This window comes from Agromyces neolithicus, assembly GCF_039529735.1.
Lineage (GTDB): Bacteria > Actinomycetota > Actinomycetes > Actinomycetales > Microbacteriaceae > Agromyces > Agromyces neolithicus.
This window is the reverse complement of record NZ_BAAANJ010000009.1, coordinates 55,904-274,008: the sequence shown is the minus strand read 5'-3', so window position 1 is coordinate 274,008 and position 218,105 is coordinate 55,904. Positions and strand designations below refer to the sequence as shown.

Below are 218,105 nucleotides of genomic sequence, written 5' to 3'. Positions count from 1 at the left end.
GTTCCCCTCGTTAGCAGCAGCCACGCCGGACAACAGTCACAGACGCCCCGACTTTAAGAAGGCCCTGAAAACGAGCGGATGTCCCGACCCGCGTTCAGCCGTCGTTCAGCGTGCACTCATACCGTCGTCGTCGTGGTGCAGTCGAGGCGAATGGCTCGCGTGGTCGTGGTCACGACGACCGTCGCCATGGCCGGCGCCGCCGGCGCGGTCGCGGTCACCTCGTGGCGACGGTTCCGGGCACGGCTCACGGCCAACTCGCTCGTGCTGAACGAGACCCTGCCCGTGCACTCGAAGTGGTGGCGCGACCACGCGAAGCTGAAGGGCGACCTGCTCTACGTCGCCATCGGCGACAGCGCGGCGCAGGGCATCGGCGCGAGCAGCCCCGACCGCAGCTATGTCGGGGTGCTGGCCGACGAGATCCGCGCGGTCACCGGGCGCACGCTGCGGGTCGTCAACCTCAGCGTCTCGGGCGCGACCGTCGAGCTCGCCGTGCGCGACCAGCTTCCGCGGTTCGTGAAGCTCCGGCCCGACATCGTCACCGTCGCGATCGGCGCGAACGACATCGCGCTGTGGGACCCGGTGGCATTCGAACGGGGCATCCGAGAGATCTTCTCCGCCCTGCCGCCGCATGCGCTCGTGGCCGACCTGCCGTACTTCTACTTTCCGCACAACGAGCGCAAGGTCGCGGTGGCGAACAGCATCGTGCGTCGGGTCGCGGCCGAGCACGGGCTCACGGTCGTGCCGTTGCACGCCGAGACGAAGCACCAGGGCGTCGCCGGCATCCTGACGCAGTTCGCGATCGACCTGTTCCACCCGAACGACCACGGCTATCGCGTGTGGGCGAACGCGTTCGCACCGTCGCTCGCGGCCCTGCTCGTCGAGCGGTTCGAGACGCCGCCGGCGACGCGCCTCACGGGGATGTGAGACGATCCGCAACGAGGTCCGGATCCTCGCCGCCGCGCAATCGCGGCAGGGCGCCGACGCAACAGCGGCAGGGCGGCCACCGGATGTCGCAGGTGAACCCTAGGCTCGGATCATGGCCCGTCCCACCTCCACGTTCCGCTGCACCGAGTGCGGCTGGAGCACCGTCAAGTGGGTCGGCCGCTGCAGCGAGTGCCAGCAGTGGGGCACCGTCGTCGACGTCGCCGAGTCCACCGGAATCGTGCGCGCGGTGCAGGCCGTGCAGCTCGGCGAAGCGCGCACGGCGCGGCCCATCGTCGAGGTCGAGACGGCCGACGCGGCGCACCGCCCCACTGGCATCGGCGAGTTCGACCGGGTGCTCGGGGGCGGCGTCGTCGCGGGCGCGGCCATCCTGCTCTCGGGTGAACCCGGGGTCGGCAAGTCGACCCTGCTGCTCGAGGTCGCCGCGAAGGTCGCGGCGACCGGGCGGCGAGTGCTGTATGTCACCGCCGAAGAGTCCACCGCCCAGGTGCGCCTGCGGGCCGGCCGCACGGGCGCGCTGCACCACGAGCTCTACCTCGCCGCCGAGACCGACCTCGCCACGATCCTCGGGCAGGTCGACGCGGTCGCGCCCGACCTGCTCATCGTCGACTCGGTGCAGACCGTCGCGTCGTCACTCAGCGACGGGTTGCCAGGTCAACCCAGCCAGGTGCGCGAAGTCGCGTCGACACTCATCCGCGTGGCGAAAGAACGCCAGTTGCCGTTGCTGCTCGTCGGCCATGTCACCAAAGACGGCTCGATCGCCGGGCCACGCCTGCTCGAGCACCTCGTCGACGTGGTGTGCCAGTTCGAGGGCGACCGGCAGAACGCGCTGCGCTTCGTGCGGGCGCTCAAGAACCGCTTCGGCCCCACCGACGAGGTCGGCTGCTTCGAGATGACGGGCGACGGCATCGCCGAGGTGGCCGACCCGTCGGGGCTGTTCCGATCGAGTGGCCGCACCGCCGTCAGCGGCACGTGCGTGACGGTCGCCCTCGAGGGCCGGAGGGCGCTCGCAGTCGAGGTGCAGGCGCTCGTCGTCAAGACCACCGCGCCGCAGCCCCGCCGCATCGTCAACGGCGTCGACCCGTCGCGGGTCGCCATGATCATCGCGGTGCTCGAGCGCCGCGTCGGGTTCGCGGGGCTCGGCGGTCACGATGTCTACGTCTCGACCGTCGGCGGCGTGCGTCTCACCGAGCCCGGCGCCGACCTGGCCATCGCCGTCGCAATCGCCTCGGCGGTGCGCGACACCGCGGTGCCGCACGAGCTCGCCGCGTTCGGCGAGATCAGCCTCGCCGGCGAGGTGCGCCCCGTGAGCGCGGCCAAGCAGCGCGCGACAGAGGCGCGGCGCCTCGGGTACACGACGATCCTCGACGTCGAGGTCGGCACGGTGCGTTCCGCGGTCTCACGGGCGATGCTCGGCGCGACCGAGGCACGCGGCAGCGCACGCGAGCGCGAGCTCGACGCGGCGTTCTGAGACCGCGACTGGGTCACGCCTCGAGCGCCCGCAACAGTTCACCGGGCGGCGCCTGCATGGGGTGGGGTCCTGCGATGTCGAGGAACACGGTCGTGATCGTCGACTCGTGGTGCTTCAAGAACGTGCGCAGCCACGCCGGACCATGCAACCCGACCTCCTGCGGCAGGTTGGCGGGCATGTTCGCGGCATCACTGAAGAGCAGCAGCGCGACCTCACCCGTGTTCGGGTCGCGGTACGTCCACACCTCGCCCTCGAGCGGCCGATCGCGCGGCGCCGCCTTCATGAGGGGCACGACCGTGTTGCCGTGCCGCAGTGCGAGCGCGACCGCGGCGACATCCTGCCGTTCGAGCGCCTCGGCGAGCGCCTGCGACCGGAACTCGACCGGCTCGGGCGCCGCCTTCCTGCGTGACTTGCCTGCCATGCCTCAAGGCTATCGAGCAGATGCCTCGCGCCCCGCATCCTCCGCAGACGCGGTCAATACAGCTGGAACTGCTTCGTCTCGGCCGACGCGAATCCGTCGACCGAGATCGACAGGTGGTACGACGCTCCGCCCGCCGGGACCGCCTCGCGCGGCCCCTCGCAGGTGTCGGGCGTCGAGCGCGTGCGATCCCAGACGATCGGCACGCTCGAGCTGATCGGGGTGTTCGGGGCGAGTGACACCTCGGCGTCGATCGGGTCGACTTGGCAGTCGGTCGACGTCCAGTACACCTCGGTGCCGCTCGTGATCGTGAAGACCTGGGCCTTGGTGCCGGCGTTCAGCACGCAGATGTTCTTGCCGGTGTTGGTGATCGTCACCGACAGTCGGGGTTGCTCGCCGGCGTTGTACGACGACTTGTCGGTGACGGCCTCGACCGTGATCTTCTCGGGCGCGCACGGATCGCCGTCGACGGCCACCGGCTCGGTCGGGATCGTCGTGGCATCGGGCGTGGCCGGAGCGGCACCCGGGGTGTTCGCGGGCGGGGCGCCCGAGTCGTCGCCCTGGCTGGCGCCGGGGCGCACGAAGATGAGCACGACCGCCACGACCACGGCGACGAGCCCCAGAAGCACGACGAGTCGACGGCGACGATACACCTGCGGCGATTGGCGCCCGGCCCGCGGTGGGTTCGTCGACATGCACACAGGGTACGACCGCGGGTGCGCCGCACGCGGCATCCGGTCGGCGCGGCGAGCGAGCGGTCAGAAGACCTTCAGCATGCGCGTGTTGCCGAGCGTGTTCTGCTTCACCCGCGCAAGATCGAGGAACTCGGCGATGCCCTCGTCGTGCGAACGCACGAGCTCGGCGTACACCTCGGGGTCGACGGTCTCATGGCCCATGTCCTCGAACCCGTGACGGCTGAAGAACGCGACCTCGAACGTCAGGCAGAACAGCCGGCTCAGGCCCAGTTCTCGGGCCTCGGACTCGAGTGTCGTGAGCAGCGCGTGCCCGACGCCGTGCCCGAGCCACGAGTCGGCGACGGCGAGCGTGCGCACCTCGCCGAGATCCTCCCAGAGCACGTGCAGCGCCCCCGCGCCGACGACCTCGCCCTCGGCCGACTCGGCCACGCGGAACTCCTGCACTGCCCCATAGAGGTCGACGCGTTCCTTGCCGAGCAGGATGCGTCGGGCGACGAGCGGCTCCACGAGTGCGATGATCTTCGGCACGTCGCTCGTGCGCGCCCGGCGCACCGTGAACTCGGTCATCCGCCCATCGTATTCGGCCGGTCGCGGCTCGCCTCCCACGTGCCCAATTCAGGTTCGCCCTCGGTGTGTCGCCTTCAGCCCCTGGCGTGTCGCCGCGCGACACACCTCCGCACCTGAATTGCGCACGGGGTGAGGACGGGAGGCGACGAAAAGGGCGGATGCCGCAGCATCCGCCCCTTCGTGTCGCTCGTGTTACTGGCCCGAGGCCGCGAGGTCGGGCGTGGCAGGACCCGTGCCGATCGCGGCATTCGCGTTGACGCCGACGGCCACAGGCAGGGCCCGCTGCGTCGTGGTGAACACGAACTCGCCGTCCTTGAAATCGACGTGCACGTGGTCACCCGAGTTGAGCTCGCCGTGCAGGATCTTCTCGCTCAGACGGTCTTCGACCTCGTGCTGCACCGCGCGGCGGAGGGGCCGGGCGCCGAGGGCCGGGTCGAACCCGACCTCGATGAGGCGTTCCTTCGCGGCGAGCGTGAGCTCGACGGTCATGTCGCGGTCGAGCATGCGCTCGCTGAGCCGTTTGATGAACAGGTCGACGATCTGCAGCAGTTCAGGCTTCGAGAGCTGCGGGAACACGATGATCTCGTCGACGCGGTTCAGGAACTCGGGCTTGAAGTGCTTCTTCAGCTCTTCGTTGACCTTGCCGCGCATGAGGTCGTAGCCGGTGCGCGGGTCGCCCTCGATCTGGAACCCGACGGGACCCGCCGAGATGTCTTTCGTACCGAGGTTGGTCGTCATGATGATGACAGTGTTCTTGAAGTCGACGACTCGGCCCTGACCATCGGTGAGGCGACCCTCTTCGAGGATCTGCAGCAGCGAGTTGAAGATGTCGGGGTGCGCCTTCTCGATCTCGTCGAAGAGCACGACGCTGAACGGCTTGCGGCGCACCTTCTCGGTGAGCTGGCCGCCCTCTTCGAAGCCGACGAACCCGGGAGGGGCACCGAACAGCCGCGAGACCGTGTGCTTCTCGCCGTACTCCGACATGTCGAGCGAGATCATCGCCGCCTCGTCGTCGAAGAGGAACTCGGCGAGCGCCTTGGCGAGCTCGGTCTTGCCGACGCCGGTGGGGCCCGCGAAGATGAACGAGCCCGAGGGGCGCTTCGGGTCTTTGAGGCCGGCGCGGGTGCGGCGGATCGTCTTGGCGAGTGCCGAGATGGCCTCTTCTTGACCGATGACGCGCTCGTGCAGCGCCTTCTCCATGAAGACGAGTCGCGACGACTCTTCTTCGGTGAGCTTGAAGACGGGGATGCCGGTCGCCTGCGCGAGCACCTCGGCGATCAGGCCCTCGTCGACGACGGCGGTCGTCTTGACGTCGCCCGACTTCCACTGCTTCTCGAGGCGCAGGCGCTCACCGAGCAGGTTCTTCTCTTCATCGCGCAGCGACGCGGCCTTCTCGAAGTCCTGCTCTTCGATGGCGGTCTCTTTCGCAGCCCGCACGACGGCGATCTTCTCGTCGAACTCGCGCAGCTCGGGCGGGCTCGAGAGGATCGAGAGGCGCAGGCGCGCGCCGGCCTCGTCGATCAGGTCGATCGCCTTGTCGGGAAGGAAGCGGTCTGAGACGTAACGGTCGGCGAGGTTCGCCGCGGCCACGAGAGCGCCATCGGTGATCGACACCTTGTGGTGTGCCTCGTAGCGGTCGCGCAGGCCCTTGAGGATGTTGATCGTGTGGGGCAGCGACGGCTCGGCGACCTGGATCGGCTGGAACCGGCGCTCGAGTGCGGCGTCTTTCTCGAAGTGCTTGCGGTACTCGTCGAGCGTGGTCGCACCGATGGTCTGCAGCTCGCCGCGGGCGAGCAGCGGCTTCAGGATCGACGCGGCATCGATGGCGCCCTCGGCGGCACCCGCACCGACGAGGGTGTGGATCTCGTCGATGAAGACGATGATGTCGCCGCGCGTGCGGATCTCTTTGGTGACCTTCTTCAGGCGCTCTTCGAAGTCACCTCGGTAGCGGCTGCCGGCGATCAGTGAGCCGAGATCGAGCGAGTAGAGCTGCTTGTCTTTCAGGGTCTCGGGCACTTCGCCCTTGACGATCGCCTGCGCGAGGCCCTCGACGACGGCGGTCTTGCCGACGCCGGGCTCGCCGATGAGCACGGGGTTGTTCTTCGAGCGGCGCGAGAGGATCTGCATGACGCGCTCGATCTCTTTCTCGCGCCCGATCACGGGGTCGAGCTTCGACTCGCGCGCGGCCTGCGTGAGGTTGCGGCCGAACTGGTCGAGGATCTGCGATCCGCCCTGCGGCTGGGCCTGGTCGTTCGCGCCGACCTGCACCTGCTCTTTGCCCTGGTAGCCCGAGAGCAGCTGGATGACCTGCTGGCGCACGCGGTTGAGGTCGGCGCCGAGCTTGACGAGCACCTGCGCGGCGACGCCCTCGCCCTCGCGGATGAGCCCGAGGAGGATGTGCTCGGTGCCGATGTAGTTGTGACCCAGCTGCAGTGCCTCGCGAAGCGAGAGCTCGAGCACCTTCTTGGCGCGCGGCGTGAAGGGGATGTGACCGGTGGGCTGCTGCTGGCCCTGGCCGATGATGTCTTGCACCTGCTCGCGCACGGCGTCGAGTGAGATTCCGAGCGACTCGAGCGCCTTGGCGGCGACGCCTTCACCCTCGTGAATGAGACCGAGCAGGATGTGCTCGGTGCCGATGTAGTTGTGGTTCAGCATCTTGGCCTCTTCTTGGGCCAGGACGACGACACGACGGGCTCGGTCGGTGAATCTCTCGAACATGCTCTACTCCTCACGACCCCCGCTGGGGAGGGGTGCCGATATATCGAGAGTAAACACTGCGGATGCCCCGTGGGCGGGTGTTCGCCGTGGGCGCAGCGCCGCACACACGACACAGGTTCGGCACTTCTTGCGAAGCATATCGATCATCGTTATTATCGTTTTTCGATATGTAACTAACCACGCGCCATGAAGGAGCATCGATGTCCCAGCCGACGAGCCCCACCCGTCTCAACCGCAGCGACACCGCGGGCATGTACCTCACGATCGTGCTCGGCGCGATCGCCACCGCAGTCACGATCTGGGTGGCCGTCACCCGACTCGTCGAGGTGCTGCCAGGTCGCGACGTGCCTGTGCTCGTGCCCTTCATCGGCGAGACGGCTCAACTGCCGATCGGACCGAACGGCGCCGCCGTCGAGGTCTCGGTCGACCAGGCCGTCGTGACGGTGCCGCAACCGGCGGCCGCGACCCAGTTCGCGATCGTGGCCGAGCCGATCGTCACCGGCCTCGCGATCATCGCCGGCATCGCGCTGCTCGGACTGCTGTGCTGGAACCTCGCCCGCGGTCGGGCCTTCACTCGCCAGAACTCCCGCATCATCTGGTGGGGCACGGCCGTGATCACTGCCGGCTGGCTGCTCGGCACCCTGCTGACGACCATGTCGGTGAACGGCGCTCTCTCGGCCGTCAGCGACTACGGCTACGAGGGCGTCACGTTCGCCACGAACTTCGCACCGATGTTCGCGATACTCGCCCTCGCCGTCGTCAGCTCGGCGTTCCAGATCGGCGAGCGCCTGCAACGCGACACCGAGGGGCTCGTCTGATGGTGCCGGCCGAGCCCGACGAGGCATCCGACATCCACTGCCGGCTCGACGAGCTGCTCGAGTCGCGTGGCCTCACGCTCACGCGCCTTGCCGAACTCGTCGGCGTGAGCGTGGTGAACCTCAGCGTGCTGAAGAACGACCGGGCACGGGCCATCCGTTTCTCTACACTGCAGGCGATCTGCGAGGCGCTCGACTGCGAGATCGGCGAGCTGCTCGTGCTTCGGCGCGCCGGCTGAGCGCAGCTACTTGATGGGGACCTCGACCTCGGTGTCCATGACCTCGACGACAAGGGGCTCGGTGGTGGTGACGTCGTACGGGGTCCAGAAGAGGGTGGTGTGGGGCACGAAGTCCATCGTGCAGATCTCGTCGGCGGGGCGCTCGACGAGCGAGATCGCCACGCGGTTGCCTTCGCCGGCGGGCTCGAGCACGCGAATTTCGTTGCCCACCACCGGGCACGACGAACTGCCCGAGATCGTGAGCGCGAGCTGGCCGCCGTCGGCCCACCAGACGACGATCGGCTCGTCGTTCGGCTCCATCGGGTCGACTGCCTCTTCGGCCTCTTCACCTTCGTCGCCGCCGACACCGGCCTCGTCTTCACCGGCACCCACGTCGACGACCGGCGCCTCATCGGCAACCGGCCTGCCCGGGAAGTCTTCGGCCGCGCCGCCCGGCGGAGTGCACGCAGACAGCACGAACAATGCCGAGAACGCCACTGCGATGAGGCCGGAACGGCGGAGCTGCACGGAGGGAGCCATGTCGCCATGCTAGCGGTCGACGGCGCCGATCTGGGAGTAACGAAACGCAGCGGATGCCCCGTCTCCGCCACGTCGTCGGGCACGGGTAGCATGCCGACATGAGCAATCTCGAGAAGCAGCCGCTCGAGCTCGTTTGCGTCCCCGAGGGCTCGCAGAGCCCCGCGGTGCAGGTGCTGACGCCGCGCGAGGTGCCGCTCGGCGGGCCCCGAGCGATGAACGTGCGTCGCACGCTCCCCCAGCGCGGCCGCACGACGATCGGTGCCTGGTGCTTCGCCGACCACTACGGCCCCGACGACGTCGCCACGACCGGCGGCATGGTCGTGCCGCCCCACCCGCACACCGGGCTGCAGACGGTGAGCTGGCTCTTCGAGGGCGAGATCGAGCACCGCGACTCCACCGGCAGTCACGAGATGGTGCGCCCCGGCGAGGTCAACCTGATGACCGCGGGGCGCGGCATCTCTCACTCCGAGGTGTCGACCCCCGACACCACGCGGCTGCACGGCGTGCAGCTCTGGGTCGTGCTGCCCGACGCCTCGCGCAACGTGCTGCCCTTCTTCGAGCACGCCGCGACCACCCCCGTCACGATCGACGACGCCACGGTGCGCGTGTTCGCAGGCTCGCTGCCCGGTGAGCGCCACGACCCCGACCACGGGTCATCCGTCGCACTCTTCTCGCCGCTCGTCGGCGCGCAGGTCGAGCTGCCCGCCGGCGGCGAGGCCTGGATCGACCTCGACCCCGAGTTCGAGCACGGCGTGCTCGTCGACCGCGGCCCCGTGCGCGTGACGATCCCCGCGCTCGACGACGAGCCCGACGACGGCGGGGTCGACCCGCTCACCATCTCCGGTCACACCGCCACCCTCGAGTGGAGCGAACTCGGGTACCTTCCCGTCGGGCACGAGGGTGTGCGCCTGACGTCGACCGACGGGCCGGTGCGGGTGCTGCTCATCGGCGGCGAGCCGTTCGGCGAAGAGATCGTGATGTGGTGGAACTTCATCGGCCGGGGCCACGACGAGATCGCCGAGTTCCGGCGTCAGTGGCAGGCCGACGTCATCGGCCACGACAATCCCGACGGCCGGTTCGGCACCGTCGGCGGCTACGACGGCGCCGCGCTGCCGGCGCCCGAGCTGCCGACGGTGCGGCTGAAGCCCCGGCGCTGAGCGCGGCGCCCGCCACGGGGCATCCGATCGCGGCAGCGGATCGCGGCTGCCGCTCGCGACTGCCGCTCGCGACTGCCGCTCGCTACTGCAACGCCGAGGTGAGCCGCGCGAGGTTGTCGAGCACCGTCGAGCGCAGGGGCTGCTGCATCCATTCGTCGAGGGTCAACTCACGGCTGTCGCGACGGTAGCCGTCTTCGACGGCGCGCATCTCGCGCACGAACGAGGCTCCCCGCACGAGCAGCGACACCTCCATGTTGAGCTCGAACGAACGGATGTCCATGTTGCTCGAACCGATGACCGCGACATCGTCGTCGATCGTGAAGTGCTTCGAGTGCAAGATGTACGGCGCCTTGTACAGGTAGATCTTCACGCCGGCGCGCAGCAGCGCCTCGTAGTACGAGCGCTGGGCATGGTACACGAGGGCCTGGTCGCCGAGCTCCGAGACGAAGAGCTCGACGTGGATTCCGCGCTGCGTCGCCCCGCTGATCGCGCGCAGCATGGCATCGTCGGGCACGAAGTACGGGCTCGTGAGGATGATGCGCTCGGTCGCGGCGTACATCAGCGCGAGGAACAGCTTGAGGTTGTTCTCGTTGACGTACCCGGGACCGCTCGGCACGACCTGGCAGTCGAGGTCTTGGGCCTCGCCGACCTGGTCGAACGGCACGATCTCGCGCATCGGCTGCTCGCCGGTCTCGAGGTACCAGTCGGTCAGGAAGATCGCCTCGAGGCCCGACACGATGGGGCCCTCGACACGCACGACGAGTTCCTTCCACTTGAGGCCGCGACGAATGTTGCTGCGCTTGTTGTACGACCGGTCGATGACGTTCTGCGAGCCCATGAACCCGATCTCGCCGTCGACGACGAGGATCTTGCGGTGGTTGCGCAGGTCGGGGCGCTGGTAGCGGCCCTTGAGCGGTTGCACGGGCAACATGAGCTGCCAGCGCACCCCCATGCGGTCGAGTCGCTTCAGGGTCTTGCGGTAGCCCTTCACGCGCAGCGATGCGACGTGGTCGAGCAGCACCCGCACCTCGACACCGCGGGCGACGGCCTCGCCGAGGGCGTCGAAGAAGGACGCCGTCGTGCGGTCGTAGGCGAAGATGTAGAACTCGACGTGCACGTACCGAGCGGCCGAGCGTATGGCATCGGTCATCGCGTCGAGCGAGCCCTCGTAGTCGCCGATGAGGCTCGCGCTGTTCGAACCGATCAGCGGCATGGCTCCGAGGTTGCGATTCAGGCGTACGACGCCGTCGAACCACGTCGGCCATTCGCTGCTGTCGCTGACGCGCTCGATGCCGTGCGTCGACTCCCGGATGAACTCGTCGACCTCGGCCTGCTTCTCGCGACGATGCTTCGGCAGCTTCGGGTTTCCGATGAGCCAGAACAGCAGCACGCCGACGACCGGAATGAAGAAGATCGCGAGGAGCCACGCCATGCCGGCCGTCGGCCGGCGGTTTCTCGGCACGACGATGACCGCGACGATGCGGATGACGAGGTCGATGACGATGATCGCCGCTGCGACGACGGCCGTGACCTGGGTCGTCGTGAAGTCGATCGTCATCCGGCGGGAGGTTCCGTCACCCGGCCGGGTGCTCGCGTGCGAGCTTCGCTCGCTCCTCAGCCTCGATGCGCGAGTACGCCCTGCGCTCGTTACGGTCGGCTCGGATGATCGCGTGCATCACGAACCAGAAGATGAGGCCGATGAGCACGGTCGGCGCGAGCGACCAGATCGCATTGGCCCAGAAATCGTTCATAGTCCCCTCAGGATACGGGGTTTGCCCGGAATCGCCCATCCACGCCGATCAGGCCGATCCGGTGGACTCCGGCCACGGCACCTCCGTCTCGCGTTCGTGCGTTCCGAGAACAGGATGACGCGCCGCGACGGCCGCGACTACAGGAACTGGAGACCACCCTGCAGCGGTGACTCCTGTTCTGGTGGTCACGCCACCCCCTGCAAGGGAGCGCCCGCGAGCAGCGCACGGATCACGTCGATGCAACCGTCGACGTCGTTCATCACCTCGGGGTAGCCGAACCGGTGCCAACGGAATCCGCGCAGCACGAGCGCGCTGTTGCGTTCTCGATCCCGCTCGATCGATTCATGGTCTTCGTGCCACGCGGATCCGTCGGCCTCGATCACGAGCCATCCGTCGATCACGAGGTCGACCCGGCCTACCCCGTCGATCTCCACTTGAGACTCGACGGTCCAGCCCTCGCGCCGGATCGCGAATCGAAGCAGGGATTCGAGACCCGATTCGGCACGCCGATCGAGGTGCCTTCGAAGTCGTCGAATGCGTCGCGGCATCTGATCCATGAGCCGCTCGAGTTCTGCCGGGGTAAGCAGTCGCCGGTTCAGGGCACTGTCGAGGGTCGCGACGGCGTGCGCCGGGTCGGCGATGCGCGGAAGATGCTCGGCGAGCGCGTCGACCACGCCGACGCGCCACGGCGTACTCGGAGCCGGTGGATGAGGGCGCCACAGGCGATACTCTCCCCGGCGCGGCAGCGGTAGCCGGCTCGCTGTCGGTGGGCTGACGATGCACGTTCCGGTGTGGTGCGAGACCCAGATCCTGTAGGTTCGCAGCGCGCTCTCTCCCCCGAGGATGCCTCGAAGGGCGAGGGCACGTCTCGCCTCGGAGTTCGCGTCGGGCAGCGCCAGCCAAGACCGGCCGATTCGAAGGATCCGTCGGGAATCCTCGGCCGCACTGATTCCCCGAGCTGAATGCCCCATGGCGCGGAGTCGGGTGCGGGTCGCGAGTCCGCCGAGGCGGCGCAGGTCGAAGACGAGGTCGGGCATGCTGAGATGCTCGTCGGTGGCGAGGCATCCGCACGTCGGACGGCGACACGTGTGGAATGCTCGAGCGGTTCATCGGCTGGGGAGGGGCAGTCAACGTGTGACGAGAACAGGCATCGGGTGCGACATCCGACCGCCCGTTCCTGTTTCCGCAACCGTCGCGGCGTGTCCTCCTGTTTTCGGGGCGGGATGAGGCGGGGCGGGGCGGGATGAGGCGGGGCAGGGCGGGATGACGCGGGGCGGGGCCGGACGGGGGCGGGATGACGCGGGGCGGGGCCGGCGGGGGCGCCGGTGCACCCGGGCTCAGCCGGCGGTGATGATGCCCCAGATGCCCGAGCCGAGCAGGTAGAGGCCGATCGCGCCGACGATGATCCAGATCGCGAGGCGCGTGTTCGACGGGCGCTTGGGGTCGGGGTCGGGCTCGAGATCCTTCTTCGGGAGGTAGTCGTTCATGGCGATCCGATCGTGGTCTCGATACGCGCTTCGCGCTACTCGACCGTCGTCTACTTGACCAGCGGGAACAGGATGGTCTCGCGCACGCCGAGGCCCGTGAGCGCCATGAGCAGCCGGTCGATGCCCATGCCCATGCCGCCCGACGGCGGCATGCCGAACTCGAGCGCGCGCAGGAACTCCTCGTCGAGGCGCATCGCCTCGGGGTCGCCGTCTGCCGCGAGCTTCGCCTGGGCGACGAAGCGCTCGCGTTGCACGACCGGGTCGACGAGCTCGGAGTAGCCGGTCGCGAGCTCGAAGCCGCGCACGTAGAGGTCCCACTTCTCGACGACGCCCGGGATCGAACGGTGCCCGCGCACGAGCGGCGAGGTGTCGAGGGGAAAGTCCATGACGAACGTCGGGCGATCGAGGCCGCCCTTGACGTGGTGCTCCCAGAGCTCCTCGACGTACTTGCCGGGGAGCGGGTGGTCGATCTCGATTCCCTCGGCATCGGCGAGCTCTTTGAGGCGCGACATCGGCGTCTCGGCCGTGACCTGCTCGCCGACCGCCTCAGAGAGCGAGTCGTACATCGAGATGCGCGGCCAGTCGCCGCCGAGGTCGAACTCGGAGCCGTCGGCGCTCGTGACGACGAGCGAGCCGTGGGTCGCGATCGCAGCGTCTTGCACCATCTGCTGGGTGAGGTCGGCCATGGTGTTGTAGTCGCCGTAGGCCTCGTATGCCTCGAGCATCGCGAACTCGGGGCTGTGCGTCGAGTCGGCCCCCTCGTTGCGGAAGTTGCGGTTGATCTCGTAGACCCGCTCGATGCCGCCGACGACGGCCCGCTTCAGGTAGAGCTCGGGGGCGATGCGCAAGTAGAGCTCGGTGTCGAACGCGTTCGAGTGCGTGACGAAGGGCCGAGCCGATGCCCCGCCGTGCATGACCTGCAGCATCGGTGTCTCGACCTCGATGAACGCGCGCGAATTGAGCGTGCGGCGGATGCTCGCGTTGACGTTGGCCCGGTCGATGACGTTCTTGCGCGCCTGCTCGCGGGCGATGAGATCGAGGTAGCGTTGGCGCACGCGCGTCTCGTCGCTGAGCTCGTTGTGCAGGTTCGGCAGGGGCAGGATCGCCTTCGACGCGATGCGCCATTCGCTCACCATGATCGACAGCTCGCCGCGACGACTCGTGATGACCTCGCCCGCCACGAACACGTGATCGCCGAGGTCGACGAGCTCCTTCCAGTCGGCGAGCGACTGCTCGCCCACCTCGGCGAGCGACACCATGGCCTGGATGCGGCTGCCGTCGCCCGACTGCAGCGTGGCGAAGCAGAGCTTGCCCGTGTTGCGCGAGAACACGACACGGCCGGCGAGGCCGACCCGCTCGCCGCTCGCCTCGTCGACCCCGAGGCCGACGAACCGGTCGCGCACCTCGGGGATGGTCGCCGTGATCGGCAGGCGAACGGGGTAGGCGCCGAGCGCGAGATCGTCGGATGCCGCGTTCAGGCGCTCGCGCTTGGCGAGGCGCACCGCCTTCTGCTCGGAGACCTCCTCGGCCGCGGCCCGCGCGGCGGCGATCTCGTCGGCGGTGGGCTCGGCTGCGGCATCCGTTGTGGTTTCGGCCATCGTTCACTCTCGTTCGCGGAAACGTGCGTGCACCAGCCTACTTGCGCCTCAACCGAGTGAGATCGTCGCGTTGTCGATGAGGCGCGTCGAGCCGACCCGCGCGGCGACGAGCACGACCGCGTCGCCCGTGGCGTCGTCGCCGAGCGGCAGAAACGTCTGGGGGTCGACGACGACGAGGTAGTCGAGGGTGACGTCGTCGTGGTCGCCGAAGGCTGCGGCGCCCTCGGCGAGCACCTCGGCGAGCCCGTCGCCGGCAGCGGCGTCGGCGGCGCGCAACGCCTCGGACAGCGTGAGCGCGGCCGCTCGCTGCGACGGGTCGAGGTAGCGGTTGCGGCTCGAGAGCGCGAGCCCGTCGGCCTCGCGCACGGTGGGCACCACATCGACGATGGTGGGCACGTCGAACTCGCGCAACATGCGGCTCACGAGAAAGACCTGCTGCGCGTCTTTCTGGCCGAACTCGACGACGTCGGGCTGCACGATGTTGAGCAGCTTCGCCACGACGGTGAGCATGCCGTCGAAGTGGCCGGGCCGCGAGGCGCCCTCGTAGAGGGTGCCGATGTGGCCTGCGGCGATCGTCGTCTCGACCTGGCCAGCGGGGTACATCACGTCGGCCGAGGGCGCGAAGACGAACTCGACGCCGTACCCGGCGAGCGCCGTGACATCGGCGTCGAGCGTGCGCGGGTAGCGGTCGAGGTCTTCACCCGGCCCGAACTGCAGCGGGTTCACGAAGACCGACACGACGACGACGTCGGCGAGCTCGCGAGCGCGGCGCACCAATGCGAAGTGACCGTCGTGCAGGGCGCCCATGGTGGGCACCAGGGCGACGGATGACCCGCCCGCGCGCTGCTCGGCGAGCAGCCCGCGCAGCTCGGCGATCGTCGACACCACTCGCGTGCCCGTCGTCACCTCGGTCACGCGCCACCTCCCAGCGGCCGGTCGGTGCCGGCCCCGTCGATCGTACCCGTACCCTCGGGCAGCGGTCCGCTGTCGTGGCGCGCGAGGGCGTTCTCGACGCTCGAGCGCACGAGCGATGCGAGCACGGCGCCGGGGCGCGGAATGCCGATGCCGTCGAGCAGGCCGCTCGCCTGGTCGACGATGGCGCTCGAGAACGAGGTCGCCGTGTCGATGGCCTCGCCGTAGGCGGCTCGGTCGGCCTCGGAGACGACGAACGGCTCGCCGCCCATCTCGACGACCAGCGCCTGCCCGATCGGCAGCACGGGGGTCGGCGCGGTGACCGCGAACCAGGTGCCAGGCAGCCGCGCGAGGTCGATGCTCGTGCCCGTGAAACTCATCGCCGGATGCACGGCGAGCGGGATGGCCCCTGCCGCGCGTGCCGGGTCGAGCACCCCGGTGCCCAAGCGCGCGACCGTGTGCAGCACGAGTTGGCCCGGCTGCCAGGTTCCCGCCTCGGCGAGACCGGCGACCAGCGGCGCGAGCTCGTGTTCGGGCACCGCGAGCAGCACGAGCTCGCTGCGCTCGATGATCTCGGGGATCGGCAGCACCGGCACCGACGGCAGCATCGCGGCGGCGCGCTCGCGGCTCGCGTCGGAGACCGCGGCGATGCCGGTGAGTGCGTGGCCGGCGCCCGCGAGCGCCGAGGCGAGCACGGCGCCGACCCGGCCGGCTCCGATCGTGCCGACGCCGAGCCGGCCGGCGCGTTCGGCGCTCACCGGGCGGATCCGTTCCCTGAGCTTGTCGAAGGGAACGGTCGTTGCGCTTCGCTCGCCGGAGGCTCGGCCGCCACGTCGCTTCGCGGCACGCCGGAACCGGCCGCTGCGGGCCCAGGTTCAGCGATCGTCTGCGCCCCCCAGTGGTGCGTGGTATCGCTCGCGGCGCGTTCGACCGCGTCTTCGGCGAGGCGATCGAAGAGCCTCATCGCCTCGCTGCGGTCGACGACGGGCAGCACCGCGCTGACCGGGCCTGCGACCGTGTGCAGGCGGATGCCGGCGAGATCGAGCGCACGATCGACCGGACCGACGGACACTGCGACCGACTGCATGCGCGCGAGCGGCACCAGCGTGAGGCTGCGCACGAGCGCGCCCCTGCGGATGAGCGCGATACCGGCCGTTGCCGCCCAGCCGATGCGTCGCCACGAGAACGGTCGCAACCAGGCCGCTCGCCGCGGCGTGCTCGAGTAGCCTCCGCCGTCGCCGCGGCCGGTGAGGCCGGGAGCCACGAGGGCGTCGACCTCGGCCGCGGCATCGGGCAGCAGCAGCCCGAGCACGCGGTGCACGTCGGCGGCGGTGCCGACCGGCAGCACGAGCGTGCGCTGAGCCGCCTCGTTGGAGGCGCTCACCGAGTGGCCGGCGACGTTGATGCGAAGCGACCACCACCCGAACGGCCGCCAGAACACCCACTGATTGGCTTCGATGGCGTGGATGCGCCCGGGCGGGATGGTCTGGTTGCCCGTCGAGAGCAGCCCGTGGCCGATGCGCACACCGTCGGGCGTGCCTGCGATCGAATAGCGCAACGACTTGGTGATGCGAGACCACATGTAGCTCACGAGGCCGATGGCGGCGGGCACGAAGCTGAAGAGCACCCAAGGCTGGCCCGACGAGACACCGGCGACGATGATCGCCACGAGCACGATCGCCCAGATGGTGGATCCGCCGAGCAGGGTCGAGCCGATGACCCGGCTGAGCGGCAGGTGCACGACCGACTCGGGTGGTGCGAGGGCCGGGTCGAGTTCGGGGGCGAGGAACTCGTCGACGCGGTGCGTCACGAGTTCGCCCGCGCGCGCCGTGAGGGGTGCCGCGGGCGCCGCGGCGGGCGCCGTGGGCGGCGCGGCAGGCGTCGTGGGCGGCCCGGCGAGGGGACCGGCGGGCGCCGTGAGCGGGGCGGCGAGCGGAACCGCGGTATTCGCCGCCGCGGCCTGCGTCGCCGCCTTCTCGGCGCGCGCGCCCGACGCGAGCCGCAGCACGTCGGCACGCAGCCCGTCGGCGAGCGCCGACCCGAGGTATGAGAGCTGCACGTTGGCCGACTGTCCCGCGACCGAGACCTCGAGCTTCGCGGTGCCGAACAGCCGGGCGAAGAGGGGCCGGTTCACGTTGATGCCCTGGATGCGGTCGAGTCGTGCGCTGCGGTGCGAGCGGAACAGGATGCCGCTTCGCACCTCGACCGCTTCGTGCGTCACGCGGAAGGTGTGCATGCGCCACGACAGCCAGAACCCGACGATCACCGCGATGATCAGCACCACGAGTCCGAGGAGCGCCCACCCGACGAGGCCGTTGGTCACGATCGCGCCGACGGGGTCGTTCGCCCACTCGTCCTGCCAGCTGCCGTAGCGTGCATCCAGATCGTCGCGGCTCTCGGGGGCGAAGACCACGAGGAAGAAGTCGACCACCCGTTCGCGCAGGTTCGCGATGATGAAGCCGAGTACGGCGATGAACACGAGTCCCCCGCGCAGCAGCGGGCTCGCCGGGTGCAGCCGATGCCACTCGCCGTCGGCGAGGTTCGTGACCGGTGCCGGGCGTGCGGGTGCGCTCACAACCCGGCCCTGCGTGTCTCGGCGAGCGCGACCAGCTCATCGCGCAGACGGTCGGCCTCTTCCATGGGGATGCCGGGCACGGTGACCGCGGTCGCAGCGGCTGCGGTCACGAACTTGAGGTCGGCGAGCCCGAGCGCTCGCGCGACAGGGCCACGCGTGATGTCGACGAGTTGCATGCGACCATAGGGCACGGCAACCTGCCGCTGGAACATGATGCCCCGGCGGAACAGCAGGTCGTCTTCACGCAGGCGGTACTGGATGGAGCGCACGCGGCGGGGCTCGAGCGCGATGCCGATGAGCGACGCGACGCCGATCGCGATCGCAGCCCACAACCCCCACTGCCAGTCGAACAGGAAGTACACGACGAGCGCGGCGCCGACGAAGACCACCATGCCGATGAGCGAGCCCACGACCTCGACGACCACGTACTTCGGCGAGACCCTCCGCCAGTCGGTGTCGACTTCATGCATGGGCGCGCTCTTCTTTCTCGGTTTCGGTGTCGTCGGGGGGAAGCGTGCAGCACCACTCGGCGACGAGGCCGCCGGCGAGCAGCAAGCCCGCGCCGATCGCGGTCGCGAGCGCCAGCCAGACGGTGCTCGCGGCCGGCACGACGCTGCGGGTGATGAGGAACAGGGTGATGCCGAGGCCGACACCCAGCACGAGGGCGCCGCTCAGGCTGCACGCCTTGGCGAGCACCGCGATGCGCATCGCGCGGAACGGGTCGAGCTGTTTCGTGGCCTTGCCCTTCACCGCCCGGCGGATCGGCCAGGCGAGGGCCACGACGATGACGGCGACGCCGACGAGGGTGATCGCGAGCGAGATCGGCGGCACGAGCGCCTTCGTTCCGGCCGTGACGATGGCGAGGTCGCCGAGGTACCCGATGACGAGCCCACCGAGGGTGAACGCGATGATCGTCGAGGCGCGCGTGCGCTTCATCGGCGCACCACCTCGTCGGATGCCGCGGCACGAAGCTCGGCGACCGGCCCGCGGCCCGCCAGCACCCCGCCGGGTTCGACATCGAGCCACGGTTGCAGCACGAACGCCCGCTGCCACGCGCGCGGATGCGGCAGTTCGAGTCGCTCGTCGGCGAGCTCGCGCCCCCCGAAGTCGATGAGGTCGAGGTCGAGCGTGCGATCGCCCCACCGCTCGTCGCGCACACGGCCGTGCCCGACCTCGAGCCGCTGCAGCAGGTCGAGCAGCGCGTGCGGGTCGAGCGACGTCTCGATGAGGATGACGCCGTTGAGGTACCCGGGCGCGCTGGGGTCGACGCCGGTGGTCTTGATGGCCGCGGTCTCGTAGACCGGCGACACCGCGACGAGCTCGACCCCGTCGCAGTCGGCGAGCTCGCGGGTGGCGGCCGCGATCGTCGCCTCACGGTCGCCGAGGTTCGCCCCGAACGCGATCACCGCGCGGGTCATGGCCGACCTCGCACGATCGTCACCGAGACATCGGTGAAGGGCACCGAGATCGGAGCCTGCGGCTTGTGCACCGTGACCTCGACCTCGTCGACCGCCGCCCAGACGAGCGCGACTCCGGCGACGCGCTCGGCGACCGTCTCGATGAGGTCGACCGGGTCGCGCTCGACCGCGGCGACGACCGCCTCGGCGAGCTCGCCGTAGTGCACCGTGCGTGCAAGGTCGTCGCCCGATGCGGCGGCCGCGAGGTCGACCGCGACCGACACGTCGATGACGAACTCCTGCCCGTCGGCGCGCTCGAAATCGAAGACGCCGTGGTGGGCGCGCACACGCAGGCCGGTGAGGGTGATCCGGTCGACCCGGTCGCCATTGCGCAGTTCAGCCACGTCGTCCACTCTGCCACGCCCCGAGCACGTCGAGCGCACGTCGTGTGCCGCGCACGTCATGCACGCGAACGCCCCACGCCCCGGCCTGCGCCGAGAGCACGCTGACGACCGCCGTGGGCAGGTCGCGTTCGGTGACGGATGCCCCGTCGGGCAGCAGCGCGCCGAGGAACCGCTTGCGCGACGCGCCGACGAGCACGGGCAGTCCCAGCTCGCCGAGCACGTCGAGACGGCCGAGCAACTGCCAGTTCTGCTCGCCGCGCTTCGAGAAGCCGAGCCCCGGATCGAGGATCAGGCGCTCGGGCGCAACGCCCGCGGTGACGAGCGAGTCGACCCGGGCCGCGAGCTCGTCGCGCACCTCGACGGCGACGTCGTCGTACGCCGAGAGCGAGTCCATGCGATCGGAGTGGCCGCGCCAGTGCATCGCCACGTACAGGGCCCCGGTGTCTGCGGCGACCCGGCCCATCGCGTCGTCGGCGAGCCCTGCCGAGACGTCGTTGATGATCTCGGCGCCGGCCTCGACCGAGGCGAGCGCGGTCGCCGCTCGCATGGTGTCGACGCTGACGCGGATGCCGCGACTCGCGAACTCCTGCACCACCGGGATCACCCGGCGCAACTCCTCATCGGGTTCGACCCGCGCCGCGCCCGGACGTGTCGACTCTCCCCCGACGTCGAGGATGTCGGCGCCCTCGTCGATGAGCTCGAGCCCGTGCGCGACCGCGGCTTCGGCGTCGAACCAGCGACCGCCGTCGCTGAACGAGTCGGGAGTGACGTTCACGACGCCCATCACGAGGGTCGTGGCGTCGGACTCACGCACCGCGGCCGCCGATCAATGCCATGATCTCACCCCGCGCCGCGGGCTCGGCAAGCGCGCCTCGGCTGACGATCGTGACTGACGAGCTGCGTTCCTGCCGCGGACCGCGCGTCGTCACGCAGCGATGCTGCGCGTCGAGCACGACGAGCACGCCCTTGGGGGCGAGGCCGGCGACGAGCGCGTCGGCGATCTCTTCGGCGAGCCGCTCCTGCAACTGCGGGCGCGAGGCGAGCGTGTCGATGACGGCCGGGATGCGACCGAATCCGACGATGCGCTCGCCGGGCAGGTAGGCGACGTGCGCGGTGCCGACGAACGGCAGCAGGTGGTGCTCGCACACCGACCGGAAGGCGAGGTCGCGCAACACCACCACGTCAGAGGTCGTCGGCCCGCCCGCATCGGCCACGCCCACCGGCACGGTGTCGGCGAGGTGGGTCAGTGGGTCGACCTCGAGCCCGGCGAAGAACTCGGCGTACGCCTCGGCGACGCGCTGCGGCGTGCGCTCGAGCCCGGGCCGGTCGGGGTCTTCACCGATGGCGAGCAGGATCTCGCGCACGGCGCGCTCGATGCGCTGCGCATCCACTGCTGCCATGGAACCCCTCTCGGGTCGACGACCGATTACGCGGTCGCGGGGCGCGGGTTCGAGCGCGGTGAGCGCGCGGCGGCGGGCTCATCGGCAGCCGAATGACCCGAATCGACGCCGCCGTCGACGGCGCCCTGATCGATCGGCGCCTTCTCGGTCGGGAACTCGATCGGCGGGATGTCGCTGACCGGACGGTTGTCGCTCGAGAGCCACTGCGGGCGCTCGGGGAGCTTCTTCACGTTCGTGAAGATCTCGGCGATCTGCTTGTGGTCGAGCGTCTCGTTCTCGAGCAGTTCGGCGGCGAGCCGGTCGAGGATCTCGCGGTTGTCGTTGAGCACCTGCCACGCCTCGTCGTGCGCCTGCTCGATGAGGCCGCGCACCTCGGCGTCGACCTTCTCGGCGATGCGCTCGGAGTAGTCGCGCTGGTGGCCCATGTCGCGGCCGAGGAAGACCTCGCCCTGCGACTGCCCGAGCTTCACGGCGCCGACGTTCGCACTCATGCCGTATTCGGTGACCATCTTGCGGGCGGTCGACGTGGCCTTCTCGATGTCGTTCGAGGCGCCGGTCGAGGGGTCGTGGAACACGATCTCTTCGGCGACCCGGCCGCCCATGGCATAGGTGAGCTGGTCGAGCAGCTCATTGCGGGTGATCGAGTACTTGTCTTCGAGAGGCATGACCATGGTGTAGCCGAGCGCGCGACCGCGCGGCAGGATCGTGATCTTCGTCACCGGGTCGGTGTAGTTCATCGCCGCAGCAGCGAGTGCGTGGCCGCCCTCGTGGTAGGCCGTGATGAGCTTCTCCTTGTCTTTCATGACGCGGCTTCGACGCTGCGGGCCGGCGATGACACGGTCGACCGCCTCGTCGAGGGCGCGGTTGTCGATGAGCTGCGCGTTCGAGCGAGCCGTGAGCAGTGCTGCCTCGTTGAGCACGTTCGCGAGGTCGGCGCCCGTGAAGCCCGGCGTCTTGCGCGCGAGCACCTCGAGGTCGACGCCCTTCGCGAGGGGCTTGCCCTTGGCATGCACCTCGAGGATCTTCTGGCGGCCCTTGTGGTCGGGCGCGTCGACGCCGATCTGGCGGTCGAAGCGGCCGGGACGAAGCAGTGCGGGGTCGAGGATGTCGGGACGGTTCGTCGCCGCGATGAGGATGACGTTGGTCTTCGGGTCGAAGCCGTCCATCTCGACGAGCAGCTGGTTGAGGGTCTGCTCGCGCTCGTCGTGCCCGCCGCCGAGGCCGGCGCCGCGGTGCCGGCCGACCGCGTCGATCTCATCGACGAAGATGATGGCCGGCGCGTTCTGCTTGGCCTGGTCGAAGAGGTCGCGAACACGGGATGCACCGACACCGACGAACATCTCGACGAAGTCCGATCCCGAGATCGAGTAGAACGGCACGCCGGCCTCACCCGCGACGGCGCGGGCCAGCAGGGTCTTGCCGGTTCCGGGAGGGCCGTAGAGCAGCACGCCCTTGGGGATGCGGGCACCGACCGCCTGGAACTTCGCGGGCTCCTTCAGGAACTCCTTGATCTCGTGCAGCTCTTCGATGGCCTCTTCGGCGCCGGCGACGTCGTCGAACGTCACCTTCGGGCTCTCTTTCGAAACGAGCTTGGCCTTCGACTTGCCGAACTGCATGACGCGGTTGCCGCCGCCCTGCATGCCCGACAGCATGATCCAGAAGAAGAGGCCGATGAGCACGAGCGGCAGCAGGATGCCGAGCATCGAGAGGAACCAGTTGGGCTGGGGCACTTCGTCGTTGAAGCCGTCGGCCGGGTTCGCCTGGTCGATCGCGTTCACGACGTCTTCGCCGCGGGGCGTGACGTAGTAGAACTGCACCTGCGTGCCGAGGTCGCCTTCGGCCTCGCTCAGCGTGAGGTCGACGCGGTTCTCGCCGTCGACGATCTTCGCGGCCGAGACCTTGCCGTCGCTGAGCAGCTCGAGGCCCTCTTGCGTCGAGACCTCACGGAAGCCCGACGCGGTGATGAGGCTCGAACCGATCCACACGGCGACGATGGCGAGCAGGATGTAGATGATCGGCCCGCGCAGGATCTTCTTCATGTTCATGGTGTTGCAAGGCTACCCCGCCCTAACTGTGCGTCGGCTTCCTGTTCGCTGAGGGCGCGAGCCGCCGGTCGAGTAGGCGCGCAGCGCCGTATCGAGACCACACCGGGTCTCGATACGCTCCGCTACTCGACCGACGAGCTGTTATGAGTAGACGTGCGGCGCCAGGATCGCGATGTCGCGCAGGTTGCGATAGCGCTCGGCGTAGTCGAGGCCGTAGCCGACGACGAATTTGTTTGGGATGTCGAAGCCGAGGTATTTCACGTCGACCTCGACCTTGGCGGCGTCGGGCTTGCGCAGCAGCGCGCAGATCTCGATCGACGCGGCGCCGCGCGACTCGAGGTTGCCGAGCAGCCAGTGCAGGGTGAGCCCCGAGTCGATGATGTCCTCGACGATGAGCACATGACGGCCGGTGAGGTCGGTGTCGAGGTCTTTCACGATGCGCACGACGCCGCTCGACTGCGTGCCGGCACCGTACGACGAGACCGCCATCCAGTCCATGCTCACGTGCGGGCGCAGCTCACGGGCGAGGTCGGCCATGACCATGACGGCGCCCTTCAGCACGCCGACGAGCAGCAGGTCTTGACCGTCGTAGTCGGCCTCGATGCGCCGGGCGAGTTCGGCGAGCTTCGCGTGGATCTCGGCTTCGGTGACGAGCACCTCGGTGAGGTCGGCGTCGATCTCGTTCGCGTCCATGCATCGATCCTAAAGGTGGGGCGCCTGGTTGCCTCAGCTCAGTGGTCGTGCGGCAGCACGGCGGTCGAGCCGGTCGTCGAAAGCACGACGTGACGACCGGCACGCGTGGCACGGATGCCCCCCGGCAGGTCGATCGGCCCCTGGCCGTGCCAGTCGGTGACGAGCCGGGCGACCTCGAGGGTCTGCGCCCTGGTGAGCGAGACGCCGAACTCGCTCGCGACGACGTGGCGGATGATGCGCTGGCGCAGTGCAGCGGGGTTCGCCGCGAGCACCCCGACCGACATCGCGATGCCGGCCTCGGCCGGCTCGCAGATCTCCTCGATGAACTCGTCGATCTGCTCGGTGAAGGCGGCCTCGTCTTCGCGCAACTGCTCGGCCGTGCGCACGAGCGCCTCGGCGACGCCCGGACCGAGTTCGGTCTCGAGCGCAGGCAGTACCCGCTCGCGCACGCGCACGCGCGCGTAGGAAGGATCGGAGTTGTGCGGGTCGTCCCACGGTTCGAGGCCCGCGTCGAGGCACGCCTGCCGGGTGGTGGCACGCCGGATCGAGAGGATGGGCCTCGCGTAGCGCCCCGCGCGGGCGGGCATGCCCGACAGGCTCGCGGTTCCCGAGCCCCGGGCGAGGCCCAACAGCACGGTCTCGGCCTGGTCGTCGAGCGTGTGGCCGAGCAGCACGATTGCGGCGCCGGTCTCTTCGGCGACGGCGTCGAGCGCGGCGTACCGCGCAGTGCGAGCGGATGCCTCGGGCCCGCCCTCACCCGAAACATCGACTCGCCGCACCACAACGGGGTCGAGCCCGAGCTCGCGGGCCTGTCGCGCGGCGCGCGCCGCGACATCCGCCGACCCCGCCTGCAACCCGTGGTCGACGATCACCGCACCCGCACGCCACCCGGCGCGCGGCGCCTCGAATGCGGTCGCCGCCGCGAGCGCGAGCGAGTCGGCCCCGCCCGACAGCGCGACGAGGGCGAGTGGCCCCGTCGGTCGAGTGGTCGGGGAAGCCGGCGTATCGAGACCAGAGGCTGTGGTCTCGATACGCGTCGCCTCCGGCGGCGCTACTCGACCGGCGGGAGCGAGCACGGCGCGCACCGCACGACGCATGTCCGCGATCGGCGGCGTCAGGCGCGGGCGTCGCGCCGTGGCGGCATCCGTGGGCTCGTCGGAAGGCATCAAGTAACCTTATTCCGCGCGCCGCGGGCGCCGAAGCTTCCAGACTGAGGAGAACCACATGGGCGAGTACGCCGCCGTCATCGAGATCCCGAAGGGGAGCCGCAACAAGTACGAGGTCGACCACGAGACCGGCCGGGTGTTCCTCGACCGGGTGCTCTACACGAACTTCGTCTACCCGACCGACTACGGCTTCTTCGAGAACACGCTCGGCGACGACGGCGACCCGCTCGACGTGCTCGTGCTCACCCAGTACGCGCTGTTCCCCGGCGTCGGCGTGACGGTGCGCCCCGTCGGCGTGTTCCACATGACCGACGACGGCGGCGGCGACGCGAAGGTCATCGCGGTGCCCGCGGGCGACCCGCGCTGGAACCACATCCAAGACGTGAACGACATCCCCGAGTTCACCCGCAAAGAGATCGAGCACTTCTTCGAGCACTACAAAGACCTCGAGCCCGGCAAGTGGGTCAAGACCGAGGGATGGGCCGACGCGGCCGAGGCCGAGTCGCTCATCGCCAAGGCGATCGAGGCGTACCCCGGTCACTGACCGGGTTTCACGAGCGAGCGGATGCCCCGGGGCATCCGCTCGTTTCGTCTTCTCGGGGTTGCGACTCCCCGCGGGACGAGGTCAGGCGGGGCGGGCGGCCGCCGAGGGCGAGCCCCAGATGAAGTACTCGCGCACGGGCACGCCCTCACGCGGGGCCTCGAGGATGCGTCCCCCGCCGAGGTAGATCGCGACGTGATAGTAATCGCCGCCCGAGCCCCAGAAGAGCAGGTCGCCGCGCTGGATGCTGCCGAGCGACACGGCCTTTCCGCGACGTGCGAGGGTGTAGTACTGGTTCGTCGCCGAGTGCGTGCCGATGCTGATGCCGGCTGCGGCATATGCCGCCCTCGTAAGGCCCGAGCAGTCCCACACGTTCGGGCCGGCGCCGCCGAGGCGGTAGCGCTCGCCGAGCTGCTGGCGTGCGAACCAGATGGCCGTCTCGACCGCGTTCGAGTTCGGTGGGGCGGGGGCCGGTCGGGGCGGGGGTGCAGGGACAGGCGCCGGTGCCGGTGCCGCAGGCGAGGTGTCGCCGCCCGCGCGGGGCGGCGTCGCGGCGTCGGCCGCCGCGTCGGCTCGGGCCTCTGCCTCGGCGCGCAACCGCTCCTGCTCCTGCTCCTGCGCCCGCCGCAACGCCTCTTCGGCGGCTTCACGGGCGAGCCCTTCGGCACGACTGCGTTCGAGGTCGGCGGTGGTGTCTTTCAGCGTCGCGAGCTGCGCATAGAGCTCGGTCGAGCGCACCTCGGCTTCGGCGACCGCTGAGAGTGCGGCATCCGCTGCCGATCGCGCCTCGTCGGCGCGCTGCTCGGCGACGCCCGCGAGCCGTTCGCGCTGCTCGGCCGCCTCGGCGGCCTGTTCGCGCAGCGCGTCGGCCGCGTTGCGGTCGGCCAGCGCCTGCTCGTAGACGCCCTGCGACTGCTCGCCGAGCTTCGACGCCATGCCGAGTTGCCGCAGCAGTCCGTCGGCGGCCGCGGCGTCGGCCCCGCCGAACATGAGCTCGGAGTTGAGGTCGCGTCCGGCGGTTCGAGCGAGGTGGGCGGCCAAGAGACCCGCGCGCATCTTCGAGATCTCGGCGACCGCGTCGGCCTCGGCGGCCTGTGCGCCGAGGGTGCGCTCGCGCTCGGCCGCCCGGTCGCGCGCGTCGATCGCCTGCCGCCACGCCTCGTCGGCCATCTGCGAGGTCTGCACCGCGGCGTCGGCCGACCGCTGCAGGCCGGCGAGCAACTCGCCGAGTCGACCGATCTCGGCCTGCTTCGTGGACTCGTTCTGCTTGGCCTGCTCGATCTCGCTCCACGACGGGTAGTCGGGCTCGGCGGCGGCCGGCGGCCCCACGAGCCCGACCGACGCGGTGACGGCGCCGACGGCGCCGACGGCCACGGTCGAGAACACGGTGACGGGCTTCACCCGCGAAATCGGCCGGGTGCGGTGCTCAGCCAAGGTAGACCCCGCGAGCAGACATGAACGGCACCGGGTTGATGCGGCTCCAGCCGTCGTACACCTCGAAGTGCAGGTGGCAGCCTGTCGACGCGCCGGTCGTGCCGCTCGCGGCGATCTGCTGGCCGGCGTTCACCCACTGGCCGTAGCCGACGAACAGCCCGCCCGGGCGAATGTGCGCATACCCGGTCGAGACACCGCCGCCGTGGTCGATCTTGATGAAGTTGCCGTAGCTGCCCGACCAGCCCGCGTAGGTCACGGTGCCACTGTTCGCGGCATAGATGGGAGCGTCGCACCCGGTGGCGAGGTCGGTGGCGTAGTGGAAGCTGTTCGAGCAGTATCCGCCGCCGCAGATCACCTGGCGCGGCCCGTAGCTGCCCGAGATCCAGCCGTAGGCGGGCTTCGCCCAGCCCGACGTCACGACCGTGCCCGGCGAGCCGTTCTTGATCGCCTCCTGGCGGCGGCGCTCCTCTTCCTTGCGCCGGCGCTCCTCTTCGGCCTTGCGCACGCGCTCGCCCTCTTGGTAGGCGGCGGTCGTCTTGGCCTCGGCGTCTTTCAGGAACTTCAACTGCTCGTCGAGTTCGATCTTCCTCGCCTCGGACTCCGCCAGCGCCGCCTCGGCCGCGGCCTGCGCCGCCTGCGCCGCGGCGAGTGCCTCTTCGGCGGCGATGCGCAGCTTCTCGCGCTCACCTCGGGCGACGGCGGCCTGGTCGCTGAGCGACTGGGCCGAGTTGCCCTTCTCTTGCGCGGCTTCGTAGATGCCGCTCGTGCGCTCGACCATCTTGCTCATGTTGCCGAGCTTCGAGAGCAGCACATCGGTGGCGCTCGAGTTGCCGGCTTCGAGGAACAGGTTGACGCCGAGGTCGCTGCCGCCGGCACGGTAGAGCTGTGCGGCGACTTGGCCGGCGTTGCGTTCGGCCTCGGCGGCCTCGGCAGCGGATGCATCGGCCTCGGCCTGGATCGTCGCCGCCCGCTGCACGGCGTCGTCGTACTTCTGCTGCGCGACGAAGAGCTCTTCGGTGCGGCGCTCGGCTTCGAGGCGGGTCGCTTCGACGTTGGCCGCGAGTTCGGCGATCAGTGCGGTGATCTGTTTGACCGCGGCGGCGCCCGCCGCCGTGTCGGCCTTGGCGGCCTGCACCTCTTGCCACGTGGGGTAGTCGGCGGCGAAGGCCGGCTGCGGAGTCGCGACCGCCTGCCCGGTGAGCGCGATCGCGACGACCGCGAATCCCGCGACCAGCCGGCGCGCGAACCGGCCTCGGGCGCCCGCACGGCGACGGCTCGTTCGGGCGCGGGTTGGCGGCGTGCTGACTGTGGTGCGGTCCATGGTTCCCCGTCCACGCGGGCGGCTCGTCCCCGCGCTCCTCACTCTCGCTTGGGCATTCGCAGCCTTCACGATAGGTGCGCCCTGCATGGATTCCGGGCATTGTCGAGGGCGTGTGGCGGATGCCCCGGGGTCGGGGCCGGGGCATCCGCTTCGCTCGTTTCTCGCTCGTCGTTCGTTCGTTTTGGTTCGTTTTGCCAACTCGCGGATTCTTACGTATGCTTGGCTCTCGGTGGTTCTGCCCAGGCATGACCTCCGGCCCCATCGTTTAGTGGCCTAGGACACCGCCCTTTCACGGCGGCAGCACGGGTTCGAATCCCGTTGGGGTCACTGCACGACATACAATTGAACAGCCTGGTGTTTGCGAACACCACGAGGCCCTGTAGCGCAGTTGGTTAGCGTGCCGCCCTGTCACGGCGGAGGTCGCGGGTTCAAGTCCCGTCAGGGTCGCTCAGGCGACAAGCCCTTTCCCTTACGAGAGAAGGGGCTTTCTCCTTATTCGAGGCAGTTATCGTCTCGAGGCTCTGTAGCTCAGTTGGTAGAGCGTTCGACTGAAAATCGAAAGGTCACCGGATCGATGCCGGTCGGAGCCACACTCAAAACCCCCGGTTTACCGGGGGTTTTCTCGTGTCAGCGGGAGACTCCGCCGGGGTCGCGCCGAGGCTGTGCCATTAATGTGCCATTAAGGTCGGCGGGGGTCCGCCGTCTGGTTCGCCGCGATGGTTCGCCGCCCGCGCTCTTGAGTGCGTTGTTCAGTGCTGCGCCGGTGCGGAGCGCGACGCCCTCGCGGGCTCGCGAGTAGCGCTCGGTGACCTGCAGGCTCGAGTGCCCGAGGGTCGCCTGAACGTCGGGTGCGCTGGCGCCGGCGTCGAACAGGATCGTCGCGAACGTGTGCCGCAGGTCGTGGATGCGCAGGTCGGGTCGGCCGATCGCCTCGCGCAGCATCTCCCAGTCGGCGCCGCGGCGCGCATTGTGGTTGGTAAGCCGCCCGCCGTCGGGTCCGGCGAACAGCAGGTCGCTCGACTGCTTGCCGCGGGCGGCCGCCTCGGCGTAGGGACGCAGCGCATCGATCAGCGGGACGTCGCGGGACTTGTGGCTCTTCGGCGACTGCTCGATCAGCTCGCCGCGTTGCCCAGGACTCAGCGACCGGCTGACGCGGATGATGCCGCGCTCGAAGTCGACGTCGCCGACGCGCAGCGCGGTCGCCTCCCCCGCCCGCATGCCCGTGTAGACGAGCGCCGCGAGGTAGCCGCGATAGGCGCCCTCGGGAACGAGGTCGAGCAAGACGCGAATCTGGTCAAGGGTGAGCGCGCGGGATACCGGCGAGATGGACTCGCGCATGCTCGGTCGCTTGACCTCGCGCGCCGGGTTGTAGTCGATGAACCGCGAACGGCGCGCGCCATCGAGCAGACGTGACAGGACGGCGAGCGCATCATTCTTGGCGGATGCTCCGCCCGACCACGCCACCATCGCCGACTCGATCATCGGCGAGGTGATGTCCTCGAGCCGATGCCTGCCCAGACTCGGCTTCACGCGAAGTCGCCAAGCCACGCCGTAGCTGCGCGCGGTCGCCGGGCGCACGGACGATTCGATCGCCGGCCAGTACTTCTCGTGCCACTGCTCGAGCGTCATCGAACCGTTCGGGTTTCGACCGGCAACCATCTTCGCGAGCTCGCGCTTCGCCTCGGCCACTGTGAGGAACGTTCGGGATCGCTCGGCCGCGCCGCCCTCGACGCTCGGGCCGACGACGCGGATCTGGTAGCGCTGCCGGTCGGCGCGCCAGCGGATGCCCTCGGGCAGCGGCCGACCCGTGCGCGGATCGACCCGCGACGGGGTGTCTTTCGTCGGCCGTCCGGCCATCAGTGTTCCGTGCCGCCCCGGGCGAGCAGCTCGTCGATCGTGTCGGCGCTCCACAGCAGGTGCTTGCCCATGCGCGCATCGGGCTCGGGAATCAGCCCATCGTGGCGCAGCTTGTCAAAGCTCGAGACCGGGATGCGACACCGCTCGGCCGCCTCGACTCGGCTCAGATACTCGACCCTCCACGCAGTGTCGACCATGACGCTCCCCCTCGACCCATCGGCCGCCGGCTGGCATCTCGTGCATGCCGACCCACGCGCGGCTATTTGCAAGTACCTGAGATTATCACTCCACGCGGGTTTCGGCAAGTACCTGAGTTGTGGCTAGACTCGAGCCATGGGCCTTCCCGAACCGTCCCCATGGGCGAACCAGTCGCACGATGGACTGCTCGACGCGACCGACCTCCCCGACGGCTGGCACCTCCCGCACCGTTTCCCCGGCGAGCGGAGCGACGACCCGAGCGCGCAGATCGATGAGCTCCTCGGCTACAACGACTGGGCGAATAGCGAGGAGCAGGTCCAGGGCCAGCAGGAGTCCGATCAGAACGAGACGATCGACGGCCGCTGGCGCTACCTCGAGCACGAGGCTACGCGCACGCGCGTGATGATCCGCCTGCAGCGTCAACTCTTCGCCGTGCCCGAGGAGATCCGCATCACGGGCGTGATCTACCTCCCCTGGCGCCCGGGCGACCCGATCACGAGCCAGCTCCTTCGCGAGCTCCCGACCGCCCGCATCGAGGCCGCGATCAACAAGCGCCTCTTCGCAATGAAGCGCACCGAGACGATCACGGGCGGCAAGATCGTGCTGCCCTCGGGCCGAAAGGTCAGCGAGCGCGACCTGCTCAAGCCCCTCGGCGATCCGAAGAAGGTGCCCGATTTCTACGAACTGGTCGCGCTGCAGCACGGCCGGCTCACCCAGCAGGGCGACCCGAACCCGAGCGCGACGATGGCGCAGATCAACGGCGTCGCCCTCTCGACCGCGCAGGGTTGGATCACGAAAGCGCGCGACCGCGGGTTCCTCCCGCCCGGTCGCCGTGGGCGGGCGGGATAACTCCACAACGGAGACGGAGGCCCGCACATTCTGGGGCAGCTCCGCAACGAGGCAACGCGGATCGCGCGTGGAGGGCCACCTGATCGCGGCTACCGGACAGGGCGAGCCGTTTCAATGGGCGCGCCCCTAGGGGCGCGCACAACGCATGGCGCGAAACGATTCAGACCTATCGCGAGCGATACGATCCTTCGGAAGATCCGCAAGGAACGTACAGCTCAGGGCTAATGGACCTTCTGGAAGACGAGGCGTAGCACTCGGGCGCATCGATCGACCGGGTCGCGCGCGGCGGCGCGCCTCAAGGGGGCGGCAGTCAGTCTTCGTGAAGCAAGTAGCCCTTCTCTCGCGCTGCCATCACGAGCGGCCCGAGCTCTTCGGAGGAGAGTGACGAACTGAGGCTCTCCACTAGTTCACGGAGCTGGTACGCCAGCATCATGTTGTTCGGTTCAGTGTTCGAGACCCGTTCCGTCAAGAACGCAACGAGCGCCGATCCGTGCGCGTCGAGCGCCTCGGTGGGGATGTCGATGCTCAGATTGTCCGGGTCCAACCCCGGCGCGCGATCGCGGAACGTGACGATCCCCTCCGGAATGCGTGCTCCGAGCAGGGGAATGACGTCGGCCCACGCAGCCAGCTCCGCTGCGTCGGGGTCCCGGGGAACACCGTTCAAGCGATCTTCCAAGTGACCTCGCAACCAGGTCACCCAGGCGGTCTCTCCGTCTTCGGCACCGGAAGCCAGCTCTTGGGCGACCTCCTGCGCGAAGCGGGGCGCGTGCACGCCGCCCTGAGCGGTGACGCTCGCGAAACACAGTCCTCTGCGCTCAGCGGCTGAGATTCCTGCGCTTATGGCGATGGACGCGGCCAGCGAGAGGAACCGCTGAATCAGCGCTTCATCATCAAGGTCGGATAGCCGCTCCCACATGCTCAAGAGTGCGGTGAACATGCCGTTCTGCAGCATCCGGTCGTTGATGCGGGCCCCGTAGAGATATGCCTTCCAGGTTCCGACCATGGTGGTTGGGTCGGTGAACAGCGGGATCACGCTGTCGGTGGTGAAGGCTTCGTCGGCAGCGAAAAGGAAGAACAGCTCGCGGGCTACGGCAGGAGCAGTCGCTGCCACCAAATTCGGTAGTGCAAGCAGTGTCCGGAGTGCCGCAGTTTCGTGGTCGTTCAGGCCACCCCAGCCGTCGCGGTCGCTGCGCCAGCGTCGGTCGATCTCTGTCAGCCAATACGTCGCGAGTTCGCCAGGCCAGGAGTTCAGAGCGAGCATCGGCCCGTCGTATCCGATGGGGAACGCGTTCTCGTCGTCCTCGTTCTTCGCGAGAAGACCTTGTGCAAGGTTTCGCAAACGATTGGCGGAGGTGGATGCACCGGAGTCGACGATCTGGCGGATCTGGCCGAGTAGGAATTGCGCCACCGGCCGGGGAGAGCCGGCGAGCAGCGCATCTTGGGACAGCGCCTCGATGACGCTCAGCCTCGCCGGCTCAGTCATGACAGCCTCGGCCCAGCCGGAGACAATCGCGTTCCGAATCTGTCCTTGCTTCTTGTGGTCAAGCGAGTGCAGCGCTTCCAGGAGTTGGAGACCGGATGCAGGGTCTTCGCTGGCCGCACGACCGAAAAGGTCGAGCGCGTCGTCCCACGTGGGCTCGTTGAAGTTGCGTTCGGTGTAGTCGCGAGCCAAAACTGAACTCAGAGCAGCGTCAGCCCCGTCCGACGTGACCATCCCCACGAAGTCCTCAGGTTCCATGGGAAGAACCCCGCCCCAGGTGCCGGTGCTGACCGTGAAATCTTGGTCGGGCGCTTCTCGTTCCGCGAAGTTGGGGTACTCGGCCCGGATCGCAGCGAGTTCGGCTGCCGCTTCAGCCCATTCCGGTGCCGCGCGGGTGATCCAGATCAGGACGTTGAACTTGCTGTAGGCGATATGCCGGTCCACGTCATCGACCCCCGCGGGGAACCGTGGGCCTCGCCGCACTGCCTCGAGAAGCGCCGCCAGCGATGCGGCGCTTGCCTCAGCAACCGTACCTGCGAGTATCCGGAACACTTCATGCTTTACCCCACCCAGGAAGGTGGCATCCCGGTCCGTCACCCAGGCGACCTTGTCATCCGCGGAACGGTTGGTGTCTTCGGCAATGAGATGAAGTGCAAGTCTGCGGAACAGGACGCGGTCGAACAGCCACCACCGGTCTGGCAGATCGGGCGCGTCGTCGAGCAAACGCTCTCCGACGATCCGGAGCCCGTCAATCATGGAGTCGATGTGGTGGATGCGATGCTGCGGCTGGTCCTCGATCCGGCTTCTGCTGAAGCGGAAACTGGCGTGCTCACTCGCTCCGTTGTACGCGGCGACAAGGTCGTATGCGCTGTGGAGTGCCTCTTCGAAGAAGCTGAGGGTTCGTGGGTCGCCAGAGTCTGCAGATATCGCGTGCTCGGTCACGATTTTGTGCAGGTCTCGCGGGTTAAGGGGCCATCCGAGGTCGGCGCTCGGCGGATAGTTGCTGTCGTTATCTGAGAGCCATCCCCGCTCCAGCACGAGGTAGGGGCGCAGCACGGACCGGACTATGGCACGAGTGTTCGACATTCCGTCGCGCGCGAAGCGGTGCGCGGAACCCGGATCTCCGGGGGCGGTACGTCCTTCGATGGAGGTCATCAAGAGCACTCGCCATCGTGAGCCGCGGTCGGGATTGATGCGGAAGAGCGCTTCCGTCGCGAGCGCGACGGAGAAGAGCAAATCGTCGGAGAATCGTCGTCCCAGGCGCTGCACCGTGTGGAGGGCGAGATCGCTCGTCTCGGGGTTCTCGATGAAGGTGGAGTACCAATGTGCGAGGACGCTGCTCGGAGGGGAGGCGGGGCCTCCTTGGAAGAGAGCCTTGAAGATGTCGGTGCCCTCGAGCCATCGCAGCCAGCGATGCTCGGTCGCATGCAAGGCGAAGCGTCGCGCTCCCTCCTCGGTTTCGATCTGGGAGATGAGGTAGTCGCGCTCGGGCAGCGGGAGGGTCGTCGAGTCTCCGTTGATGATCTCCCGGACCCGAGCGTCGTGTTCGAGCGCTCCCATCCTGGCGCGTTGCGCCCAGGTAGTCAGAGCGTCTTCGAGATTGCCGTGGTCGCGTTCACCGCGGAGCGTGTAACGGATGGGAGTGATCTCGAGATGTTCCCACTTCGGATCGTCCCCGTCATTGGTGAACGCGTACCGGCGGGTATTGGAGGGGAGCCCGAGCGCGAGGTACCGCATGATGGTGTCCTCGTGGCTGTACCCGACGAACACTACTGTGCGCTTGTCGAACATCGGCAACAGGAACCGCGTAGCCCATGCCTCTGTGATGTAGGCGCGGCCGAAGTCTCGATCCGTGACAATCAGCTCATCGGGCGGGCGACGCACGGACCCGTGCAAGTACACCAGCCCGGCATAATCGGAACCAATGGGGAGTGCGGGGCTATGCCAGACATCGGCGGGGTTCACACCAACGGCGGCGGCGGCACTTTCGAGGTGAAGGTCGAAGTTCGTGGTGACGACCCGAAACTTCCCGCTCGTCGCCGCCAGCTGCGCGATGGCAGTGTGGGCGGGATTGAATGCCGGAGTTCCACTCTGTATTTCGTCGCGCACATGGCGTCGGGTGTCGAAACCCTCGGGAAGCGAACCGAGGAAGAAGTCGAGCCCGCCGTCATTCGAGAACGGCACCCCCGCCTTCTCCGCCATGGCCTTGGCGAGACCCTCAAACGAGGGCAGGTTCGACGGCGGTCCCATCGAAGCTCCGGCGCCGACAAAGAATACCAAGTCGCCATCTGCGTGGGCGTCGACAACCGGCTGCGGGATCTCAACATCCCCCGTGATCCACACTGCAAGCCCCCCTCAAGATGCTGACTCGCTCAACAGTCTCCGCGAGGCGTCTGCGCCGCGATGAAGTCGGCCGCAGCGCGAGCTCAATCGTAGCCACCACCCTGCGACACCCCGACCCTCCACCGTGGCGCGCCGACGCAGAGAGGGCCGCTTCGGTACGCACGAACCGTCCCCCGGCGGCCACTACCTGCTGAGGGAATGACTGCGCGCATGGACCGAGAGTCGTTCATTTGCGCGTCCGTCATCATGATACTGTGACCGACGATTCAAACGACCGCTTCCAACTCGCGGCCGCAGCAACCACGCGGCTAGTGTCGCAGTGCGTTGCCCACGCCGAGCGCGTCTCGGCGAAGCTGAACGACCGCATCGCTGCAGCTGCTACCTCCAGCCCCTGTCGACTCGACGAGGCCCGCGCTCTAAACGGTGAGCACCTGCTGGCGTTCAAGCAGCTTCTCGAGCACGTCGAGACTATGTGCAATGCGATGGTCTCCCACCTAACCGGACTCAAGCACCTTCTGAGTGACGAGATGTTCCACCCACTTCCGGCCATGGTGATTGCCCGCGCCATCGCCGAGGTCGCCGCATCGACATCTTGGATGTTGCACCCCGGGTTGTCCTCGGACGAGCGCGCGGCCCGGGGTTACGCGACGATGTTCGCAATCGTGCAGCGGAGCATCACCGACGCGCAGCCGTCGGACGTGGCTCGCATGAAGGAGCTTCGGGAGGAGCTGGTCAAGCACCTGCGCAAGCCCGGCGGCGATCTGACGGTTGAGCGGGGCAACAAGCACGGCGTCATCCAGGAGTACGTCGCGCAGATAACGGTCGGCCGAGGTCACAACAAGGCGCGAGCGAAGGTTGCGGTCAACTACTCGCAACGCATCGAGCAAGAGATCCCTGATATCGGGCCGCTCTACAAGGCGATGTCCGGAGTCGCCCACGGAACGCAGACCGCGATCACAACGTCATGGAGCACACCAGATTCGTACGCGAGGCTTATTGGCCACGTTGCCAGCGCGAGCACCGAGGCATGGTCCCATGCCCTGCACGACTGGGTCGGAGCCAGCGCGGGCCGCTTCCTCAACGAGACCGATCGGCAGAACATTCTGCTTTCGATACCTGAAGCGACTCGGGCCCGAGCCATAGCCAAGTTCGCAGCAATGGTGCTTTCTGATGGTGGTCCTGGCACAAAGTGATCCGCCGGAGTCACGTCCGCTACGCCGACAGCGCGAGTGCCGAGAACCCGGCGACGTTCGTTGGCACGCATGCGACCCTTACCGCGCATGGAGCGTAAGGGGATCCGTCAACGCACAATTGCCCAATCGTCGCAGGCTGCTGAGCAGCAAAAGCAGGCACCACGCAGAGTACCCGTGCGGACTGCTTACCGGTTGCCGCATCTCGACACCCGCGTCATTACCCATTTCAGTGGTGCGAATGGACGTATGCTACCGTAGGTAGTTGCAAGAACCTGAGCTAGCTCGGAGGAAGGCGATGAAGGGTGGCGTGATCCTGTACCGGGGTTCCGGGGCCGACGCGCGCCGCTACCTCGAGTCCGATCGCTCACGTGCCGACGACTACTACCTCGAAGGCGGCACGGCGCTGGCCGAGTTCTCCGTTGTCGACGGCAGCGGCGACCTGATCGGCGAGGGCGCGCTCGCCCCTGACCAGTACGCCCAGTGGGTCGACTGGATCAACCCGCTCACCGGCGAGTCGATGGGAACGCCCCGCCAAGCTGGCGACGCTCGTCACGGATCGCCGCGGTTCGCCGAGATGGTCGTCAACGCGCCGAAGTCGCTGTCGATCGCCTCGGCGCTGCACCCCGAGGTATCCGATGCTCTCGACGCGGCGCAACGCGACGCCGTCGCCGAGATTCGCGTCTGGCTCGGCCAGCACTCGGTCACCCGCGTCGGCCCGCGCGGGGCGCAACGCGTGGTGCCGGTCGAGCAGCTCGAGACCGTCGCGGTCTCGCACAAGACCTCGCGAGCCGGCGACCCGCACCGGCACATCCACTTCCAGATCGGCACGCGGGTGTGGGCGGATGCCGCGTGGCGAGGTCTCGACACGGCAGCGCTGTTCCGGCAGCAAGGCGCGATCCGCGCGCTCGGCACGGCCGTGATCGCGGCGCACCCGCGGCTCGCGGCCACGCTCGATGCGCATGGCCTCACGCTCGATCCAGTGACGGCCGAGGTCCCTGAACTACAGCCGTTCAACGCGGCGATGAGCAAGCGCGCCGAGCAGGTCGCGCGCAATCTGGCGCACTTCGAGAAGGACTGGCGTGCGGCGCATCCGAGTCAGGAACCCGGGCCGGCCGCGATGTCGCGACTGACCGCGATGGCGTGGGACCACGAACGGCCGCACAAGAAGCCGACCCAGCTCGGCAGTGAGGAAGCGTGGCGACGCGAGCTTGAGGCATCCGGCTATCGACCTGATCTCGAGCGCGTGTCAACGCATCGGTGCGTCGCGCTCGATGAACTGAGCGTGCAGGATGTCGCGTCCCGCGCGCTCGATCGTTGCGCGGCCGCCGCGTCAGCCTGGACGGTGCACGACATCCAGGAGCACGTGTCGCACCTCATGACGGAGGCCGGCGTGCTCGCCGACCCGACGCAACTGCGCCAGTTCGCCACCCTCGCCACGGAACTCGCGGAGGAGAACTGCCTTTCGGTGCTGCCGCCAGATGGGCCGCGCCCCGAGCACGTCGCGCACTTGACGAGCGTGCACGTCATCGATGTCGAGACCCGGCTGCGCGATCTGCTCACGGCCCGCGCCGAACGGCCGCAGCAACGCACACCGGACATATCGCGCATCGCGCGGCGACTCCGACTCGACCCCGCACAGTCGCGCGCGGCTGCGGCCGTGTCATCCGCTCAATCGCTCGTCGCCGTGGAGGGTGCGGCCGGCGCGGGCAAGACGACGATGCTCGCCGCTGCCATCAAGGCGGCGGCCATGCAGGGTCGCAAGACCCGCGTGGTCACGCCGACGAAGAAGGCTGCGGACGTTGCGCACCAGGAGCTCGGGGTCGCAGCCGACAGCGTCGCCAGGCTCGTGCACGCTTACGGGTGGCGTTGGAATCGCGATGGCGTGTGGACCCGGCTCGCCATCGGCGACCATGACCCTGATACGGATTCCGCGTACGCCGGCCCCGCAGCATCCGCTCGACTGCGCCGCGGCGAGCGAATCATCGTCGACGAGGCGGGCATGCTGGATCAGGACACCGCGCTCGCGCTGCTGACCATCGCCGATGAGGCCGGCGCCACGGTCGCCCTGGTTGGCGACCGTGCGCAGCTCGCCGCCGTCGGCCGTGGTGGCGTGCTCGACATGGCCGCGCAGCTGCTGCCCCGCGTGCATCGCATGACGGCGGTGCACCGATTCGTCGACCCTGAGTACGCGGCGATTACCGTGCAGATGCGGCGCGGGGATCATCCGGAGGCGGTCTTCGATCGGCTGTGCACGCTCGGTCTTGTTGTGATTCATGCAAGCCCGGACGCGCAGCTCGAGGCGCTTGCGCGCGAGTGGCGCGAAGGTTGCGCGATGACCGTTGCGACGAACGACGAGGCGCGCGAGCTTAACGCACGGATTCGCTCAGAGCGGGCGCGGGCCGGCGATGTCGACGACAGCCGCACGGCGATCGGAAGCGATGGGCTGGACATCGGACGCGGCGATGTGATTCAGACTCGGCGGAACGAATCTGGTGTGCGAGTGGCGAACCGGCAGATCTGGGTCGTTCGGAGGGTGGGCGAGGACGGTGCGGTCTGGGCTGCTGCGGACGCTGGCGGGAGAAGGCCGCGCACGGTAAGGCTGCCTGCCGAGTACGCCACCGAGCACACACACCTCGCGTACGCGGCGACTGCCCACGGGGTGCAGGGTTTGACGGTGGACGAGTCACACACAGTGATCAGTGATGCAATGGGCGCGGCGAGCGTCTACGTGGGAGTGACTCGTGGTCGGGCAACCAATCGAGTTCACATTGTCGCGGCCGAGGTGGGTGATGCGCGCAAGCAGTTCGTCGCCGCGATAGATCGCGACCGCGCCGATCGCGGGCTCGCGAGAGCCACGCGAGCCGCGCAGATGTCCGTGCGCGGCCTGACGATCGACACAAGACCCCGGCCTGTACCAGTAGCAGGTCTGCGTCGATAAGGTCTCCGTTGCACCCTGATGGGGCCTGATCACCTCGTGGCCCGTCCCGCGGGCGCCACTTGCTCGCAGCCACACGACCGGCGTTTGCCACGAGACGTGAGAGATTCGTCCGGCTCGCCCTCTGGCCGCAAGCTAGAGGGTCGATCCGGCGGCTCTAGTGGCCAGTCCCGAGCTCATCAGGAAACTCATGTGCTTGATCTCGTTATCCGCGAGGACCGGGCTGTCGAGGCGGAGCTTTCACCGTGCTCGGAATCCATCTTCGCGAGCTCGACATGTTCGATCGTTTTCCGGGCAGCGCGTGCTCCCTGCTCCAAATCCCTTAGTCGATTGAGGAGATCTGCTCGGCGTTCGTCCGGGCCTGCGCTTCTTGCGACCATTCGATTGAGGAGGGTTCGGAGCGCCTCGTCCGCCTCGCCGCCACCCAGCAGGTCGGCATAAGACCGCCACGACGATTCGTCGTTGGCCGCGTGCAACTGAAGCTCCGTGAGCATAGCCGAGGAGACGGCTCCCGCCGCTGCGCTCAGGCTCACAAGCTCCATAGCGATACTCTCGAAGTTGCTGTCTGCGGGAGGCCGGTCTGCATTCTCCGCGCGCGGGAATGGGTAGCCGGATGCAAGGCGATCAATTCGATCGATGAACCGCAGTATCTCGGTATAGCGCAGGAACGGCTGATGCCTGAGCGGCGCGGATGCTCGGCTTGCCCAGAGCCGCAGCACCAACTCGGCGATCTCGGCATCGTCGGCCGAATTCTCTGCGGCCAGTCGTCGGTCCAACAAATCGCTGAGATGATGCGCCATCCAACGGCCCAGAGTGTCAGTTTCGTCGAGCTCCGCGGACAGCGCCCTACCGAGTTTGAGGACGTCCTCGGAAATCAATCCATCCTCGTTCAGGCCGGTACTCGAAGACTCGGAAGTAGTGCCCAACTCGATCAATCCCTTCCTCATGGATACCTTCACGCGACCGCCCACTGAGCCGCCGGTCAATTGATACAACGGAGACCAAAGCTAGCTCGCGGGCTGTCAAGAGCGTGTCTAGGTGGCCGTAGGTCATGGTGAGTCGCGATCCAGATCTTCCGCGATCGCGAGAGCCGTGATCGTCCCATGCTTCTGACCAGGCGACCACGCGCTCGTCGCCATCTCGCCACGTCACCCGCGGTGGTGTTGCGTCCTCAACCGCATTCACGATCTCAGCGTCAAGGAGCGGAGGAGGATAGGTGAGATTGCCGACCGCCCGATCGTGCTTATCGAGCCCGTCGCGACCATCGACGAGACGCACCCACGGTTGAAGGGTGAATGGGTCGGTTTCATCACGAGTCTTGCCGTCACTCTCAAGGAGATCGTCGTCGTCCTCGTCGACTTCTCTCGTGGTGGGTATTCGGAAGTCCCAGAGGTCGCGATCGAGCTGGAGGGCGCGAGTGTAGGCGGACGCGAGCGCGGCAGGCGCGAGGACGGACTCGACCCGCACACTCTCGGACCGTGAGTAGCCCGAAGAGTCGTACGCAGCCCAACAGACGAAGCTCGTGTCTGAGTGAAGGAGGTTGGACGAGAAGTCTTCAGGTTGCACGCCCCATCTCCAGAGATGATCGTCGCCGCCCTCCTCGATGGAGTGAAATGGGGGTGACACACGCGTCTCGCCGATCCAGTAGCCGTCGGGGCGAACGATCCGATGCTCTTGCAAACGGTGAGTGAACTCGTCTACATCGTCGCCCTCGTGTTGTCTGGCCGGGTATGTTTCGGCGGCCTGCCCGGCGACTGTCATGAGCGCGTGCAGCGAGAGATAGTGGTCGAGGTCGTGTACCGGCGGATTGGCATATCGGTCGTACGTCTCTTCATGTCGAAATACACCAATGCGGTGCCGTGCGTCTTCGTCGCGCTCACCGCGTTCCGCCCGTCGCCAAGTGTTAGTGATGACGTCGCTGGCTTCGCGCTCGACCTTCTCCCGGTCCAAACCGAACGCATCAGCGAGGTGATGGATTTGGTTCTCGCGGAAATCCCAGTCGAACCGATAATCGACCTCGGGCTTGTTGAACTGATCCCGGCCGCGATAGCTCCATTCGGTCTGGACTGGTTCGAGCGGAGGCCACGAGGTTGGTGTGCGTTCGTCGATCGCAGCGGTTACCTGCAGAGCGAGCGGGGTGAGGATCGCGTGAGTAGGAGCGGCGAGTACGCGTTCAAGGAACGGCACGAATGGTCGGAGGCGATCGACCAGTTCTGAGCTAACGGCAGCCCGGCGCAAGGCGATAAGGAGGAACCAGTCTGCGTGCAGAGCATAGAACTCGAAAGCGGGATCACCGGCTTGGCAGTCCCCTCCGGCCCTTGCGAGCGCGCTCAGCTCGATGATGACGTCGTGCTGGCCGACTCGCAGGAGGCCAAGGACTGCAAACGCCGCATCCCAGCGGGTGGCCGTCGCGGGGTCGGCGAGTGCACCCCACACCAAGCGCGCGGTGGCCGCAGCTATCGAGTTCGACAAGCCTGGGACGTCGACTGGAGGCAAATCGAGAGATGTTGCTCGGATTACCGCGTCGAACTGCTCGAGGGCATCGTCCAGGAGCGGGAGCGTCGCCTCCGAACCAGCAAGCTCGGCCAAATTTACGCTCATTGCGTAGTAGCCCTCAACCGAAGTCGGCTCTTCTGCTCGAGTCCACACTGAGAAGCTCCGCTCCATGACGTGCTCGACGGGCTGGTCAAGCATCAGCGCGGCTTCAGGGAGAGGAAGTGCCTGGTAGGAGGATGTGACGACGTCAAACGCGAACCTCGTAACGATCTGGCCGACCACGTCCCTGATCGCTCGTTGTTCCGGAGCTGTAACACCTTCCAGCGCGTGCAGCGCCTCGATCGCGGCCTGCCCCATGTAGCGATCCTCGATTGCATCCGCTAGCGACCGGATCGCCCTCGACCGGTCGTTGGTGGCGATCGGCGGCAGGGCGATGGTGAACACCGCCGTGCGATCGAGACCGTTCTCATAGGTCGAGAGAGCGAATGCCTGCTGCCAGGTGAGCTGGTCACTGTAGTGGAGAGCCGCGAGCTGCTGTCTGGTCCGACGTGCGCGGCGCCTCCGGTCGCGCCTATCGCTCTTCGGCTCCTTGTAGCCGAGATCGGTGTAGGAGCGCTGGTCCCCCCGCCATGGCCGGAAGGTAAGCGGTCGGCCGAGCGTGCTGGCGAATGTACAAAGCGCCTGGTCAGACTCGGGCGAAACACCACGCCTGTGAAGCACAGAAATGGCATGCATCAGGGCGGCTTCTTGCTGAGATGTCGAACTATTGGTGAGAAGGGTGCCGAGGGCCTCACTGTGCAGCGCGGCAACGGCGAGGGCGAGGTCAGGGTACGCGCGAAGCGCATCGCCATCCTCGCGGAGGAGGCCGGCCAGAGACTGCTCGAGCGTCGCGATTCGGCGATCTCGCCACCGGGATGTGATATCGATCGCTGCAACTGGATCGACCGCTGCTATCGCGCGAAGCGTTTCAGCGGGGCTCAGCTCTAGCAAGTCCGCTCGCTGGATCGCCTCGCTCGCCCGTGCGATACGAACCATCTGTGCGGTGCTGGGTTGTGCGGGCGCAGCGAGCCGGGCGATCTCGGTGGTGGCGCGCCACTGCAGGTGGATCTGATCTCCGACGAGTTCGGCAGAGTCGAGAGCCTCAAGGAAATACGCACGCGCGTTCTCGGGCTCGAGCGCCCAGCAGGTTCTGGCAAGGTCGACGTACAGCGCTGTCCTCGCGGCTGCGCCTTCGACCTGCGATCGCGACCGCGTCTCGACGAAGCGGACTACTTGGCCTGCTACAGCCCGCCTTTTCGGGCTCTGGTATCGCAGGGCCCGCGCGGCCCGAATTAGGACTGCGTCTCCGAGTAGTCCGCCGTTAACGCGCACCCAACGTTCCAACGACGAGGTGTTGATGAGTCCCTTGGAGGAGAAGCTCGTTTGAACACGCAACATCCATCTGGCATGGAGCCGTGGCGCATCGTGGCCGGCGGGAAGCTTGCGTTTCAGGCTCGGCCGTAGGGCCGCCATGTCGATCGGATCACCGAGGACCGAAATGGCCCACGCGTTCAGCCAGGGGATGGTCGGAACCACGTTGACACGGTAGTCGCGCGTCTCGCGGTCTGACGTGGACTCAATCTTGAGCCCATCTCGGACCCGTTCCGATGCTAGAGAGTCTTTATTGAGGGCTGAATCCTTCAACGCCGCTGCAAGGGCCGAGCCGAGCGCGTACGCCAATCGATCCCGGTGGTGCGGATCTCCAAGATACGCAGGAGGCTGAGCTGGCAGATGCCGCATAAGCACTCTGAGCGCGATTTCCTTCGAAAGCTCCTTCGTCTCCAGGGTGAGTACTACCGCCCCGAGCACAGCCCCAAGTGCGACATCAGGGTCGTCTCGATCCTCGATCGGGAATCGCGCTCTAGATCGTTTGAGGATCGCGGCGACATTGTGGGCAGCGGCATCGCCGAGGATGCGATCGCATGCCCAGATCTCCTGACAGCACGCAAGGACAGCGAGTCGATGGCCGGTGGCTTGTAAGAACTCCTCAAGCACCTTCAGGTCGCCTTGGTCCATGAAACGACGTGCGACGATCCGCATCGCCCCAAAGTGGACCCAGTCGCGGAATCGGGAAAGTTCTTGTTCCAGCCCGGTAGGGCCATGGAGTAGTAGGCGGGCGAGGAGTACATCCGCGATGTCGGAGATGGCAATTCTGGGCTGATCGGCAGCCCGATCGGGCTGCCGAGAGTAGGAGAGCATCCACTCATGGGCGCTCCGCAGTCGTCCGAGCGCTGCACCCCGTGAGTCCGCTCGCATCGCAAGCAGCAGACCCTCGCGAGCGAGGTTGAATCCTGGATTCCCCATTGAGAGTGTGCGGGACGCCACGTACCTGTCGGCCATCTCGAGGTCGAGAGCAAAGCCGGCGAGGTCGCAGTTCTCGGAGACGACCCGGTCGCGGACGGTGCTTGCTTCGTTTAGCCGGCCGGCGCGAAGTGCGAGCCGAGAGGCGCTACCCCATTCCTGGAGTTCTATTGCCGCCCTTAGCGCGTAGACCGCGCGGTTCTCGGCCACCTCTCTCGCCTCTGTGTTGCTCGCAGCCGGGAGTGCTCGATCTGCGAGAGCAAGGTCGATGAGGCTTGCATGTCGGTTACTCTCCCACAGCAGCTGCGGCAGTGCCGACGCCAGGTAGAAGCTCTCAGGAGCGAGCCGCTCAACCCGTGCGACGATCAAGTCAAGTGTTTCCGCGTCCGGCATGAGGTGATGCCGGAAATAGGTCTCCGTGGGCTCATCGCGGAAGTGGAGCGTTTCGCCGACACGCTGAACGGAGAACGGCAGCTCGAGAAGGAAGCTCTCGACAAGGGATGCCGGCACCTCTGCGATTTCTGCCACCGTTGCGAGTCGGATCACGGGGCGGAGGCAGGCAAGAACTGCGCAAATTCTGTCGATTTCGGGGGCGCGTGGGCCGTGCGAGTCTCGAACCGTTGCAAGCGTGGACCGGATCAGCTCGTCGAGGGCGTCAGTTGCATTCGACAGGCCCACCTTTGAAAGGCCACCCAGGACGCTCGAAACCGATGTCCCGGCCCCGATCGCGAACGCTTGGACGCGAGGGTTACCCCAGGTGGCTTCATGGAACTCCGAAGCTTGGAGCTCGGTCACCCCATCGAATTTCAGCGACAGCATTCGTCGGCTTTCCGCAGCGGTGAGTGGGTCAAGTGGAAGGTGAATGGCCTGCGGTGGCGCGGCGAGCGAGGCAGCGCGTTCGGTCCGTGCCGTCAGCACGATCCGCACATTTTCGGGCAACTTCTCGCGCAGCAAGTCGGGGGCGAAGGCAGTCGAACCGATCTGAGATTCAGCGGCCATCACCGAGTTGTCGGCGGCATCGACAACGATGATTAGACGCTTTCCACGGCGGTCGAGGACCGCCGCTGCCTCGCTGACGCGGACTAGGAATGCACGCATGTATTGGGTGGTGTCGGCTGTCCCCGTCGGCAGCAACGGGTCACACAGATTTCTCGTAGCGAGTTCGTTCGCGATCTGAGTGAGTCCTCGACGATGGTCGTGTCGGAGCTGGCTGACTTCGCGATAGCTGCCGCCCGCGAAACAGTCAAAAACGACGACCTCATGGCCCTGATTTCCGCGTGCGTGCAACCAGGCGGAGAATGACGATTTGCCAACGCCTCCTGCGGCGTGCACGACATACGAGCCGGGCGTTTCGACGATCCGGTCCCTCAACTTCTCGTAGGCGACTCGGTCGATCAGGCCCGTGGCATCGAGCACGGTCGGCGCCGGCAACAGATCGTTCTCATCGACCCGAAGTGCAATCAGGACGTCGGCACGCCGGATCGGAGGGTGACCCTCGGTACTTGCCCGATCGGCCACGACCTCCTTCAGCCGCAGCATCAGATCCGAACTCGCTGCAACAAGAAAGCTGCTGCTCTCGAGCGAGAGGAGATCCACTTGCTCGAGTACACCGACTTCGGTGTCATCGAACTCCAGTCGCTCTAGGAATGCGTTCGCATTCGTCCCAAGTGGCTTGATGTAGCGCCGGAGAGCTCTCGTCGATGGATTGTCCGATCCTCCTGAAACGAGTCGCTGCACGGTGCCGGCGACGGACGCCGCGATGGGTCGGTTCGTCACGATCCTGAAAGCCATGGCTGCGATCGGAATCGATCCGGCGCTGAGCAAGTCAGCGCATATGGTTGCGAATCGCGATATCACGTCGCCGAAATCGGACAGAGTCCATTCGATGTTCAGCTGGCGTGTGGAGTGCTTCAGCTGGCTATAAATAACGCGCTGAGGTGCATCGCTGGTGAAGTACTCGGCGACGTCGATCACCTCATCAGCATCGGTCTCGCGATCCGACGGCGCGCGACCCTCAACCACCAGCTCGGTTCGCGTGGTTCCTGGGCGCAAGAGTTCCAAGGCTTTCCGCGCTGCCCAGTAGTAGTGGAACTTGTCGCCCGCCCGGCTCGGGGCGAGAAGGTCAACCTTGGCCATGCAGACTTCCTCATCGGGGCCCCGGGTTCGAACGTGTGGACGGGCCGCTGAGCGCTACCCTATCGACGTCCACCGTCGCAGGGGCGGCGCCACAATACGGCGGTAGCCAACCGCTCATTCGCCCGCTGAGATGAAACAATGACGGACGTAGCTGGTCGGCTGGAAGTCACCGAGCTGTTCTGGACCCAGGACAAGGCCATACGCTTGGATCGATCGAAGTCGGCGGACGGTAGGGGGCGTCTTGACCGATTCTCGCCTGTTGCCCGCAGGGCTTCTGCTTGACAATCGCTCGCGTCCATGCGGAATCTGCGGCACCTACCGTCGGATGAGCAAGACGCACGTTCCTCCTCAAGCTGCGGGCAACACTGCTGGAGTTGAGCGAGCGGACGTAGTATCGCGGCCTGGCGTCGGAATCAGCGCTGGGACGTGGCGAATCGGCGGGATGTGGGTGCGTGGGCTTTGCACGGACTGCAACAGTTTCGCTGGCTCGCGATACGACGCCGCGTACGCCGATTTCGCTCATCGGATGGAGATCTGGCTCAACTCTCGCAGTCGCTTCGCGATTCCAACAGCCCAGGCGATCGATCTTGCCCCAGGACGAGTTTCGCGGTCTGTGCTTTCGGGGATGCTGGGGATTAGCCCTCACATCCGCGTGCTCCATCCGACACTCGCTTCACAGATGGTGGATGGTGGGCCGGTGCGACTTCCAGCTGGGCTGACGCTGCGACTTGCTACGTATATGGGCAGCGGAGCCCAGCTCACCGGACCGATGTTGACCGGGCTGACGGACGGCAGCGGCCGAGCGATTCATAGTCTCGCCGCAATCACGTTCCGACCTCTCTCATGGGCGCTGTCGACCACAGACTCCGATGACGTACTCGCTGACCGAGGGTGGGTTGATGCAACGGCTTGGCTGCTCTACGAGGACGATAGGGACAGTCACGACCTTCGGTGGCTGGCGCCGAGCGGGATTCCCGAGACTCGATCGATTCTCCACGCACCGTCCAACACCGAATTCCAGATGTACTCGAAAGAGATCGCACCGATCATGGTCGGCCGCATTCCCTGATATGCGAACACCGAATCCGCAGAATTCTGTGCCATTAATGTGCCATTAAATGCGCGAAAACCAACTGAAACCAACTGTGACCGTTTCAAAGAATCCCTGATCAGCGCGATATCGCATCATTAGAAACTGAGCGAAAGCCGCCCAGGCTCACTGAAAATCGAAAGGTCACCGGATCGATGCCGGTCGGAGCCACAGTCAAAACCCCCGGTTTACCGGGGGTTTTCACTTCTACGAGATGGTGGCCCTGCAGCACGGCCGGCGGACACAGCAGGGTGACGCGAATCCGAGCGCGACGATGGCGGAGCTCAACGGGGTGGCGTCTTCTACGGCTCAGGGCTGGATCACGAAGGCTCGGGAGCGCGGCCTGCTGCCGCCCGGGCGCCGCAGACGGGCCGGGTAACACCCCGACGAGATGGGAGCTGAGCCCATATTCGGGTAGTGGGTCCCAAAGCGGGCTACAGCACCTCTGTGCGTACTCATGCGCGTGCGCACCTGCCAGCCTGACGATCCCCTCAGGGATCGTCTGTTGCAGTTGCGGTGCCCCGGCGAGCAGTTCACCGGGCGAGGTATGCGGCCACGACAACTCGCGCACCGGCGCGCGTGCGGCCCGGCTCGACCGACCGACCGGCGATCGAGAACTGGCTCGGGCGTTGGCGACCTCTCGCCGCTGGTGCCGCAAACGTTCAAAATCTGAGGTTTCGACCTCGCTGGTCACGCCGCCCTGAGGCCGCAGAATCAGGCCTCTCCAGCCCTCATCCCGCTCGTGGTGAGCCTGATCCTGAGTGGATCCTTCACTCACGATGTCGAACAGGATGCCGGAGCCGTCCGGGTTCACACTTGAGCTCACGACTCGAAAGCCAACGAACTCTTGCTCCCAAGCATCGGCCTGCATGGCACGGACCTGACCACCCGGATATGGGCTTGGGATGACGCCGGAGCTCGGTGTCCGGCGGGCCGGCCGCGAGCAGCGACTCCAAGTCCAGACTTGGCGTGCCGTACCACGTGACCGATATCGACTTCCGGTCCAATGCGATGGCCATGGACACGAAGCTGGGGTCGTCCTCGACGGCCTCTTGCGCTTCGGCAATCCAGTCAGACTGCGCGATCGTGACCGCAGGGTAAACGAGCTTCTCGGCGAGGTCAGCGCCTGATGACGCTGCGTCCTCGGGTACTTGGAAGACGTGTCGGCGGTTCTGGGAATGCTGCAGTCTGCGTTGCGAGGTCGAGGAGGTATTCCGTCTCGTACTCCGCGAACTGCACAGTCACAGTCACCGGCCGCTCGCTCACCGAGGACGGGAGTTCGAACACGTGCGTCGTTGCCGCCATGTCTGCCGTGCACGGATCGTGCGGTGACGGACCGAACTCGACCTGCACCTCGTCTGAGCCGAGGACTTGCAACTCGCCCGCGACGGCTGGGCAGCTGCCGCTACCTACCGTGATCACCCCGAACTCCGTGTCGCTTACCCAGCCGACAACCGGGTCACCGTTGAAGAGATCCGGGTCGGGACCCTCCCAACCATCGGGCATCCCCTTCACGACCCGATCGGCCTGGGAGCCGTCGCCGAAGAGGTCGCTGCCTGGCGCGCCGGGGATGCAGCCCGCTAACGCCAACAGCCCCGCGAGCACCATGGCGCTCACTGTCACCCGCATCAACCTTCGAGTACCACGGCGGTCCAAACCTGATGCCTTCATGTTGTGATGGTGTCTCGAAGCGGCCCCTGTTCGACAGCAGCGACTGCTTCGTTATCTACTCGATGCAGAGACCGCTGGCCCACTTCACTGAATCGTGTTCAAACCTCATCGATATTGATGGTGCTCTCTAACCGTCGTTTCTGGTGGCCTGCTGAAGCCGAGCCGCGATGCGGTTCAGAAACATCGAACGGAAGACCCCGTTTCGGCAGCCGTTTGCGGTTGCGCCGCGCTGATCGCTTTGAGATCTTCGTCGGACACATCCCGAGCGGTGGCCGGATCGGCCGCCCCTCGGGATGTGTGCTGTTCAGTTGGTTCGGGAAGCTTCTGACTGAATGACCTGGGCGAGGTCGCGAGGACGGCTCCACATCGGCCAGTGCCCAGTCGGGAAGTCGATGACGTCGACGTTCTGGAGGTTCGCGACTTCGGCGAACATGGGGTGCCCTCCTCGGGCCATGTCCAGCACCTGCGCGCTCGGGATCGAACAGCAGATCAGGGTGGTCGGGACCGTGTTGCGCGCGTCGTTCGTGAACTCGACAGGCTGGCGGAGCACGGGGCCAGGCTCGGGGACTGCTTGGACGCGGAACCGTTCGAGGGCATCGGTGCTCAGGCCTTCAAGGCTCGCCTGCTGTCCGAGGACGTCGAAGGGTGGCAGGGGAAGCTCTTTCACTTCTTCCGGGAGATCTGGGGCGAAGGCACTTCCCGTTGCCATCGGACCGGAGTCGACCCATACCACCCGCTGAACGAGTCCAGGATGCCGGTCGAGGACCAGGCTGACGGGAGCGTTCGCCCCGCTGTGAGCGACGACGATCGCACGCTGCTCCTCGGAGACGTCGAGCCGAGTGAAGGCGTCGATGATCGCTGCGGTTTGATCGTTGAGCGTCTTCGCCGTGCGTTCAGGATCGTCCGCGTCGAGACCGGGCAGTGTGATCGCGATTGCGCGGGAGTGGTCGGTGTTCAGGTGTTCGAGGACGTCGTCCCACGCCCAAGCACCGAGCCAGTGGCCGGCGATGAGGATGATGGTGGGGCGGCTGTTCAGAGTTGTCATGTCTCCACCTTCGTGGGAGCTGCGGGCAGGTGTCTGTCACCATTTATGTCATGAATCTGAGGAATGCTGAGCGATGAAGCGAGCTGAACGCCTCCATGCCTTGTCCGAGATGCTGCGTAGGAATGGATCGCGAGGTTGCTCCGCTGAGCGGCTGGCGAGAGAGTTCAACGTGTCAGTCCGGACGGTCAAGCGAGACCTGGATGCGCTCGAACGCAGCGGCGCGCCCATCTGGTCGCGCCCGGGTCCGGGGGGCGGCTTTGGATTGGCTGTAGGCGCATCTCTGCCGCCTGTCAGCCTGTCCGCAGCGCAGGCGGTAGCGCTCATGGCGGCTGTGGCCGCCGCACCCGATGCCCCTTACGCCGATCTGGCATCAGCGGGGATCCAAAAGATCCTGGACGTCCTCGATCCCCGGACCCGAGCACGAGCCGACGAGCTGGCAAGTCGCGTCTGGGTCAACGCGCCTCACTCCGCTTCGCGCGCGATCCGGTCGGCTTTGGAGGAAGCGATGGCCGAGCAGCGGGTCGTCCGCATTCGCTACACGTCAAGAAACGGGACTACGACGACGCGCGACGTCGAGCCCGTACTGTTCGCCTCTACGAACAACCAGTGGTATCTCGTCGCGTGGTGTCGACTGCGCGACGAGATGCGATGGTTCACCGTGTCTCGCGTCGAGCGAGCCAGTGTGACAAAGACGGCTTGCGGAGGCCACAGCATCCGCGAGGTCGGAGAACCCCCGGCGAACGCCAGACCGGTGCTCGGCCGCTAGGCGGGCAGGTCGACCGATAACGATCGTTTGTGCCCATTGCCTCCCGACGTTTGGGCGCGAACGAGCGAGTGCTCGGCGCCGAGGTTGCGGGGAGACGCCCAAGTGGGCGGAACGTGCGGCGGAAGCGGCCCGAGCGGCGGCCGGCTCGGCGGTCGAGTAGCGAAGCTCTACTCGCGTACTGCGGTCAGCGGATAAAGCGCGCCGTTGAAGGTGACCCGGAGGCAATAGACGGACCGGCCGGCGGTGATGAAGAGCAGATTGCGCTTCGGCCCGCCGAACGCGAGGTTGGCCACGGGCTCCGGCACGAGCAGTTTGCCGATGAGGTCACCATCTGGGGCGAAGCAGTGCACTCCGTCCCATGCGGCGGCCCAGATCCTGCCCTCGGTATCGACCCGCAGCCCGTCGAACCGGCCGTGGTCGCAGGTGGCGTGGATCGCACCACCATCGAGAGTTCCATCGGCCAGCACATCGAATGCCCTGATGTGGCTCGGGTTCTGCCGCGTGTCGGCGACATAGATCCGCTGTTCGTCGGGCGAGAAGGCCAGTCCGTTCGGGCGGGTGAAGTCGTCTGCGACGACGGTCAGATCACCCGTCGACGGGTCGAGCCGGAAGACGTACTGACCGTCCTGCTCCTGTTCGGCAGCGTTACCCTCGTAACCGCCCGCGATCCCGTAGGGAGGGTCGGTGAACCAGATCGTCCCGTCGTGACGGACGACGACGTCGTTGGGGCTGTTGAGCGGCCGACCGTCGAAGGTGTCGGCGAGCACGGTGATGGACCCGTCGTGCTCGGTGCGGGTCACTCGGCGGTTGCCCTGCTCGCACGTGATGAGGCGGCCCTGGCGGTCGATGGTGTTGCCGTTCGCGTAGCCGGAGTCCTCGCGGAACACCCCGACCGCGCCGGTCGTCTCGTCCCAGCGCAGCATGCGCGAGTTCGGGATGTCGCTCCAGACAAGATAGCGTCCCGCTGGGAACCACACCGGGCCTTCGCTCTTGCGTGCTCCGGTGTGGATGCGTTCGACGACGAAATCGCCATCGATACCATCGAATCGATCATCCAAGCGCACGAACTGTGCCTCGATGGTGGGCACGGCACGATCGATCGGCATCCGGATCAGTCCAATCTCGGGCGGCCCAGCCGAACCACCCGTGGGTTTCGTCGTGGGGTGCGGACCGACGGCCCGCACCGCCTCACTTTCCCCACCCGGAACGCGTGTGTTGCTTCGGCACGATGAGGATACCGCGGGAGAGACCGTGGGATGCCCGTCCCGTCAGGCCCGCGCGCCCTGCCCGATCAGGTCGGCCGCACGTTCGCCGATGACAGAGCCGGCGCGTGGGTGTGCCCCGGATGATGGTCGGCATCACCGAGGCATCCGCGACGCTGGGCATGGTCTTTCATGAGAACCGTGCCGTGATCAGGGCGACGACGGCGAGGCCGGCCATGACGAGGGCCATCGCGGAATATCCGCCGACGGCAACGGCGACGACGGGACCGAGCGCGGGCCCGAGCGCTGAGATCGCGGTGATCGGTGCAGCGAAGACACCGTTGATGGTGCCGTAATTGCGGACGCCCCATCGGTCGGCCACCGCGGACCCCTGCACGAGGGTCTGCGCACCGCGAACGGCTCCGGCGACCACGCCGACGATGATGAGGAGCCAGGGCGGCCCGGGTACCAGACCCATGAGCGCGAGGAGTACGACCGCGAGGGCCGAGGTCGTCGCGATTGGGAGCCAGGGCGCGGTGCCATGTGGGATCGCAACGTAGAGCAGGCGGCCGATGACCTGTCCGGCGCCGAGGAGCCCGAGAGCCCAGGCTGCGAGTTCGTAGGTGAGTCCCTTCTCCATGTAGAGCGGGATGATCGCGAGGGTGACGCTGAAGAGCGCGGCGGCGAGGGTGACCATCGAGATCTCGAGCATCAAGAACCGGCGAGTGCGGATCACCGCACCGACCTTGTGCAACGCCTCGCCATCGTGGGCGGCTGGGAGCGGCACCCAGGTGCGCTCGAGGAAGATCACGTGCAACGGCAGAGTCAGGACGAGCAGCACAGTGGCGAGCACGAGGAACGTGGCCCGCCAGTCGAGCACCGTGAGCAGACCCGCCACGCCCGGCGCGAAGACGGTAGACGCGAGCCCGCCGGCGAGAGTGAGAACGGTCATCGCGCCGCGCCTGGAGTCGCCGTGCCGGCGGGCGATGACGGTGAACGCGGCCTGGTAGAGCACGGCTGACTGGGCGAGGCCGCATACGACCCAGCCGAGTGCGAAGATGACGAGATCGGGTGCGGCGCTGACAACCACGAGCCCCACAGCGCCCACGACTGCACCGAGGGTCATGATGAGTCGAGGTCCGCGGTCGTCGAGCCACCGGCCGACGACGATGCCGGCCACGGCTGAGACGATGAGCCCGCCCGAGAAACAGAGCGCGATCGCCGCGATGCTCCAGCCTGTGTCATCGGCGATCGCCGGTGCGGCGATGATCAGTGCGTAGTAGAGGATGCCCCAGCTGATGACCTGTCCGATGGAGAGCGCAGCCAGGCGCACTCCGAGCGGATGTTTCGACACTGTGAGCTACGGGCCGGGAGGTTCAGCGGGAGGCGGTGACGTCGAGCAGTTGGGACAGCTGCCCCAGCGCTCCGGGTACGAGCTTGTAGTAGGCCCAGGTGCCGCGCTTGCTGCGTGTCAAGAAGCCGGCATCCATGAGGATCTTCAGGTGGTGCGACACGGTGGGCTGGCTGAGGCCGACCGGTTCGATGAGGTCGCAGACGCACGCCTCGGTGCCCTCGGACGCGGCGACGATGGACACCAGCCGGAGCCGGGTCGGGTCGGCGAGGGCCTTCAGCTTCTTCGCGAGGTCATCCGCACGCTCGGCGTCGATGGCCTCGCTGGTCAGCGGGGTGCAGCAGACGGCCGCGTCTGGCTGGATCACCGGCAACAAGGTGGTGGACATGTCGACCATCCTAACTGAATATTGACAAACTTCGATGGACTGGTCACACTCAATATCGAAGTTCATCGATGCCTAGGAGGCGCACCCATCATGACGTTGATCGATCTCACCGTGCCGAGCCTGCAGCAGCGCAGTCTCGACACCCTTCCTGTCGCGATCATCGGGGCAGGTCCGGTCGGGCTTGCGGCGGCCGCGAACCTCGTCGAGCGCGGCATCGACTTCGTGGTGTACGAGGCAGGCGACGAGATCGCATCCACCATCCGCCAGTGGGGACACACCCGGCTGTTCTCGCCGTGGAAGCACGTCGTCGACCCGGCCTCGCGTCGTCTCCTCGAGGCGACCGGCTGGCAGTTGCCGGCGGCCGAAAGTCTTCCGACGGGCACCGAACTCGTGGAACGGTACCTCGAGCCGCTCGCCGCACTCGGCGTGATCGCCGACCACATCCGCACCGGCGTCCGCGTCGAGGCAGTCACCCGGCAGGGCATGGACCGCACCCGCACTGCCCGTCGCGCATCGACGCCGTTCCTGCTTCGTGCGCACACTGCCGACGGCGTTGAGGAGTTCATGGCGCGCGCGGTGATCGACACGTCCGGCACCTACGCCCACCCGAACAGCCTGGCCTCATCGGGTTTGGAGCCGCTGGGGCTCGCCGACGTTGCCGACCGGGTCAGCCACGCACTCCCCGACGTGCTCGGCCGTGAGCGCGATCACTTCGCCGGCCGGCACACGACGGTCGTCGGCGCGGGGCATTCCGCGGCCAATACCCTGCTGGCGTTGGCTGAGCTCGCCGAGCAGGAGCCGGGAACGCGAATCACGTGGCTGATCCGCAACGCCAGCGCAGTGCGGGTCACGACCTCCGACGACGACGGGCTCGCAGCCCGGGCATCGATCGGCCGCCGCGTCGACGCACTCGTCGCCGCCGGCAGGATCACGGTCGTCGACCGGTTCGAGATCGTGCGCCTCGGCCGCACCGACGACGGCGTGCGCCTGATCGGCGCCCGGGGCGGCGAGCTGGTCGAGCACGACACCGACCTCGTCGTCAGCGCCACCGGGTTCCGCCCGAACCTCGAAATGCTCCGCGAGATCCGCCTCGAACTCGACGAGATCGTCGAGGCGCCCAAGCGCCTCGCGCCGCTGATCGACCCGAACGTGCACACCTGCGGCACCGTCGAGCCGCACGGATTCGCCGAGTTGCAGCATCCTGAACCGGGCTTCTTCCTCGCCGGCATGAAGAGCTACGGCCGCGCACCGACATTCCTGCTTGCAACCGGGTATGAGCAGGTGCGCTCGATCACCGCGTGGCTAGCCGGCGATGTCGCAGCAGCGAGCAACGTCGAGCTCGTGCTGCCCGAAACCGGTGTGTGCTCGACGAGCCTCGCACCCGACGGCTCCTCATGCGACCGACGGGGCACCAGGGCCGGCGCAGAGCGGCTGCTGCAGTTAGGGCGTGACGCCCGATCGTTGAGCTGACGGATCCCAATGGGAACGAACCCGACCGCCGACGACCGAGATCGCGGCCCCGATCGCGTCCGCGGCGACAAGGCGAACTCCGCCCGGGCAATCCGCGGTCACTTGCGTCGGCGCGGCATCATCGCCGTGGTCTACGGCAAGACGATGTTGAAGGACTTGTCGCCGGGGTCGAGCACTCCGAACAACTGTGTGAGCTGACCGACATCACCCACGGTGTCGAATCCGGCCGAGTCGAGATCGCCCGAGCCGAGTGCCTGCAGTAGGCGCAGCTTCGTCGTCGAGATCGACAGCGGCGCCTCGCCCGACGGGTCGCGTTCGATGTGGCTGAGGAGGCCGTTGCGCAGGGTCAGGTGGAAGCTGCGCCCGACGTCGGTGAGGGTGACGTCGAACGCCAGGTCGAGGGCCCACGCCTTCGGCCCGTTGACGGTGATCGCGATCGCGTCGAAGATCTGCTCGGGCGAGAGCTGGGCGAGCACGCCCGGCGCGTTCGTCTCGGTCGGGGTGCCGAAGTTGCCCTCACGGAGCTCGGTGGCGCCAGCGAGGAAGAAGTTGCGCCACGTGCCATTCTCGGAGCCGTAGCCCAGCTGCTCGAGCGTGTCGGCGTAGAGCGCCTTCGCGGGAGCGTTGTCGGCGTCGGCGAACACCGCGTGGTCCAAGAGCGTGGCCGCCCACCGGAAGTCACCCTGGTCGAACGCGGTGTGCGCGAGCTCGACCACCCGGTCGAGGCCGCCGATCGCGTCGACGTAACGGCGCGCCTGCTCGACGGGCGGGTGCGGCCAGAGCCGGGCGGGGTTGCCGTCGAACCAGCCCAGATAGCGCTGGTAGATCGCCTTCACGTTGTGGTTCAACGACCCGTAGTACCCGTGCGTGCTCCAGGCCGCCTCGAGCGCAGGCGGCATCTGGATCTCCTCGGCGATCTCGGGCCCTGTGAGGCCCTTGTTCAGCAGCCGCAGGGTCTGGTCGTGCACGTAGCCGTAGAGATCCCGCTGGGTCAGCAGGAACTCGCGAACGTGTTCCGAGCCCCACGTCGGCCAGTGATGCGACGTGAAAAGCAGGTCGGATCGGTCGGCGTAGAGTTCCGCCGCCTCAGTGAGGTAGCGGGACCAGACGTGCGGGTCACGGACGACGGCGCCGCGGAGGGTGAGGAGGTTGTGGAAGTTGTGCGTGGCGTTCTCGGCCATGCACAGCGCACGCAATTGCGGGAAGTAGAAGTGCATCTCCGCCGGCGCTTCGGTTCCTGGTGCCAGCTGGAACTCGATCTCGACACCATCGACCGTGTGCGTCTGCCCCGTCTTGGTGATGAGCAGCGTCGGCTCGACCAGCGTCACTTCACCCGTGGAGAGCGTCTGCCCCAGACCGGCGCCGACGTTGCCCTGCGCGCTGCGCTCGAGGACGGCGCCGTACATGTACCCGGCGCGGCGGTTCATCGCGACGCCGGCGTAGACGTTCTCCGACACGGCATGTTCCAGGAACCCGTCGGGTGCGATCACTTCGACCATGCCGGCTGCGACCTGCTCGGCCGTGACGACGCCGAGCACGCCGCCGTAGTGATCGGCGTGGCTGTGCGTGAGGATGACTGCCTTCACCGGGCGGTCGCCACGATGCCGGCGATAGAGTCCGAGTGCGGCGGCCCCGGTCTCCTTCGTCAGGAGCGTATCGATCACGATGACCCCGTTATCGGTCTCGACGAGGGTCATGTTGGACAGATCGACCCCGCGCACCTGGAAGATTCGGTCGGCGAGCTGGAACAGCCCGTGCTTGCTCGCAAGCGTTGACTGCCGCCACAGGCTCGGGTTCACGCTCATCGGCGCCTCCCCGTCGATGAAGTCGAACGCCTCAGCGTCCCACACCACGTCGCCCGCGGCATTGCGCACCTTCGGATCCTCCAGCGTCGCGATGAAGCCCCGGTCGTTCGCCTCGAAATCCGCGGTGTCAGCGAACGGCAACGATGTCAGCAGCGCATCGTGCGCCGCTCTGATCGACGGTGTGGGTTCCTTGCGTTCCATTGACAGTCTCCTTCGTCTCGTTCAGTCGTGACAGGCTGCAACCCGAGACTATCGACCGCTCCACGCTCGACGGAAGCACCCCCAATCGGCCATCGTCGACCGTGCCGACCAGACGAACGTCGGTCCGCTGCTGGCACATGCCATTTGGGAGACACGCCCTCGCCGTACGGGTGGAGTCCGTGCCATAGACTTTCGTCTATGAGTGATGTTGCGGAGGCCACGCGGGAGCTGCGGCTCGTCGCCGACCCGACGCGCGCTCATATTCTCCGCAGCATCCTCGCCGCACCCGACGGCCGCGTACTCGTCGGCCGAATCGCCGAAGAGCTCGGGCTGCGGCAGCCGACCGTGAGCCATCACGTGAAAGCGCTGCTGGATCAGGGGCTACTGCTGCGGGAGCCGGATGGGCGCCGAACCTGGTATTCGCTTGCGCCGGCTCACGCGGATCGAGTCGCTGAGATGCTCGGCAGGCCGGAACCGGTGATCCCCATTGAGCCGATTCTTGAGCGCGTGGCGCGCGACCTCAGTGAGCGGTTCCGGGGCGTGTTCAGCTCGGAGACGGTTGAGCGGTACGTCCGTGAGAGCTACGAGCTGCTTGCCGAGCGGCCAACGCCGGGCCAACGTGTCCCTTCCCTTGCGGCGCAGTTCGCTGCGGATCGTCTTGAGGCCCTCGCACGGGATGACACGGCACCGAGCATCGACATTCCGGAGGTCTTGTTCGTGTGCGTGCAGAACGCCGGCCGCTCGCAGATCGCCTCGGCGATCCTCCGGCACCTCGCCGGTGACCGGGTACACGTGCGGACCGCAGGCTCGGATCCGGCCGGCGAGGTACGCAGCTCGGTCCTGACCGCACTCGATGAGATCGGCGTACCGTTGGCCGGCGAGTATCCGAAGCCGCTGACGGACGAGGTAGTGCGGGCAGCGGATGTCGTGATCACCATGGGCTGCGGCGACGCCTGCCCGATCTATCCCGGCCGCCGATACGTCGACTGGGACCTCCCCGACCCCGTGGGCAAGTCTCTCACCGAGGTGCGCGAGATTCGTGACGACATCGAGCGCCGCATCCGCGAGCTGCTCGCCACCCTCTGAGATCGATCGACAGTCCCGCCGAGGTAGCCAAATAATAGATACCGATCTATCATTTGACCATGAGCACTGAAAAGCCCTCCGTCCTGTTCGTCTGCGTCCACAACGCCGGCCGCTCGCAGATGGCCGCGGGGTACCTCCGCGCCCTCGGCGGCGACCGGGTCGAGGTCCGTTCCGCCGGCTCGGAGCCGAAAGACCAGATCAACCCCGTCGCCGTTGAAGCCATGGCCGAAGAGGGCATCGACATCACCGGAAACACCCCGAAGATCCTCAGCGTCGAGGCGGTGAGGGAATCCGACCTCGTCATCACCATGGGCTGCGGCGACGCCTGCCCGATCTTCCCCGGCAAGCGCTACGAGGACTGGGAGCTCGACGACCCGGCCGGTCAGGGCATCGAGGCCGTCCGTCACATCCGCGACGAGATCCGCCGTCGCATCGAAAAGCTCATCGGCGAACTGCTGCCGGTGCAAGCGAACGCCTGACCTGACGAGACGAACGGGCAGCGACATGAACCACCTCACCGAGCAACCCCCGCTCCTCACGCCCAACGCCGTGCTTCACCGGGCGAGCGAACATCTCGCCACCCGCTTCGATGGCATCTTCAACGAGGAGACCGTCGAGCGCGTGGTCTACGAGTCCTACACGGCTCTTGCCCGTACCGCGACGATCAGCACGCACCTGCCCAGCCTGGCTTCGCGGTTCGCGCAGGACCGGCTCACCGCGTTAGCACAGTCGAAGGGAGCCATCGCGAAGCCGGTCCCCGAAGTGTTGTTCGTGTGCGCGCAGAACGCTGGCAGATCACAAATGGCAGCGGCGCTCCTCCGCGAGCTCGGCGGCGATCGCGTGCAGGTGCGCTCGGCCGGGTCCCAGCCGGCCGCGCACGTTGAAACGTTCGTCGCGCAAGCCATGGGCGAACTGGATATCGATCTCGCCCACGAGTTTCCCAAGCCGCTCACCGACGATGTCGTCCGCGCTGCAGATGTCGTGATCACGATGGGCTGTGGCGACGCGTGTCCGGTCTACCCGGGCAAGCGATACCTCGACTGGCATCTCGACGACCCCGAGCAGCGCCCCCTCCACGAGATCCGAAGGATTCGCGACGAGATCCGCGTCCACATCGACCAGCTCCTGCAGACCCTGGATGTTCCCGCTCATGAATGACCACCCCGTCGAGAACGTCGTCGTCATCGGCTCCGGCCCATCCGGGTATACCGCCGCCGTTTTACCTCGCGCGGACCGGAGGGCGCCGATGGACTTGAGCGGTTGCGGCTGCGCGACACGACGACGGGTAATCAGACCGCGCTCGACGCGACGGGCCTGTTCATCGCGATCGGCCACGACCCCCGCAGCGAGCTCGTCGCCGGCCAGGTCGAACTCGACGGCGACGGCTACGTGAAGGTGGCGCATCCGTCGACTCGTACGAACCTCGACGGCGTCTTCGCCTGCGGCGACCTCGTCGACAAGCGCTACCGCCAGGCGATCACCGCGGCCGGCACCGGATGCGCTGCCGCGCTCGACGCGGAACACTACCTGGCGGAGCACGGACTCGCCGACCCTGTCGAAGAGCAGCCGGCACCTGATATTGGAGACGCCATAGCTTCCACTCATCATGCCGGTGGGATGAGCCCGAGCTCACGCACGACGCGCGCGACGCGATCCCGAGCGGTGCGGTCGAGGCCACGCACGGGCAGCGGGAGGCTGTTCGGAGTGACGAGACCGCCGAGCTCTGCGATGGCCGCGATCACGCGGAAGCTGCCGCCGTGCTCAGCGAACAGGTCCCACAGGGGCTGCAGCCGGTCGGATTCGGCCATCGCGGCGGCGGCGTCCCCCGAGCGTGCAGCGCGGCAGATCGCGAGGGCCGCCTCGGGAAGGGTGCCGCCGATGACGGAGTACCAGGTGTCGCATCCGGCGTTGAGGCCCCGCGCGGCGGACGCGTCGCCCGAGATGCCGATGGTGACCCGATCGGACACGGCCGACCTGATCTGCTCGACGCGCGCACGGGCGGCATCAGGCTCCGCCGGGACGCCGGGGATCTTGATCGACGCGATGTTGGGCAGTTGCGCGATGCGGGCGTAGAGCGCGTCGCTGAACTCGAAGTGCGTCGTGCCCGGGTTGTCGTAGACGATCACCGGCAAGGGCACCGCGGCGGCGACGTCCTCGTAGAGCCCGAACACGTCGTCGTCGGTGAGGGGCTGGTACGACATGGGCGCCAACAGCACGCCGGATGCCCCGGCATCCGCCGCGTCGCGCGCGAGCCCGATCACCTGGGACGTACGAAGTGCACCGACGCCGACGACGACCGGCACACTTCCTGCATGCTCGAGCGCGACCCTGGCCACTCGCCGGCGCTCATCCGTTGTGAGGTACGGATATGCGCCGGTCGAGCCGAGCGCGGTGATCGAGTCGACACCGGCGGCGACGAGCCGCTCGATCAGGCCCGCGTAGGCGACCTCGTCGACCTCGTCATTGCGGAGTGGAGTGAGCGGGAAGGCGCTGAGGCCGGCGAACATGCGGGCTCCTGATCGAGGTCGAGCGTAAGATTGTCCTAGGACAATAGCAGCAGCCTTGGGAATGTCCTAGGACAAATGTATGATCGCGTCATGGAACCGTCGCTCGTGATCTCCGGCAGTACCGCGGCCGAGATCGCCGGTCGCGTCCGCAACCTCGTCGCGGCCGGTGAGCTCTCACCCGGCGAGTCGCTGCCGCCGATCCGCGAGCTCGCACAGACGATCGGCGTGAACCGGAACACGGTCGCCGCTGCGTACCGACTTCTGGTCGCGGCAGGCACCGCCGAGACGAGCGGCCGCAGCGGTACCGCGATCACCCGCGTTCCAACGCTCGACGGTGAGGGGATGCGTTCGACCGGCAACCTGATCAACCTGGCGAGCGGCAACCCCGACCCGGCGTTCCTGCCAGACGCGCGCCGAGCCCTGCGTCGACTGGAATACCGCTCCCCGCTCTATGGCACGCCGGCAATCGATGAAGATCTCGCTGGGTGGGCCGACCGGAGCCTCCGCTCCGACGTGGGCGCCGAGTTTCGGCTCGTGCTGGCGAGCGGTGCGGTAGACGCCGTCGAGCGGCTGCTCACCGCGCACCTGACCCGGGGCGATGTCGTCGCCGTCGAAGACCCGTGCTTCATCTCGAGCATCGGAACCCTACGGCTGAACGGCTTCCAGACCTCCCCAGTGCCGGTCGACGATGCCGGGATGCTCCCCGATGAGCTCGATCGCGCGATCCGCGGCGGGGCGAGGGCCGTGATCCTCACGCCGCGGGCGCACAACCCGACCGGCGCAAGCCTCACCTCGACCCGGGCGGGTGAGCTCCGCGCAGTCATCGACCGCCACCCGCACCTGCTCGTCATCGAGGATGACCACCTCTCAGCGGTGTCGTCGTCCCCCTACCACCGTGCGACTCCCCCCGCGGCGAACAGGTGGGCACTCATCAGATCCGTGTCCAAGTTCCTCGGCCCCGACCTTCGCCTGGCGTTCATCGCCGCCGACACGACGACCGCGGCGGGCCTCGAGGCCCGACTCGGTTCCGGACCGACGTGGATCAGTCACCTGCTGCAGCAACTAACCCTCTCCATGCTGACCGACCCGACGACCGCAGGCCTGCTCGAAACGGCGAAGCGAGCCTACGCAGAGCGAGCACGCTCGCTTGCGGCGGCGCTCGCCGAACACGGCATCATCACGAACCCGACACCCGACGGCCTGAACATCTGGGCGGAGTTCGACCAGCCGGTGCAGCAGCTCGTCGCCGATCTCGCCGAGACGGGCTGGCTGGTGCGCCCCGGCGACCCCTTCGCCACCGAGAACGGCCGGCACCGCAACGCGATCCGCGTGACAACCGCGGCCATGAACGGATCAGAACCCGACGAGTTCGCAACCGTCCTGGCCGATCATGCCCGCAAGCTCGACCTCCGCTCCGCCCGCTGAACCCCACCCCGAAAGGCCGCCCATGTACACGACGACGTTCATCTTCGAAACGAAGCAGTACGACGATGAGTTCCACCGACGCAACGACACGATCGCCGAACAGGCCCGCACCATCCCGGGCTTCCTCGGCGAGGAGGAATGGCACAATGAGGCCACCGGTCTGCATGCAGAGGTCTACTACTGGGAGACCCGCGACGCGATGCTCGAACTGATCGGCATGCCCGAGCACCGAGAAGCGAAGGCCCGCCACGAGCGATGGATCGGCGACTACCGCGTGGTGATCAGCGAGGTCGAGACCATCTATGGCAGCCAGGACCTTGGCCTGCAGCACCGACCGACGGCGGTTCGCTCGGGGCTTCGCCCACTGCGCGAGGCCTGACGAAGCTTGCCCGGTACGTGGGGTCGACGAGGTTGCCGGCGTCTTCGTCGACACCCCGGACCCTCACGACCCAGGCTGTGGCATCAGCATAGGCCAGCCGGGAATCCGCCTACCCGAGAATCTGCTCAGAACTTTGCGCGCGACATCGACCCGGATTGCGACGTACGCGAAAGCTGCGAATTTCGAGTGCACCCCTAACGCTCGGCGACCACCAAGCGTAAGTTTGCGTTATATCGCGTTTCAGACGTTGGAGAGGTGGTCGTCGTGGACGTCCTCATCTGGGTGCTCGTCTCACTGCTGGCGTTGGTCGCCACCTCGATCACGGTGGTCGTGCTCATCGTGCGAGCACTGGTGAAGCGAGTCCGGCGCAATCGCGCGCTCGCGAGCGCAGCGTTGCGAACCCGCGCCCAGTTCAGCTCCGGGCCGAACGGCAAGGTGCTCAAGCTGCGGGTGCGCCTCGATGAGTCCCTCGCCAGCGGGCGTGCCGCCATAGACCTCGCCGCTCGCGGCGACGGGCCGCGCGGCGAGCTTACCGAGCTCTTCCGGCGCATCGAGCACGAGGGCGCGGCGCTCGACCTGCAGCTGCGCCTGATGCAGAGCGAGATCGACTCCGGCGTGCTCTCGGCAGAGCTCCCCGCCGTCGCCGATCGCGTCGAGCAGGTCGCCGCATTGGTGCGCAGACTCCGATCGGCGGTCGCCTCGGGGCTCGCCGGCGTCACCGACGACACGCTCACCGCACTGCACTCCGACGTCGACCGTGAGGTGGCCGCACTGCGCGCCGGGGTCGACCAGTTGCGAACGCTGAACCGGTTCGACAGACCTGCCCGACCGAGTGACCTCACGCAGACGACCACCTCAACCGTACGAGACAAGGGGACCCGATCATGAGCGACAACACCTCGCGGATGCGAACCATCTTCCGAAGCAAGACGACCAAGGCCCTCGACAAGATCGAAGACCCGCGTGACATCCTCGATGACAGTTACAACCAGCAGGTCAAGCTGCTGCAGCAGGTGCGTCAGGCACTGGCAGAGGTCGCCACGGCGAAGAAGCGGCTCGACCTGCAGGGCCAAGAGATGGGCACGAGGTACCAGCGCCTGGCAGGTCAGGCCCGTGAAGCGCTGAGCCAGGGGCGCGAAGATCTCGCCCGGGCAGCACTCGAACGCCGCTCGCTGATCGAGCGTCAGGTGGCGAGCCTGCAGCAGCAGTTCGAGGCGCTGCAGACGCAGACCGCGCAACTGGAGTCACGCGAACGGCAGCTCTCCGAACAGGTGGCGGCCTTCCGCATCGAGAAAGAGACGATCAAGGCGACGTACACCGCGTCCGAGGCACAGGTGCGCGCGAATGAGGCCGTCGCGGGAATCGGGGCGTCGATCGACGACGTCGGAACGAGCCTCGAACGCGCCCGCGACCGCGTCGCCCAGATGCAGGCTCGCGCCGCCGCCACCGACGAACTGCTCTCGAGCGGTGCGCTGAAAGACCTCAGCGCCGCGCCCGACGCCGACATCGAACGGCAGCTCGCAGCACTCAGCGCGCAGTCGGAGATCGAGCGGCAACTGCAAGAAATGAGGGATACCGGCGCCGCAAGCGCTGACGGCGAGGGCGATGGGTGGCTGAGCATCGGGCATGGGCCGACCGCACGCTAGGTGCAGTCCCCCCAGGTCGCATCGCGACGAAGGTCCGACCACCGCGACCACCGCGAGCACCGGCTCCCCCGTGCTCACCGCCTCACCAGTTCGTAGATCACGAGGCGGTGCACCGGGATGGCACGTTCGACCGTGAATCCGAGCGACCGCAGCAGGTCGAGCTCCGGCGCCTCCCGCCCCACGACCATCGCCCAGACCCGGGAGTGTTCGCGCACGTCGTCGACCTCGTCGAGCGGCGCCACCGAGTCCCACAGGCGGGTCGTGGCGGCGAGCGGCCGTCGCAATGCGACATCATCGAGCCCGTCGAATCGATCTGGGTACAGATTCATCGCGAGGCGTGGTTTTCTCGACGGTCGCACCGAGTCGTCGAAGACGATCGCGTCGCCGACCGACGCGTTGACCCCGATCACGTCGGCAGCCTGGCGGAAGTCGGCGCCGCCCTTGCCGAACGGGCCGCGCTGGGCGAGATAGCCGGGCACCGCGATCGCCGCGATGATCACCAGTCCCACGAGCGGCACGAGGCGGCGAGCACCCGCGTGTCGGCTCGATTCGGCCACGACGACGCCGAGGGCGCGAAGCCCGACTGCGACGAGCAGGGCGAACGCCGGCGCACAGAACGCGAGATAGCGCGGGTTGTAGGTCGGCGCGACCAGGGCGTCGACCACGAGCAGTGCCATCGTGGGCGCGGCCGTCCACACCGCTGCGATGACCACGAGGCGCCGCGAATGCCGCATCGACGGAACGAACGCCACTGTCGCGACCGCGGCGAACACGAGCAACCAGCCCGCTGCCGCGAACCACTCGGCGCCGGCGAACCACTGGCGCACGAGCACCGACTCGGCGCTCGCGTAGTCGCGCCGCGCGAGGAACGAGATCTGGTTGCTCTGCATCGTGCCGACCACCAGGATCGGTGCGGCGAGCACGGCTGCCATGACGGATGCCCCGAGCCAGCGGTGCAGCGTCGCTCGTGTGCCACGCAACAGCATGACGACGGCGGCTTGCACGAACAGCAGCAGCGCGAGGTACACGTACAGGTAGAGGGCCGCCGCGAACGCCACCGCGTACGCCGCCCAGACGAGCCATCGCGTCTCTCGACGACGCACGAGCACGACGAGCCAGACGATGAGCCAGACCGCTGCGGCCATCGTGAACGCGTACGAACGCGCCTCGATCCCCATGCGCGTGGCGACGGGAAGCAGTGCGAGCACCGCGCCCGCGAGGATTCCCGTCGACCGTGAGTCGAGTCGACCTCCGAGCATCACGGTTCCGGCGACGGCGAAGCCGATGGCGATGGAGCTCGGCAATCGCACGAGCGCCTCGGACGTGCCGACGAGGCCGGTCCACCCGTGCAGGAAGAGGTAGTAGAGCCCGTGCACCGCGTCGACCTGGCCGAGCATCGCGAACAGGCTCGGCAGCGGCCGGCCGGCCGACACCACACTCGCGGCCTCGTCGCCCCAGTACGACGGAATACCGGCGCCGACGAAGACGAGAGCCCCCGCTGCGAACCCGGTGAACAGTGCCGCGTGGCCGGTCCCGCGTGCGCGGGCGACCGAGCGCATCGACAGAACCCCCCTCCGTCAGGGCCAATCGTCGCGGATGCTGCTGAAGCCTGGCTGAATGCTGTTGCTCAGCGGCCGCCGCCAGTCCACTCGAGCAACCGGTCGACGGGCCACGTCGTGACGATGCGCTCGGCCGGCACGCCGTTGGCCATCGCGCGCGCCGCGCCGAGCTCGAGGAACGACAGGTGCCCCGGCGCGTGCGAGTCGCTGTCGATCGAGAAGAGGCAGCCCGCCTCGAGTGCGACCTGGATGAGGTCGTCGGGCGGGTCCTGGCGCTCGGGCCGCGAGTTGATCTCGACCGCCACGTCGTGCTCGGCGCACGCCGCGAACACCTCCTCGGCGTCGAACGTCGACTGCGGCCGGGTACCGCGAGAGCCCTCGACGAGACGCCCCGTGCAGTGCCCGAGCACGTTCATGTGCGGGTCGGCGATCGCACGGAGCATCCGCTCGGTCATCTCGCGACGTTCCATACGCAGTTTCGAGTGCACGCTCGCGACGACGACATCGAGTCGCGCGAACATCTCGGGCGTCTGGTCGAGGCTGCCGTCGAGCAGGATGTCGACCTCGATTCCGGCGAGCAATCGGATGTCGCTGACACGCGCCTGCACGTCGGCGAGCAGCTGCAACTGCTCGGCGAGGCGCTCGGCGCTCAGCCCGTTGGCGACGCGCAGGCTCGGCGAGTGGTCGGTGATCGCGAGGTACTCGAGCCCGAGTGCGGCGCCCGCGCGGGCCATGACCTCGAGGCTCGTGGTGCCGTCGCTCCAGTCGGTGTGGCTGTGCAGGTCGCCGCGCAGCTCGGCGCGCAGGCCCTCGACGGCACCGGTCGGTGAGAGGCCGGCCTCGGCACGGAGCGCGGCGAGCCGGTCGGGCACGGCACCGTCGACGGCCTGGGCGATGACCGTGAAGGTCGAGTCGCCGATGCCCGCCATGCGCTTCAGGCGCCCGTCGCGCAGGCGTGCGGCGATATCGTCGGCATCGAGGCCGCGCACCGCCTCGGCCGCCCGCCGGAACGCCTTCGACTTGAAGGCCGACGCGCGATCGCGCTCGAGCAGGAAGGCGATCTCCTCGAGCGCCGCCACCGGATCCATGCCCCTCATTCTGGCCGTTCTTCCGTTCCGGGGGTGCTTTCGCGCAAGAATCGCGCTTGGATGCGCCTCGGTTTGCGCGAATGCACCCCCGGAATGGTTCCCCCGGCCGGGCGCGGCGGGCCGGCGCAGTTGGGGCGGCGGAGCGCCGGGCTACAGTTCGACGACGGTCATGCCCGAGCCGCTGCCGGCGGTGCCCATCGCGGCGAGCGCGGCAGGGACCTCGTCGAGCGTGATGCGCCGGCCGACGAGCTCGATGGGCCTGAAGTATCCCGACGCGACCGCGCCGAGCATCGACGGGTACTCGTGGGCGGCCATGCCGTGGCTGCCGATGATCTCGAGTTCGCGCGCGATCACCGCGTCCATCGGCATGGCGGCGAGCGCGTTCTCGCCGACCATCAGCCCGATCTGCACATGCCGGCCGCGCTTCTTGAGGCTGCGCACCGACGCGAACGACGTCTCGCTGCTGCCGAACGCGTCGACCGACACGTCCACGCCGCCGCCCGACGCCTCGACGATGCGCTCGGCGGCCCCTTCGCCGCCCTGCACCGGGATCGCCCCGAGCGCAGCCGCTGCGGCGAGCGCTGCGTCCGAGACATCCACCCCGTAGACCTTCACCCCTGCCGCGACGGCGATCATGATCGCCGACAGGCCGACCCCGCCGCATCCGTGCACCGCGATCTGCTCGCCGGTCGCGAGCCGGCTGCGGGCCATGATGGCCCGGTACGCCGTCGCGAACCGGCAACCCAGCGACGCGGCCTCGACGAACCCGAGCTGGTCGGGCAGGCGGATGAGGTTGAGCTCGGCCTCGTCGATCGCGACGTACTCGGCGAACGAGCCCCAGTGCGTGAACCCCGGCTGCGACTGGTTGTCGCACACCTGCTGGTTGCCCGAGCGGCACTCGTCGCAGCGCCCGCAGGCGCAGATGAAGGGGGCAGTGACGCGGTCGCCGACGGCCCAGCCCGAGTCGGCGGCGACCTCTGAGCCGAGCTCGGCGATCTCGCCGGCGAACTCGTGCCCGGGTACGTGCGGCAGCGACACGGTGTCGTCGTGGCCCATCCAGGCATGCCAGTCGCTGCGGCAGAGGCCGGTCGCGCGCACCCTGATGACCGCGCCGCGAGGCGGGCACTCGGGTTCGGTGACGTCGGCGAGTTCGGGCTGCTCACCGAAGGCGTTGAAGTGCACGGCGCGCACGGGGATCCTTCCGGTTCGGGTGGCCCTGCGGGGATCAGGGCGATCGGATGCCGCGTGGCTGCGGCTTCGTCGCCGTGCCGCGCGTGCGACATCCGCGAGCCTACCCCGTGCCGCATCCCTGAGATTGTGTAACAATATGCCATGCGTTTCGTGCTCGCCGTGCTGCTCGCCGCGGTGTGCTTCGGCACCACCGGCACGGCGCAGGCCCTCGGCCCCGATGCCGGCGCGCTCTCACTCGGCGCGGCACGACTCGTCGTGGGCGGCGGCGCCCTCGGGCTCGTCGCACTCGCCCTCCACTTCGCCGCGCGTCGGCGCGACGCGGCCGGGACACCCGTGGCGTCGACGCGCGGCGATGGCATGCGACATCCGCTCGCCGTGCGCTCGCGCAGGCTGCCCACCTGGGCGCTCATCGCGATCGGTGCAGCCGGCGTGCTCGCCTACCAGCCCGCGTTCTTCGCGGGCACTGCAGCGAACGGAGTGGCCGTCGGCACGGTCGTCGCTCTCGGCTCGGCACCGGTCATCACCGGGGCGCTCGACTGGGCGCTGCGCCGGCGGTATCCAGGACACCGATGGGGGCTCGCGACGGCGATCGCAACCACCGGAGTCGCCATCCTCGCGGCATCGACGGCATCGGCGGGTCCGACCGCGGTCGACGCCGTCGGCGCGTCGGCCGGTCCGCTCGGCCTGCTCGCCTCGGTCGGCGCGGGCTCGTCGTACGCGGTGTACACGCTCGCGGCGAAGGCGCTGCTCGACCGCGGGTGGAGCGCGACCGGCAGCATGGGCGCGCTGTTCGGCGCGGCCGCCGTCGCGAGCGTGCCGGTGCTCGCGATGACGGATGCCTCGTGGCTCGCCACCGGGCCCGGCCTCGCGATGGCGCTCTGGGTCGGCCTCGCGGCAACGGCCTTCGCCTACGTGCTGTTCGGCATCGGCCTCACCGGGCTCGCGCCCGCGACGGTATCGACGCTGACGCTCGCCGAGCCGCTGACCGCGGGGCTGCTCGGCGTGCTGGTGCTCGGCGAGGCGCTCTCGGGCGGGGCGGTCGCCGGGCTCATCGTGCTCGCCGGCGGCATCGTGCTGTTCGCGGCCGGCGCCCGGGGCGGCCCGGGCGGGCGGGGCGGCCCCGGCGCCCGGGGCGGCCCGGGCGGGCGCCACGGCGCGGCGTCAGCCGGGCTGGTCGGCAGCGCCCTCGGCTCCGTCGGCCATCGCGAGCTTCGCACGCACCCGAGCTCCGATGCGCGGGTCACCCGGGTTCTCTTCGCCCGGCTCGAACCAGTGGTCCTCACCGCGGGCGCAGGTACACGCGAGCGCGACCGTCTCACCGATCACGACCGCGCGAAAGAACTCGCGGTGCGGAACACTGGGGTCACGACGTCGACGCATGGTGCTGGCTCTCCCGGGTGTCGGCGCGCCCGGTGCGCGCTCATTGAAGAGACGACCGATCGCGTCGATCATGACGCGAAGTACTGAGAAATCTTCGACGAGATCCCGGCTGCGCTCACGGTCAGAGCTGCTCGCCCGCGACGTTGAAGGTGTCGCACGCCCCCGCGCCCCGCTGGTACCCGACCGCGAACCAGCGCTGACGCTGCTCACTCGTGCCGTGCGTGAACGTGTGCGGGCTCACCTGGCCCTGCGTGGCCTCTTGGATGCGGTCGTCGCCGACCGCGGCCGCCGCATCGAGCGCATCGCGGATCTCTGCCTCGGTCGGTTCCTGAAGGAACGGCACCCCTTCGTCGTCGGGCACCGTCGCGGCGTTCGCCGTCCAGGCGCCCGCAAAGCAGTCTGCCTGCAGTTCGACCCGCACCGCGTTCGACGTCGGGCCCGTCTGCCCGTCTTGCGAGCGCTCGAGAATGCCGCCGAGGTTCTGGATGTGGTGACCCCACTCGTGCGCGACCACGTACATCTGCGCGAGCGGTCCGCCGCTGGCCCCGAACCGGCTGCGCAGCTCGTCGAAGAACGTCACGTCCATGTAGATCATCTGGTCGGGCGGGCAGTAGAAGGGCCCCGTCGCCGATGACGCGCTGCCGCAGCCCGTGGTGGTCGCGGCGTCGAACAGGATCAGGTCTTGCGGGCCGACGTAGTTCGTGAGGCCGATCGCCGGGCCCTCCTGCGACCAGTAGGCCTCGAGCGACGCCGATGCACCCTTCATGCGGCACTCGATGTTCTCGTTGGCGTCTTCGCCGGTGAGGCACTGGTCGAGCGACGTCTCTTCGGCCGGCGGCTGCCCGCCCCCGCCCATGAGCCCCGTGAGGTCGACGCCGAGGAACTGCGACAGCACGAACAGCGCGATCACCCCGATGCCACCGCCCGCTACGGCGATGCCCGTATTGCGCCCGCGCTTCGAGGCTTTGCCGCCACTGATGTCGGAGCCGGGATTGAAGGTCATGAGCCGAAACTACTCCGAGTCACCGGGGTCGTCATGTACATCGTGCGCATCGTCGCGGTCGTCTTCGGCGAAACGGTCGGTCGCCGTGATGAGGGCGTCGAGAATGCCGGGTTCGTCGTAGGCGTGCCCGGCATCGTCGACGATGGTGAACTCCGCCTCGGGCCATGCGAGGTGCAGGTCCCACGCCGTCATCACGGGCGTGCACATGTCGTAGCGGCCCTGCACGATCACCGCCGGGATGCCGCTCAGCCGCGAGGCATCCCGAATCAACTGGCCCTCGTCCCACCAGCCGCCGTGACGAAAGTAGTGGTTCTCGATGCGCGCGAACGCCGCAGCGTATTCGGGCGCCGTGAACCGGGCGATCGTCTCGGCCTGCGGCAGCAGGGTGATGGTCGACGACTCCCACCGCGACCAGGCGATCGCGGCGGGTTCGTAGACGGCGGGGTCGGGGTCGGCCAGCAGGTGCCCGTAGGCCTCGATGAGATGGCCTCGCTCGGCAGGCGGCACGGGCGCGATGAATTCCTCCCAGAGGTCGGGGAACACGGCCGAGGCGCCGCCCTCGTAGAACCAGTCGAGCTCCTGCCGCCGCAGCGTGAAGATGCCGCGCAGCACGAGCTCGGTCACGCGCTCGGGGTGGGTCTGCGCGTACACGAGCGCGAGCGCGCTTCCCCATGAGCCGCCGAAGACCTGCCAGCGGTCGATGCCGAGATGCCCGCGCAGCCGCTCCATGTCGGCGACGAGGTGCCAGGTGGTGTTCGCCGAGAGGTCGGCGTTCGGCTCGCTCGCGTGCGGGATCGAGAATCCACACCCCCGCTGGTCGAACAGCACGATGCGGTAGCGCTCGGGGTCGAACAGGCGGCGATGCGACGGGGTCGTTCCGCCCCCGGGACCGCCGTGCAGGAACACCACCGGCTTTCCGTTGCGGTTACCGGACACCTCCCAGTAGATGTGCTGTCCGTCACCCACGTCGAGCATGCCTGTTTCCAGGGGTTCGATCTCCGGATACATCTCTCGCATCTGCTCACGGTACCGAGCGACGGATGTCCCGACCGGGTGCCGCGCCGCACGCACGGGCCGCTCTCTGCACGCGGGGCGGCGATCTCTGCGGGGCTGCTATCTCTGCAGGGGAATAGAGCCCACCACGAGCCACCACACCGGATAGGCGACGTAGGCGAATGCCCCGGCGACACCGCCGATGATGAACACCGCCCACTGGCCGGCCGATCCGGCGGGCAGCAGGAACCCGATCGCGAACACGAGCAGGGCGGCGAGCCCGGCTGAACCGATGACGACAGCCCAGCGAGCGAGGATGTGGCACATCCGAGCGCGAACCAGGCCGACGAGCCCGACGGCGATGAGAAAGCCGAACATGAGCACGATCGCCGGTATCGCGGCCACGTACTGGTCGTCGAGGGTCGCCCCTCCCATGAGCATGCGTACGGTGGTGACCGCCAAGTAGGCCGTCGCGAGCGACATGACCACGGCGAGCGCCCCGAGCGTTGCGCTGGGAGCGAGTGCGCGCCAGAGCAGCAGGGCGGCGACGATCTGTGCCGGCGCGAGCGCGATGCTCAGCACATCGTTCGCCGGGCCGAGCCAGTACCAGGTGCGCAGCTGCACACCGAACGGGTCGGCGAGCGCGAAGAACAGGGCGAGCGCCAGCGCCGAGGCGAGCCCGAGATAGCCGGTGGTGAACGCCCACCTTCGCAGGGCCGTGCGCCGCGGCGCCGACCGGGGCGGCGGCTGGGGCGCCGGCTGGGGCGCCGGTTGCTCGTCGCGTACCGGTGATCGTGCGGAATCCTCGCCTTCCACAGTGCTCACGATACTCAGGGGCGGGGCCCGGTGCCCACCCCTTCCCGGGGGGCACGAGCGGGCCCGGGCTACGCTCGAATCATGGCATCGAACGCGCCCGTCACCATCACCATCACCGGAGCGGGCGGGCAGATCGGCTACGCCCTGCTGTTCCGCATCGCCTCGGGCGCCATGCTGGGCCCCGAGACCCCGGTGCGCCTCAACCTGCTCGAGATCCCGCAGGGGCTGAAGTCGGCCGAGGGCGCCGCACTCGAACTGCAGGATTCCGCCTTCCCGCTGCTCACCCACGTCGAGATCACCGATGACGCGAACGCCGCCTTCGAGGGCGCGAACATCGCACTGCTCGTCGGCGCTCGCCCCCGCGGACCCGGCATGGAACGCGGCGACCTGCTCGCCGCGAACGGCGGCATCTTCGGTCCGCAGGGCGCGGCCATCAATGCCGCAGCCGCCGACGACATCCGCGTCGCCGTGGTCGGCAATCCCGCGAACACGAACGCCCTCATCGCCGCGGCGAATGCACCGGATGTCCCGCGCGATCGGTTCACCGCGCTCACGCGCCTCGATCACAACCGCGCCCTGGGGCAGCTCGCCGTCGCCGTCGAGGGCTCGGTCGGCGACATCCGCGGACTCACGATCTGGGGCAATCACTCGGCGACGCAGTTTCCCGACGTCGAGCACGCGACCGTCGCGGGCGACTCGGTGCCCGCGCGGCTCGCCGAGCGATTCGGGGGGCCCGATGCTGCCCGGCGGTGGCTTGCCGACGAGTTCATCCCGCGGGTGGCAGGGCGCGGCGCAGAGATCATCGAGGTGCGCGGCTCGTCGTCGGTCGCGTCGGCGGCCTCGGCGACGATCGACCACGTGCGCGATTGGGTCGGCGGTACACCCGACGGGTGGACGAGCGCGGCGATCGTGTCAGACGGGTCCTACGGCGTGCCCGAGGGTCTCATCTCGTCGTTCCCGGTGGAGTCGGTCGACGGGTCGTGGCGCATCGTGCGCGACCTCGAGCTCGACGCGTTCGCGCGAGGCCGCCTCGCGACGACAGTGGCCGAACTCGAAGACGAGCGCGACGCCGTGCGATCGCTCGGCCTCATCTGAGCCTCGGACCCCGTGATGTCGCACGAACCGTCACCATCCGCTGGAATGCCGACACTTCGCGCGACATCACGGCCTGCTGCAGCGACACTCGACCTCTCTGGATACCACCTCGCGGTCGACGAGCAGTTCGACGGGGACGACCTGTCCGACATGCGCTGGTTGCCCCACTACACACCGCACTGGAGCTCACGGCGGGCGAGTGCCGCGCGATACGACGTCTCGGGCGGCACCCTGAAGCTCCGCATCGATGCCGACACCGAACCCTGGTCGCCCGAGTACGACGGCGACGTGCGCGTGTCGCACCTGCAGACGGGTCAGTTCTCGGGGCCGATCGGCAGCCCGGTCGGCCAGCACCGGTTCCGGGCGGGACTGGTCGTGCGCGAAGAGCAGGATGATGAGCGGCTCTGGCTGCCGCGTTTCGGCGTGATCGAAGCACGTGTACGAGCAATCCGCCACCCCTCGGCGATGGTCGCCCTGTGGCCGATCGGCTTCGAAGACGAAGGGGTGAACTGCGGCGAGATCTGCATCTTCGAGATCTTCGGCAGCGAGCTCGACGACACCGGCGGTCTCGTGGGCGTCGGGGTGAAGCCCCAGCGCGATCCGCGACTCGTGATGGACTTCGAGAAGGTGCGAGTCGACGGCGATCTCACGGCGTTCCACGACTACGCCGTCGAATGGCTGCCCGAGCGCCTGCGGTTCTTCATCGACGGGCGGCTCGTCAAGGTCGTCGAGCAGTCCATCGGCTACCCGGTGCAACTCATGCTCGACCTCTACGAACTGCCGACCGGCGCCCCGCGCGACACGTCCGCGCATCCCCTCGTGTTCGAGGTGGCGCACGTGCGGGAGTACCGCGCACGCGTCACGTGACGGCTCGATCTAGGCTGGGCGCATGGCCCCCGACGCACCCTCACCCGCTGCCCGCCGCAAGCAGATCATCGTCGGCATCGTCGTCGGCCTGATCATCGGCGTCGTCGTGAGCCTCTGGACCGGCTTCTGGCTATGGCTCGCGGCTGGCGCCGCCGTCGGACTCGCGGCGGGCGCGCTCATGAAGCCGCCCGCCGAATAACGCGCCAGTCGGGCACCCACGCACTGAAACAGGAACGAGCGACCCGAGAGGGTCGCCCGTTCCTGTTTTCGGTGCCGCTCCGGCGTGTCTTCCTGTTTCCGGGACGCTGGTCCGCGCGGCGGGCGCGGCGGGCGCGGCGGGCGCGGCGGGCGCGGCGGGCGCGGCGGGCGCGGCGGGCGCGACGGGCGGATGCTACTTCTTGGACTTCTCGGGCACCGGAAGCGTGCCCGCCGCCCGCTGCGCGGCGTAGTGGGCGCGCGCCTCGTCTTGACGCTCGAGCTCGGCGCCCGACGCGATCTTCGCGCGCAGGTGCTCGGGCTTGTAGCCGAACGCGTCGACGAGGTCTTGCGCGTGCGGGCGCAGCCGCTCGAGCAGGCGATCGATGTAGGCCGTCACGGCCTGCGCGCGCTGCGGCGAGAGCCGGCCGTTCATGAGGTACCAGGCGAGGTGCTTCTCGACCAGTCCGAGGCCGAAGAGATCGCGCAGCCACGTGAGCACCTGCTTGGTGCCCGGGTCGGTGGTCTGCGCGAGGCCGCGCGTGAACGCCTCCCACTGCAGCAGCTCGCCGTGGGCTCGAGCGGCTTCGATGAGCTGGTTCTGGTGACGGTTGAACGCCGCGGCAGCTTCGGCCTTGGGCAGCTTGCGCGCGTCGCGCAGGTGCCCGGCGATCTCGGCGATCATGGCCTCGACGCGGTCGGTGAGCAGTTCGCGCTGCGAGTTCTCGTCGCGCAGTTCGCTGACCGAGCGCGCCGTCGAGCCGAAGTCGGCGATGGTCTGCGCCAGTCGGCGAAGCCCGGTGCCGTGGTAGGCCCGCTCGGCGGTCGACTGCACGACATACCGTGCCATCGCGCCGGCGTCGGCCTTCGCGAACTGCTTCGAGAAGTCGGTCAACAGGCGCTTGGCCACGAGCTGCAGCAGCACGTTGTTGTCGCCCTCGAAGGTGACGTAGATGTCGAGGTCCTGACGCAGGCCGACGATGCGGTTCTCGGCGAGGAATCCGGCACCGCCGGTGGCCTCGCGAGCCTCCTGCAGCGTGTCGAGCGCATGCCAGGTCGACAGGGGCTTCAGTGCGGCGGCGATCGTCTCGAGGTCTTGGCGGTCGTCGTCGGTGTCGGCCCTGCCCGAGAACACCGCGTCGAACTTCAGCAGGAACTCGTCGTGCGCGAAGATCTGCGCGTAGGTCGTCGCGAGTTTCGGCAGCAGCCGGCGCTGGTGGCGCTGGTAGTCGAGCAGCACCTCTTCGTCGGTGTCGCTCGCCGCGTTGAACTGGCGGCGCTGGTTGCCGTAGGTGATCGCGATCGTCAGCGCCATCGCGGCGGCGCTCGTGGCCGCGCCGTCGAGCGAGACCCTGCCCTGCACGAGCGTGCCGAGCATCGTGAAGAAGCGCCGGCCCGGGCTCGCGATCGGGCTCGAGTAGGTGCCGTCTTCGGCGACCGAGCCGTAGCGGTTCAACAGGTTCTCGCGTGGAACGCGCACGTTCGTGAAGTGCAGCCGGCCGTTGTCGATGCCGTTGAGGCCGCCCTTGAGTCCGTCGTCTTCGCCGCCGACGCCCTTGAGGAACCCGCCCTTGGCGCCCCGGATCGGCACGTAGAAGGCGTGCACGCCGTGGTTGACGCCCTTGGTGATGAGCTGCGCGAACACGACCGCGGCCGTGCCGTGCAGTGCCGCGTTGCCGAGGTAGTCCTTCCACGCACCGCGGAACGGCGTGTTGATCACGAACTGCTGCGTGGCCTCGTCGTAGGTCGCGGTCGTGCCGATCGCCGCGACATCCGACCCGTGGCCGGTCTCGGTCATGGCGAACGCACCCGGCACCTTCAGCGACATGATGTCGGGCAGGAACGTCTGGTGGTGGTACTCGGTGCCGAGGTGCACCACGGCGGACCCGAAGAGCCCCCACTGCACGCCCGCCTTGATCTGCAGGCTCGGGTCGGCGATGACGAGCTCTTCGAACGAGGCGATGTTGCCGCCGTGGTCGTCTTGGCCGCCGAGGGCTTTCGGGAAGGCGCGGTGCACGGCGCCCTGATCGACGAGCGTCTTCAGCTGCGCGAGCACGCGCTCGCGGTGCTCTGCCATCGACTGACCGTCGATGCGCTGCATGTCGGGCTGCGCGGCGCGCTCGCGCGCGGCGATGCGCAGGTCGGCCCAGGTGCCGAGCAGTTGCTTGCCGAGCGACGCGATGTCGACCTTCGGCTGGGTTGCCGCCGCGTCGCCGGCCGGCGAGGGTGCGGGGGCGGATGCCGCGGGGCGGGCCGGCTTCGACGCCGATGCCGTGCCGGGTCGGCGCGCGGGTGCCGAGGCGGGCTTGGCGGTCTTCGAGGTGGTACGGGGTGCCGTGTCGACCATCGTGCGTCCTTCGTGTGCGTTCGTGGGCGTGCGTTCGTGGGCTTCATTCCCACGGTATGACCGCGTTCGGGCACGACGAAACCCTGCGTTCGGGCCCTACAAACCCGCCGCGCGGGGTCTCGACGACGACTGTGGGCACCCTACAAATGCCGGTGACCCCGGCAATGGGACATCCACAACGCGACGTCAGTTGCGGAAGAACGCGCTCGCGCGCCCCGACCACAGCAGGGCGAGCACGATCACCGAGACGGCGATGCCGAAGTACTCGCCGATCGCGCCCGCGGGATACGCGATCGCGAAGAAGATCGAGGCCGCGATCGACAGCACCTGGAAGACGGTGATGACCATACGAGCAGCCGCGCTGCCCCGAAGCAACATGGTCGCGACGATGATGACGATCGCCCCGATGAGGATCGAGACGATCGCCGACGTGATGAGTGCGCTCGCCCCGCCGAACTGTTCGACGGTCGCGGCGACGCTCGTCTGGAACAGCAGGATGGTGCCACCGAAGATGTCGAGCAGACCCGAGATCCACGTGAGCACCGCGACGAGTGTGACCCCGCCCGGACGGTCGATCGATGCAGACATGTGCGTCCCCTTCGCTGTATGCAGTGGTTGCAATGTATCGCGGGCGGATGTCCCGACGCGAGCGATCCCGCGGAGGGCCGGATCTGCGTACGGGGGCGGCCCGACGGCCTGATCGCGTCGAGCCGCCCCCCCCCTGCCCGGTGCTATGCGCTGCGCTGGTACGCGCGGAACGCCCGCGTCGCGACCCAGCCGAGCAGCGCGGTGAACGCCGCCAGCAGGCCGAGGTCGGCCGCGATGCCCGCCCAGTCGGGACTCGTCGTGAGTGCCTCGCGGCCCGCGGCCACGGCCCATTCGAACGGGTTGAACGCCGCGACATCGGCGACCCACGCGGCCGACAGGGTCGTATCCATGAGCGCGGAGCTCAGGAACATCAGCGGGATCGTGATGAGCTGCGAGATGCCGATCAGCACGTTCTGGTTGCGCGCGAGCAGTGCCGCCGCGTTCGAAAGCGCCGAGAACGACGCCGTCAGCAGCATGGCCGCGAGCAGCATCACGAGGATGCCGGTCACACCGCCGTCGAAGCGCGCCCCCATGAGCCACGCCACGCCGAGCACGATCAGCGACTGCACGATCGTGAGCACGGCCTGGTACAGCAGCGTCGACACCATCATGGCGCCGCGACTCGTCGGCGACGTGAGGAACCGGTCCATGACGCCGCGATCCATGTCCTGGATGTAGCTCGTGCCGGCCCACGCGCTGCCGAACAGCGCCATCATCATCACGATCCCGGGCGTGAGGAACTCGAGGTAGCTGTCGCCGCCCTCGAATCCCGGGATCTCGACGACGCTCTCGAAGAGCTGCCCGAACAGCAGTAGCCAGATCAGCGGTTGCACGACGTTCATGACGATGAACGCGGGAACACGCCAGGCGGCGCGGAGTTGACGCAGAGTCAGATACGCCGTGTGTCGTGCGAAGCTCGGTCGCTCGAACGTGCGGGCGATCGTACGGTTCGCCTCATCGGTGGTGACGGTGGTCATGACGCGACCTCCTCGGTCTTGGCGGTGGATTGCGGTGACGGGGCCGGCGCGTCTGCTGAGTGCGCCTGCGCGGCCGCGAACGAGCGCCCGGTGTGAGCCAGGTACACGTCGTCGAGGCTCGGCCGCGACACGGTGGCGGATGCCACTGCGAGCCCCGCGGCATCGAGCACGCCGAGGGCGAGCGGCAGCGCCGCCCCGCCATCGTCGCCACGTGCGCGAACCGTGCGGCCGTCGGCCACGATGTCGCGAAGCGCGCCGATGCGGCCGATGGCCGCCAGCACCTCGGGGATGTCGCTCGCCTCATGCACCTCGATCACGAGCGCATCACCGCGCAGTTCACTCTTCAACTGCTCGGGCGTGCCGTCGGCCACGACTCGGCCGCCATCGACGATCGCAAGCCGGCTCGCCAGGCGGTCGGCCTCCTCGAGGTAGTGCGTCGTGAGCAGCACGGTCATGCGCTCCTCACGGGACATCCGTTCGATCTCGGCCCACATCTCGGCCCGCGCCTCGGGATCGAGACCGGTCGTCGGCTCATCGAGGAACAGCACCTCGGGGCGGTGCATGAGCCCGATGGCGACGTCGAGCTTGCGCGCCATGCCGCCCGAATAGGTCTTGACCTGGCGGCCGGCCGCCGTGGTGAGCGCGAACCGGTCGAGCAGGTCGTCGGCGCGGCTCTTCGCAGCGGCCGTTCGCATGCCGTGCAGCCGGCCCGCGAGCACGAGGTTCTCGAGCCCCGTGTCCATGGGGTCGGACACCTGCTTCTGCGCGACGAAGCCGATCGCGCTGCGGACCCGCTCGGGATGCCGGCGCACATCGACTCCGGCGACGAACGCGGCGCCCGAATCGGCCCGTGAGAGCGTCGACAGGATCTTCACCGTCGTCGACTTGCCGGCGCCGTTGGGCCCGAGCAGGCCGAAGACGGTCCCCTGCTCGGCCTCGAAGGTGAGCCCGTCGAGGGCTCGCAGCGGGGCCTTGCCGCGCCCCTGCGGATAGGTCTTGACGAGATCGACGGCCGCAAGGGCCCTCGCGTCGGGTGAAACAGCCATGAGGCTCCTCCTTGGATTTCCTTGGATGAGAGCCGTGCGATCGCGGGGTGCGGCCGGTGGCCGCCGGGGCGGCCGGGTGGCCGCAGGGTGCGGCCGATACAATGGCGGCACGCACTGGGATGGATTCGATTCACGTCGTACGACTCGGTTGCGAGATGGCTCGGATGTTGCCGCATCCGGGCCATCGGTCTGTGCGGTCTCGGTCAGTGTTCTGGGGGCGATGCTCCTTTCGCGAGGTAGCGCTCGAGCTGCGCCTGCACCTCGTCGGCGGTCGCGCCACGGGCGAACAGCTCGTGCATTCCGCGCCACGCCTCGAGCCCGCCGAGCTCTCCGGCGGCGAGTCGGTCGACCATGGTCGCCACGAACTCGCGCTCGGCGCGCACCATCGCGACGCGATAGTGGAACTCGAGCAGGAACAGCTCAGGCAGGCCGAGCTTCGCCGTCTGGGCGGCCATGTCGCTGCGCTGCTCGAGCTCGGCATCGAGGCGCTCGACCCGTTGACGCAGCAGCGAGATCGCCACCTCGGGCGGAAGCAGCGCGATGAGCGACAGCCCGGCCTCGAAGGCCGGATACTCCTTGATCGGCGTTCCGATGAGTTCGCTCAGCCAATCGTGCGCCTCGACCCGCCCGGCCTCGGTGATCGCATAGACGATGCGCTCGGGTCGATTTCCCTCGCGCTCGATGCGGTCTTCGCGAATGAAACCGTGCTTCTCGAGCGACTTGATGACCGCGTACAGCGATCCGAAGTTCAGTCGGATGCTGTCTTCTTTGCCGCGCTCGCGCAGCGTGGTCGTCATCTCGTAGGGGTACATCGGGCGCTCCCAGAGGCACGACAGCACCGCAAGGGCGAGCGGGTTGCTCACGGGACGTTTCGACATACTCACCTCCAAATACTTTGTTCAGAGTATTCGGGTGCAAGTGCTCTGTCAAGAGCATTCGGATGCCGCTCCTCCGGCATCGCCCGTCGAGACCTTCGGTAACGCCGGCTCAGCCCGACGCCACGACCTGCAGCAGCGCCTCGCCGTAGGCCTCGAGCTTCTTGGCGCCGATTCCCGTGATGCCGTCGAGCTCGTCGAGACGCTCGGGCCTGGCGAGGGCCACGGCGCGCAACGTCGCGTCGCCGAACACGATGTAGGCGGGAACCCCCTGCTCGCGAGCCTCGCCCGCACGCCACGCACGCAACTGCTCGAACAGCTCGGCCTGGGCGGGCTCGAGGTCGGCCGCGGCCGGAGCGGCCTTGGGGCCCCGAGTGCGAGCGGCGCGCTCGGGTTCGGCGCGCAGCATCACCTGGGCCGACCCCGCGAGCACCGCCGACGCGGCATCGGTGACAGTGAGTGTGCCGTACTCGCCGTGCGTGGCGAGCAGCCCCTGGGCGAGCAACTGTCGCACCACGCCCCGCCACTGCTGCTCGCTGAGGTCTTGGCCGATCGCCCACGTGGCCAGTGAGTCGTGACCGTACTGGCGCACGCGCGGGGTCTCTTTGCCGCGCAGGATGTCGATGAGATGCCCGGCGCCGTAGCGCTGGCGTCGCTCGCGGTGCAGTCGCACGATGGTCGACATGAGCTTCTGGGCCGCCACCGTGCCGTTCCACGCGGCGGGCGGCTCGAGGCACGTGTCGCAGTTGCCGCACGGCTCGCTCGACTCGCCGAAGTAGCCGAGCAGGTTCTGCCTGCGGCACTGCACGGTCTCGCACAGTGCGAGCATCGCGTCGAGGTGCTGGCTCAGCCGCCGCCGGTGCGCCAGGTCGCCGGGGCTCTCGTCGATCATGCGGCGCTGCTGCACGACGTCTTGCAGGCCGTAGGCGAGCCACGCCGTGGCCGGCGCGCCGTCGCGGCCGGCGCGGCCGGTCTCTTGGTAGTAGCCCTCGACCGACTTCGGCAGGTCGACATGGGCGACGAATCGCACGTCGGGCTTGTCGATGCCCATGCCGAATGCGATCGTCGCCACGACGACGACGCCGTCTTCGCGCAGGAACCGCTCTTGCGTGCGGCGGCGGGTCGCGGCGTCGAGGCCGGCATGGTACGGCAGCGCGTTGACACCGTTGACCGCGAGGAAACCCGCGATCTTCTCGGTGCTCGCACGTGACAGCGCATAGACGATGCCCGACACCGGTGCGCCTTCTGCGTCGACGCCTTCGCTGCGCACGAAGTCGAGCAGCTGTTTTCGCACCTCGAGCTTGGGTGCGATGCGGTACTGGATGTTGGGCCGGTCGAAACTCGACACGAAGTGCCGGGCGCCGTCGAGTGAGAGACGCGACGTGATCTCGCGGTGCGTCGTCTCGGTGGCGGTGGCGGTGAGCGCGATGCGCGGCACGTCGGGCCAGCGCTCGGCGAGCTCGGAGAGGGCCAGGTAGTCGGGCCGGAAATCGTGGCCCCACTGCGCCACGCAGTGCGCCTCGTCGATGGCGAAGAGCGCGACCGTGCCGCCTTCGAGGAAGCGCTTGGCCGACTCGGCGCCCAGCCGCTCGGGCGCGATGTAGAGCAGGTCGAGCTCGCCCGCGAGGTAGGCGCGTTCGACCGCGGCGCGCTCGGACGGCTGCTGGCTCGAGTTGAGGTACGCCGCGCGCACGCCGTTGCGCACGAGCGCGTCGACCTGGTCGTGCATGAGCGCGATGAGCGGCGACACGACGACGCCCGTGCCCTCGCGAAGCAGCGCCGGAATCTGGTAGCAGAGGCTCTTGCCGCCGCCGGTGGGCATGAGCACGACGGCGTCGCCGCCGCCCGCCACCTGCTCGATGATGGCCGCCTGCTCACCGCGGAACTGCTCGTAGCCGAACACCGTGTGCAGCGCCTCGGCGGCGGTGGCGAAGCGCGGCGGCGCGGCGGCGGCGGTGAACGGCGGTGCTGCTGCCATGGTCGCCGCCGGCGATGCGGATGTCGCGGGCTCCCACGCCCCTGCATGGTCGGGCTGCCAGGCGTCGACCGGCGGCGGCGGCGCCCACTCGTCGTCTGGCGGAGGAGCGAGCTCGTCAAGATCGAACGGGACCTCGTCGGTCGGGTCGGGTTCGGTACTCGGGCTCACCCGTCGAGTGTAACGAGCACCTCCGACCTCGAACCGACGAGGTCGTCACTGTGGACTACCCGTCGGTGCGGCGCCGACGTGCGGAGATCGCGAGCGCGATGCCGACAGCACCGACGACGAGGCCGCCGACGCCGAGCACCCGCGCCACGGTGTCGTCGGAGGTCGTCGCTGCGACATCCGATGCCGATTCGGCGTGCTCATCGGCGGCGGCCGGCGCGGCGCCGTGGCCGTTCTCGTCGCCGGTGGCCTCGGTGACGACGATCGTCGGCGCCGGGCTCTCGGGCTCGGCCTCGCCCTCGTCGGCGACCTCGCTCCAGTCGGTCTCGCCCTCGACGCACGTCTGGCGCACCGGGAACGCGAGGGTCTCACCCGCGGCATCGTCGGGAAGCCGCAGCGAGAGTTCGATCGTGTCGCGGTAGCCGTTCTCGACGGGCGTGATCGCGGTGTAGACGACCTGTGCGGTGCGATCGCCCTCGACGACCTTCTCGATCGTGTAGTTCGGGTTGAGCGTCGGCGAGACGCTCGCGATCGACGCGGGGATGTCGAACGTGAGCTTCGTCGTCGGCGACTCGCCGCAGCCGTGGCTGAACGCGAAGGTCAGCACGGTACTGCTGCCGGCGGCGGTGCTGCTCGGCGTCACGCCGACGTGGGCCGATGCGGCCAGCGGTGCGCCGAGCGCGAGCAGCACGCCCCCGGCGAGTGCGGTGACGGCGATGGTCGTGGTGCGAATGGTCATGGTGATCCTGATTCTGTGCGTGGGTCGCCGAGGCGACGCCTGCCGGTGTGAGAGTGATGCAAAGCCGCGGCGCGCGAGGGCGCGTCGACGCAGAACGTCGGATGACGCTGCTCAGGCGGCGGCGAAGGCAACCGGCGGTCCGCGATGACGCATCGCGGAGAGCACGATCAGGCGGGTGGTCGCGCGCGGCGTGCGCGTGACGGCGGGCCGCGGCCGGCGCAGCCACGGCACGGCGATCTGCGGGATACGCGGCAGCACCGAGCCGACGACGACCCGGATCGCACGCAGTGTCGCGCGCAGGGCACGCTCGCCGTGCCGGATCGCGACGACCGTGACGGCGACCGCGACGAGGTGCGAGACGAGCATCGACGGCTCGAACGACGGCGGCGAGCCGGTGGTCGACGACCAGTCGATCGTGTCGTGGTGATGGTGTGCGAGACCAACCGATGCGGCCGGCTCCGCGGCCTGCACCGAGTACAGGGCGTGCAGCGCGAACTGCGTCGCCGCCACCGCGATCACCGTGCGCGCGAGGGTCAGCCGGCCACCGGCGACGGTCATGCACAGCAGCACCGAGAACGCCATCGACAGCACGACGGCGAGCAGCCCCGGCGGCGTGCCACCGCCGACCGTGTGCGAGAGCGCGGCGACGAAGCTGGCGAAGGACGCGAGCGCGCTGCCCTGCGCGACACGCGTCCACCTCGAAGTCACACCGGAAGCCTAGGCGACCCGTCGGGGCTCGGGCCACCGCCCCGGCCAGGGCCGCTCGATGCGACGGTCATCGCGCCAGACAGGGAACGGCCCCCGACTCGCGTCAGGGGCCGTTCTTTCGGTGGGAGTCGGTCAGCCGACGTTCAACGTGAACGAGCTGGTCGTGCCCGTGCTCGGGACCGAGACGACGAACGTCGTCAGCCCGCTCGCTGCGGCCGGAACCGTGAAGGTCACGCTCGCCTGCCCGACCTCGTCGAAGTTGGGCGTGTACGCCGTGTCGATCGCGTCGCTGCCGAGCTCCACCCCGCCGGACGAGACGACCGCCACGTCGGCGTCGGTCTCGTCGCGCGTGAAGTCGAGCGACGAGAGGTTCACCGTCACCGATGCTCCAGCCGAGACCGATGTGCCGCCCGGAAGGTGCACGCCGACCGCGCGCTGCATCAGGTCGGGCGTCGCGGTGCCGAACGTGTCGAAGTAGTCGACCATCGACTCGAGGTCGATCTTGCCGCTGTCGGACTTGTTCAGGCCCTCATCGAGCGTGAAGAAGTTGTCTCCACCCGATGCGAGGAAGGAGTTCACGCCGACCGAGTAGACCCCTGCGGGATCGATCGCCACGCCGCCCAGCCACATCTGGGTGATGTGCTGGCCTTGTGCGGCCGTCGGATCGTAGGTGTACGTGAACGCCGAGTTCGCGCCGAGCTTGAGGAACGGTCGCGACGCCGTTGCGGGCTGCCACTGCTCCTCGAGCACCTGCTTGATCTGCGCGCCGGTGAGATCCATCGACACGAGCGTGTTCGCGAACGGCTGCACGGCCGCGGCTTCGGCGTAGGTCACGACGCCCGAAGCCAGGTCGGCGCGAAGGCCGCCGGGGTTCATGAACGTGATGTCGACGCTGCGAGTGCCGTCGACGTTGAGCGCCCACAGCTGCACGTCGGCGACGAAGTTGCCGAGCGTCGACTCGCCACCGCGGTTCTCGGGGAACGACGTGCTCGTGGCCGGATCGGCGCGCACCGCACGGCCGAAGTTCGCCGTCGCCTCGCCGAGCTCGACGCTGCCGAGCTCTTGGGCCACGGCGACCGCCTCGTCGACGATCTTCGACGTCGTGTTGTCGTCTTTGTAGGCGTAGCCGACGATGTCGCCTTCGGCGTCGCGGACCGCGAGGTCGTAGATGGTGTTGTGCATCGAGACGAGCTCGTCTGCATACGCGTCGTACTGGATCACCATGTTGCTGAATCGCTCGCCGTACTGGCCGCTCGAGATGACGGGCCGGCCGTCGATCATGTGGTTGTACGCCAGGTGGGTGTGGCCTGAGACGATCGCGTCGATGTTGTCGTTCGCGTTGAGCACGATGTCACCGAAGGGGCTCTGCGGGTCGATCGCCGACTCGATCGACGTGGTCGCCGCACCCTCGTGCACGAGCATGACCACGACATCGGCCTCGCCGTTGGCCGGGTCGCCGTCACTGAGCTGGTCGGCAACGCGGTTCGCGGCCTCGACGGGCGAGCCGACGTCGATCTGCTCGATGCCGGCCGGGCTCACGAGCGAGGGCAGCTCGTCGGTGACCGCGCCGACGAAGCCGATGCTCACGTCCTTGAACTGCTTCACCCAGTACTCGGGGAGCGCAGGGTCGTCGGTGCCCGCGTTGTAGACGTTCGCGCCGAGGTACTGCCACTCGGCGAGCGGCATGACGCGGTCGGTGAGGTCGGCGAAGCCCTTGTCGAACTCGTGGTTGCCGACGGCACTCACGTCGAGGCCCGCCTCGTTGAGACCCTCGATCGTCGGCACGTCCTGCTGGATGAACGACGTGAACGTCGAAGCGCCGATCATGTCACCGGCGGCCGCGAAGACGGTGTCGGCACTGCCGCGACGAATCTCGTCGACGGCGCGCGCGAGAGCGGCGATGCCACCGGCAGCGCCGGACTGCTCGATGCGACCGTGGAAGTCGTTGACCGTCACGAGGTTGACCTCGGCGATCTTCTGCTTGCCGACCGGTGGCGCCGCGTGTGCCGGTGCCACCGCGCCGACGGTCAGCCCGACGGCCGTCGCCGCGGCGAGCGCCCCGGCGACGATGCGCGTTCGTGAACGTGTGGTCGCCTTGGCGCGAAGGCCCGCACCGCTGGACTCTGACTGCATCCCGTTGTCTCCTCTGCGAGTCGCCCGAGGAGCGTCGGATTCGCATTCCCCGGCAATGCGCCACCCGGCACCCACGCCGGAGGACTCTCGCAGCATACGTTCGTTGGACCGCCCTGCCAAGGGGGAGCGCGCTTTGCGCGTCCGGCCGTCACCAGTTCCGCTCATATGAGCACGTTGGTCGAGTGCGACTGCGAACGTGCGCACACGAGGGGCTCGGATGGCCCGCAGAGACTCACGGGCCGACGCGCGTCGTTGCGAACGCGGCGTCATCGAAGACCACGTCATATGTGCGCCCGGCGTTCACTTCACCGATCTGGAATTGGCCGACCGGCGAGGTCGAGAGGTTCGTCGTCGTGGACAGCACGGACACTCCATCCACCCATACCTCGAGCAACCCTGCCGTCGTCGTGTGCAACTCAAGCGCGTGCCATCCCGACCCCGGGTCGATGGTCGCGCCCGTCGCGATCACCGTGCCAGCCGCCTCGTTACGGTAAGCGAGGGCACCCGTCGGTGTCACATAGAGATACCCGAGCGAGGTGCCGTTTGCGGCGCGGAATCGCAGGATGTTGACCTGACTCTCGGTGCTGATCGGTTTGAACCATACCCGCGCGTACGCGTCGGCGTACTCCGCCGGAAGCGTCTTCTTCGCATAGGTGGCGCCGTTGGTCGTGGTCGCTCGGGCGGCGAAGACACCGCTGTGCGTCTCGGCGCTCTGCACGGTGAGCCCCGACCGCGTCGTCCACGCCGACAGGGTGCCCGATTCGAATCCGTCACTGAAGACGGTGGGGTTCGCTTCGGGAACTGTCGCCGGAACGGACTCGCTCGCCGCGGACTGGTTGCCCGCGGCATCCGTCGCGCTCACCGAGTAGGTGTACGTTTCGCCCGCTGTGACGGCTGCATCCGTGAACTGAACGCCGCCGGTCGTCGTGAGCTGCGCGCCGTCGCGGGCGACCGTGTAGTGATCGATGCCGCTCGGGTCGGACACCGGCTGCCAAGTGAGCTGCACGGTGCCAGGTCCCGGGGAAGCCGCGAGCCCGATCGGCGCGGCCGGTGCCGTGAGGTCGACCTGCCACGACGCGATCGCGGGTGTGGGATCGGTGCCGGCTGTCGTCGTGGCCTGGACCGCCACGCTGTGCGGCCCCTCGGTGAGCGATGCGAGGGTAAGCGGACTGGTGCACGGGACAGCGGCCGTTCCGTCGACGGCGCAGGCGAACGTGGCAGGGCTCGACGTCGCGGAGAAGGCGATCGTCGCCGTCGTCTCCGTCGTCGCAGCCGGCGGCGCGGAATCGATGCCGGTTTCGGGGGTCGACGCGCTGAGATCGTACGTCTGCACATCGAACGTCTGGCCGGTCGAGTCGGTCGGCTCGACCGTGATCGTCGACCCTGCCACCGTCACCTTGAGGAAGTGGAACACCTGTGCCTTGCTCGTCGGCACCGCCGCCGCACCGCACGCGTAGCCCTTGGCCTTGGAATTCGACCAGCCGATCGCATAGGCGTCGATTGCGCTGCACGGCCCCAGCGGACCGACCTTGGCGCCGCCGCCGCCCGTGACGTAGGTGGCAGGCATCCCCGGTGCACTGCGGAGATTGCGCTGGTAGATATGGGCATGGCCGTTGAAGACGAGGTCGACTCCGTTGCTGCCGAGCAGCCCTTCGAGGCTGTTCGGACCCTGCAAGTACGTGTCGGAGAGCTCCGACCCGCTGTCGGAGTAGAAGGGGAAATGCGAGAACGCGAACTTCACCGCTCTCGGATGCGTCTCGAGGTCGTGTTTGAGCCACTCGTATTCGGGCGTGCCGGGTGTGAAGTGCGCCGCGTAGTCGTTCGCGTACGAGTTGGCCGTTCCCTTGTTCGTGTCGCCCCAGGCGGAGTCGAGAATGTAGAAGCGGGCGGGCCCGGCGTCGAAGGCGTACCACTCGCTGCCGTAGTTCGACGAGAAGGTTCCGTTGACACAGCAGTAGACGTCGTTCTGATACCGCCCGCCGGACTCGGCGACCACCGTGTCCTGCGTCCATGTCTTGATGTCCGTGTGCGCCGTGCCGCTCAACCCGTGGTTGCCGACGGCGGTGAAGAGCGGAACGGTCGGCCCGGCGAGCGTCCAGAAGTTCGGTCCGAAGATCGCGCTCGTGTTCGCGCCGGTCTGCTGAAGATCGCCGTAGTTCGTCTGACTGCCCGACGGATATCCGTTGTCGCCGACCGTCACGGCGAACCGCACCCCCGCCTGCGCAATCCCCGAGATGACACCGGTCTGCTCGGCGTTCACGCCCGAGGCATCCACCATTCCCCAGTCGCCGAAGACGGCGAAACTGAACGGGTCGGTCGACCCGGCCTGCTCCTGTGTCGTGAATGCCGGCGATGCCTCGGTGCCCAGCAGGTCTGTCGTCGCCAGGTAGGGGCGGTAGCAGTAGGTGCCGGTCGCCGGGAGGTTGAGCGGAACCTTCCACTGATACCGCGCGAGCGCGCCGATCGTCACGGAGACGCGGCTCGCCGTCGCCGTCGAGGTGAGCTGGCAGACGCCGCCCAAGACGGGTCCCCACGTGAGTGAGCCCACGGTGGCGGACTTGTCAGTCGCCCAGTTCACGTTGACATGGAGACCGGTCAGGTCGGTCAGGTAGGGCGCCCGGGCCAGCGCCGCCGAGAAGCCGGCGGCGTAGGCCGGAGTCGCCGTGAGCGCTGGCGCGACCATGCCCGTGACCGCAACGATGGCTACTGCCACAACCTTGGCGATGCGGTGTCGAAGTCTGCCGCTGCCCGCTCCTGCCATGGTGCCCGCCCCGGTTCGCTCGTCTCATTGACTGGCCAGGCGCACTCGCCGATGAAGCCCCAAGCTACCGCCCGCCGCCCGCGCTGACATCACCAATTCTGGTGATTGGTGCAGGACGGAGTCTGTCCATGACTCGACCATCGCACCCAGGCGCACGACACTCTGCCGCTGGGCACCACGACGGGCACATATTCGTCGCCCAGGAGGAGTTCGCCGAGCACGTCGAGCGATCGGGTGCCATAGGTTTCGGACGGCTCGACGTGGCTGTTCTCGCTGAACTCGTTCCAGCTGATCAGGCCGAGCAGGTCGGGATCCGAGGCCCTGGCCGCCGCGTACTCGGCGCGGAGCGTCTCGCCGTCGAGGCGATCGACGATGCGCTTGCCGCCGACGAGGCGTGCGTCGAACCCTGGTGCGAACGGGGCGAGCCAGTATTTGCCGTCGGCGTGTACCGCCTCGCCCATGGCGCGAAGCTTGGCGGCATACTTCGTGTTCGTTGCCGGGTTGACCGACGACCAGTAGTACGCGTCGCCGTCGGTCGATGAGGCGATCCGCTCGTACCCCTCGACGTTCTTCTCGGTCGAAAGCACGAGAAGATCGTCACGCACGGGATCCGTGATGCGGGCGACGTCTGTGGCACTGAACTTCCAGGTGCCGCTGAAGATCGTGAGCGGCTTGCCTTCCAGACGCAGGAACACCGGGTCGGGGGCGTAGTCTCGGGCGAACGTCTCGAAGTCCGCGCGCACGCGTTCGACCGGAAGCGGGTCGCGCGCGAAGTCGAGCCCTTGGTAGATCACCGCGAGCGAGAAGTCCTCATCCCGCGCCACGTCCATGAGACGGTTCAGGCGACGATTGTTGGTCTCGGTACTTTTCCAACTGACGATGAAGCCGGTGATCCCGGCCTGCTTCGCCCACCGAATGTGCTGGCGAAGCACATTCGGGTCGCCACTCGAGTACCGGCCGAGCGACGGGTAGTCGGTCTTCGCGCGCCTCCAAGAGTTCGGAGAGAACCACAGGTAGTAGTAGGCGAGGACCGCGGGTCCGGATGCCGCGGGTCCGGATGTCGCGGGCGGTGGTGTTGCGAGCGTCCGGGCGGTCGTGGGGGTGACCGGGGTGAACATCCCGAGTGTGCAGCAGAACAGCGCCGCGACGATGATCATCCCCGCCCATCGCCGGAGGGCGCTCACCCCGCCTCCGCCGTCTGGGGGTCGTGGGTGGAAATGGATTCGAAGTCCCCTGGGGATCCGAAGTCCCCTGGGGATCCGAAGTCCCCTGGGGATCCGAAGTCCCCTGGGGATCCGAAGTCCCGCTCGGCGTCCGAATTCGCCCTGGTTTCCGAGATCCTCCGTGGGGTCCGAGTCGCTCTGTGAATCATTCGACTGCGGTGTGCGACGCCGGAGCTGCAGCCGACCGACCGCGATCAGTCCCACCGCCGCAAGCATCGCGACCGCCCCCACGGCGAACATGTCGAGGAGGGTGATGACCATGAGGGTGACGGACTTGTCCTTCGATAGCTGGACCGTCTGCGGAGCGACGACGCCGGCCGCACCCTGCACTTCGACCTCGTAGGCCCCCCGGGGCAGGCCCCTCAGCTCCGCGACGCCGTCGGGGCCGAAGGCGATACTCGTCCGTTCTCCGTTCGGCCGCGTGACCACGATGCCGTCGCCCTCGCGCCGGTCGAACAATATGTCGGTCGCGGACACCACCATTCGGAAGAGCGCAACGGTGAGCCGCACGTGCGGCGATGCAGAGGGGTCGACGCGCTGCGCACCCGCGGTCACCGCCCCGGCGCCATCGACGGGGATGTCTTCAACCGAGTAGGTGACGGCGTCGCGCACGAGCTCACCCGAGCGGTACACAGGCCGCCATGCGTCGAGCCACGTCTCCTCACCTGCCGTGACAACAGCTGCGCGGCCCGCCGAGTCGCGCAGCGATATCGCGCCGAGCCGAGCCGCTTCGAGGAGTGCACCGCGATCGTCGGCGACCTCGATCGTCACCGGGTACTGCGTCGCGAACGCGGCGGTCACGGTGTAATCCGCTCGCATCGGAAGCCCGGTCACTGTGGGGTGGAAGGCCTGAGCGGCGTCGCGTTGGCCGACCCAGCGTACGAAGCGCTCACGCGAGGACCCCGAGGCGATCTCGGTGTCGACGAGCGCGAGCGTGTGAGCGTCGAAATCGTGCGGCCGCGCGAACACCGCCCGGCCCGCTGCATCCGTCGCCACGGTGACACCGTCGAGCTGAAGGCGCACTCCCGGTAGCACAGGGACGGTCTGCACGGTGAGCGTGACGATCCACGGGGCGGCAACCGCCGGCCCCGCAGACGCGAGGAGCGCTACGAGCGCGGCGATCACCGCGACGATGGCGCCGACGCGGTGCATCATGGCGGCTGCTCCAACGGGTTGAGCTCGGCGGGTGCCGCCGAGCCGCGACCGCCCCGGTGCCCTCGCCCACTCGCGTACGCGATGCCGATCACCGCGAGACCAGCAATTGCGGCGGCGCCGTACAGCCACATCACGGGTGCCGTCCGGACAGCGAATGACGGTGTCGAGACGGGCGCCGCAGCGATGATCGTCGCTTCGCGCGCCGGCGCCGAAAAATCGAAGGCCGAGCCGAATCCGGGCGAGCCGGCATCCCGAGCCGACAGCGGTTCGAGCCCCCAGTTGCCCTCGACGAACGCGAGACCCGCGCTGCTGTCGAGTGGCGTGCTGTCGACGACTCCGGAGCGCACATGGGCGCCGACCAGCAGCGCGGGAACACGGAAGCCCAGGAGTTCGCCGTCCGCAGACGTGGGTGGCGGGACGTGGTCGTACCACCCGCCGGGTGAGTCGTAGGTGATGAGCATCGCCGAACTCGTCCAATAGCGGCTCGCGGCGAGCGCGTCGACCATGCCGCCCAGCAAGCGCTGGCCGGCCGGGATCGACGCCGGCGACCTCTCACCCGAACGCGAGGCTGCGACGAAGGAAACCGCGGGCAACGTGCCCGCCGCGAGGTCGGAGCGGTATTCCGCCAGGTCGACGATGTGCGAGGCGAGCGCCGGATCCGTCACGAATCGCTCCTGCTCGAGCAGTGGAACCCGGATGGTCTGGGTCACCGGCCTCGATCCGCCCCGCGCCTGGAAGGTCTCGGCCGGGTCGTAATCCTGCACGTAGAACTTCCACGACACGCCGGCGCTCTCGAGCCGATCGAAGATCGTCGGCTGATCGATCGTCGCAGCGGTCGTGTCGGTCGTGGTGACGTACCGCGGTGGCGCCGCGGCCACCCAGAACGAGCGGTTCGTGCGCGCGCCGTGCTGCGAGGCGGCAAAGAACCGATCGAAGAGCACATAGTCATCGGCGAGGCGCCATGACACGGGAAGGTCACGACGGTCGAAGTAGCCCATGGGCGCGCGACGGTCGCGGCCGGCCGCCTCGAACGCGGCGGCGAAGCCGTCCATGGCGCCATCGTTGTACTGGGCCTCCTGGATGCCGCCGATATCGCTGAGCGGCGGGGGGTCGGTGCCGTGAAGGGCGAAGGGCTGCACGCAGTCGGCGGCCGCGAGAGGCTGGCACGTGTCGTCGGGAATGCCGTCGGCGCCGTCGTACGTGCCGTAGTAGTGATCGAACGTCGCGCTGCCCTGCATGACGTAGATGAAGTGCTCGACCGGGGTGGCGGGCTGCGGTGCCGGCTCGGACGCCGCCGCTCCCGGGGCGCCGAGCGCCACACCGAACGCCGCCGAAGCGGACGCTGCGACGAGGACGATGGCGCGGAGGCGTGCCTTCACGGGTCTGGCCAGACTGCGTAGATGATGATGACCGGCCTGTCCTTCGTTCCCGCCCCCACGGTTCCGGAGTAGACGGGCACGCCGTTGTACCTGTCGACGAGGCCGCGCAGCTTCGCGGAGAATGTCGGCGATCGCCCTGCCGAGTACGAGTCCCACACGAGGTACTGCAGCTCGCCGCGCCGAAGCGCGCGATCGGGGTTGCTCACGGGCGCGTACGCGGGGTTGCGCACCTCGGGATTGGGACTCACCGACAGGCCGTAGACCTTTCGTTGCCCGTAGTACTGCAGGATGTTGGCCATCGAGGGGCCGATCGAGAGCATGCGTGCGTTCGCCGGCACGTTCTCGGCCACCCAATGACCCGCCTCGCGCCCGCCCGGCACGCCGCCGGTGCCGGCGAGGAACGAACCCGTTGTCGACGGGCTGATCTGCTGAGCGGTGGGAACGGCGAGCGAGGCGACCAGGATGGCGGTGACCGCGATGACGGCGGCCTGGGCGGTGCGGCGGCGCCGCCGGAACGCGCGCACTGTCACGAGTCCCGAGACGGCGCGCCCGGCGAGCACGGCCACGACCGGGGCGATGGGCAGCAGGTACTGGTATCCGCGTACCGGCCAGATCGTGAAGAACACGATCGGGAATGCCGCCCAGCACATCAGCAGGCGTTCACGCCACGTGCCCTCCCGCCGCAGCCACACGAGTCCGACGACGGCGGCGGTGAGCACGAATATGCCGACCGCCCACGGCACGACCGAGGCGTAGAACGTCATCGGATGGTTCTCCGGCCGGGAGAGCTGGTAGATGAGATAGCTCGATCCCGCCGTGGCCTTGCCGGCGAGTGCCTGCGAGAGCGGGTGGATGGCGACGAGCGCGGCGAACGGCACGAAACCGGCGACGATATGGCGAAGGCGCAGCGTGACCCACGGGGTCAGTGCGAAGAACGCGAAGAGGCCCCCCAGCAAGACGACCGCTGTCTCCTTGGAGAGGAACGCGAGTCCCATGGCCGACCCGGCCGCGCACATCCACGTCGCGCGCGCCGACTCGACATAACTCACGATGCAGTACAGCGCCACCGTCACGAAGAGCGTCATCATGCCGTCGAGCAGCACCTGCCGGCTGACGACCACGTGATACGGCATCACCGCGAGAATGAGACCGGCGATGAGTCCGGCGCTGGGCCCATAGAGCCGGCGTCCAAGCGAGAAGGTGACGAGCACGGCCGCGATTCCGACAACGGCGGCCACGGCCCTTGGCACCCAGTCGGTGCCGGTCCCGAGCATCTGCTCGACCCCGGCGACGAGGGTCTGGAACAAGACGGGGTGGGCGCGGAAGACCGGAAAGTACGGCTCCAGGCTCGTGTCGCCCCCGAGCGACGCAGCGGTTCCCGCATACACCGCCTCGTCGCTGTTGAACCCGACCGCGTCGAGGCCGACGAAACGCATCGTGCCGGCCACGGCGACGAGCGCCGCGACCGGCCAGGCCGCGCCGATCAGTCGCCGAGTGCCCTGCCGGCCGAATCGCGGCGTCGAGTCCGGTGCGCCGGGCACCGTCTCCAGGGCATCAGTCGTTGCGGACATGGCCAGGGCTCCAGGTGGACGTCACGTAGCGAACGCCGCCGCGGTCGCTGCATCCGGCACGCGCCGTGATGCATTCGCCCGCTTCGTCGCCCGCTCGGCGGCTGCACGCTCGGCGTCGAGCAACGCAGGAATGTCGTCGGCCCACCCGAAATGAGGAGACGAGAGGTTCCTGTGATGCATGACGCCGAGCGCGCTCGTCAGGATCGCCCGTTCCCTGGCCCGCATCACCTGATGGTCGACCTCGCCGATCACGATCGACGGGGCGAGCTGACGGAACGGTGGAAACTGGTAGGCGTCCTCGGTGTTGGCAAGAAGAGTGTCCACGGTCTCCGCGAGTGCGAGGTCGTGCTGTTCCTGCGGGCCTCGCTGGATGATGAAGAGTTCGCTGACCTTGGTGCTCGGGATGATCTTGCAGGGCAGGAGGCGGTCGATTGCGAACTTCGGCGGGGGCACCATTCGCTGCACCATCGCGTTCACCCCCATGATCGGAACGTTCATCTTTGCGAGCAGCAGTGCGAACTCCCTCCCCTCCTTCGAGTGCAGCCGGCTCTGCAACCTCAGGTGCCGCCACTCGCTCTTCGTGAGTTCGTTCGACGCGACGGCACGCAGGGTGTGATGGCTGATCGTGAGGGGCTTCGGGAAGCATTCAACGCTCCCGTCGGCGTGCAGGATCGTCATGTCGTCGGAGAGGAATCTCGCGTCGCACTCACGGACCATGCGCAATACCGTGCCCGTCTTGCCCGTGTCGGTGCGGGCGGAGATCAGAATGCCGGTGCCGCGGAGTTCGAGGCAGGCGGAATGCAGCAGCATCGATCCCTTCGACACCGCCTCGAACCGCAATAGTGCCTCGATGATGTTCGTGTACACAACGTGGGGCGAGTGCGCGAGACTCGGCGACACGACCACCTCGATGAGGTCGCCGATCTCCACCCGGAAGTTGGCGCTGAGACTTCCCAGGTGCTCGAGGTAGCCCATGCCAGGGGGGCTCGTGAGCTGGGTCGCCGTCGCGTGCAGCCGGGGTGTGCGTGCGCCGAGGTGGCCGACGCGAACCTGGATCTCTGTGTCATTGTCCAGCCACTGTGCGCGGAAGTACTCGAGTTCGGGCAACTCGACCTGCGAGCCGATCGTCGCCACGCTCGGGATGTCATAGCGGAAGGGCAGGTGCCTCGACCGGTCAGGTGTCGGTGTCGGACCCATTGCCACGAGCGCCGGTACGGTGTCTGCGGGATTCGGGATGTTGACGATGATGCGAATCGGTTCCGTCACATAGCCGTCGGATGGATCGTCGTGCGGATTCTTCGCGCCGTATACGGTCGAATCCGTCACGAAGAAGCGCAGAGCGAATGTGACGAAGAGGGTGAGGAGATTGGCCCACAGAACGGCCATGCCGGCGACGTTGACGAGGAGCGCAAGTAGTGGCAGCCGAATGGCGAGGCCGATGTGATTGATGAGGAAGAACTTCGCCCCGCGTGACAGGATGGATCCGGGCTTGTCGTCGCGGTAGACGAGTGTCTCAGTCAGCAGGAACAGCCACAGTGTCGACGCCTCGGTTGCGATGATGGCGCCGACGAGGTAATTGATCGCGAAATGGCCGACGCTGAAGTACCAGAGCACGGCCGAATTGACGACGATCCCCGAGAGGCCGACCAGGCCGAAGAGCAGCCCGCGCACGAGCATGTTCGCTCGTCGTCCGCCACCGGTGCGTTCGGTGAAGACACGCATGCGAAGCCGGAGCAGGTTGCCGAGGAACGTGGTCCCCTCAGCCAAGGAGGCTTTGCTCGTGCCGGCGTTGCGTTCCGCCATCGTGAACGGCACCTCCGCTGTGCGGAGGTGGGGCGTGCGCACGAGGATCTCCATCAGGATCTTGAACCCCCGCGGCCGCAGCGCGTCGAGGTCGAGGGCGTCGATGCGCACTGCGAAGAACCCACTCATCGGATCGCTCGCAGGGCCGAGACTGCGAGGGAAGACGAGCTTCGCCGTGCGGTTCGACAGCTGCGAGACGACGCGACGTGGCCGTGAACCGAGGCCGGAGGCATCGCCGGAGCCCTGGTGTCGCGTCGCCATGACGAGATCGATGCTTCTCGAGATCCCGACCTCGGCGAGCGGCAAGGCGAGCTCCGGCGGATGCTGGAGATCGCCGTCCATGACGACCGCCCAGGATCCGCGCGCGGTGCGCAATCCGGCGAGCACCGCGCCGCCGAGACCGCCGTCGCGTTCTCCGGCGGTGCGGTGCACGATGCGGATCGGGACGTTGCCGTCGCGAGCGTGCTCGGCCACCCGCTCGGGTGTCTCATCGTCGCTGTCATCGACGAAGAGCACCTCGAACGACGAATTGGTTCGCGATCGGCCGATCCGGTCGAGCAGGGGGGCGACATTCTCTGCCTCGTTGCGGGTCGGGACGATGATCGTGACGAGCGGCGACTGTGCGTCGGCCGCCGCTGCCGGCGAGAAACGGCCCACCTCATGGGCAAGGTCTGCGTCATCCAACATTTTCAGCTCCCGTGCGTCGCTGAATCGACGGGACGGAGAAGCCCGCACCGTCGGGCATAAGTGTGCCGGGGCGCCGGAAACGTGGCATCGCCAAGATTGGGGAACGGTCATCGATTGCCTTCGGCGTGCCCCCTAAATGAGGGAATCTCCTTTTTTGGCGGATCGGCGTAGCCTTCACATGAACGCCGTCCATCCCGAGCGGTGTCAGACCCCAATGCGGGGATCCCATGAAACTCCAACGAATCGCATCGGGGTCATTCGATGCGACCTTCGGTGCTGTGAGGGCTCTCGCCTTCACCGTCGTCCTGGCAGGGCTCCTGAGTGCCTGTGTCACGCTCAGCCGTGAAGTGCAGCGACGCAAGCGCGAAGCGCAGCAACGCGAGTTCGAGCGCGCCCGCCGCACCGCCGAGTGGCGCCACGAGGTCAACAACGCGCTTAGAAGCCTTGAGGGCGCGCACCTCCTGTCGCGACTCGAGACGGGGGCGCGCCGCAACGGCCAGCTCGAGACGGCGTTCGGCGACGAACTGAGCCACCTCGCCCACCTGGTGGGTGCTGAGCGCGAAGACCGCCCGCGCCCGACCTCCGTCGTCGGCGTGGTCTCGCGGTGCGTTTCGATGCGCCAGGCCGCTGGTGATGTCATCGACGTGCGGACGGAGCCATGGGCGCAGGACGTGCGCGTCGACATGCCTGACGTGGCGCTTGCCGGAGTCATCACGAACCTGTTGCTCAATTGCCACCAGCACGCACCAGGCGCGCGTGTCGTGGTCGAGGTCGGTCGGATGGACGAGCGGGCTCTCATCGCGGTGACGGATGACGGGCCCGGACTCCCAGCGGTGGCACCCGTCTTCGGGAATGCGGATTTCGACAAGCGCCACCCGCATGGGCTGGGCCTCGCGATCGTGCGCCGCGTCGTGCACGAGCACGGCGGAACCCTGAACCTCAGCGAGGGGCAATCTGGGCGCGGAACTCGCGCAACGGTCATTCTGCCTCTGGCGGATGAATCGTTCGGGGCTCGAGGGAGAGCAGAACTGGGTCGAAGAGAAGGGTGCGGGGGATGACGTCGCCGGAGTCGACGTCGGAGAGTTCCGGCCCTGTCGTCGTCGTCGACGACCACCCCCTCGTTCGCCGGGCCATCGTCGCGGCGCTCATTCAGGGCGGGCTGCCCGCACTCGAGTGCTCCGTCCCGAATCCGGATGCAGCGGCGGCATGGATCGCAACGCTGCGCCCTGGTTCCGTTGTCCTCGACATCGACCTGGGGCGTGGCTTCGAGGACGCAGGCAGACTGATCACACCGATCCTCGTCGCGGCGGGTTGGCGCGTCATCATCCTGACCGGCAACCGCGACCGCGAGACGCTGGGAGCGTGCCTCGCGGCGGGAGCAGCGGGATGGGTCGGCAAGGACCACCCGCTCGACGAGATCGTCGCGCTCATCCGCCGGGCTGTGGCAGGCGACGAGATCGTCTCATATGACGAACGGGTGCGGGCTCTTGCCCTCTTCCGCGAGGGCGCAGCCGGGGCATCCCGCCTCGCCCTGCTCAGCCCACGCGAACGCGAGGTGCTCGACAAGATCTTCGAGGGGCTCTCTGCACAGGAGATCGCCGCCGAGTTCATCGTGTCGGTGCACACCGTGCGCACGCAGATCAAGTCGGTGCTCCGCAAGCTCCAGGTGCCGTCACAGCTTTCGGCTGTGGCACTCGTGCGCCACCTGCAGCACTGAACGCGGTCGTTGACAACATGAATGATCCTCGATAAACCAGACATCGAAGGCCGCCAGACGGGAGGACCCTCCGTGAGCATGCTCAGTGAGACGACTGCTCGACGAGCTACTCGGGGGAGAGCCTCGAGAACGCGACGCGCGGGCCTCGTGGCGGCGGTCGTCTCCACCACGCTGATGCTCGCCGGTTGCACCGCCGAATCGAACCCGCCCGATTCAGCCGGGTCTGACGACTGCGGGACGCTGATCCCCTTCGACGCGTCGAACTTCGTGGACCCGACCCTGGACACGAACCCGTACCACCCGCTCAAGCCCGGACTGCAGTGGGTGCGCGGCGGCACGACGGAGGTGGGCGGTCGCGTCGTACCGCACGAGATCATCACGACCATGACCGACGTGATCCGGGTCATCGACGGTGTCCCCACCATCGCCATGCTCGACGAGGAGACCGATTCCGGCGAGATCAGCCAGGTGAGCACGGACTATCTCGCCCTCGACCGCGAGGGTAACGTCTGGATCCTCGGTGGATACACCGAGGAGTTCGAGGGCGGCGAGTACATCAACACCGAGGATGCCTGGCTGGGAAACGCGGACGGCAAGCAGGTCGGCATCCTCGCCCCTGCGGAAGTCACGCTCGAAACGTCCAGTTGGTGCATCGGTGCCGTCGCTGATGAAAAGGCCTCGGTGGGCGCGCCGATCGAGGTCGGAGCGCACGTGTGCGTGGCGTTCGGATGCTACGACGACGTCCGCGTCGTTCAGGAAGGCGAGGTCGGCGCACCCGACAACGAGAACAAGTCGTATGCCCCCGGGGTCGGGGTGATCAAGAACGTGCCTCTGGACGCGAGTATCCACCAGGACCGCTTCGAGTTGCTGAATTTCGTCGAACTCACCCCTGCCGGGCTCACCGAGGCGAGCAACACGGTGCTCGAGCTCGAAGCCCATGCTCGCGACGACGCCGCCACGGATGTGTTCGGCACCGCACCGACGTCCACCCGAGCGAGTCCGTGAATACCCGCCCCGTCGTGCGCTTGACCGGGGTGTCCAAATCCTTCTCGATGCCGGGGGCCCCGCCCATCGCGGTTCTCAACGGCGTGGACTTCACCCTTCAGCCCGGTGAGAAGGCAAGCCTCACGGGCCCGTCGGGCAGTGGGAAGTCGACGCTGCTGGCACTGATCGCCGGGTTGCTGGAACCCGATTCCGGAACGGTCGAGGTCGGCGGCGAATCGCTCGCCAGCAGGAGCGAGTACCAGCGGGCCGAGGTCCGGGCGCGAACGACCGGCATCGCGCTGCAGTCCGACAACCTCATCCCATTCCTGTCCGCCCGCGAGAACGTCGAGCTCGCACTCGGCTTCGGCAGTGACGTCACACGACGCCGGGCACCGACAGTCGCCCGCGAGCTCCTCGAGCGGTTCGGCGTCGGTCACCGTGCCGACCATGTTCCCCGGCACCTGTCGGGTGGTGAGGCGCAGCGTGTGGCCCTGGCGGTGGCGATCGCGAATCGGCCGGCCGTTCTGCTGGCCGACGAGGTCGTCGCCCAGCTCGACGCCGAGACTGCCGCTCGCGTGATCGACGAGGTTCTCACGGTCGATATCGCGGTGCTCTACATCACCCACGACGTCGCGCTGGCAGACCGCGTCACCACTCGCTACGAACTCGTCGACCACCGGGTGCGGCCTCGATGAAACCCGCCGGCAACTCCGTGACAGCACGCGATCTCGTCGTCGAGTATCCGACGCCTCGGGGAACGGTGCACGCTCTGAGCCTCGACCGACTCGAGGTCGACGGCGGTGAGAGCGTTGCGATCATGGGCCCGAGCGGATGTGGCAAGTCGACCCTGCTCGGATTGCTCGCGGGTCTTGCCAGACCGACCACGGGGACCGTGACCATCGGTGCCACGGTGATCTCGTCGCTTCAGGAGAAGGCACGGATCCGGTTCCGCCGCCAGAACATGGGCATGGTCTACCAGGCTGACAATCTGCTCCCCCATCTGAGCGTCGAGGAGAACGTCGGACTGCAGTTGGGGATCGCTCGGCGAGCCGCTGATGCCGACGGCGAGGTCGAGGCGCTGCTCCAGCGACTCGGCCTCGCCGCGCTGCGCACCCGCCTGCCCGACCAGCTCTCGGGCGGCCAGCGTCAAAGAGTCGCCGTCGCCCGCGCCGTGATCCACCGACCTGCCGTCATCCTCGCCGACGAACCCACCGGCTCGCTCGACCCCGCCAATGCCGAGCGGGTGATCGACACCATGATCGACAGCCAGCGCGCGATCGGCGCCACCCTCGTGCTCGTCACCCACGACCCGAGCATCGCCCGTCGCGCCGATCGGATCATCGAGCTCGAGCGGGCAATCCTGACCGCGGCGGCGCCGGATGCTGTGGCGGTGCCGGATGCTGTTTAGATACGTCGTCACCGACCTGTGGCGCAACCCGCGCCGCACCCTCTCGGCCGTGCTCGGGGTGAGCCTCGGCATCGGGCTGTTCTGTGGTGTGCTCTTCTTCGTCGACGGCCTCTCCGCGTCGATGACCCAGCGAGCCGTGGGACCGCTGGCGCTCGACATGCAGCGCATCGTCACGGAGCGAGCGGCCAACAGCATTGTGCTCACACAGGACGTGGTCGGCAGCGAGACACTCAGCCCCGGCGAGCGCACCTGGGTCGACCTCACGGTGCACAACAGCGGCAGTCAGAACGCCAACGAGGTCACGATCAGGTCTGTGCCCGGAGCGAACCTGCTGTTCGTGGCTGGTTCGGCAACGCTCGACGATCACCCGATCACCGGCTTCGACGACAACCCCCTGGCCTCGGGTCTGGGCAAGGCCGGCTTGAACCTCGGAACGATCGCACCGGGAGCTACCCACCGCATCCGATATGCGGTCGAAGCCGAGACATCGACAGAACTCGACGACTCCGTGGTCGCTGCCAGCTACTCGACGCGTGAGTCCGTCGCGCCGGTGCCGGCGAATCGACCGCCGTCGGCCGGCCTGGCCGACCTCGCGCTGCGCATCGGGCAACTGCCCGGCGTGGCACACGCCAGCCAGCTCTCGCTCGCAGACCTGGGCCTGGACACCCTGTCGACATCATCGGCGACCGCATTCGGACCGACGAGGATCTTCGGGTTCGACCAGGAGTACGCCGGCCACGACGAGACGATCTCGATCGTCGAAGGTGAACTCAGCACCGATGGCGCGGTCGTCAGCGCGGAGGCTGCGGAGGCGCTCGGTGTCGCCCCGGGCGATACCGTGACGGTCGCGCTGCCCGACGGCTCCGAACTCGAGCTCGAACTCACGGGTGTGGCGGATCTCTCCCGCTCGCGATCACTGTTCTCAAGCCGCAGAGGCGGCGACCTGGAGACCTTCATCTACAACCGGAATGCCGTCATCGTCTCATCGACCCTGTTCGCCGACCGCGTCTTCCCCGCCTTCGAGCGCGCCGTCGCGCGGGGCACCGGGCGTCTGAAGAGCCCACCGATCCGTGAGATCGACATCAGTGTCGACCGTGCGCTGCTGGATGCCGATCCGGCGACCGCGGTCGGCGAGACTCGCGCTGTCGCAGCCGAGGCGATGGCGGTGGCCGCAGGCCAGGACTACCTGCTCGACAACATCTCCAACACCCTCACGGTCGCAGCGGGCGACGCGAGCACGGCGAAGAGCCTGTTCGTCTTCCTCGGTGTGCCAGGAGGATTCCTCGCCGCGATCCTCGCGGCCTATTCCGGCAGCGTGCTCGCGCACGCCCAGCGTCGCGAGCAGGCGACACTCCGGGTCAGGGGCGCCAGCCGGCGGCACCTGCTGCGCATGCTCGCCGCGCGAACCAGCCTGTTGACCGCGGCCGGCGCCGTCATCGGCCTGATCGCCGGCTATGTCGCCGCCAGTGCCATTCTCGGACAGGAATCATTGGCCCGAGCCAGCAATGCCAGCGTGGTCACGTCGGCGATCGTCGGGACTCTCGGTGGGTTCCTGGCGACCGGGCTTGCACTGTACTTCACCGGCCGACGATCGATCGATCGGGAGATCAACGAAGACCGAGCGCGCCTGCAAGAGCGAGCCCCGCTGTGGCGGCGCTGGCGACTCGACCTCGTCGCGACCGGAATCCTGATCGTCGGCACCGTGATCGCGGTGAGCCTGAACGCGTTCAGCGGTCAGGCCGGGTCGGTGTACTTCGGACGGTCGGTCCAGCTGAATCTGACCCTGCTGGTCCTGCCGCTCGCCGTCTGGCTGGCGGGCAGCCTGATCGTCGCGAGGTTCACGAGCGGCGCATTGACACGCCTTCGGCCCACCTCGACCCCCAACTTCGGTCGAGTGACATCGGGCCTCGTGCGTCGGAGCATCGGCCGGCGACCGTGGGCGATCAGCACCGGCGCCATCGTGGTGTCGCTCATCGTCGGCCTCGCGGTCAGCCTCGCGGCCTTCACCGCGTCATACGACGCCGCGAAGGCCGCCGATTCCCGATATGCGAACGGGTCGGACATCAAGATCACACCGAGTCCGACAGCGAACCGGTCGTATGCCGCGGACGACGCCGACGTGTTCCGTACTGCGCACATCGCCGAGGTGACACCGGTCATCTACGGTCTGAGCAATGTGATCCTGCGCAGCGCTCGCACCTCCGACCCGGCGAATGTGGTCGCCGTCGACCCCTCCGGCTTCGCTTCGGTGGCGCCGCTCGACGAGTCCGTAGCAGCGATGCTGACCCGGCTCGACGATGACCCGAGCGCGATACTGCTCACCACGGAGATGGCCGATTTCCTCAGGGCGGAGGTGGGTGACTCGATCCACGCGCTCCTTGCCCGCGCCACGGACGAGCAGGTTCGGACAGAGCTGACGCTCGTCGGGCTCTACGAACGGCTACCGGGCTTCCCGGACGGCGCTGAAGCCATCATGAGCATCGGCCATCACACCGAAATGGTGCCGACGAAGGACCCGGACTTCTTCCTCGCCGCGACGGGCTCCGATGATGCCGCCCTGAGCCGTGCCGTCGACGAGCTTCGGGCGGGCCCCGCATCGGCCGACAGCATCCAGATCGACACCAGGAAATCCACTCTCGACCGCGACCAGTCCAGTCTGGCGGCACTGAACATCTCCGGGCTCGTCAGCCTCGACTCCGCCTTCGCGCTCGGGATGGCCACCGTCACTATGGTCGTGTTCGTCTTCGGACTCCTGCTTCAACGACGGCGCGAATACGTCACGCTCCGTGCTCAGGGGCTGGAGCCGTCGACGGTCAGATCGCTGATTTCGGCCGAGGCCGTTCTCACGGCGCTTGCCGGAGCGCTGGGCGGGATACTGATCGGCGGCGTCATGGGGTACTACTTCGTGACGGTGCTGCGGCCGCTGTTCGTCCTGGACCCTGCGTATACGCTTCCGCCCGCCGCACTCGCCCCGATCCTCTTGCTCGTCCTGGGCGCGACGCTGATCTGCTCGGCAATCGGGTCCCGACTGGTCAACAGATTGGAACCCACCGAGCTCCTTCGTGACGAGTGAACCGGAAGACCTCAACATCCTGGAGGTAGTGATGCCACGTTCGCACCTTGCGACCGCATGCGCGGCGCTGATCGTACTTGCACCGATGCTGGGTGCCTGCACCGGCGCCGACACGCCGACGACGACACCCAGTGCCGGCACGGGCAGTTCAGTCGGCCCATCCGGCGAAAGCGGTCCGCAGCCCGGTTTCGAACTGTTGCGCTTCAGCAACCCCACGAGCGTTGACAACAGGTGGTTCCCATTGCGGCCCGGCACCCAGTTCGTGTACGAAGGCGAAACGGTTGAAGACGGTCGAACGACGGAACACAGGGTCGTCTCCACGGTCACCGACCTGGTCAAGGTGATCGCCGGCGTGCCAAACGTCGTCGTCTGGGACCGGGACTTCGCCGGGGACGAACTGGTGGAGGCGGAGATCGCGTTCTTCGCCCAGGCCGACGATGGCGACATCTGGCGGTTCGGCGAGTACCCGGAGGCATACGAAGCGGGCGAACTCGTCGAAACCCCGGCTTGGATCCATGGGATCAAGGATGCGCAGGCGGGCCTGTTCATGATGGCCAGTCCGAAGGTGAGCGCGGACAGCTACGCCCAAGGCTGGGGGCCCGAGGTCGATTGGTCGGATCGAGCGATCGTGCAGGACACCGGGCAGGAGGCGTGTGTTCGCGCCGGCTGCTACTCCGACGTGCTCATCACCGATGAATTCAGTCTGGACGAGCCGGGCGCGCACCAGCTGAAGTACTACGCCCCCGAGGTGGGGAACATCCAGGTGGGTTGGACGGGGGACGATCCGACGCAGGAGACCTTGGAGCTGGTGGAGATCGTGCAACTGAGCGAGGCCGACATGGCGGAGGTGCGCGAAGAGGCGATGAAGTTGGAGGAGCAGGCGTACGTGAACAGCAAGGAAGTCTACGGGCGCACGACGCCCATGACGCCTGCCGAATGAGCGGCTGCGGTGCCGCGGATCCTTCCCCTCGGAGTACTCGGGGCGAGGAGGCGCATTCGGGGTTGACGATGCGTATTCGGGGTTGAGGATGCCCCATCTGGGGGCTTGTAGCGCATGGTGAACCGTGCCACACTGTCGACGATTGCTCAGTTTCTCGGCGCGGCACTCTCGAGATACGAGCATGTACGGCGCGCGGCCGCCGAGCTTCTTGACGACTCACGCGACGAGATTCGCGGATAGAACGCGGGTCCGCTTCAAGTTACCGAGAGCGACTGATCCGGTCGGCGACAACACCGAACCGGTATCGGTCGCGTGGACGTGGGGGATGCGTCATGATCTCGTGGCTCGTGCGTTGGAGCCTGCGATTCCGACTGCTCGTTGCGGCGGTCGCCGCGGGGGTGCTCGGGTTCGGGCTCGTCAGCCTGCCCTCGATGGCCGTCGACAACCTGCCGGAGTTCGCTCCACCGCACGTCGAGATCCAGACCGAGGCGCTCGGCCTGTCGGCCGAAGAGGTCGAGCAGCTGATCACGAGCCCGATGGAGGCCGACCTGCTCAACGGCGTGGCCTGGCTCGACGAGATCCGCTCGGTCTCGGTGCCCGGCCTCTCGTCGATCGAACTCGTCTTCGAGCCGGGCACCGATCTCCTGCGCGCCCGCCAGCTGGTCGCCGAGCGGCTCACGCAGGCCTTCGCCCTGCCCAACGTGTCGACGCCGCCCATCCTGATGCAGCCGCTCTCGTCGACGAGCCGGGTCATGATGATCCAGCTGACCTCGGAAGACGTGTCGCTCATCGACATGTCGGTGCTCGCCAGGTGGACCGTCAAGCCCGTGCTCATGGGCGTCCCCGGTGTCGCCAACGTGTCGACGTGGGGGCAGCGCGAGCAGCAGGTCCAGGTACAGGTCGAGCCCGCAGAGCTCGAGGCCGCGGGAGTGACGCTCGAAGAGGTCATCTCGACGACGGGCAACGCGGTCTGGGTGTCGCCGCTGAGCTTCCTCGAGGCCTCGACGCCGGGCACCGGCGGCTTCTTCGAATCGGCGAACCAGCGCATCGGCATCCAGCACGTGCTGCCGATCAAGACTCCGGAAGACCTCGGCAAGGTGGTCATCGAGGGCAACCCGCAATCGTTGACGCTGGCGGATGTCGCACAGCTGTCCGAAGACCACCAACCGCTCATCGGCGACGCCATCACCGGCGACTCGCCCGGACTGCTGATCGTCATCGAGAAGTTCCCCGAGGCCGATGTGCTCGAGGTCACCCGCGGCATCGAGGCGGCGATGGCCGACCTCGCGCCGGGCCTGACGGACATCGAGGTCGACACCACGGTCTTCCGTCCGGCGACGTTCCTCGAGACGGCAGCCGCGCAGCTCGGCTGGGCCGCGCTCGCCGGCCTGCTGCTCGCCGCGCTCGTCATCGGTCTCGGCCTCGGTTCATGGCGGTACGCCGTGATCGCCGCGCTGGCCGTGCTCGTCTCGGGCACCGCCGCCGCCCTCACCCTGCAGGCGACCGGCGCGGTGATGAACACCATGACCCTCGCCGGGCTCGCCCTCGCGCTGACGGTCGCGGTCGGCGATGCCGCGGCCGACTTCGAATCGCTGCGAACTCGGGGCAGGACTCTGCGTCCACCCGGTGGCGACGCTGAACCCGAAACGGGCTCCTCAGCCGACCCAGTCGCCCGCCGCACCGGCATCCTCACCACGGCGCTGCGCCGATCGCGGCTGCCTGCGCTGTTCGGTGCACTCGTCTCTGCGGTGGCGATCGCCCCCAGCTTCTTCGTGCCCGGTCTCGACGGCGAGATTCTGCGGGCCCTCGCGATCGCCTACCTCGTTACGCTCCTGGTCGCGATGATCGTGGCGCTGACCGTGACCCCCGCCCTCGCCAGCCTGCTGCTGCCCCGAAGGAACGACACCGATGCGGTGAAGGAACCGGCCGCCGTCTCGGGGATGACGACGAAGTACGCCGAGACGATGGAACGCAGGTCCGCGGGCCGCGGTGGCTGGATCACCGCGCTCGTGGCCGTCGCGCTCGGCGTGGTCGCGCTCGGCACGATCCCGTTGGCGACGGCCGACGCGCCGGTTCTCGCCGCAGTTCCCGACCGCTCGATCCTGGTGGAGTGGGACTCGACCGCCGGCACCTCGAACGAGGAGATGAACCGCATCACCGCGCGCGCGGCGGACGAACTGCGCACCGTGGCCGGCGTCGCCGCCGTCGGCGGCCACATCGGTCGCGCCATCACGTCGGACACCGCCTCCGACGTGAACGGAAGCGAGATCTGGGTGACCCTCGAGGACGGGGCGGATTACGCTGCGGTCAAGAAAGACGTGCAGGAGATCATCAACGGGTACCCCGGCCTCGCGAACCGCGTCATGTCGTATCCCGAGCGGCAGCTGGAGCGTGTGCGCGCGGGACAGGAGCGCGACTTCCAGGTGCGTGTGTACGGCATCGACCTCGAGATCCTTCGTGAGAAGTCCGACGAGCTGCAGGCGGCGATGGCCGACATCGACGGGCTCGTCGAGCCCACGGTCGAACAGGATCTCGTGCAGCCGATCGCCGAGATCGAGGTCGACCTCGAAGCGGCCAAGCAGTTCGGCGTCAAGCCCGGCGATGTGCGCCGGGCGGCCGCCGCGGTGCTGCAGGGCATCGAGGTCGGCTACATGTTCGAAGAGCAGAAGGTCTTCCAGGTCATCGTCAAGGGCACCGAGCAGACCCGTCACAGCCTCACCGACGTCGAGAACCTCCTCATCAACACCCCGAGCGGCGGCACGGTCGTGCTCTCCGACGTCGCCGACGTGCGAATCAGCCCCAACCTCGCGGTGATCCGGCACGACGACACCCATCGGCGTATGAACATCACGGCCGACGTGCAGGGCCGCAGCCTCGCCGATGTCGAGGCCGACGTGCGCGCGGCGATCGCCGGGGTCGAGTTCCCGGTCGAGTACCACGCCGAGATTCCCCGGCAGTACGGCGAGCAGCAGGCCGCGGGCCAGCTCACGTGGTGGCTGCTCGCCTCCGCGGCCGTCGTCATCCTCGTGCTGCTGCAGACGATGCTCGGGTCATGGCGGCTCGGTGCCATCGTGCTGCTGACCTTGCCGTTGGCGCTCGCCGGTGGCCTCGTCGGCGCGTGGCTGGCCGGTGGCCTCGACTCGCTCGTGCTCGTCATCGCGCTCGTGCCGGTGCTCGCGTTCGCCGTTCGCGAGGCGGGCATGCTCATCGGCGCCCAGCAGACGGCCATGGCCGCGGGAGGGACGGAATCGCCGACGAAGGCCGTCTGGGCCGCTGCGGGCAGCCGCATCCGTCCGGTGCTGCTCGCACTCGCGGCATCCGTCGCCCTGCTCGCGCCGCCTGCCTTCTTCGGCGGGGCTGTGGGCTTCGAGACCGTGCTGCCCATCGCGGCGGTGGTGTGGGGCGGCGGAGTCACGACCGTGGTCGTCGCGCTGGTCGTGCTGCCGTTGCTCGTGCTCGCCTGGGGCGGAACCAAGGCCGCCGACAGCTCACTCGTGAACTTGAACGCTCCAGTGGCGGAATGGAGGCAGGAACCGTCATGAACGAGAACCGATCGCGGATCCAGCGGGGGGTGGCCGGGATTCTCGCAGCACTGGCCCTGGCCGGAGGAGCCCTGACCTTGACCGGATGCGCGGAAGTCACGGCGGCAGATGCCGCCGCCGGCCCCGAGCCGGCCGTCAAGGAGGAGATCGGCGACACCGACCTCAGCACGCTCACGCTGACGCCCGAAGCCGTCGAGCGGCTCGGGCTGACGACCGTCGAGGTCGAGGCAGGCGACGGCGACGGCGTGACGGTTCCCTACGCGGCCGTCATCTACGACCACGACGGCGACACGTGGGTGTACACCAACCCCGAACCCGAGGTGTTCGTCAGGGCTGCGATCGTGGTCGACCGCATCGACGGCGACACCGCCCACCTCTCGGAGGGTCCCGAACCGGGCACCAGCGTCGTGACGCTGGGAGCGGCCGAGCTCTACGGCGCGGAATTCGACACCGCACATTGACATGCGACGCATCATCGGGTTCAGCCTCCGGTTCCGGACCATCGTGATGACGCTGGCCATCGGCATCATGGTGTTCGGCGGCGTGCAGCTGAGCTCGGCGCAGGTCGACGTGTTCCCCGAGTTCGCGCCGCCAAGGGTCGAGATCCAGACGCTCTGCATCGGGCTGACCGCTTCGGAGGTCGAGGAACTCGTGACGGTGCCGCTCGAGGAGGCGCTCAACGGTGTCGAGGGGCTCGACGACATCCGATCCAAGTCGGTCAGCCAGATCTCGTCGATCGTGCTGATCTTCGAGCCAGGTGCCGACCTGCTCACCGCCAGACAGCACGTGGCCGAGCGCATCGCGCTCGCCACGCCGACCCTGCCGACGTGGGCGGCGCCGCCGATCATGCTGCAGCCGCTGTCGTCGACGAGCCGGGTGATGAAGATCGGCCTGACCTCCGACGAACTCTCGCTCATCGAGATGTCGATGATCACGTACTGGAAGATCCGTGCGCACCTGCTCCGCGTCCCCGGGGTCGCGAACGTCCCCATCTGGGGCGAGCGACTGCAGATGCTGCAGGTGCAGGCCGAGCCCGAGAAGATGGCCGCCGAGGGCGTCAGCCTCGAGCAGGTCATGACGGTGACTGCCGACGCGCTCGATGCCGGGCTGTTGCAGTACTCGCCGGGTGCCGTCATCGGCACGGGCGGGTATATCGCCACACCACAGCAGCGACTCGGCATCCAGCACGTGCTGCCCATCACGACCCCTGCGGATCTCGCCGAGGTCACGATCGAGGAGCGCGGCGGCGATCCGCTGAAGCTGGGCGACGTCGCGCGTGTCGTAGAGGATCACCAGCCGCTGATCGGCGACGCGGTGATCAACGAAGGCGAAGGGCTCATGCTCATCGTCGAGAAGCTGCCCTGGGGCAACACGCTCGAAGTGACCGAGGGCGTCGAGGCGGTGCTCGCCGAGTTGGCGCCGGGCCTGCGCGGCATCGAAGTCGACACCGAGATCTTCCGCCCCGCGACCTTCATCGAGGAGTCGATCAGCAACCTCTCGCTCGCACTACTGCTCGGCATCCTGCTCGTGATGATGGTGCTCGCCCTGTTCCTGTTCCAGTGGCGCACGGCGCTCATCAGCATCATCGCGATCCCGCTCTCACTGGTCTCGGCCGCGCTCGTGATCTACCTGACCGGCACGCCGATCAACACCATGATCCTCGCCGGGCTGGTGATCGCCGTCGGCGTCGTGGTCGACGACGCGATCATCGACATCGAGAACATCGTGAGACGACTGCGCCGGGAACGCGCCGAAGGGGGCCACCGATCCACAGCGAGGGTCGTGCTCGAAGCCTCGCTCGAGGTGCGCGGCCCGATCATCTACGCGACCCTGATCATCATCGTCGCCGCGGTGCCGATCTTCTTCCTCGAGGGCCTCACCGGCGCATTCTTCCGCCCGCTCGCGCTGGCCTACACCCTCGCGGTGCTCGCGTCGATGGTGGTCGCCCTCACGGTCACGCCGGCGCTCGCGTTGATCCTGCTGCGCAAGGCACCCCTTGACCCGAGCGATCCCCCCGTCGTGCGGGTACTCAAGCGCGGGTACAAGAAGTCGCTGGAGCCGATCGTCGACCGCCCGTGGCCCGGGTACGTGTTCTTCGGCGCGCTCATCGTCGTCGGCGCGGTCACGGTGCCGTTCCTCGGCCAGTCGCTGCTGCCCGACTTCAAGGAGCGCGACTTCCTGATGCACTGGGTCACGCAACCCGGCACCTCGGCACCCGAGGAGGTGCGCATCAGCCAACGGGCCTGCCAGGAGTTGCTCGAGATCGAGGGCGTGCGCAACTGCGGCGCGCACATCGGGCAGGCGTACAACGGGGACGAGGTCTACGGCGTCTACTTCGGCGAGAACTGGATCAGCATCGATCCAGCGGTCGACTACGACGCGACCCTCGCCAAGGTGCAGGAGCTCGTGCAGGGCTACCCGGGCATCCGCCGCGACGTTCAGACCTACCTGAAGGAACGCATTCGCGAGGTGCTCACGGGCGGCGACACCGCGGTCGTCGTGCGCCTGTACGGTGATGACCTGCAAGAACTGCGAGACACCGCCGAGGAGATCAACGAGATCTTCCTCGAGACCGACGGCGCGATCGACGAGCACATCTCACTGCAGGTCGACGTGCCGCAGCTCGAGGTCACGGTGGACCTCGACGCCGCCCAGGCGTACGGGCTGAAGCCGGGTGACGTGCGTCGCGCCGCGGCCACGCTCGTCGCGGGTGAGGAGGTTGGCGACGTCTATCGCGGCGGCAAGGCCTACGACGTGCAGGTCTGGAGCCCTGTCGAGATCCGATCGGATGTCACGAGCATCCGCAACCTGCCGATCGACACCCCATCCGGCGAGGTCATCCCGCTCTCGGCGGTCGCCGACGTCTCGCTTCGGGCGACCCCGAACGCCATCGAACGCGATGACAATTCGCGGCGCATGGACATCGAGGCGAACGTTGAAGAGGGCAAGCTCGCTTCGGTCGTGGCCGCGATGGAGGCGGGCCTGCGCGAGATCGACCTGCCGCCGGGCTTCCACGCCGAGATCATCGGCGAGTTCGAGGAGCGCGAGGCGGCGACCAACCGGCTGCTTCTGCTCGCCGTGGCCGCGATCCTCGTGATCTACCTGCTGCTGCAGGCGGCGTTCGCGAGCTGGCGATTGGCGACACTCATCATCCTCACCCTGCCCGTGGCGCTCGTCGGCGGCGTGTTCGCGGCCTTCATCACCGGTGCCGTGCTCTCGCTCGGCTCGATCGTGGGGTTCCTCACGGTCATGGGCATCGCCGCGCGCAACAGCATCCTGCTGATCAACCACTGCCAGCACCTCGAACGCTACGAGGGCGAGAAGTTCGGCAAGCAACTCGTGATGCGCGGCGCCGCCGAGCGGCTGTCGCCGATCCTCATGACCACGCTCGCCACGGGCCTCGCGCTCGTGCCGCTCGTCGTCATGGGCGAGATCCCCGGCCACGAGATCGAGCACCCGATGGCCGTCGTCATCCTCGGCGGGCTCGTCACCTCGACGCTGCTCAACCTCTTCGTCGTGCCGCCGCTGTACCTGCGGTTCGCGAAGCCGAAGTCGCAGCGCGAGACGCCGCCGCCCGCAGCACCGGAGCCCGAGAAGGCTCCACCCGCGCCGGAACCTGCTGCGGTGTAGCTGCACCCGGCCGGTGGGCAGCTCGTGGTCGTGAGCAGGACGCGGCCGAGCACTGACGAACGGACGCCCCGGGCGCGGCCCCGGGGCATCCGTGATATGCGGCCGGTGAGTGGGGGAATGCCGGTCGCAGTCCTGCGTCAGTCGTCGGAGCCGACGCCCGCGTCGTCGCCGGAGCCGCCGTCGTCGTCGGAGCCGCCGTCGTCGTCGGAGCCGCCTTCGTCGTCGAAGCGGATGAAGTTGAAGTCGGCGTCGAGCTCGACCTCTGCGACCGTGCCGTCGTCGAGCAGTACCTCGACCTCGTAGGCACTCTCGCCGTCGCTGTCGGCCTCGGAGTCGACGACCGTGCCGCCGCCCGTCTCGGCCAGCGCGGCCTTGCTCGCTGCGTCGAGGTCCGCTCCCACGAGAACCTGGTCGTCGGAGTCGGTGCCGTCGTCGCCTGCAGGTGACGGGGGGCTGGCGAATGCGATCGCCGCGCCGCCCAGCACCAGCGCCGCCACGCCGACGGTGGAGCTGATCCAGATGGTTCGCTTGCTCATGTCGGGCCTCCCGGTCGAAGTCTGTATTCCGAGCATGCTCCGTTCCACCTGAAGCCAGGCTGAAGCCGGTCGCAATGCTCGCGCGGCCAGCAGGAGAGGGTCAGCGGGCCGATGTCGGGAGCGTCACGACCACGCGCGTGCCCTCGTCGTCGGCGCCCGATTCGATGCGCACCGTACCGCCGTGCGCCGCCACGATCTCACGCACGATGGCGAGGCCGAGTCCACTGCCTCCGGTGTCGCGGGCGCGCGCGTCGTCGAGCCGCACGAACCGCTCGAACACCCGCTCGCGTTCGTCGGCCGGAATGCCGTCGCCGTCGTCGCTGACGGTGAGCACGACGGATGTCTCGTCGGAGGCGGGCGCGACGGTCAGGGCGAGCTTCGTGCGCGCGTGCCTGGCTGCGTTGTCGACGAGGTTGCGCACGAGCTGGCGCAGCAGCCCGGCATCGCCGCGAACGCGGGACGCCGCGATGGCGCTCGTGTCGACCGTGAGTTCGGTTCCGCCCCGAACCCGCCTGGCCTCGTCGAGCAGCAGGTCGTCGAGGTCGACGTCGTTCGCGTCCATGCGCAGGGCGCCCTCGTCGGCGTGCGCAAGCACGAGCATGCCCTGCACGAGGCGCTCGAGGCGCTCGCCCTCTTCGAGCACGGCGTCGCGGAGTTCGTCGATGCTGATGCGGTCGGGGTGCGCGCGGGCGACCTCGGCGTACTGCCGCAGTGCCGCGAGCGGCGACTTGAGCTCGTGCGAGGCGTCGGAGATGAAGCGCCGCTGCGTCGACTGGGCCGACTCGAGGCGGTCGAGCATGCCGTTCAGCGTGCGCGCCAGCCGACCGATCTCGTCGTCGACGGGCGGCTCGTCGATGCGTCGGGCGAGCGTCGCCGCAGTCACGCCGTCGACCTGCCGCCGCATGCGCTCGACCGGCGAGAGCGCCCGGCCGACGATGATCCACGAGGTCGCGGCGACGAGCATGACGATGAGCGGCACCGCGATCCAGAGCAGTTGCGCAATGGTCGCGAGCGTGTCCTCAGCCGCTTCGGTGTCACGCCCGACGATCACGATGCCGTCGCCGGCGTCGCTGCTGAAACCCTCGACGGCCGTCACGAACGTCTCGTCGTCGACGCTGACGGGTGCCGCATCGTCATCCTCCGCGACCGGCGCGGAGGGCGCGTCCTCGCTGGCGAAGATGATCGTGCCCGACTCGTCGACGACCTGCACGAGCCGCTCATCAGGTTCGGAGATCGAGCCGAGCCCGTCGACCTCGATGCGCTCGGCGATCACCGCGGCATCCTGCTCTGCAGCGTTGCGCAGCCCGTCGAAGAGCGACGTGTGCAGCGTGACCCAGAACCCCACGGCGCCCAGCACGAGAGCGACGGCGACGACGGATGTCGCGACGAGGGTGATCCGCTCGCGAACGCCGCCTCGTCGTCGTGGGCGGCGCGGCGCCTCTGCCGTCGCCTCAGCCACCGTCGGCCGCCAGCCGGTAGCCGGCGCCGCGCAAGGTCTCGATGCTCGCTCGGCCGAACGGACGGTCGACCTTGTTGCGCAGGTGCCTGATGTAGACCTCGACGATGTTCGGGTCGCCGTCGAAGTCGAAATCCCAGACGCCGCCGAGGATCTCGGCCTTCGACACGACCTGGCCCGCCCGGCGGAGGAGGAATTCGAGCACCGTGAACTCGCGCGTCGTGAGTTCGATCGGCACGTCGCCGCGGCGCACCGCCCTGGTGGCGGGATCGAGGCTGAGATCGCCCGCCTCCAGCACGGCCGGGCGCGGTGCCGAGCCGCGGCGGATCAGGGCGCGCACCCGCGCGACGAGCACCGCGAATGAGAAGGGCTTCGTCAGGTAGTCGTCGGCGCCGGTGTCGAGGGCCTCGACCTGATCCCACTCGCCGCTCTTCGCCGTGAGCATCAGCACGGGCGTCCAGTCGCCCTCGTCGCGCAGGGTGCGACACACCGTGTAGCCGCTCACACCCGGCAGCATGATGTCGAGCAGCACGACCGCGTAGTGGTTCTCGCGCGCGAACCAGAGCCCGTCGGTGCCGTCGGCGGCGACGTCGACGGCGAACCCTTCAGCCTCGAGGCCGCGCTTCAGCCCCTCGGCGAGGCGAGCCTCGTCTTCGACGACCAATACGCGCACCGCGGGACTCCCTTCGTGAACCCATCTTGGCCGATGAGACCCAGAATGGCGGGATGCCCCTGAAGCGAGCCTGAAGCGCGCAGCCCGAGGCATCCGCGTGGTGGCCCCGTGGTGTGGCGCGGCGCCCGACCGGTCAGAGTCGAACCACCTCGGTCACCCGCACGACCGCGGCGCCCTCGTCGGCCGATGCCTCGAGGTCGACCTCGGCGCGGATGCGCCAGTCGCGATCGCCGGCGGGGTCGTCGATCGTCTGCTCGACGCGCCAGGTGCCGTTCGCGGCATCCGTCTCGTCGATCGCGACGAGCTGCGGCGACCGCGCCGCCGGCCCGACGCCGATCTCGTCGTGCTCGTCGTAATACCGGTCGAGTGCGCCGGGCCAGTCGGCGTCGGGATCGAGCTCGGCGAGCTCGTCGTCGCGCTCGAGCGCGGCGAGCTGCACCCGGCGGAACAGCTCGTTGCGCACGAGCACCGTGAAGGCGCGACGGTTCGTGACGACGCTCGGGGGCGCTGGCGGCACGACGGCCGCCTCGTCTTCGGGCAGGTGCGACGCCGGATCGATGAGCTCGGCCCACTCGTCGACGAGGCTCGAGTCGACCTGGCGCACGAGTTCGCCGAGCCACTCGATGAGGTCGAGCAGCTCCTCGTTCTTCGCCTCTTCGGGCACGGTCTGCCGCACCGCGCGGAAGGCATCCGAGAGGTAGCGCAGCACGAGTCCCTCGCTGCGCGCGAGCTGGTAGAACGACACGTATTCGCCGAACGACATACTGCGCTCGAACATGTCGCGCACGACCGACTTGGGGCTCAGCTCGAAGTCGCGCACCCACGGCTGGCTCGACGCGAACACCTCGAACGACTGGGCGAGCAGTTCGTCGAGCGGCTTGGGCCACGTGACCTGCTCGAGCAGCTCCACGCGCTGGTCGTACTCGATGCCGTCCTGCTTCATCGCGGCGACGGCCTCGCCGCGGGCCTTGTACTGCTGCTGCGAGAGGATCGGGCGCGGGTCGTCGAGCGTCGACTCGATGACCGACACGACGTCGAGCGCGTAGTGGCCGGTGCCGACGCCCGGCGCGCCGGGCGCCTCCTCGGGGTCGAGCAGCTCGATCGCGGCGAGCGCGAACGGCGAGAGCGGCTGGTTGAGCGCGAAGTTCGGCTGCAGGTCGACCGTGAGCCTGATCTCGGCGAGTGCATGGCCGGATGCCCCGGGCGGCAGCACCTCGACGACGCCCGCGTCGCGCAGGGTGCGGAAGATCTCGAGCGCACGCCGGGCCAGCTCGAACTGCCGGGCGCGTGTCTCGTGGTTGTCGAAGACGAGCGATCGGATGTCGCCGACGACGTCTCCCCCGCGGCCGATGACGTTGATCAGCATCGCCGCCGAGAGGCGCAGCTGCGGGGCGAGCGGCTCGGGCTGAGCGTCGACGAGCCGTTCGAACGAGGCCGCGCTCCAGTTCACGAACCCTGCGGGCGCCTTCTTGCGCACGATCTTCTTGACCTTCTTCGGGTCGTCGCCGGCCTTGCGCACGGCCGTCTCGTTCTCGATCTCGTGGTCAGGGGCGAGCACGACCACGGTGCCGGCGGTGTCGTAGCCCGCCCGACCCGCGCGCCCCGCGATCTGGTGGAACTCGCGGGCGCTGAGCTGGCGCATGCGCTGCCCGTCGTACTTCGACAGCGCCGTGATGAGCACCGAACGGATCGGCACGTTGATGCCGACGCCGAGGGTGTCGGTGCCGCAGATCACGCGCAGCAGGCCGCGTTGGGCGAGCGTCTCGACGAGCCGCCGGTAGCGCGGCAGCATGCCGGCGTGGTGCACGCCGATGCCCGCGCGCACGAGCCGCGAGAGGGTCTTGCCGAACGCCGTCGTGAACCGGAACCCGCCGATCGCCTCGGCGATCTCGTCGCGCTGCTCGCGGGTCACGACCCGGATCGACGACAGCGCCTGCGCGCGTTCCATGGCGGCCGCCTGCGAGAAGTGCACGATGTACACGGGCGCCTGCCGCGTTTCGAGCAGCTCTTCGACGGTCTCCTGCACCGGGGTCTTCGCATACGAGAAGTGCAGCGGCACCGGCCGCTCGACCCCCGTGACCTGGGCGGTGTCGCGCCCGGTGCGCCGCGTGAGGTCGGCGGCGATGTCGGTGACGTCGCCGAGGGTGGCCGACATCAGGATGAACTGCACGCGCGGCAGGGTGATGAGCGGCACCTGCCACGCCCACCCGCGGTCGGCGTCGCCGTAGAAGTGGAACTCGTCCATGACGACCTGGTCGACCTCGGCGTCGGCGCCATGTCGCAGGGCGAGGTTCGCGAGGATCTCGGCGGTGCAGCAGATGATCGGGGCGTCGGGGTTGACCGAGCTGTCGCCCGTGACCATGCCCACGTTGCGCGCGCCGAAGACCTCGACGAGCTGGAAGAACTTCTCGCTCACGAGCGCCTTGATGGGTGCCGTGTAATACGAGCGGCCACCCTGGGCGACGGATGCCGCGTGCGCGGCCACAGCCACGAGGGACTTGCCGGTGCCCGTGGGCGTCGAGACGATCACGTTGGCGCCCGAGACGATCTCGATGATCGCCTCGTCCTGCGCGGGGTAGAGCGCGAGCCCTCGATCGGCCGACCACTCGACGAAGGCGTCGTACGTCGCGTCGGCGTCGTACGGGCGTGGGACGCGATCGAGCAGGGGCAGGGTCATCCGTCGAGTCTGCCGCACAACCGGTGCCCCGATGGCATCCGCGAATGGGGGAAGCCAGCCGGCGGCCCCCTGAATCGGGTGCGGCCGCCGGCCGGCTTCAAGACCGTCGCCAGCGCGGTGACAGTTCCCCCTGCAGTCCGCAGGCGTCGGTCGTGTTCCACGGTAGGTTGCGGCGCACGCCCGCGGGATCAGGGTCACCACTGAGTTCGGCTGCGGCAGTGCACTATTCCGCAATGGAGCGCGGAGCGCTAGCGTTCGCTCAGATGTCACCTCGAGGAGGACCCCCGCGATGCGTATCTCCAAGGAACCTGCACCCGATGGCGTTGCGGCCGAGGCGGCCGATGACGCGCTGACCGATGCCTTCGACGTCGCGCTGGTCGTGGTGCACGGCATGGGCGACGCCTACACGAGCCAGATCCTGCTCGAATGGGCCGAACCACTGCTCGGGCGACTCGAGTGGCTGGCACGAGACCCCTTGATCGGCGGCGACCGCGAGGGCTTCGGCGTCGTGATCAACGAGTCCACGCTCGCCGGCGCCACGCCCGTCGTCACTGCGACGGTGACGTTCCCGAAGCGGCAGCATGAGCAAGGCGCCCGGCGCACCCCGCCGGACGGCGAGCCCGAGAAGGCGACGCGTCGGATCGCGATCCTCGAGGCGCGCTGGGAAGACGCGTTCGTGCCGCTCGATCGGCGCGCCGTGTTCAAGTGGGCGGTGCGCTTCCTGTGGCGGGCGTTCCGGCGCATGCTGCGCCTGTTCGCGTACACGCTCGTGTTCCTTCCGTGGTACGTGCTGCTGCGGCATCTGAGGTCGCCTGAGACCTCGCTGCTGCCGTTCCCACTCAATGTCATCGTCGACGGGGTCCGGCTCATCGCCTCGACTCTGATGTTCGCGGTGATGTGGGTGTTCATCGTGGCACTCGGCATCGTGCTGACGCCGATCCTGCCACTGCTCAGTCCGCTGCTCATCATCCCTGCATTCGCGCGGTTCGCGAAGGGCGCCCTCGACACGATCGTGGAGTCGATCGGCGATGCGGCGACGTGGCGAGAGATGCCGGTACGCGCAAGTGCGATGCGCATGGTCGTCCGCGATGCAGTCACCCACGCGAGCCGACTCGTCGGGAAGAAGGGCGAGGTGCACGTGCTCGCCCACTCCCAGGGTGCCGCCGTGGCGACGTACGCGCTGCTCGAGGAACTGGTCCCCGACAAGCTCAACGTGCGGCGCCTCACGACCGTGGGAGCCGCCGTCGTACTGCTCGGCAAAGAGAAGTGGCCGGGCCGCAACACCCCCTATCGCCCCATCGAGCGGTGGGTGGAGCTGAACGCCGAGCTCCCTCCAGACAGGCGTCTCGTCTGGCAGAACTACTGGGCGACGTGGGATCCGTTCTCGGCGGGCCCGATCGCCGACAGGTCGGAGGAACTGCAGCGGCGTTGGCGAGCGTCGTACTTCCCCGAGATCGCGTCGACGCCCGACGGCCCCGAAGAGCACGCCGTGCACAACACGAACCAACCGTTCCTCGACCATTCGCTGTACTACGACAACGTCACCGAGGTCATCGAGCCGACCGCGCTGAACCTCCTCGGCGACGACTACCCGCGGCCGCCCGCTGCAGTGGAGTACGTCGAGACCCGGCTCTCGGTGATTGCGAAGAAGTCGCTGGGCGCGAACTTCCTCGCGGCGGTCGTGATCGCCGCGATCGTGCCGGGACTCCCCCCGGTCTCGGAGGCATTCGCCTGGTTGCTCAGCGGAATCTCGTCCGCCGTCGCCTGGGTGTTCGACCTGTTCAACGGCTCTGCCCCGCCACCGGACTTCGAGCAGAACGTCGGGTGGTTGCGTCGCGTCGACCCCGACACCGGCGTGGAGTCGCTCTCGATCTGGGGTTGGATCGTCGCGGCCTCCCTGATCCTCGCCGCGCTGGTGTGGGTGAATCAGCAGCTGCATCGGGTGATCTTGCGCTCGCGGGTGTGGAAGCGCAGCCCGGCCGACGCGCGGAGGTGGCTCGCGTACACGATGATCCCGCGATCGCTCTACGCGCTCGCAGCCGCTGCCGCGGTGTTCTTCGGCATCGCGCTGTGGCCCGATTGGGACGGGTGGACCGATGATCAACTGGCGTCGTTCCTCGGCTGGACGGCCGTGGTGCTGCTGTTCCTCACGGCACTCGCCGTGTTCCAGCCGCGGTTCGCGCCGGCACCCGTCGTCGTTCCCGGCACGATGCCGCCGGTACCCGGCGTGCCCGAGGGCGCTGCAACCGTTCCGACGGCGCAGCCGGCGCAGCCGGCGGAGTCGAAGGTCAGCCGGGCGCTGATCACCGATGTTCCGGCGAGAGAACCGGTCGCCTCGGGCACGACGGCAACGACCGGGCTGGTCGCGAACCTCGCGATGACCGCCGCAGTCGACAAACCGGCCGAGCGCGAGATGACGCTCGGTCGTGCGATGCGCAATGCCGACTACACCGGGGAGCGCGACGACCGCCGCATCGCGACCGGCGGGGTTTGACTAGGCCTCCCGGTCGCGCCCCGACCCCCAGACGACCGTCGGCCGCACCACCGACCCCGGATCGCCGCCCGTAACCAGCTCCACGATCGCCTCGATGATGCGGAACGGCAGCACCGCCGCGAGCTGCAGCACCACGAGCGGCGCGAGCACCGCGCCTGAGTAGTTGAGCAGCAGCATGAGCGGCGCGCGCCGCCACCACGGCACGGCCGCCACCGCCGGCACGACCGCGAGCACGAGCCATCCGATGTTCCAGAATGCGAGCACGGATGCCGCGACGACGACGATCGCGCCCAGGATCGCCTGCGCGAAGAAGACCCAGCCGGCGACACCGGCGAGTCCGCGCTCGCGGTCGGCCGACACCCACGCCCACATCAGCCCGGCTCGCAGCCTCGGCACGCCCTGCTCGCGCAGCGCCGTGCGGAACACCCGGTCGACCTCGCGACGACGTTCGAGCTCGGCGCGGCGATCGGGCGACGCCGGGTCGTCGAAGGGTGCCGCGTGCACATCGTGCATCACGGCGGGTGCCGACTGTCGGCCGTAGCTCGCGATGAATGCCCAGACGAGCGACGGCACCGACGCGAGATCGGTGTCGACCTGCTGACCGCGCTGCGCCGGAACGGGGTAGTGACGCCCCGACACGGGGTCGACGTAGACGAACGGCGCCTGAAGCTCGAAGCGGTACCCGTCGGCCGGCCGCTGCGCGAGCGCGAGCTCGTCGAGGGGGCGTCCGTCATCGGAGAGGAACGGCATGTGGTCTCCTTTGTCAGCCGAGCAGGAACGCGACGGTGAGCAGCACGGGCACCGACCCGACCGTCGTGATGAACACGGTGTCGCGGGCGACGATCTCGGCGGTCTCATAGCGCTGTGCGTAGTTGAACACATTCTGCGCGGTCGGCAGCGCGGCGAGCACAGTGACGGCGTACAGTGCGACGTCGTCGAGCCCGAACACGAAGCGCCCGATCGCCCACGCGGCAAGCGGCATCGCGGCGAGTTTCAGTGCCGATGCGAGCAGCACGTCGCGACGACCTGTTGCGGCCTCGAGCAGTCGCTGCCCGTGCAGCGACAGCCCGTAGGCGATCAGCATGAGCGGCACGGCCGCGTTGCCGATGAGCGCGATGGGCTCGAGCACGATCGGCGGCAGTTCGAGCCCGGTGACGGCCACCAGCACGCCGAGCAGCGAGCCCACGATGATCGGGTTCGTCAGCGTCGAGCGCACGATCTGCCACGCGGATGTCGCACCGGTGACCTTGGCGCCCAGGATCGCGAGCGCGATGGGAGCGAACAGCAGCAGTTGCAGCAGCACGATCGGGGCCGAGTACGCGGCGTCGCCCAGCATGTACACGGCGATCGGGATGCCGAAGTTGTTGGCGTTGACGTAGCCCGCGCCGAGCGAGCCGACGACGGTGCTGGCGATGCCGCGTCGCCAGATGAGCAGTGAGACGAGGGCGAACACGAGCATCACCGCGACCGCGGCGATCGCCGAGACCGGCAGCAGCACCGAGAACAGGGCGGCGACGTCGGCGCGGGCGAGCACCGAGAACAGCAGGAACGGGGCGAGCACGCTGACTTTCAGCCTGGCGAGCACGGGGCGCGCCTCGGGACCGAGCACGCCCGTGCGACCCGCGAGCCAGCCGACGATCACGGCGAGGGCGATGACGGCGAACCCGGTGAAGACCTCGATCATGCGCGCAGCCCGGCGGCTACCAGCGGCCGTGCACCTGCGTGCGGATCTCGCGGTCGTACAGTTCGCGCACCACGTCGTCGAAGCCGTCGTGCAGCTCGAGCGACCCCGCGGCCGCGTTCGCCTGCGCCTGCCCGGGGTTGCGCGCGCCCGGAATCACCGTGCTCACGCCCGACTGGGTCGCGACCCACGCGAGCGCCACCTGGGCAGACGTGCGCTCGGGCGCCGCATCGCGGGCGAGCTCGACGAACTCGGCGGCGGCGCGAACCCCCGTGGCGTAGTCGACGCCCGAGAAGGTCTCACCCACGTCGAACGACTCGCCGTGCCGGTTGAAGCTGCGATGGTCGTTCGCGGCGAACTGCGTGTCGAGGGTGTATCGACCCGAGAGCAGCCCGCTCGCGAGCGGCACGCGGGCGATGATGCCGACACCGGCCGCACGCGCCGCGGGCAGCACCTCGTCGAGCGGCTTCAGCCGGAACGCATTGAGGATGATCTGCACCGTCGAGAGGTTCGGCCGGGCGATCGCAGTGAGCGCCTCGTCGACCTTCTCGACACTGACGCCATAGCTTGCGATGGCGCCGTCGTCGACGAGCGTGTCGAGGGCGTCGAACACCTTGTCGTCGCCGAACACCGAGGTCGGCGGGCAGTGCAGCTGCACCAGGTCGAGCGTGTCGACGCCCAGGTTCGCGCGCGAGCGGTCGGTCCAGGCGCGGAAGTGCTCGAGCGAGTAGTTCGCGTGCTGCTGCGGCAGGCGCCGGCCCATCTTCGTGCCGACCGTGACACCCGAGTCGGGGTGCTCACGCAGCCAGCGGCCGATGAGCGACTCGCTGCGGCCGTCGCCGTAGACGTCGGCGGTGTCGAAGAAGGTGACGCCGGCCTCGCGTGCGGCGTCGAGCACCGCGAGGGCGTCGCGCTCGTCGACGTCGCCCCAGTCGGCGCCGAGCTGCCAGGTGCCGAGGCCGATGACGGAAACGGTGCGGCCCGTGCGGCCGAGGGTGCGAGTCTGCATGATGCTGCCCACGATATCGGCACGGGACGACATGACCGGTGGGCCGCGCGAGAAGGCGCGGCCCACCGGTCACGATCGGGTCAGGTCAGAGCTGCTGTTCGGCGCCGAACCGCTGCCGCGCCTCGGCCGGGATGAGCGGGCGCTCGGCGCGGGCCTTGATCTGCTGTACCGCCCACGAGTTGCCGTCGGGGTCGCTGAAGCCGAAGAAGGTGCCGCCGTCCATGTCGTTGAAGACCATGATGTCGCTGCACTCCACCCCGCGCGAGGTGAGCTCGTCGCGCGCGGCCGCGGCGTCGGCGACGACGAGCTGCGTGCCCTTCAGCGAGCCCGGCGCCATCTCCTGCTGTGCCGGGAGGTTGCCGATGACGATCGAGCAACCCGAGCCGCGCGGCGTGAGCTGCGCGACGTCCATGTGCTCGTTGACCGTGTGGTGGTCGAGGTCGAATCCGACCTGGTCGCGGTAGAAGGCGATCGAGCGGTCGATGTCACTGACCGGCACGATGACGACTTCGAGGGTCCAATCCATGATGTGCTCCGTTTCGGTGAGGTGCTTCAGTAGGGTGGGTTGGGAGGTTGAAGTGCGACCGGATGCCGCGAACGAGGCTACGCCGCGACATCCGCTCGCCCCTGATCAGCCGTTGGCGAGCATCAGGCGGCGACGAGCGCGTCGAGGCGTTCGTAGCCCTCGCGGAGGCCGGTCTCCATGCCGCTCGCGACCATGCCGTCGCGCGACTCGACCGTGGGGTACACCGAATGGATGCGCAACCTGGTGCGGCCGTCGCCGAGGTCTTCGAACGTCATCGCCTCGATCGCGACGACGTCGGGGAAGCCCTCGAACTCGAACGTCTGCACGGCGAACTCGTTCTCGCGCACGGTGTGGAACGTGCCCCGGAAGGCGAAGGACTCGCCGTCGGCGTTCGTGTGCAGGTAGCGGTAGCCACCCTGGGACACGAAGTCCCAGCGCTCGACCTGCATCTCGTAGCCGTTCGGCCCGAGCCACTGCGTGATGAGCTCGGGGTCGCGGTGCGCGTTGAAGACGGCCGCCACTGGGGCGTCGATCTCGCGCTCGATGTCGATGAAGGGAAGCCCCTCGGGGGCGGTGATGGTGACGGGGTTCGTCATGATTCTGCGTCTTTCTGTGTGGTGGCGGGGGCGGTGCCCTCGCCGGATGCTGCGACGCGAGCGCCGCGGTCGGTGGCGAGCAGCGCGTCGAGTGACCGGAACTGCTGCTCGTGGATCAGCCGGTAGCGGTCGATCCACTCGGTGAGTGCTTCGAGCGCGGCGGCGTCGAGGTGCACCGGGCGCCGCTGGGCGTCGCGGGTGCGCGTGACGAGACCGGCCGACTCGAGCACCTGGATGTGCTTCGAGACCGCCTGCTTGGTGATCTCGAACGGTTCGGCGAGTTCGTTGACGGTGGCCGGCCCGCGGCTCAGGCGGGCGACGATGCGGCGACGCACCGGGTCGGCCAACGCCATGAATGCGCGGTCGAGGCGGTCGTCGGCACTCGGATCCACGAGCATCTGCCACCCCGATCGAATCGTCGTAGTCAATCGCTTGCTTGATCAACTGATTGATTGATTACGAGAATACGAGCGATGGATGACCCTGTCAAGGGTTATTCGAAACGGGATGCCGCCGGCGAAACGGGTTCCCTGCCGGCGAGCGGGTTGCCACCGGCGAAAGGGTTGCCATCGGCCTTGCGAGGCGCCACTATCGGCATGTCACGAACGACGATTCGAAAGGGTGCCACCGATGGTCACGCTCAACCCCTACCTCAACTTCACCGACAACGCCCGCGAAGCCATGGAGTTCTACCAGTCGGTCTTCGGCGGCGAACTCACCACGAGCACGTTCGCCGACTTCGGGGCCGCCCAAGACCCCGCCGACGCCGACAAGGTCATGCACAGCCAGCTCGAGTCGAGCACCATCACGCTCATGGGCGCCGACACCCCCAGCTACCTCGAGTTCCCCGGAACGAAGGGCAACATCTCTGTCTCGCTCTCAGGGGGCCCCGACGACGACGCCACGCTGCGCGGCTACTGGCAGAAGCTCGCCGAAGGCGGCACGATCGCGCAGCCGCTCGAGGTCGCACCTTGGGGCGACGCGTTCGGCATGCTCACCGACCGCTTCGGCACGGCCTGGCTCGTGAACATCGGCGGCGCGCAACAGGCCTGACCCGCTCAGCCCTGACGCCCCTCGCTCCGCGGGCCTCTGCCGTTGCGGGGGTGCTTTCGCGCCAGATTTCGGCGATTCCTGCTCGGAATCTGCGCAAAAGCACCCCCGAAGCGCCGGGTGGGCGCGGGAAGGGGCGGGGACGTGGCGGGGACGGGCCGGGGAACGGAGTTCGTGGCCTAGTCGAAGAGGTCGGAGAGCCAGCTCTCCTTCTTCTTCTTGCGGTAGCCCTGGTCGCCGTAACCCCGGTTGTCGTAGCCGCGGTTGTCGTAGCCGCGGTTGTCGTACGACTGCTGCTGACTGTAGGCCGGCGGCGCCGGGGATGACGGGGCCGTCGGGGCGGACTGCGGGGCACCGAACTCGCGGCCGGCGCGCTCGAGGATCTTGTCGAGCTCGCCTCGGTCGAGCCACACGCCGCGGCACGTCGGACAGTAGTCGATCTCGACGCCGCTGCGCTCACTCATCACGAGCACGGTTCCGTCACTGGGGCACTGCATGGGGCTCCTCCTTCGGGGCCGACAGGGTCGATCGGCACTGCCGCAAGCCTATGGAGCGAAGCTTTGAGGTTGCTCTGACGGATCGGGTCTCGATACGGCGCTTCGCGCCTACTCGACCGGCGGACTCAGATCGGTTTCGAGACGCGTCGCCTCCGACTGCGCTCCTCGACCGCCGGGGACCCCGAAACGCAGCGAGCGGATGCCCCGGCACGCGCCTCACGCGGAGGCGGCGGCCGGGACATCCGCTCGTTCAGTCGCCCTTCGACGGGACGACCTGGTGGTGCGAGAACTAGCCGATGACGGTGATGTTCTCGGCCTGCAGGCCCTTGGGGCCGCGGGCGGTCTCGAATTCGACCTTCTGGTTCTCTTCGAGCGAGCGGTAGCCGCCCGACGCGATCGCGCTGAAGTGCGCGAAGACGTCGGCGCTGCCGTCGTCGGGGGCGATGAAGCCGAAGCCCTTGTCGGCGTTGAACCACTTGACGGTTCCGGTAGCCATATTTCTTTTCCTTCTGTAAAGCCGAGCCGCCGTAACGGCTGCGACGTGCACGACCTCAGGTCGTGCGGGGTTCCGCGGGCGACGTCCGCCTGCGGAAGTGTGTGGGATCAGACCCGACGGAACTGGTTCACCATCGGGCAGTCGAACGGGTCGCGCGCGGCGAGGCCGACGCGGTTGAGGTAGCGGATGACGATGCCGTACGACTGCAGGATCGTCGTCTCGGTGTAGGGCACGTCGAGCGTGCGGGCGTACTCGCGCACGATCTCGCGCGCCTTCGCGAGGTGCGGGCGGGGCATGTTCGGGAACAGGTGGTGCTCGACCTGGTAGTTGAGTCCGCCGAAGAGCGCGCTGGCCCACATGCCGCCCGAGACGTTGCGCGAGGTGAGCACCTGCTTCGAGAAGAAGTCGAGCTTCGCGTCGGCGGGGATGATCGGCATGCCCTTGTGGTTCGGCGCGAACGAGGCCCCCATGTAGATGCCGAACACGGCGAGCTGCACCCCGATGAACGCGAACGCCATGCCGAGCGGCAGCATCCAGAAGATGGCGCCGAAGTAGACCGCGAACCGAACCCCGATGAGGCTGAGCTCGAGCGCACGGCCCTTGACGGCGCGGCGTTCGAACAGCGTGCTGATCGACCGGTAGTGCAGATTGACGCCCTCGAGCGTGAGCAGCGGAAAGAACAGGTAGCCCTGCTTGCGCGTGATGAGCGCCATCAGGCCACGCTGCTTCGCGGCATCGGCCTCGACGAACGAGATCGTGTCGAAGTCGATGTCGGGGTCCTTGCCGAGCTTGTTGGGGTTCGCGTGGTGACGGGTGTGCTTCGTCATCCACCACGAGTAGCTGATGCCCACGACGCCGGCTGCGATGGCGCGTCCCATGTGGTCGTTGGCCGGGCCCGACTCGAGCACCTGACGGTGCGAGGCCTCGTGTGCGAGGAAGGCGAACTGGGTGAAGATCAGCCCGAGCGCACCGGCGATCAGCAGCTGGAACCAGGAGTCGCCCAGCAGGATGAACCCGGTGACCGCACCGCCGAGCGCGATGAGCAGCACACCGATGAGCGCGATGTAGAACCAGCGGGTGCGGTTCAGCAGGCCCGACTCGCGAACGACCCGGCTGAGGGCGGTGTAACTGCGCGTGATATCAGCGGAGCCGGTGCGGGGCTTCGTAGCCCGGATCGCACCGAGGGATTCGGTGTGAGAGATGGTCTTCCCAGCTGTCGTCGTCGACTTCCCAGCCGGGGATCGCGAGTGACTACTCGCTGCAGATGCTTCGACTCTAGAGGGTGCGCATGGGAATGTGCTGGCAAATCTCGTTCGGGCATCATGTCGACGCACGTTCACCCGAGGTTCACCGCTCGGCCACGGGACATCCGCCAAGTGGGTTCGAACCCCCGGCAATCTGGCCGTGTGCGCCCGCACGCGGCGCACCGAACGTGATCGGAGCCCCTGATGACCATGACCCACGAACCGGCGCGAAGCGACGAGGCGACCTCGTCGGTGCGCCCCGTCGCACGCCGCACCCTGCTGCCGCTGATGCCCATGCAGGGGCACACGGCAGGAAAGCGCAGTGCGGTGACGTGCCACCTCAAGTGCGCCGACGCGTGCTTCCACCCGGTGCCCAACACGTCTGACAACGGGTATTTCCGCGACATCGTGAGTGCGAGCATGTCGCGCCGCTCGGTGCTCGCCGGTGCCGGTGCCGCGGCCGCCGCGATCGTCATCGGCGGCGCCGTCGCCGGTGACGCCGCACCCGCAGTGGCGATCCCCGGCGGCAACGGCGGCAAGCTCGCCTTCGACCCCATCGCCCCCGTGCCCGCGAGCGTCGACGACGTCGTCGTGCCCCACGGCTACCAGTGGCGCCCGATCATCCGCTGGGGCGACCCGCTCTTCTCGGAGGACGACGCGTTCGACCCGCAGAACCAGACCGCCGAGAAGCAGGCCCGCCAGTTCGGGTACAACAACGACTACCTCGACATCATCGCCGAGCCGAACGGCAAGCGCGGGGTGCTCGTCGCGAACTTCGAGTACACCAACGAGTCGATCATGTTCCCGCCCGAGCTCGACGCGGCCGAGCGCAGCCGCATCGCGATGGCGGCACACGGCTTCGGCGTCGTCGAGGTGGCGCGCTCGAAGAAGGGGCAGCCCTGGAGCTACGTCGTCGGCGCGCCGCGCAACCGGCGCATCACCCTCGACACGCCGTTCACCTTCACGGGCCCCGCCGCCGGCTCCGACCTGCTGAAGACCGTCGAGGACTCGACGGGGACCACGGTGCGCGGCACGCTCAACAACTGCGCCGGCGGCACGACGCCGTGGGGCACCGTGCTCTCGGGCGAGGAGAACTTCAACGGGTACTTCCGCAACCCCGGCGAGACCCCCGCCGAGCGGCGCTATGGCCTCAACGCCAACGGCGACGGGCGCGGTTGGCGTACTGTCGACCCCCGCTTCGACGGCGTCGCCAACCCCGGGTACCGCAACGAGCCGAACCGGTTCGGCTGGATCGTCGAGATCGACCCCGAGGACCCGACCTCGACGCCCGTCAAGCACACCGCGCTCGGCCGCTTCAAGCACGAGGGTGCGAACATCAGCATCTCGAAGAGCGGGCACGCGGTCGCCTACCAGGGCGACGACGAGCGCTTCGACTACCTCTACAAGTTCGTCTCGAAGGATCGCTTCGACGGCTCGAACAACCCCGCAGCAAGCGCGCACAACAAGACGCTGCTCACGGCGGGCACCCTGTACGTCGCGCAGTTCTCGGGCGACTCGCCCGCCGGCGAGATCGACGGCACGGGCACGGTGCCGTCGGACGGCCAGTTCGACGGAACCGGCCGCTGGGTGCCGCTCGTCATCGACGGCATGAGCCAGGTGCCCGGCTTCTCGGCCGCCGAGGTGCTCGTCAACACGCGCCTCGCCGCCGACGCCGTCGGTGCGACCAAGCTCGACCGCCCCGAAGACGTCGAGCCGAACCCCCGCACCGGGCGCGTCTACGTCGCGTGCACGAACAACACCGACCGCGGCGTTCCGGGACGCAAGGAGGGCGCGACCGAGGTCAACCCGCGCAACCGCAACCGCGACGGCCACATCATCGAGATCACCGAGAACGGCAACGACGCGGCCGCGACGACGTTCGGCTGGAGCATCCTGATTCTCGCCGGCGATCCGGCGACGAACCCGTCGACCTACTTCGCCGGCTTCCCGGCCGACAAGGTGTCGCCGATCTCGTGCCCCGACAACCTGGCCTTCGACTCGAACGGCAACCTCTGGATCTCGACCGACGGGCAGCCGGGCACGATCGGCCTGTGCGACGGGCTGTTCAAGGTGCCGCTCGAAGGCGCCGAGCGCGGCCGGGTGCAGCAGTTCCTGTCGGTGCCGCGCGACGGTGAGACCTGCGGTCCCCTCATCCACGACCAGGACGGTTCGGTGTTCGTCGCCGTGCAGCACCCGGGCGAAGACGGCTCGTGGGCCGCGCAGCGCTCGTACTTTCCCGACTACGTGACACCCGGCACCCTCGCCGACGGCAATTGGGGCGGCCCTCGCCCGAGCGTCGTGCAGGTCTGGAAGCCGTAGACCGGGACTACGCCCCACCGGTACGACGAACGCCCCCGCAGCCTGCGCTGCGGGGGCGTTCGCGTGGTGCCTGTGCCGGCTCAGTTGCTGTTGAAGCTCAGAGCCCGCGGATGTTCTCGGCCTGCAGACCCTTCGGGCCCTGTGCGACCTCGAACTCGACCTTCTGGCCCTCTTCGAGCGAACGGTAGCCGTTGCCCGAGATGGCGCTGAAGTGCGCGAAGACGTCGGCGCTGCCGTCGTCGGGAGCGATGAAGCCGAAGCCCTTTTCGGCGTTGAACCACTTGACGGTTCCGGTTGCCATACTGCTGTCCTTCTTATTCAGATGGGCCGCTGATTGCGGACCCGATGCGACCGACGGTCGATCGCTGCCCCGGCGACTCTGTGTCGTCGAAGCGGGGGCGAGAGGCGGGGTTGCGCTCGGGCATCCGCCTTCTCGTATCGGGTCATGCCACGCGGATCGGTCCGCCTCCGGGCAATCAGGATGGAGGCCGGGCAAGTGCCCGCTTGATGGAGGAATCAGTGATAGTACCCTATCGGGTCGCACTCAGGTTCTGACAGCGCGTTGACCCGATTGTGACATTCGAATATGCCGATCGAGCGCCCGATCGAGCCCCGATCGGGCCCACGTCGCTGCTGACCGGGGGCGGCACCGGAACCCGGACATCCTGTGGATAACAGCACTTTCATAGTCTTGCGGCGTCACAATGGAGAGATGGATCGCCGCCCCCTCGGTCTCGTTGCCGCCGCGTACGCGGCCGTCGTGCTGTGGGTCACCCTCGGTCCGGCACCGTGGCGCACGGCGACGCACCAGATCGAGGGCGGCATCCTGAACCCCGCCGCATGGACCTCGCCGGTCACGTGGACCACCGGGTACCTCGCCGAGATGATGTTCAACATCGCACTGTTCGTGCCGGTCGGCGTGCTCGCGGCACTGCTCATCCGCCGGCGCCACTGGCCGCTCGCGCTCGTCGCGGGCTTCGCGTTCACCACCGCCATCGAGCTCGCGCAGCTGCTCGCGACCGATCGCATCTCCGACCCGCGCGACCTGGTCATGAACACCACCGGCGCAGTGGTCGGCGTGTTCTTGGTGCTCGTCGCGCGCATGGTGCGCCGCGCGGGCGCCATCGCGGCATCCGAGGTGCGTGCCCCTGCCGACCTGCTGCCCGAGGCGGCACCCGAATCCACCCGCCTCGTAGAGCTCGTCGGCGCGAGCACGGCCGTGCAGGCAGACTCCGGCACGCACGCGGGCTCGGGCAGGGCCGCCGATCGCGCGGCGTAGCCGCCCGCCAGTACAGTTGGTCGGGTGACTTCGCCCGCCCCGCATGCTGCTGCAGCGTCGCGAGCATCGTGGGTGCGCCTCGCGCTCATCGGCGCCGCGGGCGGGCTGCTCTCGGGCGCGTTCGGCGTCGGCGGCGGCATCCTCATGGTGCCCCTGCTCATCACGTTCGCCCACATGGACCAGCGGCGCGCCTCGGCGACGTCGCTCGCCGCGATCGTGCCCACCGCCGTCGTCGGCGCCATCACCTACTTCGCGAGCGGCGAGGTCGACGTGATCGCGGCGCTCTTCGTGGCGGCGGGCGGCATCGCCGGCGGATGGCTCGGGGCGAGGCTGCTGAAGCGCCTCCCCCTCGTGTGGCTGCGATGGATGTTCATCGCCCTGCTCGCCGTCGTGGCCGTGCGCATGCTGTTCTTCGTGCCGCCGCGCGGCGACGGCCTCGTCGAGCTCGACGCCTTCACGATCGTGATCATGGTCGCGCTCGGGTTCGTGATCGGCGTCGCCGCGGGCCTCTTCGGCATCGGCGGCGGCATCGTCATGGTGCCGGCATTCATCATGCTGCTCGGCATGAGCGACCTCGTGGCGAAGGGCACGTCGCTCGCCGTGATGATCCCCACCGCGATCAGCGGCACGATCACCAACGCGCGCGGCGGTGTCGTCGACCTTCGTGCCGGCCTCATCGCCGGTGCGGCGGCGACCCTCGCGTCGTTCGGCGGCGTCGCGATCGCCCACCTGCTGTCACCCGAATGGTCGACGTGGCTGTTCTCGGTGCTCATCGTGATCGCCACCGTACAACTGGCCGTGCGCGCCGTACGCGCGCAACGACGAGAGAGGAACGAGCGTGGCCGCTGACGCACGCCCCGCAGGATGGTACGACGACGAGGCCGACACCGACGCGATCCGATATTGGGACGGCAGCGCGTGGACGCCCCACACGGCTCCGAAGTCAGCGGATGACCCTGCCTCGGGTCGCGCGGATTCTGCAGCACCGCTCGTGACCGAGCGGGATGCGGCGTCGCCCGCGCCGGCGCCCGCGCCGCCCGCGCCCGCCGCACCGCCGGCCCACCCTGCCCCCGTGGCGCCCGCCGACGTCGTCGACGATGCGATCGACGAGCTGACCTCGGTGCGTCCGGTGCGGTCGGGCACCGCCGACATCAACGAGCACACCACGGTGCCGCTGCCGCCCGGGAACGCGGGGGCAGCGACATCCCTGCCGCAGTTCACGTACGACACGTACCGCAGCGCGGGGCGCACATTCCTCGCGACCTGGCTGTTCGCACTGCTGCTCGGATACTGGGGCGTCGATCGGTTCTACCTCGGCAAGGTCGGCACCGGCATCCTGAAGCTCATCACACTGGGCGGGCTCGGGGTGTGGGTGCTCGTCGACCTGCTGCTCGTGCTCACGGGCGCCCAGCGCGACAAGCAGGGCCGACCGCTCGAGGGCCACGCCGAGCATGCGCGCATCGCGTGGATCGTGACCGGCGGCATCGTCGCGCTCGGGCTCGTCACGGGGCTCATCTCAGGTCTCATCGGGGTCTCGAACCTCGTCGGTTCGCTCGCGTCCTGAGGTTTCGAGACGCTTCTGGCGCCTCCTCGACCCGCGGGCGCTCAGCCCGCAGGGGTGCGCAGCGACTCGGCCTTCGCGGCGAGGTAGCGCTGCTCGGGTCCGTTGAGGGTGCGTCGTGCCGCCTCGGTGAAGGCGAGCGATGCGGCATCCGTCGCCCCGCTGCGTTCGAGCAGGTGCGCGCGCACCGCCCACGTGCGGTGGTGCTCGGCAAGCGGCGTGCCGTGCGCGCCCTCGTCGGCCGACTCGGCGCGATCGAGCGCCGCGAGCCCGGCCGCAGGTCCCTCGACCATGGCGAGCGCGACGACGCGTCCAAGCGTCACCATGGGCCCGGGCGCGAGCCGCTCGAGCAGGTCGTAGAGGCCGAGGATCTCGATCCAGTCGGTCGCTTGGGTCGACGCGGCCTCGTCATGCACGGCGGCGATCGCCGCCTGCAATTGGTAGGGGCCGATCGGCGCGCGGTCGAGGGTCTCGGTGACGATCGCGACGCCCTCGGCGATCATCGCGCGATCCCACCTGCCGCGATCCTGCTCATCGAGCGGCACAAGCGCGCCCGCATCATCGGTGCGGGCCGCGCGTCGGGCCTCGGTGAGCAGCATGAGGGCGAGCAGGCCGGATGTCTCTCCGGAGGCGTCATTCGCGTCGGCGTGCAACCGGCGGGTGAGGCGGATCGCCTCCGCAGAGAGGTCGACGCGCGCGAGCGCATCGCCCGAGCTCGCGGTGTGGCCCTCGGTGAAGATCAGGTAGAGCACCTGGCGGAGCGCCGCGAGGCGCTCGTCGAGTTCGTCGGGCCGGGGCATCCGGAACTGCTCGCCGCTCGCCCTGATGCGCGCCTTCGCCCGCGAGATGCGCTGCGCGATCGTGGCCTCGGGAAGCAGCAGGGCGCGGCCGATCTCGGCGGTCGTGAGGCCGCCGACGGCGCGCAAGGTGAGCGCGACCTGTGCTGGGCGGCCCAGCGCCGGGTGGCAGCAGATCAGGAACAGCGTGAGCGTGTCGTCGACCGCGGGCACCGGCGCGGGCGGTGGCTCGAGCTCGACGGCATGCGCTTCGCGGCGGCGCCGCGCGACATCCGCTCGCACCGCATCGACGTAGCGACGCGACGCCACCCGCACGAGCCACGCCCGCGGGCTGTCGGGGACGCCCTCGTCGGGCCACTGCGCCGCGGCCGCGATGAGCGCCTCCTGCATGGCGTCCTCGCACGCCTCGAAGTCGCCGTAGCGCCGTACGAGCACCGCGAGCGCCGAGGGTGCGGCGTCACGCAGTGCTCGAACGGCGATCTCGGCGGTGTCGCCGGGCGTGCCGGGCCTGCCGGGCCTGCCGGGCCTGGCGGGCGTGCCGGGCCTGGCCGGCCTGCCTGGCGTGCCGGGCGTGCCGGGCGTGCCGGGCGTGCCGGGCGTGCCGGGCATCGTCAGACGTCGGTGCCCGAGGTCAACTCGAGCACCGGGCGCACCTCGATGAGCCCGAACTCGGCCTCGGGAAATCGGCCGGCGATCTCGATGGCGCGTGCCTCGGTCTCGCAGTCGACGAGGTAGAAGCCGGCGAGCAGTTCTTTCGTCTCGGCGAAGGGGCCGTCACTCACGACCGCGCCGCCGCCCTCACTCACGGTGACTCGCTTGGCGAGCGAGATGTCGGCGAGCGCCTCGCCGGCGAGGAGTTCGCCGCTCGCGCGGAGCTCCTCGGTGATGCCCTGGTAGTAGGCGTAGCCCTCGGCCTGCTGCTCGGAACTGAAGCTCTCCCAAACGGCGCGCGAGGCGGGGTTGCTGTGGATCTGGATCAGGTACTTCATCGCAATCGCTCCTTCGATCTGGGAGGCGGAACCGCGCTCCCATCAGTATGTCGGGGCTGCGATCGGATTCTCGACGGGCCTGGCCGAAGTCGCTCCGAGCCGTACGAGCCCGGCGAGGCAAGTGCCAGCGTACTTGCGGAGTACCAGGCACCCGGGCGGGCCGGGCACCTCGGCACCTCGGCACCTCGGCACGTGGGCAGGTGGGCAATTGGGCACTTCGGCACTTCGGCACTTCGGCACTTCGGCACTTCGGCACTTCGGCACTTCGGCACTTCGGCACTTCGGCACTTCGGCACTTCGGCACTTCGGCACCGAGTGGTGGAAGGGACTACCCCGCCGCGCACGTCAGCCAGCCCCGTCGAGTTCGACGGGATCCGCGCACTCGCCCTTCGTGTGGGTGTAGCCGTCGTTCAGCAGCCGGGGCTCGACGGATATTCTGTGCAATCGCCAACCGTGAGCACTGTGTCGACCTCGCCGACGAGCACGCGCTGCGGCGCGGCGTCGATCGTGAGGGTGCCGGCGATGGGCAGCCAGCCCGACCCGGCGAAGCGGTACTCGGCGGCGAGCGAAACCCGCAGCGTCACGGTGTACTCCCCGCTCGCGGCATACACGTGGCTCGTGTCGGTCGGCGTGAACTCGGCGACCCCGAGTGCACTCCACGTCGCACCGGGTGAGGAGCTCGCGACGTTCGCACCGTCGGAGTGCACCCACCGGTACCCGACCGGCGTGAACCGCACGTCGGCGGGCTGCCCGAGCAGCGTGCCCGACACGACCTCGGTGCTCGCGTCAGCGACGAAGTTCGCCGGGAGCCCCTCGATCGCCCACCCGTTCGGCTCCATCACGTCGCTCGGCTCCGCCGGCCGGAACGACGCGATATCGCGCAGCGTCACCGCGGGCGTGCCAGGCGCCGGCGTGGTCGGCGCGGCGGGCGGTGCGGCCAAGTCGCACTCGGGATGCCGCGTGGTCGAGCACTCCTCCACCGTCATGCCCTTCGCTTGCAGCGGCCGCGGAGCTTCAAAGGTCCCACCGGTGCTGTCCTCGGATTGCTCGTGACGCTCCGCTGCTTCGCCTGTGGCACCACCAACGAACGCATCCAAGATCGCCTCTCGGTCGTTCACATGTCCACCTACATCTGCGCAGCCGGCAATCAGGCCGCCGTTCGAGCATCCGGCACGAGAGTCAGCGACCGCGACCGCGGGCGCGGCGATGGTGGTTAGCGCGAGGGCGAGGGCGACCGAAGCGCTCACGCACGCTAGCAGAAGTCGTCGCCGGTCCACGTCTCAATCCGATCGACTAGGAGCGTCGAAGCCCTCTTCGCGTCCGAAACGAAGAATGCCTGGGAGGGCACACGGTCAGCCCGATCCTCGGGCGTAACGTCGACGCCGTCCGGCCCAATCGCCCTAACCTCCGAAACATCTCGACACAGGTATATCGATGCGGACACAGCCCCGCCCTCTTGACTCCATTCAACGAGCGATTCGTGATCGGCGGTGATCTTTCCTTGTGAATGAACTCCGCTTTCCTGAAAGGCGGCGAACTCCTCGTGGAGTGCCACCGCGAAGCTCGGGGTTACGAACGGATCGATACGTTCTGGCTCGGTCCCGCCGTCGTCCGTGATCTGTTGCGATGCCGCCGCGTAGAGCTCGTAGGCCTTCACCGCAGCGGCGAGGGCCTCTTCGTCGGAGGCGAAGATGGGGGCTTCCTCGGTTGGGGTGGGTGTCGACGTGGGCTCGGGGGTTCCGACGCAGCCGGTGAGCACGAGGGCGAGCGTGCCGGCGGCGGCGAGCGCCGCGCCGAGACGGCGAGGTGCTCGGCGCTTCGGGGGAGAGATCGGCATGGCGAATACCATAAGCGAGCCGAGCGCCACGGGGCGCTGGTTATCCACAGGGCTTGGTCGCATTCGCCCCTGGAACGGGAAGGGGCGGCTGGGAAGTCCCGGCACTTCGGCACTTCGGCACTTCGGCACTTCGGCACTTCGGCACTTCGGCACTTCGGCACTTCGGCACTTCGGCACTTCGGCACTTCGGCACCGAGTGTGCGTCGGAACATCCGGCCCCGACCCTCGCCGCCCGGGCCGCACCCCCTCGCGGATGTCGGCGGGCCGTCACATGATGGGGGCATGCGCAGGATCACGGTGAACAATAACGTCTCGCTCGACGGGGTGATGCAGGCGCCGATGTCGGCGTCCGAAGATCCGCGGGGCGACTTCCCCTACGGCGGATGGGCGCTCGCGGGTAACGACGAGGCTCTCGCCGCCGAGATGGGCGTCGGCGAACAATCGGGCGGCGCGCTGCTGTTCGGTCATCGCACCTACGACAACATGGCCGCGTTCTGGCCGCACCAGACCGACGGCAACCCCTTCACCGAGTACATGAACCGGGTCGAGAAGTTCGTCGTGTCGCGGCATCCGCAGCCCGAACCCGACTGGCAGAACTCGACGGTGCTCGTCGGCGACGCCGTCGACACGGTCGCCGCCGTGAAGCAGACCGACGGCCCCGACCTCACGATCCTCGGCAGCGGTGAGCTCGTGGGGGCGCTCGCGGCCGCGGGGCTCATCGACGAGTACGTGCTCATCATCCATCCGGTGGTGCTCGGCACCGGCATGCGCCTGTTCGGCGGCACCCACCAGGCGTTCGAGCTCACCCGCAGCATCACCACCCCGAAGGGCGTCATGGTGGCGCACTACGTCCCCGCCGGGGCACCCGAGGCGGTGCCGTGAGCAATGAGTCGGCGGCGGGGCATCCGTCGCTCGTGTTCCGCACCGCCGCCGAAAGCGACCATGCTCGCGTGGTCGCCGCGATCCCCGAGTGGTGGCAGATGCCCAACTCCGAGACGCTTCCACTGCTGCTGCCGCGCCTCTTCTTCCAGCACTTCGGTGACACGTCCACGATTGTCGACGACGGCGACGGCGAGCTCGCGGCGTTCCTCGTCGGCTTCCGCTCGCAGTCGCAGCCCGAGGTCGCGTACGTGCACTTCGTGGGAGTGCGTCCCGACCTGCGCGGCGCCGGTCTCGCGCGCACCCTCTACGAACGCTTCTTCGCGCAGGTGCGCGCGCTCGGTTGCAGCCGCGTCGACGCGATCACCGGTCCGGTCAACCGGCGGTCGCAGCAGTTCCACCGCGCGATGGGATTCACGCTCGGCGGCGACACCGACGTCGACGGAGTTCCGGCGTACCTCGACTACGACGGGCCGGGTGAGCACCGGGTCACGTTCACGCGTGCGATCTGAGCGGCGGGCAGCGATGGGCGGATGACCCCGCTCACGCCCGCGCGAGAATCGCCGCGGTGTCGACACCCGGCGGCAGAGTGCCGTAGAGCAACCCCGAGTCGCCCTCGAGGCGGGTGCGCACGAACGCATCGGCGACCGGCGCGGGCGCATGCTGCACGAGCAGCGACGCCTGCAGCACGAGCGCGAGCCGCTCGGTGAGCTCACGCGCCCGAGCGGCGGCCGCCCCACTCGAGACATCGGCGGCGACCTCGCCGACGACCGAGCGCGCTTCGGCGAGCGCGAGATCGAACGCCGCGTGCTCGCCGGCCGCCTCGCCGACGACGTCGAAGAACGCCTCGAACGCCTCGGGCTCACGGGCGAGCACCCGCAGCACGTCGAGGGCGATGACGTTGCCCGAGCCCTCCCAGATGGCGAGCAGCGGTTGCTCGCGATACCGCCGCGCGAGCGGGAACCCCTCGGTGTAGCCGTTGCCGCCGAGGCATTCGAGCGCCTCGTAGGCGTGGCCGGGGCCGCGCTTGCAGATCCAGTACTTCGCCACAGCCGTGGCCAGGCGGCGGAACCCCTGCTCCGGGACATCCGACGACGAGGACGACGACGCCGACGACGCCGCCGCCGCCGCATCATCGTCGTAGGACCGCGCGACCCTCATCGCGGTGAGGGTCGCCGCCTCGGACTCGAGCGCCAGGTCGGCGACCACCGCCGTCATCGCGGGCTGGTCGACGAGCAGCGCGCCGAACGCGCTGCGGTGGCGCACATGCCACACCGCCTCGGCGACCGACTGGCGCATGCCCGCGGCCGACCCGATGACGCAGTCGAGCCGGGTGCGCGTGACCATCTGCACGATCGTCGCGACGCCACGCCCCTCGTCTCCGACCAGCCACGCCGCCGTGTCGTCGAGCTCGATCTCGCTCGACGCGTTCGACCGGTTGCCCAGCTTGTCCTTCAGCCGCTGGATGCGGAACACGTTGCGCGTGCCGTCGGGCAGCACGCGCGGCACGAAGAAGCAGCTGAGTCCGCCGGGCGCCTGCGCGAGCACGAGGAACGCGTCGCTCATCGGTGCGCTGCAGAACCACTTGTGCCCGGTGAGCCGGAACTCACGGCCCCACGCGTCGTCGACGCCGGTGGGCTCGGCGCGCGTCGTGTTGGCGCGCACGTCGCTGCCGCCCTGCTTCTCGGTCATCGCCATGCCGACGAGCGCCGACGCCTTCGCCGGTCGAGCGGTGAGCGCAGCGAGCGTATCGAGACGATCCGCATCGGATCTCGATGCGGGTCGCGCTGCGCGCGGCCCTACTCGATCAGCGAGGGCGGGCTCGTACGCGCGGCTCAGCAGGCGGGGCATCCATTCGTCGCGAAGACCGGATGCCGCGAGCTCGAGCGTCGGCACCGCCGCATGCGTCATCGACACCGGGCACGCGTGCCCCGGCTCGACCTGCGCGAAGAGGAAGAACGCGGCCGCACGCTCGACATTCGCGCCGCGGCCGGGATCGGCCCACGCCGACGTGTGTGCGCCCGCGCCGATCGCCGCCGCCATGATGCGGTGGTACGCGTCGTCGTACTCGACCTCGTCGACGCGGTTGCCCCACTTGTCGTGCGTGTGCAGCACGGGCGGGTTCGTGTTCGCGCGGTCGGCATCGCGCTGGAATCCTGCCGAGCCGACATGACGGCCGATATCGGCGAGGGCCGGGACATCCGATCGCCCCCATCTGGCGACCGCCTCGACGAGCGGCACGTTCGTCGAATACTCGTCGACGCCATCGCGCGGCGGCGGCTGGTTCAGGACCTCGTGCGTGTTGATCATCGTCGACCTCCGCGTCCTATTCTCGACGAGCCGCGGGGTTGACAGCAGCGATCGGTCGCAGGAAGCTATGCCCTAGGGTCCGCAGTGAGCACCAGAGATGTGGCGAGCATCGACCCGCGCGAGCCGATGTCGTCACTCCGTGATCTGGCCGGTCGGGCCGAAGGAGTCAGTCATGGCTGTAGCTCGTTCCCTCACGACACGCCTCGGCTTCGGTGTCGTCGCACTGGGCTTGGTGGCCGCATTGCTCGGCCCCCTCAGCGCGAACGCCACCGAAGACGACGGGGCGCTCGACATGTACACGGTCGACGCAACCGCCGAGGAGGCGGCCGATCTCGCCGCCGGCGGCTTCGAGATCGCCGACAGCAGGTACACCGATTCGGGCGTGAGCCTCGATGTCGTCCTGACCGCCGACGAGGCGAAGGGCCTGCAGGACCGGGGTGTCGCGGTCAAGGTCAAGAAGAACAAGGACGGCAAGTCCGCCCGGCAGCTCGCGGCAGAGCAGGCTGCGTCGGGCTTCGAGGTCTGGCGGTCGTGGGACGAGCCGGGCGGCATTCGCGACGAGCTCTACCAGCTCGCGTCTGAGAACCCGCAGCTGGTCAAGCTCGTGGTGCTCGGTCACACCTACGAGGGTCGCGAGATCATCGCGCTGAAGCTGACCCAGGGTGCGAGGGGCATCGCCGACGGGGCCCGACCGGGAGTGCTGCACAGCTCGACCCAGCACGCCCGCGAGTGGATCTCCACTGAAGTGAACCGCAGGCTCGCGAACTGGTACATCGACCAGTGGCGGGCCAACAACAAGGAGATCAGGGACCTGCTGCGCAACAACGAGATGTGGTTCGTCGTCGTGGCCAACCCCGACGGCTACCAGTACACGTTCGACCACGAACGGCTCTGGCGCAAGAACCTGCGCGACAACGACGGCGACGGCCAGATCACGCGGGCCGACGGCGTCGACCCGAACCGCAACTACCCCGAGCACTTCGGGTACGACGAAGAGGGTTCGTCGTCGCAGATCTCGAGCGAGACCTACCGCGGCCCGTCGGCCGGGTCGGAGCCTGAGACTCAGGCGATGATGTCGCTGTACGACCGCGCCGACTTCTCGTTCCACGTCAACTGGCACTCGTTCGGGCAGTGGCTGCTGACCGCCGAGGGCTGGCAGATCGGCACGCCCACGGCTGACGACCCCATCTACTACGCGCTGTCGGGCAACCGCGACACCCCCGCGATCCCCGACTTCGAGCCTGGCCTGTCCTCCGACGTGCTGTACGTCACGAACGGCGAGACGACCGACTTTGCCCACTCCCAGGGCGGCGCGCTGGGTTGGACGCCGGAGCTCGGCGAGGGCCTTCCGGCAGGCGGCGGGTTCGTGTTCCCCGACGACGAGGCCCAGGTGCAGGCCGAGTTCGAACGGGTACTGCCCTTCGCACTCGACGTGGCGAAGTCCGCGGCCGACCCGGTCAACCCGGTATCGCATCTCGGCATCCAGACGAAGCCCTTCTACCTGAAGAGCGACGACACCTACAAGGTGGGCCTTCCGCTGGCGAACTTCACGTTCGAGTACTCCTACGGCGACCCGCAGGAGGTGCGCGTCATCGCTCGGCGCAACCTGGGGGACGTCACGCTGATGTACTCGATCAACGACGGACCCGCGGTCGGCGTGCCCACCGAGGAATGGACCGGTGGTGACCGCTACGGCGGCAAGACCGGTGTCTACTACCGCATCATGAGCGGACTCGTCACGGGAACGTCTCCGGGCGACAGCGTCGAGGTCTGGTTCGAAGGCGGCGGGGAGACCAGCGATTCGTTCACCTACGAGGCCGTCGAGGAATCCGACGACGACGTGCTGATCGTGGCGGCCGAGGACTACACGGGCGCGTCACCGGTGCAGCCGGGCGGCCCGAACTACCTCGACTTCTACGAGGACGCGCTCAACGCCAACGGCACCGGATTCGACGTCTACGACGTGGACGACCGGGGCCGGATCGCATCCGACAACCTCGGGGTGCTGTCGCACTACGACGCCGTCATCTGGTACACCGGCGACGACATCGTCACGCGCAAAGCCGGCTGGGCGGGCGGCAACGCCGACCGGTTGGCCCTCGACCAGGTGCTCGAGGTGCGCGACTTCCTCAATGAGGGCGGCCGCGTGCTCTACACCGGCAAGTGGGCCGGCAGCCAGTACACGCCGAACGTCGGCACCCAGTTGTACGACCCGACGGCCGCGAACGCGGAGTGCCGCGCCGATCCGGCAGTGCAGGTCAGGTGCCGGGCCCTCGGCGGGTCGGGCGACTTCACCAACGACGTGCTGCAGTACTGGCTCGGTGCGTACCTGACGATCGACAACGCCGGCACGGCCGAGGACGGCAGCATCCTCGACGTCCTCGGCGTCGACTCTCCGTTCACCGGTCTGGACTGGGGGTTCAACGGCCCTGAGAGCGCCGACAACCAGGACCACAGCAACTCGTTCATCACGACGAGCGGCATCCTCGACCCGGCCGTCTACCCGCAGTTCGAGAGTTGGGTCGCGGGCAGGTGGGACCTTGAGGGCGGGCCGTTCGAGCCGCACACCGGTGAGGCGTACGCCTACTCGCAGATCGGCGACGTGTCGTACAAGCGCCTGACCAACACGGTCACCGTGCCCGCCGGTGGCGCCACGATGTCGTTCTGGGCGTCATACGACACCGAGGCCGATTGGGACCACCTGGTCGTCGAGGCCCGCCCCGCGGGCGGCGACGACTGGACGACCCTGCCCGATGCCAACAACAACACGACCCAGAGCACCGGACAGAGCTGCCCGGCAGGCTGGCGCGAGCTGCATCCGCATCTCGACCACTACCAGACGTTCGTCGATGACACGACCTGCGACCCGGTCGGCACCACGGGCGACTGGTGGGCCGACTCCGGCAACTCGGGTGGTTGGCAGCAGTGGTCGGTCGACCTGTCGGCGTACGCCGGCGGTGAGGTCGAGGTGTCCATCGCCTACATCAGCGACTGGGCCACCCAGGGCCTCGGCGTGTTCATCGACGACATCGAGGTGTCGACGGGCCAGGGCACCACGTCGTTCGAAGCGGGCGACACCGGCGGCTGGGAGGCCACCGGACCCGCTGAAGGCAGTGCGCCGAACCCGAACAACTTCATCATCACGACCGCCGCAGGCTTCCCCGAGGCCGCGGTCGTGGCCACGCCGGGCTCGCTGCTGACCGGGTTCGGGTTCGAGGGCATCACGGATGCCGCTTCTCGTGCCTCGTGGATGGACCGGGCACTGGAGCACCTGCTCGACTGATCTGCACTGGAGTCCCATCGGCGGATGCCGCGTCACGGGGTGGCTCGTGACGCGGCATGCGTCTGCCCAAGCTCGCTCACTGATGCAGACTCCGACACTGATGCTGTGGTGGCATCAGTGTCGGAGTCCTACGCGGGTCGGGCGGCGAGCGCGCCCGGGTAGAGCTCATCGAGCAACCCGATGGCCATGTCGCTGAGCGTGGCCTGCAGGTCGCGTTCGAGCCGCTCGGCGCCATCACCGGTCGATGGGTCGGTCGATGCCTCTGCCGGGCGCTTCGCCCACACGGCCGCCAGCCTCGCCGAGTTCGCGACGACCGCGTCGACGACGAGCTGGCGCCAGAACGGCGGGTACTCGCTCTGCTTCCACTCCCCGCGGCCCCGACCGTAGTGCGCGATGGCGAGGTAACGCAGCAGCGCCGACGTGACGAGCCCGTCGAGGAACGCCTCCTCCCAGCGCAGGCTCGACTCGGTGCGGCCGCGCACGAGGTTGACGCCGCGGGCGACCCCGGCACCGCCGAGGGCACCGATGACGGCCCCGGCGACCATGCCGGCGCCGAACGTGAGCCCGCCCGCCATGAGATCGGCGCCGAGCCCCGCGGCCGCGCCCGAAAGCACGCCCGAGACCACCCCGGCGCGTCCTGCGTCGATGGGCGCGTCGACCTGCACGTCGCCCGCCACCCGGTGCAGCACCTCGTCGGCGGCCCGGCCCTCGAGCTCGTGGATCGCGATGAGGCGCTCGGTGCTCGAGCGCAGGCCGGCATCGAGCCGGTCGCCCATCTCGCGGATCGCGGCGGCCTGCGCCTGCGTGCGGGCGGTGTTCGGCAGGCCGATCGAGCCGCCGAGCCGGGTCGCGATCGGCTCGCTCGGCAGCACGGCACGGTCGCACGCGGCCTGCGCGATCGATTCGGCGAGCGCGGTCATCGCCAGGTCGAACTGATCCATGCGGCGGTCGCGCCAGGCCTGCGACAGCCGCGCGAATCCCGCGGCGCGCGCGTCGGGCGGCGCGGGCAGTGCCCGCTCGATCGCTGCGAAGAGCGTGAACTCCGCCACCCAACAGCGGGCGAACGCGTCGAGCGCGAGCACCTCGCGCACGTGCGTCGCGTCGGCGAGCGCCGCCCGCCAACGCTCGATGTCGGCATGCTCGACCTCGCGTTCGCGCGGCCGCCCGGTCTGGTTGAGCAGTACCAGCACCGGCTTGCCCACCCACTCGAGCACCTCGAGCTCAGACGCGAGGTACCCGGCGTCGGCCGGCTCCTCGGCCGCGTTCACGAGGTACAGCACCACATCGGCCTGCTCGGCGACGTTTCTCACCGCGAGCTGGGTGAGCCAGAACGCCCGGTCCTGATAGCGGTCCCATACCTGCGACAGGAACCAGCCGATGGGACTGCCGTCCTGCCGCAGCCGGTGCACGAGCCGCACGCTGTCACCGAATCCGGGCGTGTCCCAGAGCGTGAGCAGGTCGCCCTCAGCGGTCTGCACGAGCGGGAACGGGGTCGCCTCGACGGTCACGTGCGGTGCATCGCGCACCTCGCCGACGTCGCGGCCGAGCAGGGTGCGCGCGAGCGTCGTCTTACCCGCGTTCGTGTGCGAGATGAGCGAGAGGGCGATGGCGGTGGGTGCGGTCACGGAACCCTCCCGCGTGGCGGCTCGCCGGCGTCGAGGGCGGATGCCGCGACCAGGTCGGCCTCGGCCGCCGCAAGGTCGGGCGACGCGAGGTCGACGAACACCGCGACCGCGTCGTGCTGGGCGACGAACTCCCGCCACGCATCGCGGCGGCCGGCGAGGCGGCTGTCATCGTCGGGCCAGCGGGCGAGCAGCCCCGACTCGTCGATCAAAGCGATGAGCGGATGTCCCGTGCGCGCACCCTTGGCGAGCGCATCGAGGAACGCGCCGTGCGCCTCGGGCTCGGGCGTGGCCGCGAGGCTGAACAAGGGGAGGGTGACGGCCTCGGCCGCGGCCGTCGCCGCGGAGCCGGGCGTCGAAGCCTTCCCTGGGGCGGTGCCGGCCGTGGGGCCCGATCCCGCCGCGAGCCCGAGCAGCGCCTCGTCGTCGCCCCACCCGACCGGCGGGTCGATGGTCGGCGCAGCACCGCCGAACGCCCGTGACAGCACGGCGTCGAGCCCGGCCTGCGCCTCGGCCGTCACGGTATAGCTGTAGGGCACGACCCGCACGCGACCCGGCCCGCCGAGGTAGGCCGACACGAGCCGCCGGTAGTACGGCTCGGCCAGCGGCAGCTCGACACGAGTGGCGCGGCGGCGCTCGACGAGGCCGTTGACCACCGCGAGCCCGAGGCGCGGGATGACGACGACCACCGCGACGGTGCCGGCGAGCAGGTGCATCCAGGTCGCCGCGTTCTCGCTCTCGGGCGCGCGGATCGCCTCGATCGCGGCCACCTCGGGAACCGGGATGCCCGTGATCCACGACCCGGGCGCGAGCGTGAAGGCGAGCAGCGCCCGCACCTGCTCGGCGCCGAGGAAGGTGCTCTCCCACGAGGCGCGGTACTCGAAGGCGAGGCCGCGCGTGTAGAGCCCTGCGATGACGCCGAGTGCGGTCGCGGCCGCGGCGAGGTGCAGCACCCGCCCCGCCCGTACGCCGTAGAGCGGTGCGGCGACCCGCGCCCATTCGCTGGGGAGCGCCGTGAGGATCGAACGGCGCGCGGCCCCCGCGTCGTCGCTGCGGTGCCGGGTCAGCGGCGTTCTCAATGCTGCGACGCGGATGAGCAGTGCCCGCACCGGTCCGGGCCCCGCGCCGCGGAACGCGATGGCCCGCACGATGAGCGAGACGTAGACGACGACGTTCCACACCACGAGGGCGAACACGGGCGGTGCGAGCAGGTTGATGCTCGAGCCGCCGCCGATGCGGTCGATGACGAGGCCCAGCAGCAGTGCCGCGACGATGACGACGACGCCCACCCACGGCCGCCAGCGCAGCGCCCGCACCGTGCGCGGCACGGCGGGCTGGCGCGGGCCGATGCGCTCGAGCACGAGCTGTGCCCTGCGTGCCAGGTAGCGCTCGGGCGCCGCGCCCTCGCCGACGACCTCGGCCGCCGCGCGGCTCGCCCACTCGCGGTCGGCGTCACTCCACAGCAGGCGATCGCGGTCACCCGCCTCGACCGCGCGCGCCGCAGTGACGTCGAGAGCCGCTGACTCGTCCATATGCGCGAATTCTATGCCGGGCGACGACGGATGCCGCGGACGAGGCCCTCGCAGGGGCATCCGCCCTCGGCACCCGAAGACGGCAACTCCGTGACCCGGCCTCCGCCGCGGGAGCAATCGTATGCGGCGGGAACAACCTACGAAGGTTGCTCCCGGCGCTGAACCTTGCTCCCGCGCGCTACGCGCGCCGTCAACGGTCCGGTGAACCGCGTCGCTTCGCGTACGCCGCGGTGCCCTTGTCGACCAAGCTCTTCGCGGTGCCCCAGATGCCTCGGCGGAACAGCAGCACGCAGAGGATGAAGATCGAGCCCGTGATGATGCCGATGCTGTCGAAGCCGCTCGTCGCGAGGCGGTCTTCGAGCAGCACGAGCATCGATGCAGATCGCTCGTCGGCGACGTGAGTTTCGCCCTCGGTGAACGAGGGCGCCGGATGCCCCTGCTCGGCTTGACGCACCGAATCGCCCGTGTAAGCCTCGAATGCTGCAATGTCGCAGGGTGGTGCGACACTGTGTCCGCCATCGAGCAGCGCCTCGCCCACACCTCGCAGGGCGCTGTCGGCCGACCTCCTTTCCCGCCCTCCCACACGGAGACCTGATGCTCGGAAAAATCCTCTTCCGCTACCTGAAGCCCTACGGCTGGCTCCTCCTCGGAGTCCTCGCCTTTCAGATCGTCGCGGCGATCGGCACCTTTCTCCTGCCCCGCCTGAACGCCGACATCATCGACAACGGCGTCTCGAAGGGCGACACCGAGTACATCTGGTCGACCGGGTCGCTCATGCTCGCGATCTCGCTCGGCCAGATCACGGCATCGATCATCGCCACGTACTTCGCGGCGCGCGCCGCGATGAGCGCCGGCCGCGACATCCGTGACGCCGTCTTCGAACGGGTCTCGAGCTTCAGCGAACGCGAGGTCTCGAAATTCGGGCCCGGCTCGCTCATCACCCGCAACACGAACGACGTGCAACAGGTGCAGATGCTCGCCATGATGGGCGGCACGTTCCTCGTGACGGCGCCGATCCTCGCGATCGGCGGCATCTTCTTCGCGCTGCAAGAAGACGTCGGCCTCGGGTGGATCATCGCGGTCGCCGTGCCCACCCTGCTCATCATCGCCGTGCTCATCATCAGCCGCATGGTGCCACTGTTCCGCAGCTACCAGAAGAAGCTCGACAACGTGAACCGCATCATGCGCGAGCAGCTCACCGGCATTCGCGTGGTGCGCGCGTTCGTGCGCGAGCCCATCGAAGAAGAGCGATTCGGCGAGGCGAACACCGACATCATGGTGGTCGGTCGCAAGGTCGGGTCGCTGTTCGTGCTGCTGTTCCCGCTGTTCATGCTCGTGCTGAACGTCACCGTGGTCGGTGTGGTGTGGTTCGGGGCGTTCGAGGTCGACGCGGGCAACGTGCAGATCGGCACGCTGTTCGCCTTCATGCAGTACGTCATGCTCATCCTCACGGGCGTGCTCATGGCGAGCTTCATGACGATCATGATCCCCCGCGCCGCGGTCTCGGCCGAGCGCATCGGCGAGGTGCTCGACGCCGACAGCTCGCTCATGCGCCCCGAGAACCCCGTCACCACGTTCCCGTCGCCGGGCACCGTGTCGTTCCAAGATGCCGAATTCAGCTACCCGGGCGCGCAGCACCCGGTGCTCTCGGGCATCACCTTCGCCGCGGGCAGGGGCGAGACGGTCGCGATCGTCGGCTCCACCGGTGCCGGCAAGACGACGCTCATCTCGCTCATCCCCCGCCTGTTCGACGTCACCGGCGGAAGCGTCGAGGTCGGGGGTGTCGACGTGCGCCAGGCCGACCTCGAGCAGCTGTGGGCGTCGATCGGCCTGGTGCCGCAGCGTCCGTTCCTGTTCGCGGGCACGGTCGCTTCGAACCTTCGGTACGGGCGCGAAGAAGCCACCGACGACGACCTCTGGCACGCGCTCGAGGTCGCCCAGGGTCGCGACTTCGTCGAAGAGATGGAGGGCGGTCTCAACGCGCGCATCTCGCAGGGCGGCACGAACGTCTCGGGCGGGCAGCGCCAGCGTCTCGCCATCGCGCGGGCCATCGTGCACCGACCCGACATCCTCGTCTTCGACGACTCGTTCTCTGCGCTCGACCTCACCACCGACGCGAGACTCAGGCAAGCACTCTGGAGGGAGTTGCCACAGGTGACGAAGATCGTGGTCGCCCAGCGCGTCTCGACCATCACCGACGCCGATCGCATCATCGTGCTCGACGACGGCGGCATGGTCGGCATCGGCACGCACGAGCAACTGCTCGAGACCTCGCAGACCTACCGCGAGATCGTCGAATCCCAGCTCGGAGTGGAGGCCGCACGATGACCGCGCAGACCCCGCTCTCGGCAGAAGAGCAGCTCGAGATCGAGCTCGGCGAGCAGGCACGCATCAACGCCGACGACTGGAGCGGCGCCGTCGCCCCGGGCAAGGCGAAGAACTTCGGCCAGAGCTTCGGCCGCCTCATCGGGCTGCTGAAGCCGCACGCCTTCGCGTTCGTGTTCGTGTCGATCCTCGGCGCCCTCGGCGTGGTGCTCACGGTGATGGCACCGAAGGTGCTCGGCGAGGCGACGAACCTCATCTTCGCCGGCGTCATCGGCAAGCAGATTCCCCCCGGAACGACGACCGAACAGGCCGTCGAAGGCTTGCGGGCGTCGGGGCAAGAAGACCTTGCGAACATCGTGGCGAACGCTGGAGTGGTACCCGGCGAAGGCGTCGACTTCGTGCGACTCAGCCAGGTCATCATGCTCGTGCTCGCGCTGTACATCGCCGCTTCGATGCTCACGTGGCTGCAGGGCTACGTCATCAACGTCATCATGGTGAAGACCATGTGGCGCCTGCGCGAGTCGGTCGAGGCGAAGATCAACCGCCTGCCGCTCAGCTACTTCGACAAGGTGCAGCGCGGCGAGCTGATCTCGCGCGTCACCAACGACATCGACAACATCACGCAGGCGATGCAGCAGTCGCTGTCGACCGTGGTCACCTCGGTGCTCACCGTCGTCGGCGTGCTCATCATGATGTTCTCGATCTCGTGGCAGCTCGCCCTCGTCGCCCTCGTGTCGCTGCCGCTCATGGCCGTGATCTTCGGCATCATCGGCCCGAAGTCGCAGAAGGCGTTCGGCATCCAGTGGCGCAAGGTCGGGCGTCTGAACGCCCGCGTCGAAGAGTCGTTCTCGGGCCACGCACTCGTCAAGGTCTTCGGTCGCGAGCATGACTCTCGCGAGAAGTTCAAGGCCGAGAACCATGAGCTCTACGAGGCGAGCTTCAAGGCGCAGTTCCTGTCGGGCATCATCATGCCGGGCATGATGTTCATCGGAAACCTCACCTACGTGGGCATCGCGGTGCTCGGCGGCCTCATGGTCGCGAGCGGCCAGCTGCGCCTGGGCGACGTGCAGGCGTTCATCCAATACTCGCAGCAGTTCACGCAGCCGCTGTCCGAGCTGGGCGGCATGGCCGCGGTCGTGCAGTCGGGCACCGCCTCGGCCGAGCGCGTCTTCGAGCTGCTCGACCAAGACGAGCAAGACCCCGACGCGGTCGACGCCCCGGCGCCGGTCGACGGTTCCGGCACGATCGTGTTCGACCACGTGTCGTTCTCGTACAACCCCGAGCACCCGCTCATCACCGACCTGTCGTTCCGCGTCGAACCGGGGCAGACGGTGGCGATCGTGGGTCCGACGGGTGCCGGCAAGACGACGCTCGTGAACCTCATCATGCGGTTCTACGAGCTCGACGGCGGGCGCATCATGCTCGACGGCCAGAACATCGCCGACCTCACCCGCCGCGATGTGCGCGCCCGCACGGGCATGGTGCTGCAAGACCCGTGGCTGTTCGCCGGGTCGATCCGCGAGAACATCCGCTACGGCCGCCAGACTGCGACCGACGACGAGGTGCTCGCGGCCGCCCGGGCCACGTACGTCGACCGGTTCGTGCACTCGCTGCCCGAGGGCTACGACACCGTGCTCGACGAAGACGCGTCGAACGTGTCGGCCGGTGAGAAGCAGCTCATCACGATCGCCCGCGCGTTCGTGGCGCAGCCGTCGGTACTCATCCTCGACGAGGCAACCTCGTCGGTCGACACCCGCACCGAGCTGCTGCTGCAGCACGCCATGGCCGCGCTGCGACAGGGTCGCACCTCGTTCGTCATCGCGCACCGACTCTCGACGATCCGCGACGCCGACCTCATCCTCGTGATGGAGCACGGCGACATCGTCGAGAAGGGCAACCACGACGAGCTCATCGCCGCGAAGGGCGCGTACTACCGCCTCTACAACTCGCAGTTCGAGCAGGCCGCGACCGACCTCGACGCCGAAGAGGCGCTCGCCGATGGCACGGTGATCAGCTCGGCCGACGCCGAGAACCCCCTCGAGGCGGCGGTCGAGGGCGAGCTGTAGGCCGCAGCGCACACAGCGCAGCCGACCCACGCGATCGAGCGGATGTCCCCCACGGGGCATCCGCTTGTTCGTTCCCGGCCCGCAGTCAGTCGTCGTGTGCCAGGAACGGCTCGTGGTGGTAGCCCGACTCGTCGAGGATCGCCACGGTCGACTCCGGCACCTCGAGGAACGCCCCCGGCAGTTCGTTGAGGGGCTCCGAGACGACGACGTGCGCGTGCCGGCCGAAGAGCTTCAGCCGCTGCTCCATCTCGGGGTACAGCTCGCGCAGGGTGTCGATGTCGGCGGAATGGAAGAGCGTCCGCGACCGGCCCTGGGTCGAGTAGCGGAACGCCCAGATCGTCGCCCCGTCGGAGAGCGCCATGGTGCCCTGCATCGGGAAGCGGATGCCGTGTTCGTGCCCGACCGACTCGACCAGCTGCACGGCCTTCGTGACGCCGGCGATCGGGTCGTCGCGCAGGCCGAGGCTCAGCGCGAGGTGGAAGATCACCTCGGAGTCGGTGGTGCCGTGGATGTGCGGGTAGAGCGACGGGTCGACCGCGAACACGAGGTCGCGCTTCATCTTCACGAAGTCGCCGAGGAATCCGTTGTGCATGAACATCCAGTTCTCATAGCGGAACGGATGGCAGTTCGTCTGCTGGATCGGCGGGCCACCGGCGGCGCGCACGTGACTGAAGAAGAGCGGGCTCTCGATGGCCTGGGTGAGCTCGCGCAGGTTCTGGTCGTTCCAGGCGGGCTCGATGCTGTGGAACAGTGCCGGCTTGCCACCCGTCACTTGGTCGCTCGGGTACCAGCCGAACCCGAAGCCGTCGCCGTTCACCGTCTCGGCGCCGAGCGGCGAGTTGAGCGACTGCTTCACGAGCGAATGCTCGGCGTCGAGGATCAACGTCGACGGTCTCAGCGGTTCACCCGAATATGCGAGCCAACGGCACATGTCCTCATCCCCCTGCGCATCGTCACTATGCAGGCTGCCGGGCGAGCGCCGTCGCAGCCCACGCTGCAGCCACATGCTAGCCGTGCGCGCGCGTGGCGTCACGCGGCTCACACAGGGCGACTCCGACACTGATGCCACGGGGCATCAGTGTCGGAGTCACCAGATCTCGGCCGCGTCCCGCCGCGGTACTACCGCCGATCGCCGTCATACACGCGGGCTACGCTTGAAGACACCCGGGCCGCACTGCCCGCACCATCGTCCGCGACACCCGAAGGCCGGCCCGTGATCACGCTGCCCCCGCTCCCACGCCCGTGGCGCATGTGGTTGCTGTGGGCCGTCGGCGTCGCCGCCTACGTGCTGTCGGTCACGAACCGCACGTCGCTCGCGTCGGTCGGCGTCGACGCGGCCGTGCGATTCGACGCGGATGCCTCGACGCTGTCGATGTTCGCGGTGATCCAGTTGGCCGTGTACGGGCTGATGCAGATCCCGGCGGGGCTGCTGCTCGACCGCTACGGTGCGCGCCCGATCATCACGATCGGCATGGTGCTGATGGCTGCCGGCCAACTGGTGATGGCGTTCGCGCCGAACGTGGGTGTCGCGATCGTCGCCCGCATGCTGCTCGGCGCGGGCGATGCCGCGATCTTCCCGAGCGTGCTGCGCGTGATCGCGACGTGGTTCCCCGACCAGAAGGCGCCGGTCATGGTGCAGATGACGGGCGTCATCGGCCAGGCCGGCCAGTTGCTCGCCCTGCTGCCGCTTGCGGCGTTGCTGCATGCGACGTCGTGGAGCGTCGCCTTCGGCAGCCTCGCCGGCCTGTGCGTGCTGTTCGCGGTGCTGACGTATGCCGTCATCCGCAACCGTCCGCCGGGCAGGGACGCCGATGTGTCGGTCGATACCTCGACGGGCGTCATCCGTGCGGTGACGTCGTCGGCCGACCTTCGCGAGGGCTTCCGCGAATCGTGGGCGCACCCCGCGACGCGACTCGCGTTCTGGTCGCATTTCACGACCCCGTTCGCGGGCACGGCGTTCGTGATGCTGTGGGGCTTCCCGTTCCTCACCGTCGGCCAAGGGCTGTCGACCTCGCTCGCGTCGCTCGTCATCACGGTGTTCGTGGTGTTCGGCATGGTCGCCGGCCCGGTCATCGGCGGGTTGTCGAGCCGGCACCCGAACCGGCGATCGAGAATGCTCGTACTGCCGACGGTCGCCGTGCAGGTCGTCGCCTGGCTCGCCGTCATCGCGCTGCCCGAGCCGGCGCCGCTCTGGCTGCTGTTCGTGCTCGCGTGCGCGCTCGCCACCGGCGGCCCGGCGTCGATGATCGCGTTCGACCACGCCCGCACGTTCAATCCGAGCCACCGGCTGAGCACGGCGACGGGCATCGTGAACGGCGGCGGGTTCCTCGCGGGCCTCATCGCGATCTTCCTCATCGGCCTCGCCATGGACCTGCAGGGCGCCGGCACCCCCGAGACGTACAGCCTCGACGCGTTCCGCGTTGCGTTCCTCACCCAGGTGCCGCTGTGGCTGCTCGGCTCGGCGTTCATCGTCATCGAGCGCAAGCGCACGCGAGTGCACATCGGGCTCGATGAGCCGCGGTCGCGTCGGCGCGATCCCGGGCAGGGCTGAGCCGGCGGCGAGCGCCGCCGACGCAGCGAACGGATGCCCCGCCCGCTGGCTGAGCGCACGAAACGGCCCGGGCGACGCGTCTGGTCGCCCGGGCCGTCTCGCCTTCCTCGCTACTTGATCGACGCCGCCTCGAAGGCCCGCTCGATCTCCTGGCTGAAGGTGCCGCCCTCAGCGTCGGTCGCGGTCACCCGCAGGTCGACCCAGCCACCGGCATCCGGAACGCGGATGTCGGCGTCGTAGGTGGTCAGGAACGCCCGTGCCTCGGGGAACCCGCCTGCCGGCGGCTCACCGGGGCCCGAGTCATCCGTCGACGTGACATCGAGGTCGATGACCGTCCAGTCGCCGCCGGCGACGCGCGCCTCGAGCGTGGCACCCGTGATCGCACCCGAACCGACGGCGCCCGCGATGTGCCCGAGCTCGAGGCCGAGCCGCACGGGCGTGCCCTTCTTGCGCTCGGCGCCGACCTTGCCCGAGCCGTCGAGGTCGACGTCGTAGTAGGCCTGCAGCATCGGCAGGATGTGCCGCGTGTAGTCGGTCGAATTCCACGTCGACGAGAACGCCCACTCGGTGCGGGTCATGGTCGATGACGGCGTTGCGGTGCCGTCGTGCGTCGCCGTGTTCACCACCCGCACGTCGTGCTCGCCGTCGGCGATGTCCCAGCCGTTCAGCCCCTGGTACTGCGACGTCTTCACGAGCTCACCGTCGAGGTGCAGCTCGATCGACTGGGCGATGCCGGGAGTGCCGGCGTACGTGTCGAACGCGCCGGTGCGCTGCGCCGAGTCGCCGTCGGACCACGAGGGCAGGTTCAGCTGGATGCCGTCACCCGACCGCAGCGGCGCCCAGTACCCGGGGCCGACGTAGGGGCGCACGACCGAGCCGAAGTAGCTCGCCTCGGTGCGCTCGCCCGGCTCGTAGGCGCGAACGACATCACGGATGTCCCATCCCCAGTCGATCGCACTGACGTTCTGGTACCACTCGACCTGGTCGGTGTTCACCCACTCGGCTCGTTCGATGCCGCGTTCGGTGCGCATCGGGAAGCCCGTGCCGTACTGGGTGCTCGGCACGAAGTCGTACCGGTACTCGCCGACCGTCGCGCCCTGCTCGCCGTAGTAGGTCGTGTCGATGCGCGCGAGCTCCTTCGGCGTGTAGTCGAGGTTCTCGGGCACTGACCCGTCGCTGTAGCGGGCGATGTCGAAGACCTCGCCGGCGACGGCGATGCCCTCGCCCGTGATGGTCACGGGCTTGGGCGCCGCGATGGCCTCGAGCAGCCCGCGCCCCTGCACGCCGCTGATCGCGGACACGGGAATGGCGACGTCGGTCGTGTAGTCCTCGGACCCGACCCATTCGCTCAGTTCGCCATCGGCGTCGTTGACGACGATGAGCAGCTTCGCCCCGGCCGCGGCGGCATTCGCCGCGCGGGCCGAGGCCGAAACCGTGTCGGAACGTGTGACCACGGCGACCTTGCCCGTGACGTCGACGGCCGCGAACTCCTCGGTGCTGCCGAGCCCGGCGTCGACCGCGCGGGCGCGGATGTCGCCGTCGAGCAGAGTCGATCCGACCTGCACGATGAGGTCGAGCTGCTGCTTGGCCGCGTTCAGCACGAGCGTCGGATCCTGCAGGCGCCACCGGGTGGTGAAGTCGAAGCTCTCAGCCTCGGGTGCATCCATCGGTTGGGCGTAGAGCTCGTCGATCCACACCGGGGCGAGGGCGCTGCCGCTGAAGCCGTCGACCTTGAAGTCCATGCGGCGAACGACCGCCTCGACGTCGTCGTTGCCCACGTCGACCGTGACCGGCTTGGCGGCCCGGGCGTCGAAGGCGACCGTCTCGGCCCCGTCGAGCACGACGTCGGGGTCACCGACGAGCGCGATCGTCTGGGTGTCGGCGTCGCGGGAGACGTCCATGTACGACATCACCGAGTACAGGCCGGCGGGCAGGCGCAGGGTGGTCTCACCGGCGACGCCGAAGGACGTGTACCAGCCGGTCTCGGCGTTCCAGATCCAGCCGTAGGTCTCGAGCGGTTCGCCCTCGAAGTCGGTCGCGGTGACCGTGAGGTCGTAGCGCTCGGCCTCGGCGATGATGCCGAGCGCCGTTCGGGTCACGACGGTGCCGTCGACCGAGGCGGTGAGCACGCCCGAGTACTGCGCCCCGGCGGGCACGGCGGCGGGGTCGGCGGTCATCGTGACCGTGCGAGTCTCGCCGGCGGGGATCGTCACCTCGTCGACGTCGATCGCGACGATGTCGGATGCCTCGGCGGCCGACATCGGCGTGAGGCCGCCGCCCGCGCCGGGGGGTGGTGTCGACGAGCGTCGGCTCGACCGCGAGCACGACCTCGGCGTCGCCGCGGTTCGTGTACTCGATCGTGCGCACGACTGGCTCGGCCGACTCGCCCCACGTGAGCATGCCGAAGTCGCCCGAACCCGAGGCCAGCACCGTCGACTCGACGGCATTGGCCACGTCGACCACACCGGCGCCGACCTGGTAGGGCGTGAGGCCCACGTCGGTCGCGGTGCTCACGAGTGCCGCCCGGAGCTGCGCTGCGGTGTACTCGGGATGCTGCTGCTTGACGATCGCCGCAGCGCCCGCGACGTGCGGGGTGGCCATCGAGGTGCCGCTCATGCCGATGTAGGCGCCCTCGCCGGCGCTGTCGGCTGAGCGGGCGGCGGTGACGTCGTTGCCGGGACCGGCGAGGTCGGGCTTCAGGGCGCCCGAACCCGTGAGCGGGCCCTGGCTCGAGAACCACGAGAGCTCGCCCGTCGGGTCGTCGACCGAGCCGATCGTGAGCGCGCTCGCGGCTGCGCCGGGTGAGCCGATCGTCTCGGGTGCGGATGAGTTGCCCGCGGCGACGACGAAGAGTGCGTCGGTCTCGGCCGAGATCGTGTTGAGCGCCTCGCTCATCACGTCGAGGCCGTCGGAGCCCTGGCGCGTTCCGAGGCTCATCGACACGATGTCGGCGTTCGCGCCGGCCCACTCCATGGCCTCGATGATCCACGAGTCCTGGCCGAAGCCCTCGGCGTCGAGCACCTTGCCCACGAGCAGGTCGGCGCCGTCGGCGACGCCGCGGTGCGTGCCCTCGCTCGCGGCGCCGGTGCCGGCGATCGTCGAGGCGACGTGGGTGCCGTGGCCGTTCGGGTCCCATGCGACCTCTTCGCCGGGGACGAAGCTCGTCGACTCGGGGAGCACGCGGCCGGCGAGGTCGGGGTGGGTGTCGTCGTAGCCCGTGTCGAGCACGGCCACGGTGACGCCGTCACCGGTGTAGCCGGCTTCCCATGCCTCGTCGGCGCCGATCCACGGCACGCTCGAGTCGAGGGTCGCCTCGACCTTGCCGTCGAGGTGGATGGCTTCGATGCCACCACCGAGCGAGACCTCGTCGGGGTCGGCGCTGAACGCGCGCGGGCCCGCCTCCGGGGCATCCGTTAATGCGGCCCACGTGTCGGCGGCGGTCGCGTGATCGGCGATCGCCGCGGCGCCGCCGATGCTCGCGAGCGGCGCGCCCAGCTCGACGCCGGGAACTGGCGCCGGTGCCGAGCGGAAGTTCGCCGCACCCGACTCGAGCTCGACGATGATCGGCGTCGCATCGACCGAGGCGTCGTCGTAGCCGAACTCGATGAGCTGCGACACGTTGAACAGGTCGCGGTCGAGCACGCCCGCCGTGATGTACGGCATGGCGGCGGCGGGCAGCACGTGCAGGTCGCCGGCGACCTCGATGGTCTGCACGCCCGCGCCCGGCTGGGCGGTCTCGATCTCGACGGCGTGCGTGCCATCTGAGAGATCGGTGACGCGCACGCGGTCACCCGTGATGAGGGTGACCGCGTGCTCGTCGGTCGGGGCGGCGGCGACGGGCGCGTTCGGGGCGCCGCCACCGCCTCCTGGGTCGCCGGGATCGGCCGTTGCCGGTAGGGCGGCGGCGCCGATGCCCGCGACGCCGATCGCGATGCCGCTGATGGCGGCCGCGATCGAACGCCTGCGGCGCGATGCGGGTGTTCTGTTGCTGCGTGGCATGTAGGGATACCTCTCACACGTCGGATCTGACTTGCCATGCACGCTTCCACAACGTGTTCGTTAGGGTGGTGGCGGAGAGATGCCATGGCCTCGATCCGCCACGACGGTGACGATGTCGACACCGGTTCGTGAGCGGTCGCGATGCGGGCCACGGCGAGGGAACGGAAGGCTCGCGTGCTCGAGGCGATCGGACTTGATGACGAGCACACCGCGGTGTACCAGCTGCTGCTGAAGGTGCCGTCGGCGAGTGTCGACGAGCTCGCCGCCACTGCCGGCATGACGGTCGGCCGGGCGCAGCAGATGATCGACGACCTCGAGGGGCTCGGGCTGCTCGCGCGGCAGGCCTCGGTGCCCGACCGTGTCGTGGCATCGCCGCCGTCGCTCGCGCTTCGACCGATGTTGCACGAGCGTGAGCGTCGACTGACCGAGGCGCACGAATCGCTCGTGCACCTGAGCCAGCTCTATCGGCAGGGCGCCGCGCAACGCGATGTTCCCGACGTGGTCGACGTGGTGCTCGGCGCCGACGCCGTGCGCCAGCGGTTCGCACAGCTGCAGGCCGCGGCCGTCGCGCAGGTGAGCGTGCTGATGCTGAGCGAGGTCGCCTTCGTCGACAAGGACGAGAATGCCGAGGAGGAGCGTGCGCTCGCCCGCGGCGTGCGCTACCGGGTCATCGTCGAGAAGGCGGTGCTCGAGTGGCCCGGCTTCATCGACGCAGCGCGCGAGGCGGCGCCCCACGGTGAAGAGGTGCGGGTGCTGCCGACGCTGCCGACCCGCCTCATCATCGCCGACGACCGCATGGCGCTGCTGCCGATGCGATCGCGCGGCGACGAGCGGGCGTCGGGGGCGTTGCTCGTGCATCCGAGCGGGCTCCTCGACCTCGTCGTGGCGATCTTCGAGGAGTTCTGGGCGGTGTCGACCGAGTTCATCTCCGATGGTGAGCTGCCGGGTCGGCACGATGCGATCGACCGCGACCTGTTGAAACTGCTGCTGCTGGGGCTGACCGATGCGGCGGCCGCGGCCCAACTCGGCATCTCGCTGCGCACCGTGCAGCGACGGGTGGCCGACCTCATGGAGACGGCCGGCGTGGCGACCCGCATCCAGCTCGGAGCCGAGGCCGTGCGCCGGTCGTGGGTGTGACGCCACGACAGTATGCCGTGAGCGGCATGCGGTAGGCACAGCACGACACAGCACAGCGACGCGGCTGGGTGTGAGCGAACCTCACCATTCTCCGGTTGACGCTCGTCGAGGTCACCGCCAATATGAGGAAGGTTCGGGTGGGGACATCCGCCTCGCTCGATGATCGTGGACCACCGTCACCGAACGTGCCATCGGCACAAGGGGGTTATGCCATGCTCCGTCAGCTCGCCATCGCATCAGCCGCAGCGCTCATCCTCACCGGCCTCGTCGCCGCGCCGAGCGTCGCGAGCCCACCACCACCGGGCGGCGATGACAGTCTCGCCGTGTATACCGGCACCGTCGACAAGGCGGGCCTCGCCGACATCGTCGACCTCGGTGTCGACCGGCACGAGCTCGTCGCGACACCGACCGCCGAGTCATCCGATCGGGTCGAGGTACAGGTCATCCTGAGCGGCGACCAGGCCGCCGAACTCAATGCGAAGGGCGCCGAGCTCATCCCCAAGAACCCGGCCGCCCAACGCCGATCGCTGCAGGCGACCGACGGCGTGTACCGGCAGTACTACCCCGAGGGCGGCCTGCTCGACGAGATCATGAGCCAGGCCGCGGCGCATGCCGGCATCGCCGAATTCCGCGTGATCGGGCAGACGACCGATGGCAACGACATCGGTGCGGTGCGCGTGACCGGCGACATCGCGAAGCAGAAGAAGGACGGCAAGCGGCCGACCACCGTGTACATGGGCGCGCAGCATGCGCGCGAGTGGATCACGCCCGAGATGATTCGGCGCCTGCTCGACCTGTACCTGACCTCGTACGGAACCGATGAGCGCATCACCGACATCATCGACTCGACCGAGCTGTGGTTCGTGCCCGTCGCGAACCCCGACGGCTACGACTTCACCTTCGAGCCAGGGCAGCGGCTGTGGCGCAAGAACCTGCGCGACAACAACGGCGACGGCGTGATCACCAATGCCGACGGCGTCGACCTGAACCGCAACTTCGCCACCCGCTGGGGATACGACAACGAAGGCTCGTCGCCGAACCCGGCGAGCCAGACCTACCGCGGCACCGGTCCGAATTCCGAGGCCGAGACGCAGGCGCTCGACTCGCTGTTCGCGTCGACGACGCCCGAGTTCCTCGTGAACTACCACTCGGCGGCCGAACTGCTGCTGCACGGCATCGGCTGGCAGGTGTCGACCCCGTCGCCCGACGACGTGATCTACGAGGCGATGGTCGGCGACGACGCCGACCCGGCGATCGAGGGGTACGACCCCGACATCTCGGCCGAGCTCTACACGACGAACGGCGACACCGACTCGCACGCGCAGGAGGCCTACGGCACGCTCGGCTTCACGCCTGAGATGACGACGTGCGAGACCGTGTCGAACTCGATCCCCGACGACGAATGGCTCGCCGAGGACTGCCAGAGCGGTTTCAACTTCCCCGACGACGAGGAGCTGATCCAGGCCGAGTTCGAGAAGAACATCCCGTTCGCGCTCGCCGTGGCCGAGTCGGCGCTCGATCCGGATGACCCGGTGTCGGTCGTCGACCGCGAGGCCGAGGACTTCCGTGTCGACAGCTTCGAGGTGTCGTACGGCGACCCGCAGCCCGTCGCGGTGACGGCCAAGCGCAGCCTGAAGGCGAAGAAGATGTTCTACTCCATCAACGGCGGCGCCGCGATGCAGGCCGAGGTCGCCGAGTGGGCGGGCGGTGAACGCTACGGCTTCGAGAACACCGACTACTACGCCGAGTACCGGGGCATCGTGACGGGCGCGAGCCCGGGCGACAACGTCGAGGTGTGGTTCACGGCGCAGACGACTCCGGCAGACGTCGGGCCTGGTGAGAAGCCAGGCAAGACCGAGAGCGAGCACTTCACGTACGAGCTCGCGCAGGACTCGGGCAGCCCCGTGCTGGTGCTCGCGAACGAGGACTACACGGGCGTGAACCCGACCTACCCGGCGGGCACGACCGCCCCGAAGTACCTCGACGAGCATGTCGCGGCGCTCGAGGCGAACGGCGTGACTCCGGCGACGTGGGATGTCGACGCGCAAGGCGTGCCGCACGACCTCGGGGTGCTGTCGCACTTCGACGGCGTGGTCTGGTACCTGGGTGACAACCGGCTGACGCAGGATCCCGAGGACTTCCTCACCGACACGTTCCTGTTCGGCCCGTTGCCCGACCTCGCGGTCGCCGAACGGCAGCAGTTCCTGACGATGTCGGTGCGCGACTACCTCAACGAGGGCGGCAAGCTGGCGCACGCAGGCGAGACGTCGGCGTACTTCGGCCTGCTCGGCGACCAGATCGGGGGCATCTACTACGGCCTCGACGGTGCGCCCGAGGAAGACTGCGCCGTGACCGGCGACTTCTTCTCGGACTGCCTGCTGCTCGCCGACGACTTCACGCAGTACTGGCTCGGCGCCAGCGGCCGCGGCACGGTCTCGGCGACCGGCATGAAGGGCGTCGCGGATCCGTTCACCGGGGTCGAGGCGCTCTTCGGCGGCCCGGCGACGGTCGACAACCCGATCGACGAGGCGGGCGCGTTCATTGCGACGAGCGACCTGCTGCCGGTCGACGAGTTCCCGCAGTTCGAGAGCTGGGGCGCGGCCGACTACACGGGCCTCGAGGGGCAGTTCCTGCCGATCGAGGGCGAGTGGGCGGCGGCGGCGACGCACATCGACGACGGCTACCAGCGTCTCGGTCGTACGTTCGACCTCACGGGGGTTTCGGCCGGTGACGCGCCGACCTTCGAGGCGCAGATCGCCTTCGGCACCGAGCCGGGATACGACAACGTGATCGTCGAGGCTCGCGTGCCCGGTGGCGACGCGTGGACGACGCTGCCCGACCTGAACGGCGGCACCGACACCACGGTACCGACCGAGTGCGAGGCGGGGTTCTACATCGGCGAGCACCCGCAGCTCGCGCACTACCTCACGCTCGGAAACCCGTGCCTGCCCACCGGCTCGACCGGCGAGTGGAACCGGTTCACGGGCAGCTCGGGCGCCTGGCTTCCGGTGGCGTTCGATCTGAGCGCCTACGCCGGCGGGCAGGTCGAGATCGTGATCAGCTACGTGACCGACCCGTCGAGCGGCGGCGCGGGACTCATCGTCGATGACACGAAGCTCGTGGTCGGCGGCGCCGCCACCGAGGCCGAGGGCTTCGAGACGGGCCTCGGCGCCTGGCAGGTGCTCGGCGCACCGGCCGGCAGCCCTGCCAACGCGAGCGACTTCGAACGTTCGCAGGCGCTCGGCGGTGCCATCGCGGTCACCGCGACGCCCGACTCGCTGCTCTTCGGGTTCGGGCTCGAGCAGCTCGACTCCGACGCCGCCCGTGAAGACGTGGTCGCAGGGATCCTGGCGCACTTCGCCGGGTAGGCGGCTGAGTCGTCGAAGAACGGATGTCCCGCCGCGGGGTTGCCCGCGGCGGGACATCCGTCTCCTCGGGTCTCGATACGGCGCTGGCGCGCCTACTCGACCGGCGGAAGACCGTCGGTCGAGTAGCGCCCGACGAAGGAGGCCGCGTATCGAGACCCGCGGCGGGACATCCGTCTATCGGATGCCGCGCCCGAACAGCAGCAGCGGCGTGCGCTCGGCGTATTCGCGATACTCGTCGCCGAAGGCGTCGATCAGGCGGTGCTGCTCGGCGTGCGCCTTGATGACGAGGACGACGGTGAGCAGTACCCACACCACGACGAGCTCGGGGCGCGCCCGCCACAGCACCCATCCGGCGGTCGCGAGCATCAGGCCGAGGTAGATCGGGTTGCGCGTGAACCGGTACACACCGGTGGTGCGCAGCGACGCTCCCGCCTTCGGTGCCACCCACACCACGAGGTCGCCGCCGAGGCTCACCGCGCCGGCGATCGCGAGTGCGGCCCCGAGCACGACCATCAGCCCCGCGACGACCGTGATCGTGGCCGAGCCCCACAGTGAGTCACCGGGGAGCAGCAGCAAGACGAGCAGCACGAACTGGGCCCAGACCAACCAGTTCGCTCGATCGGCCATGCGGGGCCCTACGCCGGGCGGTCGCCGACGAGTTCGGCGCGGTTCGCCTCGTACTTGGGCTTGCCGAGCCACCGCCAGATGAGCCGCACCGGCGGGGGCAGGTGCTTGCGCTGCCACTCGTCGCCGCCGTCGGGCTGCGCGGCGAGGATCGCTCCGAGCTGCAAGAACATGCGCCCCTTCGGCGTGGCCTTGCGCCCGTGCTCGCTGAGCGCGTCGACCTCGGTCTGGGTGATCACGACCTCCATGACGGGAACGATGTTGTGCTCTTCGTCGCCCAGGTGGTCGGCGAGCGCGGAGTTCACGCCGTCGAGCGCGGCGCCGAGCGGAGCGGCGTCAGCGGGCTGCGCGCTCGCGCGCCACGTCGGCAGCGCATCGTCGACCGCGGTCAGGTGCACGAGCAGGGCCGCGTGCTGGGCCTTCATGCGCGCGACGTGCGGACTGCAGCCGGGTGCGCGTTGTTCGAGCGCACCCCACAGCATGGTGTCTTCGCCCTCGTGGTGCGCGTGAAGTCCCGTGGAGAGCATCGCGACGTGGTCGGCGACCACCCCCGAGTGGGCGGTGTCACCCTCGCGCACCCCGTCGATGAGTGTGCGCGCCTCGCCGAACCCGGTGCGGAACATGCGGTGGATCTCGGCCATGCCGCTCGCGTCGCAGATCTTCGGACCGACGGGCAGGTCGCCGCTCGGAGGCAGGGCGGTCGCGGGCATGACGGCTCCGTTCGTCGACGAGGGGTGCCTTGTTCGGGAGGATACGGCCAAATCGGATGCCGCGACAAGACCCCGTACGGGCGGCGCGGACTTCGACACGCGTGTCATACGCGCCGGGTAGCATCGCGCTCATGCGCATCCGCTTCACTGCATCGATCTATGAGTGGACTGCTCGACGCAACTGGTTCTTCGTCGACGTGCCGCCCGAGCCGAGCGCCGACATCGCCGACCAGCCGCGTATGCCACGAGGCTTCGACTCGGTGCGCGTCACCGCGACGGTCGGTGCGACCACGTGGAACACGTCGATCTTTCCCGGCGGCGACACCTACGCACTGCCCTTGAAGGCGGCGGTGCTGAAGGCCGAGGGCATCGGGCGCGGCGACGAGATCACGGTCGACCTCGACGTGCACGACGGGTAGGCAGGCAGAGTCGGGTAGCGTGCTCGAATGCACCTCACGCAGCTTCGCATCTACCCCGTCAAGTCATTCGCGGGCCTCGACGTCGTTTCGGCCGAGGTACTGCCCTGGGGGCTCGCGGGCGATCGTCGCTGGGGTGTCATCGACGCGAACGGCGTGCCCGTCACCGCCCGTGAGGTCAACGCGATGCTCGGCCTCTCTGCCGAACCGCTCGCCGACGGCGACCTGCTGTTGAGCGGCGGTGCCGGCGATCCGCTGCGGGTCGACGTGCCGACGGATGCCCCGGCGATCGCCGTCGGCTTCTCCCGTCAGGGCACGGCGCTCGCGGCCGGTGACGAGGCCGACGATTGGCTGAGTGCTCGCCTCGGCGCGTCCGTGCGATTGGTCTGGCAGCCCGATCCCCGGGCTCGCACCGTGAATCCGAACAACGGCGGCCTGCCCGGGGAACGACTGACGCTGGCCGATGCTGGCCCGCTGTTGCTCACGAGCGAGGCATCGCTCACTCAGCTCGATGCGTGGACTGACGACGCGACTCCCCCGCTCGACATGCGGCGATTCCGCCCGAACGTGGTCGTCGACGGTGACACGCCGTTCGCCGAAGAGCAATGGACGCACGTCGAACTCGGTGGCGTCAGCTTTCGCGTCGCATCTCACTGCGACCGATGCGTGATGACGACGATCGACCCCGACACGCTCACGCGCGGCAAGGAGCCGATCAAAACCCTCGCGAGGCATCGCCGGCGCGATGGCAAGACCTGGTTCGGGGTGAGACTCGTTCCCCTGACGACGGGCACGATCAGCGTGGGCGACGCCGCGAGCGCCCGCTGACCCCGGCTGCTGAGTTCGATGCGTGGGGCACGCACGTTCGTGGGGCCTTGGGCGGCAGCGGGTGGGCTCGCGCCGAGATGGCGCGACGCCGAGATGGCGCGACGCCGAGAAGCCGCAACGCCGAGATGCCGCAATGCCGCAATGCCGCAATGCCGCAACGCCGCAATGCCGCAATGCCGCAATGCCGCACCATCATGCGGCCGGACCCGGTCTTCGTTCGGCTCGGTGCCTCGTTCTTCGCTCGAGCCGGTCTGCAATCCGCGTCGGCGATTTCGTCGCGTCGCGCCACCCACCGCCGGGGTCGAGCCAGATGGGTGGGCGGATCTGCGGCACTCCGTGGTGCATGCGGATGCCCCACCCCGACGTGTCGATCGACCGGTGATGGAACCAGCAGACGAGCACGCCGTTGTCAGGATGCGTCGGCCCACCCTCGACATCGGGAATCACATGATGGATCTCGCACCACGACGCCGGCACTGAACACCCGGGGATGAGGCATCCGCCGTCGCGGAGGGTGATCGCGCGCCTCTGTTGCGGGGTGAAGCAGCGTTCTTGGGAGCCGAGTTCGATGATGCGGCCGCGGTCGTCGAGCACGACCCGTTGGGTGCCGCCGGTGCATATCAGCTGCCGCACGGCCCGCAGCGAGACCGGGATCTCGACACCGTCGGCGTGGCCGGCGCCGCGACCGGCGGCGACATCGGAGGCGCGCACGCTCACGAGCACGGTGGGCGGGGCGCCGCCGATCGACGGGTGCTGACCTGATCGTGCGGTGGTCGCGATGATCGCGGCGAGCACGTCGTGGCGTTGCTGGTCGGTGCTGCGCTGCTCACCGGAGAGGTCGAAGTGCGCGGCCTGCTCGTCGGTGACGAACCCGGTGTTCGACCGTGGTGACAGGTGTGCGTCGAAGAGCCGGGTGAGCCCGGCCGCGACTTCGGGCATCAGGTCGCCTCTGATCGGGATGAGTCCGTCGCGGGCCCGGCCCAGGCGCAGTCCGCGGCGCAGCATGGCACGGTCGTCGTCGGGTTCGGGGCCGTCTTGGTCGAGGAACACGGCCCATGCCTGCGCCTGCACCCGCAGCTCGTCGGCGGCGCACTGAACCGGGGTGCCGGCGCCGTCGCCGGTGCCGGTTGCCGCGGCGATGAGTTCGCGTTCGGCGGCAGCGAGGGTGACCGGGTCGGCGACGCGTCGGGGCCGGTCGAGTTCGCGGACGATCGTGCTCGCCGCATCGGCGCCCAGCAGCCCGGCGGCGAGGGCGGCGGCGACGCCGGGGAACTCGGCCTCGAGCGGTTCACCGGTGAATCCGACGCGGCCGCGGGTCGCCGCCCCCAACGTGATGCGTCGTCGCGCCTCGGCGCCCGACGCCTGGGTGACCCGCTCGATGAGTTCTGACGCCGACCGGCAGCCGCGCCGGGACGAAAGCCGTTCGCTGCCCAGCTCGACCCGGGAGCGCTCGTCGACCTCGCCGGCGCACGCGGCCCGGTGGGCGTCGATGACCCGCCCGACCGCCTCGATCGAGGCCGTCACGGCGAGTAGTTCGTCGTCGGGCCATCGTGCCGGGTCGTCGAACCGCAGCACCTCGCGAAGCGTCGAGCGAACCTGCTCGAGTGCGTCGGTGACTGCGGTCATACCTCCATTCTTGCGGCACCCTCTGACATTGAGACCGCCCCGAAACCGCAGGTCAGCATGTGAATAACTCCCCGCAGAACGCCCCTGTGGAGGACAAGTCGGCGCCCACTTGGCCAGCCCACCCAGCCAGCCCAACTCACCCCCGCCGAAGCCGCACCGTCACCAGTTGGAACGGCCGCACCTCGAACACCCACGACCGCTCGCCGTGATGCGCGAGCGACACCCGCGGCTCCTCGAGCGACCGCTCGAGCAGGTCGGTCTCTTCGGCCTCGGCATCGAACGACGCCGACAGCCGAACACGCGCACGCCCGCCGATCGCCTCGTACAGCCGCACGACGACATCGCCCGACCGGTCCTCAGCCAGCTTCACGCATTCGACGACGGCGCCGTCGACCCGCACGAGCGGCTCGATCGTGTCGACCGCAGCGTCGGGCACCGACCGCAGCGGCAGGTTGAGCCGATACCCCTCTTCGACCGCCCCGGGGATGCCCGTGCCGGGCGTGATCGACACGCGCATGCGGTGCTCGCCCTGGTCGCTCGCAGGGTCGGGGTACAGCGGCGCCCGCAGCAGCGAGAGTCGCACGGTCGTGACCGTCGCCCCGCGCTCGCCGATCGAGCGCCGCACGTCGTGTCCGTAGGTCGAGTCGTTCGCGACGGCGACGCCGAAGCCCGGCTCGCCGACGTGCACCCACCGGTGCGCGACCGTCTCGAAGCGGGCGGCATCCCACGACGTGTTCACGTGCGTCGGGCGCCGGACGTGTCCGAACTGGATCTCGGATGCCGCCGACTCGGCGTGCACATCGAGGGGGAATGCGAGCTTCAGCAGCTTCTGCCGCTCACGCCAGTCGATGTCGAAGCCCACCTCGAGCGCTCGCGCCCCGGCCGCGAGCGACACGGTCTCGACCACGCTCGACGCGCCGAACCGCCGCACGATGCGCACGGCCGCGGTCGCGGCATCCGACTGCGCGATCTCGACCGTCTCGGCGGCGCGCAGTTCCTCGACATTGCGCACATAGTGCGCATCGATATCCCAGGCATCCCACTGGGTGGGGGTGTCACGGAAGAGTTGCAGCAGCTTGGCCGGATGTCCCGTGGGCACGGATTCCCGCCCGCTCGCAAGGTCGCGCAGCGAGACGAGCAGGCCGTCGGCGTCGAGCGTCGCTGCGAGGTGGGCGTTCGCCAGCACGATCGATGCGCCCTCGCGGCGCACGGTCACGACGTCGGTCGCAGCGGCACCGCCACCGACCCCGCCGCCGAGCGGCGCGACGCCGTCGACCGCGAACGGCCCGGCGTTGAGCCGCAGCGTGCGCGCACCCGACCCTGCGAGCGCGCGCGCCGACCGCTCGATGATCGCAGTCAGGGCGACCGCGACCTCGGCATACCGGCGTTCGGCCTCGCGATGCACCCAGGCGATCGACGAGCCGGGCAGGATGTCGTGGAACTGGTTCAGCAGCACCGTGTGCCACGCCGACTCGAGCTCGTCGTAGGGGTAGGGCGCGAGCCCGCGCACCGCTGCGGTCGACGCCCACAGTTCGGCCTCGCGCAGCAGGTGCTCGCTGCGACGGTTGCCGCGCTTGGTGCGCGCCTGCGACGTGTAGGTGCCGCGGTGGAACTCGAGGTACAGCTCACCGGCCCACACGGGCGGCTGGGGGTACTCGGCCTCGGCCGCCTCGAAGAATTCGCGCGGCGACGACATCCGCACGCGCGGCGAACCCTCGAGGTCGGCGGTGCGCTCGGCGGCGGCGATCATCTCGCGGGTCGGGCCTCCGCCCCCGTCGCCCCAGCCGAACGGCACGAGCGACGTGTTCGCCAGCCCCTTCTCGGCGTACTGGCGCTCTGCGCGGGCGAGTTCGGCGCCCGACAGTTCTGCGTTGTAGGTGTCGACCGGCGGAAAGTGCGTGAACACCTCGGTGCCGTCGATGCCCTGCCACCGGAACGTGTGGTGGGGCATCACGTTCGTCTCGTTCCATGAGATCTTCTGCGTGAGGAACCAGCGCGACCCCGCGGCCCGCACGATCTGGGGCAGCGCCGCCGAGTACCCGAACGAGTCGGGCAGCCAGACCTCGAGGGGTTCGACGCCGAACTCCTCGATGAAGAACCGCTTGCCCGCGACGAACTGCCGGGCCAGCGCCTCGCCGCCGGGCAGGTTCGTGTCGCTCTCGACCCACATTCCCCCGGTCGGCACGAATGACCCCTCGTGCACGCGCCGCCTGACGCGTTCGAAGAGCTCGGGGTAGTCGCGTTTCAGCCAGGCGTACTGCTGCGCGGATGACGCGGCGAAGACGAATCCCGGATGCCCGTCGATCAGCGCGTCGACGTTCGAGAACGTGCGCGCGACCTTGCGCACCGTCTCACGCACCGGCCACAGCCAAGCGCTGTCGATGTGGGCGTGCCCCACGGCGTGGATGCGATGCGAACTCGCCCAGGCCGGCGCAGCGAGCGCAGGCGCCAGTACTTCACGGCCGCGTGCAGCGGTGCCGGCGACGTCATCGGGGTCGACCGTGTCGACGCAGCGTTCGAGGGCACGCAGGATGTCGGCCCGTCGCGGCATCGACTTGGGCAGCTGGGCGTAGAGGCCCCGCAGCGTCCACACGTCTTGCAGCAGCTCCCACACCGTGATGTCGAGCAGCGCGATGTCGACGCTTCGCAGCACGTAGACGGGGTCGGTGCCCGCACTCCGCCATTCGCCGAGGGCGGTCGGGGCGAACGACCACTGCCCCGCGACATCCGGATTCGACGCGCCCTCGAGGTACAGCTGGAACGCGCCGCTCGCAGGCACCGGAACCGCGCGGTTGCGGGGCTCGACGGCCTTGATGACGGTGCCGTCGGTCGACCAGGCGAGCGCCTCGGCCTGGAATCCGGGCTGTGCCGCCGTGAAGCCGAGGTCGACGACGAGTTCAGGGCGCACGCCGTCGATGTCTGCCCAACCGTTCGGCACCTCGCCCGACACCCGGAACCAGGTCGTGCCCCACGGCCGCCCCCACGGCGTGCCCGGCGCGATCGGCGCGAACGACGCGGCGGCAGCCTCTGCGAACGCAACCGGCTCGCCGGGCACCTCCCAGAACTCGACGTGTGCAGACACACGCGCGCGGTACACCGCGGGCGTGAGCCGTTCGGCGACGAACCGTTCGATGCGCTTCTCGACGAGCGCGTGGTCGTCATGCATGGCTGTGATCACCTATCCCTTGACAGCACCCTGCAGGGCGAACGAGCCACCGATGCCGCGCGACACGATGACGTAGAGCACGATCACGGGCAGCGAGTACAGCAGCGAGTATGCCGCGAGCTCACCGTACGCCACCGTGCCGTACTGCCCGAAGAAGCTGTAGATGCTCACCGCGGCCGGCTGCTTCGCGGGACTCAGCAGCAGGATGAAGGGCACGAAGAAGTTGCCCCAGGCCTGGATGAACACGAAGATGAAGACCACCGCGATTCCGGGTCGCATGAGCGGCACCACGATGCGACGCAGTGTGCCCATGGCGGATGCCCCGTCGACCCATGCGGCTTCCTCGAGGCTCACCGGCACCGAGTCCATGAAGTTCTTCATCATCCAGATGGCCATCGGCAGGCTCGTCGCGGCGAGAAACGCGGTGACCGCGAACAGGTTGTCGAGATAGCCGAGCCGCACGAACAAGCTGTAGACGGGCACCATGATCGCCGTGATCGGCAGGCAGGTGCCGAACAGGATCGTGTACATGTACGGACGATTGAACCGCGATTGGTAGCGCGACAGCGGGTACGCCGCGAGCACTGCCACGACGACGGTGATCGCCGCCGATCCGGTCGAGAGCAGCAGGCTGTTCCAGAGTGGCAGCAGGGTTCCCTCGACCGTCAGCACCGCGGCGTAGTGGTCGAGCGTGAACCCCTCGGGAATGCGCGCCTGCTGGCTCGGCCGGGTGTCGATCGACGCGAGCACGAGCCACGCGAGCGGCAGCAGGAAGCTGAGCCCGATGATCCAGAGCACGAGGTTGCGGGCGGCCGATGCCACCGCCTTGCGCGGCGAGGCGAGGTCGCGTCGGGTCGCGGCGGTGCGTACGGCGTCGGCTCGCGTCGCCTCACCCGCGGTCATCGCTGCCCCTCGGTCATCGCTGCCCCTCGGTCATCGCTGCCCCTCGGTCATCGCTGCCCCTCGGTCATCGCTGCCCCTCGGGTCGAAGCGCACGGATGTACGCGATCGAGAACGCGGCGCCGATCACGATCATCACGACGGCGATCGCCGAGCCGTAGCCGATCGCCTGGAACTTGAACGCCTCTTGGTAGGCGAAGATCGGCAGGGTGGTGCTCGCGACGCCAGGCCCGCCCTTCGTCATGACCCAGATCAGCGTGAACACGGCGAGGGTCTGCAGGGTGATGAGCATGAGGTTCGTGGCGATCGCGCCGCGGATCATCGGCAGCGTCACCCACACGAGCCGCTGCATCCCACTTGCGCCGTCGACGGTGGCCGCCTCGGTGATCTCGGGCGGAACGTCGCCCAGCGCCGCCTCGTAGACGAGCATCGAGAACGCGGTGCCACGCCAGACGTTCGCGAGGATGACGGCGATCATCGGAAAGTCGAACAGCCAATTCGGTCCGTCGATGCCGGCGGCCGCGAGCAGTTGGTTGAGCGTGCCGTCGTCGGCGAAGTACGCGTAGGCCGCGAACGCTGCCACGATCTCGGGGAGTACCCACGCGGCCACGACGGCCGTCGAGACGAGCGCGCGGGTCGTGCGATTCACGCGGCCGAACAGCAATGCGAGGCCGAGGCCGAGCACGTTCTGCCCGATGATCGCCGAGCCGATCACGAACACGATCGTGAGCAGCAGCGACAGCGGGAACGCCGGGTCGGCCAGCAGCCTCGTGTAGTTTTCGAGGCCCACCCACTCGGGGTTCTTCGCGAACCGTCCGGTGAGTGCCGAGTTCGAGAACGAGATGACGATCGCCCAGACCACCGGCCCCGCCATGAAGAGCAGCAGCAACAACACCGAAGGGACGACCGGCACCAGGCGCAGCATCCCTCGTGACCGGCGGCGGCCGGCACGCGACGTCGAGCCGTCGCGTGCCGGCCGGTCACCCCCTCGCACCGCCGGCGCGTGGACCGTGACCATCCCCCTACCCGGTCACGTTGTCTTCGCCGACGATGCCGACCACCGCCTCGTCATAGGCCGCGGCGGCGTCTTCGGGCGACATCTGCCCCGTCATGACGGCCTCGGTGGCCGCCTGGATCTCGGCCGAGATCTGCGGGTAGTCGGCCGTCGCAGGGCGGAAGTGGGTGTAGGTCACGAGGTCGGTGAAGAACCCGATGAACGGGTTCGCCTCGAGATAGGCGGGGTCGGATGCCACGTCGGAGCGCACGGCGATCTGCGAGTTCGTGATGTTGTACTCGAGCGCGTTCTCCTTGTTGAGCGCCATGGCCAGGAAGTCGAATGAGGCGTCGGCGTTGCCGGTGTTCGCACCGACCGCGAGGGTCCATCCGCCCGAGAGGCTTACCGCGCCGTCGCCCTGGCCGTTCTGGGTCGGGAACGCCGCCACTCCGATGTCGTCGACGTACTCGGGCCACTCGTACTGGCCGCCCTGCTTCCAGAACGACGGCGACCACGAGCCTTCGATGGTGCCGGCGATCTGGCCGCCGGGGAACCACTCGCCGAAGAGCTTCTGCCACATCGAGCCGTCGAGCGCCACGTCGGGCGCGGGAGCGAGTCCCTCGCCGTAGAGCGTCTCGATGAAGGCGAGCGAGTCGATGAAGCCCTGCGACCCGGTGACCCACTTCTGACTGTCGGCGTCGTAGAGGGTGTCGTCGGTGCCGTACATGAGCATGCCGAAGCCCTGCATGACCGAACCCTCGCCGGCCGGCTTGCCAGCGTAGGCGTTGAACGCGACCTTGTCGGGCACCGCCGCCTTCACCTGGCGAGCGGTGTCGAGGATCTCGTCCCACGTCTTCGGCTCCCACGGCAGCGTGACGCCGGCCTCCTCGAGCACCGACTTCGAGTACCAGATGCCACGGGTGTCGGTGCCGAGCGGTACCGCATAGATGCTGCCGTCGTCGGCGCGCCCCGCCTCTTTGGCGCCCTCGTTGAACTGGTCCCACTCATCCCACTCGGCGAGGTGGTCGTCGAGGTTCAGCAGGTAGCCGGCGTCGACGTCGCTGCGCACGCGGAACGTGTCTTCGTAGAACACGTCGGGCGCGGTGTCGGGGCTCTGCTGCATGAGTGCGAGCTTCGTGGCGTAGTCGCCCTCGTCGGCGACGATCGGCTCGAGTTCGACCGTGATGCCGGGGTTGGCCTCTTCGAACTCGGGCTTCACCTTCTGGAAGAGCTCGTCGAGCGCGACGAACCCGTCGGTCTTCTGGTAGACGACGCGGATCGTGTCACTCTCGCCGTCGCCGCTGTCGGCGCTGCAGCCGATGAGTGCGAGGGATGCCGCGGTGACCGCGGTCACCGCGATGGTGGTGCGTATGCGACGCATGGGGTGCTCCTTTGCTCCGGATGTGACGACGACGCTGTGCGGCCGGGATCGCCACCTTCCCCCGGTGCGCGATCCCGGCCGGGCCCGTCGAGACGAATCGCACGGGCTTGGCAAGATAGTAAATCGAATGGACTTAGTCGACAAGGCTCCGAGCGCGGGCGATTGCGGGCGTTACCGGACTGTGACCTCTCCGGGGGTCAGTGGCCCAGCAGCAGCCGCGCCGCCGACGGCGTGAACGTGTGCTCGAGCACCAGGCACGCAGCGCCGATCGCGCCGACGTCGTCGCCGACGCCCGTGCCCACGACGGGCACGCGCCGCAGCGCGCCGGTGGCGCTGAATGCGTCGAGGTGGGGCGGGATGCGTTCGAGGTACCGCTCGCTCACCCGCTGCCACATGGGCCCGCCGAAGACCACCCGGTCGACGTCGAGCACGTTCGTAAGCACGGCAACCGCGCGCGCGGTGCGCTCTGCGGCGCGATTCAGGATGTCGCCGGCCGCGGCGTCGCCCCCTTCCGCGGCACGGCACAGCCGGGTGAACTGGGCATCGACGTCACGGGCGTCGCGCAACAGGCTGCCCGCATGCCGGGTCTCGGCGATCACCTCGGCGCGTTCGGCCTCTTCGACCATCGCCTGCGGCGTGCACGTCACCGCGACGCATCCGCGCTGCCCGCACCAGCAGACCGGCCCGTCGGGGTCGGTGATGATGTGCCCGACCTCACCGGCGTTGCCCGAGACCCCGCGCATCAGCTCATCGTGCATGACGAGGCCGGCGCCGACGCCGGTGCCGAGGTACACGAAGACGAACGATCCCGCTCCACTTGCCCCGCCCGCCCATGTCTCGGCGACCGCCGCGGCGGTCACGTCCTTGTCGACGAGCACCGGCAACCCGGTCGACGTCTCGAGCGCATCGCGCAGCGGCACGCGATGCCAGTCGACGAGGTGCGGCGGGTCGACGATGGTGCCGCGCTCCTGGTCGATCGGCCCGGGCGCCGCGACGCCGACTCCGACGATCTTGTCGCGTGGCACCGCAGAGTCGGCGATGAGCTGCTCGATGCCGTCGTGGATGAGCGCCATCACCCGCTCGGGACGATTCGCCTTCGGCGTGCGGCGCCTGGAGTGGGCGACGACCCCGCCCACGAGGTCGAGCACGACGAACGTCATCACCGCCGGGTCGATGTGCACCCCGACGGCGAACATGCCGGTGCGGTTCAGCCGAAGCAGCGTGCGCGGCTTGCCGATGCCCGCACGCTCTTTGCCCGCCTCGACGACGAGCTCCTGGTCGAGCAGCCACCTGGCGATGTTCGACACGGTCTGGGTCGACAGCCCCGAGATCTCGACCAGCTCGACCCGACTGCGCCCTTCGGGGGCTCGCCTGATCGCGTCGAAGATCACCGATCGGTTGAAGTCGCCCATGCGTGGCAGGTTGGTACCACGACGCGCGGTCGCCACGTCGCCCATTCCGCCTCCCCAGGGGTTAGTCCGGTCGATGGAGAAATGATACGCGTGCGCACCGCCGCCTACCGCCCCCGCCGAATCGGAATCAACGTCTCAGGCGGCTCGGGCCCCAGCAGGGCGAACGCTGGGTCAGCACAGCGGTTCACCCTGCCACGGGAGCATGCCGTCGATGCGCAGCCGGCGCGGGTCATCGGGTGTTGACATCAACGACACGATCACCTCCGTCGTGTCCTCGTCGCCACTCAGCGCCCGAATGGCGTCGGTCTCGACGTGGCAGTACGCGACCGCGAGCATCGCTCGGGTTCCCTGCTCACTTCGCTTCTGCAGGCGCGCGTTCTCGACCAGCGTGGCCTGCACCCGTGCGTCCGCATCCTGCGCGGCCGTCGCGAGCATGGCTCGCACCTGCGATTCGAGAGCGGGGCTGAGGAACTCGGACAGGTCGCCGTGGGTCGGGTCGTTCGACAGTCTGATCTGGCGCTCGAGTTCGAAGTACCCCTCGAGCGTGGCAATCGCCGCGGCGAGCGCGTCGGCGTCATCGGCGAACACTCCCCCGACGATCGGCGCAGGCGACTCATCGCCGCCCGTGACCGTGAGTCCGTCGGATCCGGGCGTCGCCACCGTCGGTGACGACGTTCCGTCGGCGTGAGCGGGCACGCTCGCCGAATCCGCTGGAATGCACCCGGAGAGCGAGAACGACAGCAGCACCAGCGCGCCGGCGCGGATGACTGCGAATCCACGAGACCGGGTCGAGGAAGAGCGTTGTAGGTTCATGCGGCGAGGCTAGAAGCACGCGTGGTCGGCGCCGGCCGATGGGGAGCGGGTTGTGGACGATGCGGCGTCATTCACGCCGTGTGAGGACGAGTCGACACCACCCGGTCAGACGTCGCGACACCACCCGGTCAGACGTCGCGATATCAGATCAGAACAGTCGCCCCTGCGCGACGACCGCTGCCCCTTCGAGCTCGAGCAGCTGCCGCTTGCGTTCGAGCCCGCCGGCGTACCCGGTGAGTGATCCGGCGGCGCCGACCACGCGGTGGCACGGCACCACGATGCTCAGCGGGTTGCGCCCGACGGCGTTGCCGACGCGCCGGGCGAGATTTCGGTCGCCGAGGCGCGCGGCGAGCGCGCCATATGTCGTCGTCTCGCTGAATCGGATGTCCCGCAGCATCGCCCATACCGTCAGCTGGAACTCGTCGCCGTCGGGGGCGAGCGGCAGGTCGAACGTGGTGCGGGTGCCGTCGAGGTACTGGGCGAGCTGCTCGCCGAACCGCATGATGAGCGCATCACCGAGGGCGTCGACCTCGATGCCGATCGTGCCGGCGACCGGCGGATGCCAGTGCCCCGGAAAGTAGATGCCCGCGAGCGCCTCGCCGTCGGCGACGACGAGCAGTTCGCCGAGTGGCGTGCCGAGGGTCGCGTGGCGGCGGGTCATGACTCCATCATCACTCGCCGCCGCCCCGCCGTGCCCGCAACCGAGCGCGGGAATCGGACCTATACGCCCGACGCGGTCGCCGACGTCGGCCGCCACGGTGCAGTGTTGCCGTAGGCGACCAGCGCGCCCCAGACCAGCGGAACGAAGAAGTAGAGCACCGCCCATGCACCGCTCTTGCCGAAGCCGAGCCCGATGCGATACGCGGCGATGACCAGGAAGACGGCGGCCACGATGTTGCCGACCGGCACCAACACGAGCAGCGCGAGCCAACCCGGCTGGCCGCCGAGCTCGAGCATGCGCCACGAGTTGTAGACGGGCACCCAGGCGGGCCACGCCGCGGCGCCGGTCTTGGCGAAGATCTTCGAGAGGAAGACCGCGCTGAGCACGTATGCCGCGATGGCGTAGACGGCGAGCACCGCCCAGACGGTCAGCATGGGCACGAGCACAGCGGCGATGTCGATGACGGGTTCTTGCATGTCGTTCACTCCAGGCCCTCGCCCGCCGGAACGAGCGTGATGTACAGCAGGTCACGTGCGGTGGCGACTGCGTCGGCACGCTGCGCCTCGTCGGCGCACTCGACGTAGAACACCACGCCCTCGCCGATTCCCGCGAAGGTGCGCGCCACTGCCGTGGCCGCGAAGCCCTCGCCCTCGAAGTCGGCCTCGACGGCGTCGACGGTGCCGAATGCGGCGCCGTCGATGGCAGACATGGTGCCGTGCTCGACCAGGTTCAGGTCGACCGTCGCACCGAGTGCCGATTCGATGAGCGCGATGCTCGCGGCACGGTCGCCGTTCGCGACATCCACGTCGGTGCCGACTGATCCGTTCGTGTACCAGACGTAGCATCCGGTGCTCGAATTCTCGTACTCGAAGCCGTTCACGCCGCCCTCGGCCAACGCGACCCACTCATCGGTCTCGGCGAAGCCCGACGTCACGGCGACGTAGGCGGGGCCAGGGATCTCGACGTCGAGGGGGAGTTCGACCGGCAGGGCCGCACCCGCAGCCCCGTCGGTGCCGGTGTCGGCGGGTTGTTCGGCCTCGATTGCCGAGATCACCTGCTGCGTCTGCGTGAAGGATGTCACTGCCAGCCACATTCCCGCGACCGGAAGCAGGATCACCGGGATCACCGAGACGATGATCGCGAGCGTCAGGGCGAGGACGAGCCCCTTCGGGCGCGGCGGCGGAGTCGCGCCGGTCGGGTCGGTGCCGGACTGCGGCGGCGTGGGTACCGGCGGCGTGGGGGTGGGTGGCGCTGGGGCGGGCGGCGCTGGGGACGGCGGCGTTGTCGCCTCGGGCGACGACGTGTCGAGGGTCACGTGGCTCCATCGGGTCGGGTGCGCTCGGATGCGCAGGATTCCGATCGTAGTGACCGATGAGGGCTCTCGTAGACCAGTCGGTCGACTGTCGAGCAGCGAGCATTGACGCAGGGCCGCCGGCGAAGCAGGCTGGCGATATGGCGGACTCAACTCCAGACAACTGGCGGCGCGTCGACGAGTACCTCGCGAAGACGCTGATCGACGATGACCCGAGCCTGACGGCGGCGGTCGCCGACACCGCCGCGGCGGGCCTTCCTGCGATCGAGGTGACCCCCCTGTCGGGCAAGCTGCTGCACCTGCTCGCCCGCATGTCGGGTGCGCGGCGCGTACTCGAGGTGGGCACGCTCGGCGGCTTCTCGACGATCTGGCTCGCCCGCGGCATCCCCGACGATGGTCGAGTCGTGACCCTCGAGCTCGAGCAGAAACACGCCGATGTCGCGCGCACCAACCTCGAACGGGCGGGCGTGTCGCAGAAGGTGGAGATCGTCGTCGGCCGTGCCGCCGAAACCCTGCCGCGCATCGCCGAGCGCGACGACGAGCCGTTCGACCTGGTCTTCATCGACGCCGACAAGGAATCGAACACGATCTACATCGACTGGGCCATCCGTCTCGGGCACCCGGGCACCGTGATCGTCGTCGACAACGTCGGCCGCATGGGTGAGGTCGCCAATCCCGACACCACCGATCCGATGGTGGTCGGCACCAAGCTCGGGCTCGAGATGCTGGGCGCCGACCCCCGTGTCGATGCCACGGCGCTGCAGACCGTCGGATCGAAGGGCTGGGACGGAGTCGCGATCGCGATCGTCACCTGAGCATCCGTCAGCGCAGGCTCACGGCCGCACCGAGGCCAGCCCTTCTGCCACGGCCGCCGCGCCCTGCTGCCGGTCGAACGTGAGCAGCTCACCCGCTTCTGCAGTCAGCGCGCTCGCGATGTGGATCGCATCGAGGGTGCCGAGGTGCGGCTGAGTGAACCGGCCGGCGAGTTGCAGGATGCCCTCGGTGAGGCGCAGGGTGTGGAAGGGGCGCACGACGGGTTCGACCGCGGCGGCATCGATGTCGAGACGCCTCGCGAGTCGTCGCAGTTCGGTAACCGCGATCGTGGAGATGACCAGTACGTCGCCCAGCCGCGACCGATCACCGAGGAACTCGCGAACGTGGTCGGACTCGTCTTCTTCTACGAGCAGTTTCGCCAGTGCCGACGTATCGACCGCGACGATCATCGGTCTCGGCGGAGTTCGTCGAGCGCATCACCCGTGGATTGGGCTCGTCGCACACCCCGCGGAAACTGCATCACCTGACTGCCGGGTCGCAGCATCAGGTCGTCGAGCTCTGACCGGCCCTCGGCACGAAGCACACCCACCGGCACACCACGATTGGTGACCCGGTAGGACTCCCCGCGCGCGAGGCCGCGCATGATCTCGGCCGAGTTGTTGCGGAGTTCGCGTTGACTGATCGACCTCATGGGGTGCCCAAGCGCCCAAGTGCCCAAGTGCCCAAGTGCCCAAGTGCCCAAGGCTGGCCTCCCCTGCCGCGGATCGGCAAACCCCGCTAACCTCACCCCCATGACCGAGATCGACGGCACCACCTCTGCGGGGGTTCCATTCGTCGCCCGTGCAGCCGCCCGCCCCGACGCACCCGTCGTGGTCGCGTGGCATCTGCTCGATCCGCCGAGCACACCTGCGGCGATGTCGGCGGCGCTGCCGCTCGACGGGCTCGACGCCCACGTCGTCTACCTGGGACTGCCGTTGACCGGGTCCCGCGACGAGCACGGCGACTTCGAGGCGCTGCTCACGAGCGGCATCGACATGGTCACCGAATACTTCGGGCCCATGCACGATCAGGCGCTCGCCGAGTTCCCCGAGGCGCTCGCCGAGATTCGCGAACGTCTCAGTGCATCGGATGCCTCGGCGCTGGTCGTGCTCGGAGGCTCGGCAGGAGCATCCGTCGCCGCCGATGTGTTGACCACCCACGGTGCCGCGCTCGAAATCTCGGCCGCCGTGCTGGTGAATCCGATGCTGCGACTGCGAACGATGATCGACGCGACGGCCGCGTTTCTGCCCGAGCCCTATCGGTGGTCGCCCGCCGCCGACGCGGTGGCCGGCCGCATGGACTTCATCGCCCGAGCGCCCGAGCTCACCGCCGCGGGCGTGCCGCTGCTCGTGATCGAGGGCTCGGCCGACGAACCGCCGTTCCTCGACGCGGTGCACGAGCTCGAGCGGCTCGGGGTCGGCGACGTGCGGTTCGTCGAGGGAGCCGAACATCCGCTGGCGGAGTGGCCGGGCGACGCGCCTGCACCGCAGACGCCGGTGGCGAAGCAGTACGACGAGATCATCGTCGACTGGCTGGGCGGCGTACTCGGGCGGTAGGGGCCGGCGTCACTCCTCAGCCAGCCACGCGCGGATGAGCGCGACGATCGCGTCGCGCTGCCCCGCGAGCCTCGACTGCTCGGGCAACGCAAGGCTGGCCCGGATGTTCGAATGCCAGGTGAGCAGGCCGTCGGGGTCACCGGAGAACGTCGGCGCAGCGCCCTTGTCTTCGGCACGCTCGGTGCCGAAATGCAGGATGAGTCGCACGGGTCCATTGCCTGCCGCGTTGATCGTGAGCCGGTCGATGCCGTCGAGCGTGTAGTCGGGCGAGTTCCACTTCACGATCTCGGTCAATTCGGGGTCGGCCTCGCGCACGAGCGCGCGCAGCGATTCGACGTCGGCGCGGCGCTGCGGGTCTTGGGCGGTGAGGAACTCGTCGACGGTGGCGAAGCGCTCGGGCATGCCGTGATCTTACGGCGCCGGCTGTCGCGCCGAAAGGCACTACTCGGGCGTATGGCGCGTACGCATGCACTCGAGGGAAGATGTCGATCGACGTCGTGCTCGTTCGACGTACGAATGAGGGCGACCCTGACGGAGCCCCGCAACGAGAGGATCACGACAATGACGCAGTACTTTCTGACCATGCCGCACGACACGGCGACCGAGCCGACGATGGAGTCGATGCAGGAGTTCGACCCCGCCGAACTGGCGGCCGTGATGGCCGCGGTCGACGAGTTCAACACCGCCCTGAAGGACTCGGGCGCGTGGCTGTTCGCCGGTGGCCTCAACCCGCCGTCGACCGCGAAGACCGTCGACGCCTCGTCGGGCGAGACGCAGGTGCTCGATGAGCCGTTCGTCGAGGCGCCGTCGTATGTCGGCGGATTCTGGGTGATCGAGGCGGCCGACGAGCCCGCGGCCGTCGAGTGGGCGGCCAAGGCATCGGCCGCCGTGCAGAGCCGCATCGAGGTGCGTGCGCTGCAGGAGGCTCCCGAGGCGTAGGCACTGGCGGCGCCGGCACCCACGTCGTAATCATCGCAATCCCTCGCCGCACGTGCGGCAGGTCGGTACGCTGAACGTGGAACCGTACCGGGGAGGGTGGTGAGTTCCATGCCTACGACCAAGCAGTGGAGCATCACCGTCGACATCGACGAACAAGAAGACACCACGCTGGCGCACGTGAGCGTGCGCACGCCCAAGGGTCATGATGTGACTGGCGTCGGCCATGCGCAGCGCAACCCGCTCGATCCGAGCGTGCCCGAGATCGGCGACGAGCTCGCGGTGTCACGCGCGCTGCGCAACCTCGCCGAGCGACTGCTGCACGCGACAGAGAACGACATCGCGGGCGCCACCGGCGAGCCGGCGCACCTGCACCGGTAGCAGCGAGCCGACCGAGCGCACCGAGCGCACCGAGGGCCGACTCGGCCGCTCGGTGCGCCGCAATGCTCGTGGTGGGCAGCGGCGCACTGAAGCGTGAGTCGTCAGCCGTCGCCGCCCCCACCGCCGCCGCCGTCGAATCCGCCGAAGCCGCCTCCGCCGTCGCCGAATCCCCCGCCGCCGTCGCCGTAGCCGTACCCCGGGTACGCACCGCCGCCGTCGCCGGCGAGGTACCCGCCGCCCCAGCCTTTGCTGTCGCCGATCATCGGCACGCCGAAGCGCGAGTCGTCACCCTGCCCGAGGGGCCTGCCGCCGACACGGATGGGCTGCGCCAACTGGGCGACGACGACCGCGAGGCACGAGGCGAGCCGATCTGCCGAGAGCGGGGCCGATGACCGGTACCAGGCCGGTGCGACACCCGATCGCTCGGCGACCTCGGCGAAACGCTGCACCACGGATGACTCGTCGAAGAGCACTGCCCACGGCAGGATGTCCCGGCCCGTGGTGAGGCTCGGGACATCCGATCGTGTGATCCTCTCGCGCAGGTCGCTCGCGCGCTGGCGAAGCTGCAGCCCCGCTGCGTTGAGCGGGATCCAGCGGGGCAGCAGCGCGCGCAAGCTCAGCGCCACCGCGCCGATGACGACGGCGCTCCAGGCGATCGAGGTCGAATACTCCTCGCCCGTGACGGTCGAGAACAGCCCCAGGACGACGCCGAGCACACCACCGGCCGTCGCCGCCCTGAACCGGCGGACGGGGCGCGGCTCGCGGTACCAGGCGGCCGCGGCGGCGAACCGGTCGCGTGTCAGCCCGAGCAGGGCGGCGTTGCCGCTCACGACACGGTCGACGTCGACGCTCGAACCGCGCCGTGCGATGCTCGAGTCACCCGTGAGACCCGGCGCCAGCATCGCCACGACGACACTGCCCTCGGCGTCGCCCGAGCCTGCTCCGGCAGGGACTGCCGCCGGATCGTCGCCGTCGAGGACGAGTCGGATGTGCGTGGCGGCGGTCGCCGTGTCGTCGCCGTTCTCGCGCCGGTCGACGATGGCGATCACGCCGTCGTCGGCGAGTTGCAGCACCGTCGCCGGCAGCCAGCGCGTCGCCGCGGCTCCCGACACGAACCCGACATGGAGCAGCCCGGCGGACTCCGGATCGGTCACGCCGTACGCGCTGTCGGCCTCGGGCTTGCGCAACCATTCGACGATCAGGGTTGCGACCGCGACGGCTGCGATCAGCGCACCCGCGAGCGCGAACAGCGGCAGCAGTGCGACGCCGAGGCCGCCGTCGGCGGATGCCGCGAGTGCGTCACTGCCTGACCCGGCATCGGCGAGGTCGACGATGACCTGAGGCAGCGCCGAGAAGATCGATCGTCCCATGGCTGGAGGCTACTCCGGCGGAGGAGGCGGGCGATGGAAGCGGCACCGTGCCGAGCGTCACGACACTGCGACGACCGTGACGCCTGCGGCCCGGGCGGCACCGGCGAGTCGCTCGTCGAACGTCGCAAGCGGCGACGCGGTCTCGATCGCCGCGTCGAGCACGCAGCAGTCGGGCAGCTGCAGCCCTGATGCGACCCGCAGGTGCGCGAGTCGCGCGGCGCTGCCGGAGGGAGGCGCCCACTCGTCGATGCCGAGCGATGCGAGCGCCCGCGTCACGTCGAGCGCGCGGCCGACGCGCGTCGGGCCGACGAGAATCTCGGTGAGCGTGAGCATGTGCACGATGAAGTCGGCATCGGCATGCTCACGGAAGAACGTCGTCGCTCGCGGATGGTGTGCACCGGCCGCGGCGAGGTGCGCGATCACCAGGCTCGCGTCGAGCACGATCACTCGCGCCATTCTTCACGCAACCGCTCGAGGTACCCGGGCTCGTACGCGTCGTCGAGCATGCCGGCCGATGCCGTGACCGCGGCGATGCGTCGTGCCCGCTGCTCGACGGCGCTTCGCTCGAGTGCGTCGGCCCCGGCCTGCAGCAGGCGCAGCACGCGCTCGGCTCGCGGCACATCGGGCCACGCCGTCTCGGCGACCTTCAGTGCACGCTCGACCTCGGGTGTCTCGGTCACCTGGAACCGCGGTCGGGTGGTCGGCATGCCACCAGTGTACCACCGCGTATCGGGGTGGTACACCGGGAGGATCAGATGCCCTTGTTCGCGTGCAGATCCCAGCCGAATGTCGACGGCGCCGCCAACCCGCCGCTGGACTGCTGCCGGCGATACTCGACGCGGATCTTCGCGAAACGCAGTGCCACGGTCTCGAGGAACCCGGCAGCATCATCGTGCGATCCGCCCGTCGACACCGCCGAGACCGTCACGTCGGTCAATCGCACGGTGAGGAAGTCGGGTTGTCCGGGCGCCGACCTGCGTGCCGAGAAGGTCGCCTCGGACAGGTGGGTGCCCGCAGCGCACGCCTTCATGAGCTCGGGAGATGCCACGTCGAGCACGTGCGTGAACGTGAAGTCCTGCATCGACACCTTGCCTGCTCCCCCGCCACTGCCGGGGCCGCCGCCGGGGCCGGAGCCACCGGGGCCGGCCGCCTGCGACTCGCCCCAAGCCCAGCTGAGCACCTCGATCTCGTCGGGGTGCTGCTGGTCTTTGCTCTCGCCCTTGATCGCGCCGATCTTGATGAACATGTCGTTCATGTCTCCCCCTTGCTCCGGTGGTCGGGATTCGCGCCCACGAGGAAGTCGACACCCGTGCGCGACGAGCCGCAACCGGGGTGGCCACCGATTCGGTGGCGCGAGGTGGTGGCGGCGGTGCGGGGTGGCGGGGCGCGGCGACGCGGCACGGCGCGGCGTAGCACGAGCCGGCGCGGCACGGACCGGCGCCACACGAGTTGCCGCACCGCCAGGAGCCGCGCCGATAGGTGGCGCGGCGCGGCGGAATGCATGCGGGTCGCGCGGCGCGGCGCGGCGGAATGCATGCGGGTCACGCGGCGCGGCGGAATGCATGCGGGTCACGCGGCGCGGCGGAATGCATGCGAGTCACGCGGCCACGGCGCGGCGGAATGCATGCGAGTCAGACGCCACGGCGCGGAGTGCTCCGGCAGCCCGCGCTCACGCAACACCCTCTCTCGGGCGTTCGCGCCGTTCGCGGCGATCTGCCAACCGGGTCGGGGACTTCGTTGCCGGGCGCCAGCCGCCACCCGGATCGAGCCAGCTTGGCGGGCGGATGTGCGGCACCCCGCGAACCATCTGAATGCCCCACCCCGACGTGTCGATCGATCGATGATGGAACCAGCAGAGCAGCACTCCGTTGTCGGGGTGCGTGGGCCCGCCGTCGACGTCGGGGATGACATGGTGGATTTCACACCACGATGCGGGCACGGAACACCCGGGGATGACGCATGCGCCGTCGCGCAGGGTGATCGCGCGTCGCTGGTGCGGGGTGAAGCAGCGATCTTGCGCGCCGAGCTCGATGATGCGGCCGTCGGCGTCGAACACGACAGTCTGGGTGCCGCCGGTGCAGATCATGTGGCGGGCGGCGCGCAGCGAGATGGGGATGTCGACGCCGTCGGCGTGGGCTCGACCGCGACCGGCGGCAAGGTCGGATGCCCGCACGCTCACGAGCACGGTCGGTGCCGCACCGCCGATGGTCGGGTGCTCGCCCGAGCGGGCGGCCGTGTCGATGACGGCGGCCAGTACGTCGTGCCGCTGCTGGTCGGAGGTGCGCTGCTCGCCGGTCTCGGCGAGACTCGCCCGCTCGTCGTCGGTCATGAAGCCGGTGCCTGATCGTGGCGACAGGTGCGCATCGAACAGCCGCGTGAGCTTGGCGGCGACCTCGGGCATGAGGTCGCCCGAGACCGGGATGAGCCCGGCGCGAGCGCGCCCGAGTCTGAACCCGCGGTGCCGCATCGCCCGCTCGTCGTCGGGCTCGCGCCCGTCTTGGTCGAGGAATGTCGACCACGCCTGCGCCTGCACGCGCAGCTCGTCGGCGGTGGCGCACACGGGCGCACCGTCGCCGCGCCCGGTGGCCTCGGCGACGAGCGCCTGCTCGGCGGTGGCGAGCGCGACCGGGTCGGCCACCGGCCGCGTGCGGTCGAGCTCGCGGATGATCGTGGATGCGGCGTCGGCGCCGAGGTCGCCTGCGGCGAGCGCCGACGCCACGAGCGGAAACTGCGCTGCGATCGGCTCGCCGGTGAATCCCGCACGAGCTCGCGTTGCCGTGCCGAGCGCGATGCGCCGGCGCGCCTCGAACGCCGACGCCTGGGTCACCCGTTCGATGAGTTCTGCCGCCGAGCGGCAGCCCTTGCGCGACGACAGCCGCTCGGCGCCGAGCTCGAGGCGCGAGCGCTCGGCGACCTCGCCCGCGAACGCCGCACGGTGCGCGTCGACGAGTCGACCGAGGCACTCGAGCGCGCCCATGTTCGTGAGCAGCTCATCGTCGGACCAGCCGGCCGCGTCGTCGAACCCGAGCACGTCGGCGAGCGTCGAGCGGAGCTGCTCGAGTGCGTCGCGGGTGCCGGTCATGGATCAATTGTCGCGCGACCCACTGACATTGGAACGCACCGAAAAGCGCAGATCAACCTGTGAATAGTTCACAGTTTCGGTGCCCTGTGGAGGACGAGTGCAGATCGGCCGCTCCGCACGCACCGGCGGAACCGCACGCACCAGCCGACCCGCAAACACCCGCCGATCCGCACACACCGGCCGACCCGCGAACACCCGCTCGCGCGCCCGACCCCTCCGCTACGCCGCCGCGGCCTCTCGCTCGGCCTTCGCGAGGTTCGCGACGAGTTCGTCGCGGGTCTGCGGCACGACATACGCCGGCTGGTCGCGCTCGACTCGCCAGCTCTCGGCGAGCGGGCCGACATTGACGGTGTCGAAGCCGATGCGGTCGTAGAAGTCGGTGACGAACTGGGCGGCATCGTCGTAGTCGCTCGCGGTCGCCAGCGCACGCCGCCCGGGCGACCCCGCGGGCGCGCCATCGGTTGTGATCTCGCCCGACCTGATGTGGTTGAAGCCCTTGGCCACGCGACTCGTGGGCAGGTGCTTCTGCAGCATTCCCGAGACCGTGTCGCGGCCCTCGTCGAGCGCGGGCACGTGACCGTCACGCTCCCAGTAGTAGTTGTTCGTGTCGATCACGATCTTGTCGGCGAGCGGCTCGACCGGCATCGATGCGTAGGCCTTGAAGGGCACGGTCACGATAGCGACATCGGCCGCGGTCGCGGCATCCGTCGCCGTTGCGGCACGCGCGTTCTCGCCGAGGTCGGCGACCAGGGCGGCGAGCGTCTCGGGACCGCGCGAGTTGGCGATGACCACGTCGTATCCCGCCGCGATGGCCGCGCGCGCGACCTGGCTGCCGATGTGTCCTGCTCCGATGATTCCGATTGTCGTCATGCTGAGGCGAACCACGGGTGGGTGCGCAATGTTCCCGAGGTGCGCAATGTTGCCGAGGTGCGCAGTGTCCCGATCTGCGCACGGTTCCCGATCTGCGGATGTCCCTGCCGAGCCGACGCACCGAACCCGGCCCCGACAGCAACCGGCACACATGTCGCGGCCAGGTCGCGCGCGTACCGTTCGGCCTGTGATACGGCGCCGTCGGCCGATGACGCCCGCTCGCCGAAAGGTCGCATCATGACCGCCCACCCCACCGCCGATCCGCCGTGGACCGTCGAGCGAATGCCCGACCTCACCGGCACGACGATCATCGTCACGGGAGCGAACAGCGGCATCGGGCTCGAGGCCGCGCGGTCGTTCGCCCTGCACGGTGCCCACGTCGTGCTCGCCGTGCGAGATGAGCACAGGGGTTCGGATGCCGCGGCCACGGTCGAGGGCTCCACCGAGGTGCGACACCTCGATCTCGCCGACCTCGCCTCGGTGCGCGCGTTCGCGGAGAACTGGCATGGCGACATCCGTGTGCTCGTCAACAATGCCGGCGTGCTCGTGCCGCCGTTCGGGCGCACGCGCGACGGATTCGAGTTGCAGTTCGGCACCAACCACCTCGGACATTTCGCACTGACCAACCTGCTTCTGCCCTACCTCACTGGCCGTGTCGTCACTGTCGCGAGCAGCGCCCATCGCACCGGCCACATCGACTTCGACGACCTCGATTGGTCGACACGCGCGTATCGGGCCGGCTCCGACGCCTATGCGCAGTCGAAGCTCGCCAACCTGCTCTTCACGCTCGAGCTGCAGCACCGGCTCGAGGAGGCCGATTCACGCGTGATCGCGACGGCAGCGCACCCGGGCATGGCGGCCACGAATCTCGGGTCGGGCACCGGCAACGCGATGCTCAAGCTGGTCGGCAAGATCGCCGTGCGGTGGGTCGCCCAGCCTGCGGTCGCCGGGGCTGCGCCGACGTTGTACGCGGCGACCGCGCCGATGCCCGGAGCCGGATACGCGGGCCCGAGCCGTCGCGGCGGCATGGCCGGTCCGCCCGTGCTCGTCGATCGTGCCGCCGCGGCCGAGGATCGGGCCACGGCCGCGCGCCTCTGGAGCGTCTCGGAGGAGCTGACGGGCGTCGCGTTCCCCTGGTAGCCGGTGCGCTCAGACGGTCGGTGTACGGCGGTAGCCGTCGCGGCCGAACTGCACCAGCGCCGACGTGACCGCCGTCGCTGCAAGCAGTCCGAGCAGGAGCATGGTCGCGAGCATTGCGCACCTCCTTTCGAGGCCGGGTGTGCGGCGGTGAACTCCCGCCGCACACCACACTCCTCGCAATAGCGCCCGCGCGAATCCGTGGAGCACACGGATTTTCGGGGGCCGCGGTACTGCGATCAGCGTTTCACCCAGTTTGTTCGAGCTCGTCGGGCGCAGTGCCGAGCCGACAGCGGATGCCGCTACCCCGGCCGAAACGGGTGCCATTCAGACCATCCGCGTGAACTACGCGACAGCAAGCACCACTTCTGCGGCCCGGATCAGCTCGTCGTGGGCGTACGCCCACGGCACGCGCTCCTGTTCGAGGCGGACGCCTCCGCCGGCACGAAGCCGGTCGAACACGTGCCGCTCGGTATCGGTCAGCAGATCGACTGAGCCCGTAGCCGGCCGCGTCTCGACGACCGCGAGATCACCGAATCGGTCGAGCGTCGCCTCGTCCATGAGCACGCTCGTGACGTTGGGCACCACGGTACGGATGGTGTGCAGCACCCGGAACCCGTCGGAATCGAGGTCGCCCCAGTAGATGACATTCGCCTCGCGGACCCACGGCACTTCGCCGAGTCTCGTCACGGCGTACCCCGATCCGTGGACGACCACCGCACTCGGCATGGGCGGCATGGCGAGCACGGTTTCGAGGTTCTCGAAGACGAATACGACCTGCGGAGCGATCGGCAACCTCGCAAGCTCGGCAACCGGCGCGGCGAGATCTTCGATGCCACCGGGCCGAACCGCCTCATCGAGGAACCGAACCCGTACCGTCGACTGAGATTCGGCGAGCCCGAGCGACGTGCCCCCGGTGACGGCGCCGTAGAACGACTCAACGGTGCGCCGGTGCCGCTCGAGCCACTTCGTATCGATACCGCGGATCGGCAATTGTCGCACCCGCCACCCCGACGAAGGATGCGCAACGAGCCACTCGACCACGTCGAGCAACGTCGCGAACTCGTGGTCGCGGTAGTCGATGAGTGCGCGCCACTCCGAACGCACCGCGGCCCCAAGTGCCGCGGAGCGACCGAGACCGTCGCCCACGCCAACACCGTCGCCCATGCCAACGCCCATGCCGGCGCGGGCGCCAACGCCCATGCCAGCGCCGCCGCCCACGCCCACGCCCACGCCGACGAATCGTGCATGCACGGCGGCGGCGCGGTCCGCGAGCCTGCGCCAGTCACGACGCTGGGTTACACCGCCGAATGCGGCGATCGCGTCGGGCCCCTGCACGACAAGCCGCTCGGGGACGACTTGCGCACCGACGCTCGGCCAGCGGCGTTCGGCCCAGGTCACGCGCAGTCCAGCCGGCTCGTCCGAACCGCCGCGCGCCTCAGCGGCACGCCATTCGCCCACCCACGCGACGGCCGCCGAGAGCCGTGCGAGTGCCTCGCGCTCGGTCGGCGGGCGCAGCACAAGTTCGAACGAGGCATCGGGTGTCTCGCCGCGCGCGAGTGCGGCGGCCCAGTCGCGCTGAGCGCGCTCGACGATGCGGGCCGCCCGAGACCGTGCTTCGGCGACCGACACCATCGACGCCGCCATCACGCCTCCACATCGAAGGCGAGGTTCGCGACCTGCGACAGCTTGCGGGTGGGATTGTCGATGGTCGTCACGGCGCCGACGTAGGGCTCGATCGTCTGCAGCAGCTTCTGCGGGGTGGCGAGCAGCATCTGGAAGCCGAACTCGACGAACACATCCATGGCCATGCGGGTGTATCTGCTGTCGGCTTTGTCGAACGCCTCGTCGAGAATGATCGTCGCGTACGACGGGAGCGCGTCTTCATCGGCGGTGAGCTGGTACCGCAGTGCCGCGGCGAGGCAGAACACGACGAGCTTCTGGCGCTGTCCGCCCGAGAGCCCCGCGCTCGACTCGTGCATGTTGACCACTCGGCCCGCCCGGTCGAGCTCTTTCGCGAGGAAGGTCACGTGCTCACGGGTGTCGAGACACCGGCGGCGCCAGGCGATGTCGGCGTTGTCGCTCGAGCCGAGCTTCGCCATGACCTTCTTCAGTACACCGAATCGACGTTCGGCCGAGTCGAGGTCTTCGTCGTCCCAGCTGCCCTGCGTGATCGTCTGCAGATCGGCGAGCAACTCGGTCACCTCGCTCGAACGCTGCACCCTGACCTCGATGCGCAGGAATCGGTCGTGGTCGAACGGCGAGGTACCGAGCGAGGCGTTGACCGGCGCGATTCGGTCGGTCACCTCTTTCGGCGCGTTGCGCAGGTCGGAGGCGAGCAATCCCATGTGGTCGCGCGAACGCTCACGGAGGAGCTTCATGAAGTTGCCCTCGTGTTCAGGCAGGCCGCGCGAGACGATGCCGCCGAGCAGTTCGCGGTATCCGCCGCGGTCGCCGATCTGCGCCGTGAGCTCGGCGGCGGCCACCTTCCAGTTCGATTTGAAGACGCTCGCGCCCTCGACGAATCGACCTTCGGCGGCGGCCTGGCGACGCCGCGCCGCATCGAGCTCGCGATGCAGGGTGTCACTCACGTGGCGGCCCGTCTTCTCTACCGAGTCGCGCGTGAGACTGCGCTGCTTCTCGCGGTACCGGCGCTCGAGCTCGGCGGCGTCGACCTCGTCGATGGAGGTGCCCGCAACCCGATCGGCCAGTTCGGCGATCTGCCGGTCGACGGCGGCCGCCCGCTCGGTCGCGATGCGCAGTTCGCCGCGTGCGTCGCCGAGCCCGGACTGCGCCTCACGCACCGCCTCGATCGCGGCCTCGCGTGCGGTGACCGCGTCGCGCAGTTCGTCGTTGCCGTCGGTCAGCTCGTCGAGCCGACGCCGGCGATCGGCCACGCGCGATTCGGCGGCGCCGCGGTCGATCTCAGTCCAGTCGAGCTGCGTGATCGTCTCGAAGACAGTGCGACGACGAGTGAGCTCCGAAGCGTGGCGGGCGGCGGCTTGCAGCTTCGCGTCGGTTGTCTCGAGCTCGCGAACGACCGCCCGCCGGCGCTCGATGAGCAGTTCGATCTTGGCGTCGTTGTCGGCGCCGAGGATCCACCGTCGCCGGTCGTCGATGCGGTAGCGGTCATTCTTCTCGTACCGTCGAGCGGACTTCTTGATCTGCCCGCTGAGCGTGACACCGCGATCGACCCCGTCGAGTTCGTCGGCGCTCTCTACGCAGGCGAGGTCGAACTCACTCGAGAGCCGCGCCTGCAGCCATTCGGCGAACGGGCCGTCGACGACGCGGATTCGGTGCAGCAGCGAACGCGCGTCGGTCGCCTTGCGCACGGGCGGCGCGAGCGCAGGAACCGCCTCGAACACGAGCCGGGCACCGAGGTGGCGGCGGTCGACACGACGGCGCACCTCGGTGAGCAGGTCGTCGCGAACGAGCATGGCGATGGCGATGGGGTAGAGCACACGCTCGATCGCGCCCGTCCACTCGGCGTACTCGGGCAGCACCTCGATGAGCTCACCCACGAAGGGCAGCGCCGGCTCGGCGATGCCGAGTTCGTCGGCGAGCTGCTGCCGAGCCAGAAGCAGCTCGGACGGCAGGTTGCTCTTGCGGCGCCTGAGCGCGTCGAGTTCGGCGTCGATCTTGCCGAGCTCGTGTTTCGCGCCGAAATAGGCCCGGTGGTCGTCGTTGTCGTGCTGCGCCTGTGGCGCATCGGCAGCGAGTTCCCGTACGGCGGTTTCGCGCAGCTCGGCGAACTCGGCGGCGTCGGAGGGGGCGTGGTCGATGTCGACCGAGCGCAGCGTCTCGCTGAGTCGCTGCCACCGCTTGGTCGTCTCGTCGGCGTTCTGCCGCGCGAGCTTGAGCAGCTCGTGCTCGCGCTCGGCATCGCCGCCGCCGAGCTCGAAGGCAAGGCGGTCGGCGTCGGAGCGACGCTCCTCGGCCGATTCGACGGCGGCTTCGGCGCGCTGCATGCGATCGCGCAGGCGTGCCTCGTCGGCGCGCAGCAGCGCCCGTTCTTCGTCGGCGAGCCGGAGTGTCAACCGGTCGTGGAACGGATCGAGCAGGGCACTCAAGCGCTCGGTCTCGGCCGCGGCAGCGGTCGCCGTCTCGTACTCGGCGATCGCCGCTTCGAGGGCGCGAAGCTCGTCGGCCTGCTTGCGCAACTCGACGATGTGGGCGTGCGCACGGTCGAGCTCCCCGAACTGTTCGACCGCGCTCTTGGCTCGCGTGAACGTCTTCGGCTCGTCGAGCATGAACGTGCGGAACAGTTGGTCGAGACTGCCGAGGTTCTTCGCCGACTGCGTCTTGTGCAGCAGCTGCAGGGCATTCTGGTGCTCGATGCCGAAGATGCGCCGGAACTTCGCATAGAACGCGCCGTGCGACCAATTGGTGGTGACGGATGCCTCGGGGCGGGCCGCCTTCAACCGCCTGGCCTCGATGCCCCCGGCGACGTACTCGCGCAGCTGGGCGAGCCCGAGATCGCCGCGGTCGATGAGGCAGAGGTCGCGCAGGTCGGATTTGTCGGCCGAGGCCCCGCGCAAGTGGAACAGCCGCACGAGCGTGACCGGCGCTTCGCGGAGGTTCTCGTAACGCAGGAGCACTCCGCTCCAGGTGGCGCCCCGCCGCAGGTACGCCGAGACGGCCCGGTCGTAGGTCTCGTCGGCTTCGTTGCTCCAGGCGCCGCGCACGTAGCTCACGAGACTGCGGTCGTCGCTGCGGCTTGCGGCGTCTTGGGCCGCGGCGTTGAAGCGCAACCACTTGTCGGGGGTGAGCACGCACGCGATGGCGTCGAGCAGCGACGACTTGCCCGAGCCGGAGGCGCCCGTGAACAGGTGCCCCTTGCGCGCGACGTCGATGCGATGGTGACCGTCGAAGGTGCCCCAGTTGACGAGTTCGATGCGAGCGAGCCGCCACTGGCCTTCGGCGGTCTCGGGGGGCGTCGCCGCGCGGTCGATCGGGAACTCGAGGAGCGTCACGCGCTCGCCTCCTCATCGTCGTACGGTCGTTCGTGGTCGGCCGGTTCGTCAACACCGCCGCCCGGGGCATCCGTGACGTCGCCCGGGGCATTGGCACCGTCATCGGACGCACCGCCCGCGATGCGGCGGTATTCGCGTTCGATCTGCCGCACATGGTCGGCGTCGACGATGAGCCGCAGCACCGGTGAGATCTCGGCGCGTTCGCCGTCGTCGGCGGCGCCGGCCTGGTGGATGACGCGGAGCTTGTTCTTCATGTTCATCCACGACGAGTTCATGCGCGATGTGAAGAGCTTCTCGTCGTGGTCGGCGGGGCGGAACGCTGCGAGCTGCTCGAACACCTCGTCGCGCCCGACGATGACGCGCCCCTCGCCCTCGCGCGACAGCAGGATTTGGCGCAGCACGAGCAGCATCGCCGTGTCGAGGAAGCTGAGCGACTCGGTGCGCACCGTGCGCGGCACCGCGAGTTCGCCCGCGTCGACGTTGCGAACGAACGCGACCTCGCCGACCCGGTCGAGCACGAGCTCGAGGAAGAGCTCGTTGAGCCGGGTTCGGATTGCGCGCTCGTCGGCGAGGAGCGCCGACCACAGGCCCGGGCTCGCCCGGCCCGAGAGGTACGGGCCCCTGATGAGGTCGAGCAGAGCACGCCGCGACTCCAGCCCGAGCGTGCCACTGTCTCCCTTCCAGAGGCCGGCATGCATGGATGCCTCATCGCCACCGCCGACCGTCGACGCGCCCGCCGCCTCGCCGTCGCCCGGCACGCCTGCGTCAGTGGACTCGTTCACAACACCCTCCCGGTGAATCGATGCACGGGCACGGTCGCGCTGCGCGCGACACCGTCGACCCCGTGCCAGCGCACCCGCTCGACCGCGTCGGCGACGACACCCTGCACCGCGGCGAGCGCGATGAGCCCGACGACGCTTGCGACGCCCTGCGTGGCGGGGTGCACCGCGAGCACCTTGGCAACGGTGCACTCGCCGGCGCGATCGAGCACGTCGTTGACGTGGGCGCGAAGCTCGTCGAAGTCGATCTCGGTCTCGCGGGCGAGGCGCCGCAGTGCCTCGAGATTCGCGACGGCCGCCTCGTGCTCGACGACGGGTGCGGTGGCATCGAGCTCGGCGGGGTCGTGCAGACGCACCTGCCCAACCGAGACCATGGGCACGCTCGAGAGTGCGAGCGAGAGCTGGGTCTGCCGATACGGTTTCACTTCGGCGGACGCCGGAATACCGGCGGCGAGGGCCTCGCGAATGGCCGACTTCAGCACGCGATCGCGTTCGAAGTCGTGCGACTGCACGTAGCGGCGGAGCCCCCGCGCGAACGAGGTGATCACCTCGTGGATCTCTGCGCTGCGGTCTTTGAGCGTGGTCACGTAGCGGCGCAGGAATCGGCGTTGCGAGGCGCTGAGGGTGTCGGCGAACTCGCGCTCGAGCACCTGCGACACGTGATCGTCGAAATCGGCGCCGACCTCTGCGTCGAGCACCAGCGCTGAGAAGCCCGCGAAACTTCGCCCCTCGTCGGACTCGCCGATGAGGTCGACCCCGCGGAAGATCTCATCGAGCACCGAGCGGTGCGACGCGTCGGACTCGAGAATGCCGGTGCGCAGCGACCGATTGAGCGCCTCGAATTCGGCGCGCACCCTCGCGAAGTCGGCGGGGATCTCTTCGGCCTGGGCGAGGATGTCACGCGCCCGCTCGAGCGCGCGGGCAGGCTCGAGCGGGTCGACCTCGCCGGCTGCGACCCGCTCGATCTGCTGCTCGATGCGGTCACGCTCGGCATGCAGCTGTGCGAGGCGGCGCGTGGTGTCGGGATCGGTGTCGACGGCGAGCCGAGCGAGCTGGGCGGCGATGCTCGACAGGCGCGACTCGGTCGCGGTCTGCCGGGGCTCGACGAGCTGGTCGAGATAGCGGATGCCGCGCAGCGCCCCCTGCGAGAGTTCGTAGGTCTCGCCTCGGGCGCCCTCGGCCGCGCGCCGCACGAGAAAGCCAGCTTCACGCCACTCGGCGCAATAGCCCTGGGCGTTGCGCGCCAGTTCGAAGCCTGCTTCGCGCAAGCGATCGAGGTCGTGGTCGAGCACCTCGAAGAGCTCATCGGCCGGCATTCGGATCTGCTCGCCGGCGAGGTGCGCCGAGAGCAGCGCCGCGATGACCGGCGCGTTGTCGGCCCGCAGAAGCCGCCAGCTCGAGTCGTCGTCGAGCAGGCGCGAGAGGGCGAGGCTCGTCGTGGTGACCGACATCGCTACCCTCCCCTCGGCCGTGCAACATCTCGGTGATGGCGCTCGGGCTGATGCAGACCATGGTAAGTGGGGGCGGCGACATGCTCGAACGCGCGAACTCACGAGCGCATTGCGCAACCTGGCCGAGCGACTGAGTCACACGACGGAGAACGACATCGCCAGCGCCACCGGGAGCCCGCGCACCCGCACCGGTAGCGAAGGGAGCAGCTCAGGCGGCGCTTACCGGATCAGCTTCGCTCGCGGATGCTTCTGCCAAGCGGCATCGGCCGTCAACGCGACGGTCTCCAGGCGCTCGGCGAGCGCCAGACAGAGGCGATCGGCGAGCGAGAACTCGGAAGCCTCGGCCCAGAGTTCGGCCGCACGTTCGGCATCATCGAGCCCGACCGGCTCGACCGTGAGCGGGTAGCTGAGCAGCAGCCCTCGCGCCAGCTACCAATCAGCGCCGGCGCGGCGTACCTTCTGCGCCACCTCCGACCAATTGGCGGCGCTGCACGTGCCGCCTTCGTGCAGGCGCTCGCGCACGAATGAAGCACCGGGCTCGCCGCGGAGATATGCCAGCAGCGCTGACGCGTCGAACACCGTCACGAGGCTTGATCGGCGAGCGCGGCGGCGCGGCGCTCGTCGAGGAGCTCCTTGACGACGTCGACTCCTTCGAGTTGCGCGCGGATGATGTGTTCGGCCTCGTCGCGCGATGTGAGCACGACACCCGTCGGCGCTTCGATCGCGATGAGCGTCGTGCCCTCGGCCCAGTTGCGGCGGGCGCGAATCGCCGTCGGCAGTACAACCCGACCCTTGTTTCCCACCGTCACCGAGAAGGTGCCACGCATGTACAGAGGGTACCACCGCGGTTCGAGAAAGGTGAACGACATGGATGCATCGTGCCGCGAGATGTCTCGCACGCGTGGCCGACCGGCCGAAAATGTGCAGCGTTCGCGGTTCGGCTCTGCTGTGGAGGAGCGTCGCAGGACAAGGCATGCCAGACATCTCTCTCGACGTCGTGAGAATCGCGCGCGTTCAGGGCGGTCGGATGTCACAAGTCGGCCGTCATCGCCGTCGTATGCAGTGAAGACGATTGGAGCAGCACATGCGCAGAATCGTGCAACCCCCGCGACCGTCGATCACCGACCGGCTCGCCGGCCGGGCAGCGAACACCACGGTCTTCGGCCGACGCGTCGCCGACCTCATCGCCGAGCTTCGCCGGCGCCGGGTGCCGAGCCATTGGACGAACCTGTTCAGCGTGGTGACGCTCGCCTGCATCATCGTGCTCAGCGTCTCCGGCGTGCTGCTGATGTTCTGGTACACGCCGTCGAGCGACCTGACGACCTACACCGGCGGGTATGTTCCGCTGCACGGCGCCGAGGTCTCGAAGGCGTTCGCGTCGACCATGCACATCACGTTCGAGGTGCCGGGCGGCCTGCTCGTCAGGCAGATGCACCACTGGGCCGGGCTGCTGCTGCCGGCGTCGATCATCATGCAGCTCCTGACGACGTTCTTCACCGGCGCGTTCCGGCGGCCACGCCGAGCCATGTGGGTGCTGCTGTTCCTGATCTTCGTCGTCGCCCTCGCGGGCGGCTGGAGCGGCTACGCCCTGCCCGACGACATGCTCTCGGGCACCGGGCTGCGCATCACCGAGGGCATCGCGCTCGGCATCCCGATCGTCGGCACCTGGGTCAGCTTCCTGCTGTTCGGCGGCGAGTTCCCCGGGCAGGTCATCGAGAACCTGTACCCGCTGCACGTCGCGGTCGTGCCGGCGCTGCTCATCGTGCTCGTCGTCGTACGCGCGCTCGCGGCGTGGCGTCACGGCCCGCCGCAGTTCCCTGGCCTCGCACGCACCGAGCGCAACATCGTCGGCGTGCCGGTGCTGCCGACCGCGGCGGCGCGCGCGGGCGGGCTGATGCTGATCGTGATCGGGATGCTGCTGCTCGTCTCTGCGCTGGTCACCGTGAACCCCATCTGGCTCTACGGCCCCGCCTCACCCGGCGACGCGGGCGCCGGCAGCCAACCCGACTGGTACACGGGCTTCCTCGACGGGGCGCTGCGCCTCGTGCCGGCCGGCTGGGAGTTCGTGTGGCTCGACCGCACCTGGACGCTCGCCATCCTCGTGCCCCTCGCCGTCGTCGGCGTCTACCTGTTGCTCGTGCTCGTCTACCCGTTCGTCGAGGAGTGGATCAGCGGCGACCACCGCGACCACCACCTGCTCGACCGCCCGCGCAACGCCACGACCCGCACCGGCATCGGCGTCGCCGCCATCGTCTTCTACGGCACCCTCTGGATCGCCGCGAGCGCCGACCTCATCTCGACGCACTTCTCGGTGACCTTCGAGGGCGTGATCACCCTGCTGCAGGTGGTGTTGCTGCTCGGCCCGGCCACCGCGTTCTTCATCACGAAACGCGTGTGCCTTGCCCTGCAGCGCAAAGACCACGAAATGCTCGTGCACGGCTTCGAGACCGGTCGAATCGTGCGCCTACCCGGAGGCGAGTGCATCGAGGTGCACCAGCCGGTCAGCGAGGTCGAGCGGTGGCGCATCACCCGCGGCTGATTCCGAGCGGATGACCCGGCCGCAGCATCCGGCGATCGGGGCCGGCTATGTCGGCGCGCCCGGCGGCAGCATCACGCGATGCCGGCCCTCAAGCGCTCGGCGACCACGGCCGCCTCGGTGCGCGAGGCCACGCCGAGCTTGCGCAGGATCGCCGAGACGTGCACGCTCGCCGTCTTCGTCGAGATGAAGAGGCGCTCGCCGATCTGCCCGTTCGAGAGCCCCTCGGCGATGAGGTCGAGCACCTGCGCCTCGCGCTCGGTGAGGCCGACACTTGTGGCCCGCCCCGGGGCATCCGCCCGCTCACCTGCCCGCTCACCCGCCGGCGCCAGGCCCGCCTGCTCGGCGAACTCGCGCGCGAGCCGGGCGAACAGCATGACTCCCGATGCCTCGCCCGCACGTACCGCTCGCCCGGCGGTTTCGGCGGCCGCGGCGCGGTCGCCGGCCGCGAGCTCGGCCTGTGCCTGGCGCAGCAACGCATAGGGCAGTACATAGACCGGGATCGTCGGGTGGTCGACCGCCGTGACCGCCGCCTCCCACGAAGAGGCATCGTCGCCGACGCCGCTTGGGCCCGACACCTCGGCGTCGAACACGGCGCGCCAGCGCGGCACGGTGTCCCAGTGGGGCAGTTCGTCGAACGCGGCACGAACGCTCGAGACGATCGCCGCGGCATCCACTGCCGATGGCTCGCCGTCGCGCGAGCGACGGGCGGCCAGCACCGCGCCCGTGAGGGTGAGTATCGGCATGCCCGGCCCCGGGAGGCTCACGAGCTCCGACGGCGGAACGGCGGTCACCGCCGCCCACGCCGTGTCGAGATCGCCGCGAATGAGCGGCAGCCACCCACGGAAGAGCGCCTGGTAGACGCGATCCTGCGCGTCGGTCTCGGCGAATCGATCGAGCAGTTCCCGGTTACGGGCGATCTCGGCCTCTGCGCCGGCGGCATCGTCTCGCCACACGAGGGCCTGGATGCGCATCTCCACGCTGAAGGCCTCGACCAGGGGTGACAGGCCGAGCGCACGCCCGTGCCGCAGGATCTCATCGGCCCGCTCGAAGTCGCCGCGCTCATACAGCGCCTGGGCGGCGTTGATCGCGACCACCGTGCCCCACATGCGTTCGCGACCCGAGGTGCGACTCGCCTCGACGGCATCATCCACGATGCGCACGACGTCGTCGTAGCGCCCGAGTTGCAGGTAGGTGTCGCTGACGGCCGATGCCCAGCGATAGCGGTCGGTCGAATCGCCCCAGTCGGTCTGCCGCCCCGTCTCGAACAGGCGAAACCCCTCGTCGACCTCGCCCGAGAGCACCAGCATCCGACCGAGCAGGGCTCCGGCCGACGCCCGGGTCGTTCCACCGGTGATCTGCTCGGCCAACTTCACCGCGCGCCGTGTATACGAGAACGCTTGCACCAGGTCAGCTTCATACCCGAACCCCGCTCCGACCCAGATGGCGATGCGGGCGCGCTGCTCGATCTCTTCGGGGTGCCACTCGTCGAGCAGTGCGAGCGCCTCGAGCAGCACCTCACGGCTGCCGAGCATTCCTAGCTCGGTCATGATGCGACCCTTGAGGGTCAACGCGCGGGCATAGAGCACGACCTCCGTGCGATCGCACGCCGCGAGCGCGTCATTGCATCGTTGCAGCGCGCGTTCGACCTCTGCGCTGTTCCAGTGGGCGTCGGCGACCTCGAGCAGCAGCGTTGCCCGGTCACGCCCGGCGCGTGCGGCGGCATCCGGAACTTGGTCCCAGAGTGTCAGGCACTGCTCGCCGAACTCCGCGATGGCCACCGTCGCGAGGTTCTGGCGGGCCTCTTCCATCGCGGCCGCCGAGGCGCTGAGCGCGCGCGGCGCGTCACGAGCCGCGATCCAATGCGACGCGACATCCGCCGCCGACGCCGTTGGGCTCGCTTCGAGCACCTCCGCGTAGCGAGTGTGCACGCGAACCGACTCGCGCGGAAGCAGGTCGCCTCGCAGTGCCTCGCGCACGAGCGCGTGCCGGAATGCGTAGCCTTCGGATGTCGCGGTCACCATGAATGCCGCGAGCGCGGCGCGCAGATCGTCATCGAGTTGCGCGGCCGGCACGTCGTGCACGTCGGCGAGCACGTCGTCGGACACCACCGCGCCGCCCGCCGCGAGCACGCGCAGCAGCTCTCGGGTGCTGGGCTCGAGGGTGTCGTAACGCGTGAGCAGCACGCCGCGAAGCGACGTCGGCAGCTCGTCTTCGCCGAGCAGGATGAGCTCTTCGACGAGGAAGGGAACCCCGCCGCTGCGTTCGAACACACGGTCGACCGTGTGCGCCAGCGGGTCGGTGCCGAGGATCGCGATCATCTGCTCGGCGACCTGGTCGCGGTCGAGCCGGCGGATCTCGATGCTCGTCACCGCGCGCGACCGCTCGATCTCGGCCAGCACCGGGCGAAGCGGGTGACGCTCGTCGACGTCGTCGGTGCGCACGGTGAGCACCACGAGCACCCGGCCGGTGCGCAGCACTCGCGGCAGGGCCTTGAGCAGCGCGAGCGTCGCGGCATCGGCCCAGTGCACGTCTTCGAGCACGATCGCGAGCGGATGTTCGACCGCGATGGCGGCGATGGTCGTGCCGATCGCGTCGATGAGCTCGTCGGTGCCGCTCTCGGCGATCGGGCGCGCCTCGACGCCGAGTTCGGGCAGGATCGCGGCGAGCGCCGAGACGCCGTACCCCGCGGCATCCGCCACTTTCTCAGGGCCGAGTGCCGCGACCAATCCGCGCAGCACCCTGCGCACCGAGGCGAACGGTGCCCCGACCGAGCCGATGTCGACGCACTGCCCGGTGAGCACGAGCACGTCGTCGGGCACCGCGGCGAGGAACTCGTCGAGCAGGCGGCTCTTGCCGATGCCGGCTTCGCCCGAGATCACGATGCCGTGCGGCGATCCGCCGAGGCTGCCGTCGAGCGCGGCCCGCATGTCGTCGAGGTCGGCAGCCCGGCCGATCATGGTGGGGCTCGAGACGGGCGACCTCATCGCTCCATGCTGCCACGGGGATGCCGCGGCCGATGCGGCCCGTTCGGGTGTCACCGGGAGGCGTGCGCGGCGCGGGAGGCGTGCGTGGTGTGCGCGGTGTGCAGGTGCAGCCGGTCGGCGAGGCGGTGCAGCAGGGTGGGGCGCACGTCACCCTGTTCGGCGCTGCGCTCGAGCGCGATGCGGCGCTGCTCGTTGATGCGCGCCGCGAGCTCGGCGTCGTTGGTCTGCAGCGTGTGGGCGGTGTAGCCGGTTGCGAGGTCCATGGTTCCGATCCCTTCGGATGCTTCGGCGCCGGTGTTCCGACCGCCTGAGATCAGACTCCTCGCTGAGGTAGCGGGCCCATATCGGGTAGGTGCCGTATCTTCGCGGGGCTCGTGCCGACTGGGATCGACTGAGGTACCTCAGGTCGATGCGGTCGCTACTGCGATGCCCATACGCCGAGCTCGTTGCCGCTCGGGTCGAAAATACGCCCGTCGGCTCAGTGGCGAAGCTCGTTCAGCGTGGTGCGCAAGCGCGGGAACGCGACCGCGACGGTCAGCCACAAGGCCTCGTGGTCGATGCGGTCGTAGTGATGAACCACGAAGTCGCGATTGCGTGCGGCCTGCGACCAGATCTGATCATCGAAGCGCTCTGGCTGCGCGGCGGTGAGCCGCTTCGCCAATTCGCCCACCCGGCTCGAGAGCGCCTCGAATGCGAGCGGCAACGCGGGATCGCTGCGGTATTCGTCTTGTCCACGAGCGACCAACGATTCGGCACGGACCAGGGTCGCGTCGAGGTCATCGATCCACCGATCGATGCGATCGTGGCGGTCGTCACTCATATCGAACGGGCCTCAGCGAGGATGCCGGCATCGCGCGCCGGGTCGAGCGCACGGCGTGAGATCACATCTACCGGCCGGTCGAACAACGCCTCGAGGTCGATCTCGAACTGGGCGAGGTCGAAGAGTGTCGCATCTTCGGCAGGCTCGACGAGGAGGTCGATATCGCTCGCGCTCGACTCCTCCCGCCGAGCAACTGAGCCGAACACCTTCACCTCGGAGATGTGATTCGCCCGCGCAAGGCGCAGCACGAGTTTTCGTCGACGCACAAGATCATCGAAGACCTGGCCAGCGGGCGCATCGGCGTGCTCGGAGCGCTCGAACTGCGCGATTGGCATCAGTACCGCCTCGGGTCGACGATGCGAGCCGAGCACGACTGGCTTGGCGTGATCGGGGTCAGCCCGGAACGCACGCAGGATCTCGGAGAGGCGTGCGCGCGCGTCGGCGACGGTCGTCACGTGCTGCTCGGAGCGTTCCATAGGGGCAGTCTATCCGAAACTGTACATATTTATGGCTCTCCTGACGTACCTGTGGGTTAGTTCCGGCCGGGGAGGGCGGGGCGGTGGCCGCCGAGGCTGAGCATGGCCATGGCGATGAGGGCCTCGGCGGACTTGAAGCCGAATGCCATCCGAGTGATCAGTCGGATCTTGGTGTTGGTGGACTCGATCAGCCCGTTGGACAGGTTGTGTTCGATCGCGGCGAGGATCCGGTGGCGGTGTTTCACGACGCTCTTCTGCAGCTTGACGAACGCCGGGATCCGGCAACGGCGGGCCCAGCTGATCCACCGGTCCAGGGCTTCGCTTGCCTGGTGGTAGGGCAGGCGGAACACCACCCGGAGGCCTTCCTTGAGCAGGTAGGCGCGGTACAGCTTGGGGTCAGTGGTGGCGATCCAGGCGAGCTTGGTCTGCTGCTTCTCGGTGAGGTTCTCGGGGTTCTTCCACAGCGAGTAGCGGGCGCCGCCCAGCCCTTTGGCCAGTTCACTTCCAGGCCGGGGCGGCGCGTCGGCTGGGGGCCGGCCGCGGCCGCGTTTGGGCTCTCTCCTGGCCTGTTTGCGAGCATCGTTCCACGCTCCGCGGCGAACCTCGTCGAGCGCGTCGGTGGCCCATTTGACGATGTGGAACGGGTCGGCCACCCGCACCGCGGCCGGACACCGCGCAGCGACGATGGTGTCGATGAAGTCGGCGCCATCGGCGGACACGTGGGTAATCAGCGTGCAGCGCTGCTCGCCGAGGAGGTCGAAGAACTCGTTGACTGTGGCGCTGGTGCGTCCTGGCGCGGCCCACACCAGCCGACGGGCGTCGTGGTCGACGACGACCATGAGGTACTTGTGGCCCTTCTTGTAACTGATCTCATCGATCCCAATGCGCCGCAGCCCGGCAAACCGATCGTGGGCGACCTCGACGTCGGCCCAGACCCTGGCGATGATCGACCCGACGGTGCGCCACGCGATCCGCATCAACTCGGTCACCGTGGACTTCGATGCCTGGGTCGCCAACCATGCGACCTGGTCGTCGAAGGCGTAGGTGTGGCCCGCGTCGTGACGGGCCCACGGCACCGCCGCGACCACCACCCCGTGGACGCGACACCGCACCCGTGGCATATCGGCCTCGAGCAGCGCCTGGATGGTGCCCAGATCCAGGGCTCGCCAACGTCTGCGGCCCGGCCCGGCGTCGTACCCCGGACTGCGACGACGACATACCCCGCACCGGCCGCGCTGCCGCTTGACGGGCCGCACATGCGCGACCACCACCTCGGCTTCCTCGTCGAACTCGACCCGCTCGAGCACCGTCTTCTCGAGCCCGAGCAGACCCCGCCATAAGCTGACATCACGCACGCCGTTCTCCTGACCACTGGTTCCTGTTCCTTGACAGTTCAGAAACCTATGCAGGGAACGGCGTGCGGCCGTTACGGCGCGCTCAACGCACCCACAGATGTGTCAGGAGAGCCATATTTATGTACATTTTTACCGCCTCGTGAGCACTCACTCGCGGTGAGGTGAAGGCGGTCCTCAGATCCGCCCCCCTGCTGCCATGCCGTCTCCTTGGCACCGGGCACTTCGGCACTTCGGCACTTCGGCACTTCGGCACTTCGGCACTTCGGCACTTCGGCACTTCGGCACTTCGGCACTTCGGCTTTTCGGCACTTCGGCACTTCGGCACTTGGGCACCGAGCAGTGACCCGATGCAGCGGCGCACGCCGGTGGTTTCGATTCACGGCAGCCCGGCGCGGGTGAACTCCAGCTGAAGCCGTGGGCGGCGGCGGTGCCTCTCGCGGAGGTCGGCGATGAACGCATCGACGCCTTCCGCCGACGACGGGTCGGATGCGGCGAGCCGCCGCATCCGCTTCAGTCTGCGCGCGGCGAACCGATAGTGCTGCGCGTCGGCCCTGATGAGCTCGCCTTCGACGAGTTCGCGGAGCACCGGCAGCACCGTCGACGCATTCGCTGCGTCACGGAGCGTGGCGACCGCTTCCCGGTGCGCGTCGCCGGCAGCGCGGTAGCCGAGCACGTGCCCGCAGATCGCATCGCTCGCGGCGATCCCGGCGCTGACGGCGATCTCGGCCGCGTGCTCCCACTCGTGCGGGCTGTCGCCGCCGAGTTGCAGCTCGGCACTGACCAGCCGCGTCTGCGCATCGCGAAGACGAATGCGTACGGCCGCGGCATCCATCGGGTGTCGTCGCCCGGTGACAGGACTCACGAGACGGGCCGATGCTGCCCTCCGGACAGCGGTCGTCCGTGGACGAGAATGCCGTCGGCGATCACACTGCCGACCAGCGGGTCACGCTCGCCCTGGCGGCTCTGCAGCTCAGAGCGGGTGACAGCGAAGATCTGGGCCTGGTTTCCGGTGATACGTTCCGCGTGTTGCGCCAACTGGTAACTGAAGTCAGCCTGAGCATCGGGATCGACGCCGTCGGGGTATACGACGAACAGGTCGAGATCGGATTCGAGCGTCGACTCCCGCCGGGCAACGGAGCCGTAGACGACGACGGTCAGGTCGAGCTCGGGAGGCAACTCGTCACTGCAGAACCGGTCAAGCGCATCGAATACGCGCGCGCGGGCTTCGAGTGCCGATTCGATCACCTCCCAGAGCACGTGTTGCCGATTCGGGCGGTAGATGATCGCCGGAGGGCGAGCCTCAGCATCGACGAGACCGAGGCGCACGAAGTTGGTGAGTGCCCGGTGCACACTCGTCGTGGAACCGACGCCGGCGAGTCGATGAACCTGCCGGCCCGAGAAACCCGCATCGCTGCGGCACCCTCAGATCCACCCCTGCTGCCACGCCGTCTCGGCGGCCTCGTGCCGCGACGCGGCGTCGAGCTTGGTCATGGCCGACGACAGGTAGTTGCGCACGGTGCCCTGCGCGAGGTGCAGGCGATCGGCGATCTGCTGCACGCTCATCGTCGACCGGCTGTGGCGCAGGGCGTCGAGCTCGCGGTCGGTCAGCGGGCAGCGTTCGGCGGTGAGCGCGGTCGCGGCGATCTCGGGGTCGATGTAGCGGCGCCCGGCGGCGACGTCGCGGATGACGTGCGCGAGGTCTTCGGCCGCAGTCGACTTCGGCACGAACCCCGAGACCTTCGAGGCGAGCGCACGCCGCAGCACGCCGGGGCGTGCATGCCGGGTGACGATGACGACGCGCGTCGGCACCTCGGCGAGAATGCGCGCGGCCGCCTCGAGCCCGTCGGCCTCGGGCATCTCGAGGTCGAGCAGGCACACGTCGGGCGTCGTCGCGATCGCCTGTTCGACCGCGGTCGCGCCGTTGTCGGCGCTCGCCACGACCTCGATGTCGGGCTCGAGGTTCAGCAGGGCGACGAGCGCGCCGCGAATCAGGTGCTCATCGTCGGCGATCAAGAGACGGATGCCCCGTGGGCCGCCCGCCTCGTCCGTCTCGGCCGCGCCGCGCACGCTCGAGCCTTCGCCCCTCACACCGTCACCTGCGCTCGCACGGGCACCGTGGCACGAAGCTCGAAGCGGTCGCCCGGGACATCCGTCGATGTCTCGATCGTGCCGCCGACGGCGGCGAGCCGCTCGCGCAGCCCCGCGAGGCCCGAACCCTCAGCGCGGGGAGCGGTGCCGGGCTCAGGCGCATCCGTCACCGCGATGCCGTCGTTCACGATGGTGAGCTCGCAGCGCCCACCGGTGGTCGCCAGCACGATCGTCACGGTCGTCGCCGCGCTGTGCCGCAGGATGTTCGTTGTCGCCTCGCGCACGACCGAGGCGAGCGCGCTCTGCGCCGAGGCGTCGGTCGGCAGCGGGCCGAGCCGCAGGTCGCAGGCGGCACCGGAGGCGGCGAGCACCTCGCGGGCGTTCTCGAGCTCGTCGTCGAAGGCGACATGGCGGTATCCGGCGACGAGCGAGCGGGTCTCTTCGAGGGCCTGCTTCGCGATCATGCGGGTCTCGTGCACGAGCTCGCGCGCGGCCGCCGGGTCGCGTTCGAGCAGGCGCTCGGCGAGCTCGGACTTCAGCGAGATGACCTGCAGGTGGTGCCCCTGGATGTCGTGCAGGTCTGACGCGAACCGCAGCCGCTCCTGCGTCACGGCGAGCTCGGCGGCAGTGCGCCGGTTGCGGTCGAGCTGCACGACGACCTCCCACCACCACATGCTCGACAGCAGCATGAGCGGCAGCAGCGCCGAGAAGACGCCGATCATCCAGGTGCTCGACGAGTTCGCGTACGTGGGCGTCTCGCCCGTGATCGCCGCCGCGAGCACGGGGTGGGCGATGAACGCGACGAAGCCGGCGAGCAGCACGAGTCGCCGCGCCGGCTTCGGCAGCAGGGCGGCGATGAGGGATGCCGCGGCCCACAGCGGCACGGCAGCCGCGAGCGCATCGACCGGCGCGAACAGGCCGAGCACCCACACGAGTGCGGCGGGCGCGACGAGCGCGACCGTCCAGCCGACGTGCGGCAGGCCGCCGCCGCGACCGACGCGCAGGAACCAGCAGTAGCGCAGCTGCGTCGCCGTGGCGACGAGCGTCAGCGCGACGAGGGCGAAGACCCCGCCGGTCGAGTAGCGAAGCGTATCGAGACCCGTCGCCCCGCCGGTCGACGAGCGAAGCGTCTCCCCGTCGGTCGAGTAGCGAAGCGTATCGAGACCCGTCTCGAGCATCGTGAGCGCGACGATCACGTCGAGAAACCCGTAGAAGAACACGATCGACGCGAGCGTGTAGAGCCACGTGGTGTGCACGCTGCGGGCGGGTTCGGCAGGCATGTGGTCGAGCCTAGGCCAGTGACATTTGTCACGGCCTAGCGTGCGTGAACGCACGCGGAGAGGTGACGCGGTGGCACTGCCGCGGTGCGGGTGGATCTCGGAGGCTTGAGCCATCAGGTTGCGGGTGTTCCCGCGGCTCGGCCCGGTACTTCGGTACCGCCCTACGAAAGGACTTCGTCATGATCGACGCCCTGCAGGACTTCACCGCCTCGTTCCCCGACTTTCTGCAGTGGCTCGGGGTGATGATCGTGGCGGCGATCCCGTTCGTCGAGTCGTACTTCGGCTCGGTCATCGGCGTGCTCATCGGCCTGCCGACGCCGGTCGCGATCGGCGCCGCCGTGATCGGCAACATCATCTCGATGCTGATCTTCGTGCTGACCGCGCACGGCGCGCGCACGAAGGCGGTCGCGAGCCGGCGGCGCAAGCGGGCGCTGGTCGCGGCCGGGGCGTCGGGCGGAGCATCCGATGCCCTCGATGGCGCCCTGGACGCGTCGGACGCCGCCGAAGACTCGCCCCGCCGCGAGAAGCTGCGCCGCGCGTTCGACAAGTACGGCGTCGCGGGCGTCAGCATCATCGGCCAGACCATGCTGCCGAGCCAGATCACCTCGGCGGCCATGGTGTCGTTCGGGGCGAACCGCAACGCGGTGATCTTCTGGCAGATCATCTCGATCGTGCTCTGGGGCGTGGTATTCGGGGTGCTGGCGTCGCTCGGGGTTTCGCTGTCGCGGTGAGGGCCGAGCGCAGAAAAGTGACAGATCACGTACTTTTCTGCGCGACGCATATGTCGAACCCAGTTCTGATCGACCTCGTGCTCAGCCCGCTGCTGTCTGCCCGCGCGAGGCAACTGGGGCGCCCATGGTGAGGTCCACGACACCGTCGAATGCCGATCGAACGGTTACGCGTACCTCCTCAGCGATCTGTCGCATTGCTGCAGGCACCGGAGAGTCATCGAGGGTCGAGCCGCCCATGCGGCTGAAGAAGTCACCCACACTACTTTCCCTCGCGATAGCCCGGTAATCGTGTGGAAGATCGTCGACATGAGCGCCTCCGTCGTGGTGGGCGAGCCACAGAACAACGTTCGAGCGAGAAGCTTCGGTTCCATGCGAGTCGAAGATGCGCGGGATGCCCCACCAATACCCGAAGGCCACGCGATGCGGTCCGAGAGGAACCTGGGTGAACGCAGGTTCCCAGGTCGTGGCACCGTGCGGAATGACGGTGAGCAGCGAGCCGACTGGAGCCACGCCCCGTTCTCGCACCATTCGCACGGTGCGGGCCCCGCCGGGCACGGTGCCGTCGGCCCAGGGCAGGAGTGATGTCACCCCCATCCGCGAGAGGAGGCCACGCCCCATGACGGAGTCGCGTACAAGGACTCGAACGGCAGTAGCGAGACGCTTCGCCTCAGCGCGAACGCCCTCGTCGAATCGCGAGCACGATGCGTCGATGAACCCGATCTGGTCACGCAGGTGTTCGATGTCATCGGGCGCGAAGGTCAGCTCCGGAAGCTCGCGCGCGCATCGACGGAGACGGCGCTCGGTGTCTTTGCTGCTCGCACTCACATCCACTCCCGAATGCTATGGGACACCACGCAGATGCGAGAGCCCGCGAATTGGGTCGTGCGCCGGGTGGGACGCATCCGAGACATGCTGACTCGCGCTTGGGGCGTCGGGGCGTCGCAGATCAGTGTGCGGACGACCACCGCCAATCAGTTGCTGTCCATCGACTCTCGGTAGTAGTTGTTGCGAATCGGCCCGGCCTGGGCGAGCGGCACCGCGCAGGCCGGAGCGGCGGCATCCGAACGCCCTCCACCGCCGCGGCGCAGCCGACGGTCGCCGAACGCAGCGTGCCGCGCGTCGAGTGCGCCGACGCGGTGCTTCAGCGTGAGCAGCAGCGCGGCAACGCGGTCACGGTGGTGCCGCTCGAGGTCGTGCGCATCCTCGATGCATGCGGGCGCGCACGGCGAGCGCGCGGATCTTCGTGACGGTGTCGCGGCGCCAGTCTTGGTAGACCTCCTCGGGCCGGCACGCGAGCCGCTCGAAACGATCGTCGATGATCGCAAGGCGCAGCTCGAGCGCCTTCACATCGGCGAAGAACGTCGGTCGATCGACGTGGTGCTTCGCCGCGGGCGGTGCGGGCGGCGTCCCCGTCGAACGAAGGTGGTGCGCCATCGCGGCGCTGAGATGCGAGTCCAACCCCATGGTGTCTCCTGCGGTGACTCCGGGCTCAGCCGAAGATTGCGACGCTAGATGGGGCCACCGACATTCGTCGTTTCGAGCGTGATCGAAAACGGCGATCCGTCCGGGTGCGACAAACGGGGTTGACAGCACTCAACGAGCGCTGCGCACCTGAGAGCCCGAGCCGCGCGCCGAGGTGCTCGATTTCCCAACTCCTCCAATACGGACCTCAGCGTGACGTACCAACCACCGCAGATCGGGAGCGCAGCATGCTCAAATCACTCTCACGCAGCGCGCCGCACGCTTTGCGCCAGCTCAACGAGTGGCACTAGCTCTTCGCCGACTTCCAAGGCCCAGTACTCGAACCCGCTCACATTAGTGACTCCGAGATAATGCGTCGCTTCATCGAGAGTGTCGAACTCGTGAACACCGTCGATAAGGATTGTTCCGTCTTCCGTGACCACGGCATCAATGACGCTTGCCGGGTCGACGGGGTCAAGCGCATGACCCGGCTGCAAGAGCCCAGCGCTCACGAGTTCGACCAGCGACCACTCGTCTTCCGCCGTTTCCACAGAGAGTGGGAGCGAACTGGCTGCAGCTGAGGTGCCTGCCCCGAGCTTCTCGAATGCGTCTCGGGTGACTTCAGCAATGAGTTTGCGGCGCGCCGTGAGGAACTCGTCATAGGTAAGGCTCTCCCACTGGTCGGGGAGCGCGTGCCAGTAACGCTGCTGAGCGAGCCAGGACGGGTCACCCCCGCGCTCGGCGACGAGCTCGGGCCAATACTCCGCCGGCGGTCGATCGCTGATCCGGATGTTCGTGTCCCAATCGGTCGGGGCGAAGTTCGCGACCTGATTGATGCGCTTGATGTCAGTCGTACCGAGCACATTCTCTTGGTACTTCCGGGGGAAGAGATGGTGTCCTTCGAGGCCCTTGACGGCCGGAAGTCCTGGGTTCATCCACTCGCTGACAGGCATCTTCAGCATGAACATGTCCGCACCCGCCACATTCAGCGCCGCAAGGTAGCACTGGTACTGGGGTGACAGCGCTGAGCTCGACGAGATCAGCCACTGCGGCATCTGGTAGGTCCAGAAGTCCGGTGTGAGGTGGGTGGCAATCGTCTCATCAACGAAACGCTTGAACCCAGCGGCACCCGCCTCCTTCAGCTCAGCCAGACGATCCAGGTCCTTTTGAAGCTGCGACTCACCGCTGCCGGTATAGCGGGAGGTCAACTGCGACATGAAGATCCAGCGAGCGATGAGTACCCGAAGCTGTGGGAGTTCGACCCCAAACCTCGTGCGCCCGAGCAGGAAGATCACATAACTGGCGACGATGTTGGTTGTCGAGGTGATGCCCTTCCGGGACCGAAACCCAGCCACCTGCAATGACCGAATGAACTCGGTCCAGTGCAACGGGTTGGTCACCGTGGGCAATGCGTCGATCAGCAGCTTGAGCTCGCTCTCCTGACGCGCTGAATCGACAACCCCCGTCACGCGGTTCTTCGCTTGCAATGCAGCATATGCATCTGTTAACTTCGCGCGATCCTGACCGATCGCAACGAGCGCTCGCACGAGGTGCCCGGTCTCGACATTGATGTACGGGTTCTTCGCGGTCCAGTCGACGCGGTGGCCAACGATCTCACTTGCACGCTCCGGTGAAATACGCGAGTTGCGCGCGAACGCCTCGATCGCTTCGCGGCCCTCGGGCCAGAACACGCTCAACCACGTCAATATGTAGTCGTAGGCCTTGAGGCTCACGCCCTCGGAATTGATACGAACGAAGATGTCTGCGACGGTCCTCTTGTCCACTTCGTTCTGAATGTGGACGACATCGAATGTGTAGGTCTGAAGTGCGTGCAATCGCACGAAGATATCGGCCAACGCATCGTCCTGCTCATCGGCGAGGTCCAGCCCGGATGTGCGATAGCGACGGACGAATTGCCTGTGGGCTGCCAGCGGTGACGTAAAGCACGTGGAGATGTCCTCGACCCAGCTTGCCGACTTCGCAATCGCTGGGCTGCGCACCTCGAACTTCTCCGTGAAGGGATTGAAGGAGATGGTGATCTCCTTCGAGCGATAATTCTCATCACGCACAGGCCTGCCCTTGATTGCGGCGAAGAGGCTCGTGAGGCGCTGCTGTCCGTCGACGATCTGATGGGCAGCGCCGACCGCAGCCGCGCCACCGATCGCGCGCGCCTCACCCTTTGCGGGCACATCCCAGAACATGAGCTCGCCGACCGGGTAGCCCCGGTACATCGAGTCGAAGAGATCGCGAACCTTCGCAGTCGGCCAGACGAATGGTCGCTGCAGGTCGGGGAGCTGCACTGAACCGCTCTCGACCGATGCTACGAGCGAGCCAACCTGCCATGCCACGGTCCTGAAGATCGCGCCCATCGTCGAACCATCCATCCCATTCGTTCGCTGCAGAGATCCAGTCGCCACCATAGCCACTTCGAGCAGAATCCGTCTCCCGGTGTCGGCCTTGCCCCAGTTCGGGGGGTCCCGGAGCTTCAGCCCGACCATCGCGATCAAAGTCGTGCGGTTGCCGCCTAGGGTCGTCCTGAACCCCGAGGAGGACCACCGTTGGTTGACGATCTCCTGCACTGGATCGCTTCGCGCATCGAAACAGATACCACGCTCGCAGACGAGAGCAAGCCGCTCGTGCTCGCCGCATTGGAGGGAGACGCCGAGCTCGCCGATCTGGCGGGGTACACGCCTCCGAAGCTCGTCGCCGTCGAGGACGAGAAGGCTCCCGAACCGGTCGGCGCGTTTCTCAAGCAGATCAAGGTTGAGGGGTTTCGCGGCATCGGGCCCGCCGCACAGCTCGACATCGAGCCGGGCCCCGGGCTGACGATTATCACCGGTCGCAACGGGTCGGGAAAGTCGAGTTTCGCCGAGGCGCTCGAGATGGCGCTGACCAGGACGACCTACCGGTGGGCACACCGCAGCAAGCAATGGGAAGACGCGTGGCGCAACATCCACTCGCCGAATCCCGCCCGGGTCGACGTCACGCTCGTCGAGGAATCCGTCGGTCCGACTCGCCTCTCGGTGACATGGAATGCGGATGCCGCGTGGTCTGAGGCATCCGTCACCCTGCAACGGCAAGGGCAGAAACGCAAGGGAGGAGCCGAGAGCCTCGGCTGGAACGGCCCCCTCGAGACGTACCGACCGCTCCTCAGCTACGAGGAACTCGGCGTGACGCTCACCGGGGAGCCCAGCAGGTTGCACGACGCGATCGCGACAGTGCTCGGCCTCGAGCAGCTCACCGAGGCGATCAAGCGGCTCGGTATTCGCAATCGCGAACTCGCCGCTCCGGGAGCGGCCGTCGCCGCCGAGAAGAAGGCCCTCACTGCCACGCTGGCGCAGCTCGACGATGAGCGGGCGCTTCAGGCACTCACGCTTGTCAAGAAGCGCAAGCACGACCTGCAGGCACTCAGCGATCTTGCCACTGGCGTCAGCGGCGAGGAATCGGAGGAGGCCGCCTGGCTTCAGGCGATCCTGTCACTGGCACTGCCATCGATCGACAACACGGAAGGGGCGGTCGCGGAGCTCCGCTCGGCGGTGGCCGAGATGGCGAATGCCGGAGATACGGCGGCCGAAGAGCTCGAACGCCGGATGAGCCTGCTCGATGCCGCCCTCGAACTGCACCGCCACGAGGGCGACCAGCCGTGCCCGGTTTGTGGTGTGGGCGCGCTCGATGAAGCGTGGGCGCGCAGCGCAGCGAGTGTCGTCACATCGTCGCAGGCTGAGCTCGACGGGCTGCGGCGAGCAAGGGCTCGACTCTTCACGACGCGTACAAATGCACGCGGGTTGATCGCCCCTGTTCCCCACAGCGTGACAGATGGAACCGACATCGGCCTCGCCGACGAGCTCACCGCAGTCCGCGACGCATGGGATGCCTGGTCGGAGGCGCCTGAGGGTGATCTCACGCTCTGCGACCACATCGAGACACATCGCATCGCGCTGAGCGACACGCTCGACGCGCTGCAGTTGGCCGTCCAGCAGATCGTCAGCGCTCGGGATGACGCGTGGTCGAATGTGGCCGTTCAGCTCGCGGCGTTCGTCGAGGCATCCGAACGATGGGAGATCCAGCAGTATGAATCGGAGGCCACGAAAGCGGCACTGAAATGGCTCAAGGAGAACGAGGTGGAGCTCAAGAACGAACGCGTCCGCCCGATCTCCGAGCGGGCCTCGGAGATTTGGGAGAGCCTTCGGCAGGAGAGCAACGTCGGAATCACCGGGCTGAAGCTCGAAGGCGCGGCGACGCGTCGGCGGGTCGCGATCGAGGCGTCCGTCGACGGCCAGGAGGCGGGCGGTCTCGCGGTGATGAGCCAAGGGGAATTGCACGCGCTCGCACTCGCGTTGTTCCTCCCGCGCGCAACGATGCCAGCGAGTCCGTTCCGATTCGTCGTGCTCGACGACCCAGTTCAGGCGATGGATCCGGCCAAGGTCGATGGGCTCGTGGAAGTGCTCACGAGCATCGCAGCAAGCCGACAAGTGGTGGTGTTCTCGCACGACGACCGCCTCGCCGCCGCAGTGCGCCGCGCGCAGGTCAAGGCACGGATTCTCGAGGTTACGCGGCAAACGGGTTCCCTCGTCGAGGTGACGAATACGTTCGATCCTCCGCAGCGCTATCTGCGCGACGCCGCAGCGATCGTCAAGGACGCGGGGCTGCCGGATGCCACGCTGCGACGCACGCTGCCCGGGATGCTCCGCCTTGCAGTTGAGGCCCAGGCGAGCGGTTCTACGCCGCCGAGCTCTCACGCGGTACCGCTCACGCCGAGGTCGAGTCGACATGGGATGCGAACAAGACGACATCCAAGCGCATCGCGCTTGCTCTGTATGGCGAGCCGAGGGCGCTCGACCCGTGGCTCGACAAGCGGCCGGGCCGACGAGTGGGACTCGGCATCTGCACGACGGCCGTGCATGTCGGCCTGACCGGAGATCCGAACGCCGCCGTCGACTCGGTTCGGCGGATGGTCGAAGACATTCGCGACGGCGTCAAGTGAGCGCGACGCTCGACCAGGCGCGCGGGCTCCTCAGTTCGCCGGCTTCAGCTCGATCGCACTCGTTGCGGGCAGCATGCTGGCTCGCCCGAGTCGCGCTCGAGGATGCCGTCCGCGACCTGCTGCAGAGGAAGTCACTCGAGCCCGGGGAGGGCAACATGCGGAGCCTCTTGGTCTGCCTAGAGGTGGCGTACCTCGAGGATTACGCCGCGCTCGTGGTGCGGGCAGAGTACGCGTGGAGTCGACTCTCGGATGCGTCGCACCATCATGCGTTCGAGCTCGGGCCCACTTTCGGTGAAGTCAACGGGCTCATCGACGCCGTCGCTCTGGTGGAGGCCGGCAGCCGATGAGCATCGAAGCCCCGGTTTTGGGCGAGCTCGTCGACGGATGTCTGTGCATGGACATATGGTGAACCTGATCTCATTCCTCGGCCGGGAGGCGCAACGTATGCAGAGAGCGGCATTGACCGAAGCTGCCCACAGGGGGCGGTTGGAGCAGCCCAGTGCTTACGCCGATGGAGCTCCCGCGCTGCGGCTTCGTTCACATCAGGTCGGGGCGGATCGTGGAAACTGAGGATTGCCCGCCGAGCGGCCTTCTGATGGCATCGATGCGAGCGGTTGGGTACTCGCTCTCAACTGCTGTCGCTGACATCGTTGACAACTCAATCGCCGCCGGAGCGTCCACAGTCGAGGTGCTCTTTGACGGTTCTGCCGATGACCCGTACGTCGCCATCCTCGACGACGGAAGGGGTATGGATCCTACGGACGCTCGAACAGCAATGCGCCTCGCTGGAACCAACGCCACCGAGCAGCGGGACGCCGCAGATCTGGGTCGCTTCGGACTCGGTCTGAAGACTGCTTCCCTCTCTCAATGCCGAAGACTGACGATGGTTACCAAGCGCGAGGGAATCACGACGGGGCTGAGCTGGGACTTGGATCTCATCGAGAAGACTGGCGCTTGGACCCTGATCGTCCACTCGGCAGCCGAACTTGAATCAGTCCCCTACTTCGGCGAATTCGACAAGCTGCCATCAGGGTCGTTGGTGGTCTGGACCAAGCTCGACCGACTTCTCGACGACGAGCACGACAAAGGCCATTTCCTCGATGCCCAGATGATGGTCGTTCGCGATCACCTCTCGTTGGTCTTCCATCGATTCATCACAAGCGATCGCGCGGCGCGCGTGCAGATCGGCATGAACTTTCGTCGCCTCGTCGGACTTGACCCATTTCTTTCTCGTTCGAAACAGACCCAGGTCGATCGGGAGGAAGAGGTCGCGGTCGGCGGGTCGCGCGTCACCGTTCAGGCGTTCACGCTCCCCTACCTCAACAAGATGTCAAAGGCGGAGCGCACCATCGCCACCGCCCACGGCTCGCTGCGCGATTCGCAGGGGTTCTATGTGTACCGCGCAGGTCGGCTCGTGGTGTGGGGCACGTGGTTCCGCCTCACCCCAAAGAACGAGATGGGCCGCCTGACACGCGTCCGCGTCGACATCCCGAACTCCTTGGACCACCTCTGGAGCCTCGATATCAAGAAGTCCGCGGCTGTTCCTCCCACCGCCGTGAGGAACAGGCTTCGTGAACTCGCAACCAAGTTCGTTGAGCCCAGCGAGCGGATCCACACATTCAGGGGCAGGAAGGCGAGCGACGCCTCAGGCGTCGTGCGGACTTGGTCAGTCATCGAGGATCGAGACGCGACGCGGTATGAGATCAACCGCGACCATCCCTCGGTACAGAGGCTGTTCGACGCGCTGCCCGGCGAGTTGAGTGGCCTTCTCGGGGACGCGCTCAACGTCATCGAGTCAACGTTCCCGGTGCAGGATCTCTTCAATCGGATGTCGAACGACACGCCCATCGAACAAGCTGCGACCTCGCCTATTGAACTCTTGATGGAAGCAATGATTCGCGCATGGGAGCTCACGGGCAGGAGCGGCGCGCCCGCGGGATTCGTCGACGTGATGATGCAGACCGAGCCATTCAACCTGCTCGTCGACTACCGCGGAGAGCTCATCGAGACCCTCTCGAACTCCACGACCGAAGGGAACACGTCCGTTGAGTGACATCCGTGCCGCGCAGAAAGTCCAATTCCAGAAGGTGGCATTGACCTGGGCCAGCACCAACGCCAAGGTTCCCGATGAGGTCGCGGTGCGCGACATGCTCCTCAATATGCGCACGTTCATCGGACCGGATCTGTCCGACGATGACATCGAGGATGTGTTCGACCACGTCACCCGCATCCTGAGCATCCACATGGACATGGGCGCTGTCATCGAGGGAGCTCAGTACGTTCCGTGGCTCGAGAAGCGACGAACGACCATCGACTGGCGACTCTGGAGTGCCTATTCTGCGTACCTCGCCGAGCATGGCCGGTCTCCGCTTGTGCTCGATCAGCTCAACAAGTCGCTCGAGAAGATCCTCGACCACATGGGAGATCCGAGCGACGAGGACTCCTGGGAACGTCGCGGGCTGGTAATCGGGGATGTGCAGTCCGGAAAGACCAGCACGTACATCGGCCTCATGGACAAGGCGGCAGACGCTGGGTACCGCATCTTCATTGTGCTCACCGGCAATACGGAGTCACTGCGACGCCAGACCCAGGCTCGCGTAGACGAGGGCATGATCGGAAGGGACTCGGCCGCGGCCCTGATCGGCGCGAGGAAAGGGCTGGGCGGGGATAAGGACAACCGCTTGGGCGTGGGTCTCAAGCTCGAGTCCACTTCCTCGGTCGCGTCGACAACCACCGTGCTGACGGATTTCAGGAAGTCATCGGCGCAGGCGATGAACATTGTGCCGGGCCAGGGCCTGTCCGTCGTCTTCATCACCAAGAAGAATCGGGTCGTCCTCGATCGCATAGCCGATTGGCTCGAGAGTCAGCGGGTTGGCGGTGGAAAACTCAAGCATCCGGTCCTCTTCCTGGACGACGAGGCCGACTACGCCTCCATCAACACCAACAAGGAGGAGGAGGACCCGACCGCGATCAACGCGGCGATCCGTCGAATTCTGGCGACAAGCAGTCGCAACTCGTACATCGGTTTCACTGCCACCCCATTCGCGAACATCTTCATCAACGACGAGGACGACAAAGACCTCTTCCCTCGCGACTTCATCTACGCACTGGATGCTCCATCGAACTACCAGGGCGCCACTACCCTCTTCGGGCCGTCAGAAGAGCTCGATGATCAAGAACTCGACGAGCATCCAGTCATCAGGATCTTGGAGGACGCGGAGGAGTACTTCCCGGCGAGCCACAAGAGCTCCCTGATTGTGAAGGAGATCCCTGAGAGCCTCAGCGAGGCCGTACGAACCTTCCTGCTCGCCAACGCGATCAGAGACCTTCGAGGTGAGCAGGGTTCACCCCGCTCAATGCTCGTCAATGTCTCGCGCTTCAACTTGGTACAGCAACGATTGGGCGAATGGCTCGCTGGGGAACTTGCGGCCTATCGGAATGCAATCAACAGCCACGCGGCAACCTTCGCGAGAGGAAATCCGAATCACGAACTGGAGATGATGAGGGAGACCTTCTGGAGAGAATACGACTCCTCAGAATTCTCTTGGGATGACGTCCTCCAGATGCTTCCCGCGGCCGTGGCCGAGATCGAACTCAAGGTCGTCAACTCGAAGCGAGACAAGTCCAACGAGGAGAAGGAGCTTCGCGATGAGAATGCCCCGCGGCAGATCTCAATCGGCGGAGACCTTCTGAGTCGAGGACTGACTCTCGAGGGTCTGATGGTCAGCTATTTCTACCGACGTACGGCTGCCTCCGACACTCTGATGCAGATGGGGCGGTGGTTCGGCTACCGCGATGGTTACGAGGATGTCTGCCGCCTGTGGCTGTCCGCGGAAGTAGTCAGCGCATACGCGTACACCGCGGACTCGCTGCTCGAGCTCCGTCTCGAATTGGAGCGCATGCGAGATCAGAAGCTCACGCCGCAGCAGTACGGCTTGGCTGTGCGTAATCATCCGGGTGCCCTGCTGATTACGGCCCGCAACAAGATGCGGGCAGCGGAAGTCGGCCAGAAGTCAATCTCCCTGCGTGGCCGTCCAATCGAGTCGACGACCCTCTCCTCGGATATGACCCGTATCAGGGCGAACGCAGTGGCTGCCGACGAGCTCTTCGCCGCGATTCAGTCCTCCGGCATTGGCTCAGAGCAGGTCGGCACATCGAGTCGCCAGATCTGGCGCTCGGTGCCGAAGCACCTCGTGGCGACTTTCCTCGACGCATTCTCCGCGGCTGACTCTGCAGCCCTCTTCCAAGGGAGTGCATTGGCTCGGTTCGCACGGAATGCGCAGGCCGAGGACCTTCAAGCTTGGGATGTGGTGCTCGTTGGAGGTAGCGGCTCGGAAGTCGAGTTGGGAGGTGTCAGCATCAAGCGACCGGTCCGGCGAGCGCTGCTCTCGAATGGAACATGGGTAATCTCAGGATCGAACCGAAGGGTCGCTGGACCCGGCGACGTTGCAACCCCGCTGTCCTCCGCTCGGCGAGCAGAGATCGAGTCGGCGTATCTGGACACCCAGAACGGTTCGGCCAAACGAGCACCAGACACACAGTTCGTTCAGAATCTCGAACGCCCCGTACTGCTGGTTTATCCCGTCGAACGCCGAGGGGGCGAAGGTGAGAACCTTGCGGAACAGACTCTGATTGCCATCGTGATCGCAGTGCCCGGCACCGCCGGCGTCGTCTCAACGACTGACCAGGTCACGTACTGGCTCAACGCCGTTGCAAAGAAGCTCTGGTTCCAGGACTTCGACACCTATGAAGACGATGAAGATGAAGACTGAGCGAACGTTCGCGCTGTGGAATGAGATGCTCCAGTCCGGAGAACCCCAACACCGACTGATCCGCGACCATCCCCTGCACCTCTACTTCGGCGTCGAAAGTGACGGACTACCGGTCTTCTTCCTCGTCAGTGACGTGCAACCTGAGCCGCCGAAGATAGAAGGGCTTGTCAAGACGCAGGTGCGTCGCCGTGACGACCAGAAATGGGTTGCTGTAGTCGCTCTGACTGACGCTGCCTACGCAGACGCGTTCATTGGGATGTGCCTCGAACTCGCTCGTCGGACTTCCGGCACCAACGGCGAGGATGACGGTGTTGGCCTTTTCGATGCGACCCTGACGCACTGGCAGAAGATGCTCTCGCAATTGAGCATGCGCACCCTCTCGCGCGAACAGATGCGTGGGCTGTTCGGTGAGCTGACATTCGGAGTTCACCTCGCCCGGCAAACCTCACTCGCCGAGATGATCCATGCATGGGACGGGCCGATGGGCGCCGCGCAGGACTTCAGGCACCCGACGTTGGGCAACTACGAGGTGAAGTCCATTGGGTTGGACGGCCGCCGAGTGAAGATCTCGTCCGTGGCTCAGCTCGATCCCACGCCTAATGCGAAGGTCGATCTCATCGTTGCCCAGATCGACGAGGATCCGCTCGGGATGTCGCCAGATGGCACGACGCTCGCCGAGCTCATTCGGTCGATTCGCTCAGAGCTCCTGTCGGCGACTGATCTCCTCGAGGAGTTCGACAACAGGATTGCCGCGGTCGGCATTGACACAAGCGACGCGCGTTACGAGGAGGTGCGCTTCGTCTGCGCTGGTATCCGCGCCTACCGGACGGGAGACAGCTTCCCCCGGCTACGAGCCGCCGCTGTCGTGGCAGGGGTCGAGAACGTGAGGTATGAGATCCAACTCACCGCGCTCGAGCCATTCGCGCTTTCTATTGAGAATGCGCTCGCACCCGACAGCCCTGCTGGAATCGGCGAAGGAGCCATCAATGACTGACGAGATCGACGAGTACCGAAGAGAGCTGGAGAACCGCGTTCGAGCTGCGGCTTCCGTCGGAGGCGCCTATACCGGAGAGGCGTTCATCGCTGAGTTGGCCGCCAAGCTGGCCGAGGCTGAGGAGATCAATTCCCTGACCCCGTGTTACTTCGAGGGAACTGGTGCCAGAAACAAGCGGCTGCGGATCGATGGCTTCGACTTCGATGACGAGGAGGGTCACGCGGTCATCGCCGTATCGGCATACTCGAGCGACGACGACATCGGCACGATCACCACCGCCGAGGCGCAGCGACTCTTCGGCCAAGCAGAGGCCTGGGTGGACGGGGTCCTGAGCGGCAGCATCTTCGATCTGCTCGAGGAGAGCAGCCAGGTCTTCGAAGTAGCAGACGAGCTTCGCGACCGACGCGGGAAGTTGTTCAAGGTGCGGATCTACCTCCTGACCAACAATCGGTTGAGCTCGAAGATCAAGGAGTTCCCCTCCGTTGAACGGGGAGGGATCGCTATCGAGTTCCATCCTTGGGATATCGATCGATTTCATCGGGTCGAATCATCTTCGCTCGGCCGGGAGGAGATCGACATAGACCTCCGTGAGTGGGCGCCGGATGGCATTCCGTTCCTTCAGGCAGCGATCACGTCCAAGGATGTGAGTACCTACCTCGCCGTGATCCCGGGATCGGTACTGGCGGGAATCTACCGTCGCTACGGCTCTCGGGTGCTGGAGTCGAACGTCAGGTCGTTCCTCAGCACGCGGGGAAAGGTCAACAAGGGGATCCGTGGCACGTTGCTTCAGCAGCCAGAAATGTTCCTCAGCTACAACAACGGTGTCACCGCCACAGCAACCGAGGTCACGATCGAGACCACCGTTGGAGGACTCGCGATGACCGGCGTGCGAGACCTACAG

Annotated in this window: 182 protein-coding genes, 3 tRNA genes and 1 pseudogene (1 of these 186 cut by a window edge); 66 read left to right on the top strand and 120 right to left on the bottom strand. The window is 68.4% G+C overall.

Features of this window, described 5'->3' with window-relative positions; all coding sequences use genetic code 11:
* Positions 1–132 precede the first annotated feature (132 nt).
* Together ABD164_RS13510 and radA are read left to right on the top strand one after the other, a co-directional pair.
* A complete protein-coding gene (locus tag ABD164_RS13510; RefSeq protein WP_344296809.1) occupies positions 133–924 on the top strand; it encodes an SGNH/GDSL hydrolase family protein in 792 nt (263 codons plus the stop codon).
* Between the two features lie 112 nt (positions 925–1,036).
* Positions 1,037–2,413, top strand: a complete 1,377-nt coding sequence (gene radA / locus ABD164_RS13505; RefSeq protein WP_344296808.1) for a DNA repair protein RadA — start codon at positions 1,037–1,039, stop codon at positions 2,411–2,413.
* 13 nt (positions 2,414–2,426) lie between these two features.
* Here radA and ABD164_RS13500 read toward each other — a convergent pair whose 3' ends face one another.
* From ABD164_RS13500 to ABD164_RS13485, 4 genes are all read right to left on the bottom strand, one after another.
* The gene (locus ABD164_RS13500; protein ID WP_344296807.1) at positions 2,427–2,834 is read right to left on the bottom strand and encodes an SseB family protein; all 408 of its coding nucleotides are present in this window, start codon (positions 2,832–2,834) and stop codon (positions 2,427–2,429) included.
* A 53-nt stretch (positions 2,835–2,887) separates the two neighbouring features.
* Entirely contained in the window at positions 2,888–3,526 is a 639-nt protein-coding gene (locus ABD164_RS13495; protein WP_344296806.1) for a hypothetical protein, read from the bottom strand.
* A gap of 63 nt (positions 3,527–3,589) precedes the next feature.
* Positions 3,590–4,093 (bottom strand): amino-acid N-acetyltransferase, encoded by a 504-nt coding sequence (locus tag ABD164_RS13490; RefSeq protein WP_344296805.1) that lies wholly within the window; start codon positions 4,091–4,093, stop codon positions 3,590–3,592.
* A gap of 192 nt (positions 4,094–4,285) precedes the next feature.
* A complete protein-coding gene (locus ABD164_RS13485) occupies positions 4,286–6,811 on the bottom strand; it encodes an ATP-dependent Clp protease ATP-binding subunit (protein ID WP_344296804.1) in 2,526 nt (841 codons plus the stop codon).
* A 200-nt stretch (positions 6,812–7,011) separates the two neighbouring features.
* Here ABD164_RS13485 and ABD164_RS13480 point away from each other — a divergent pair, with 200 nt between their 5' ends.
* Both ABD164_RS13480 and ABD164_RS13475 read left to right on the top strand, forming a co-directional pair.
* Positions 7,012–7,629 carry a hypothetical protein gene (locus ABD164_RS13480; protein ID WP_344296803.1) on the top strand — a complete coding sequence of 206 codons (618 nt, stop codon included), beginning with the start codon at positions 7,012–7,014 and terminating at the stop codon, positions 7,627–7,629.
* The gene (locus tag ABD164_RS13475) at positions 7,629–7,865 is read left to right on the top strand and encodes a helix-turn-helix domain-containing protein (protein WP_344296802.1); all 237 of its coding nucleotides are present in this window, start codon (positions 7,629–7,631) and stop codon (positions 7,863–7,865) included. The genes ABD164_RS13480 and ABD164_RS13475 overlap by 1 nt, the downstream gene beginning before the upstream one ends.
* 6 nt (positions 7,866–7,871) lie before the next feature.
* Here the strand turns inward: ABD164_RS13475 and ABD164_RS13470 are convergent, their stop codons facing one another.
* Positions 7,872–8,384, bottom strand: coding sequence for a hypothetical protein (locus ABD164_RS13470; protein ID WP_344296801.1), 513 nt, complete (start codon positions 8,382–8,384; stop codon positions 7,872–7,874).
* Between the two features lie 98 nt (positions 8,385–8,482).
* On the opposite strand from ABD164_RS13470, the gene ABD164_RS13465 reads away from it, so the two are divergent.
* Positions 8,483–9,541, top strand: coding sequence for a pirin family protein (locus tag ABD164_RS13465; protein WP_344296800.1), 1,059 nt, complete (start codon positions 8,483–8,485; stop codon positions 9,539–9,541).
* Between the two features lie 82 nt (positions 9,542–9,623).
* Here ABD164_RS13465 and cls read toward each other — a convergent pair whose 3' ends face one another.
* From cls to tilS, 17 genes are all read right to left on the bottom strand, one after another.
* Positions 9,624–11,099 carry a cardiolipin synthase gene (cls, locus tag ABD164_RS13460; protein WP_344296799.1) on the bottom strand — a complete coding sequence of 492 codons (1,476 nt, stop codon included), beginning with the start codon at positions 11,097–11,099 and terminating at the stop codon, positions 9,624–9,626.
* 16 nt (positions 11,100–11,115) lie between these two features.
* Positions 11,116–11,292 carry a hypothetical protein gene (locus tag ABD164_RS13455; RefSeq protein ID WP_344296798.1) on the bottom strand — a complete coding sequence of 59 codons (177 nt, stop codon included), beginning with the start codon at positions 11,290–11,292 and terminating at the stop codon, positions 11,116–11,118.
* Positions 11,293–11,477: 185 nt separating this feature from the next.
* Positions 11,478–12,329, bottom strand: coding sequence for an endonuclease domain-containing protein (locus ABD164_RS13450; protein WP_344296797.1), 852 nt, complete (start codon positions 12,327–12,329; stop codon positions 11,478–11,480).
* A 300-nt stretch (positions 12,330–12,629) separates the two neighbouring features.
* Positions 12,630–12,779, bottom strand: a complete 150-nt coding sequence (locus tag ABD164_RS13445; RefSeq protein ID WP_344296796.1) for a hypothetical protein — start codon at positions 12,777–12,779, stop codon at positions 12,630–12,632.
* A 50-nt stretch (positions 12,780–12,829) separates the two neighbouring features.
* A complete protein-coding gene (gene lysS / locus ABD164_RS13440) occupies positions 12,830–14,377 on the bottom strand; it encodes a lysine--tRNA ligase (protein ID WP_344296795.1) in 1,548 nt (515 codons plus the stop codon).
* A gap of 48 nt (positions 14,378–14,425) precedes the next feature.
* Positions 14,426–15,283, bottom strand: a complete 858-nt coding sequence (gene panC / locus ABD164_RS13435) for a pantoate--beta-alanine ligase (RefSeq protein WP_344296818.1) — start codon at positions 15,281–15,283, stop codon at positions 14,426–14,428.
* Positions 15,284–15,288: 5 nt separating this feature from the next.
* Positions 15,289–16,047, bottom strand: coding sequence for a Rossmann-like and DUF2520 domain-containing protein (locus tag ABD164_RS13430; protein ID WP_344296794.1), 759 nt, complete (start codon positions 16,045–16,047; stop codon positions 15,289–15,291).
* Positions 16,044–17,864, bottom strand: a complete 1,821-nt coding sequence (locus ABD164_RS13425; RefSeq protein ID WP_344296793.1) for a PH domain-containing protein — start codon at positions 17,862–17,864, stop codon at positions 16,044–16,046. The genes ABD164_RS13430 and ABD164_RS13425 overlap by 4 nt, the downstream gene beginning before the upstream one ends.
* Positions 17,861–18,334 (bottom strand): PH domain-containing protein, encoded by a 474-nt coding sequence (locus ABD164_RS13420; protein WP_344296792.1) that lies wholly within the window; start codon positions 18,332–18,334, stop codon positions 17,861–17,863. Before ABD164_RS13420 ends, ABD164_RS13425 begins: the two co-directional genes overlap by 4 nt.
* Positions 18,327–18,800, bottom strand: coding sequence for a DUF3180 domain-containing protein (locus ABD164_RS13415; RefSeq protein ID WP_344296791.1), 474 nt, complete (start codon positions 18,798–18,800; stop codon positions 18,327–18,329). The genes ABD164_RS13420 and ABD164_RS13415 overlap by 8 nt, the downstream gene beginning before the upstream one ends.
* Positions 18,797–19,282 carry a 2-amino-4-hydroxy-6-hydroxymethyldihydropteridine diphosphokinase gene (gene folK / locus ABD164_RS13410; RefSeq protein ID WP_344296790.1) on the bottom strand — a complete coding sequence of 162 codons (486 nt, stop codon included), beginning with the start codon at positions 19,280–19,282 and terminating at the stop codon, positions 18,797–18,799. Before folK ends, ABD164_RS13415 begins: the two co-directional genes overlap by 4 nt.
* On the bottom strand, positions 19,279–19,665 hold the full coding sequence (gene folB, locus ABD164_RS13405; RefSeq protein WP_344296789.1) for a dihydroneopterin aldolase: 387 nt from the start codon (positions 19,663–19,665) through the stop codon (positions 19,279–19,281). The genes folK and folB overlap by 4 nt, the downstream gene beginning before the upstream one ends.
* The gene (gene folP / locus ABD164_RS13400; RefSeq protein WP_344296817.1) at positions 19,658–20,449 is read right to left on the bottom strand and encodes a dihydropteroate synthase; all 792 of its coding nucleotides are present in this window, start codon (positions 20,447–20,449) and stop codon (positions 19,658–19,660) included. Before folP ends, folB begins: the two co-directional genes overlap by 8 nt.
* 22 nt (positions 20,450–20,471) lie before the next feature.
* Positions 20,472–21,065: a GTP cyclohydrolase I gene (gene folE, locus ABD164_RS13395; protein ID WP_344296788.1), complete on the bottom strand. Its 594-nt coding sequence runs from the start codon at positions 21,063–21,065 to the stop codon at positions 20,472–20,474.
* A 26-nt stretch (positions 21,066–21,091) separates the two neighbouring features.
* The gene (gene ftsH / locus ABD164_RS13390) at positions 21,092–23,110 is read right to left on the bottom strand and encodes an ATP-dependent zinc metalloprotease FtsH (RefSeq protein ID WP_344296787.1); all 2,019 of its coding nucleotides are present in this window, start codon (positions 23,108–23,110) and stop codon (positions 21,092–21,094) included.
* Between the two features lie 141 nt (positions 23,111–23,251).
* A complete protein-coding gene (gene hpt, locus ABD164_RS13385; RefSeq protein ID WP_344296786.1) occupies positions 23,252–23,803 on the bottom strand; it encodes a hypoxanthine phosphoribosyltransferase in 552 nt (183 codons plus the stop codon).
* A gap of 38 nt (positions 23,804–23,841) precedes the next feature.
* Entirely contained in the window at positions 23,842–24,969 is a 1,128-nt protein-coding gene (tilS, locus tag ABD164_RS13380; protein ID WP_344296785.1) for a tRNA lysidine(34) synthetase TilS, read from the bottom strand.
* A 58-nt stretch (positions 24,970–25,027) separates the two neighbouring features.
* Here tilS and ppa point away from each other — a divergent pair, with 58 nt between their 5' ends.
* Complete coding sequence (gene ppa, locus ABD164_RS13375; protein WP_344296784.1) at positions 25,028–25,513, top strand: inorganic diphosphatase; 486 nt, start codon at positions 25,028–25,030, stop codon at positions 25,511–25,513.
* An 81-nt stretch (positions 25,514–25,594) separates the two neighbouring features.
* Here the strand turns inward: ppa and ABD164_RS13370 are convergent, their stop codons facing one another.
* Positions 25,595–26,911 carry a C40 family peptidase gene (locus ABD164_RS13370; protein WP_344296783.1) on the bottom strand — a complete coding sequence of 439 codons (1,317 nt, stop codon included), beginning with the start codon at positions 26,909–26,911 and terminating at the stop codon, positions 25,595–25,597.
* A gap of 25 nt (positions 26,912–26,936) precedes the next feature.
* A complete protein-coding gene (locus ABD164_RS13365; protein WP_344296782.1) occupies positions 26,937–28,265 on the bottom strand; it encodes a peptidoglycan DD-metalloendopeptidase family protein in 1,329 nt (442 codons plus the stop codon).
* 254 nt (positions 28,266–28,519) lie between these two features.
* Here ABD164_RS13365 and ABD164_RS13360 point away from each other — a divergent pair.
* From ABD164_RS13360 to ABD164_RS13350, 3 genes are all read left to right on the top strand, one after another.
* Positions 28,520–28,592 (top strand) — tRNA-Glu (locus ABD164_RS13360).
* 46 nt (positions 28,593–28,638) lie between these two features.
* A tRNA-Asp gene (locus tag ABD164_RS13355) sits at positions 28,639–28,712 on the top strand.
* Between the two features lie 70 nt (positions 28,713–28,782).
* Positions 28,783–28,855, top strand: a tRNA-Phe gene (locus ABD164_RS13350).
* A 37-nt stretch (positions 28,856–28,892) separates the two neighbouring features.
* Here the strand turns inward: ABD164_RS13350 and ABD164_RS13345 are convergent.
* Positions 28,893–30,122, bottom strand: coding sequence for a tyrosine-type recombinase/integrase (locus ABD164_RS13345; protein ID WP_344296781.1), 1,230 nt, complete (start codon positions 30,120–30,122; stop codon positions 28,893–28,895).
* Positions 30,122–30,319: a helix-turn-helix domain-containing protein gene (locus ABD164_RS13340; RefSeq protein ID WP_136710117.1), complete on the bottom strand. Its 198-nt coding sequence runs from the start codon at positions 30,317–30,319 to the stop codon at positions 30,122–30,124. The genes ABD164_RS13345 and ABD164_RS13340 overlap by 1 nt, the downstream gene beginning before the upstream one ends.
* Positions 30,320–30,455: 136 nt before the next feature.
* On the opposite strand from ABD164_RS13340, the gene ABD164_RS13335 reads away from it, so the two are divergent.
* On the top strand, positions 30,456–31,169 hold the full coding sequence (locus ABD164_RS13335) for a hypothetical protein (protein ID WP_344296780.1): 714 nt from the start codon (positions 30,456–30,458) through the stop codon (positions 31,167–31,169).
* A 310-nt stretch (positions 31,170–31,479) separates the two neighbouring features.
* Here ABD164_RS13335 and ABD164_RS13330 read toward each other — a convergent pair whose 3' ends face one another.
* Positions 31,480–34,992 (bottom strand): SIR2 family protein, encoded by a 3,513-nt coding sequence (locus ABD164_RS13330; protein WP_344296779.1) that lies wholly within the window; start codon positions 34,990–34,992, stop codon positions 31,480–31,482.
* A 254-nt stretch (positions 34,993–35,246) separates the two neighbouring features.
* On the opposite strand from ABD164_RS13330, the gene ABD164_RS13325 reads away from it, so the two are divergent.
* On the top strand, positions 35,247–36,185 hold the full coding sequence (locus ABD164_RS13325; RefSeq protein WP_344296778.1) for a hypothetical protein: 939 nt from the start codon (positions 35,247–35,249) through the stop codon (positions 36,183–36,185).
* Positions 36,186–36,480: 295 nt separating this feature from the next.
* Positions 36,481–39,123 (top strand): MobF family relaxase, encoded by a 2,643-nt coding sequence (gene mobF / locus ABD164_RS13320; RefSeq protein ID WP_344296777.1) that lies wholly within the window; start codon positions 36,481–36,483, stop codon positions 39,121–39,123.
* A 185-nt stretch (positions 39,124–39,308) separates the two neighbouring features.
* On the opposite strand, the gene ABD164_RS13315 is transcribed toward mobF, so the two are convergent.
* A complete protein-coding gene (locus ABD164_RS13315) occupies positions 39,309–39,998 on the bottom strand; it encodes a hypothetical protein (RefSeq protein WP_344296776.1) in 690 nt (229 codons plus the stop codon).
* Positions 39,967–46,092 (bottom strand): hypothetical protein, encoded by a 6,126-nt coding sequence (locus tag ABD164_RS13310; RefSeq protein ID WP_344296775.1) that lies wholly within the window; start codon positions 46,090–46,092, stop codon positions 39,967–39,969. Before ABD164_RS13310 ends, ABD164_RS13315 begins: the two co-directional genes overlap by 32 nt.
* Before the next feature lie 526 nt (positions 46,093–46,618).
* Here ABD164_RS13310 and ABD164_RS13305 point away from each other — a divergent pair.
* Positions 46,619–47,161 carry a hypothetical protein gene (locus ABD164_RS13305; protein WP_344296774.1) on the top strand — a complete coding sequence of 181 codons (543 nt, stop codon included), beginning with the start codon at positions 46,619–46,621 and terminating at the stop codon, positions 47,159–47,161.
* Between the two features lie 1,140 nt (positions 47,162–48,301).
* Here the strand turns inward: ABD164_RS13305 and ABD164_RS13300 are convergent.
* Positions 48,302–48,853, bottom strand: a complete 552-nt coding sequence (locus ABD164_RS13300) for a hypothetical protein (protein ID WP_344296773.1) — start codon at positions 48,851–48,853, stop codon at positions 48,302–48,304.
* Between the two features lie 304 nt (positions 48,854–49,157).
* Positions 49,158–49,898 carry an alpha/beta fold hydrolase gene (locus tag ABD164_RS13295; protein WP_344296772.1) on the bottom strand — a complete coding sequence of 247 codons (741 nt, stop codon included), beginning with the start codon at positions 49,896–49,898 and terminating at the stop codon, positions 49,158–49,160.
* A 73-nt stretch (positions 49,899–49,971) separates the two neighbouring features.
* On the opposite strand from ABD164_RS13295, the gene ABD164_RS13290 reads away from it, so the two are divergent.
* Positions 49,972–50,664: a helix-turn-helix transcriptional regulator gene (locus ABD164_RS13290; RefSeq protein WP_344296771.1), complete on the top strand. Its 693-nt coding sequence runs from the start codon at positions 49,972–49,974 to the stop codon at positions 50,662–50,664.
* 167 nt (positions 50,665–50,831) lie between these two features.
* On the opposite strand, the gene ABD164_RS13285 is transcribed toward ABD164_RS13290, so the two are convergent.
* The 3 genes from ABD164_RS13285 to ABD164_RS13275 all read right to left on the bottom strand — a co-directional run bounded on the left by ABD164_RS13285 (position 50,832) and on the right by ABD164_RS13275 (position 53,605).
* Positions 50,832–51,770: an SMP-30/gluconolactonase/LRE family protein gene (locus ABD164_RS13285; RefSeq protein ID WP_344296770.1), complete on the bottom strand. Its 939-nt coding sequence runs from the start codon at positions 51,768–51,770 to the stop codon at positions 50,832–50,834.
* A 286-nt stretch (positions 51,771–52,056) separates the two neighbouring features.
* The gene (locus ABD164_RS13280) at positions 52,057–53,220 is read right to left on the bottom strand and encodes an MFS transporter (protein WP_344296769.1); all 1,164 of its coding nucleotides are present in this window, start codon (positions 53,218–53,220) and stop codon (positions 52,057–52,059) included.
* Positions 53,221–53,242: 22 nt separating this feature from the next.
* Positions 53,243–53,605: a metalloregulator ArsR/SmtB family transcription factor gene (locus ABD164_RS13275; RefSeq protein ID WP_344296768.1), complete on the bottom strand. Its 363-nt coding sequence runs from the start codon at positions 53,603–53,605 to the stop codon at positions 53,243–53,245.
* A 90-nt stretch (positions 53,606–53,695) separates the two neighbouring features.
* On the opposite strand from ABD164_RS13275, the gene ABD164_RS13270 reads away from it, so the two are divergent.
* Entirely contained in the window at positions 53,696–55,075 is a 1,380-nt protein-coding gene (locus ABD164_RS13270; protein ID WP_344296767.1) for an FAD-dependent oxidoreductase, read from the top strand.
* A gap of 131 nt (positions 55,076–55,206) precedes the next feature.
* On the opposite strand, the gene ABD164_RS13260 is transcribed toward ABD164_RS13270, so the two are convergent.
* On the bottom strand, positions 55,207–57,081 hold the full coding sequence (locus ABD164_RS13260; RefSeq protein ID WP_344296766.1) for an alkyl/aryl-sulfatase: 1,875 nt from the start codon (positions 57,079–57,081) through the stop codon (positions 55,207–55,209).
* A 198-nt stretch (positions 57,082–57,279) separates the two neighbouring features.
* Between ABD164_RS13260 and ABD164_RS13255 the strand changes: the two genes are divergently transcribed.
* From ABD164_RS13255 to ABD164_RS13240, 4 genes and pseudogenes are all read left to right on the top strand, one after another.
* Positions 57,280–58,167: a metalloregulator ArsR/SmtB family transcription factor gene (locus ABD164_RS13255; RefSeq protein ID WP_344296765.1), complete on the top strand. Its 888-nt coding sequence runs from the start codon at positions 57,280–57,282 to the stop codon at positions 58,165–58,167.
* Between the two features lie 59 nt (positions 58,168–58,226).
* Positions 58,227–58,646: an arsenate reductase ArsC gene (locus ABD164_RS13250; protein WP_344296764.1), complete on the top strand. Its 420-nt coding sequence runs from the start codon at positions 58,227–58,229 to the stop codon at positions 58,644–58,646.
* A gap of 25 nt (positions 58,647–58,671) precedes the next feature.
* Entirely contained in the window at positions 58,672–59,325 is a 654-nt protein-coding gene (locus ABD164_RS13245; RefSeq protein ID WP_344296763.1) for an arsenate reductase ArsC, read from the top strand.
* 81 nt (positions 59,326–59,406) lie between these two features.
* Positions 59,407–59,703, top strand: a pseudogene (locus ABD164_RS13240) (NAD(P)/FAD-dependent oxidoreductase); the annotation flags it as partial.
* A gap of 68 nt (positions 59,704–59,771) precedes the next feature.
* Here ABD164_RS13240 and ABD164_RS13235 read toward each other — a convergent pair.
* Entirely contained in the window at positions 59,772–60,674 is a 903-nt protein-coding gene (locus ABD164_RS13235) for a dihydrodipicolinate synthase family protein (protein ID WP_344296762.1), read from the bottom strand.
* A gap of 90 nt (positions 60,675–60,764) precedes the next feature.
* Between ABD164_RS13235 and ABD164_RS13230 the strand changes: the two genes are divergently transcribed.
* The 4 genes from ABD164_RS13230 to ABD164_RS13215 all read left to right on the top strand — a co-directional run bounded on the left by ABD164_RS13230 (position 60,765) and on the right by ABD164_RS13215 (position 64,124).
* The gene (locus ABD164_RS13230) at positions 60,765–62,099 is read left to right on the top strand and encodes an aminotransferase class I/II-fold pyridoxal phosphate-dependent enzyme (protein WP_344296761.1); all 1,335 of its coding nucleotides are present in this window, start codon (positions 60,765–60,767) and stop codon (positions 62,097–62,099) included.
* A gap of 22 nt (positions 62,100–62,121) precedes the next feature.
* Positions 62,122–62,478 (top strand): antibiotic biosynthesis monooxygenase family protein, encoded by a 357-nt coding sequence (locus tag ABD164_RS13225; protein WP_344296760.1) that lies wholly within the window; start codon positions 62,122–62,124, stop codon positions 62,476–62,478.
* A 264-nt stretch (positions 62,479–62,742) separates the two neighbouring features.
* Positions 62,743–63,366: a hypothetical protein gene (locus tag ABD164_RS13220; protein ID WP_344296759.1), complete on the top strand. Its 624-nt coding sequence runs from the start codon at positions 62,743–62,745 to the stop codon at positions 63,364–63,366.
* The gene (locus ABD164_RS13215) at positions 63,363–64,124 is read left to right on the top strand and encodes a PspA/IM30 family protein (protein ID WP_344296758.1); all 762 of its coding nucleotides are present in this window, start codon (positions 63,363–63,365) and stop codon (positions 64,122–64,124) included. The genes ABD164_RS13220 and ABD164_RS13215 overlap by 4 nt, the downstream gene beginning before the upstream one ends.
* Positions 64,125–64,198: 74 nt before the next feature.
* Here ABD164_RS13215 and ABD164_RS13210 read toward each other — a convergent pair whose 3' ends face one another.
* From ABD164_RS13210 to ABD164_RS13200, 3 genes are all read right to left on the bottom strand, one after another.
* Positions 64,199–65,683, bottom strand: coding sequence for a glycosyltransferase family 39 protein (locus tag ABD164_RS13210; protein ID WP_344296757.1), 1,485 nt, complete (start codon positions 65,681–65,683; stop codon positions 64,199–64,201).
* Positions 65,684–65,751: 68 nt separating this feature from the next.
* Positions 65,752–66,771: a PHP domain-containing protein gene (locus ABD164_RS13205; protein WP_344296756.1), complete on the bottom strand. Its 1,020-nt coding sequence runs from the start codon at positions 66,769–66,771 to the stop codon at positions 65,752–65,754.
* A 150-nt stretch (positions 66,772–66,921) separates the two neighbouring features.
* On the bottom strand, positions 66,922–67,962 hold the full coding sequence (locus tag ABD164_RS13200; protein ID WP_344296755.1) for a zinc-dependent alcohol dehydrogenase family protein: 1,041 nt from the start codon (positions 67,960–67,962) through the stop codon (positions 66,922–66,924).
* 141 nt (positions 67,963–68,103) lie between these two features.
* Here ABD164_RS13200 and ABD164_RS13195 point away from each other — a divergent pair, with 141 nt between their 5' ends.
* Positions 68,104–69,429: a DMT family transporter gene (locus tag ABD164_RS13195; protein ID WP_344296754.1), complete on the top strand. Its 1,326-nt coding sequence runs from the start codon at positions 68,104–68,106 to the stop codon at positions 69,427–69,429.
* A gap of 34 nt (positions 69,430–69,463) precedes the next feature.
* Here the strand turns inward: ABD164_RS13195 and ypfJ are convergent, their stop codons facing one another.
* The 3 genes from ypfJ to ABD164_RS13180 form a co-directional block, all read right to left on the bottom strand.
* Complete coding sequence (gene ypfJ, locus ABD164_RS13190; protein ID WP_344296753.1) at positions 69,464–70,345, bottom strand: KPN_02809 family neutral zinc metallopeptidase; 882 nt, start codon at positions 70,343–70,345, stop codon at positions 69,464–69,466.
* Positions 70,346–70,354: 9 nt separating this feature from the next.
* Positions 70,355–71,362, bottom strand: a complete 1,008-nt coding sequence (gene pip, locus ABD164_RS13185; protein ID WP_344296752.1) for a prolyl aminopeptidase — start codon at positions 71,360–71,362, stop codon at positions 70,355–70,357.
* Between the two features lie 96 nt (positions 71,363–71,458).
* Positions 71,459–72,163, bottom strand: coding sequence for a hypothetical protein (locus ABD164_RS13180; RefSeq protein ID WP_344296751.1), 705 nt, complete (start codon positions 72,161–72,163; stop codon positions 71,459–71,461).
* Between the two features lie 72 nt (positions 72,164–72,235).
* Between ABD164_RS13180 and ABD164_RS13175 the strand changes: the two genes are divergently transcribed.
* The 3 genes from ABD164_RS13175 to ABD164_RS13165 are packed head-to-tail and all read left to right on the top strand — an operon-like array spanning position 72,236 to position 74,315.
* Positions 72,236–73,249, top strand: a complete 1,014-nt coding sequence (locus ABD164_RS13175; protein WP_344296750.1) for a malate dehydrogenase — start codon at positions 72,236–72,238, stop codon at positions 73,247–73,249.
* Between the two features lie 45 nt (positions 73,250–73,294).
* Entirely contained in the window at positions 73,295–74,116 is an 822-nt protein-coding gene (locus ABD164_RS13170; RefSeq protein WP_344296749.1) for a glycoside hydrolase family 16 protein, read from the top strand.
* A gap of 22 nt (positions 74,117–74,138) precedes the next feature.
* Positions 74,139–74,315, top strand: a complete 177-nt coding sequence (locus tag ABD164_RS13165) for an HPP family protein (RefSeq protein ID WP_344296748.1) — start codon at positions 74,139–74,141, stop codon at positions 74,313–74,315.
* A gap of 192 nt (positions 74,316–74,507) precedes the next feature.
* Here the strand turns inward: ABD164_RS13165 and ABD164_RS13160 are convergent, their stop codons facing one another.
* From ABD164_RS13160 to ABD164_RS13095, 14 genes are all read right to left on the bottom strand, one after another.
* A complete protein-coding gene (locus ABD164_RS13160; RefSeq protein ID WP_344296747.1) occupies positions 74,508–76,658 on the bottom strand; it encodes an acyl-CoA dehydrogenase family protein in 2,151 nt (716 codons plus the stop codon).
* 186 nt (positions 76,659–76,844) lie between these two features.
* Complete coding sequence (locus ABD164_RS13155; protein WP_344296746.1) at positions 76,845–77,246, bottom strand: DUF7144 family membrane protein; 402 nt, start codon at positions 77,244–77,246, stop codon at positions 76,845–76,847.
* A 143-nt stretch (positions 77,247–77,389) separates the two neighbouring features.
* Positions 77,390–78,223, bottom strand: coding sequence for an ABC transporter permease (locus tag ABD164_RS13150; protein WP_344296745.1), 834 nt, complete (start codon positions 78,221–78,223; stop codon positions 77,390–77,392).
* Complete coding sequence (locus ABD164_RS13145; RefSeq protein WP_344296744.1) at positions 78,220–79,269, bottom strand: ATP-binding cassette domain-containing protein; 1,050 nt, start codon at positions 79,267–79,269, stop codon at positions 78,220–78,222. Before ABD164_RS13145 ends, ABD164_RS13150 begins: the two co-directional genes overlap by 4 nt.
* A 203-nt stretch (positions 79,270–79,472) precedes the next feature.
* Positions 79,473–80,147, bottom strand: coding sequence for a PadR family transcriptional regulator (locus tag ABD164_RS13140; RefSeq protein WP_344296743.1), 675 nt, complete (start codon positions 80,145–80,147; stop codon positions 79,473–79,475).
* A gap of 109 nt (positions 80,148–80,256) precedes the next feature.
* A complete protein-coding gene (gene recQ, locus ABD164_RS13135; protein WP_344296742.1) occupies positions 80,257–82,290 on the bottom strand; it encodes a DNA helicase RecQ in 2,034 nt (677 codons plus the stop codon).
* 55 nt (positions 82,291–82,345) lie between these two features.
* Positions 82,346–83,026, bottom strand: a complete 681-nt coding sequence (locus tag ABD164_RS13130; RefSeq protein WP_344296741.1) for a YcnI family copper-binding membrane protein — start codon at positions 83,024–83,026, stop codon at positions 82,346–82,348.
* Positions 83,027–83,137: 111 nt separating this feature from the next.
* Entirely contained in the window at positions 83,138–83,734 is a 597-nt protein-coding gene (locus ABD164_RS13125; protein WP_344296740.1) for a hypothetical protein, read from the bottom strand.
* Positions 83,735–83,866: 132 nt separating this feature from the next.
* Entirely contained in the window at positions 83,867–85,867 is a 2,001-nt protein-coding gene (locus ABD164_RS13120) for a bifunctional metallophosphatase/5'-nucleotidase (RefSeq protein WP_344296739.1), read from the bottom strand.
* A 232-nt stretch (positions 85,868–86,099) separates the two neighbouring features.
* On the bottom strand, positions 86,100–88,628 hold the full coding sequence (locus ABD164_RS13115) for a metallophosphoesterase (RefSeq protein ID WP_344296738.1): 2,529 nt from the start codon (positions 88,626–88,628) through the stop codon (positions 86,100–86,102).
* Between the two features lie 89 nt (positions 88,629–88,717).
* The gene (locus tag ABD164_RS13110; protein ID WP_344296737.1) at positions 88,718–91,006 is read right to left on the bottom strand and encodes an endo-1,3-alpha-glucanase family glycosylhydrolase; all 2,289 of its coding nucleotides are present in this window, start codon (positions 91,004–91,006) and stop codon (positions 88,718–88,720) included.
* Positions 91,003–92,385, bottom strand: a complete 1,383-nt coding sequence (locus ABD164_RS13105) for an alkaline phosphatase family protein (protein ID WP_344296736.1) — start codon at positions 92,383–92,385, stop codon at positions 91,003–91,005. Before ABD164_RS13105 ends, ABD164_RS13110 begins: the two co-directional genes overlap by 4 nt.
* A complete protein-coding gene (locus ABD164_RS13100; RefSeq protein WP_344296735.1) occupies positions 92,382–93,956 on the bottom strand; it encodes an ArnT family glycosyltransferase in 1,575 nt (524 codons plus the stop codon). The genes ABD164_RS13105 and ABD164_RS13100 overlap by 4 nt, the downstream gene beginning before the upstream one ends.
* A gap of 21 nt (positions 93,957–93,977) precedes the next feature.
* Positions 93,978–96,446, bottom strand: coding sequence for a glycosyltransferase (locus tag ABD164_RS13095; protein ID WP_344296734.1), 2,469 nt, complete (start codon positions 96,444–96,446; stop codon positions 93,978–93,980).
* A 227-nt stretch (positions 96,447–96,673) separates the two neighbouring features.
* Here ABD164_RS13095 and ABD164_RS18045 point away from each other — a divergent pair, with 227 nt between their 5' ends.
* The 10 genes from ABD164_RS18045 (at position 96,674) to ABD164_RS13045 (ending at position 111,740) form a co-directional block, all read left to right on the top strand.
* Positions 96,674–97,504 carry a sensor histidine kinase gene (locus ABD164_RS18045; protein ID WP_425545948.1) on the top strand — a complete coding sequence of 277 codons (831 nt, stop codon included), beginning with the start codon at positions 96,674–96,676 and terminating at the stop codon, positions 97,502–97,504.
* On the top strand, positions 97,501–98,163 hold the full coding sequence (locus ABD164_RS13085) for a LuxR C-terminal-related transcriptional regulator (protein ID WP_344296732.1): 663 nt from the start codon (positions 97,501–97,503) through the stop codon (positions 98,161–98,163). Before ABD164_RS18045 ends, ABD164_RS13085 begins: the two co-directional genes overlap by 4 nt.
* 147 nt (positions 98,164–98,310) lie before the next feature.
* Positions 98,311–99,168, top strand: a complete 858-nt coding sequence (locus ABD164_RS13080; RefSeq protein WP_344296731.1) for a hypothetical protein — start codon at positions 98,311–98,313, stop codon at positions 99,166–99,168.
* An 83-nt stretch (positions 99,169–99,251) separates the two neighbouring features.
* A complete protein-coding gene (locus tag ABD164_RS13075) occupies positions 99,252–99,842 on the top strand; it encodes an ABC transporter ATP-binding protein (protein WP_344296730.1) in 591 nt (196 codons plus the stop codon).
* Positions 99,843–99,859: 17 nt separating this feature from the next.
* A complete protein-coding gene (locus ABD164_RS13070) occupies positions 99,860–100,555 on the top strand; it encodes an ABC transporter ATP-binding protein (protein WP_344296729.1) in 696 nt (231 codons plus the stop codon).
* On the top strand, positions 100,545–103,628 hold the full coding sequence (locus ABD164_RS13065; RefSeq protein WP_344296728.1) for an FtsX-like permease family protein: 3,084 nt from the start codon (positions 100,545–100,547) through the stop codon (positions 103,626–103,628). Before ABD164_RS13070 ends, ABD164_RS13065 begins: the two co-directional genes overlap by 11 nt.
* Positions 103,618–104,568, top strand: a complete 951-nt coding sequence (locus ABD164_RS13060; protein WP_344296727.1) for a hypothetical protein — start codon at positions 103,618–103,620, stop codon at positions 104,566–104,568. The genes ABD164_RS13065 and ABD164_RS13060 overlap by 11 nt, the downstream gene beginning before the upstream one ends.
* A 332-nt stretch (positions 104,569–104,900) precedes the next feature.
* Positions 104,901–108,110, top strand: coding sequence for an efflux RND transporter permease subunit (locus ABD164_RS13055; RefSeq protein ID WP_344296726.1), 3,210 nt, complete (start codon positions 104,901–104,903; stop codon positions 108,108–108,110).
* Positions 108,107–108,571: an efflux RND transporter periplasmic adaptor subunit gene (locus tag ABD164_RS13050; protein WP_344296725.1), complete on the top strand. Its 465-nt coding sequence runs from the start codon at positions 108,107–108,109 to the stop codon at positions 108,569–108,571. Before ABD164_RS13055 ends, ABD164_RS13050 begins: the two co-directional genes overlap by 4 nt.
* 1 nt (position 108,572) lies before the next feature.
* Positions 108,573–111,740: an efflux RND transporter permease subunit gene (locus tag ABD164_RS13045; protein ID WP_344296724.1), complete on the top strand. Its 3,168-nt coding sequence runs from the start codon at positions 108,573–108,575 to the stop codon at positions 111,738–111,740.
* 137 nt (positions 111,741–111,877) lie between these two features.
* On the opposite strand, the gene ABD164_RS13040 is transcribed toward ABD164_RS13045, so the two are convergent.
* From ABD164_RS13040 to ABD164_RS13025, 4 genes are all read right to left on the bottom strand, one after another.
* Entirely contained in the window at positions 111,878–112,276 is a 399-nt protein-coding gene (locus ABD164_RS13040; protein WP_344296723.1) for a PepSY domain-containing protein, read from the bottom strand.
* Positions 112,277–112,376: 100 nt separating this feature from the next.
* Positions 112,377–113,735 carry an ATP-binding protein gene (locus ABD164_RS13035; RefSeq protein ID WP_344296721.1) on the bottom strand — a complete coding sequence of 453 codons (1,359 nt, stop codon included), beginning with the start codon at positions 113,733–113,735 and terminating at the stop codon, positions 112,377–112,379.
* Positions 113,728–114,405 (bottom strand): response regulator transcription factor, encoded by a 678-nt coding sequence (locus ABD164_RS13030; RefSeq protein WP_344296720.1) that lies wholly within the window; start codon positions 114,403–114,405, stop codon positions 113,728–113,730. Before ABD164_RS13030 ends, ABD164_RS13035 begins: the two co-directional genes overlap by 8 nt.
* Positions 114,406–114,538: 133 nt before the next feature.
* The gene (locus tag ABD164_RS13025) at positions 114,539–117,082 is read right to left on the bottom strand and encodes a DEAD/DEAH box helicase (protein WP_344296719.1); all 2,544 of its coding nucleotides are present in this window, start codon (positions 117,080–117,082) and stop codon (positions 114,539–114,541) included.
* A gap of 289 nt (positions 117,083–117,371) precedes the next feature.
* Here ABD164_RS13025 and ABD164_RS13020 point away from each other — a divergent pair, with 289 nt between their 5' ends.
* Positions 117,372–119,576, top strand: a complete 2,205-nt coding sequence (locus ABD164_RS13020; RefSeq protein ID WP_344296718.1) for a hypothetical protein — start codon at positions 117,372–117,374, stop codon at positions 119,574–119,576.
* On the opposite strand, the gene ABD164_RS13015 is transcribed toward ABD164_RS13020, so the two are convergent.
* The 6 genes from ABD164_RS13015 to ABD164_RS12990 all read right to left on the bottom strand — a co-directional run bounded on the left by ABD164_RS13015 (position 119,577) and on the right by ABD164_RS12990 (position 123,786).
* Positions 119,577–120,326 carry a DUF1353 domain-containing protein gene (locus ABD164_RS13015; protein WP_344296716.1) on the bottom strand — a complete coding sequence of 250 codons (750 nt, stop codon included), beginning with the start codon at positions 120,324–120,326 and terminating at the stop codon, positions 119,577–119,579.
* Between the two features lie 13 nt (positions 120,327–120,339).
* Positions 120,340–121,260 (bottom strand): AEC family transporter, encoded by a 921-nt coding sequence (locus ABD164_RS13010; protein ID WP_344296715.1) that lies wholly within the window; start codon positions 121,258–121,260, stop codon positions 120,340–120,342.
* 16 nt (positions 121,261–121,276) lie between these two features.
* Positions 121,277–122,266: an aldo/keto reductase gene (locus ABD164_RS13005; protein WP_344296714.1), complete on the bottom strand. Its 990-nt coding sequence runs from the start codon at positions 122,264–122,266 to the stop codon at positions 121,277–121,279.
* 85 nt (positions 122,267–122,351) lie between these two features.
* Entirely contained in the window at positions 122,352–122,792 is a 441-nt protein-coding gene (locus ABD164_RS13000) for a VOC family protein (protein WP_344296713.1), read from the bottom strand.
* 122 nt (positions 122,793–122,914) lie between these two features.
* A complete protein-coding gene (locus ABD164_RS12995) occupies positions 122,915–123,388 on the bottom strand; it encodes an SRPBCC family protein (protein ID WP_344296712.1) in 474 nt (157 codons plus the stop codon).
* Positions 123,385–123,786 (bottom strand): ArsR/SmtB family transcription factor, encoded by a 402-nt coding sequence (locus ABD164_RS12990; protein ID WP_344296711.1) that lies wholly within the window; start codon positions 123,784–123,786, stop codon positions 123,385–123,387. Before ABD164_RS12990 ends, ABD164_RS12995 begins: the two co-directional genes overlap by 4 nt.
* Positions 123,787–124,018: 232 nt before the next feature.
* Between ABD164_RS12990 and ABD164_RS12985 the strand changes: the two genes are divergently transcribed.
* Positions 124,019–124,441 carry a VOC family protein gene (locus ABD164_RS12985; RefSeq protein WP_344296710.1) on the top strand — a complete coding sequence of 141 codons (423 nt, stop codon included), beginning with the start codon at positions 124,019–124,021 and terminating at the stop codon, positions 124,439–124,441.
* A 176-nt stretch (positions 124,442–124,617) separates the two neighbouring features.
* Here the strand turns inward: ABD164_RS12985 and ABD164_RS12980 are convergent, their stop codons facing one another.
* The 3 genes from ABD164_RS12980 to ABD164_RS12970 all read right to left on the bottom strand — a co-directional run bounded on the left by ABD164_RS12980 (position 124,618) and on the right by ABD164_RS12970 (position 126,606).
* Positions 124,618–124,935: a TFIIB-type zinc ribbon-containing protein gene (locus ABD164_RS12980; protein ID WP_344296709.1), complete on the bottom strand. Its 318-nt coding sequence runs from the start codon at positions 124,933–124,935 to the stop codon at positions 124,618–124,620.
* A gap of 289 nt (positions 124,936–125,224) precedes the next feature.
* Positions 125,225–125,431: a cold-shock protein gene (locus ABD164_RS12975; RefSeq protein WP_159602901.1), complete on the bottom strand. Its 207-nt coding sequence runs from the start codon at positions 125,429–125,431 to the stop codon at positions 125,225–125,227.
* A 107-nt stretch (positions 125,432–125,538) separates the two neighbouring features.
* The gene (locus ABD164_RS12970; protein WP_344296816.1) at positions 125,539–126,606 is read right to left on the bottom strand and encodes a fatty acid desaturase family protein; all 1,068 of its coding nucleotides are present in this window, start codon (positions 126,604–126,606) and stop codon (positions 125,539–125,541) included.
* Between the two features lie 273 nt (positions 126,607–126,879).
* On the opposite strand from ABD164_RS12970, the gene ABD164_RS12965 reads away from it, so the two are divergent.
* Entirely contained in the window at positions 126,880–128,994 is a 2,115-nt protein-coding gene (locus ABD164_RS12965) for a PhoX family protein (RefSeq protein WP_425545947.1), read from the top strand.
* Positions 128,995–129,091: 97 nt separating this feature from the next.
* Here ABD164_RS12965 and ABD164_RS12960 read toward each other — a convergent pair whose 3' ends face one another.
* Positions 129,092–129,295: a cold-shock protein gene (locus ABD164_RS12960; protein WP_022893782.1), complete on the bottom strand. Its 204-nt coding sequence runs from the start codon at positions 129,293–129,295 to the stop codon at positions 129,092–129,094.
* 411 nt (positions 129,296–129,706) lie between these two features.
* On the opposite strand from ABD164_RS12960, the gene ABD164_RS12955 reads away from it, so the two are divergent.
* Genes ABD164_RS12955 through ABD164_RS12945 form a run of 3 tightly spaced genes read left to right on the top strand, consistent with a single transcriptional unit; the run spans position 129,707 to position 131,837 of the window.
* Positions 129,707–130,273: a VanZ family protein gene (locus ABD164_RS12955; protein WP_344296708.1), complete on the top strand. Its 567-nt coding sequence runs from the start codon at positions 129,707–129,709 to the stop codon at positions 130,271–130,273.
* A 24-nt stretch (positions 130,274–130,297) separates the two neighbouring features.
* Positions 130,298–131,122 (top strand): sulfite exporter TauE/SafE family protein, encoded by an 825-nt coding sequence (locus tag ABD164_RS12950; protein ID WP_344296707.1) that lies wholly within the window; start codon positions 130,298–130,300, stop codon positions 131,120–131,122.
* A complete protein-coding gene (locus ABD164_RS12945; RefSeq protein WP_344296706.1) occupies positions 131,112–131,837 on the top strand; it encodes an NINE protein in 726 nt (241 codons plus the stop codon). The genes ABD164_RS12950 and ABD164_RS12945 overlap by 11 nt, the downstream gene beginning before the upstream one ends.
* A gap of 41 nt (positions 131,838–131,878) precedes the next feature.
* Here ABD164_RS12945 and ABD164_RS12940 read toward each other — a convergent pair whose 3' ends face one another.
* From ABD164_RS12940 to ABD164_RS12925, 4 genes are all read right to left on the bottom strand, one after another.
* Positions 131,879–133,240, bottom strand: coding sequence for an RNA polymerase sigma factor (locus tag ABD164_RS12940; RefSeq protein WP_344296705.1), 1,362 nt, complete (start codon positions 133,238–133,240; stop codon positions 131,879–131,881).
* Between the two features lie 2 nt (positions 133,241–133,242).
* Complete coding sequence (locus ABD164_RS12935) at positions 133,243–133,620, bottom strand: YciI family protein (protein WP_344296704.1); 378 nt, start codon at positions 133,618–133,620, stop codon at positions 133,243–133,245.
* 410 nt (positions 133,621–134,030) lie between these two features.
* Positions 134,031–134,606, bottom strand: a complete 576-nt coding sequence (locus ABD164_RS12930; RefSeq protein ID WP_344296703.1) for a PKD domain-containing protein — start codon at positions 134,604–134,606, stop codon at positions 134,031–134,033.
* Positions 134,607–134,872: 266 nt separating this feature from the next.
* The gene (locus tag ABD164_RS12925; protein ID WP_344296702.1) at positions 134,873–135,457 is read right to left on the bottom strand and encodes a hypothetical protein; all 585 of its coding nucleotides are present in this window, start codon (positions 135,455–135,457) and stop codon (positions 134,873–134,875) included.
* Between the two features lie 282 nt (positions 135,458–135,739).
* On the opposite strand from ABD164_RS12925, the gene ABD164_RS12920 reads away from it, so the two are divergent.
* Complete coding sequence (locus ABD164_RS12920; protein WP_344296701.1) at positions 135,740–136,339, top strand: dihydrofolate reductase family protein; 600 nt, start codon at positions 135,740–135,742, stop codon at positions 136,337–136,339.
* The gene (locus ABD164_RS12915; protein ID WP_344296700.1) at positions 136,336–136,848 is read left to right on the top strand and encodes a GNAT family N-acetyltransferase; all 513 of its coding nucleotides are present in this window, start codon (positions 136,336–136,338) and stop codon (positions 136,846–136,848) included. The genes ABD164_RS12920 and ABD164_RS12915 overlap by 4 nt, the downstream gene beginning before the upstream one ends.
* Positions 136,849–136,879: 31 nt before the next feature.
* Here the strand turns inward: ABD164_RS12915 and ABD164_RS12910 are convergent, their stop codons facing one another.
* On the bottom strand, positions 136,880–138,646 hold the full coding sequence (locus ABD164_RS12910; protein ID WP_344296699.1) for an acyl-CoA dehydrogenase family protein: 1,767 nt from the start codon (positions 138,644–138,646) through the stop codon (positions 136,880–136,882).
* Between the two features lie 172 nt (positions 138,647–138,818).
* On the opposite strand from ABD164_RS12910, the gene ABD164_RS12905 reads away from it, so the two are divergent.
* A complete protein-coding gene (locus ABD164_RS12905) occupies positions 138,819–141,929 on the top strand; it encodes a M14 family metallopeptidase (protein ID WP_344296698.1) in 3,111 nt (1,036 codons plus the stop codon).
* A gap of 128 nt (positions 141,930–142,057) precedes the next feature.
* Here the strand turns inward: ABD164_RS12905 and ABD164_RS12900 are convergent, their stop codons facing one another.
* The 3 genes from ABD164_RS12900 to ABD164_RS12890 form a co-directional block, all read right to left on the bottom strand.
* Positions 142,058–143,554 carry a DUF3482 domain-containing protein gene (locus tag ABD164_RS12900; protein WP_344296697.1) on the bottom strand — a complete coding sequence of 499 codons (1,497 nt, stop codon included), beginning with the start codon at positions 143,552–143,554 and terminating at the stop codon, positions 142,058–142,060.
* Positions 143,551–145,083 (bottom strand): DUF2868 domain-containing protein, encoded by a 1,533-nt coding sequence (locus tag ABD164_RS12895; protein WP_344296696.1) that lies wholly within the window; start codon positions 145,081–145,083, stop codon positions 143,551–143,553. Before ABD164_RS12895 ends, ABD164_RS12900 begins: the two co-directional genes overlap by 4 nt.
* 190 nt (positions 145,084–145,273) lie before the next feature.
* Positions 145,274–145,537, bottom strand: a complete 264-nt coding sequence (locus ABD164_RS12890) for a hypothetical protein (protein WP_344296695.1) — start codon at positions 145,535–145,537, stop codon at positions 145,274–145,276.
* Between the two features lie 140 nt (positions 145,538–145,677).
* On the opposite strand from ABD164_RS12890, the gene ABD164_RS12885 reads away from it, so the two are divergent.
* Both ABD164_RS12885 and ABD164_RS12880 read left to right on the top strand, forming a co-directional pair.
* Entirely contained in the window at positions 145,678–147,411 is a 1,734-nt protein-coding gene (locus ABD164_RS12885; RefSeq protein WP_344296694.1) for an ABC transporter ATP-binding protein, read from the top strand.
* Positions 147,408–149,474: an ABC transporter ATP-binding protein gene (locus ABD164_RS12880; protein WP_344296693.1), complete on the top strand. Its 2,067-nt coding sequence runs from the start codon at positions 147,408–147,410 to the stop codon at positions 149,472–149,474. The genes ABD164_RS12885 and ABD164_RS12880 overlap by 4 nt, the downstream gene beginning before the upstream one ends.
* A gap of 85 nt (positions 149,475–149,559) precedes the next feature.
* Here the strand turns inward: ABD164_RS12880 and ABD164_RS12875 are convergent, their stop codons facing one another.
* A complete protein-coding gene (locus tag ABD164_RS12875; protein ID WP_344296692.1) occupies positions 149,560–150,405 on the bottom strand; it encodes a class II glutamine amidotransferase in 846 nt (281 codons plus the stop codon).
* Between the two features lie 318 nt (positions 150,406–150,723).
* Here ABD164_RS12875 and ABD164_RS12870 point away from each other — a divergent pair, with 318 nt between their 5' ends.
* On the top strand, positions 150,724–152,025 hold the full coding sequence (locus ABD164_RS12870; protein ID WP_344296814.1) for an MFS transporter: 1,302 nt from the start codon (positions 150,724–150,726) through the stop codon (positions 152,023–152,025).
* 110 nt (positions 152,026–152,135) lie between these two features.
* On the opposite strand, the gene ABD164_RS12865 is transcribed toward ABD164_RS12870, so the two are convergent.
* Both ABD164_RS12865 and ABD164_RS12860 read right to left on the bottom strand, forming a co-directional pair.
* The gene (locus ABD164_RS12865) at positions 152,136–153,692 is read right to left on the bottom strand and encodes a PA domain-containing protein (RefSeq protein ID WP_344296813.1); all 1,557 of its coding nucleotides are present in this window, start codon (positions 153,690–153,692) and stop codon (positions 152,136–152,138) included.
* Between the two features lie 280 nt (positions 153,693–153,972).
* Positions 153,973–156,024, bottom strand: a complete 2,052-nt coding sequence (locus ABD164_RS12860) for a S8 family serine peptidase (RefSeq protein ID WP_344296691.1) — start codon at positions 156,022–156,024, stop codon at positions 153,973–153,975.
* Between the two features lie 174 nt (positions 156,025–156,198).
* On the opposite strand from ABD164_RS12860, the gene ABD164_RS12855 reads away from it, so the two are divergent.
* Positions 156,199–157,161, top strand: a complete 963-nt coding sequence (locus ABD164_RS12855; RefSeq protein ID WP_344296690.1) for a transcriptional regulator TrmB — start codon at positions 156,199–156,201, stop codon at positions 157,159–157,161.
* Positions 157,162–157,373: 212 nt separating this feature from the next.
* Positions 157,374–160,529, top strand: a complete 3,156-nt coding sequence (locus ABD164_RS12850; protein WP_344296689.1) for a M14 family metallopeptidase — start codon at positions 157,374–157,376, stop codon at positions 160,527–160,529.
* A 174-nt stretch (positions 160,530–160,703) separates the two neighbouring features.
* Here the strand turns inward: ABD164_RS12850 and ABD164_RS12845 are convergent, their stop codons facing one another.
* Both ABD164_RS12845 and ABD164_RS12840 read right to left on the bottom strand, forming a co-directional pair.
* Complete coding sequence (locus tag ABD164_RS12845) at positions 160,704–161,156, bottom strand: methyltransferase family protein (RefSeq protein WP_344296688.1); 453 nt, start codon at positions 161,154–161,156, stop codon at positions 160,704–160,706.
* 8 nt (positions 161,157–161,164) lie between these two features.
* A complete protein-coding gene (locus ABD164_RS12840; RefSeq protein ID WP_344296687.1) occupies positions 161,165–161,863 on the bottom strand; it encodes a hemerythrin domain-containing protein in 699 nt (232 codons plus the stop codon).
* A gap of 131 nt (positions 161,864–161,994) precedes the next feature.
* Here ABD164_RS12840 and ABD164_RS12835 point away from each other — a divergent pair, with 131 nt between their 5' ends.
* Complete coding sequence (locus tag ABD164_RS12835; RefSeq protein ID WP_344296686.1) at positions 161,995–162,282, top strand: DUF1905 domain-containing protein; 288 nt, start codon at positions 161,995–161,997, stop codon at positions 162,280–162,282.
* Positions 162,283–162,309: 27 nt separating this feature from the next.
* On the top strand, positions 162,310–163,107 hold the full coding sequence (locus ABD164_RS12830) for an MOSC domain-containing protein (RefSeq protein ID WP_344296685.1): 798 nt from the start codon (positions 162,310–162,312) through the stop codon (positions 163,105–163,107).
* A gap of 192 nt (positions 163,108–163,299) precedes the next feature.
* Here the strand turns inward: ABD164_RS12830 and ABD164_RS12825 are convergent, their stop codons facing one another.
* From ABD164_RS12825 to ABD164_RS12780, 10 genes are all read right to left on the bottom strand, one after another.
* A complete protein-coding gene (locus ABD164_RS12825) occupies positions 163,300–164,733 on the bottom strand; it encodes an HNH endonuclease signature motif containing protein (protein ID WP_344296683.1) in 1,434 nt (477 codons plus the stop codon).
* A 136-nt stretch (positions 164,734–164,869) separates the two neighbouring features.
* Positions 164,870–167,899 (bottom strand): alpha-mannosidase, encoded by a 3,030-nt coding sequence (locus ABD164_RS12820; protein ID WP_344296682.1) that lies wholly within the window; start codon positions 167,897–167,899, stop codon positions 164,870–164,872.
* Between the two features lie 12 nt (positions 167,900–167,911).
* Complete coding sequence (locus ABD164_RS12815; protein ID WP_344296681.1) at positions 167,912–168,802, bottom strand: carbohydrate ABC transporter permease; 891 nt, start codon at positions 168,800–168,802, stop codon at positions 167,912–167,914.
* Between the two features lie 64 nt (positions 168,803–168,866).
* Positions 168,867–169,724 (bottom strand): carbohydrate ABC transporter permease, encoded by an 858-nt coding sequence (locus ABD164_RS12810; protein WP_344296812.1) that lies wholly within the window; start codon positions 169,722–169,724, stop codon positions 168,867–168,869.
* A 97-nt stretch (positions 169,725–169,821) separates the two neighbouring features.
* Entirely contained in the window at positions 169,822–171,174 is a 1,353-nt protein-coding gene (locus tag ABD164_RS12805) for an extracellular solute-binding protein (protein WP_344296680.1), read from the bottom strand.
* A 197-nt stretch (positions 171,175–171,371) separates the two neighbouring features.
* On the bottom strand, positions 171,372–172,586 hold the full coding sequence (locus ABD164_RS12800) for an ROK family protein (RefSeq protein ID WP_344296679.1): 1,215 nt from the start codon (positions 172,584–172,586) through the stop codon (positions 171,372–171,374).
* Positions 172,587–172,757: 171 nt separating this feature from the next.
* The gene (locus ABD164_RS12795) at positions 172,758–173,399 is read right to left on the bottom strand and encodes a hypothetical protein (RefSeq protein WP_344296678.1); all 642 of its coding nucleotides are present in this window, start codon (positions 173,397–173,399) and stop codon (positions 172,758–172,760) included.
* A gap of 148 nt (positions 173,400–173,547) precedes the next feature.
* Complete coding sequence (locus tag ABD164_RS12790; protein ID WP_344296677.1) at positions 173,548–174,060, bottom strand: methylated-DNA--[protein]-cysteine S-methyltransferase; 513 nt, start codon at positions 174,058–174,060, stop codon at positions 173,548–173,550.
* Between the two features lie 59 nt (positions 174,061–174,119).
* Positions 174,120–174,536: a DUF5684 domain-containing protein gene (locus tag ABD164_RS12785; protein WP_344296676.1), complete on the bottom strand. Its 417-nt coding sequence runs from the start codon at positions 174,534–174,536 to the stop codon at positions 174,120–174,122.
* Positions 174,537–174,541: 5 nt separating this feature from the next.
* Complete coding sequence (locus tag ABD164_RS12780) at positions 174,542–175,375, bottom strand: hypothetical protein (RefSeq protein ID WP_344296675.1); 834 nt, start codon at positions 175,373–175,375, stop codon at positions 174,542–174,544.
* 137 nt (positions 175,376–175,512) lie between these two features.
* On the opposite strand from ABD164_RS12780, the gene ABD164_RS12775 reads away from it, so the two are divergent.
* Positions 175,513–176,187 carry an O-methyltransferase gene (locus ABD164_RS12775; RefSeq protein WP_344296674.1) on the top strand — a complete coding sequence of 225 codons (675 nt, stop codon included), beginning with the start codon at positions 175,513–175,515 and terminating at the stop codon, positions 176,185–176,187.
* An 18-nt stretch (positions 176,188–176,205) separates the two neighbouring features.
* Here the strand turns inward: ABD164_RS12775 and ABD164_RS12770 are convergent, their stop codons facing one another.
* Both ABD164_RS12770 and ABD164_RS12765 read right to left on the bottom strand, forming a co-directional pair.
* Positions 176,206–176,595 carry a type II toxin-antitoxin system VapC family toxin gene (locus ABD164_RS12770; protein ID WP_344296673.1) on the bottom strand — a complete coding sequence of 130 codons (390 nt, stop codon included), beginning with the start codon at positions 176,593–176,595 and terminating at the stop codon, positions 176,206–176,208.
* Entirely contained in the window at positions 176,592–176,837 is a 246-nt protein-coding gene (locus ABD164_RS12765; protein ID WP_344296672.1) for a type II toxin-antitoxin system Phd/YefM family antitoxin, read from the bottom strand. Before ABD164_RS12765 ends, ABD164_RS12770 begins: the two co-directional genes overlap by 4 nt.
* Before the next feature lie 100 nt (positions 176,838–176,937).
* Here ABD164_RS12765 and ABD164_RS12760 point away from each other — a divergent pair, with 100 nt between their 5' ends.
* The gene (locus tag ABD164_RS12760; RefSeq protein ID WP_344296671.1) at positions 176,938–177,741 is read left to right on the top strand and encodes an alpha/beta hydrolase family protein; all 804 of its coding nucleotides are present in this window, start codon (positions 176,938–176,940) and stop codon (positions 177,739–177,741) included.
* A gap of 9 nt (positions 177,742–177,750) precedes the next feature.
* Here ABD164_RS12760 and ABD164_RS12755 read toward each other — a convergent pair whose 3' ends face one another.
* Positions 177,751–178,143 carry a DUF1801 domain-containing protein gene (locus ABD164_RS12755; RefSeq protein WP_344296670.1) on the bottom strand — a complete coding sequence of 131 codons (393 nt, stop codon included), beginning with the start codon at positions 178,141–178,143 and terminating at the stop codon, positions 177,751–177,753.
* 159 nt (positions 178,144–178,302) lie between these two features.
* Between ABD164_RS12755 and ABD164_RS12750 the strand changes: the two genes are divergently transcribed.
* Both ABD164_RS12750 and ABD164_RS12745 read left to right on the top strand, forming a co-directional pair.
* On the top strand, positions 178,303–178,680 hold the full coding sequence (locus ABD164_RS12750) for a YciI family protein (protein ID WP_344296669.1): 378 nt from the start codon (positions 178,303–178,305) through the stop codon (positions 178,678–178,680).
* A 108-nt stretch (positions 178,681–178,788) separates the two neighbouring features.
* Positions 178,789–179,058 carry a DUF1876 domain-containing protein gene (locus tag ABD164_RS12745; protein ID WP_344296668.1) on the top strand — a complete coding sequence of 90 codons (270 nt, stop codon included), beginning with the start codon at positions 178,789–178,791 and terminating at the stop codon, positions 179,056–179,058.
* Positions 179,059–179,159: 101 nt separating this feature from the next.
* On the opposite strand, the gene ABD164_RS12740 is transcribed toward ABD164_RS12745, so the two are convergent.
* From ABD164_RS12740 to ABD164_RS12715, 6 genes are all read right to left on the bottom strand, one after another.
* A complete protein-coding gene (locus ABD164_RS12740; RefSeq protein ID WP_344296667.1) occupies positions 179,160–180,428 on the bottom strand; it encodes a hypothetical protein in 1,269 nt (422 codons plus the stop codon).
* A 57-nt stretch (positions 180,429–180,485) separates the two neighbouring features.
* Entirely contained in the window at positions 180,486–180,875 is a 390-nt protein-coding gene (locus tag ABD164_RS12735; protein ID WP_344296666.1) for a PIN domain-containing protein, read from the bottom strand.
* On the bottom strand, positions 180,872–181,135 hold the full coding sequence (locus tag ABD164_RS12730; RefSeq protein ID WP_344296665.1) for a hypothetical protein: 264 nt from the start codon (positions 181,133–181,135) through the stop codon (positions 180,872–180,874). The genes ABD164_RS12735 and ABD164_RS12730 overlap by 4 nt, the downstream gene beginning before the upstream one ends.
* 44 nt (positions 181,136–181,179) lie before the next feature.
* Positions 181,180–181,683 carry an Hcp family type VI secretion system effector gene (locus ABD164_RS12725; protein ID WP_344296664.1) on the bottom strand — a complete coding sequence of 168 codons (504 nt, stop codon included), beginning with the start codon at positions 181,681–181,683 and terminating at the stop codon, positions 181,180–181,182.
* 414 nt (positions 181,684–182,097) lie between these two features.
* The gene (locus tag ABD164_RS12720; protein ID WP_344296663.1) at positions 182,098–183,510 is read right to left on the bottom strand and encodes an HNH endonuclease signature motif containing protein; all 1,413 of its coding nucleotides are present in this window, start codon (positions 183,508–183,510) and stop codon (positions 182,098–182,100) included.
* A gap of 219 nt (positions 183,511–183,729) precedes the next feature.
* Positions 183,730–184,395 carry an NADPH-dependent F420 reductase gene (locus ABD164_RS12715; RefSeq protein WP_425545946.1) on the bottom strand — a complete coding sequence of 222 codons (666 nt, stop codon included), beginning with the start codon at positions 184,393–184,395 and terminating at the stop codon, positions 183,730–183,732.
* Between the two features lie 222 nt (positions 184,396–184,617).
* Between ABD164_RS12715 and ABD164_RS12710 the strand changes: the two genes are divergently transcribed.
* Entirely contained in the window at positions 184,618–185,520 is a 903-nt protein-coding gene (locus tag ABD164_RS12710; protein ID WP_344296661.1) for an oxidoreductase, read from the top strand.
* Positions 185,521–185,862: 342 nt separating this feature from the next.
* Here ABD164_RS12710 and ABD164_RS12705 read toward each other — a convergent pair whose 3' ends face one another.
* The 6 genes from ABD164_RS12705 to ABD164_RS12680 all read right to left on the bottom strand — a co-directional run bounded on the left by ABD164_RS12705 (position 185,863) and on the right by ABD164_RS12680 (position 193,547).
* Positions 185,863–187,164: a Wadjet anti-phage system protein JetD domain-containing protein gene (locus tag ABD164_RS12705; RefSeq protein ID WP_344296660.1), complete on the bottom strand. Its 1,302-nt coding sequence runs from the start codon at positions 187,162–187,164 to the stop codon at positions 185,863–185,865.
* Positions 187,164–190,490 carry an ATP-binding protein gene (locus ABD164_RS12700; RefSeq protein ID WP_344296659.1) on the bottom strand — a complete coding sequence of 1,109 codons (3,327 nt, stop codon included), beginning with the start codon at positions 190,488–190,490 and terminating at the stop codon, positions 187,164–187,166. The genes ABD164_RS12705 and ABD164_RS12700 overlap by 1 nt, the downstream gene beginning before the upstream one ends.
* Entirely contained in the window at positions 190,487–191,272 is a 786-nt protein-coding gene (locus ABD164_RS12695) for a DUF4194 domain-containing protein (protein ID WP_344296657.1), read from the bottom strand. Before ABD164_RS12695 ends, ABD164_RS12700 begins: the two co-directional genes overlap by 4 nt.
* Positions 191,269–192,720 (bottom strand): DUF3375 domain-containing protein, encoded by a 1,452-nt coding sequence (locus ABD164_RS12690; protein WP_344296655.1) that lies wholly within the window; start codon positions 192,718–192,720, stop codon positions 191,269–191,271. Before ABD164_RS12690 ends, ABD164_RS12695 begins: the two co-directional genes overlap by 4 nt.
* A gap of 219 nt (positions 192,721–192,939) precedes the next feature.
* Positions 192,940–193,134: a PIN domain-containing protein gene (locus ABD164_RS18040; RefSeq protein ID WP_425545949.1), complete on the bottom strand. Its 195-nt coding sequence runs from the start codon at positions 193,132–193,134 to the stop codon at positions 192,940–192,942.
* 167 nt (positions 193,135–193,301) lie between these two features.
* Positions 193,302–193,547 (bottom strand): AbrB/MazE/SpoVT family DNA-binding domain-containing protein, encoded by a 246-nt coding sequence (locus tag ABD164_RS12680; RefSeq protein ID WP_344296651.1) that lies wholly within the window; start codon positions 193,545–193,547, stop codon positions 193,302–193,304.
* Between the two features lie 257 nt (positions 193,548–193,804).
* On the opposite strand from ABD164_RS12680, the gene qcrB reads away from it, so the two are divergent.
* Complete coding sequence (qcrB, locus tag ABD164_RS12675; protein ID WP_344296649.1) at positions 193,805–195,259, top strand: cytochrome bc1 complex cytochrome b subunit; 1,455 nt, start codon at positions 193,805–193,807, stop codon at positions 195,257–195,259.
* 71 nt (positions 195,260–195,330) lie between these two features.
* Here qcrB and ABD164_RS12670 read toward each other — a convergent pair whose 3' ends face one another.
* The 9 genes from ABD164_RS12670 to ABD164_RS12630 form a co-directional block, all read right to left on the bottom strand.
* The gene (locus ABD164_RS12670; RefSeq protein ID WP_344296647.1) at positions 195,331–198,243 is read right to left on the bottom strand and encodes an ATP-binding protein; all 2,913 of its coding nucleotides are present in this window, start codon (positions 198,241–198,243) and stop codon (positions 195,331–195,333) included.
* Positions 198,244–198,293: 50 nt separating this feature from the next.
* Positions 198,294–198,506: a hypothetical protein gene (locus tag ABD164_RS12665; protein ID WP_344296645.1), complete on the bottom strand. Its 213-nt coding sequence runs from the start codon at positions 198,504–198,506 to the stop codon at positions 198,294–198,296.
* Positions 198,507–198,721: 215 nt separating this feature from the next.
* A complete protein-coding gene (locus ABD164_RS12660; protein WP_344296643.1) occupies positions 198,722–199,063 on the bottom strand; it encodes a HepT-like ribonuclease domain-containing protein in 342 nt (113 codons plus the stop codon).
* Positions 199,060–199,539, bottom strand: a complete 480-nt coding sequence (locus ABD164_RS12655; protein WP_344296641.1) for a nucleotidyltransferase domain-containing protein — start codon at positions 199,537–199,539, stop codon at positions 199,060–199,062. Before ABD164_RS12655 ends, ABD164_RS12660 begins: the two co-directional genes overlap by 4 nt.
* Before the next feature lie 56 nt (positions 199,540–199,595).
* Positions 199,596–200,894, bottom strand: coding sequence for an ISL3 family transposase (locus ABD164_RS12650; protein ID WP_344296639.1), 1,299 nt, complete (start codon positions 200,892–200,894; stop codon positions 199,596–199,598).
* A gap of 376 nt (positions 200,895–201,270) precedes the next feature.
* On the bottom strand, positions 201,271–201,726 hold the full coding sequence (locus ABD164_RS12645) for a hypothetical protein (RefSeq protein ID WP_344296637.1): 456 nt from the start codon (positions 201,724–201,726) through the stop codon (positions 201,271–201,273).
* 26 nt (positions 201,727–201,752) lie between these two features.
* On the bottom strand, positions 201,753–202,151 hold the full coding sequence (locus ABD164_RS12640) for a nucleotidyltransferase domain-containing protein (protein ID WP_344296634.1): 399 nt from the start codon (positions 202,149–202,151) through the stop codon (positions 201,753–201,755).
* A 165-nt stretch (positions 202,152–202,316) separates the two neighbouring features.
* Positions 202,317–202,916, bottom strand: a complete 600-nt coding sequence (locus tag ABD164_RS12635) for a response regulator transcription factor (protein ID WP_344296811.1) — start codon at positions 202,914–202,916, stop codon at positions 202,317–202,319.
* 62 nt (positions 202,917–202,978) lie between these two features.
* Entirely contained in the window at positions 202,979–204,262 is a 1,284-nt protein-coding gene (locus tag ABD164_RS12630) for a sensor histidine kinase (RefSeq protein WP_344296632.1), read from the bottom strand.
* Positions 204,263–204,441: 179 nt separating this feature from the next.
* Here ABD164_RS12630 and ABD164_RS12625 point away from each other — a divergent pair, with 179 nt between their 5' ends.
* On the top strand, positions 204,442–204,993 hold the full coding sequence (locus ABD164_RS12625; RefSeq protein ID WP_344296630.1) for a hypothetical protein: 552 nt from the start codon (positions 204,442–204,444) through the stop codon (positions 204,991–204,993).
* A gap of 81 nt (positions 204,994–205,074) precedes the next feature.
* Here the strand turns inward: ABD164_RS12625 and ABD164_RS12620 are convergent, their stop codons facing one another.
* The 3 genes from ABD164_RS12620 to ABD164_RS12610 all read right to left on the bottom strand — a co-directional run bounded on the left by ABD164_RS12620 (position 205,075) and on the right by ABD164_RS12610 (position 209,033).
* Positions 205,075–205,581 (bottom strand): hypothetical protein, encoded by a 507-nt coding sequence (locus tag ABD164_RS12620; RefSeq protein WP_344296628.1) that lies wholly within the window; start codon positions 205,579–205,581, stop codon positions 205,075–205,077.
* 582 nt (positions 205,582–206,163) lie between these two features.
* Positions 206,164–206,457, bottom strand: a complete 294-nt coding sequence (locus ABD164_RS12615) for a hypothetical protein (protein WP_344296626.1) — start codon at positions 206,455–206,457, stop codon at positions 206,164–206,166.
* Between the two features lie 260 nt (positions 206,458–206,717).
* Positions 206,718–209,033 carry a GmrSD restriction endonuclease domain-containing protein gene (locus tag ABD164_RS12610; protein ID WP_344296624.1) on the bottom strand — a complete coding sequence of 772 codons (2,316 nt, stop codon included), beginning with the start codon at positions 209,031–209,033 and terminating at the stop codon, positions 206,718–206,720.
* Between ABD164_RS12610 and ABD164_RS12605 the strand changes: the two genes are divergently transcribed.
* From ABD164_RS12605 to ABD164_RS12580, 6 genes are all read left to right on the top strand, one after another.
* Entirely contained in the window at positions 209,013–211,367 is a 2,355-nt protein-coding gene (locus ABD164_RS12605; protein ID WP_344296622.1) for an AAA family ATPase, read from the top strand. The two genes, ABD164_RS12610 and ABD164_RS12605, sit on opposite strands and share 21 nt — an antisense overlap.
* 67 nt (positions 211,368–211,434) lie before the next feature.
* A complete protein-coding gene (locus ABD164_RS12600) occupies positions 211,435–211,785 on the top strand; it encodes a hypothetical protein (RefSeq protein ID WP_344296620.1) in 351 nt (116 codons plus the stop codon).
* 212 nt (positions 211,786–211,997) lie between these two features.
* On the top strand, positions 211,998–213,491 hold the full coding sequence (locus ABD164_RS12595) for an ATP-binding protein (protein ID WP_344296618.1): 1,494 nt from the start codon (positions 211,998–212,000) through the stop codon (positions 213,489–213,491).
* Entirely contained in the window at positions 213,484–216,210 is a 2,727-nt protein-coding gene (locus ABD164_RS12590; RefSeq protein WP_344296616.1) for a Z1 domain-containing protein, read from the top strand. The genes ABD164_RS12595 and ABD164_RS12590 overlap by 8 nt, the downstream gene beginning before the upstream one ends.
* Positions 216,185–217,204, top strand: a complete 1,020-nt coding sequence (locus ABD164_RS12585) for a PD-(D/E)XK motif protein (protein ID WP_344296614.1) — start codon at positions 216,185–216,187, stop codon at positions 217,202–217,204. Before ABD164_RS12590 ends, ABD164_RS12585 begins: the two co-directional genes overlap by 26 nt.
* Positions 217,197–218,105, top strand: partial view of an AIPR family protein gene (locus ABD164_RS12580; protein ID WP_344296613.1) — the 5' end (the start) only. 1,173 nt of this gene lie beyond the right edge of the window; only the first 909 of its 2,082 coding nucleotides appear in the window; it begins with the start codon at positions 217,197–217,199; the stop codon falls past the right edge of the window. Before ABD164_RS12585 ends, ABD164_RS12580 begins: the two co-directional genes overlap by 8 nt.

Coding starts and splice junctions, on each gene's coding strand:
- radA (WP_344296808.1), top strand. CDS start 1,037: ATGGCCCGTCCCACCTCCACGTTCCGCTGCACCGAGTGCGGCTGGAGC.
- ABD164_RS13500 (WP_344296807.1), bottom strand. CDS start 2,834: ATGGCAGGCAAGTCACGCAGGAAGGCGGCGCCCGAGCCGGTCGAGTTC.
- ABD164_RS13495 (WP_344296806.1), bottom strand. CDS start 3,526: ATGTCGACGAACCCACCGCGGGCCGGGCGCCAATCGCCGCAGGTGTAT.
- ABD164_RS13490 (WP_344296805.1), bottom strand. CDS start 4,093: ATGACCGAGTTCACGGTGCGCCGGGCGCGCACGAGCGACGTGCCGAAG.
- ABD164_RS13485 (WP_344296804.1), bottom strand. CDS start 6,811: ATGTTCGAGAGATTCACCGACCGAGCCCGTCGTGTCGTCGTCCTGGCC.
- ABD164_RS13480 (WP_344296803.1), top strand. CDS start 7,012: ATGTCCCAGCCGACGAGCCCCACCCGTCTCAACCGCAGCGACACCGCG.
- ABD164_RS13475 (WP_344296802.1), top strand. CDS start 7,629: ATGGTGCCGGCCGAGCCCGACGAGGCATCCGACATCCACTGCCGGCTC.
- ABD164_RS13470 (WP_344296801.1), bottom strand. CDS start 8,384: ATGGCTCCCTCCGTGCAGCTCCGCCGTTCCGGCCTCATCGCAGTGGCG.
- ABD164_RS13465 (WP_344296800.1), top strand. CDS start 8,483: ATGAGCAATCTCGAGAAGCAGCCGCTCGAGCTCGTTTGCGTCCCCGAG.
- cls (WP_344296799.1), bottom strand. CDS start 11,099: ATGACGATCGACTTCACGACGACCCAGGTCACGGCCGTCGTCGCAGCG.
- ABD164_RS13455 (WP_344296798.1), bottom strand. CDS start 11,292: ATGAACGATTTCTGGGCCAATGCGATCTGGTCGCTCGCGCCGACCGTG.
- ABD164_RS13450 (WP_344296797.1), bottom strand. CDS start 12,329: ATGCCCGACCTCGTCTTCGACCTGCGCCGCCTCGGCGGACTCGCGACC.
- ABD164_RS13445 (WP_344296796.1), bottom strand. CDS start 12,779: ATGAACGACTACCTCCCGAAGAAGGATCTCGAGCCCGACCCCGACCCC.
- lysS (WP_344296795.1), bottom strand. CDS start 14,377: ATGGCCGAAACCACAACGGATGCCGCAGCCGAGCCCACCGCCGACGAG.
- ABD164_RS13420 (WP_344296792.1), bottom strand. CDS start 18,334: ATGCATGAAGTCGACACCGACTGGCGGAGGGTCTCGCCGAAGTACGTG.
- ABD164_RS13415 (WP_344296791.1), bottom strand. CDS start 18,800: ATGAAGCGCACGCGCGCCTCGACGATCATCGCGTTCACCCTCGGTGGG.
- folK (WP_344296790.1), bottom strand. CDS start 19,282: ATGACCCGCGCGGTGATCGCGTTCGGGGCGAACCTCGGCGACCGTGAG.
- folP (WP_344296817.1), bottom strand. CDS start 20,449: ATGGGCGTCGTGAACGTCACTCCCGACTCGTTCAGCGACGGCGGTCGC.
- folE (WP_344296788.1), bottom strand. CDS start 21,065: ATGGCAGCAGTGGATGCGCAGCGCATCGAGCGCGCCGTGCGCGAGATC.
- ftsH (WP_344296787.1), bottom strand. CDS start 23,110: ATGAACATGAAGAAGATCCTGCGCGGGCCGATCATCTACATCCTGCTC.
- hpt (WP_344296786.1), bottom strand. CDS start 23,803: ATGGACGCGAACGAGATCGACGCCGACCTCACCGAGGTGCTCGTCACC.
- tilS (WP_344296785.1), bottom strand. CDS start 24,969: ATGCCTTCCGACGAGCCCACGGATGCCGCCACGGCGCGACGCCCGCGC.
- ppa (WP_344296784.1), top strand. CDS start 25,028: ATGGGCGAGTACGCCGCCGTCATCGAGATCCCGAAGGGGAGCCGCAAC.
- ABD164_RS13365 (WP_344296782.1), bottom strand. CDS start 28,265: ATGGACCGCACCACAGTCAGCACGCCGCCAACCCGCGCCCGAACGAGC.
- ABD164_RS13345 (WP_344296781.1), bottom strand. CDS start 30,122: ATGGCCGGACGGCCGACGAAAGACACCCCGTCGCGGGTCGATCCGCGC.
- ABD164_RS13340 (WP_136710117.1), bottom strand. CDS start 30,319: ATGGTCGACACTGCGTGGAGGGTCGAGTATCTGAGCCGAGTCGAGGCG.
- ABD164_RS13335 (WP_344296780.1), top strand. CDS start 30,456: ATGGGCCTTCCCGAACCGTCCCCATGGGCGAACCAGTCGCACGATGGA.
- mobF (WP_344296777.1), top strand. CDS start 36,481: ATGAAGGGTGGCGTGATCCTGTACCGGGGTTCCGGGGCCGACGCGCGC.
- ABD164_RS13310 (WP_344296775.1), bottom strand. CDS start 46,092: ATGGCCAAGGTTGACCTTCTCGCCCCGAGCCGGGCGGGCGACAAGTTC.
- ABD164_RS13305 (WP_344296774.1), top strand. CDS start 46,619: ATGGAGATCTGGCTCAACTCTCGCAGTCGCTTCGCGATTCCAACAGCC.
- ABD164_RS13300 (WP_344296773.1), bottom strand. CDS start 48,853: ATGAAGGCATCAGGTTTGGACCGCCGTGGTACTCGAAGGTTGATGCGG.
- ABD164_RS13295 (WP_344296772.1), bottom strand. CDS start 49,898: ATGACAACTCTGAACAGCCGCCCCACCATCATCCTCATCGCCGGCCAC.
- ABD164_RS13290 (WP_344296771.1), top strand. CDS start 49,972: ATGAAGCGAGCTGAACGCCTCCATGCCTTGTCCGAGATGCTGCGTAGG.
- ABD164_RS13285 (WP_344296770.1), bottom strand. CDS start 51,770: ATGCCGATCGATCGTGCCGTGCCCACCATCGAGGCACAGTTCGTGCGC.
- ABD164_RS13275 (WP_344296768.1), bottom strand. CDS start 53,605: ATGTCCACCACCTTGTTGCCGGTGATCCAGCCAGACGCGGCCGTCTGC.
- ABD164_RS13270 (WP_344296767.1), top strand. CDS start 53,696: ATGACGTTGATCGATCTCACCGTGCCGAGCCTGCAGCAGCGCAGTCTC.
- ABD164_RS13260 (WP_344296766.1), bottom strand. CDS start 57,081: ATGGAACGCAAGGAACCCACACCGTCGATCAGAGCGGCGCACGATGCG.
- ABD164_RS13255 (WP_344296765.1), top strand. CDS start 57,280: ATGAGTGATGTTGCGGAGGCCACGCGGGAGCTGCGGCTCGTCGCCGAC.
- ABD164_RS13250 (WP_344296764.1), top strand. CDS start 58,227: ATGAGCACTGAAAAGCCCTCCGTCCTGTTCGTCTGCGTCCACAACGCC.
- ABD164_RS13245 (WP_344296763.1), top strand. CDS start 58,672: ATGAACCACCTCACCGAGCAACCCCCGCTCCTCACGCCCAACGCCGTG.
- ABD164_RS13235 (WP_344296762.1), bottom strand. CDS start 60,674: ATGTTCGCCGGCCTCAGCGCCTTCCCGCTCACTCCACTCCGCAATGAC.
- ABD164_RS13230 (WP_344296761.1), top strand. CDS start 60,765: ATGGAACCGTCGCTCGTGATCTCCGGCAGTACCGCGGCCGAGATCGCC.
- ABD164_RS13225 (WP_344296760.1), top strand. CDS start 62,122: ATGTACACGACGACGTTCATCTTCGAAACGAAGCAGTACGACGATGAG.
- ABD164_RS13215 (WP_344296758.1), top strand. CDS start 63,363: ATGAGCGACAACACCTCGCGGATGCGAACCATCTTCCGAAGCAAGACG.
- ABD164_RS13210 (WP_344296757.1), bottom strand. CDS start 65,683: ATGCGCTCGGTCGCCCGCGCACGCGGGACCGGCCACGCGGCACTGTTC.
- ABD164_RS13205 (WP_344296756.1), bottom strand. CDS start 66,771: ATGGATCCGGTGGCGGCGCTCGAGGAGATCGCCTTCCTGCTCGAGCGC.
- ABD164_RS13195 (WP_344296754.1), top strand. CDS start 68,104: ATGCGTTTCGTGCTCGCCGTGCTGCTCGCCGCGGTGTGCTTCGGCACC.
- ypfJ (WP_344296753.1), bottom strand. CDS start 70,345: ATGACCTTCAATCCCGGCTCCGACATCAGTGGCGGCAAAGCCTCGAAG.
- pip (WP_344296752.1), bottom strand. CDS start 71,362: ATGCGAGAGATGTATCCGGAGATCGAACCCCTGGAAACAGGCATGCTC.
- ABD164_RS13175 (WP_344296750.1), top strand. CDS start 72,236: ATGGCATCGAACGCGCCCGTCACCATCACCATCACCGGAGCGGGCGGG.
- ABD164_RS13170 (WP_344296749.1), top strand. CDS start 73,295: ATGCCGACACTTCGCGCGACATCACGGCCTGCTGCAGCGACACTCGAC.
- ABD164_RS13165 (WP_344296748.1), top strand. CDS start 74,139: ATGGCCCCCGACGCACCCTCACCCGCTGCCCGCCGCAAGCAGATCATC.
- ABD164_RS13160 (WP_344296747.1), bottom strand. CDS start 76,658: ATGGTCGACACGGCACCCCGTACCACCTCGAAGACCGCCAAGCCCGCC.
- ABD164_RS13155 (WP_344296746.1), bottom strand. CDS start 77,246: ATGTCTGCATCGATCGACCGTCCGGGCGGGGTCACACTCGTCGCGGTG.
- ABD164_RS13150 (WP_344296745.1), bottom strand. CDS start 78,223: ATGACCACCGTCACCACCGATGAGGCGAACCGTACGATCGCCCGCACG.
- ABD164_RS13145 (WP_344296744.1), bottom strand. CDS start 79,269: ATGGCTGTTTCACCCGACGCGAGGGCCCTTGCGGCCGTCGATCTCGTC.
- ABD164_RS13140 (WP_344296743.1), bottom strand. CDS start 80,147: ATGTCGAAACGTCCCGTGAGCAACCCGCTCGCCCTTGCGGTGCTGTCG.
- ABD164_RS13130 (WP_344296741.1), bottom strand. CDS start 83,026: ATGACCATTCGCACCACGACCATCGCCGTCACCGCACTCGCCGGGGGC.
- ABD164_RS13120 (WP_344296739.1), bottom strand. CDS start 85,867: ATGCAGTCAGAGTCCAGCGGTGCGGGCCTTCGCGCCAAGGCGACCACA.
- ABD164_RS13115 (WP_344296738.1), bottom strand. CDS start 88,628: ATGGCAGGAGCGGGCAGCGGCAGACTTCGACACCGCATCGCCAAGGTT.
- ABD164_RS13110 (WP_344296737.1), bottom strand. CDS start 91,006: ATGATGCACCGCGTCGGCGCCATCGTCGCGGTGATCGCCGCGCTCGTA.
- ABD164_RS13100 (WP_344296735.1), bottom strand. CDS start 93,956: ATGTCCGCAACGACTGATGCCCTGGAGACGGTGCCCGGCGCACCGGAC.
- ABD164_RS13095 (WP_344296734.1), bottom strand. CDS start 96,446: ATGTTGGATGACGCAGACCTTGCCCATGAGGTGGGCCGTTTCTCGCCG.
- ABD164_RS18045 (WP_425545948.1), top strand. CDS start 96,674: ATGAAACTCCAACGAATCGCATCGGGGTCATTCGATGCGACCTTCGGT.
- ABD164_RS13085 (WP_344296732.1), top strand. CDS start 97,501: ATGACGTCGCCGGAGTCGACGTCGGAGAGTTCCGGCCCTGTCGTCGTC.
- ABD164_RS13065 (WP_344296728.1), top strand. CDS start 100,545: ATGCTGTTTAGATACGTCGTCACCGACCTGTGGCGCAACCCGCGCCGC.
- ABD164_RS13055 (WP_344296726.1), top strand. CDS start 104,901: ATGATCTCGTGGCTCGTGCGTTGGAGCCTGCGATTCCGACTGCTCGTT.
- ABD164_RS13050 (WP_344296725.1), top strand. CDS start 108,107: ATGAACGAGAACCGATCGCGGATCCAGCGGGGGGTGGCCGGGATTCTC.
- ABD164_RS13045 (WP_344296724.1), top strand. CDS start 108,573: ATGCGACGCATCATCGGGTTCAGCCTCCGGTTCCGGACCATCGTGATG.
- ABD164_RS13040 (WP_344296723.1), bottom strand. CDS start 112,276: ATGAGCAAGCGAACCATCTGGATCAGCTCCACCGTCGGCGTGGCGGCG.
- ABD164_RS13025 (WP_344296719.1), bottom strand. CDS start 117,082: ATGACCCTGCCCCTGCTCGATCGCGTCCCACGCCCGTACGACGCCGAC.
- ABD164_RS13020 (WP_344296718.1), top strand. CDS start 117,372: ATGCGTATCTCCAAGGAACCTGCACCCGATGGCGTTGCGGCCGAGGCG.
- ABD164_RS13015 (WP_344296716.1), bottom strand. CDS start 120,326: ATGCCGTTCCTCTCCGATGACGGACGCCCCCTCGACGAGCTCGCGCTC.
- ABD164_RS13010 (WP_344296715.1), bottom strand. CDS start 121,260: ATGATCGAGGTCTTCACCGGGTTCGCCGTCATCGCCCTCGCCGTGATC.
- ABD164_RS13005 (WP_344296714.1), bottom strand. CDS start 122,266: ATGCAGACTCGCACCCTCGGCCGCACGGGCCGCACCGTTTCCGTCATC.
- ABD164_RS13000 (WP_344296713.1), bottom strand. CDS start 122,792: ATGGATTGGACCCTCGAAGTCGTCATCGTGCCGGTCAGTGACATCGAC.
- ABD164_RS12995 (WP_344296712.1), bottom strand. CDS start 123,388: ATGACGAACCCCGTCACCATCACCGCCCCCGAGGGGCTTCCCTTCATC.
- ABD164_RS12990 (WP_344296711.1), bottom strand. CDS start 123,786: ATGCTCGTGGATCCGAGTGCCGACGACCGCCTCGACCGCGCATTCATG.
- ABD164_RS12985 (WP_344296710.1), top strand. CDS start 124,019: ATGGTCACGCTCAACCCCTACCTCAACTTCACCGACAACGCCCGCGAA.
- ABD164_RS12980 (WP_344296709.1), bottom strand. CDS start 124,935: ATGCAGTGCCCCAGTGACGGAACCGTGCTCGTGATGAGTGAGCGCAGC.
- ABD164_RS12975 (WP_159602901.1), bottom strand. CDS start 125,431: ATGGCTACCGGAACCGTCAAGTGGTTCAACGCCGACAAGGGCTTCGGC.
- ABD164_RS12965 (WP_425545947.1), top strand. CDS start 126,880: ATGACCATGACCCACGAACCGGCGCGAAGCGACGAGGCGACCTCGTCG.
- ABD164_RS12960 (WP_022893782.1), bottom strand. CDS start 129,295: ATGGCAACCGGAACCGTCAAGTGGTTCAACGCCGAAAAGGGCTTCGGC.
- ABD164_RS12955 (WP_344296708.1), top strand. CDS start 129,707: ATGGATCGCCGCCCCCTCGGTCTCGTTGCCGCCGCGTACGCGGCCGTC.
- ABD164_RS12940 (WP_344296705.1), bottom strand. CDS start 133,240: ATGCCCGGCACGCCCGGCACGCCCGGCACGCCCGGCACGCCCGGCACG.
- ABD164_RS12935 (WP_344296704.1), bottom strand. CDS start 133,620: ATGAAGTACCTGATCCAGATCCACAGCAACCCCGCCTCGCGCGCCGTT.
- ABD164_RS12930 (WP_344296703.1), bottom strand. CDS start 134,606: ATGACGGTGGAGGAGTGCTCGACCACGCGGCATCCCGAGTGCGACTTG.
- ABD164_RS12925 (WP_344296702.1), bottom strand. CDS start 135,457: ATGCCGATCTCTCCCCCGAAGCGCCGAGCACCTCGCCGTCTCGGCGCG.
- ABD164_RS12920 (WP_344296701.1), top strand. CDS start 135,740: ATGCGCAGGATCACGGTGAACAATAACGTCTCGCTCGACGGGGTGATG.
- ABD164_RS12910 (WP_344296699.1), bottom strand. CDS start 138,646: ATGATCAACACGCACGAGGTCCTGAACCAGCCGCCGCCGCGCGATGGC.
- ABD164_RS12905 (WP_344296698.1), top strand. CDS start 138,819: ATGGCTGTAGCTCGTTCCCTCACGACACGCCTCGGCTTCGGTGTCGTC.
- ABD164_RS12895 (WP_344296696.1), bottom strand. CDS start 145,083: ATGGACGAGTCAGCGGCTCTCGACGTCACTGCGGCGCGCGCGGTCGAG.
- ABD164_RS12885 (WP_344296694.1), top strand. CDS start 145,678: ATGCTCGGAAAAATCCTCTTCCGCTACCTGAAGCCCTACGGCTGGCTC.
- ABD164_RS12880 (WP_344296693.1), top strand. CDS start 147,408: ATGACCGCGCAGACCCCGCTCTCGGCAGAAGAGCAGCTCGAGATCGAG.
- ABD164_RS12875 (WP_344296692.1), bottom strand. CDS start 150,405: ATGTGCCGTTGGCTCGCATATTCGGGTGAACCGCTGAGACCGTCGACG.
- ABD164_RS12870 (WP_344296814.1), top strand. CDS start 150,724: ATGTGGTTGCTGTGGGCCGTCGGCGTCGCCGCCTACGTGCTGTCGGTC.
- ABD164_RS12865 (WP_344296813.1), bottom strand. CDS start 153,692: ATGGATGCACCCGAGGCTGAGAGCTTCGACTTCACCACCCGGTGGCGC.
- ABD164_RS12860 (WP_344296691.1), bottom strand. CDS start 156,024: ATGCCACGCAGCAACAGAACACCCGCATCGCGCCGCAGGCGTTCGATC.
- ABD164_RS12850 (WP_344296689.1), top strand. CDS start 157,374: ATGCTCCGTCAGCTCGCCATCGCATCAGCCGCAGCGCTCATCCTCACC.
- ABD164_RS12845 (WP_344296688.1), bottom strand. CDS start 161,156: ATGGCCGATCGAGCGAACTGGTTGGTCTGGGCCCAGTTCGTGCTGCTC.
- ABD164_RS12840 (WP_344296687.1), bottom strand. CDS start 161,863: ATGCCCGCGACCGCCCTGCCTCCGAGCGGCGACCTGCCCGTCGGTCCG.
- ABD164_RS12835 (WP_344296686.1), top strand. CDS start 161,995: ATGCGCATCCGCTTCACTGCATCGATCTATGAGTGGACTGCTCGACGC.
- ABD164_RS12830 (WP_344296685.1), top strand. CDS start 162,310: ATGCACCTCACGCAGCTTCGCATCTACCCCGTCAAGTCATTCGCGGGC.
- ABD164_RS12825 (WP_344296683.1), bottom strand. CDS start 164,733: ATGACCGCAGTCACCGACGCACTCGAGCAGGTTCGCTCGACGCTTCGC.
- ABD164_RS12820 (WP_344296682.1), bottom strand. CDS start 167,899: ATGCATGACGACCACGCGCTCGTCGAGAAGCGCATCGAACGGTTCGTC.
- ABD164_RS12815 (WP_344296681.1), bottom strand. CDS start 168,802: ATGACCGCGGGTGAGGCGACGCGAGCCGACGCCGTACGCACCGCCGCG.
- ABD164_RS12810 (WP_344296812.1), bottom strand. CDS start 169,724: ATGCTGCGCCTGGTGCCGGTCGTCCCTTCGGTGTTGTTGCTGCTGCTC.
- ABD164_RS12805 (WP_344296680.1), bottom strand. CDS start 171,174: ATGCGTCGCATACGCACCACCATCGCGGTGACCGCGGTCACCGCGGCA.
- ABD164_RS12800 (WP_344296679.1), bottom strand. CDS start 172,586: ATGGGCGACTTCAACCGATCGGTGATCTTCGACGCGATCAGGCGAGCC.
- ABD164_RS12795 (WP_344296678.1), bottom strand. CDS start 173,399: ATGAACCTACAACGCTCTTCCTCGACCCGGTCTCGTGGATTCGCAGTC.
- ABD164_RS12790 (WP_344296677.1), bottom strand. CDS start 174,060: ATGACCCGCCGCCACGCGACCCTCGGCACGCCACTCGGCGAACTGCTC.
- ABD164_RS12785 (WP_344296676.1), bottom strand. CDS start 174,536: ATGCAAGAACCCGTCATCGACATCGCCGCTGTGCTCGTGCCCATGCTG.
- ABD164_RS12775 (WP_344296674.1), top strand. CDS start 175,513: ATGGCGGACTCAACTCCAGACAACTGGCGGCGCGTCGACGAGTACCTC.
- ABD164_RS12770 (WP_344296673.1), bottom strand. CDS start 176,595: ATGATCGTCGCGGTCGATACGTCGGCACTGGCGAAACTGCTCGTAGAA.
- ABD164_RS12765 (WP_344296672.1), bottom strand. CDS start 176,837: ATGAGGTCGATCAGTCAACGCGAACTCCGCAACAACTCGGCCGAGATC.
- ABD164_RS12760 (WP_344296671.1), top strand. CDS start 176,938: ATGACCGAGATCGACGGCACCACCTCTGCGGGGGTTCCATTCGTCGCC.
- ABD164_RS12755 (WP_344296670.1), bottom strand. CDS start 178,143: ATGCCCGAGCGCTTCGCCACCGTCGACGAGTTCCTCACCGCCCAAGAC.
- ABD164_RS12750 (WP_344296669.1), top strand. CDS start 178,303: ATGACGCAGTACTTTCTGACCATGCCGCACGACACGGCGACCGAGCCG.
- ABD164_RS12745 (WP_344296668.1), top strand. CDS start 178,789: ATGCCTACGACCAAGCAGTGGAGCATCACCGTCGACATCGACGAACAA.
- ABD164_RS12740 (WP_344296667.1), bottom strand. CDS start 180,428: ATGGGACGATCGATCTTCTCGGCGCTGCCTCAGGTCATCGTCGACCTC.
- ABD164_RS12730 (WP_344296665.1), bottom strand. CDS start 181,135: ATGCCGACCACCCGACCGCGGTTCCAGGTGACCGAGACACCCGAGGTC.
- ABD164_RS12725 (WP_344296664.1), bottom strand. CDS start 181,683: ATGAACGACATGTTCATCAAGATCGGCGCGATCAAGGGCGAGAGCAAA.
- ABD164_RS12720 (WP_344296663.1), bottom strand. CDS start 183,510: ATGACCGGCACCCGCGACGCACTCGAGCAGCTCCGCTCGACGCTCGCC.
- ABD164_RS12710 (WP_344296661.1), top strand. CDS start 184,618: ATGACCGCCCACCCCACCGCCGATCCGCCGTGGACCGTCGAGCGAATG.
- ABD164_RS12705 (WP_344296660.1), bottom strand. CDS start 187,164: ATGGCGGCGTCGATGGTGTCGGTCGCCGAAGCACGGTCTCGGGCGGCC.
- ABD164_RS12690 (WP_344296655.1), bottom strand. CDS start 192,720: ATGTCGGTCACCACGACGAGCCTCGCCCTCTCGCGCCTGCTCGACGAC.
- ABD164_RS12680 (WP_344296651.1), bottom strand. CDS start 193,547: ATGCGTGGCACCTTCTCGGTGACGGTGGGAAACAAGGGTCGGGTTGTA.
- qcrB (WP_344296649.1), top strand. CDS start 193,805: ATGCGCAGAATCGTGCAACCCCCGCGACCGTCGATCACCGACCGGCTC.
- ABD164_RS12670 (WP_344296647.1), bottom strand. CDS start 198,243: ATGAGGTCGCCCGTCTCGAGCCCCACCATGATCGGCCGGGCTGCCGAC.
- ABD164_RS12665 (WP_344296645.1), bottom strand. CDS start 198,506: ATGGACCTCGCAACCGGCTACACCGCCCACACGCTGCAGACCAACGAC.
- ABD164_RS12660 (WP_344296643.1), bottom strand. CDS start 199,063: ATGAGTGACGACCGCCACGATCGCATCGATCGGTGGATCGATGACCTC.
- ABD164_RS12655 (WP_344296641.1), bottom strand. CDS start 199,539: ATGGAACGCTCCGAGCAGCACGTGACGACCGTCGCCGACGCGCGCGCA.
- ABD164_RS12645 (WP_344296637.1), bottom strand. CDS start 201,726: ATGGATGCCGCGGCCGTACGCATTCGTCTTCGCGATGCGCAGACGCGG.
- ABD164_RS12630 (WP_344296632.1), bottom strand. CDS start 204,262: ATGCCTGCCGAACCCGCCCGCAGCGTGCACACCACGTGGCTCTACACG.
- ABD164_RS12625 (WP_344296630.1), top strand. CDS start 204,442: ATGATCGACGCCCTGCAGGACTTCACCGCCTCGTTCCCCGACTTTCTG.
- ABD164_RS12615 (WP_344296626.1), bottom strand. CDS start 206,457: ATGGGGTTGGACTCGCATCTCAGCGCCGCGATGGCGCACCACCTTCGT.
- ABD164_RS12585 (WP_344296614.1), top strand. CDS start 216,185: ATGAAGACGATGAAGATGAAGACTGAGCGAACGTTCGCGCTGTGGAAT.